Origin of the sequence: Pseudophaeobacter sp. 1A16562 (genome assembly GCF_041008785.1) — a bacterium.
In the GTDB taxonomy this organism is placed as follows: domain Bacteria; phylum Pseudomonadota; class Alphaproteobacteria; order Rhodobacterales; family Rhodobacteraceae; genus Phycobacter; species Phycobacter gallaeciensis_A.
The window spans coordinates 1-227,559 of the sequence record NZ_JAXGFT010000005.1; the positions used below are offsets into that span (position 1 = coordinate 1).

Below are 227,559 nucleotides of genomic sequence, written 5' to 3' on the forward strand. Positions count from 1 at the left end.
AGCCAGGATCAAACTCTCAAGTTGAAATGCGATTGCTCGCATATCCTTGACGTTCGAACCTCTGCACATCTTCATCAGGAGGCTAATCCTGATGAAAGTCTCTGTTTGTGTGCTTGGTTTCAAAAGAAACCGAAGCCGTACAAACAGTGAAGCTGACACCTTATCATCGCTCTACCGCTTCGCTACTTGAGAGCAGCATCATCGGCTTTGCTAAAGGCGCGATATACAGACGTTGATCCATCGAAATGAACCAAACCGCCCACATATCTCTTCAGTTATATATCAATGTCAAAGAGCAACACCCAGCGGCCAAAACAAACAGATGCGCCAATCTCTCAGCGCGCCCGCCTGCCTCATCCTCAAAGATGCCTCAGTCTCTCCTGAGTGTCTCAACCGTCTTTCCGATCCGTCAGCTGCGTCTCCGCCGCGCCCCGTAGCGCCTCAGCGCCGCCGGTGAAGGGGGTTCTAGTCCTAAGGGCCGGAGGGCGCAAGCAGAAATTTTCGATTCCGGGCGGTTTTTTCAAAAAACCTTCATGCGCCCATGTTTTAAGCGATTTGATGGGCCCGAGGCACGATCAGGTGGTGGCTTTTCTGCGGATTACGGGCAGGCGCAGGGCCAGAAGCGTAAGAATCACGGCCAGATAGGCCAGCGGTTCGATCTGAAACCCTTTGACCAACATCACATAGTGCAGCGCCCCAAGGGCAATGGCCGGATAGGTCAGGCGATGCAGAATGCGCCAGCGCGGACCGAGTCGGCGCACAGAGGCATTGTTCGATGTCACCGCGAGCGGCAGGAGCAGCACAAAGGCCGCCATGCCGATGGTGATATAGGGACGTTTCAGGATATCAGCGAGAATCTGGGATGGGATCTGCACATCCAGCAGCAGCCACACCAAAAGGTGGCACAGCACATATATAAAGGAGAGGACCCCCAGCGCCCGGCGGAACCGCATCAGGTTCAGCCCGGCGTAACGGCGCAAGGGGGTCACCGCCAGCACCGCCACCAGCAACTTCAGCGCCAGCTCGCCATATTCGTGCTCCAGCGCCTTGACCGGCTCGACACCAAGGCCGCCGGTGAGCCCCAGAAAGAACAGCACCGGCACCGGCAGGAGGCCCAGCAGATAGACACTCCAAACCGGAACACGGCGCAGCAGCTGGTTCAGGCCATCCATCAGAAGTGTTTGGCCAGATCCATCCCCTCGTAAAGAGAGGCGACCTCTTTTTCATAGCCATTGAACATCAGTGTCGGCTCCCGGCCTGCAAAAAGACCGCCGCCGATACGCCGTTCGGTGGCCTGGCTCCAGCGGGGGTGATCCACCTTTGGGTTCACGTTGCTGTAGAACCCGTATTCGCGGGCATTGGCCATGTTCCAGCTGGTGGGCGGTTCCTGATCCGTCACGGTAATGCGCACCACCGATTTGATCGACTTGAAACCGTACTTCCATGGCACCACCAGACGCAGGGGGGCGCCGTTCTGATTTGGCAGCGGTTTACCGAAGATGCCGGTTGCCATCAGGGTCAGCGGATGCATCGCCTCATCCAGGCGCAGCCCCTCGCGATAGGGCCAGTCCAGCACCCGGTAGGCTGTGCCCGGCATTTCCGAGGGGCGGTAGAGCGTTTCGAAGGCCACGTATTTCGCCCCTTCCTGCACGCCTGCCATATTCAGAAGATCCGCCAGTTCAAACCCGTTCCAGGGCACCACCATCGACCAGGCCTCGACACAGCGGAAGCGGTAGATGCGTTCCTCGATCGTCATCTCGCTGAGGATCTGCTGAAAGTCATAGGCGCCGGGCCGGTCAACCATGCCATCGATCCGGACGCTCCAGGGTTCGGTCGTCATCTGTCCGGCATAGGCTGCGGGATCGCCCTTGCCGGTGCCGAATTCGTAGAAGTTACAATAGCTGGTCACGTCGTCCCAGCTGTTGGGCTCCAGCGTCTCGGCCTTGGCGCCGCCCGCCAGCGTGCTCAGCCCAAGCCCGGCCATGCCCGCCATGATCTGGCGGCGGTTCCAGAAGGCCGCTTCGGGGGTGATATCAGCCTCGGTCAGGGTATTGGTCCAGCGACGTGCCATTGCGGGCTCCTTTTTCCATGTTCGTTACCAGAGCTAGCGCGGGAGAGGCCACGGACCAAAACATATCCTGTCACGACTCCGCGATAGCACTGTAACCTGGCATGATCTCGTTCATCGGACGGGAGGTGCCATCCCCCTGTACGATGCGCACGTGGCGCCGCCGCAGCTGACGCGGCTCGGCCACCCCCACGGAATGGGCGATGGTTTCGACCTCGTGGATCACCTCGCGGGCAAACCGGGCCACGCGCTTGTCCTTATCCTCGACCACCAGACCCTTTTGCAGGCGCGGATCATGGGTGGTGATACCGGTGGGGCAGGTGTTCTTGTTGCATTTGAGCGCCTGAATGCAGCCAAGGGAGAACATGAAGCCGCGCGCCGAGGTCACGAAATCGGCCCCTGCGGCCAACGCCCAGGCCACATCGCCCGGATTGACCAGCTTACCACTGGCGATCAGGCGGATGCGCTCCTTCATCCCGTATTCATCGCGCAGGTTACAGACCATCGGCAGCGCCTCGCGCACCGACATGCCGACCAGATCGATCAGCGGCATGGGGGCTGCGCCGGTGCCACCTTCGCCGCCATCGATGGTGATGAAGTCCGGCGCATCACCCGGGCGCGAGGCGATGTTCATGAACATTTCCCGCATCACCGCTTCGGAGCCGACCACCGTTTTGATCCCGACCGGTTTGCCCGTGACCTCGCGCACATGAGAAATCATGTCGAGAAGATCATCGAACGTTCCGATCTCGGGGTGGCGGTTGGGAGATATACTCGCCTTGCCTTCGGGGATGCCGCGGATCTCGGCAATCTCGGCGTTGACCTTGGCCGCAGGCAGGATGCCGCCCTTACCCGGTTTGGCCCCTTGCGACAGCTTCAGTTCGAACATCCGCACGTTCGGATGTTCGGCCACCTTGCACAGCTTTTCGTCACTCAGGTTGCCGTGTTCATCGCGCACGCCGTATTTCGCGGTGCCGATCTGGAAAACAATGTCGCAGCCGCCCTCAAGATGAAACGGGCTGAGCCCGCCTTCACCGGTGTTCATCCAGACGCCCGCCTCACGCGCGCCGCGGCTGAGCGCCCGGACAGCGGGGCGTGACAGGGCGCCGTAGCTCATCCCGGAAATGTTGTAAAAGGAGGGCGCCAGATAGGGCACCCGTGCCCCTGCCCCGATCACCATGGGTTCGGAACTGGCGTATTGATCATCCAGCGGCGGAAAGGGCGCGTTGACGAAAATCGCCGTGCCCGGCACCGAAGTATTGCGGGTTGAACCAAAGGCCACCGTGTTTCCCTTACCCTCACTGGCCCGGCTCACCCAGTCGCGCTGCGCCCGGTTGAACGGCAGTTCTTCGCGATCCATGGCAAAGAAATACTGACGGAAGAATTCGCCTAGCGTACTGAACAGATGCCTGAAGCGTCCGATGACAGGGTAGTTGCGCCGGATCGCATCCTCGGTCTGAAGCCTGTCCACAAGAAACAGGACCAGCAACAGCAGCCCGACCGCCCCCAGCGCAAAAACAAATGCAAGCGCCAGGAATTCTATGGCATTCGCCGCAATACCCATGCAAAAACTCCTATGTACCTATATATTCAGTGAGGCGCGCGGCCCAGACACCGCCTGCCCTGCCCCCAGACTGAGGGGGAACGCCGGGGCGGGCAAGCGAGCTTTGCTCACAAAAGGGAGATAAATCATGAATTTTTTCGCAGCCACCGTTGCCGCCACGGCCACCGCCCTGTCCCTCGGCGCCAGCGCCCAGGCCGAAGGCATGGTCAGCTACAAAACCACGCTGTCCTTTGACGACGTGACCTTTGGCCTGGAAAGCGCCATCACCGACCGCGGTCTGGTCGTCGACCACATCAGCCACGTGGGCGATATGCTGGAACGCACCCGCGCCGATGTCGGCTCTGACGTCGTTCTGTTCGAAAAGGCTGACGTCTATTCCTTCTGCTCGGCGCAGCTGTCGCGGCAGGTGATGGAAGCCGACCCGATGAACATCATGTTCTGCCCCTATGACATCTTCGTCGCCCAGATCCCCGGCGAGGAAGAGATCACCATCGGCTTCCGTGCCTTCCCCGAGGGCGAGATGCAGGTGATTCAGGAACTGCTGGACGGCATCGCCCGCGAGGCGATCGAGGAATAAGGCGCCGCCCCTGAACACACACATATATATGTGTGTGCGGTCAGCACAGAGATTGCCCGGGACCGGGATCACCGGTTCCGGGCGGGGCGCTGCTGTCGGCGGCCCTCGATAAGTCACTAAATTTCATGCTAAATTAATACCGCGAAAATATCTCTTCTTCATCCCGCCTGCCGGGAAATGCATTGCTGAAGAAGAGGTCCAATGTTTTTCAAATTCAAGTCTGCAGAACGCACACAAGAACAAGACGATTTGCTGGGTACATTGGCAGCCATAGAGAAGACACAAGCAGTCATCGAATTCACACCTGACGGAACGATCCTGCGCGCAAACGAGAATTTTCTCTCTTCCCTCGGCTATACCGAACAGGAAATCACCGGCAAGGCCCACAGAATGCTTGTCTCCGCAGACTATGCCAGTGGCCCTCAGTTCCGGGAGTTGTGGCAGGCGCTTGAACAGGGGCAGCATTTCACCGACCAGTTCCCCATGCGGTCCAAATCAGGCGCCGAAGTCTGGATCCAGGCGACCTTTGCGCCGGTTCTGGACGCGGCGGGACAGGTGCGCAAGATCATCAAGCTGGGCACCGACATCACCTACCGCCGCAAGGCGATCCAGGATATTTCGCACGGGCTGGTCGCACTGCGCGACGGCGCGCTGGATCACCGTATTCCAGTCTCTGACATTCCCGACCTTGGCGCCGTGGCCGGAAATTTCAACGCGGCGGTCACGCAGCTGGAAACGGTCATCTCGGCGGTCAAATCCGTGTCGGAAACTGTAGAGCACGCAGCGACTGGCATCAGCCAGTCTTCGGCAGAACTGTCACAGCGCACTGAAACCCAGGCGGCAACCCTGGAACAGACCGCAGCCGCCATTGAAGAGCTGACCACAACCGTCAAATCCGCTGCACAGGGCGCGCAGGATGTGGAGCGAATCGTGACAGAGGCGCAGACCACCGCCGCGGGCAGCAGCACCGTCGTGCAGGAAGCCATTGATGCGATGGATCAGATCCGCGCCTCCTCGGAAAAGATCTCAACCATTCTGACCGTCATCGACGACATTTCCTTCCAGACCAGCCTGCTGGCGCTCAACGCCGGCGTCGAAGCCGCCCGGGCGGGCGAAGCAGGCCGTGGCTTTGCCGTGGTTGCCTCCGAGGTGCGGGCGCTGGCGAAACGGTCGACCGATGCCGCCGGAGAGATCAAGCTGCTGATCACCGAAAGCTCGGGCCATGTGGTAACGGGCGTCGATCTGGTCGGCCGCGCCGGCGGGGAGCTGAAATCGATCATCCAAAGCGTCAGCACGATTTCCGGCCACGTCAGCGACATCGCACGGGGAACGCAGGAGCAATCCGCGACCCTGTCCGAAATCAACATGGGCATGGGACAGCTGGACGAAGTCACCCAAAGCAATGCCGCAATGGTCGAAGACGCCTCCGGCGCCAGCCAGATCATGGCCAACAACGCTAAAAACCTGTCACAACAAGTGGCTCAGTTCAGAACCGGCAACGGCGCCGGGACTGAGGGCCGCGCGAACGTGGTGCGCTTCAATGCCGCCCAGCGCGCACAGGCCCCGGTCGCAACACCTTCGGCGGCTACAGGCAACGCGACAGCGCGGTCAGCCACACCGGGGAATGTGGAGACCTGGGAAGACTTCTGAACATCCCGTGCCCCAATTATAGAAAAGGCCCGCCATCTCTGGCGGGCCTTCTGCGTTTCATCCGCAAGGATCGAGCGGGGGCTTAGTGCACCACGGCATCGTCCGGCTTGGGCCGGTCGGTGGTTCCGATCCGGTCGCCGATGATCAGACCATCCGCCCCGGCAGAAACCGGTACGGTGTCCCCGTCACGAATATCGCCAGCCAGCAGCAATTCGGCCAGCGGGTTCTGCAAGGCACGCTGGATCACGCGCTTCAGCGGGCGGGCACCGAACACCGGATCATAGCCTTCGTCGGCCAGCCAGGTCTGCGCACCCTCATCCAGTTGCAGGGTGATCTTGCGATCGGCCAGACGCTTCTCAAGCCGCTTGAGCTGGATCTTGACGATGCCGTCCATATCGGCGCGAGCCAGACGATCAAAGATGATCGTCTCGTCCAGACGGTTCAGGAATTCGGGGCGGAAATGCGCCCGCACCGCATCCATGACGTCGCGCTTGGCATCCGATGCATCAGCGCCTTCGGGCAACTGGCTCAGCGCCTGCGCGCCAAGGTTCGAAGTCAGGATGATCAGCGTCTGCTTGAAGTCCACGGTGCGGCCCTGACCATCGGTCAGCATACCGTCATCCAGAACCTGCAAGAGCACGTTGAACACATCCGGATGCGCCTTTTCGACCTCGTCAAACAGAACCACCTGATAAGGACGCCGCCGCACGGCCTCGGTCAACACGCCACCTTCCTCGTAGCCGACATAGCCCGGAGGAGCACCGATCAGGCGCGCCACCGCGTGTTTCTCCATGAACTCGGACATGTCGATGCGCACCATCGCATTGTCGTCATCAAACAGGAATTCAGCCACGGCCTTGGTCAGTTCGGTCTTACCGACACCGGTCGGCCCGAGGAACAGGAAGCTGCCCAGCGGACGGTTCTCATCGTTGAGCCCCGCACGTGCCCGGCGCACCGCATTGGCCACCGCCGTCACGGCAGAGTTCTGACCAATCACACGGGCGTGCAGGTCGTCTTCCATCCGCAGCAGTTTCTCACGCTCGCCTTCCAGCATCTTGGAGGTCGGGATCCCGGTCCAGCGCTCGACAACACCGGCGATCTGCTCGGGGCGGACGGCCTCTTCGACCATCAGACCCTGCTGTTCCTTCTCCTCGGCCTCGGCCAGCTGTTTTTCCAGCCCCGGGATGACGCCATAGGACAGCTCACCCGCGCGGGCGAGGTTGCCTTCGCGTTTGGCGATATCCAGTTCAGCGCGCGCCTTGTCGAGCTGCTCTTTCAGATCACGGGCGCCGGCCAGCTTGTCACGTTCGGCCTGCCACTGGGCGGTCATCTCTGCGGATTGCTCCTGCAGGTCCGACAGTTCCTTTTGCAGCGTCTCCAGACGATCGCGCGAGGCGGCATCGTCTTCCAGCTTCAGCGCCTCTTCCTCGATCTGCATCTGCAGGATCTGGCGGTCAAGCGCGTCCAGCTCTTCGGGCTTGCTGTCCACCTGCATGCGCAGACGACTGGCAGCTTCGTCCATCAGGTCGATGGCCTTGTCCGGCAGGAACCGGTCGGTGATATAGCGGTTCGACAGGGTTGCCGCCGCCACCAGCGCCGCATCAGCGATGCGCACACCGTGGTGCAGCTCGTACTTTTCCTTGATGCCGCGCAGGATCGAAATGGTGTCCTCCACCGTCGGCTCGGAGACCATCACGGGCTGGAACCGGCGTGCAAGGGCCGCGTCCTTTTCGACATACTTGCGGTATTCATCCAGAGTGGTTGCGCCGATGCAGTGCAGCTCACCCCGTGCAAGCGCAGGCTTGATCAGGTTGGCCGCATCCATGGCACCATCGGATTTGCCCGCCCCCACAAGAGTGTGCATCTCGTCGATGAACAGGATGATCTCACCGGCGGCTTCGGTCACTTCGGTCAGGACCGCCTTTAGGCGTTCTTCGAACTCACCGCGGTACTTCGCACCGGCGATCAGCGCCCCCATGTCCAGCGCCAGAAGCTGCTTGTCGCGCAGGCTTTCCGGCACATCGCCATTGACGATGCGCAGCGCCATGCCTTCGGCGATGGCAGTCTTACCGACGCCCGGCTCACCGATCAGAACCGGGTTGTTCTTGGTGCGGCGGCTCAGCACCTGCATGGCGCGGCGGATTTCCTCGTCCCGGCCGATGATCGGGTCGATCTTGCCCTCGCGGGCGGCTTCGGTCAGGTCGCGGGCGTATTTCTTCAGCGCGTCATAGCCTTCTTCGGCGGTGGCGCTATCGGCGGTACGGCCCTTGCGAATGTCGTTGATCGCCTCGTTCAGCTTCTGCGCGGTGACACTGCCTGCCTCCAGCGCGTCCTTGGCCTTGGATTTCACCATGCAAAGCGCCATCAGGACACGCTCGACCGGGACAAAGCTGTCGCCTGCCTTGTCGGCAATCTTGGCGGCTTCATCCAGCACCTTGGCGGTCTGCTGATCCAGATACATCTGGCTGCCGTCGCCGCTGACCTTGGGCAACTTGGCAACAGCCGCATCCGCAGATCCGGCAACCTGGGTGGCATCGCCGCCCGCGCGGGTGATCAGGTTGGCAGCAAGCCCCTGATCGTCATCCATCAAAGCTTTCAAAAGGTGCTCGGGCACCATGCGCTGGTGCTCTTCGCGCAGAGCAATTGTCTGCGCCGCCTGCACGAAACCGCGTGCACGCTCAGTGAACTTGGTCAAGTCCATCTCTCTCTCCTTTTACAAGCGCCCGATCAATATGGCAGCGCCCGCTTTGCGGCACGCCCCGGTCCGGGCCTCACACTCCAATTTGGGAGGTCTCGCCCCCTCTTCAAGAGCATATTGACCGCAAAGAGATGCAAAATCTCTGACCTCAATCAAATTCTCATGGGCAGGCGCTGCGCCAAATGCCTTGTTTTTTAGGCTTTCCCAACCGCCCCGTGCGGATTAGGAAAGCGCAATTCCGCATCCCCTGTCACGTTTTCACAAAACCGGAGACCCGCCATGTCTGCCACTGCCCCGATTGCCGACGACCGCCTGATCGTTGCCATGGACGTTCCCAACGCAATCGAAGGATTGAAACTGGCCGAGCGGCTTGGCGATGCGGTGTCCTTTTACAAGATCGGTCTTGGCATGCTGACCGGCGGCGGGCTGGCGCTGGCGAATGAGATGAAGCAGGAGCTGGGCAAGCGGATCTTCCTCGATATGAAACTGTTCGACATCGGCGCCACGGTGGAAAACGCCGTGCGCGGGCTGGCGCAGTTCGATCTGGATTTCCTGACAGTGCATGGCGACCCCTATGTGGTGCGCGCGGCCAAGGAAGGCGCAGCAGGCAAGGACATGAAGATCCTCGCCGTCACCATCCTGACCTCGCTGGATCGCGATGACCTTGATGGGGCGCTGATCAAACCCGGAGAGATCCGCGATCTGGTGCAGGAGCGTGCAGGAAATGCCTTTGCCGCCGGAGCCGACGGGGTGATCGCCAGCCCGCAGGAAGCCGCCCTGATCCGCGCCCTGCCCGAGGCGGCAGGCAAGCTGATCGTCACCCCCGGCGTGCGCCCGGCCGGTGCGGATCTGGGAGACCAGAAACGCGTTGCCACCCCGGCCAGCGCCATTGCCGATGGCGCCGATCACATCGTTGTCGGTCGCCCGATCTGGAAGGCAGCAGACCCGCGCAAGGCCGCCGAAGACATTCTGTCCGAGCTGCGCAGTCTGTAATTCAGCGAGCCGCATTGCGGCTGAACGCAGTCCCAATAACCGTATCAGGGGTGGCGGTCAGTGCGTCCGTCTTGGCCGCCGCGCCCATCCGGCAAACCTTACCACTGCGGTTTGCCCAATTTTCAGGCAGAATTTGCACGACATGGTCGGCAAAATATTTCCCGCCGAAATTTCCTGAAAACCGACCTAACCCTACGTCAACCTCATAATATTTAACTAGAATACCAAAACTGACCTCCCCAGAGCCGCCACACAGCTGTGCCCGGAAAAGCACAGGCTGTGGCAGAGCATCCATTTCGGGGAAGTGCAAAATTTGCGTCAGGGAGTCGGATCGGCGATTCTGGTCTCAACACTCCCCAGACGAACTCTTCTTCCTGAGGTTCGTCACCTGCCCCCGCCGTTTCGCGCGGGGGATTTTTCTTGAACAACCTCCACGGCGCGAGCCTATCTGCTAACCTCCGACCTCGCCGAGATAGCCCTGCAGCTGTTCGGCGAAATGCGGCACGGACAGGGGATGCGCACAATACTCCCGTGGATCCATCAGCGCCCACCGCTGCCCCTCAGATCCCAATCGGATGTCCGACACCAATCCCGCAGGCTGATGGGAGACAAAGAACCAGACATATCCGCGCGGTCGACTGTAGCGGCGCGACCAGACCAGATCAGACGGGGCCAGTTGCAGCCCGATCTCTTCCTCGGTTTCTCTCAGCGCGCAAACCTCGGGGCTTTCCTCTTGCTCCCGTCCGCCGCCGGGCAGATCCCAATGACCGGGATAGGGAATGTCGGGCTTGTCATCGCGCAGGATGACCACGATTTTCTGGCCCAGAAACAAGGCCAGTTTTGCACCTGAAAATGTCATGACATGAACATGGCCCCGCGATGGCCTAAAGACAATATTGCCGGGCCGGAGTAAACTCATCCTGCACCGTTTCAACGAAGCCCCCTACCCGCCTGCCATGCCCGCCTCATCCCCATCTTCGCAGTCTTCCGCCCTGTGCCGAGACTGCCTGCGCCAGATCGCACCGCCGCAGCGGCGCCCACTGCGTTGCCCGGCCTGCGGCAGTCCGCGCGTCAAGGTGCATGACGAACTGTTTTCGCTGACCATCGCCCATATGGATTGCGATGCCTTCTATGCCAGCGTTGAGAAACGCGATGACCCGGCGCTGGCCGACAAGCCGGTGATCATCGGCGGCGGGCGGCGCGGGGTGGTCTCCACCGCCTGCTATGTGGCGCGTATCCGCGGCGTCAAATCCGCGATGCCGATGTTTCAGGCACTGAAGCTTTGCCCCGATGCAGTGGTGATCAAGCCCCGGATGCAGGTCTATGCCGAGGTGAGCCGCGCCGTACGCGAAATGATGAACGAGTTGACGCCGGATGTGGAACCGCTGTCACTTGACGAAGCCTTCATGGATCTGTCCGGCACCGAAAAACTGCACGGGGCGCCGCCCGCCGTGATGCTGGCGCGGTTGGTCAAACGCATGAAGGACGAGCTGGGAATCACCGGCTCGATCGGCCTCAGCCACAACAAATTCCTGGCCAAGGTTGCCTCAGATCTGGACAAGCCGCGCGGATTTTCGGTGATCGGTAAATCCGAGACCGCAGATTTCCTGCACGACAAACCGGTGCGGCTGATCTGGGGCATTGGTCCTGCGGCGCAGGCTTCGCTGGACAAGGCGGGGATTCGCACTTTTGCTGATCTTCTGCGCTGGGACCGGCAAGATCTGCACGCCCGCTTCGGCTCGATGGGGGACCGGCTGTGGCATCTGGCCCGCGGCGAGGACCGGCGCCGCGTTTCTGCCAATGCGCCAGTGAAATCGATCTCCAAGGAAACAACGTTTTTTGAGGATACAGCCAATACCGAAGTTCTGGACGGCCATCTGTGGCGGCTGGCGACTCAGGTGTCGGACCGGGCCAAGGCCAAGGAAAAGGCCGGGCGCGTGGTGACGCTGAAACTGAAACGGGCTAATCATTCGGCCCTGACCCGCCGCATCGCCCTGCGCAGCCCCACCCAGATGGCCGATACGATCTATCGCACAGCACGCGCCCTGTTGGATCAGGTGGGCGATCAGGGGCCTTATCGCCTGCTTGGCTGCGGCATTGCCGATCTGGTGCTCGCCGATCAGGCCGATGTGACCGGCGACCTTCTGGACCCGCAGGCCAGCCAGCGTGCCGGAGCCGAACGGGCCAGCGATGCCATCCGCAAACGGTTTGGAGATGGCGCCATCCTGAAAGGGCGCGCCTTGCGTTAGGATCGCTCCTGCCCAGACCCGCAGCGGGCTCTTACTCGGCGGCAAGCGGAGGCTGTTCCTGCACCGAATCTGTCATTGCTGCGATGACACCACGCAAAGCGTCCTGAAGGATGGCGAAATTGCCATTGGGCCGGATCGTGGCCTCATCCATATAAAGAGAGCGGTCGATTTCCACCTGGATCGCGTGCTGATTGCGCGACGGGCGACCATAGGCCTGCGTAATATAGGCGCCGGCAAAGGGCGCGTTGCGGGCCACCCGCAAACCAACACTGGTAAAGGCGGCTTCGACACGATCAACGATCTCACCCGCCGCCGCAGCCCCAAACCGATCCCCCAGTACCACGTCCGGCATCTGCCCAGATCGGGTGGGCATGGTTTCCAGCGCCTCGTGCGGCATCGAGTGACAATCGATCAAAATCGCATGGCCAAACCCGATATGGGCCTGATCCAGCAATCCCTGCAGCGCCCGGTGATAGGGGCGCCAGTAGCTGTCGATGCGCCTGCGGGCCTCAGTCAGGGGCAGTTTACCCCGGTAGATCGCCTGCCCGCCGGCAACGACCCGGGGAATCACCCCCAGTCCCGAGGCCACGCGGGGATTCTGGCCGCGCCGCATCACCCCTTCGATCAGCGCCGGGTCCAACTCCTCCGGAGAGCGGTTCAAATCCAGATAGGCGCGCGGCTTTACCGCTCTTAGCAGCGGCGCACCATATTCAGGCGCTGCAGCAAAAAGCCGGTCGACAAAGGCATCTTCGGAACTGCGGATCCGGTGCGGATCGAGAATCGATTGTTCAAGGAACTGCGGCGGGTAATCGGCGCCACTATGAGGCGATGCAAAAACGATTGCAGACCGCAAATGTTGCGGCGACATGACAGAAAATGCTGCGTCGGACATCCCGGCTCCGGCCCCTTAGATCTAAAAACAGCATAGACTGGAAATTTCTGGGGTCAAAAGCTCTTGCACCCCTCCGCGACTCTTATTATAGACCCCTTCACCGGCGCGGCATCCCGCGCCCCGTTTGTTTCTGGGGCAGGATGTTGCAAGGGTTTCATGGGCGATTAGCTCAGCGGTAGAGCACTTCGTTGACATCGAAGGGGTCACAAGTTCGAACCTTGTATCGCCCACCATGAATTCATTGTTTTGGCCCACGGGTCGGAACACCCGCTAACCCAGGCGCTGGTTCGCGCCGCAGAACAGGAGAAGGACCATGAAGGTCAAGAACTCGCTCCGCTCGCTCAAGAACCGGCACCGTGACTGCCGCGTTGTGCGTCGCAAGGGCCGCGTCTACGTGATCAACAAGACCCAGCGCCGCTTCAAAGCGCGTCAGGGCTAAGATCCACCAGACCGGATCTGGGACTGCACGACAGTCACAGCGTATTTTGAAAACCGCATCTTCGGATGCGGTTTTTTTGCGTTTTAGCGGCGGCGCTTACCGAAACGAGCCGATACGACCTTGCCCACTGACCCGCAGCCAGCCCGTGAATTTTCTCCAAGTAAAATTGTCAGTTTTTGTTTTCATCCGCTTCGGAATCCTATAATCGACTAAATCAGTCGGAAAGACATACCGAAGCTTGATGGGAGTAACCATGTTGAAAGCGACCACGATACTGGCAGGCGCTCTGGCCGCCACCATTGCGACCTCGGCCGCCGCCGAGGGAGAGGTAAACCTCTATTCCTCGCGCCATTACGACACCGATGAACGCCTATATTCGGACTTCGAAGAGGCAACCGGCATCCGCATCAACCGGATCGAAGGCAAGGCGGATGAGCTGATTGCCCGCATGCAGGCCGAGGGCGAGAATTCCCCTGCCGATATCCTGCTGACCGTCGACACCTCGCGTCTGGCCCGCGCCAAGGATGCAGGCGTGCTGCAATCCATCGACAGCGACGTGCTGGAGGCGCGCGTGCCCGGTTACCTGCAGGACGCAGACAACCAGTGGTTCGGCTTTTCCCAGCGCGCCCGGATCATCTTCTACGACAAGGCTGACGTGGCCAACCCGCCGCAGACCTACCTTGATCTGGCCGATCCGGCGTACAAGGGGCTGGTCTGTATCCGCTCCTCGACCAACACCTACAACCAGACCCTGCTGGCCTCGATCATCACCCACCAGGGCAGCGATGTCGCCAAATCCTGGGCCGAAGGCGTGGTTGCCAACATGGCGCGTGATCCGCAAGGTGGTGACACCGACCAGCTGCGCGGCATCGTCTCGGGCGAGTGCGAAATTTCCGTGGCGAACAGCTATTACTTTGCCCGCTCGATCCGCAAAGACGTCAAAGGCCTCTCCGATTCGCGTGACATGATCGGCTGGATCTTCCCGGCGCAAAACGAACAGGGCGCGCATATGAACCTGTCCGGTGGCGGCATTGCGGCACATGCCCCGAACCGCGATAACGCGATCAAGTTCCTCGAGTATCTCGCCTCGGATCAGGCGCAGCAGTATTTCTCGGCAGGCAATGACGAATACCCGGCCGTGCCGGGCGTGGGCCTCGCCCCCAGCATCGCTGCCCTTGGCCATTTCAAACCCGACGACATCAACCTGTCCGACGTGGCCAAGAACATCCCCGAAGCACAGAAGATCTTTGATGCGGTAGGCTGGAAATAATCCACCTCAGGATGATTCGAATTTTAAAAAAGGCGCGAGACCCCCTCGCGCCTTTTTGTCCTTTTTGAGAATTGCAGATGGTCAGAATGTCTCAACTCAAGACCCGGATTTTCAGAATCGGCCATTGCCCGCTCCCAAAATGATCCTTTAGCGCCTTTACGCCTGCAATCCGGCAACTTTGTTGCTGAATTTCTGGACCTGCACCCTACTGCCGCCTATAGATTTGCGGAATTTTCAAGTGAGGGGTTAAAGGCACATGCAGGGTTTCCGGGATATCGCACGACAAGGAACCATGCTGTGAAAAGGGTGCCTGTCACGATTATCAGCGGTTACCTCGGCGCAGGTAAAACCAGCCTCATCAATCGCATCCTCGCCGAGTCGCACGGGCTGGACCTGGCCGTCATCGTCAACGATTTCGGCGCCATCAACATCGACGCCGATCTGATCCGCGATACGGAAAACGGCACCATCGCCCTGACCAATGGTTGCATCTGCTGCACCATGGGAACGGATCTGGCGCTGACGCTGCGGCAAATCCTGGATCGGCCGGAACAGCCCGGCCATCTGGTGATCGAGGCCAGCGGTATCTCCGATCCAGTCGCCATCGCAAATACCGTCATGGGCGAAAGCGGCTTTAGCTATGCCGGCATTGTCACCGTGGTGGATGGGCTCAATGCCGATACCCTTCTGCAGGATGAAGAGATTGCCCCCCAGGTGCTGCAGCAAATCCGCGCCGCTGACCTGGTTCTGGTCTCCAAATGCGAAGATATTGATGCGGATCTGGCTGACCAATTGAAGGCCGCGGGGGCGCGTACCCCGACGGTTCTGGATGGTGCGCCAGTTTCTGATCTCCTGTTTGACGTCGTGCCCCTGCCCAAAGGCCGCTCCGTGGCCGCGCATCCCGCCTATGCCACCTGGCAACATCAAAGCCGCGACGTTCTGGATCGCCGCGCGTTGGGCGACAAACTGGCCAGCCGCCCCGACGGTCTTTACCGCATGAAAGGCTACGTACTGACCACCGGCGGTGCCTATGAGCTGCATATCGTCGGCCGCCATGTCGAAGCCCGTCACTGCGATGCCGACGAAACCCTTCTGGTCGGGCTTGGGCCTGCCGGGCGGATTTCCCCTGAACAAATCGAGGCCTGGTGGACGGGCCAGCCTGACGCTCAGAGCCAGACAGGTGGGCACGCCTAACGGCGGCGTCCAACCTGTCGGCAGATCAGGATCACCGGCAGTAACCCCACCGCCATGATGACCAGCGACGGCACCGCAGCGCCCTCCAGCCGCTCGTCCGAGGCCAGCCGGTACGCCTGCACCGCCAGCGTATCGTAATTGAATGGCCGCATGATCAGCGTTGCGGGCAGTTCCTTCATCACATCCACGAAAACAATCAGCAGCGCGGTCAGCAGGCTTGGCGTCAGGATCGGCAGATGCACCCGGCGCAGCATGCCCAGCGGGCTTTGTCCCAGCGACCGGGCAGCCGCATCCATATTGGCGTGCACGGTGGACTGGCCGCTCTCATAGGCACCAAGAGCCGCCGCGAGGAACCGCACCATATAGGCGGCCACCAGGAGCCAGATGGATCCGGTGATCAGCAAGCCGGTGCGGATATCAAAGGTCGCCCGCATCCAGGCATCGAGAGCGTTGTCAAAGGCCGCGAACGGTACCATCAGCCCCACCGCGATCACCCCGCCCGGCACCGCATAGCCCAGCCGTGACATATAGGCCGCGAGTGCAGAACTGCGTCCCGGACGCAGTCGCTGATAAAAACCAAGGATCACCGCCGCCAGCACGGTGATCACCGCAGCAGTCGAGGCCAGAAGCAGAGAGTTCTGGATGAACCCGATATAACGGCGGCTGAACAGGTCCTGTTCGGATTGCAGCCCCATATTGCACAGGATCACCACCGGCAGCACAAAGCCCAGCACCACGGGAATCGCACACAGAACCCAGGCGGCGACGGCGCGCAAACCGGTGAGGTCAGCAGGCGGCATTTCAGCGTGATGCTTGCCCGCCTGATGATAGCGCGCCTTGCCGCGGGTGGAGCGTTCCACTACCGCCAGCATCAGCGCAAAGCTGAGAAGGCAGAGCGCCAGCTGCGCCGCCCCGGCGCGATCCGCGAGCGAGAACCAGCTGGTGTAGATCCCTGTGGCAAAGGTCTGCACCCCGAAATAGGACACGGTACCGAAATCGGCGATGGTCTCCATCACCGCCAACAGCACGCCCGAGGCAATCGCCGGCCGCGCCATCGGCAGGCTGACACGCCAGAAGGCCTCCCATGCACTTTTCCCCAGTGCCCGGGCCGCCAGGAAGGCGCCAGCGCTTTGCTGTAAGAATGCCGCCCGCGCCAGCAGATAGACATAGGGATAAAGGACGAAGATCAGCATCACCGCCGCCCCACCCGGAGAGCGGATCTCCGGGAACCAGTAATCGCGCGGGCCCCAGCCCGTCACCTGTCGCAGGGTGGTCTGCACGATGCCGGGGTGATCCAGAACAAAGGTATAGGCATAGGCCAGCACATAAGCCGGGAAGGCCAGCGGCAGGACAAGCGCGACCTCAAACAGGCGCACGCCAGGAAAACGGGTCATGGTGACAAGCCAGGCCGCCCCGACACCCAGCAACAGGGTTCCAAGTGAGACCAGAACCACTAGCACCACCGTCGTGATCAGGTAGCGTGGCAGCACCGTCCCGGCCAGATGCGCGATGGTATCCGTGCCGCCAACCATCCCCGCCAGCGCCACGGCCAGCATCGGCAGGACGCAAGCCAGCGCCACGACCCAGCCCAGCACGGCAAAGACGCGTGTCCCGGCCTTGCGCCCAAGGCGGCTTCCCTTTGGGGCGTAGTCTGGAGTGTGGCTGGCTTCAGTCATCGGTCGCTCATCGCTTTGGTGAATCCCACTGCGGGTCGGAACACCCCTCTATTTCGATCATTTTTGTCGGAAACTCCAGCAGGAAACTGGCAAGCGCCCTGCCCTGCGGCGAATACGCCCGGCCCCGGTTTCGGATAGAAAAAAGCCGGGCGTCCTTACGGGGCCCGGCTCTCCATGTCTGTGTAAGGCTGCGGATCAGTCGTAGCTGCGCTGATCCTCGATCACCAGGCCGTCCTTGGGCAGGGCACCGGGGGCAACCACTTCGATCTTGCCTTTCAGCTTCAGCACTTCGATCACCGATTTCCCAAACCCAACCTCATCGCCGCCGGTGGCTTCGATCTGAACAGTCATCGCGTCCATTTCGCCGTCACGGGTGGCAATGACGCGCGCCTTGACGATCTCGTCATGCTTGTCGACCAGCGCTGCCACCTGTTCAGGGCGCACGAACATGCCCTTGATCTTGGTGGTCTGATCCGCGCGGCCCATCCAGCCCTTGATCCGCATGTTGGTGCGGCCGCAAGGCGACATCCCGGGCAGAACCGCAGACAGATCGCCAGTGGCAAAACGGATCAGCGGATAATCGGGGTTGAGCGTCGTCACCACGACCTCGCCCACCTCGCCCGGCGCAACAGGGGTGCCCGTGCCGGGTGTCACAATCTCAACGATGACACGCTCGTCAACGATCATGCCTTCCATCGCGGCGCTCTCGTAGGCGATGTTGCCGAGATCAGCCGTTGCATAGCTTTGCAGACAGGTGATGCCCCGGTCGGCGTATTCCTGACGCAGCGAGGGGAACAGCGCGCCGCCCCCGACCGCCGCCTTGGTATAGCCCAGCTTCACGCCCATGGCATCGGCCTTGTCCAGGATCACCTTGAGGAAATCCGGCGTGCCCGCATAGGCGGTCGCCCCCACATCGCGGGCGGCTGTGACCTGCAATTCCGTCTGACCAGTGCCTGCGGGCAGAACCGCGGCGCCAACGGCGCGGGCGCCGCTTTCAAAGATCATGCCAGCCGGAGTCAGGTGGTAGCCGAAACAGTTTTGCACCACATCGCCAGCGCCAATGCCTGCCGCGTGCAGGAAGCGGCCCATGCGCCACCAGTCATGTTCGCTGCCGCCCGGTTCATAAATCGGACCCGGCGACTGGAAGATATGCGCGAACCCATGCGCCGGTTTCACCGTGAAGCCACCAAAGGGGGCATTCTCGGCCTGGGCGCGGCTCAGCTCGGATTTGCGTAGCACCGGAAGCGCGGCCAGATCCGCAGCCGAGGTGATCGCGGCAGGATCCACATCGGCCAGCGCCGACCCATATCCCGGCGCGGTTTTGGCGCGGGCGATCTGCTCCGGCAGCGCCTTGGCGATATCCGCGGCGCGTTCATCCGCCGAGCGGGTTTCAAGAATGTCAAAAAAACTCATGTCCTCATCACCCCGCATCAGCTCAGCCACCGTTTGCGGCGGCGGTAGGACCGCACATCGCGGAAGCTCTTGCGCCCTTCGTCCGACATGCCGAGATAGAATTCCTTCACGTCCGGGTTTTCGCGCAATTCGGCGGCAGGTCCATCCATCACCACGCGGCCGGATTCCAGGATGTAGCCATAATGCGCAAAGCGCAGCGCCACGTTGGTATTCTGTTCCGCGAGCAGGAAGGTCACGCCTTCGTTTTCGTTGATCGATTTCACGATGCCGAAAATCTGCTCCACCAGCTGCGGCGCCAGACCCATCGAAGGTTCGTCCAGCAGGATGGTTTCCGGGCGGCTCATCAGGGCGCGGCCCATGGCCACCATCTGCTGCTCACCCCCGGAGGTATAGCCAGCCTGGGATTTGCGGCGTTCCTTCAGGCGCGGGAAATAGCTGTAGACCATCTCCAGATCGCGCTGGATATCGCCCTTTCCATCGGCGCGTGTATAGGCGCCGGTCATCAGGTTTTCCTCAACGGTGAGGTGTTCGAAACAATGGCGGCCTTCCATTACCTGGATGACGCCTTTGCGAACCACTTCGGCGGGATCCTGATCGTGCATCACCTCGCCGCGGTATTTGATCGACCCTTTGGTCACTTCACCGCGTTCGGAATGCAGCAGGTTCGAAACCGCCTTCAGTGTCGTTGTCTTGCCGGCGCCATTGCCGCCCAGCAGCGCGGTGATACCGCCTTTTGGAACCTTCAGGCTGACGCCTTTCAGCACGAGGATCACGTGGTTGTAGATCACCTCGATATTGTTGACCTCAAGCAGGGTTTCGGCCTGCACATCGGTGGTGTTTGCTGCGTCGAGCATCAAAGTTTGTCCTCATGCGGTCACGGCCTGTTGCGGCCTGGTCCGGAGCGAGCCGTATTCATTCGCAGGCGCCCGGATCGGTGTCTCTTCGGAGGTGGTGTGGCGGCTGGCCGCCACACCGGTTTTGAGTCCGGTCCCGCCCCAAAAGGCGGGACCACGAGCACTATCAGTTGCAGCGCGGTTCGATGTTGTTTTCCGCCGCATAGGAAGCGGAGTCAGCTTCGATCAGCGGCTGGATTACAGCGGTGTCGGTCTTCTGGAAGTCCGAGATCAGGCTCCAGGTCTTGGTCTCTGCGTTCCACTGGGTCATGCCGACGAGGCCGGGGCCACCGTGGTTTTCACAGGAAACGTTGAAAGACGGACCGAAGTAGGGCATGCCAAGCGCCGACATACGGGCTTCGGGCATTTCCAGGGCTTCCATGCCATCGCGCATCATCGCCGGGGTGATGTCCTTGGTGCCGTGCATTTCCTGGGCGGTCTTGGCCGCTTCGACAGCCAGCATCGCCGCGTACATGCCACGGTTATAAAGCACGTTACCGATCTGATCGCCTGCACCGGCAGCCAGGCCCTTGTCGACAACATATTTCTGCATGTCATCAAACACCGGGAAGTCGCGGCCAACGTTGTGGAAGGTCACAGCCTTGTAGCCATTGGCCTTTGCACCGGCGGACAGGACGTCATGCTCGGCACCGGACCACCAAACGCCGATAAAGTTTTCCATCGGGTAGCGGACGTTTGCGGCTTCCTGAATGGCAACCTGGTTCATCACGCCCCAGCCCCACATCACGACATAGTCGGGACGGTCACGGCGAATCTGCAGCCACTGGGACTTCTGCTCCTGACCGGGGTGGTCAACAGGCAGCGTCGACAGTTCGAAACCATGCTTTTTGGACAGCTCTTCCAGGGTGCGGATCGGTTCCTTGCCGTAGGCGGAGTTGTGGTACAGCAGGGCGATCTTCTTGCCTTTGATGTCACCACCGTTTTCGTCCAGCAGGTAGGTGATGATACCCGAGGCGCCATCCCAGTAGTTTGCCGGGTAGTTGAACACGTTGCCAAAGACCTTGCCGTTGGCAGCCGAGGTCCGGCCATAGCCCATGGTGTGGAGCGGGATGCCGTCAGCAGCGGTTTTGGGGATCAGCTGGTAGGTGATACCGGTAGACAGCGGCTGATACACCAGCGCGCCTTCGCCCTTGGTGGATTCGTAGCATTCCACACCTTTTTCGGTGTTATAGCCGGTCTCGCATTCGATCACCTTCGCCTTGACGCCGCCGATGCCGCCGTCACGCTCGTTCACCAGGGTGAAATAGTCGGCATAGCCATCCGCGAAGGGGATGCCACCTGCGGCGTAGGGGCCGGTGCGGTAGCTCAGCGACGGGAATACGAGATCCGCCATGGCTGGCCCTGCGGCCATCAGCGCGCCCAGCGCCAGAGTGGTCAGTTTAAGTTTCATCGGGTTCATTCCTCCCATTGGTCTCATCCGATTTTTTGATGCGGGGCCCGTGAGTTGGCTCTTGCTGTTGTCCCCGCGATGGTCTGCCGTCCCCGCGTCAGTGCGGGAAGGGCCAGAGTCTCAGTTTTTCTTTGGCAACGCGCCACAGCTGCGCCAGCCCGTGCGGTTCTGCGATCAGGAAGAACACGATCAGCCCCCCCACGATCACCAGTTGGAAATGCGCCACGATATCAGTCGGCCAGCCCATCACGTCGACGCCCAGAACCTTCAGTACCACCGGCAGCAGCACCAGGAAGGCCGCGCCCGCGAAGGAGCCGAAGATCGAGCCCAGACCGCCGATGATCACCATGAACAGCACCAGGAAAGACTTGTTGATGCCAAAGGCCTCGCCGACCTCAACCGCGCCAAGGTAAACCGAGAAGAACAGCGCCCCGGAGATACCGATCAGGAAGCCGGAGACGGCAAAGGCTGTCAGTTTCGCCTTCAGCGGGTTCACCCCGATGATCTCGGCAGCAATGTCCATGTCGCGGATCGCCATCCAGGTCCGGCCCGTTGTGCCGCGCGTCAGGTTGCGGGCGACGATGGCGCAGAACGTCAGGAAGATCAGGCAGAAGAAATAGGTCGCCCAGGCCGGTGCGTTGGGACCGGTGATCACGATGCCAAAGACATCCCGCTCAGGCGCGTTGATCTGGCCCGAGGCGGAGTAGTTGTAGAACCACGGCACACGGTTAAACAGCCAGACCAGGAAGAACTGCGCCGCCAGCGTGGCCACCGCCAGGTAAAAGCCCTTGATGCGCAAGGACGGCAGGCCAAAGGCCACACAAACCAGCGCGGTCACACCACCCGCCAAAAGAACATGCACGAACATGCTGACTTCGGGGAAGGCGGTCATGAACTTGTAGACCGCATAGGCACCCACAGCCATGAAACCGCCGGTCCCGAGGCTGACCTGACCGCAATATCCAACTAGAATGTTAAGGCCGATGGCCGCAATCGAATAGATCAGGAACGGCAGCAGGATGGCATTCGCCCAGTAGTCGTTGATGACAAAGGGGATGACCAGAAAGGCCACGGCCAGCACCGCGTAGTAACGATAGCGATCGAACTTGATCGGAAACGTCTGGCTGTCATCCTGGTAAGAGACCTTAAAGTCCCCGGCTTCACGGTAGAACATGCTTCAGATGCTCCCTTTTTCCTGCGCGCGGTTGCGGGCCGCTGCGTCCAGTTGATTTGTCTTCTTCGCGTATCCGCTGGCCTCGGCCAGGCGGGCCAGTCGCAGATAGGCGAGGATCCCTGTGAAAAGACCGACAGCAGCCAGAAGAGCGGAGATCACGACCTGGGTGTCGGAAAAATCTCCGGAGGTCAGCGCCAGATAGCCAAAGGCCCAAAATCCAGACCAGGCGATCACATTGACGATGGCAATGAGCTTTCTCATGCGTCTTTCCTCCCTCTTATGTTGCGTTCAGTCTCTTGCGGCGCGGCCCCATCCCTCCCCGAATGGAACCGGCCTTGATGTCATTGGGCTGCGTCAGACCCTTTCGATGATCTTCTCCCCAAAGAGGCCTTGCGGACGGAACACCAGGAACAGCAGCGCCAGTACGTATGCGAACCAGTTTTCAGTCGCGCCGCCGACCATCGGGCCGATAGCGAATTCAAACAGTTTCTCACCCACACCGATGATCAGGCCGCCAACAATGGCGCCCGGGATCGAGGTGAAACCGCCCAGCATCAGAACCGGCAGCGCCTTCAGCGCGATCAGCGACAGCGAGAACTGCACGCCCGACTTGGTGCCCCACATGATACCTGCGACCAGCGCCACGAACCCGGCAACCGACCAGACCAGAACCCAGATGAAGTTCAGCGAGATACCCACAGACAGCGCCGCCTGGTGATCATCCGCCACGGCGCGCATGGCGCGGCCCTGCTTGGTGTATTGGGCAAAGATCACAAGACCGGTCACCAGCAGCGCCGCCACAACGGTCGCCACGATATCAAGGTTGTCGATGAAGAAGCCGTAGCCAAAGATGTTGTAGGTGGTCTCATCAATCCACAGGTTGATGCCCTGCGGGATGCCCACATCCAGCGTCTTGATCTCGGAGCCCCACATCAGGTCAGCCACGCCTTCCAGGAAGTAGGCCAGACCGATGGTGGCCATGAACAGGATGATCGGTTCCTGACCGACCAGATGCTTCATCACCAGAACCTGCACCAGCCAGGCCAGCAAAACCATGACCGCCACGGTCAGGATCACCGCCAGGAAGGACGGGATCGTCCACCCGAAATGGGTGATATGGCCGCCGAAGACCGCGTTGATCAGATGCGCAAAGGGCACCTGACCGTTCATGATCCCCACCAGGGTCATCGCCGCGAACAGCGCCATGACGCCCTGGGCGTAGTTGAAGATGCCGGATGCCTTGTAGATCAGGACAAATCCGAGCGCGACAAGCGCATAGAGCACGCCGGCCATCAGACCGTTGAGCGTGACTTCCATCGCAAAAATCAGTTGTTCAGGCATGTTTCGCCTCCCTCAAGCCGGTCTGATGGTCAGTCATGCGCAACGCCAAGATAGGCGTCGATCACATCCTGGTTGTTGCGGACTTCGTCCGGCGTGCCATCGCCGATCTTCTTGCCGTAATCCATCACGACCACCCGGTCGGACAGATCCATCACCACGCCCATGTCGTGTTCGATCAGAGCGATCGTGGTGCCGAATTCGTCATTCACATCAAGGATAAAGCGTGACATGTCCTCTTTTTCCTCGACGTTCATGCCAGCCATCGGTTCATCCAGCAACAGCAGGCTCGGCTCGGCCGCAAGGGCGCGGGCCAGTTCCACCCGTTTCTTCAGACCATAGGGCAGACGCGCCACCGGGGTCTTGCGGATGTGCTGGATTTCCAAAAAGTCGATGACCTTCTCCACCGCTTCGCGGTTCTCGGTCTCTTCCTTCTCGGCCTTGCCCTTCCACAGCGCCTGACTCAGCAGGCCGGTCTTCATGTAGTTGAGCCGTCCGGTCATCACGTTGTCCAGAACACTCATCCCTTCGAAAAGCGCGATGTTCTGGAATGTCCGGGCGATACCCTGACGCGCAACCTCATACGGGCGCATCTGCGGACGCGGCTTGCCCTGATAGAGAACCTGACCTTCCTGCGGGACGTAGAACCCCGAGATCACGTTCAGCATCGAGGACTTGCCCGCACCGTTGGGGCCGATGATCGCGCGGATCTCACCCTGACGGATGTCGAACGAGATGTCCTTGATCGCCACCACACCGCCGAACCGCAGGGTGATGTTCTTCATTTCCATCACCACGCCGCCAATCTTGCGGCCGTCTTCGGTGACGTATCCTTCTTCCATGTCTTTCACGTGCCCAGCCCCTTTTTCTGGCTGCCTGTCTTTGTCGCGCGGATCATTCTGCGGCCACCTGCTGCGGTGTCACCGGAACAACTTTGGCATCGACGATGCTCAGCGTGGCGCTGATGGCGCCCTTGCGGCCGTCCTCATAGGTAACTTCGGTGGTGGTCGAGACCTGATCCGAGCCGTCATAAAGCGCGGTGATGATGTCGGCGAACTTGTCCTCGACGATGCGGCGGCGCACCTTGCGGGTGCGGGTCATCTCACCGTCATCCGCGTCCAGCTCCTTGTGCAGCACGACAAAGCGATGCACCTGACAGCCCGACAGCATTTCGTCGGCGGCGACGGATTTGTTCACCTCTTCCACATGCTCCCGGATGCTCTCCAGAACCTTCGGGTGGCCAGCCAGTTCCTGATAAGAGGCATAGGCAATGTTATTGCGCTCGGCCCAGTTGCCTACGGCAGTCAGGTCGATGTTGATGAAAGCCACGCAACGATCCTTGCCATTGCCAAAGAGCACGGCCTCAAGGATGTCGGGATAGAACTTCAGTTTGTTCTCGACATATTTCGGGGCAAACATTGCACCGCTGGCCATTTTACCAACGTCCTTGGCGCGGTCGATGATGCGCAGATGGCCCGTATCGTTTTCGATAAAGCCCGCATCGCCGGTCGCGACCCAGCCTTCAGGATCCTTGGTCGAGGCTGTGGATTCCGCGTTCTTGTAATACTCCACGAAGACACCGGGCGAGCGATAGAAGATCTCGCCATTGTCATCGATGCGGATTTCCACATCCGGCGCTGGAACACCAACCGTATCGGCCCGCACTTCGCCATCGGGCTGCACGGTGATGAAAACGGTGGCCTCGGTCTGACCATAAAGCTGTTTGAGGTTGATCCCCAGCGAGCGATAGAAATCGAAGATTTCCGGGCCGATGGCTTCACCGGCGGTATATCCCACCCGAATGCGGCCATAGCCAAGGGTATCTTTCAGCGGACCGTAGACCAGAATGTCACCCAGCTTGTACTTCAGCCGGTCCATCAGCCCCACGGGCCTGCCGTCCAGGATGTCGCCCCCGACCTTCTTGGCGTGGGCCAGGAAGTGGTGGAACATCTTGCGCTTCAGCGGACCTGCATCTTCCATCCGGATCATGACGCTGGTCAGCTGACCTTCGAAGACGCGCGGCGGAGCAAAGAAATAAGTCGGACCGATTTCCCGCAGGTCGGTCATCATGGTGTCCTGGCTTTCCGGGCAGTTCACGCAGAAGCCGCACCAGTAGGCCTGACCGATCGAGAAAATGAAGTCCCCCACCCAGGCCATCGGCAGGTAGGAGAGGATGTTCTCGTTGCGGGTCAGCTTATCGAAATCAGCCGAGTTCTTGGCGCTTTCGATCACGTTGCGGTTGGACAGGACAACGCCTTTTGGCTTGCCCGTCGTCCCGGAAGTATAAAGCATCACGCAGGTGCTGTCGTAGGTCAGCTTGGCCTTGCGCGCCTTCAGATCCGGGATCCATTCGTCATAGGCGGCGCGGCCCTGCTCCTGCACGTGGCTGTACTGGTGCAAGGCATGGTGGTCGTATTTCCGCATGCCACGCGGATCCAGATAGATCACGTGCTCCAGCTGGTGCAGCTGCTCCTGAATCTCGATCACCTTGTCGACCTGTTCCTGGTCTTCGGCGATCACATAGCGGGCGCCGCAATGATCCAGCACATAGGCCAGTTCCTCGGCGGCAGAGTCGTTGTAGACCGGCACCGGAATGGCGCCGACGGACTGCGCCGCAACCATCGACCAGTAAAGGTAGGGGCGGTTGCGCCCAATGATGGCGATGAAATCGCCTTCCTTGATGCCTAGGTTGATCAGGCCAAGCGCCAGTGCTTCGATCTCCTTGGCGATTTCCGCCCAGGTCCAGCACTGCCAGATTCCGAATTCCTTTTCCCGGTAAGCCGGCTGATTAGCGAATTCCGTGGCGTTACGTTCAAGCAGCGCCGGCAGAGACAATAGTCCTGCGGCGCCCGACTGCGTCTGAGCCAATTTTATCTCCTCCCTTTCCGGCCTCCCCTGGCCGGATGATCGCTGTTCCGCGATTCTGATCCCGATTAGGACCTGTCTGATGGTAGTGCGTCAACTTTTTCCTGATGTTTTCCCAATTCTTACGAATTGTAACAGGATCACAGGAATGTGTTCCGGCCTGTTTCACATCCCCTCAACCACCGCAGATTTACCGCGACACCGAGACCCGCAAAATGCGCCACGCGCCCTCACGCCGCAGCAGACCACCTCTTTGCCGCGCCGCCGCACAGTGGTAGCCATAGCGCGGGAGAACATATGAAACAGTCAGACAAACAACGCGCCGCTATGACGACCGCCGGGCTCAACCTGATCGCTCAGGCGCTGTCGATCTACGATAGCGATCTGCGGCTGGCAGTTTGCAATCGCCGGTTCAAGGAGATGTTCGCCCTGCCGGACAGGCTGGTAACCCCCGGCGCGCGCTTTGACGAAACCATCCGGTATATCGCCGAAAGCGGCGAATACGGCCCGATCGAGGATATCGACGAATTTGTCGACTCCCGCGTCGAACAAGCGCTTGCCTTTGTTCCACATTATCTGGAACGCACCCGCGCCAACGGGCAGGTGATCTCGATCGAAGGGGCGCCACTTTCGCAGGGGGGCTGGGTGTCGGTCTATACCGATATCACCCGGACAAAACGGGTCGAACTGTTGCTGCGGGCCCGGTCCGAGGAGATGTCGGACCGTCTGATCGCCCATACCGAAGAACTGTCGGCAGCAAACCGCGAACTGGCCGCCACCAACAGCGCCTTGGAAGAGGCCAAACGCCAGCTCACCGAGATCGAGGCCCGCACCCGTCTGACGACGGAAATGATGCCGGCCCATATCGCCCACGTGGATGGCGAAGGCTATTATACCTTTACCAACCGGCGGCTCAGCTCGGTCTTTCCGGGCCGTCCCTCTGACATTCTGGGGATGCATATCTCGGATGCGCTGGGGCCATCTGCTTTTGCCCGGATCGAACCACATCTGATGGCCGCGTACAAAGGTGGCAGCCCGGTCTTTGAGTTTACCGAGGAACACGGCAGCCGCCGCATCCGCGTCGCCTTTACCCCGGACAACAGCGGCGGCGTTTTTATCCTGTCGATGGATGTGACCGAAGAAACCCAGGCCCGCGTCGCCCTGCAACAGGCCCGCCGCCGCGAAATGGCGGCGCAGATGACCTCCGGCCTTGCGCATGACTTTTCCAACCTTCTGACCATCATCCTCGGCATGCAGGGCAAACTGGCCAAGATGGATCTGCCCCCCGAAGCGGATGAGTTAATCCAGGGCACCCTTTCGGCGGCACGGCGGGGTGGGCGGCTTCTGAACCGCATCGGGGAAATGACAGGCCAGCGCACCCTGCGCCCGCAGGCCACCGACATGCATGTGCTGCTCAATGAGCTGAAGATCCTCGCCTCGCCCTCGCTGCCGCAGGGCATCGGCCTCAGCATTCTCGACAATACGCCCGACGTGATGCTGCTGCTGGATGCGGGCAAATTGCAGGACGCGCTGCTGAACCTTATTTTCAACGCCCGCGACGCCTGCGGCACCACCGGGCAGATCACCGTCAGCGTCCATGCGGTCGGAGAAACCTGGCTGGAAATCAGCGTCAGCGACACTGGTCCCGGCTTTTCCCCCGAGGCGCTGAAACAGGCGCTAAACCCGTTTTTCACCACCAAGGGCAGCGAAGGCTCGGGCCTGGGTCTGCCGACCGTTTATGACATGGCGAAATCTACAGGCGGCGACATGCGCATCGCCAATACGGTCTCGGGCGCCAGCGTCACCCTGCGCCTGCCCTACCGGCTGGCGCCGGATGCCTCGGGCGGGATCGCGCTGCTCGTCGAAGACAGCGAAAGCCTGCGCGCCACCTTTCGCGACATGCTGATCGACCTTGGCTATTCCGTGATTGAGGCCACCAGCGTAGACGAAGCCTCGGCCTTGACCGCTGACATTCCGGACATGGCGCTGGTGCTGTCCGACATCCGGCTGGAGGGTGAGGCCACCGGGATCGATCTGGTCGACCGGCTGGCCGGATCCTCCCTGCCCTGCATCCTGATGACGTCGCTGCCCCCGGGCGATGCCATGCATCGGGAGGCTTTGAAACGCGGGCCTGTTCTGCAAAAACCCTTTACCACGCAGCAGCTGTCGGCGCTGATCACACCGGAGACCCCTTCATGACCGCGCCTCTTGTCACCATTCTGGACGATGAACCCGAAATCCGTCGGATCCTGACCGAGACCCTGGAAGAGGCCGGTTTCCGCACCCAGAGTTTTTCCCGGGCGCGCGAATTCGAAGCCTCCTTGAAACGGGTGACGCCAGATGTCTGCCTCGTTGACCTGTCGCTGCCGGATACGGACGGGCTGACACTTGTGCACCGGCTGGCGCTGGAGCAGGGCGCGGCGGTAATCATCATCTCCGGTCGCGCGCAAGTTCAGGACCGGGTGACGGGGCTTGAACTGGGGGCGGACGACTATATTACCAAACCCTTTGATCCCACCGAGGTGGTTGCCCGCATCCGCGCCCGTCTGCGCGGCGGCCCCCGTGCCCAGGTGCAAAGCGGGAATTCGGCGCAGTTCTCTGGCTGGACGGCTCATTTCGACCGCTATGTTCTGGAGGATGAAACCGGCGGCGAAACGCCCTTTTCCCATGCCGAGGGCGAAGTGCTGCGGCTGTTTCTGGACAGTCCCAAAAGGCTGATCTCCCGCGCCCAGATGCAAGAGGCGCTTGGCGGGGCAGCCGGAGACAGTTTCGACCGGGCCATGGATGTGCGTGTGTCACGCCTGCGCACCAAATTGCGCGAAGATCCCAAGAACCCCCGGCTGATCAAGACCATCTACGGCGCGGGCTATATTTTCCTCGGCGATGTGAACTGGCTCTGAGGCTGGTCATCGGCTGTCGGCATCGGGCGACAGGATGCCCGGAACAAACCAGCGGTGCAAAAGTGATCCCGGCTTGTGCGGGTTCACCATCCTTCCTCTTGCCGACCCGAATCACCGCGATTAGAATCGCCTCATGGCTACCTGTCTTCTCTATCGTGAAACATCATCCCGGCCCTCCCGGTTTTACCGGATCGAACTGGCGATGAACCTGTTTTCCGAGGTCTCTGTCCTTCGGGAATGGGGCGTCGCAGGGCGCGATGGGCAAAGCGTGATCAACATCTATGGCAACCTGCGCGAGGCGTCGGTTGCCGCTGACAGCCACCGCAACCGCATGATCAAACGCGGCTATAACCGCGACGGACTGGCATCGCAGGCCACCGCCGACTGATCACGCTTCAGTCACTCCGGCGACCCGCAGGCCGCCGGTTTCTGCATTTAATTTCTGTTCACAGGGTCGCGGCGGCCTGGGCCAAAACTTCCAGCCCCAGCGTCAGATCGGCTTCGTCCGTGTCCTCGTCAAAGGCGTGGCTGATGCCGCCGATTGACGGCACAAAGAGCATGCCGGTTGGCATGACCCGCGCCACATTGGCCGCATCGTGCAGCGCCCCCGACGGCATGTCACGCCATTGCTGCGGCGCCAGATCTTCGGCCGCCGCGCGCAGGGCCGCCTGAATGCGGTCATCCATGGCAACGGGTTCGATGCCCATCACCGGTCCCATCTCCACCTCCACGTCGCGTTCCGCTGCGATCTCGTCACAGGTCTGACGGATGATCTGTTCCATCTCCAACAGCCGCGCGGCCTCCGCATCACGCCACTGCATGGAGAAGGTCACCCTGCCTGGCACCACCGAAGACGCATTGGGGTGCAGCGCCACATGGCCAAGGGTCCAGACGGTTGCAGGGGTGACGATCTCGGCAAAACGTTCGTTCAGGCGGGTGTTGAAGGCCGAAAGCGCCTGAAAGGCATCCTGCCGCAGATGCATCGGCGTCGTGCCGGCATGGTTCTGACGGCCGGTAAAGGTGATCCGCATATCCCGGATGCCAACGATATTAGTGACCACGCCGATCTTTTCGCCGGTGGTATCCAAGGTCGGCCCCTGTTCGATATGCATTTCCAGAAAGCCGGTGAACAGATCCGTCGGCACGGGCTTTTCCGTCCCTTCTTTCATCCGCTGCCGCGCGGCCCGCAGCGTCTGCCCCTCGTTATCAGTCTGCTGATCCGCATCCGCCATCGACAGCCGCCCGGTCCAGACGTCCGATCCGGTTAGAACACCGAAACGCCCCTCTTCATCCTGAAAGCTGACAACGGAAATCGGCGGCCCTCCGGCCTCTTTGCTGGCGCGGGCGATTTCCAAGCCGGCAATGACGCCCAGCGCCCCGTCGAGCCACCCGCCTTCGGGCTGGCTGTCGCTGTGCGAACCGATCAGCAAGGATTTCTCCCCGGCAATGCCAAAAAGATTGCCAAGCCGGTCAAACCGAACCTCAAGCCCCGCTTCCTGCATGCGGCTCGCCAGCCAGCGGCGCGCGGCGATGTCCACCGCGGTATAGGCCGGACGAACCACACCTTTCCCGACCCCGGAGGCCCCGAACGAGCGCAGCGTATGCAGATCCGCCAAGAATCTCTGGGGGTTGATCTTCATTCCTGGTTCTCCCTTGGTCACGGTCTTGTGTACGGCCCGTCAGTTCCAACGGGTGTTAACCTACATCTTCCATCATTTGCGTTATGTCCACATTTTGTTAACCTTTTTCCGGAACGTCGTTCCTGCATTTTTTTCACGCGTGCCAAATCGGCACCCGGTAAATTTCACGCCATCCCTGAAACCTTCCTTCCATGTCGCGGGCTGCTCACCTAAGAGTCAGGCCAAAGATCAGAGGAACGGAAGCGATGTCTCATATCACGCTGATCCGCCACGGGCAGGCAAACACCGAGGCCCGCGACGAGCACAGCTATGACCGGCTCAGCGATCTGGGCCATCAGCAGGCGGCCTGGCTGGGTGAGCATCTGCGCGCCAGCGGCGCCAGCCACCCCCGTATCTATTGCGGCACCCTGACCCGGCACATCGAAACCGCTGCGGGCATGGGATATACCGAAGAGGTGGTGCAGGATCCCCGTCTCAACGAGATGGAGTATTTCACCCTCGCCCAGGCGATGGAGAAACAGCACGGGCTGGCCATCCCGCAGGAACGCGAAGGCTTCATTGCCCACCTGCCGCAGGTGCTGGCCGCCTGGGCAGAAGGCGAAATCGATGATGCCCCCGAAAGCTGGAGCGATTTTGAAACCCGCACACAAGCGGCTCTGTCCGAAATCGCGGCGGGAGAAGGTCCGGCATTGGTGGTGACCTCGGGCGGGCTGATCTCCATGGCGATGCGTCAGGCGATGATGCTCGAAATCACCGGCATGGCCCGGATGGCGCTCGCGATCATGAATACCTCGATGCACCGTCTGTTCCCCATTGGCGGGCACTGGTCGCCGGTACTGTTCAACGCGGTACCCCATCTGGAAACACCCGACCGCCATTTTGCACAGACCCATCTTTGACCGCGGGTTTGACCACGATTTGACCATGGGGCAGACCGCCCGCGACAGAATTGAAGGACGAAACAGATGCAGCTTTATTATGCTCCCGGCACGATCTCGATTGCAGTGGCCATCGCGCTTGAGGAAGCCGGTATCACCTATGAGGCGGTCAAGGTGGATTTTGCCAGCGCCGAGCAGACAAGACCCGCCTATGGGCAGATCAATCCCAAGGGCCGCGTACCTGCGCTGGCGGTCGAGGGCGGCATCCTGACCGAAACCGGTGCGCTGCTGGACTACATCGCCGATCTTGCACCCGACGCAGGCCTGCGCCCCGAAGACCCGGTTCTGAAGGCCCGCATGCGCGAGGTGATGTACTACCTTGCCTCGACCATGCACGTGAACCATGCCCACAAGATGCGCGGCAGCCGTTGGGCCAGTCAGCAATCCTCGTTTGAGGACATGACAGCGAAAGTGCCAGAAACCATGGCCGCCTCTGCCGCCTACATCAGCGAAAACGGCCTTAAAGGGCCCTTTGTGCTGGGTGATGAGATCAGTATCGCCGATTGCTATCTGTTTGTGGTGTGCAGCTGGCTCGAAGGGGACGGGGTTTCGGTTGCGGATTATCCCAAGATCCGGGATTTCATGGCCACCATGGATCAGCGCCCCTCAGTGCGCGCAGTCCGCGCCAAGGGCATGCTTTGATATTTGAGTGAAGGACGACAAGAGAATGACTCATCTCTGGGTACGGGCAGAGCAGCGCCCGAATGAAGAACGGGTCGGGCTGACCCCCGAAGGCGCCAAGGCGCTGATCGATGCAGGCATCAAGGTCACGGTCGAGAAAAGCTCGGTCCGGGCGATCCCCTTGCAGGGCTATGTGGATGCGGGTTGCGATATCGCCGCCGAAAACAGCTGGCCCACGGCCCCGGCAGAGGCAATCATCTTTGGCCTGAAAGAACTGCCCGAGGACGGAACGCCTTTGCCGCACCGCCACATCATGTTCGGCCATGCCTTCAAGGGTCAGCACTCGGGCAAGGCGTTGCTGGAGCGGTTCCGCCAGGGTGGCGGCACGCTTTATGACCTGGAATATCTGGTGGACGAAAGCGGCCGACGGGTTGCGGCCTTTGGCTATTGGGCCGGCTATGCAGGCGCGGCGGTGACGTTGAAATGCTGGGCCGCCCAGCAGCGCGGCGAAATCTGTGGCCCGGTTGGTGTCTTCAAAGACAAGGATTCGCTGATTGCCGATCTGTCCTCCGAGCTGTTCGCGCTGAAAGCCCCCCGCCCCACCGCCATCGTGATTGGAGCCCTCGGGCGTGTTGGCACTGGCGCGGCGGATCTGCTAGAGACCATGGGCGTCATCGTTACCAAATGGGACATGGCGGAAACCGCCAATGGCGGCCCCTTCCCGGAAATCCTGGAGCACGATCTGTTCCTCAACTGCATCTTTGCGCGCCCCGGCACGCCTGTGTTTGTACCGCAATCTGCCCTGACCGAGCCGCGCAAGCTGACCGCCATCGGCGATGTCGCTTGCGATCCGGACAGCGATTACAACCCGGTGCCGGTCTATGACCGCGCCACCACCTGGGATGCCCCTGCCCTGCGCGTGGCCAAGGACCCGGTTCTGGACGTGATGGCCATCGACAACCTGCCCTCAATGCTGCCCGCCGAAAGCTCGGTCGATTACGCCGAGCAGCTTTTGCCCTCGCTTCTGACGCTGGGCGATCTCGGCAGCGGTGTCTGGGGCCGGGCCAAAGCAACCTTTGACGAAAACATGGGCAACTGATGGAACTGTACATCGGATATCTGGCCGGCACGATGGGCACGATCTGCTGGATCCCCCAGGCTTGGCGCGCCTGGAGCACGCGGGACACCTCGGGCTTGTCGCTGGCGGCCAACCTGATGTTTCTTCTCACCGTCTCGCTCTGGCTCATCTACGGGCTTATGGTGGGCGACATGCCTTTGATCCTGGCCAACTTCTGTGCCTTGCTGATCGTGATCAGCATCGTTCTGGCCAAACTGAAATACAAATAAGGGAGTACCACTCATGACCATCCACTGGTGCGGAACCGGCCTGTCGGCCATCCCCGGCCTGCGCCGCCTTCTGGAGGCGGGCCATGACGTTGCGGTGTGGAACCGCACCCCCGAAAAGGCGCGCGAAGCGGTGGGCGATCTGACCACCAACATTCACGCCTTTTCCATCGCCAACCTGGCCCAGATGCTGAGCCCGGAGGACGTTGTTGTCTCCATGCTGCCCGGCGACTGGCACGTGGAGCTGGCCGAACTGGCGATCTCCAAAGGCGCCCATTTCGTGTCCTCCTCCTACATTGCGCCGGAAATGCGCGCGCTGGATGACAAGGCGCGCGAAGCAGGCGTGGCCCTGGTGAACGAGGTCGGCCTTGATCCCGGCATCGACCACCTGATGGCCCACGCGCTTGTGCAGGATTACAAGGCATCGGACGCCTATGATGCCGAGAACCACATCAGCTTTATCTCTTACTGCGGTGGCATTCCGAAGACCCCGAACCCGTTCCGCTATAAATTCAGCTGGTCACCGCTCGGCGTGCTGAAGGCGCTGCGTTCACCCTCGCGGTCGGTGCGGGATTATTCCGAGCTGCGCGTGGACCGGCCATGGGATGCGATCAGCAGCTATGACGCGCCGCTGCCCACCCCGGAAAGCTTTGAGGTCTACCCGAACCGCGACTCGCTGCCCTTCATGGCGCAATACGAGTTCGAAGAGGCCTGGCCGGTGAAGGAATTCGTGCGCGGCACCCTGCGCCTCAACGGCTGGTCCGAGGCCTGGGCCGATGTCTTCAAGGAAGTAGAGACCCTGGAAGGCGAAGCAGGCGATGCCCGCCTGAAAGAGATGTCCGACCAGTTCTGGGACGAAAACGCCTATGACGAAGGCGAAGCGGACCGGGTCGTGCTCTGCGTCAGCCTGAAGGCGGAAAAGGACGGCAAGGTCGTTTGGCACAAGACCTATGTGATGGATGCCTGGGGCGACGAGCGCGGCACCGCCATGGCGCGCCTTGTGTCCTATCCGGTCAGCTTTGCCATCGAGGCCGTGATGAACCGCCAGATCCCGGCTGGCGTACACGCCGCCCCCAGCGATCCCAAGCTGATCGAAAAATGGATGGGCGAGATCGGCAAGCTGGCCCAGCATCTGGAAATCATCGACCACGCAGGCTGAACCAAACAGCTCTGCCAACACAAAAGACCCGCTCAGGCGGGTCTTTATTTGTTGTGAGGCGCCCTTCAGCGACCGATCACATCGTCTTCTATATCCCCGACATCCACACCGATGGCCTCAAGCCCGGCCTCGATATTGTCGGCCAGATGCGGCGTTCCGATAAGGTAATCGGCGGTCGGGGTGGTGGCTTCGCTGCGGGCCGTCGCAAGCGCCTCTGACAGCTCTTCCGCCTCGAAACTGCCGCGACCGATCCACATGATTGCGGTCAGCTCGGCCTGCTCATCGACGCTCATCCGGTCGATAAAGGCGCGCAGCTCCCCTTCGGCCCGGTCCAGTTCCCGGGCCATCATCGCCACCTGGGCGACCTTGCGGGCGGAAATCTCCAACATCGTTCGTCTCCTGCTGTTCGCGGTTCTCCCGGTATCAGACAGCAGTGTCCTCTCCGGGTCTTTGATCTGGGGCAAAGCCGCCTTGCCCCCATCCGAAGATGTCGAGCCCGCTGCTGCGCCCGCGCAGATGCACCGGTGTCAGGGCAATCCAGCCGTCGCGCGCGGGCTTTGCTCCAGCTGCGTCAAACAGGGCGGCAGAGGCGATGATCCGGGCCTCTGCCTGCCGTGTCAGCTGTTCCAGCCGCGCCGCGATATTCACTGTATCGCCAAAGACGCTGTATTCCAAACGCTCGGCATTGCCGACCACGCCGGAGAAGACCTCGCCCCAGTGCAGGCCGATCCCCGCCTCGACAGGCCCTTCCCCCGCCTCCAGACGCAAGGCCGTCCAGCGCTGCAGTTCGTCATCCAGCGCCCCGGCGCAATCGAGCGCTCGCTGCGCCCCGTCCTCACCTTCGAACAGGATCATCGCGGCATCGCCGATGTATTTGTCGATCAAGCCGTTGCTGCACGCCGCAGCCCGCTGCACCCGGCGGCGGAATTCGGTGATATAGGCGCTGACCTCCTGCGGATCGCGCCCCTCGGACCAGCTGGTGAACCTGCGGATGTCGATGAACAGGACCGCCATCTGCTGCCGCTGCCCCTGTCGCAACTCCTCCAGCCCGCCGCCCGCCAGGCGCCCGGCCAACTGGGCGGGCAGGTAGCGGGTCAGATTGGTGCGCGCCTGTGCCTCGGTGATCGAGCGGTGCAAAAGCCCACGCATCCGGTAGGCGGCCACGACAAGAACAATGCCGGCCAAGGCAATCATGGAAATGCGGATGATATTAGGGGGTAAGGACAACAGGAACAGTGCCCGCTCCGCTGCCTGCACCGGCACCTGTTCGGGCTGCCAGAAGACCATCAGGGACAGACCCGTGACGATCAGAAGCACCGTATAAGCTTGCAGATACGGGTTGAACCGCAGAACCGCAAAGGCCAGCACCCCCGGCACCAGCCAGATCGGTGGCAGCAGGAAGGTCACGCCCCCCGGCAGGGATGTATTCTCAAGCCCCACCCAGGCATTCACCAGAAGGAAGGCGCAGTCCAAGGTCACGCCGGTCCAGACCATCCAGCCGCGAAACATCCCCCGGCGCGCGCGCCATAGGGTGAACAGTCCCAGCAGCAGGTAGGAAAACATGGTTGCCAGCGCAAAGAGCCATTGCCGGCGCAGGTAGCTTTCCACCGTTTCAACATTGTCCCAGACGGTGAGAAAGAAGATCAGCAACAGCCCCAGCGACACCCCGATCCGCAGAACTGAGACGACGCGCTCGGCCTCCACCTCAGCCTGCCGCCACAACTCCCGGTCCGCTGCGCTGCCCCTCATCTCTCTGGATGCTCCAGCGGGACCACGGTCCCGGTTGGATCCGCCCCCTGGTCGATCTCTTCAAAGTCGAAGTTGTCGAGACGCTGCGCCCGGCGCCCGGCCTTATCGGCGCTGATCTTGATCTCGGCGACGTCCTTGGCCGCTTGCGCAAAATGCCGGTCCAGATTGACGACGCGCTCTCCCAGCCGTTCCACATCGCGGTGCAAGAGGCCCAGCTCACTGCGGATGGCCCCCGCCTGTTCGCGCATGCGAGCGTCCTTCAGGATCGCGCGCATGGTGTTCAGCGTCGCCATGCAGGTGGTGGGCGAGACGATCCAGACCTTCGCCGCAAACCCTTCGCGCACCACGCCGGTGAAATTGGCGTGCAGCTCGGCATAGACCGCTTCGGAAGGCAGGAACAGGATCGCACCATCGGCGGTTTCGCCCTCAATGATGTACTTCTCGGATATCGCCCGGATATGCGCCCGCAAGGCCGTTTTCATCTGCCGCGCCGCATAGGCCAGCTCATCCTGGGTTTCGGCACGGCGCAGCGCCTCGTAGGGTTCCAGCGGGAATTTGCTGTCGATCACGATCGGCCCCGGCGGGTTCGGCAGATGCACCAGGCAATCGGCCCGCTTGCCGTTGCTCAGCGTCGCCTGCAGCGTATAGGCATCCGCAGGCAGCGCCTTTGAGACGATATCGTTCAGCTGGATCTCCCCAAAGGCGCCCCGGGTCTGCTTGTTCGACAGGATATCCTGCAGGCTCAGCACATCGCCCGACAGTTTGGTGATATTGTCCTGCGCCTTGTCGATGGTCGCCAGCCGCTCCTGCAGCTGCGTCAGAGAGGTCACCGTGCGTTTGGCGCTGCCGTGCAGGCTTTCCTGCATGCGTTCCTGCATCTCGGCCATGGCGCGGGCCTGGCGCAGAGCATTGTCGGCCAGCCTATCGTTCATATGCTGCTGCACATCCGTCAGCCGTGCCTCAACCGTCTGCACCATCTGCACCTGCGCATTGGCCTGCATGTCCGACACATGCTGCAAACCGCCGCGCAGCTGCTGCACGGACTGTCCCAGATACTCCATCTGCTGCGCAATCGGCGCCACCGCCGAGGCCGCGCGGGCCGAGGCGCGCATGGAGAGGAACAGCAACAGGATCAGCAGCGCCGCAAAGCCGCCCGCTATCAGGACCAGCATCCCGACCTGATCCATGGCTGCTAAGGCCTCCTCCATACTGTCCATCACGTGCGTCCGAAAAGACGTTCGATATCCGCCAGTTTCAGCTCCACATAGGTGGGGCGGCCATGGTTGCACTGGCCGGAATGGGGCGTCGCCTCCATTTCCCGCAGCAGCGCATTCATCTCTTCGCCGCGCATCCGCCGCCCGGAACGGATCGAACCATGGCAGGCCACCCGGCTCAGAATCGCCTCCAGCCGCGCCTGCACCAGCTGACTTTCGCCCTGATCGTCCAACTCGTCCAGAATATCCTTCACCATGGCCTCGGCGTTGACCTCGCCAAGGATTGCCGGGGTTTCCCGCACCGCCACGGCATTGCCGCCAAAGGCCTCGATGCCAAGACCGAATTTACCCAGCTCATCCGCCACCGCCAGCAAGCGGGCGCAGTCATTGTCGGAGAGTTCGACGATTTCCGGGATCAGCAGCGCCTGCGCCGCGACACCGTTTTCACCCATCTGACGTTTCAGCTTTTCATAGACCAGCCGCTCGTGGGCGGCGTGCTGATCGACGATCACCATGCCATCGGCAGTCTGGGCGATGATGTAGTTTTCATGCACCTGACCGCGCGCTGCGCCCAATGGCAGAGCCTCGGCCTGCACCTCCTGCACGCCCGGTTCCCCGGGCTGCACGGGCTCTTCGATGGTCTGACCGCTGAAGGCGCTGCGCATCTCGGCAAAGCCTTGGCTCTGCGGCGGCGGAGAGGGCTGATAGGGCGGCACCGGCACGTAATCCGGTCGCTGCGCGCTATAGGCCGCCGTGCGGGCGCCCATCGACGGGCGGTCCATCTGGTAGACATGTGGCGCTGACTGCGGGGTGGCCTGTTCGGGGCGCATGGCGCCCAGCGTCGCCCCAGCCACGGTGGTGGAGGCGCGATGCCCGGCCTCGGCCAGTGCGTGCCGCAGGGCCGAGACGATCAGCCCTCGGGCAAGCCCGGGATCGCGGAAGCGGACCTCGGATTTGGCTGGATGCACGTTCACATCGACCAGGGTCGGATCGCAATCGATGAACAGCGCCGCCACCGGATGGCGGTCCCGGCTGAGGAAATCGAAATAGGCCGCACGCAGAGCGCCGGTCAGCATCTTGTCCTTCACCGGACGCGTGTTCACAAAGAGGAACTGCGCCACCGCCGCGCCGCGGGAATAGGTTGGCAGCGCCGCGTAGCCATAAAGCCGCAAACCTTCGCGGGTGGCGTCGATCTTCAGCGCGTTTTCGGCAAACTCACGCCCCAGAACCGAGCCAAGCCGCCCGTGCAACGCATCAAACAGATCACCGGACAGGGGGTCGGCGCGGAAGGTGACGCGTCCCTCGCCGCCACCGGACACATCCCGCAGGGTGAAGCCAACAGAGGGTTCGGCCATGGCGAGGCGCTTGATCACATCACTGATCGCCTGCGCCTCGGCCCGGTCGGTACGCATGAATTTGAGCCGCGCCGGGGTCGCATAGAACAGATCACGCAGCTCGACCACGGTACCCGCGCGCAGAGCTGCGGGCTTCACCGGCTCCATGCCGCCGCCCGCCACGCGGATCTGCGCCGCATCATTGCCTGCGGCGCGGCTGGTGATCGTGAGGCGTCCTACGGCGCCAAGGCTGGGCAGTGCCTCGCCCCGGAAGCCGAAGGTATGGATGTTGAGCAGGTCCGATCCGTCGATCTTCGAGGTGGCGTGGCGCGACAGGGCCAGCGGCAGATCCTCCGGCGTCATGCCGCAGCCATCATCGGTGACCCGGATCAGGGTCTTGCCGCCATCGGCAATCTCCACCGTGATCCGCGTGGCGCCTGCGTCGATGGCGTTCTCCACCAGTTCCTTCACGGCCGAAGCGGGGCGTTCAATCACCTCACCCGCCGCGATCCGGTTGATGGCGCTGTCGTCCAGCTGCCGGATGACGGGGCGGGAATTGTCGCGGATTTGGGGGTCTGGGCTGCTCATACCGCAAAATTTAGCATGGAGCCCTTCGATTCTGCCACCCGCAAAGCGCGCGAGGCAGCGGCGGATTACCCTCCGGCAGGCGCCCCCGCGCGGCGGCTGCAAGGGCCGAACCGGGCCGTCACTGCCAGGATGAGTCCTGACACAGCGGCAATCATACCCGCCGCGCTGACCGCATCCGTACCGCCCAGCCACAGCGGCCCATAGCCCGCCAGAACATAGCCAAGCACCGCCGACAGCACCGCAAAGACGACGCTCCAGCCGACCTGCGCCTCCAGCCGGTTGGTCATCATCCGCGCGGCCGCGGGCGGGCAGATGAACATGGCGATGACGATGATCGACCCCACCGCATCAAAGGCGGCGACCGCCGCCACCGCAGCGGTGACCACCAGCGCCAGTCCCAGCAGATTGGTGCGGATCCCCAGCGTGCGGGCGAAGCCTTCGTCGAAGGTCGAGATTTTTAGCGCCCGCCAGAACAGCGCGATGAAGGCCACCACGCCCAGCAGCGTCAGCCCCATGCGCGGCAACTCCGGTGGCAGATAGCGCAGCGCCTCGGCATCCCAGAGAGAGGACCAGCCGGTAGCATCCAGCCAGATCAGACTTTCGAGGTTACCATAAAGCGCATGTTCCACGTCCAGATGCACGGTGGAGGTATCGGTCTGTTCCAGCAGCAGCACACCGGTGGCAAACATGGTGGTAAAGATCACCCCCATGGCCGCGCCCGGCTCAATCCGGCCCAGACGGCGCACCGCCTCGATCAGGATGACAGCGGTGACGGCTGCGCCCGCCGCGCCCAGCAGCATCGGCCCGGCTGCAATCGCTCCGGTCAGTAGGAAGGCCACCACGATGCCCGGCAACACCACATGGCTGATGGCATCCCCGATCAGGGCCTGTCGGCGCAGCAGCAGGAAATTGCCCGGCAGCGCGCAGGCCACGGCGGCAAACGTACCGATCAGCAGCGGCGTCAGCGACAGGGGAACGAATTCAGAGCCCATCATCCTGCGGGAACCTCCTGCGGGCCGCCGATACGGCGGTCGATTTCGCTAATCTGATCGCGGGTCAGCACGGTCTCGATCTCGCGCAGCCCGTCATAGAGCGCGGCAGCGGCCTCATGCGCCAGATCGCTGCGCACCAGTTCCCAGCGTTTTTCGTCGCGCAAGGCCTTGGCCGCGCGGGCGCGCCCCTTGTCGGTGGCCACTCCGTCAGCGCGCACCAATCCAGCGCGGCGCAACAGGCGCAGGGTCAGCGGTTCGTAGATCGGTTGCCCCTGTGCCAGCGCCAGCAATCCCTGCCGCAGATGCACCCGGCGCTGGAACCGCTGGTGGCGCAGCACCGCTGCCAGCACGCCGCGCCCGGGCGCAAAGAGCAAGGACAGGGCAAAGAGCACAAAACTGACCAGCACGATGATCGGCCCGGTCGGCAGGTTGGGTGCCGAGGCGGAAATCGCCGCGCCGACATAGGCAGAGGCACCGCCCGCCAGCCCCGCGTAGACCACGACACGGTCCGACCGCTCGGTCCAGAAACGCGCGGTGACGGCGGGGATGATCAGCAGGGCGACGATCAGGATCAGGCCGACGATCTTTAACCCCACCACGGTCACAGCCATGACGAGCCCCATCATCAAAAGGTCGATGCGGTGCACCGGCAGGCCGCGCGCAGCGGCATATTCGGGGTCGAAGGCCACCATCATCATCGGTCGCCGCGTCAGGAGGATCACCAGCAGGGCCGCTGCACTGCCTGCGGCGATGATCATCGCATCGCTGAACAGCATGCCGGCGGTCGATCCCAGAAGGAAGCCTTCAAGCCCCGCCTGCCGTCCAACGCCCAGCGTCTGGATCACCGTCAACAGCACGATCCCCAACCCGAAGAATACAGACAGGACCGCGCCGATGGCAGCATCCTCGGCCAGACGGGTGTTGCGGGTCAGCCAGTTCATGCACCAAAGGCCCAGCGCCGCCGACACGGCAGACCCCAGCAGCAGCCCGGCCAGGTTGCGCCCGTCACCGCCCAGGAACACCATCACCAAAAAGGCAATGGCAACACCGGGCAGGGTTGCATGGCTGACCGCATCGCTGACCAGCGCCCGTTTGCGTAGAAACAGGAAGGTGCCGGTGATACCCGCTGCGCCGCCCAAAAGGGCCGCCCCAAGGGAGACCAACGTGGCGTTGTAGCCCAATTGCAGGAAAAGCGCGTCCATCAACATGGGATCAGACCTTTGCCGCCGCCAGCTGATCGATCTGCGCCGTCGCGAGGCGCCCGCCATAGGCGGCCTGCAGGGTTTCCGCGGTAAAGGCCTCAGCGACCGGGCCTTCGGCAACCTTTCGGGTGTTGATCAGAAAGACATTGTCGAAATATTCCGCGACGGTGGCCAGATCGTGGTGCACCACCACAACCGTCTTACCCGCAGCACGCAGGGATTTCAGGACGGTGATGATGGCCTTTTCTGTCGCCGCATCCACCCCGGCAAAGGGTTCGTCCAGCAGGTACAGGTCCGCATCCTGCGCCAGTGCGCGGGCCAGGAACACCCGCTGCTGCTGGCCGCCCGAAAGCTGGCCGATCTGGCGGTCGGCGAAATCGCCCATGCCGACCCGATCCAGACAATCGCGCGCCACGGTCCGGTGATGACCCCGGATCCGGCCCAGCAACCCCAGTTCACGATAGAGCCCCATCATCACAACGTCGATGACACGGGTCGGGAAGTCCCAGTCGATGCTGGCGCGCTGCGGCACATAGGCGATGCGGGCGCGCATTGCCTCCAATGGGCGGCCAAAGACCTGCACCCGGCCGGACACCGGCGGCACGATCCCAAGTGCGGATTTCAGAAGGGTCGATTTACCCGCCCCGTTGGGTCCGATGATGGCCGTCATCTTGCCCGGCTCGACCGTCATGTCGACACTGAAGACAGCGGGTTTCTCTCCGTAGGTAACGGTGAGGCCGCGAATGGCCAGCGGGCTGTTTTCCGGGGAAGTCGATACGATGTCTGCCTCGGTATCGCGCACCAGTTCAACTGTCTGTGTCATGATCAAAGCCCCGCCGACAGTTTGCCATCCATGCCGCGCTCTGGCACATCTGCGCCCAGCGCCCCGGCGATGGTGGTCACATTGTGGTCCAGCATGCCTAGATAGGTGCCCTCATAGCTGCCGTCGGCGCCCATCGCGTCCGAGAACAGCTCACCACCGATCTGTACCTCGTGGCCCTGCGCCGCCGCACCTTCGATCAGGGCGCGCATGGAACGGTCCGAGACCGAACTTTCGACAAAGACCGCCGAGATTCTGCGCTCAACCAGCAGATCGACCAGTTCACCAATCCGGTTCAGACCCGCTTCGGATTGGGTCGAGATGCCTTGAATGCCCAGCACCTCGAAGCCGAAATCGCGGCCAAAATAGCCAAAGGCATCATGTGCGGTGACCAGCACCCGGTTGTTTTCCGGCACAATTTCCAGCGTTTTGCTCGCGTAGGCGATCAACCGGTCCAGATCCGCCAGATGTGCCTGAGCATTGGCCGCAAAGGTTTGCGCCTCGGCCGGGCGGGCTTCGCTCAGCACCGCGGCGATATCCATCACCACCCGTTTCCACAGGTTCGGCGTCATCCAGACATGCGGATCAAACTTGTTCTCGTAATCGTCATGGGCCCGCAAGAGATCCTTTGGCAGACCTTCGGCCACCGCGACCACATTCCGCTTGCGGGACAGATCGTGCAGGAAGCTTTCCATCTGCGCCTCAAGGTAAAGACCGTGATACAGCACCAGATCCGCCCGGGTCATCGCGACGATATCCGACCGGGTCTGCCGGTAGGCGTGGGGATCGACCCCCGGCCCCATCAGGGCGCGCACCTCAACCGCATCACCGCCGACCTGGCGCGCGGCATCCGCGATCATGCCCGTGGTAGCTACGATCTTCAGCGGTGCCTCGGCCACGGCGCGACCCGCCGCAAAGGCCAGTACCAGCAACAGCGCAAGCCGCATCAGGCCATTGAGCGAAACTCTCATCCTCGTTCTCCTTCATGCCGGTTTTCAGGCCGGTGTTGAAGGCAATATGAGAACGATTCTCAAAACTGTCAATGTAAATGCGAATTATTCTCAACAAAGGGAGCCGGTTTTTCCAAACGGTCAATTTACTGCACGGAAAGCAGGCGGCTTGCTTGCCAAGATGCCGCACCCGTGCGACTTTCGCGCAGAACTTTGGTGAGGATCCCCGCAATGGAAAGCCACATCTCCGCGCAAAGCAATCAGGCCAATGCCGCGGGCGACGCGCAGCTGCCGCAGGTCGGTGAGCCGCGCAATCCCGGCATGGAGCTGGATCTGGACTGGGCGCTTGGCCTGCAGGCCAATACTTCGGCGATTGAGCGGCGTTGTGCGACGCTGCCCGGACGCCGTAGCGTCAAGAAAGAGTATCAGGCTGCGTGGCTGCTGAAGGCGATCACCTGCATCGACCTGACCACGCTTTCCGGCGATGATACCGCGGGGCGGGTGCGCCGCCTGTGCGCCAAGGCGCGCCAGCCAGTGCGCGCGGACATTTTACAGGCGCTTGGCACCCCGGATATCACCACCGGCGCCGTTTGCGTCTACCACGACATGATCACCCCGGCGGTTGCCGCGCTCAAGGGCACCAGCATTCCGGTCGCAGCGGTCTCCACCGGGTTTCCGGCGGGCCTCTCTCCCTTCCACCTGCGCGTTGCCGAGATCGAGGAAAGCGTCAAGGCAGGCGCTCATGAGATCGATATCGTGATCTCGCGCCGCCACGTTCTGAGTGGCAACTGGCAGGCGCTCTATGATGAGATGAAAGCCTTCCGCGCCGCTTGCGGAGATGCCCATGTGAAGGCGATCCTTGCCACCGGAGAGCTGGGCAGTCTGCGTAACGTCGCGCGCGCCTCGATGATCTGCATGATGGCGGGGGCCGATTTCATCAAGACCTCTACCGGCAAGGAAAGCGTCAATGCCACCCTGCCCGTCAGCCTTGTGATGATCCGCGCCATCCGCGACTATCACGAACGCACCGGCTACCGCGTTGGCTATAAACCCGCTGGCGGTATTTCCAAGGCCAAGGACGCGCTGGTCTACCTGTCGCTGATCAAGGAGGAGTTGGGCGACCGCTGGCTGCAGCCCGACCTGTTCCGCTTTGGCGCCTCTTCCCTGCTGGGCGATATCGAACGCCAGCTCGAACACCATGTCACCGGCGCCTATTCTGCGGGCTACCGCCACGCGATGGGCTGAGGAGTGCTGAAATGACCGTGAAAGAGATCTTTGACACCATGAGTTATGGACCCGCTCCCGAAAGTGCTGCCGAGGCGCTTGCCTGGCTTGTCGATCAGGGCGACCGGTTCGGCCATTTCATCAATGGCACCTTCACCGCGCCAGGCGATGGCTTCAACAGCCAGAACCCCGCCAACGGAGAGGTGCTTGCGACCCTGACCCAGGCAACGCAGGCCGACGTGGACACCGCCGTCGCCGCCGCGCGCAGCGCCCAACCCAAGTGGGAGAAACTGGGCGGGCCCGGCCGCGCCAGATACCTTTATGCCATCGCGCGCCTGCTCCAAAAACACAGTCGCCTGTTTGCCGTTCTGGAAACCATGGATAACGGCAAACCGATCCGCGAAAGCCGGGACATCGATATCCCGCTGGCGCAGCGGCACTTCTACTATCACGCGGGCATGGCCCAATTGATTGAAAGCGAGTTGCCGGACCGCGCCGCCCTTGGGGTCTGCGGTCAGATCATCCCGTGGAATTTCCCACTGTTGATGCTGGCGTGGAAAGTGGCGCCTGCCATTGCCATGGGCAACACGGTGGTGTTGAAACCGGCGGAATATACCTCTCTCACCGCGCTTCTGTTTGCCGACATCTGCCGTCAGGCGGGCCTGCCGAAGGGTGTTGTGAACATCGTCACCGGCGATGGCGCCGTGGGCGAGATGATCGTGGCCGCCGACGTGGACAAGATCGCCTTTACCGGCTCCACCGCCGTGGGCCGCCGCATCCGCGAAGCCACCGCAGGCAGCGGCAAGGCGCTGACACTCGAACTGGGTGGGAAGTCGCCCTACATCGTTTTCGATGATGCCGACATCGACTCAGCTGTCGAAGGGCTGGTGGATGCGATCTGGTTCAACCAGGGGCAGGTCTGCTGCGCCGGTTCGCGCCTGTTGGTGCAGGAAAGCATCGCGGAGAGGTTCCACGCCAAACTGCGCGCCCGCATGGACAAGCTGCGCCTTGGCGATCCGCTGGACAAATGTATCGACGTGGGCGCCGTGGTTGACCCGGTGCAGCTGAAGACGATCACCGATCTGGTCGCCGCGAATGACGCAGGCGCAACCTATCAGGCCCAGGTCGACATGCCCGAGGAAGGCTGTTTCTTCCGTCCAACCCTGATCGAAGGGCTGACCCCCGCCGACCGGCTGATGCAGGACGAAATCTTTGGCCCTGTGCTGGTCTCCTGCACCTTCCGCACCCCGGCCGAGGCGGTCGAGCTGGCCAACAACACCCGCTATGGCCTTGCCGCAAGTGTCTGGAGCGAGAACGTCAACCTCGCGCTTGATATCGCGCCGAAACTGGCCTGCGGCGTGGTCTGGGTGAATGGCACCAATATGTTCGATGCCGCCGCCGGATTTGGCGGTGTGCGCGAAAGCGGCTTTGGCCGCGAAGGGGGCTGGGAAGGGCTGTCGGCCTATACCAAGCCACACGCCAAATCCAAGGCGCTGGCGCAGGTCAAAGGCTTCACCGGACAGGGCAGCGGCACCGATCCCATCGACCGCACCGCCAAGATGTATATCGGCGGTAAGCAGGCCCGCCCCGACAGCGGTTATTCCCGCGCGGCGCATGACAAATCGGGCGCCATTCTCGGCTATGTCGGCCTTGGCAGCCGCAAGGATGTGCGCAACGCGGTCGAGGCCGCCGCCGGGGCCAAGGGCTGGTCCAAGACCACCGGCCATCTACGGGCGCAGATCCTCTATTATATCGGCGAGAATCTCTCGACCCGGGCCGAGGAATTCGCCCATCGCATCGACCACATGACCGGGCGGCGCAGCGGCGCCAAGGAGGTCGAAGCCTCGATCCAGCGCCTTTTCACCGCCGCCGCCTGGGCCGACAAATACGACGGTCAGGTGCATGGCGTACCGATCCGCGGCGTGGCGCTGGCGATGAAGGAACCCGTTGGCGTGATCGGCGCGCTCTGCGCGGATGAGGCGCCACTTCTGGGGCTGGTCTCGGTGATGGCGCCCGCCATCGCCATGGGCAACCGGGTGGTGCTGACCGCCTCCGAACCCTTCCCGCTGGCTGCAACTGATTTCTATCAGGTGCTGGACACCTCGGATGTGCCCGCAGGTGTGATCAATATCCTGACCGGTAGTCATGTCGATCTGGCAGGACCGCTGGCATCGCATATGAACGTCGATGCGGTCTGGAGCTTTTCCTCCACCGATCTGTCGGCAGAGATCGAAAAGGCGTCCGCCAGCAATCTCAAACGCACATGGGTCAACAATGGCACCGCGCTGGATTGGGACACGGACCACAGCCGCCGGTTCCTGGAGGCGGCGACAGAGATCAAGAACATCTGGGTGCCCTACGGCGAATAACGCCGGATAGCATGCCGAAACAAAACGGGCCGGAGATCTCTCTCCGGCCCGTTGTCATTTCAGGGAAAGTGCAAGGCTCAGCCGCCGGTTTTCAATCCATCCGGCCGCCCCACAACCACGAAATGCAGATTGTCCGGTTGCAGCACTTCCGAGGCGACGCGGTTGATCTCTTCCAGAGTGACCGCGTTTATCTTGTCATTGCGGGTGCGCACGTAGTCAATCGGCATGCCGTCCAGCTGCATCCCCACCAGGATCGAGGCAATGCGGCCGTTGCCATCAAAACGCAACGGATAGGCCCCGGTCAGATAGGTCTTGGCATCCTGCAATTCCTTCTCGGTAACGCCTTCCCTTGCCAGACGGCTCCATTCTTCGCGGATCACCGCAACCGCTTCGGCCATCTTGGAATTGGCCGAGGCGAGCGAGCCCATGTACACAGAGCCCAGATCACGCGGCAGGAGATAGGAATAAACCCCGTAGGTCAGGCCGCGCTTTTCGCGCACTTCGGTCATCAGGCGGCTTTCGAAGGAACCGCCGCCCAGGATCTGGTTCATGATATAGGCCGCAAAGAACCGCGGATCTTCCCGGTCGATCCCCACATGCCCGAACAGCGCAACGGATTGCGGCGTGTCATAGTCGATCACGGTGGTTCCGCCCTCGATCGTGACCTCCGCCGGACCCGGTTGCGGTGCGCCAGTCTCTGGCAGATCGCCCAGAAGCGTGTCGAGCAAGGCGCCCAGCGCGGCCTCGTCGATATCCCCCACGGCGCTGACAAACAGCCTGTCGCGGGCAAAGACCGCATCATGTGCATCGAACATGTCCTGCCGCGTAAGGATGGACACGGTATCGATGGTGCCCGAGCCGTCCGAACCATAGGGGTGATCGCCAAAGGCCATCTTGGAAAAGGCACGCCCGGCGATGTCATTGGGGTTCTCAGCGTCCGACCGCAGGCCGGACAGAACCTGCGCCCGCACCCGGTCCAGAGCGTCCTGATCGAACCGTGGCGCCACCAGGGTCTGGTGTAGCAAGTCGATGGCCTCGTCCCGGTTCTCAGTCAGGAAGCGGGCAGAGACCGACACCGCCTCCTTATCCGCGTCATAAGAGAAACTGGCCGCAAGGCTTTCAACTGCGCGGGCATAGTCCTGCGCCGGCATCTCGCCGGAGCCTTCTTCCAGAAGGCCCGTCATCAGGTTGATGGCGCCACGCTTGCCCGGGGCATCCAGCGAAGTGCCACCGCGAAACCGCAGCTCAAGCGCGGTGAAGGGAATCGTATGATCCTCGACTAGCCAAGCGGTGATGCCCCCGGGCGAGGTGACTTCCTTGATGCGGATCTCGGCGCTGACCGGCAGCACAGAGATCAGAAGGGCAAAACAGGCGACCAGCCCGGCACGTATCATGGCAAATCCCGTCATTGGGTGACCTCCTCATCTGCGCGCACCATCCAGCCAGTGACCGACGCCTCGGGCTGCAGCACTTCGCGGGCGACGGCGATGATTTCATCCGCAGTGACCGATTGCAGGATATGGGGCCACTCCTGCACGTCCTCCACCGTCAACCCGGAGGTCAGCGCCTGACCATAACGATTGGCGATCCCATCCACATTGTCGCGCGCATAGATTTCCGCCGCGCGCAGTTGCAGTTTGATCCGCTCCAGCTGATCGGGGTCGACACCCTCTTCAAGGAAGCGCGCAAAGGTTGCGTCAAGCGCATCCTCAGCCTCCTGCATCCCGACGCCCTCGGCCGGGACAACCAGGAAAGAAAAACTGGTCTTGTCCAGCGACACCCCCGAATAGAAGGCACCGGTATAGACCGCCAGCTGCTGATCGAATTGCAGCGCATTGGCCAGATAGGAGGTATTGCCGCCCCCCAGCAGTTCAGCCAGCAGATAAAGTGCCGCCGCCTTTTCCTGCGCGCCGCTGTTGCGTTCCGGCGCCAGATAAGAGCGCTGCACATAGGGCTGTGCCACGCGTGGATCGCGATAGACCATGCGCCGCTCTGCCGTCTGCGGTGGCTCCTGGCTGCGGAACCGTTCCGGCAGGTCGGGGTTCGCCGGGATCACACCGTAGTATTTTTCGGCCAGCTGTCGGACCTCTTCGGGTTCCACATCGCCCGAAACCACCAGAATGGCATTGTTGGGCGCATAATAGGTTCCGTAAAATGACAGCGCGTCCTCCCGGTCCAGCGTCTCCATTTCATGGCGCCAGCCGATCACCGGCTGACCATAACGGTGGTTCAGATACTGTGCCGCACTCAGCTGTTCGCGGAACAGAGACCGCGGATCGCTGTCGGTGCGCTGGTTGCGCTCTTCCAGGATCACCTCACGCTCGGTGACGATCTCCTCCTCGCTGAGGCGCAGATTGACCATACGGTCGCTTTCCATCTGCATCATCAGTTCAAGCCGGTCCGCTGCAATGCGCTGAAAATAGGCGGTGTAGTCATAGCTGGTGAAGGCATTATCCCGGCCGCCATTGGCTGCCACCGTCGCCGAGAGCTCTCCCGGCTCCATCTTGTCGGTGCCCTTGAACAGAAGGTGCTCCAGAAAATGCGCGACCCCGGACTGACCCGGCGGCTCATCCGCGGATCCGGCGCGGTACCAGACCATATGCTGAACCACTGGCGCGCGGTGATCCTCGATCACCACCACGTCCATGCCATTTTCAAGGGTAAAGGCCGTCACCATGTCCTCAGCCGGTTCTGCAGCGCGCAGCGGCACGGCAAGAACGGCTGTTACAGCGATGGCGGCCAGTGCGATCCGTCGGATCATGCGGCGTCCTCCAATAGATTTCTCCAAAGACATGCTGCCTCTGTCCGTCACATCCGGGGCCTGTCGGGCTGTGCAAAGACAGCCACCAGCGCACCCGGCATAGTCCTACCCATATTGGGGATGTCTTGACGAACCGCAACCTAAGCCAAGGTCGCAGGGAGGCAAGGCGCCCTGTCACGATAGCGAATTGTCAAAATTGTGAACGTGCTAACCCGCCCGGCGGACGGCCATCCGGTCAAGCTGCGCAGCAGAGGCGCGGCTCACTCTCCGCTTGGAGGCGGCGCAGAAGGGGTTGCCACACCGGCGCGGCGGAACTGTTCGGTTGTCTCGAACGGGTCCAGTGTCTGCTTGGCGTAGATCTGCTCATAACGGTCGACAGGGAACAGGCGGATCCGCCCGGTGATGCGCTTTTTCTTGAGGAACTTGGTGTCTTCCTCTGCCAATTCCTGACGCACCGTTGGCGACACACCATAGCGGCTGGAAGCACTGACCAGCGCCAGATCCGAGGAGGATACACCCTGTCCAGGAACCAGCGCAGAGGGCTTGCCGCCCAGCGCCGCGACCGCATCGGCTTGAGGCGTCGGATCAGCGATATTGCCTGCGCCCGGTGTTGGTTCCGGCAGACTGCTGTAATCTGCGGGCTCGTTCAACGGCTTGTTCGGTAGCACAAGGAATTCATCCGGCCCGGTCCCGGTCTTGCGAATATCACGCAGACCTTTTTGCGAGCAGCCCGCGACGGCCACCGCGCCTACCAGAACAATCATGCCGAAAGGGATCCGCATTCCCAGTTACTCCTGCCAGTTTCCCTGCGCTTTTAACGCATATTGCACCCGAGGTCACGCGGGCTTTTTTGCGCTCCGGTCGAACAGGATCAGCCCGATGGCACCGGCAAAGATGAACACATCGGCGATATTGAACACGAAGGGATTGTTGATGCCGCAGCAGGACATGTTGAGGAAATCCAGCACATAGCCATAGAGCAGCCGATCCGCGACATTGCCCAGCGCGCCGCCGATCACCAGCCCCGCCGCCAACGCCATCCAGCGCGCGCGGCGATGCGAGCGGCGAATCCAGATGGCCAGTACGGCACAGATCAGCAGCGAGAGGCCGATCAACACCCAGCGCGCCGTATCCTCGCCACCATCGAACAGGCCAAAGTTGATGCCGGTGTTCTCGCCATAGCGGAAATTCAACAGCGGCGGCAGCACGTCGATGCTCTGGCGCTGGGACAGGCCCATCCAGTGAATCACCAGATATTTGCTGGCCTGATCCAGAAGAAAGGCCCAGAACGCGCCCCAGAACATCATACGCACTGCCATTTTCCGCTTGGTTCCCGCTGATCAGTGACGGAAGTGGCGCATGCCGGTAAAGACCATGGCAAGCCCAGCCTCATTGGCCGCCTTGATCACCTCATCGTCCCGCATCGAACCGCCCGGCTGGATCACGCAGGTGGCGCCAGCAGCCGCAGCCTCCAGGAGACCGTCGGGGAAGGGGAAGAAGGCATCGGAGGCCACGGCAGAACCTTTGGCCAGGCTTGCGTCCAGACCCAGTTCATCCGCCATGCGCTGCGCCTTGGCGGCGGCCACATTGGCGCTGTCCAGGCGGCTCATCTGGCCGGCGCCGACACCCACGGTGGCACTGCCTTTGACATAAACGATGGCGTTGGATTTCACGTGTTTGGCCACTTTCCAGGCGAACAGCAGGTCCTGCATCTGTACATCCGTGGGGGCCTTTTCGGTGACGACTTTCAGATCGTCCATGCCGATGTATCCCACGTCCTTGTCCTGCACCAGAACACCGCCAGAGACCTGCTTGTAGGCGGTGATCGCCTTGCGCGGATCGGGCAGCGCGTCTGTCAGCAAGAGGCGCAGGTTCTTCTTGGCGGCAAAGATCTCTTTCGCCTCATCCGAGGCACCCGGCGCGATTACCACCTCGGTGAAGATCTCGGTGATCTTGGCGGCGGTTTCGGCGTCCAGCGGCTGGTTCAGCGCCACGATGCCACCAAAGGCAGAGGTGCGGTCGCAATCGAATGCCTTCTGGTAAGCCTCGGCCAGGGTAGCTCCACGCGCCACGCCGCAGGGGTTGGCGTGCTTGATGATGGCGACGGCAGCGGTTTCCGCCGGATCGAACTCGGCCACCAGCTCATAGGCCGCATCGGTGTCGTTGATGTTGTTGTAGGACAGCTCCTTGCCCTGCAGCTGCACGGCGGTGGCAACACCCGGACGGTTCGAGCCATCGGTGTAGAAGGCCGCTTTCTGGTGGCTGTTTTCGCCATAGCGCAGAGTCTGCTTCAACTCACCGGCAAAGGCGCGGCGGCGCGGTGCTTCCAGCTCCAGCGCGCCTGCCATCCAGTTGGAAACAGCCGCGTCATAGGCTGCGGTGCGAGCATAGGCGATCTGCGCCAGGCGTTGGCGGAAAACATAAGAGGTCTGACCGTCGTTCGCGTCCAGCTCGGCCAGCAGGGCGTCATAGTCTTCGACGTCGGTCACCACGTTGACGAACAGGTGGTTCTTGGAGGCCGCGCGGATCATCGCCGGGCCGCCGATGTCGATATTCTCGATCATCTCGTCATAGTCGGCGCCACGGGCCAGTGCCGCCTCGAACGGGTAGAGGTTCACCACCAGAAGGTCGATGGCGCAAATGCCGTGTTCGTTCATCGCCGCCACATGGGCGTCATTGTCGCGCAGCGCCAGCAGCCCGCCATGCACCATCGGGTGCAGGGTCTTCACGCGGCCGTCCATCATTTCCGGGAAACCGGTGACGTCAGAGACGTCCTTGACGTCCAGCCCCGCATCGCGCAGCGCCTTGGCGGTGCCGCCGGTGGACAGCAGCTCGACGCCACGCTCGGCCAGCGATTTGCCAAGGTCAATCAGACCGGACTTGTCGGATACGGAAAGCAGCGCACGGCGTACGGGGTGAAGATCGGTCATGGCAGGGCGGTCCTTTGCAGGCTCAATCAAAAATCTCGGGGTCGTCCCGGTTCAGGTCGCGCACGGCTTCGGCAGTTTCCTGTGCCTTGCTGAGCGTCCACCGGACGCGGGTTGCATAGTCGATGACCCGGCCAGATAGAACGATCTGTTTTGACGCACGCGGCTTCAAGCGGGTCTTTTCCAGGTAAACGCCCGGCTCCAGCTTCAATTCGCAGGTGCCGTCATGGCGGAAAACCCAGATTTCGCCGCTCTTGAGCGCCATGGATACCGCCGCGCCGCCCAAGTCAAGGGTTGCATCCACTTCCGGGTGCAGATGCAGGCGGATATCAAAGCCGATCCCGCGTTCTCCATGGCTGTCCAGCGCCTTTGAGCAGCGCCGCTCGGCCGCCTCATCCAGCGCTACCAGCATGTCCTCGCCCGCCAGCGCACGCCCGTCAAATCCCAGATCCAGCGTGCGCGCGTGGGTCAGACCGAATTCGCGCGCGTATCCGTCATGGCCGCCCTGAAACCGGCTGCCATCGCTGAGCTGCTCCAGCTGAATCTGCACGTCGGTGGGGCCGCCAACCAGTTCCTCCTGACCGGTGCCGCGACTGGGCGGTGCCAGCCGGGCGCTGGAATGGCCCTCCAGGCAAAGGGTCGAATGCGATGGTGTGGCCCGCCCGGCGCGGCGCCATTCCAGACCAAAGGTTTCCCCAGAGCCGCAGTTGACGATCAAAGGCCGCCGCCCCGAGGTCAGTTCAAAGGCAAGGGTGGAGGCATGACCGTTAGCCGAGGCCCGCCCCTGCGGTGGCAAGGCCGCGTCAATCACCACCGAGGTCCGGCGTGCCGACAAGCGGGCATAGCCCATCGCCAACCCTTCGACCGGGCGCGCCGATACGTGGCTGGCCGCCAGCGCGTGATCCAGCCAGCCTTCCAGCCCCCGGCCGCCACCGTGGAACCGTGCCAGCCCGCCATCGCTGTGGCGCAGGGTGCGCAGCGTCGGTGCAATCCGTTCAATGGCCGCGGTCTGCGCCGCTGGCACGCTGCGCCCGGCTTCGTGCAGGGCCGCGGCAGTCCAGGTCAGCAGGGTAAAGACCTCAAGCAGTTCTTCGGGATTGCGGGTCGGCAATCCGCCCTGCGCGTCGATCTGCCGGTCGCATTCTGCGCTCAGGGCACGGATGGCGGGATCAGCCAGCGCCTCCTGCCCCTGAAGGGCAAGCCCCGCATAGATCAGCCCCGCCAGCGCCTCGAATCGTGGCAAGCCAGGCGTGGCCCCCTGCCAGCGATGGGCCAGGAACCATGTCTGTTGCGATAGCGAGCGAAAGAAGGCCTCGGATTCCGCACGTTCCTTGCCGTTCAGCAGGAAAATCGCATGGTTGATCCATCGAATCACGCGCCGCCCTGTCAGATCCGGCGACCAGCCGGGCCCCGAGCCGCGCCCATGCGCCTTGATCCAGCCCCAGACCCAATTCTGCGCCTTGACGCGGGCCTTGATATCGCCGACCGCCGCCAGATCGTCGAGCCAGGCAAAACCGTGCCGCTCGGCGTCAAAGGCGGCGTCCGGCGCCGTCACTTCCCAAAGCCCGGTGGTTGTCGATTCGACCAGATACCCCGCCAGCAGCAGGTTCCCCGCCACCAGCTGCCGGCCGCGGGCAAAGCTGCCAATGGTGCGGGGTTCAGGCTGCGATACGAATCCCGTCGCCGCAGGCTGCTTGCGCGCCCGCCAGGCATATAACCGGTTCAGCAGGCGGGTGCTGCGCCCCGCCATTCTATCGTATCTGGACATGCTCTTCTGCCTCACGCCGTTGGCGTTTTGGGCGCAGCATAACCCGGGGAGGGGTTCAAGTCACCGACGAATGCGACACCCTCCGGCGGCACCGGCGGAATTGCCCCGCCGGGCAAAATCAAAGCACGTTCCGGTGGGAGAAAGGTCAGCCCGCCTTGCGCAAGAGCGCCATGTAAAACCCATCCAGGCTGCCCCGATCCGCCCAGTAATCCGGACGCAGGCGCAAGCCGCCTTCCTCGGTGATCCAGGCCGGATCTGTGCCCAGACCGTCAAAACACTCACGGTCGGCTGTCATGTCCGGAAACATCTCAAGCGCCTCTTCGACCTGGCATTCGCCCTCATCCGGCAACAGGGAGCAGGTGCAGAACACCATGCGCCCGCCGGGTTTGACCAGATCCCAGGCATGGGCCAGCATCTGCGCCTGCAATTCAATGAGCCCGCCGAATTCGCTGCCATCCTTGGCATGGGGCAGATCCGGGTGGCGCCGGATCGTTCCGGTGGCCGAACAGGGTGCATCCAGCAGCACCGCATCGAATTGCCCGGTCTGCTCCAGTGCATCACCCACAATCAGATCCGCACTCAGCCTGGTGCGGGCAAGGTTTTCGCGTAGGCGCTCCATCCGTCCGGCAGAGGCATCGACGGCGGTCACCTGCGCCCCGGCTGCCGCCATCTGCATGGTCTTGCCGCCCGGTGCGGCGCAAAGATCCAACACCTGTTCGCCGGGCTGCACATCCAGCATCTGCGCGGGCAGCGCTGCGGCTGCATCCTGCACCCACCAGTCACCGGCCTCATACCCCGGCAAGGCCGAAACCTGACCGGCATCGGACAGGCGCCGCGATCCGGTGGGCAGGAGTTCCCCGCCCAGCGCCGATAGGTCCGCACCGGGTTTGGCGGTGATATCCAGCGGCGCGCCTGCAAAATGCGCAGCCTCCATGCCCAGCACCGCCTCAGCGCCCCAGGCCTGCACCAGCGGCTTGCGCAGCCAGTTCGGCAGGCGGGGAATGCGCAGCTTGGCCCATTCCGCAGGCCCCTGATCGGCAACCTTGCGCAGCACCGCGTTGACCATGCCCTTCAGCTGACCATGGCGGCGGTGTTTCGACACGATGGTCACCATGGCATTGACCACCCCGTGGGCGGCCCCGCCCGAGCACAGCTCAACCGTGCCAAGGCGCAGTGCGTTCATCACCGTCAGCGGCGGTTTCTTTTTCAGGTGCTTCTGCAGGATACGGTCGGCACGCTCCAGGCTGCGCAGCACTTCCAACGCCAGCCGCTGGGTGCGGGCGCGGTCCTGCGGCTGCAGTTTTTCAAGGGCGCCCGCCGCAAAACATTCAGCCAGAAGCCGCCCCTCACCCAGCACCTGATCCAGCAGGTAGATCGTGGTTCTGCGGGCCTGCAGCGCATCGGGGGCTTTGTCGGACATCGGGTCTCGGCTTTCTATGGCGGCGTAAAGCCAGCAAGGGATCAGAAGGGCTTTGCGTCTCGGCGGCTTGTTCCCGCCGGACAGGGGCGTATATCATGGCCCAAGCATAAAGGAACCCGCGATGAGCGACGAGACCACGCCGGAAGGCCCCGCAGAAAAAGACCTGCCCCCCGCAGCCAAACGCGCCCTGGCCGAAGCCGAAGAGCGCCGCAAGGCCGAAGCTGCCAAGGCACCACCCCCGACCGAGCTTGGCGGACGCGACGGCCCCGACCCCGCCCGCTATGGCGACTGGGAAAAGAAAGGCATAGCCATCGATTTCTAATCGGCAGCGTTCCTTCACCGCCCCTTGTTCAGGTTGGGGGCGGCACCATGACAGCCAAAAGGTGACGGCTTAAAGTCCCAGCACGTCGATCATGTCGTATTCACCGGGGGATTTGTCCTGCCCCCACAGCGCCGCCTTCAGCGCGCCACGGGCGAACAGGGCGCGGTCGGTGGCCATGTGGCGCAACACGATGCGTTCTCCGGCACCGGCGAACAGCACGTCATGCTCCCCGACGATGTCACCACCGCGAATCGCGGTGAAGCCGATATCGCCGCGTTTACGCGCACCGGTAATACCGTCGCGGCCCCGGTCCGAGACATCCGCCAGATTGACCCCGCGCCCTTCGGCGGCGGCTTCGCCCAGCATCAGCGCAGTGCCGGAAGGCGCGTCGACCTTGTGGTGATGGTGCGCCTCGATCACCTCGATATCGAAATCCTCGTCCAGCGCAGCGGCGACCTTCTTGGTCAGCTGCACTAGAAGGTTCACGCCCAGGGACATATTGCCCGCACGTACGATCACCGCGTGACGCGCGGCGGGCGCCAGCTGGGCGATCTGTTCATCCGTCATGCCGGTGGTGCCGATCACATGCACGGCGCGGGCCTGCGCAGCAAGGGCGGCAAATTCCAGCGTGGCCTCAGGCGCGGTGAAATCGATCACCGCCTGCGCCTTGGAAAAAGCCTCAAGCGCATCATCGGTGACGGTGACACCCACAGGCACGCCGCCCATCGCCTCACCCACGTCGCGGCCGACCCAATCGTGACCGCCGCGTTCCACCGCACCGACAAGGGTCGCCTTGTCGCTGTCCAGAACCGTCTTGATCAGCATCTGCCCCATACGACCGGATGCTCCGGTAATCACGATCCCCGGTTTATGAGTCATTGGCCCGATCCTTTTCGCTGGCTGGCGCTTCGTTCTTTTGCTGGTTTTGTCCTACCGTCTTGCGCACGTCTTGGCAAAGGGCAGCTTTCGGCATAGATCGAAGATATGGCAAAGAACAAATTCCACGATGGCCCCGGCCCCTCTCAACGTCAGCTGCGCGTCGGCGAACTGATCCGCCGCACCCTGTCCGAGGTGCTGGCGCGCGGTGATGTGCATGACCCCGAACTCAACCGCATGTCGATCACGGTGGGCGAGGTGCGCATTTCACCCGACCTGAAGATCGCCACCGCCTATGTGCTGCCGCTCGGCGGCAAGGGGCAGGACGAGGTGCTGAAGCTGCTGGCCCGCAACAAGGGTGAGCTGCGCCGCATGGCGGGCAAGAAGCTCGGCCTCAAATACGCGCCGGATCTGCGGTTCCAGCTGGATCAGACCTTTGATCAGATGGATGACACCCGCCGGATGTTGAACCAGGACGCGGTGCGCCGCGATATCGACGATTGATCCTGCGGGCGGCAGTTGCGCTTGCCGCCTTTTGCCTGGGGTTGTCGGCCTCTGTCGCCGCAGCCGTCGAATGCCGTGACGCCTCTTATGATGGCAGCCGCTACACCATCTGCGAAGTCGACGCGGGCAAGGAAGAGTTGCGGCTGTTCCTGCGGAACGCAGAGGGGAAACCCTACGGCCATTTTGCCGCCATCGATGCCGACCTTGGCAAAGAGGGAAAGTCCCTCTCCTTTGCCACCAATGCCGGAATGTATCACGCCGACCGCTCTCCGGTCGGGCTTTATGTCGAGGATGGCCAGCAGGAAATGCGGCTTGTCCCCAATGCGGGCCCCGGCAATTTCGGCCTGCTGCCCAATGGTGTCTTCTGCATCAACGATAACCGCGCCGATGTGATCGAAACGCTGAAGTTCCGTGACAGCGGCGCCAGCTGCCGCGATGCCACCCAGTCGGGGCCGATGCTGGTGATCGACGGGGAGCTGCACCCGCGCTTCCTGCCGGATTCGACCTCCTACTACGTGCGCAACGGTGTCGGCACCTCGGCAGACGGGCAGCGCGCGGTCTTTGTCATTTCGCGCAACGCGGTGACATTCCACCAGTTCGGCAGCCTGTTCCGCGATTACCTGAATCTGCCCAATGCACTCTATTTTGATGGCAATATCTCGCGCCTGCACGCGCCTGAGCTGGGCCGGTCGGATGCCGGTTTCTCGATGGGGCCAGTGGTGGGCGTCGTCGAATAGCCGCCGTGCAGCCCGCCTGAGCATAGACGGGGCATAGAAATGGCGCCACAACAGACCCGGCACAATTGACAGGCTGTTCTGGCTGCGCTACCCCGCGCGCCTCTTTCAGCATCATCGAGGAACAGGCATGGCACGCAAACGCAAGGGGCGCGATATTTCCGGCTGGCTGGTGGTGGACAAGCCCGCGGGGCTGACCTCGACCGCTGTCGTGAACAAGGTGCGCTGGGCGCTTGAGGCCAAGAAGGCCGGCCATGCGGGCACGCTTGATCCCGAGGCGACGGGTGTTCTGGCGGTGGCCCTGGGTGAGGCAACGAAGACGGTTCCCTATATCACCGACGCGCTGAAGGCCTATACCTTCACCGTGCGGCTGGGGCAGGCGACCAACACCGACGATGCCGAAGGCGAGGTGATCGCCCAGAGCGATGCGCGCCCTTCCGACGACGAGATCAAGGCCGCGCTGGGTCAGTTCATCGGTGAGATCATGCAGGTGCCGCCGAAATTCTCCGCCGTGAAGATCGACGGGCAGCGTGCCTATAAACTTGCCCGCGATGGCGACGAGGATTTCGAGATCGCCGCCCGTCCCCTGTGGGTCGAGGAGCTGGTACTGATCGACCGTCCGGATGCCGATCACGTGGTGCTGGAAATGACCTGCGGCAAGGGGGGCTATGTCCGCTCCATCGCGCGCGATCTGGGTGCCGCGCTTGGCTGTCATGGCCATGTGAAGGAGTTGCGCCGGATCTGGTCCGGCCCCTTCGATGCTGCCGATGGGCTGTCGCTGGAAGAGATCGAACGGATGCAGCGCACGCCGGAACTCGACACCCATCTGCGCCCGCTGGAGGAAGGTCTGGCTGACCTCCCCGAGCTGAAATGCACGCCCGAAGGTGCCACACGCCTACGCAACGGCAACCCGGGCATGGTGCTGGCCTCCGACGTGGAGTACGGCGACGAGGCCTGGGCCTCGATTGACGGAAAGGCCGTCGCCGTCGGCATCTACAAGGCGGGTGAGCTGCACCCGAGCCGCGTCTTCAACCAGTAACGCCCGCGCTTGCCCCTCCGGGGGCAGCGTGGCATCCCTGCCCCATGATCACCCGCAGCCATACCAAGGGCGATGCGCCCTCCACCGCCGTCTATTCGGATTGCGAGACCTATCGCTATAGCCTGACCCGCGTCTGGGATCCAAAGGGGGCAAAGGTGATGTTCGTGATGCTGAACCCCTCGACCGCGACCGAGGTACAGAACGACCCGACCATCGAACGCTGCGAAAGACGGGCGCGCACGTTGGGGTTTGGCGGCTTCCGGGCCACCAATATCTTTGCCATCCGCGCCACCGACCCGCGGGTGATGCGCGCCGCCAAGGATCCCGAAGGGCCGGAGAATGAGGCCGCGATCCTATCCGGCGCAGAGTGGGCCGATCAGATCATCTGCGCCTGGGGCACCCATGGCGCCCACCGCGATCAAGGTCCCCGCATTGAGAATGCGTTAAGGGCGACCGGACAGCCTCTGTTTCACCTTGGCCTCAGCAAACACGGCCATCCGAAACACCCGCTTTACATCGCCTACAGCCAGCAGCCGCAACCCTGGGCATGATCCCAAAGGCGCCGACCCCGGTATTGTTTCGTTAACCGATGTTCCCGGTTTGTTTTGAGGCAAATCCTTAATTGTGCGAGAGTATACTCAGGGATAGAAATTTGTTGCGTAAGGAGTGGGGCCGATGCTCTGGTTGGCCGGCCTTTTTGGTCTTGTGGCTGTTGGCGGGGCCATGTTTGTGGATTTCAGCGGCGGTGACGACGATCTGAACGACACCGACGACTCGGATGAGGCAGCGGGCGAAGGCTCCGGTGAGGACACCGGAGCCGTCATCGTGCCGCCTTCCGAATTTCTGAACCCCGACGACCCGGACAGCACCGCTACAGATGACGGCTCTGCCAGTGGCAGCGGCGACACCGGGACGACCACCGATGGCGAAACCGGTGACGGCACCGACAGTGCCACGGATGGGCTCAACCTGTCCGGCACCGATGAACCCGAACTGCTGACCGGCAGCGATTGGGCCGATATTCTGTTCGGTGGCGATGGCGATGACCAGCTGGACGGCAACGAAGGCGACGACTCCCTGTCTGGCGACGGCGGCCATGACGTCCTGCACGGTGGCGACGGCGATGACACGCTTGCGGGTGGCTGGGGACGTGATCTGCTGCATGGTGAAGACGGCGACGATCACATTGCTGGCGAGGATGGCGATGACACGCTGTATGGTCACTTCGGCAATGACACCCTGACCGGCGGCGGGGCCGAGGATGTGGCCCACGGCGGACAGGGTCACGACGTGCTGAGCGGCGGCGAAGGCAGCGACGCGCTGCATGGCAACGATGGCAATGACACGCTGAGCGGCGGCACCCAGAACGACACGCTGTTCGGTGGCCGGGGCAACGATCTGGTCTGGGGCGCCGATGACGATGACACCAGCGATTTCCTGAACGGGGGCGATGGCGACGACACATTGGTTGCCGGAGCCGGGGATATCGTCACTGCGGGCAGCGGCGCCGATCTGATCATGGCCGGAGATATCGACGGAGCCCCGGATGGCGACCAGCCCCCTGTCGAACTGGTCGATTATGATCCCGAAGAGGACCAGCTCATGGTTTTCTGGTCCCCCGGCAGCGAACCGGAACCGGAGATCACCGTGGAACAGGATCCCGATGCCCCGGATGAGCAGGTAATCCGCGTGAACGGCACCGAGGCCTTGCGCGTGAGTGGTGCCGCGCCGCTATCGGCCTCGGACATTCAACTGGTCGATGTGAACGATCCGACCTTCGCCGACCTGCTGCCCAGCTGACCGATCCGATTGCGGCCTGAACCGGCACGGATAGACGGCTTGCAGGGTTGCGCCTTTGCTTCTCTCGTGATTGTTATGTCATAACATAACATTTGGAGCAAACCATGCAGGATTCTCGCCTTCCCGTCACAGTGCTGTCCGGATTTCTCGGTGCGGGCAAAACCACCTTGCTGAACCGGGTGCTGAACAACCGCGACGGGCGCCGCGTCGCCGTGATTGTCAACGACATGTCAGAGGTGAACATCGACGCCGATCTGGTGCGCGCCAATACGCCCGAGCTGAGCAAGACCGAAGAAACCCTGGTGGAACTGTCCAACGGCTGCATCTGCTGCACCCTGCGTGACGATCTTCTGACCGAGGTTCGCCGCCTCGCGGAAACGGGCCGGTTCGATTACCTGCTGATCGAATCCACCGGCATATCCGAACCGCTGCCGGTGGCGACGACCTTTGATTTCCGCGATGAGGCTGGCGTCAGCCTGTCCGACGTTGCGCGGCTGGATACCATGGTGACCGTGGTCGATGCGGTGAACCTGCCGGATGACTTCTCCAGCCACGATCAGCTTGGCGACCGGGGCGAGACGATGGGCGAAGCGGATACCCGCAGCCTTGTCCACCTGCTGACCGACCAGATGGAATTTGCCGATGTGGTGATCCTCAACAAGGTCACGGACGCAGGCCCAGCCCGCACCGATGCCGCGCGCAAGATTATCCGCAGCCTCAACGCCGATGCCCGCATTATCGAGGTGGATCACAGCCAGGTCGCGCCCGAAGATATCCTCGACACCGGCCTGTTCGATTTTGAAACCGCGCATGAGCACCCGATGTGGGCCAAGGAGCTTTACGGTTTTGCCGACCACACGCCCGAAAGCGATGAATACGATATCCAGTCCTTCGTCTTTCGCGCCCGCGCGCCCTTTGATCCGGTGGCAATCCACCGGGTTCTGAATGCGGATCTGCCCGGGGTGATCCGCGCCAAGGGCCATTTCTGGATTGCCACCCGCCCCGATTGGGTGGCGGAATTCTCCCTTGCCGGTGCCCTGTCCAGCGTTGCCCCGCTGGGCACATGGTGGGCCACGGTCCCCGAAGAGCGCAGGCCCACTCATGCCCAAGCGCAGGCCTATCTGCAGGCACATTGGCAGGAACCCTTCGGCGATCGCAGGCAGGAACTGGTGTTCATCGGCAGCGGGATCGACTGGCCGCGCCTGAAGGCGCAGCTGGAGACCTGCCTGATGACGGTTCCCGATGCGGACGCGCTGGAGAGGCTGAAGGATCTACCCGATCCTTTCCCGCGCTGGCGCCGGGCCTGAGCGTCAAGGGCGGAAAACCGGGAGGCGGCAACATCTCCTTTGCTTTTTGCCGCAAAACCGCCTATACGCCCGCATCTGCCGTGGAATCGCGGCAGACTTCTCCATGGGCCTGCGCTGGACGACATCCCGGCCTGCGCCATTCCTCTAACCTTTTCAAAGGAGACCCCGATGTCGATTACTGCTGAAGAAAAAGCACGCCTGATGAAAGAATTCGCAACCAAGGAAGGCGACACCGGTTCGCCCGAAGTCCAGGTTGCCATTCTGACCTCGCGCATCAACACCCTGACCGAGCACTTCAAGACCCACAAGAAAGACAACCACGGTCGTCGTGGTCTGCTGAAGATGGTTGCTCAGCGTCGTAAGCTGCTGGACTACACCAAAGGCAAGGATGAGGCCCGTTACCAGGACCTGATCAAGCGCCTGGGCATCCGCCGCTAAGCGCGACATTTGCATTTCGATGCATGCGCCCGTTCCGAAAGGAGCGGGCGTTTTTTATTGGCGGGAACCGGACGGGATGTGGTCGGCCCACCGCCAGCCCTCGTTTACCGGCTGCCGACCTATGATATAGGGTTTCACTGCGTGTGAAGCGCGCTTTCCCAGCTCAGACAATGAAAGAGCAGAAATATGGAACACCTGACCTCGGGAAGCTGCTCGGGAAGCTGTCTGTGCGGAGCTGTCCGGTTTCACATCCACGGCGCATTCGAAAGCTTCTTCCTGTGCCATTGCGCGCGCTGCCGCAAGGACAGCGGGTCCGCGCATGCGGCCAATCTGTTTTCCACCCAGGCAGAGATTGAATGGCTAACCGGGCGGGACAGGGTCAAGAGTTTCCAGTTGCCTGAAACACAGCACGTCAAAAGCTTTTGCACGGATTGCGGATCAGCGCTGCCGACGCTGCAGATGGATGGCGCCCTGCTGGTCGTGCCCGTAGGTGCGCTGGACAGTGAGATCCCTATCCGGCCCACGGCCCGCATCTGCTACGCCAGCCGCGCGGCCTGGACCGATGCGATTGAGACTGTGAAAACCATCGATGGGCTTCCCGGCTAACCGATCCCCTCCATTCACCTAGCGCAGTAGATCCAGCCGGGACAGGGTCAGCCGTGATTGTCGGCACAGCGCCTCATTCTTGCCGCCACGATAGAAACTGAGGGCAACGACCGCACAATAGAGCGCCCAGCCGCTGGCCCGTACCCACGTCCTGTCCTCCAGTTCCAGACGGTCGCGAAACGCGGTGCGGGCGGCAGGGTCCACCCAGGTCCAGGCCGCCGCATAATCGACGGCGGGATCGCCAACTGCCGACAGGCCCCAATCGATCACCCCCCGCAAGACACCATCCCGGGCAATCAGATTGTCCGCCTTCAGATCCCCGTGCAGCCAGACGGGTCGGTCCTGACCCCCGGCAGCGCAGGCGATTTCCCACAGGCAGCGTGCGCGCGGCGCGTCGATCTCATCTTTGAGGATGTCGATGGCCGGATGCACCACGTGGGCCAGGTCCTGCAGTGCGACGCCACGCCGGTTGTTGGACTCCCCCGCAACGGGTGCGCCCTCCGTGTCGGTCCGGTGCAGCGCCGTCAGAAAATCCGCAAGGCTTTGCGCCGCCGCAACCGGGTCCGCAATCTTTGCGGGGTTTGCGAGATCCCCTTCGATCCAGTCGAATATGCCAAAGGGCAGATCATCCCGCAGACAGCCGCGGTGCCGCAGCACCGGAACCGCAAGCGGCAGACCTTGTAGGCGCGGCAGCCAGTCCAACTCCTTGGCCAGATACTGAGTCGCCGACCACCGGCGCGGGACCCTCAGAACCATCTGCTCCCCGATACGGAGCATGCAATTGTCCGTCCCAGACGATTCGATGCGACTCCGCGGAAGGCCAGCCCATTGCGGCACCTCGGTCGCAAGGATATCGCCGACCATCGCGTCTCTGATTTCAATGTCGTCCGTGTCTTTGCTCATCAGGCGAAGCTAACCGCCCGATGGCCCCACCGGCAAGGAAGGGGCACGACCCGGCTCTGGGCGCATCGATAGCTTGCCGCTTCTATTTGATATGTTATCACATACCAAAGCAGCATTTCGAAGGACTCCCATGCCACACCCGCGACGCCGCAATCTGGGCGACACCGGCCTGCCCATCCGCAAACGTGCCGGAAATGCGATGACGGAGTACGACCGCTTGCCGCCCAGCCTGCGGGCCTGGATGCAAGAGGCCGCCCTGCCGTGGTCGCCGCGCTCTTGCCGCAGCATCTGGATGAAGGTGAAACAGGATGGCGGAACCGACCGGCAGGCCATTGCACGCCTTGCCGCTGTTGAGGCCGCAATGCTGAAACGCGCCGCAGAGGCGTGAACCTCCTTCCTGTAGGTCTCCACGAGCTGTTTTTCTTTCATTCCGGGCCAAAGTGATGTATGGGCCGGGCATCTGAGACGTTGCGCCATGGCCCCGGCGCTCGAAAGAAAGATGGAGGGGGCCGGCGGCAATGGGGCCGCCATGACAACGGGAGACCCGGGATACGCCTGGGAGTGCTCCCACTTAGGATGCTGACATGTTCAACGTTACGAAGAAATCAATGCAGTGGGGCGAGGAAACGCTCACACTGGAAACCGGCAAGGTTGCCCGCCAGGCAGATGGCTCTGTGATTGCCACCCTCGGCGAAACCTCGGTTATGGCAAACGTCACCTTTGCCCGCCAGCAAAAGCCCGGCCAGGACTTCTTTCCCCTGACCGTGCACTACCAGGAAAAATACTACGCCGCGGGTAAAGTGCCCGGCGGCTTCTTCAAGCGTGAGGCCCGCCCCACCGAGAAGGAAACCCTGACCGCCCGTCTGATCGACCGTCCGATCCGCCCGCTGTTCGTCCCCGGCTTCAAGAACGAAGTTCTGGTGATGTGCACCGTGCTGTCCCACGATCTGGTCAATGACCCCGACATCGTCGCAATGATCGCTGCCTCGGCTGCGCTGACCATTTCTGGCGCCCCCTTCATGGGCCCGATCGCCGGCTGCCGCGTTGGTTTCGAAGACGGCGAATACGTCCTGAACCCGACCGTGGACGACATGCAGGACCTGCGCCTGAACCCCGATCAGCGCCTGGACCTGGTTGTTGCCGGCACCAAGAACGCCGTGATGATGGTGGAATCCGAAGCTTACGAGCTGTCCGAAGCAGAAATGCTGGGCGCCGTGAACTTTGCCCACGAGCAGATCCAGCCGGTTCTGGACCTGATCATCTCGCTTGCCGAAGAAGCCGCCAAAGAGCCGTTTGACTTTGCCGCACCGGATTACTCCGAGCTGTATGAAGCAGTCAAAGCCGCTGGCGAAGAGCAGATGCGCGCCGCCTTTGCGATCTCGGACAAGCAGGAGCGCACCGCCGCTGTTGCCGCCGCACGCGAAGCCATCAAGGAAGCGCTGAGCGAAGAGCAGCTGGAAGATTCCAACCTCGGCTCTGCTCTGAAGAAACTGGAAGCCGGCATTCTGCGCGGTGACGTTGTCAAAACCGGCAAGCGTATCGACGGCCGCAAGACCGACGAGATCCGCGACATCGTTTCGGAAACCGGCCTGCTGCCGCGGACCCACGGTTCTGCCCTGTTCACCCGTGGTGAAACCCAGGGTCTGGTCGTGACCACGCTGGGCACCGGCGATGATGAACAGTTCATCGACGCCCTGCACGGCAACTTCAAATCCAACTTCCTGCTGCACTACAACTTCCCGCCCTATTCGGTTGGTGAAGTTGGCCGCGTGGGTGGCCCCGGCCGCCGCGAAATCGGTCACGGCAAGCTGGCATGGCGCGCGCTGCAGGCGGTTCTGCCCGCAGCAACCGACTTCCCCTACACCATCCGCGTGGTGTCCGAGATCACCGAATCGAACGGCTCCTCCTCGATGGCGTCGGTCTGCGGTGGTTCGCTGTCGATGATGGACGCAGGCGTTCCGCTGAAAGCACCGGTCGCCGGTGTGGCCATGGGCCTGATCCTCGAAGACGACGGCTCCTACGCAATCCTGTCCGACATCCTGGGTGACGAAGACCACCTCGGCGACATGGACTTCAAGGTTGCGGGTACCGAGAACGGCATCACCTCGCTGCAGATGGACATCAAGGTCGCAGGCATCACGCCTGAGATCATGGAAAAAGCCCTGGCCCAGGCCAAGGACGGCCGGATGCACATCCTTGGTGAGATGTCCAAGGCTCTGTCGGAAACCAACGCGTTCTCCGTCCACGCGCCGCGCATCGAGACCATGAACATCCCGACCGACAAGATCCGTGAAGTGATCGGTTCGGGCGGCAAGGTCATCCGCGAAATCGTGGAAACCTCTGGTGCCAAGGTCGACATCAACGACGACGGCGTGATCAAGATCGCTTCCTCCAACGGCGAGGCCATCCAGAAGGCCTATGACATGATCCACGCGATCGTGGCAGAGCCGGAAGAAGGCGCCATCTACAAAGGCAAGGTCGTGAAGATCGTCGATTTCGGCGCCTTCGTGAACTTCTTCGGCAAGCGCGACGGCCTGGTGCACGTCAGCCAGATCGAGAACCGCCGCCTGAACCATCCTTCGGACGTTCTGAAGGAAGGCCAGGAGGTCTGGGTCAAGCTGCTGGGCTTTGACGACCGCGGCAAGGTGCGCCTGTCGATGAAAGTCGTCGATCAGGAAACCGGCGAGCCCGCCGCGCCTGAAAAGAAAGAAGAAGCCGCAGACTGATCCGCAGCCTCGCTTCGAACAAGAAAGGCCCCGCTGGCAACGGCGGGGCCTTTTCTGTCAGCGCCGTTCAAGGAACTGCGGCCTTCCCCCTCATCGCGTTCCCCGATATGGATTTGGCCATGCACACCCTGATCATCCACATGTCCGGCAGCAGCAAACGCGGCGCAAATGTCGAACACCTGCTTTATACACTGCCGAATGCCGAGGTGGCCGAAGCGGTGAATGGCCGGACTGCGGTGAGTCACCATGTGCATCCGACGCGTCACGGCGATGTGCATGATCCGCGCTACCCCTTTCCCCTGTCACCAGGAGAGGTCGGCTGCTTCCTGTCACACCGTAGCTGCTGGCAGAGGATCGTGGATGCGGGCTGGGAGTATGCTTTGATCGTCGAGGATGATCTCTCGGTCGATCCGGAGGCATGGCAGACGGCGCTGTCGCTGGTCGAGGCGCACGCGGATGCGGACAGCTTCATCCGCCTGCCCGCCAAACGGCGCGAAAGCCCCGCTGCCATCATCGACCAAGCGGGCGAAAGCAAGCTGTTCCTGCCCCGGGTCATCGGCCTTCAGACCGTGGCGCAGGTGGTGGGGCGCAACGCGGCGGCGAACCTTCTTGCCGCCAGCACCACCATCGACCGGCCTGTCGATACCTTCCTGCAGATGCACTGGATCCACGGGCAACAGATCCAGACTATCCTGCCCAATGGCGTCAGCGAGCTGACCGAGGCACTAGGCGGATCGACCATCCAGAAAAAGAAACAGGGCAGCAAGCTTGCGCGTGAATTCAAGCGCACGCTTTACCGGGCTCAGGTCGCAGCACGCCCGCAAACTGCCTGAGGGTCCAGCAGACTGGACCCAAACCCGGGACTGTGCGATGAGACACAGCATGACACCCCTTGTTCAGACATTCCCCCTGCCGCGCTGCGCGCGAATTACCGTCCCGGCCTGACAGTCGGGCCGGGTGGTCGAACGCTGAACAACATATGCGCGCCACATAGAACCTGCGCGCGCCTTCAAGGGTTTCTGAAATGTCTCAAACACTTCCGACGCTGCACATTCTGTGCGGCAAGATCGCCTCTGGCAAATCCACTCTCGCCGATCACCTGACGCGCGAAGACAAGGCCGTACGCATTGCCGAGGACCAGTGGCTGAACACTCTCTTCCTCGGTGAGATAGAAACCGGGACCGATTACCTGCGTTGCACCGGGCGGCTACGCGAGACCGTGGCGCCTCATGTCATCGACCTGCTCAACGCAGGGGTTTCCGTGGTGCTGGATTTCGCCGCAAATACGATCCAGCAACGCGCCTGGATGCGCGGCATTCTCGACAGGACTAGTGCAAACCATCAACTGCATGTGCTGGATGTCCCGGAAGAAGTCTGCCTCACCCGGCTGCGTGCGCGAAATGCCAGTGGCGATCATCCATTCTCGGCAACCGAAGAACAGTTTCACCAGTTCTCGAAACACTTTGCCCTGCCCATGCCGCAGGAAGGGTTCAATATTGTGTTTCACACCACACCCGAAAAGGCACAACCGAAATGACAAAGGGGCCAAACGGCCCCTTTGCTGAACTTCAAAATGGTCTTCCGACTTATTCCGGCGCTTTGGTCTTGCGCAGGTAGGGGAAGATGGTTTCGAACTCACCAAACTTGGCCTTGGCGTCTTCGTTCGACACGGTCGGCGGGATGATCACGTCTTCGCCCGGCACCCAGTTGGCGGGGGTGGCAACACCGTTGCCGGTCGCCATCTGCAGACCGTCCAGCGCGCGCAGGATCTCGGCGAAGTTGCGGCCCACCGACATCGGGTAGGTCATCGACAGTTTCAGCTGCTTGTCCGGGCCGATGATGAAGACCGAGCGCACGGTGGCGCTGTCGGCCGGGGTGCGGCCGTCGGGCAGGTAGGCTTCGGCGGGCAGCATGTCAAAGGCCTTGGACACGGCAAGCCCTTCGTCCGCGATGATCGGGAAGCCTGCCGGAGTCTTGGCGTAGCTTTCGATGTCGCCCTTCCACTTCTTGTGGTCCTCGACACCGTCAACGGACACGCCGATCACCTTGGTGTTGCGCTTGGCCCATTCCTCGGACAGCTGCGCCACGGCACCGAATTCAGTGGTGCAGACCGGGGTGAAATCCTTGGGGTGGGAAAACAGGATCGCCCAGCTGTCCCCGATCCAGTCGTGGAAGGTGATGGTGCCCTGATCGGTCTCGGCGGTGAAATTCGGAACCACATCGTTGATGCGCAAACCCATGACGGTCTCCTCTCTGCGTTCACATTCAGTTTTCAATACGTACCTTGCTACGCAAGGTAATCAATCGCAGCGCAGGTTAAACCCCTGCGGCGTCAAGACCAGCACAAAAGTGCCAATCACCTGCGACAAAACGGAAAACCCTGGGTTTATCCGCGAAAACCCGCCTCACATAATTTGATCAAATTATGTGAATGTGGTCTTGCCCAAGGGTCAAGGCAGTGACACAGTGGCGCGCGAAAGCGTCGGTACAAACTGGCGAAACGTCTGATTTGGGAGATCTGGACATGATCGAGAAACGCGACTTTTACATCAATGGCCAATGGGTTGCTCCTGCGGCAGCCAAGGATCACAATGTCATCGATCCTTCCACCGAAGAACCCTGTGCAGTGATTTCCCTGGGATCCGAAGCCGATACCAATGCCGCCGTTGCCGCTGCCAAGGCCGCCCTGCCCGGCTGGATGGCGACCCCGGTAGAAGAGCGGATCGCGCTGGTGGAAAAGCTGATCGAGGTTTACCAGGCCCGCGGCGAAGATCTGGCCCAGGCCATGTCCACCGAGATGGGCGCCCCGATCGAGATGTCCCGCACCCAGCAGGTTGGCGCCGGCATCTTCCACCTGAAGAATTTTGTCCGCGCGGCCAAGGCGTTTGAATTTGAACGCCCCCTGAGCGACCGCTTCCAGAACGACCGCATCATCTACGAAGCCGTCGGTGTTGCCGCCCTGATCACGCCCTGGAACTGGCCGATGAACCAGATCACCCTCAAGGTGGGCGCCGCGGCCATCGCGGGCTGTACCATGGTTCTGAAACCTTCCGAGGAAAGCCCGCTGGATGCGATGATCTTTGCCGAGTTGATGGACGAGGCCGGTTTCCCCGCCGGTGTCTTCAACCTGGTGAACGGCGATGGCGCCGGCGTCGGCTCGCAGCTGTCCTCGCACCCGGATGTGGACATGGTGTCCTTCACCGGCTCGACCCGCGCAGGCACCGCGATCTCCAAGGCGGCCGCCGACACCCTGAAGAAGGTGCATCTGGAACTGGGCGGCAAAGGCGCCAACGTGATCTTTGACGATGCCGACGAAAAAGCGGTCAAGCGTGGCGTGCTGCACATGATGAACAACACCGGCCAAAGCTGCAACGCGCCCTCGCGGATGCTGGTTCAGAAAGGCATCTACGATCAGGCCGTGGCCACCGCTGCCGAAGTTGCCGCCAAGGTCACCGTCGGCCCGGCGTCCGAGGAAGGTCGCCACATCGGCCCCGTGGTCAATGAAACCCAGTGGAACAAGATCCAGGACCTGATCCAGCAGGGCATCGACGAAGGCGCGCGCCTTGTCGCCGGTGGCACCGGTCGCCCTGAAGGCTTCAACAAGGGCTTTTACGTCAAACCGACCGTCTTTGCCGATGTGAACAACCAGATGACCATCGCCCGCGAAGAGATTTTTGGCCCGGTCCTGTCGATCATCCCGTTTGAAACCGAGGAAGAAGCCGTCGAGATCGCCAACGACACGCCCTATGGTCTGACCAACTATGTGCAGACCCAGGACGGCGCCAAAGCCAACCGCATGGCCCGTGTGCTGCGCTCAGGTATGGTGGAAATGAACGGCCAGTCCCGCTCTCCCGGTGCGCCCTTTGGTGGCATGAAGCAGTCCGGCAACGGCCGTGAAGGCGGTATCTTCGGGATCGAGGATTTCCTGGAAATCAAGGCCGTCGGCGGCTGGTCCACCGACTGATTTTCAACCTCTATAAAATTAAAAAAGCCGCTCCTACCCGGGGCGGCTTTTCTTTTGCCTGTGCGGTGCACAGGGTCTTGCAGCTCCCCGTTACGCCCAAACTTGATCGGGATCGGGCAGCGGGATCGCAGACAGCAGCTCTTGCGTGTAGGGCGCAGTCGGCGCAGCGAACAGGTCCGCCGTGGCGGCGTTTTCAACGATCTCACCCTGATAGAGCACCAGAATGCGGCTGCACAGGCGGCGGATCACCGACAGATCGTGGCTGATGAAGGCCAGCGTCAGGCCCAGCTCGCGCACCAATTCTTCGAGCAGGTTCAGCACCTGCGCCTGACTGGAGACATCCAGCCCCGAGACGATCTCATCCGCGAGGATGAAATCGGGGCGCAGGGCGATGGCGCGGGCGATACCGACGCGCTGACGCTGCCCACCGGACAATTCATGCGGATAGCGGCTGGCAAAGCTGCGTGGCAGGCCCACCATATCCAGCGCCTCATTTACGCGGGCGTCGATCCCCTCCAACCCATGCAGGCGCAAGGGACCGGCGATGATCCCCCCCACCCGGCGGCGCGGGTTAAGCGAGGACAGGGGATCCTGAAAGATCATCTGGAACCGCCGCCGCAGGGGGCGCAGGGCCTCCTCTGACATATGGGTGATGTCTGTCCCCTCAAACGAAATCTGACCACTGTCCGGTTCAATCAACCGGATCAGCGCCCGCCCCAGCGTGGATTTGCCCGAGCCGGAGCCACCGACGATGCCCAAAACCTCACCCTTGGGGATCTGGAAGGTCAGCCCCTTGAGGATCTCGATCCGGGGCGCGGGACCCAGCAGTGGCTTGCGCGACATATCCGGAAAGCTGAGCCGCAGATCCTTCACATCATAGATCACATCACTCATGCCGAGCCCTCCATCTGTCGGTCAAAGGCCGCAACCTCTTCCTCCACCGCGCGGATCACCGCATCGGGGACCGGGGTCAGACTGCCGTCCGGATCGGTGTATTTCGGCGTCGCCGCCAATAAGGCCGCCGAATAGGGATGCCCCGGGTTGGCGAAGAAATCACGCACCTTGGTGTCCTCGACCACCTTGCCGGAGTAGAGCACGGTCATGGTCTGGCAGACCTTGGAGACCACGCCCAGATCATGGGTTACGAACAACAGCGCGGTGCCATGGCGTTGCTGCATGTCCGAGATCAGCCGCAGAATCTGCTTCTGCACGGTGACATCCAGCGCGGTCGTCGGCTCATCCGCGATGATCAGCTTCGGCTCTGCCGCAAAGGCGGAGGCGATGAGGATCCGCTGGCGCATACCGCCGGACAGCTCGTGCGGATAGGCGCGCATGACGCGGGCGGGATCGGGAATATGCACCTCTTCCAAAAGCTCCAGCGCCCGGGCCTCGGCGGCCTTGCGCGACCAGCCAAGGATATCCACCAGCCGGTTGGTGATCTGCGGCCCCACCCGGCGCGAAGGGTTCAGCGCGGTCAGCGGATCCTGTGGGATCAGGGCGACCTTGGCGCCAATCCTCTGGCGGCGCGCGCGCGGTGACAGCTGGCCCAGATCCTCGCCTTCCAAGATGATCTGCCCGCCGGTGATTCCCAGCGCCTGCGGCAGGGTGCCCAGCACCGATTTGCCGATCATGGATTTGCCTGCGCCGCTTTCGCCGACAAGGGCGCGGGATTCACCCGCCGCCACATCGAGCGACACACGCCGCAAGATCGGCACATTGCCCCTGAGGCGCACGGTCAGGTCTTGAATGGACAGAAAGCTCATCGCAGCACCGGATCGAAATGGTCCTTCAGACCCTCGCCAAGCTGCGAGAAGCTGAGAACGGTGAAAAACAGGGCGACCAGCGGGAAGACCAGAACCCACCAGGCCTGATGGACCGAGGTGCGCCCCTCGGCGATCATCCCGCCCCAGGTGGGCGCATCGGTGGAGATCGACAGGTTCACAAAACTGAGGATCGCCTCGACGATGATCGCGATGCCCATCTCCAGCGTCAGCAGCGCCACGATGGTCGGCAGCACGTTGGGCAGGATTTCCGTCAGCGCGGTGCCGAACCGGGTGCGCCCCACAACCTGTGCCGAGGCGACGTAATCCATCTTGCCCTGGCTCATCGCTTCGGCCCGGATCACCCGGGCAAAACGGGTCCAGTCAATCACCACGATGGCGATGATAATCGAAGTCATGCCAGTGCCCAGAACCGCGATCAGCAAGATCGCGAACAGAACCGGCGGGAAGGCCATCCAGATGTCCACAAGGCGTGAGATCAACAGATCCGCCCAGCCGCCATAATAGCCAGCGATCAGCCCCAGCGTGGCCCCAATCAGACAGGTCAGCACCCCGGCGATCAGCGCGACGCTCAGCGCCAGACGGGCGCCGTGCAGAATGCGGCTCAGGACATCGCGGCCCAGGGAATCGGTACCCAGCCAGTAATTTGGATCGGCGCCCGTCTCCCAGAAGGGCGGCATTCGGCCTGCGAACAGATCCTGCGCCAGTGGGTCGTGCGGGCTGATCCAGGGCGCCAGCAGGGCTGCTAGCACCAGGAGGCTGATCCAGCCCCCGGACAGCCACAGGCGCAGGCCCGGTTTGCGGGTATGTGCTCGGGTATCACGCATGGCGGAGCCTCGGGTTCAGGGCGGCATAGGTCATGTCGACGACCAGATTGACCACGGTGAAAATCAGGGCGAACAGGATCACGATGCCCTGGATCAGTGGCAGATCGCGGTTGATCACCGCATCAATGGCCATGTTACCCAGCCCCTCGTAAGAAAACAGCCGCTCCACGATGACCGTGCCGCCAATCAGGAAGGTGAACTGCACGCCAACCAGAGTCAGCGTCGGCAGGATCGCATTGGGCAACGCCTCGCGGGTGATGATGCTGGTCTCGGCGTAGCCCTTGGTGCGCGCCAAGGTCACGTAATCCAGATGCATGGTTTCCTTCAGCGACTGTTTCAGCAGCTGCGAGATGATCGCCGCCAGCGGGATCGCCAGCGCCAGCGCGGGCATGAACATATGGGCGACGATATCGGCCCAGACATCGAACCTCAGTCGGATGAAACTTTCCCAGAGATAGAAATTCGACTGGAACTCGAACCCCAGCGAGGGCGACACCCGGCCCGAAATATGAAACAGCGGCCAAAGCACGCCAAACAGCAGGATCAGCACCAGCCCCCACAGGAAGTCGGGCACCGACAGGGCCATGCCCCCGGCCACATCGATCGCACCTTCGACGCGCGTGCCCCGGTAAAGCGTCGCGGTCAACGCCATGGTGCCGCCAAGGATTACCGCGATTACCAGCGCCATTACTGATAGTTCCAACGTGGCGGGCAGACGGCCCAGCACCAGTTCGGACACCGGCTGGCGCAGGGAAATCGAGGTTCCGAAATCCCCCTGAAGCACGCCAGAGGCCCAGATCAGGAATTGTTCGGGGATCGATTTGTCGAAACCGTAAAGCGCCTGAAGCCGCTGGATATCCGCATCGGTGGCCCCCGGCGGCAGCATCATGGCAATCGGATTGCCCGGCACCACGCGGATAACCACAAAGACGATGATCGCCACACCAACCAGCGTCACCATAGTGGCCGCCAGCCGCGCGATCATTCTGCGCAGGATCTGCATTGTCTACCTTCGTTCTATGAGGTCGTGAAAAAGGGCCGCGGGGCACCGGCACAATCAGACCGATGCCCCGCAACCAAGGGAGAGAGGGATCAGGCCCGTGTCATCAGATGCGGCAACAGCGCGCCCGAGGCATGCGGCACCACCTTCACCTGATCGCTGTGCAGGATCGGCTGAACATATTGCAGCAGCGGGATCACCAGCGCATTCTCGGCGATGAAACGGTCCACGTCCTTCCAGCCCGCAATCCGCTTGTCCTCGTCCGATTCACCCCAGAGCGGCAGGATCTTCTGCATAAGCTCCTCACCGTCCCAGACCGAATGCGGCGAGGGGCCGAACATGGCAAAGCCGGTCGAAGTGGTGGGATCACCAATCGAGTTGCCCCAGTTGTAGAAGGCCGCAGGCGCCAATGTATCCGCCGCGCGCAACTCGTAGTGTTTGGCAATCTCGTAGACTTCGATCTCGGCCTCGATACCGACCCGGCGCCACAGGCCAACGATGGCCTGGATGATCTCGTAATCCTTGGGTTTGAACCCGCGGGTGGTCTGGATAGTGAATTTCACCGGATTGTCGGGACCATAGCCAGAGGCCGCCAGCAGCTCCTTGGACTTCTCCGGATCATAGGCGACCTTGATCGTCTCGTCATAGCCCACGTAATCGGGCGTCTGCAGCGTGTCGATCGCCACGCCATAGCCGGACAGCAGCCGGTCGATGATCAGCTGTTTGTCGATGGCATGGGCCATGGCCATGCGCACGTTGGGATCGGTCATCACTTCGATATCGTTGATGAAGATCATGCCGATATCCGACACCGGCGCGGCGGTGCCCATGATGCCCGACTTTTCCTTCAGACGGTCGAATTCCTCATAGGGCATTTCCAGCGTCACATGGGCGTTGCCCGATTCCACCTCTGCCACGCGGCTGGCGGCATCGGTCACGAACTTGATGGTGACGGATTTGAATTCGGGCGCGCCGCCCCAGTAATTCTCGTTCGCCTTAAGGCGCACGAATGCGTTGCGCTCGAACTTTTCAACCATATAGGGACCGGTGCCCACAGGCGCGGCCTCAAAGCCATCGGCGCCGACTGCCTCGTAGTATTTCTTGGGCAGGATATAACCGGTCAGGAAGCTCATCCATTTGAAGATCGTCGGCTCATAGGCCAGCACGTCCGCGGTGACGCGGTTCCCCTCGATGGAGAAATTGCCGATCTTGCCCCAGATGAACTGGATCGGGTTGCCGGTCTCGGGGTTGCCCGCGCGTTCCAGCGACCAGACCACGTCCTCGGGGGTCAGGGGATCGCCATTGTGCCAGGTGACGCCTTCGCGCACATCCATCCAGACCTTTGTCTTGTCATCGTTCCAGCCATAATCGGTGATGATCCCCGAGCCGAAGGACAGATCCGGGTTCTGCGGAATGAACAGATCAAACACCGATTGATAGATGCCCTGGATCGTGGGGTTAACCGCCGAGGGACCGACGGTCGGGTCCCAGCTGGGCAGGTTGACGTTATAGGCGATCACCAGCTCTTCGATCCCGGCGGCAAAGCTGGGCAGGCTGGCCCCGGCAAGCGCCACGCTGGCGGCGGTGCTCTGAAGTAAAGTGCGTCTTGTCAATTTCATTTTGCTTTTCCCTGTTGGTTGGAAGGCCGACATGTTGTTGTGATTAGGTGCCGGCCAGTTTTTGCCCGAGGAGGTATCCCGCCCCGGCTCCGGTTCCCGCTCCGGGCCAGACAGCCGCCCCGGTGTGATAAAGATCACGGATCGGGGTGGAGCCATCCGCAAACCCGCGCAGGGGCCGGAACATGAAATGCTGGTTGAGCTGGTGACTGCCACAGACCTGATCCCCGCCCACAAGGTTGGGGTTATCGGCCTCCAGCATGGTGGGCGTCACGATATGCTGGCCAAGGATCTTTGCCCTTGTGCCGGGCGCATAGGTTTCAAGGATATCAAGCGCGCGCTCTGCCATGGGCTGCGCTGCCTCAGTCCAGTCGGTGGCGGTGATCTGTCCGGCGGCATCGCCCTTGATCTGACCGGGCACCATGCGCACCTGCAGCCAAAGCACATGCTTGCCCTCGGGCGCGCGGCTGGGGTCGATGACGGTGGGCTGGCCGCATACGATCACCGGCTCATCCGGCAACAGCCCCGCCTTGGCCTGCGCATAGGTGCGCGCCATCTGGTCAAGCTCGGGCGCCATATGCACATAGGCAAAGCGTTTCAGATCGTCCCCCGCCGCCCAGTCCGGCAGATCCTCCATCGCCAGATGGATCATCATGGTCCCCGGCGCATGGGCGAATTTCTCCATCCCGCGATCATACCGTTTGTCGGCTGTGCCCCCGGTCAGGCGCAGCATCGCGGCAGGGGCGACATTGGCGATCACTGCCCGTTTTGCCTGCACCTGTGTCCCGTCCGACAGCTCGATTCCCGTGGCGCGCCCGCCCGCGTGCAAAATCCGCGACACCTCGGCGCCGCAGGTCACCGATCCGCCGCGCGCCTCGATCATGGCGATCATGGCCTTGATGATGCCATCGGCGCCGCCCTGCCCCAGCACCATGCCAAACGCCTGGTTCACCTGGCCTTCTAAGTAAGGAAACAGCGCACCGCCCGCGATGTCCGGGGCAAAATCCAGATGCATGCCCCAGGCCGCCAGAAGGGCACGCACCTTTGACGATTCGAATGTCTCTTCCAGCCAGCTGCGCGGCGAAGAGGCCAGAAACTGCCCCAGATCCATCAGCCCGGCAGCGCCCATCTTGCGCCAGGATTTCCAGCCTAAAAATGCAAATGCACGTTTATTGATCGGACTGCCCAGCAAAGCGAACAAAGTTTCAGCACGCTCTGGAAACGCGGCGCTCAACGCCTCCCAGGCTTTTGCATCTGTGGCATTTTCAGCAGCGATTCGCGCCACATTGGCCGCAGTATCATTGCCGATACCCAACCAGGTCTGATCCGGAAAAACCGAGGCAAAACAATCCGCCGCAGGAGCAAAACCAAGCCCGTGCCCGGCCAGTTCCTCGGCATATTTCTGATGAAAGGCGGACCCTGCAAAGAGCGACAGATTCATCGCGGCCCAGTCATGGCGAAAGCCCGGAAGCGTATATTCCCCGGTTTTTACTGCCCCGCCGGGCGTTTCGGCGCGCTCGTATACGGCCACACTCCAGCCCTTTGCCGCCAGATGCGCAGCACAGGCCAAAGAGTTGTGACCGCTTCCGATAATAACTGCGTCCGGCGCCGCTGACATGGGCAGATTCCTTTATCCTTTACATATTGATATTTGCAAATGCATGTAATTATGTCTAGCATGGATTTGTCATCGCAAAAAGCGGCACCTTCAGACCGCGCACAACACGGGAGGCGATAATGACCGCAACAACCGCATTGGACGGGCTTGGCGCCAAGCTTTTGACCGGGGAAATCGAAGTGGTGGACTGCACCGGGGTTCTGGGGCCGAACACTCCGATCCTGCAGCTGCCGGAAGATTTCGCGAAAAACACACCCAAGGTCGAAATCCACAAGATCAGCGAATACGACGAAGACGGCCCCTTCTTTGCCTGGAACTGGATGAAGCTGGGCGAACACACCGGCACCCACTTTGATGCGCCGCATCACTGGATCACCGGCAAGGATTTCGAAGAAGGCTACACCGATACGCTGGACGTGCAGCGCCTGATCGCGCCGGTGAACGTGCTGGACTTCTCCAAGGAATGCGGCGAGGATTCCGACTTCCTGCTGACCATCGACCACGTGAAGGCCTGGGAGGCCGAGCACGGCGAGATCAAGGCCGGTGAATGGGTCGTCCTGCGCAGCGACTGGGATCAATACGCCGACGACGAGGCCAAGTTCCTCAACGCTGACGAAACCGGCCCGCATACTCCCGGACCGACCGCCGAGGTGATCCAGTATCTGGTCGACAAGGGCATCGTCGGCTGGGGCAGCCAGTGCATCGGCACCGACGCGGGCATGGCCGGTGGCATGACCCCGCCGTTCCCGGCGCATAACCTGCTGCACGCCAACAACCGCTTTGGTCTGGCCTCGCTGGCCAATCTGGACAAGCTGCCCGCCAAGGGCGCCATCCTGATCGCCGCACCGCTGAAGATCCAGCGCGGCACCGGCAGCCCGATCCGCGCGCTGGCGTTGGTCCCCAAGGGATAAGAGCAGATGGCCGCCGCCCCTCACATCATCATCGGCACCGGGATCAATTCACTGGTCGCCGCCGCGCTGTTGTCCCGCAAGGGCAAACCGGTTCTGATGCTCGAACGCTCGGACCGCATCGGAGGCTGCCTGCGCACCGATGAGATCACGCTGCCCGGGTATTCCCATGATGTGATGGCGGCGACCTTCGTCCTGTTCCTCACCTCGCCCGCCTATGCAGAACTGGCGGGCGATCTGGCGGAACATGGGCTTGAATTCTGTCACACGGACCGTCCCACGGCGGTCCTGCGCCCCGATGGCCGCGCCACCGTGCTGACCATGGACCGCGCCGCCAATATCGCTGCCTTTGACGCGCTCAGCCCCGGCGACGGGGCGCAACATGGCCGCGACGTGGGCGGCATCGAAGCCGACGCCGACTTCCTTTTTGCCTTGCTGGGCGGGCCGCTCTGGTCTGCTGGAACCGCGAAACTGCTGGCAAAACAGGCCTGGAAACGCGGCCTTAACGGGCTCAAATCCTGGGTCGGCGCAGCGCTGCAACCGGCGCGCGGCTGGCTGGAGGCCTCGTACGGATCCGAAGACATGCAGGCGCTTTGGGCGCCTTGGGTCCTGCATTGCGGTCTCACCCCCGAAAGCACCTATTCCGGGCAGATGGGCCGCGTCATTGCCTTTGCGCTAGAGGCCGCCGGGGCGCCGGTGGTCAAAGGTGGCGCCGGGGCTGCCGCCGAAGCCTTTGAACGGCTGATCACCGCCAATGGCGGCGAGATCCGTACCGGCACCGATGTGACGCGTATCCTTACCGAAAACGGCCGCGCCACCGGTGTCGAAACCGCCGACGGGGAAGTCATCCGCGGCGCCTCGGTCATCGCTTCGGTCACGCCGTCGCAACTCTATGGCCGCCTGCTGCCGCAGGAAACGGCGCCGGAGGCCGCGAAGAACTACCGCCATGGGCGTGGCAATTTCCAGCTGCACTATGCGCTGGATGCCGTCCCTGAATGGCTGAGCGAGGGGTTGGAAGACGTCGCCCTGATCCACCTTTCGGACGGGGTCGACAGCGTTTCGAAATCCGCCAACGAGGCCGAACGCGGCATGCTGCCGGAAACGCCCACGATCTGCGTGGGCCAGCCCCACCGCATGGATCCCAGCCGATGCCCCGATGGCAAGGCAATCCTGTGGCTGCAGATCCCCGACGCCCCCCGCGTTATCAAAGGCGACGCCGCAAAAGAGATCGACAGCGGGCCGGAGTGGGATGAACCGACCCGCGAAGCCTTTGCCGACCGGATCGAGGCGATCCTGTCCCGTCACATCAAGGATTTCGACAAGATCAAACTGGCCCGCCGCGCTTACTCCCCTGCCGATCTTCAGGATCTGAACATGAATCTGGTGGGCGGCGATCCCTATGGCGGATCCTGCACGCTGGACCAGTTCTTTGTCTGGCGCCCCTTCCCGCAATCGGTCAATAACGCCACCGCAGTGAAGGACCTGCATCTGATTGGGGCCGCGACCCACCCCGGCCCCGGTCTGGGCGGAGGGTCCGGCTACAACCTTGCAAAAAGGATGGGCGCATGAGCACGGACGACACCACCACGGCCACGGCAGACCAACCGGAGGCGGACACACCGCTGCCCCGTCTGGGTGAAATCGGGCTGGAAAACTTCCCCCCCTACCTGATGAACCGCATCATGGGCCGCTACAACGCGTCCTTGCGCGAAGAGATGGCGGCGCTCGGCCTCAACACGGCCAAGATGCGCGCCCTCGCCGTACTGTCGGTGCTCGACGGGCTGCTGATCCGTGAACTCGCCGTCTATGCGGTGGTCGAACAATCCACGCTCAGCCGGTCGCTGGACAAGCTGGAACAGGACGAGCTGATCATCCGCCGTCCCGACCCCGACGACAGCCGCGCCACCCGGATCTTCATGGCCCCCAAGGGCCGAGAGACGCAGGAAAAGCTCTGGCCGCATATCGCCGAAGCCTATGCCCAGATGTTCACCGGCATCAGTGTCGAAGAGCAGCGTCAGTTCGTGACCACCCTGCAAACCATCCTGCGCAACGTGCGCGTACACCAGATTTAACCTGACCGTCTTCCACGACGGTCCCCCAGAACGATATCCAAGGAGGCGCCAATGGCCGAAAGGTCGTTCAAGGCAGAAGTAGAGCACCTGCGCAAAGGTGCCGGGACCAGCTTTACCGGCGAAGGCATTCTGGCCATCACAAAGGCCCTGCTGGAAAACGGAGTCGGCTATGTCGGCGGTTATCAGGGCGCGCCGATCTCGCACCTGATGGACGTGCTGGCCGATGCCGAGGACCTGCTCGGCGAACTCGGCGTGCGCTACGAGGCAAACGCCTCCGAAGCGGCGGCAGCGGCGATGCTGGCGGCCTCGGTCCATTATCCCATCCGCGGCGCGGTTACCTTCAAGGGATCGGTCGGGGTCAACGTGGCCTCGGATGCGCTGGCCAACCTCGCCTCCTCGGGCGTCACCGGCGGCGCCCTTGTGGTGGTGGGCGAAGACTACGGCGAAGGCTCCTCGATCATGCAGGAGCGGTCTTATGCCTTTGCGATGAAATCGCAGTTCTGGCTCTTGGACCCGCGCCCGAACCTGCCGTCGATCGTGAAATCCGTGGGCGATGGCTTTGGCCTGTCGGAGGCGTCGAACACGCCGGTGATGCTGATGGTGCGGATCCGATCCTGCCACGTGACTGGCACCTTTGAATGCCGCGACAACCAGAGGCCCGATCTGACCGTGCGCGATGCGCTGGCCAACCCGCAGCGGGATTTCTCCCGCGTTGTACTGCCGCCGATGTCTTATCAGCACGAACACGACAAGATCGACAACCGCTGGCCCGCTGCCGAGAAATACATCCTTGAAAACGGCCTCAACGAACGGTTCGGCCCGAAAGAGGGCAAGGTCGGGTTGATCTGTCTGGGCGGCATGTACAACAGCGTCATCCGCGCCCTGCAACGCCTTGGCCTTGCGGACCTGTCCGGCAATACCGACGTGCCGCTTTACGTGATGAACGTGACCTACCCGCTGGTGCAAAGCGACCTTCTCGATTTCTGCGAGGACAAAGACGCCGTCCTGATGATCGAGGAAGGCCAGCCCGAGTTCATCGAACAGCAGCTTGGCGCCATGCTTTACAAGGCAGGCAGCAGCACCAAGCTTGAAGGCAAGGGCACCTTCCCCAAGGCAGGCGAATATACCGGCCAGGTGATGAAGGACGGGATCGACGACTTCCTGCGCACCTATGCCGCGCATCTGTTGCCCGGGCAGATTTTGGCCCCGAACGAACCGGCGCCCGAAATTCCCGACCTCAGCCAGACCGTGCCGATCCGCCCGCCGGGGTTCTGCACCGGCTGCCCCGAGCGCCCCATCTTTGCCTCGATGAAACTGGTGGAGCAGGAGCTGGGCAAGCATCAGATCTCGGCCGATATCGGCTGTCACTTGTTTGCCGCCTTGCCGCCCTTCGAAATCGGCGGGCAGACCATGGGCTATGGCCTTGGTCCGGCCTCCAACGCGGCCTTTGATGGCGGCGGCGAGAAACGCGCGATCTCGATCCTGGGCGACGGGGGCTTCTGGCACAACGGCCTCAGCTCTTCGATCGGCAACATGGTGTTCAATAAATCGGACAGCGTCGCGATCATCGTCGACAACTACTATTCCGCAGCGACCGGCGGGCAGGACATCCCATCCAGCCGCGCCAAGAACCCCAGCAAGGCGACCAACAACCCGATCACCAAGGCGCTGGAGGGTGCTGGCGTCAAATGGATCCGGCAGATCGACCGCACCTATGATGTCACCCAGATGCGCGCCACCATCCGCGAGGCGCTGACCACCGATTACGACGGGCCAAAGGTGATCGTAGCCTCCTCGGAATGCATGCTGAACCGGCAGCGCCGGGAGAAACCCCAGCGCAATGCCGCGATCAAGGACGGTACCCGCGTCGAGGTGCCCCGCTTTGGCGTGGATGAGGATATCTGCACCGGCGATCACGCCTGTATCCGCCTGTCGGGCTGCCCCTCACTGTCGCTGAAGAAACTGGACGACCCGCTGCGCGACGATCCCGTCGCCCATATCGACCAGACCTGCGTCGGCTGCGGCAACTGCGGCGAGGTCGCTGATGCTGCGATCCTCTGCCCGTCCTTCTACGAGGCCCGCGTGGTGCATAACCCGACCGGTTTTGAACGCTGGACCGCAGGGTTGCGCAACCGGATGATTTCCTGGCTGCAGAACCGCCGCGCAGCGCGACGCCTGACCTTTTCCACCGACCTGAGCGAAGGAGCCGCGTGATGTCCATCGAACTGCCAATCGCATCGGGTGGAGACGCCACCCATCTGGACGGGGTGATCAAGGTCGCGATCCTCGCCGTCGGTGGACAGGGCGGCGGCGTCCTGACCAACTGGATCGAATCCCTGGCCCGCGCCGAAGGCTATTCCGCGCAGGCAACCAGCGTCGCGGGCGTGGCGCAACGTACCGGCGCCACCATCTATTACATCGAAATGGCGCCTGCATCGGTGGCAACACCTGTCTTCTCCCTCGCACCGGCGCAGGGCGACATCGACGTGATGATCGCCGCCGAAATGATGGAAGCTGGGCGCGCCATCATGCGCGGCTTTGTCACCCCGGATCGCACCACTCTGATCGCGTCGACCCACCGGGCGCTGGCAGTCTCTGAGAAAATGGTGCCGGGCGACGGCATGGCCGATGCCGCCGAAGTGCGCGCCGCCGCCGAAACCGCCGCGCGGCAGCTGGTAATGGCCGATATGGAGCAGGCCGCTGTCGGTGTCGGCTCGGTGATCTCCGCGTCGCTGTTCGGTGCACTGGCCGGATCCGGCGCTCTGCCCTTCAAACGCGCTGCCTTCGAGGATGCAATCCGGGCCGGGGGCAAGGGAGTCGAGGCCAGCCTGCGTGCCTTTGCCGCCGGTTATGATCTGGCCCAGGGCGGGAAAGAGACCCCGGCTGCAGCCGCCTCCACCCCCGCCGAAGCGCCGAAACCTGCGGGATCCGCCGGAAAGCTGCGGGCCTATGGCGCGCTGCTGGACCGGATCAATGCCCTGCCAGCTGCGGTGCAGGAACTGGCGCTGCCGGGCCTGCGCAAGGTTGTGGATTTTCAGGACATCGCCTATGGCGCCGAATATCTGGACCGGCTCGAAGGCATCCTGGGCCGCGACAGCGCTGACCGGGGGTATGTCCTGTCGCGCGAGGCCGCGAAATACATCGCCAATGCCATGGCCTATGACGATGTGATCCGGGTGGCGGATCTGAAAACCCGCGCCAGCCGGTTCGACCGGATCGAAGATCAGGTTGGCAGTGCTGACAAGCTGATGACCCTGACCGATTATCTACACCCGCGCGCCGAAGAGATCGCCGGTCTGCTGCCTGCGGGGCTTGGCGCCCGGATCGAGGCCAGCCCGGTCTGGATGAAACGTCTCGACCGGCTGTTCAACAAGGGCCGCCGCATCCGCACCGACCGCTTCCGTGGCTTTGCCCTGCTTTATGTGATGGGCGGCCTGCGCGGCTGGCGCCGCAAGAGCCGCCGCCACGCGCTGGAACAGGCGCATCTGGACGACTGGTTGAACCGCGCGATCAGCTATCTGCCCAGCAGCTATGACATGGCGGTGGAAGTGCTGCGCTGTCGGCGCCTGATCAAGGGCTATTCCGACACCCACACACGGGGCCTGTCGAAATTCGACCGGGTTCTGGACGGCGCGCGACTGGTCGAAACCCGCGACGACGGTCCCGAATGGGTCGCCCGCCTGCGCGAAGCGGCCCTGCAGGACGAAAAGGGCGAGGCTCTGGACGGCGCGCTGAAGACCATCCAAAGCTTTATCTGACCTCTTAAAGACAGAACCTCCCGCGCCCGAAGGATGCCGTGGCCGTGCCACGACAGCCTTTGCGGCCTTGGGGCCCGGGGGGGCGCGGCGCGGGGGGGCGCCGGGCGCCGGGGCGGCGGGCGGCAGCCCAAACACCCGCTCACCGCCGCCACCGCCCGCGCCCGCCGGAGGCGGGGGCGGGGCCCCGCCCGCCTGTGGGGCGTGGGGCCGGGCGCCGCGCAGGGCGCGGCGCCGGGCCCAACGGGAGGCAGCCTTTCACCAAAACGGCGAACGACGGGCGGGAGGACGCCGCATCGCCGACCCCGCATCGGATCATCCTACCCCTATCGACCTTCCAATGTGGCTGCGGCACCGATATGCAGGGAGCAACAGATCCCCTTGCAAGGATAGACAGCCGCGATGATCACCGCCCGCCTGCACGGCCGCCTTGGCAATCAGATGTTTCAATACGCCGCCGCCCGCGCGCTGGCCGAGCGCCTTGGCGTGGCTGTCGCTCTCGATAGCCGCGAAGCGGTGCGGCGCGGCGAAGGCGTGCTGACCCGGGTCTTTGATCTCGATCTGACCGACCCCGCACCACTGCCGCCGCTGAAAAAGGAAGCACCGCTGCGCTATGCCCTGTGGCGCGCCTTTGGCTCCGCTCCAACTTTCCGGCGCGAACGCGGCCTTGGCTACAACGCCGATTTTGCGACCTGGGGCGATGACAGCTATCTGCATGGCTACTGGCAAAGCGAGAAATACTTTGCCGCGATCGCCGACCGCATCCAGGCCGATTTCAGCTTCCCGGAGTTCACCAACACGCAGAACGCCGACATGGCCGCCCGTATCCAAGGTAGCAATGCCATCTCACTGCACGTGCGGCGCGGTGATTACGTGGCGCTTGCCGCCCATGTGCTTTGCGATCAGGCCTATTACGAAGCCGCCCTCGCCCGCGTTCTGGAGGGGCTGGAGGGTACGCCAACCGTCTTTGTCTTCTCCGACGATCCGGACTGGGCCAAGGAAAACCTGCCCCTGCCCTGCGAAAAGGTGGTGGTGGATTTCAACGGCCCGGACACCGATTTCGAGGACATGCGGCTGATGACCCTGTGCCAGCACAATATCATCGCCAACAGTTCATTTTCCTGGTGGGCGGCCTGGCTGAACCAGAACCCGGAGAAACGCGTCACCGGTCCGGCGCAGTGGTTCGGAGATCCGAAACTCCACAACCCCGATATCCTGCCGGATAGCTGGCACCGGATCGACGCCTGATCAGAAGGGCGCCTTGGCCCGGAACTTCATCGACTGCTCGCTGTCGGGGTGTTTGATCCGCAGCTCTTCGGAATGCAGCATCATGCGGGGGAAATCCCGCGCCGCGCCTTCGGCATACAGCGGATCGCCCAGAATGGCGTGCCCCAGCGACAGCATATGCACCCGCAACTGGTGCGACCGGCCCGTCTTGGGCGTCAGCCGCACACGAGTCTCCCCGTCGCCGTATTTCATCACCCGCCAGTCGGTCACCGCAGGTTTACCCGTCTCATGGCAGACCATCTGGCGCGGACGGTTCGGCCAGTCGACGATCAACGGCAGATCCACCGTGCCCGCCTTCGGCTCCAGCCGCCCGGTGACGCGGGCCACATAGACCTTGCGCGTGCTGCGTTTCTCGAACTGCATTGACAGGTGCCGCTGCGCATGGGGCGTCAGCGCAAAGACCATCACCCCCGAGGTATCGCGGTCCAGCCGATGCACAAGCAGCGCCTCGGGAAAGGCAAGCTGCACCCGCGCCAACAGGCAATCGGCGAGATGTTCACCCCGGCCCGGCACGCTCAGCAATCCCGCAGGTTTGTTCACCGCAAGGATCTGCGCATCATGATGCAGGATCTCCAGCGGGTCCTGCGGCGGGGTGTAATCGCTCGATACCGTCATGGCCGCCTGCCTACTGCCTTGCTGCCGCCGGAGCAAGTTCCCGCCACGTCCGTCTTGCCCGGCCCACCGCCGCAAGGGCAGGATCGCATCAACAAAGGGAGAGAGACCATGCATCCAACCATCACCCGCATGCAGGAGGTCGTCGCCAAGGGCGATGAGACGCTGATCGCAGAGCTTCTGTCCGAAGACGTGAAATTCCTGCCCCCCACCTATTGGAAAACCTGGACCGGCCGCGCGCCGGTGGCGGCGGTGCTGGGCCATGTGGGGCAAGTGTTCTCGGACTTCCGCTATCGCAGGATCATGGGAGAGGGCAACGACTGGGCGCTGGAGTTCCAGTGCAAGATCGGCGAATTCGACGCCGTGGGCGTAGATCTGATCACTCTGGGTGATGACGGGCTGATCGAGACCTTCGAGGTGGTCATGCGCCCCTATAAATCCGTCGGCGCCCTGCGCGATGCGATGAATGCACGGGTTCAGACCGATGCGCGCTTCCTGAAATTCCGTGAGGCACTCAGCTGAAATCCCCGATATTAGAGCCACATATTGGCAGATAACCCATGATCGCAGCCGACCAGATCCTGCGCCTGCCGCTGCTCCCGCTGTTGATTGCGCAGGGGCTGCGCGTCCGGCGCAAGGCGTTGCGGCTGCCAGAGCCAGAGGGGGACCGACAGGGAACTGCGGGATCCGGTGCGCCGCTGCGGCTGCTGATTGCGGGGGACAGTTCCGCCGCCGGTGTGGGCGCTGCGCATCAGGAGCAGGCGCTTACCGGGCAACTGGTGCAGCGGCTGGCGCCCCGGTGGCAGGTTCACTGGCGCCTTGAGGCCACCACCGGGCATCGCACGGCAGATACGTTGCAGCGCCTGAAGGCCCTGCCCGCGCAGCCCTTTGACGTAGTGGTTCTGGCGCTGGGGGTGAACGATGTGACCGGAGCCGTCCCGCAGGGGCGGTTTGAACGGCAGCAGCGCGATCTGGCGCGGCTTTTAACGGATCGCTTTGGCGTGCAAAGAACCCTCGTCTGCGGGGTGCCACAGATGGAGCATTTCCCCGCCCTGCCGCAGCCGCTTGCCTGGGCGCTGGGGTGTCAGGCACGGCGGTTGGATCGCAGGCTTGCAGACCTCTCCGGGCAGATCGACGGGTTTCACCATCTGCCGTTTGAATTGCCCAGTGACCCGGCGCTGGCCGCCGAGGATGGCTATCACCCGAACCCGCACGCCTATGCGCTTTGGGCGGACCGGCTGGCGAAAGAGATCGGAAACCCCTTGATCAGAACCTGATTCAGGTGACCTTCTGCACCTTCGGCTTGCGCCGCATCTGACGGATCAGGGGAATGGAATAGATCACCAGCGCCGCCCAGATCATCGGGAAGGCGATCATGCGGGCGTGGCCGAACTCCTCACCAAAGACAAAGACGGCGACCAGAAAGATCAGCGTCGGCGCGATATATTGCAGGATACCGATGGTCGATAGCCGCAGCAGCTTGGCACCATTGGCGTAGATGATCAGCGGCACCGCCGTCACCACGCCGCACCCCATCAGCAGCAGGCTTTGCCCCCAGCTGATGCCAAAGCTGCCCGTGCCTGTGGCGGTCAGATAGGACAGATAGGCCAGCGCGGGTACCGACAGGATCAGGACCTCCAGAAGGAACCCCTGATTGGGGCCGACCGGCAACCATTTCTTGAAGAAGGCATAAAACCCCCAGCTGAACGTCAGACCGACCGCAGCCCAGGGCAGGCTGCCGGTTTCCACGGTCAGAACCACAACCGCGGCCGCCGCCAAGGCGATCGCCAACATCTGAGTGCGACTCGGCCGCTCGCCCAACAAAAGGGCGCCCAATGCGACACTAAACAAGGGGTTTATGTAATATCCAAGTGCTGCATCCAGCGCGTGATCGGTGGCGATGGACCAGACATAGATGCCCCAGTTCACCGAAATCAGTACCGCCGTGATGCAGGCCATCAGCAGGGTGCGCGGGCTGCGCAGGGCCGCGCGCAGATCGCCGGTGCGGCGCAGAACGATCAGCAGCGCCCCCGCCAAAGGCACCGACCAGATCACCCGATGGGCCACCACCTCGGCCGCGGGGATGTGCGACACCGCCTTCATGTAGAGCGGCAGGAACCCCCACAGCAGATAGGCCGTAATGGCAAAGGCCAACCCCTGAGGGGTGTCGACGTTCTCGCGCGTATGGGTGGTCATGGCAGCTCTCCTACGCGGCCTTTATGGCAGCTTTGCAGGCGAAGGGAATGCCCAAAACGCACAGGAATTGATCACGAAACAGATCACGCCGCACCATCACCTGCATGGCTCGTCAGACCGGAATATGACAAATTAGCCCGTATTAGAGCCTGATTCAGACCTTCACCCGCTCCGATTTCGGGTCATACATCGGCTTTAAAGAAGCCTCTGCCTGCACCCGTGTCCCCATCACGTCGATCTCGTAAGAAGAGGCCAGAACCTCGGCAGCGCTTTCCCCTTCACTGGGCACATAGCCCATGCCGATGGCAGCACCCAACGTATGACCATAGGCACCCGAAGAGAGATAGCCGACGATCTCTCCATCGCGCAGCAGGGGTTCGTTGTGATAAAGCAGCGGTTCAGGGTCAGTCAGGCGGAATTGCAGCATCCGGGCCTTTGGGCCGCTCTCCTTGCGCGCGGCAACGGCCGCCTTGCCGATGAAATCTGACTTGTTCAGGTCCACTGCGAATCCCAGCCCCGCGTCGATCACGTGATCCTCACAGGTGATGTCATGGCCGAAGTGGCGAAAGCCCTTCTCGATCCGGCAACTGTCCATCATATGCATGCCGCAGAGCTTCAGATCCATGTCCCGCCCGGCATCCTGCAGCACCTCGAAAACGTGCCCTGCCATATCGGACGAAACATAGATCTCCCAGCCGAGTTCACCGACATAGGACACCCGATGCGCTCGGGCGAGCCCCATGCCGATCTCAATCTCCTGCGCGGTGCCAAAAGGGTTCACCGCGTTGCTGAAATCATTGGGAGAGACCTTCTGCAGCAACTCGCGCGAGCGTGGCCCCATGACCGCCAGGACGCCCTCCCCCGCGGTCACATCGGTAATGGTCACGCGGTAATCCCCGACCAGCCGCCGCATGCGGGTCTCATCCGCCAGCCGGGTCAGGGCAGGCGTCACAACAAGGTATACAGTTTCTGACAGGCGTGTGACTGTCACATCCGCCTCGATCCCGCCACGCGCGTTCAGGAACTGGGTATAGACGATCTTGCCCACCGGCACCGACATATTTGCCCCGCAGATTTGGTTCAGGAAGCTTTCCGCATCCGGTCCTTCCACACGGATTTTCCCGAAGGAGGACATATCGTACATGCCAACGTTTTCGCGCACCGCGCGGTGTTCGGCGGCGGAGTTCTGGAACCAGTTCTGCCGTTTCCAGCTATAGGCATAGTCGCGGTGCTGCCCCGCCTCGGCAAACCAGTTGGCGCGCTCCCAGCCCGCCAGTTCGCCAAAGACCGCGCCCGCCTCGGCAAGCTGGTAATGGAAGGGAGACCGCCGCACCCCGCGCGCGGTTGCCTTTTGCCGGTAGGGGAAGTGATCGGCATAAAGCAGGCCCAGCGTTTCCTTGGAGCGTTCGAACAGGTAGTGTTTGTTGCCCTGAAAGGGATGCATGCGGGTGATATCCACATCGCCCAGGTCAAAGGACTTTTCGCCATCCTGCATCCATTGCGCCAGCGCCATGCCCGCGCCACCCGCCGACTGGATCCCGATCGAATTGAACCCCGCAGCGACCCAGACGTTGTCCATCTCGGGCGCCAGTCCCAGGTGATAGGCATCGTCGGGCGTAAAGCTTTCGGGCCCGTTGAAGAAGGTATGAATCCCGGCATCGGCCAGCATCGGCATCCGGTTGCAGGCGGCCTCCAGGATGGGCTCGAAGTGATCGAAATCCTCGGGCAGCTGGTCGAATTCGAAACTGTCGGGAATGCCCTTCATCCCCCAGGGTTTCGCCTTGGGTTCAAAGGCGCCCAGCATGATCTTGCCCGCGTCTTCCTTGTAATAGGCGCATTCATCCGGCACCCGCAGCACCGGCATCTGGCTGAGCCCCTGGATCGGTTCCGAGACGATGTAGAAATGCTCGCAGGCATGCAGCGGTACGTTGACGCCCGCCATACGGCCCACCTCATGCCCCCACATGCCAGCGCAGTTCACCACCATGTCACAAGCGATATGCCCTGTATCAGAGCCTGAATCGGAGACCCAATCGACCCCCGTCACCCGGCGTCCTTCGCGGGCAATGCCGGTGACCTTGATCCTCTCCTTGACCAGCGCACCGCGCTGGCGGGCACCCTTGGCCAGGGCGAGCGCGATATTCCCCGGATCCGCCTGACCGTCGGTCGGCAGCCAGACACCGCCGGTGACGCCATCGAGGTTGATATGGTCGTAGCGCGCTTTCACTTCGGTCGGGGAGAGCTCCTCGACCAGCACGCCAAAGGCACGCGCCATGGCGGCATTTCGGTACAGCTCCTCCAGCCGTTCATCGGTCAGCGCGACCGAGACCGAACCCACCTGCCGCATACCGGTGGCAACGCCGGTTTCTTCCTCCAGCCCGAGGTACAGATCGGCGGAATAGCGCGCCAGCTTCGTCATGTTGGAGGATGCCCGCAACTGCCCGATCAGCCCGGCCGCATGCCATGTGGTGCCAGAGGTCAGCTGTTTGCGCTCCAGCAGGACCACATCCTGCCAGCCGAGTTTCGTCAGGTGATAGGCCACCGAACAGCCCACCACGCCGCCGCCGATGATGACCACGCGGGCCGACTTTGGAAGATCGCTCATCTCATGCTCTCCGAACCGATTTACGGATCAGAGTGGCACAGACTTGCGTCAGAAAATGCATCAAAAACGTCAAACGCGGGAATGTCTTATCCCCGACCCGTTTTTTCAAACCGGCGTTGGCGCCCCAGAATGCGCACTGTGGACGGTTTCAGACACCGGGCGGGTGCAGCGCTGTTTGCGCAGGGCAAAGGGGGTGATTCCAAAGACGGATTTGTAGAGCGAGGAAAACCCGTTGGGAAATCCGCAGGCCAAGCCAATCTCACGCACGCTGAGCGTGGTGTTCAGCAGCAGGTTGTTCGCCTTGCTGAGCCGCATTTCCCGGTAGAACCCGTTTGGCGTGGTGCCGAAAAACGTCCGGAACTTGCGCTCTAGCGAGCGGTTGGACAGGCCCAGTTCGGTGACGATACTGCGGATCGGCATCGGCTCTTCGATATTGGCCTGCATCAGGCGGATGCAATCGTCCAGATCCCGGTCGCCTGACGTGGTCGGCGCATGACCCGCAAAGGGTTGCAGCGAGGCAAAATCGCGGATGTGGTCGTGCAGCAGGATATTGGCCACCGTGACCTGCGCCGCCGCCGAGGTCAGCTGCCCAACAAGGGCCAGAACCACATCGGTGGTGGCGCCCATGCCGGCACAGGTCACCACCAGACCATCCTGACGGGCCAACGCATGGGCACCAAGATCCAGCCCAAGCTGTTCACGCAGCAGGTCCGAGTTCTCCCAATGGGTGGTATGCGCCCCTGCTCCTCCGGACTGGCTGCGGATATGGCGGGCGGCGGCCTCGGCCAGCAGATAGACCTGCGCGCCGCGGCTGGTGTAGCTTTGGATCACCCGGCCCAGCGACAGGCCCGGATGTGCCGGATCGGAATTGCCAAGGACAAAGGCAAAATCGGCCTCTGGCTTTGCGGCGAAACACTGGGTGTCAACGCTCAACCCCGAGCGGCAGCTGATCTGCCCGCCAGAGGCAGAGCGCACCGTCCAGTCGAACAGAGGGCGCGCCAGCACCCGATTGGTAATGCGCAGCGTGTCGGTGACTGCGGCCATTTCCGTCAGTACGAACCCATCGCAGACGAGAATGTCGAAATGCCAGCCTTGCGAGGCCTCTTTCAGATCCGAACCCTTCTGATCCACTCCGTGTACCCTCATTCAAACAGGACGTTAGGCCCGCAGGCGCGCGTTTTCCGGATCCCAGAGCGGTTCATCCTTCTGGACCACGGCCCGGTGCATTTGTCCGTAGATCTCCACCTCCAACTCGGTGCCGGGCGTGGCTAGATCACTGCGCACCATGCCCAGCGCGATCGAGGCTCCGACACGGTATCCCCAATCGCCCGAGGTGGTCTCGCCCACGATCTCGCCATCCTTCCAGATGCAGGACATGTAGGGCGCGTCCGCCTCACCCGCCTCGACAATCAGAGTGACAAACCGTTTGGCCGGGCCATCCTGCGCCTCTGCCGCCAGTACCGCCTTGCCGGGGAAATCATGCGGCTTGTTCAGTCGAATGAACCGGTCGAGGCCCCCTTCGATGACCGAATAATCGGTGGACAGGTCGCCCTTCCACGCGCGGTACCCCTTCTCGATCCGCAGGGAATTCAACGCGTACATGCCAAAGGGTTTCGCGCCTGCCTCCAGAACCGCCTCATAAAGCGCGGGAATATCATCTGGCGCGGCGTGGATTTCCCAGCCCAACTCCCCGGCAAAGGACACCCGCGCCAACCCGCAGTCGCGCCCGGAAACCCGCGCGCTCTGCACTGAAAGCCACGGCAGCGACAGATCCGCCTCGGTCCCGATGACGGTGAAGATCTCGCGCGCGGCGGGGCCAGTGACGATCAGGGTCGAGAAATCTTTCGTCCGGTCGCTGAGGGTGATCCATTCCGGCAGGTCATGGGCGAGCACATCGTAATCATGCCATTGCGCCGTGGCGGCGGTGATCAGCATATAGTGATCCTCGCCATGCCACATCACGCTCATCTCGGTCAGGATACGGCCGCGTGTATCGGTGAAATAGGCCAGCCCCATGCGCCCCGGTCCGGGCAGGCCGCCGGTGATCTTGCCGAGCAGCCAGTCGCGCGCGCCGGGACCCTTGACCTCGAACCGGGAAAATCCGGGCAGATCGAGCACACCACAATGATCGCGCACCGCCTCGCATTCCTCGCGGATGCGCGCCTCCCAGGGACCGGAACGGCCCCAGGTGCGTGTCGCCTCCTCGGAGGTGTCATCGTCGTCTTTCGCGAACCAGTTGGCACGCTCCCAGCCGTTATAGGCGCCCATCTGACCGCCCAGCGCCTTGACCCGCTCATGAACCGGCGACAGTTTCCGGTCGCGTCCGGCAGGCCATTCGTGGCGGGGGAAGTGCATGGCGTATTCGTGGCCGTAGACCTCCATGCCCTTGTCGACGCAGTACTGATGGTCGGTGTAATCGGTGTAGCGGCGCGGATCACAGGACCACATGTCCCATTCGGTCTGCCCATCGACAATCCATTCCGCCAGCACCTTGCCCGCGCCGCCGCCCTGCGCGATGCCAAAGGTAAAGACGCAGGCCTCAAAGGCGTTCTTCACGCCCGGCATGGGGCCAAGCAGCGGCAGCCCGTCGGGCGCATAGGGGATCGGCCCGTTGATTACGCGGGACACGCCCGAGGTCGCCAGCGCAGGCACCCGCTCCATGGCGTCGGTGACGATTTCCTCGATCCGGTCCAAATCGTCGTTCCACAGCTGAAAGGAGAAATCCTCGGGCATGGGGTCGGCCTCTGTCTCCCAATGGGCGCGGCAGTTCGGCTCGTAGGGTCCAAGGTTGAAACCATGTTTTTCCTGCCGCAGGTAGTAGGAAACATCCACATCGCGCAGGAGCGGCAGCTTCTTACCGGTCTCCTTGGTATGGGCCTCGATCTCGGGGATTTCCTCGGACAGAAGATACTGGTGGCTCATCACCATCATCGGCACGGTGCGCCCGCCGTAGGGTTTGAACCATTCCCCCACCCGCTGCGCGTAATAGCCGGCCGCATTCACCACGTAATCGCAAGCGATGTCGCCCTTGTCGGTGTGAACGATCCAGCCATCAGCGGTTTGCGTGACGCCTGTCGCCGGGCAGAAACGCAGGATCTTGGCGCCCAGATCACGCGCGCCCTTGGCCAGAGCCTGCGTCACCTGCGCCGGGTCGATGTCACCGTCATTGGGATCATACAGAGCGCCCGCCAGATCATGCGTTTCAAGAAAGGGATAGCGCGCCTTGGCCTCTTCCGGGGTCAGGATCTCCATGCCCATGCCTTGATAGCGGCCCATGGCGGCAGCACGCTCGAACTCCTGCATGCGTTCCTTGGTGTGCGCCAGACGGATTGATCCGGTCTGGTGATAGTTCATTGGATAATCGACCTCATCGCCCAGACGTGCGTACAGCTCGGTCGAGTAGCGCTGCATGTTCATGATCGACCAGGAGGTCGAAAAGGTCGGCACATTGCCTGCCGCGTGCCAGGTCGATCCCGCGGTCAGCTCATTCTTTTCCAGCAGCACGCAATCGCTCCAGCCGCGTTTGGCCAGATGATACAGGGACGAGCAGCCGACAACGCCGCCGCCAATGATGACCACGCGGGCCTTTGATGGAAAATCAGACATATCCGCTCCCTGTTGCTGCGGGTGTTATGGTTTCTGCGGCAGCCCGTCGGCGATCTCGTAGTAATCGCCCTTGCTGGCGCAAAAGATGTGCTTTTCGATCTTCAGCCCGCTGGGGTCCTCGACCGCGCCAAGGGCAAAGCTGATCGTGTCCTCGTCGTGGGCCTTCCAGAACAGAAAGGAGCCGCAGCGCGCGCAAAAGCCCCGTTCGGCGCCCGCGCTGGCCGCGTACCAGCTGACCGGACCGTGAAGGATCAACTCGGTTTCCGGCACATAGGCCGAGGCCCAGACACCGCCCGATTGCTTGCGGCACTGGCTGCAATGGCACATCGACGGTCCTTGCGGCGCGGCGGCGGTTTCAAAGCGGATATCACCGCACAGGCAGGCTCCCCGGATCATTGCACGCCCTCCAACTGCGGTGTGCTGCTGGCCCCCAGTAGCACGCCATAGACGATGAAGCAGACCGCCAGCAGGCGGCGGATCCAGACGTTGAACACCGCCTTCAGCGCCGCCTTGCCCATCAACACACCCAATAGGGTGAACCCCGTATAGCTGAGCGTCGTCAGCACCAGCGCCGTGGGCATGATCACCGACATCTGCTCCCAGATCGGCACACCGGGCTGCACGAACTGGGAAAAGGCGGCAAGGTATCCGGCAACGCTTTTGGGGTTGATCGTGGCGACCGCCAGCGCGTGCAGGTAAACATGGCGTGCAGGGCGTTCCACTGCGGGCGTAGGGCGCGTTGCGTTGATCCAACCACGCACGCCAAGAAAGATAAGGAAGCCCGCCCCGATCACCTTGGCCACGAAGAACCCGGTGGGCGAGGCCGCGATCAGCGCCGTCACCCCCAGTGCCGACAGGATCAGAAAGGCGCTGGCCTGCGTCAGGATCGCCAGCACCCCCAGCATTGCCTTGGGCAGGCCCAGCGTCATCCCGTTCGAAATGCAATTCACTGCATTGGGACCGGGCGTGGTGACAAAGACCACCCAGAACAGGGCAAACAGGGTCCAGGCTTCAAAACTCATAATGTGTCCTCTTCCTGCGCCGCCGTCACGTGCGCTACAAATGCCGTCACCAGATCAGGATCGTTTTCCGAGACGATCTCCCACCACATGGCCCTTGCCTCTTTTGGCACCTGATCCATGTGGATGCGCGCAACCGCGTTGAGCAGAGCGTCGGGGATCTTGTAGCCGGACTTCAGTTCAATCTTGCGCCGCGACTTGCTGCCCCACTCATAGGCGATCCGAAACTTCTCTTCGGCTCGGTCCATATCTCCCGCACGTAGGCTCGCCACCGCATATCCTATGAACAAGCGGGCATCACTCGGCTTTCTTGGCTGTCCAATTTTCCAGTGCACCGCCAACCCGTGTTCACTTAGCCAACACGCCTTGTCAGTGCGCTCCGGCGTTGTCAGCCCATTGACGCAAGAACTCGAAGCCAGTGTCGTAACCATTCCAAAGATCCAGAACACCAAAAATCCCGCAACCAGAATTGATATGAAGGCGCCTTTGCTCATCAATAAACGGGCGGGGCAATGACCCAGACCGCCACGGCGGGCGCGTCATATGGATTGGCCCATTGGTAGGGTTCGTGACGAATGCGGAAACTGTCGCCGGGACCGACGGTAAAGGCATGCCCGCCGATCACCAGATCCAGCTGCCCCGAAATCATGTAGCCAACCTCTTGCGTGGGGCGGTTGGCCGGGGTCTGCATGCGGGATTGCGGTGCAAAGGTAGAATGCACCATCTCAAAATCATCGGTCAGATCCGGCGACAGCAGCTCCTCGATCAGGCCTTCTTCGCCCGATCCCATCGGGCGGCGGGCACCTGCGCGCACCACGTAGCCCTGTTCGTCCGCAGGCACGTTGGAATGGGCGAACAGCATGGACATGGGCACGCCCAGACATTGCGCGATCTGGCGCAGATCGGAAATCGACGGTTCGGACAGGTCCCGCTCAACCTGGCTGAGCCAGCCCACCGACCGGTTCAGCCGCGCCGCGATATCGGACAGCGTTAGCCCGCGCGCCTTGCGCAGGGCGCGGATATCCGCGCCAAGGGTCGCTGTCTGCGGGGATAGATCACTCAATGTCGGTTCCGCTTCGTGAAAAAATAAACCTCTTTTTCACGCTGCCTCACATTGCGTGAAATTTCAAAGCATTTTTTCACGAAAGCCGCAGAAAGCCTGTCAGGCGGCAAAGACCTGTTTGAGGATGGTTCCCAGCTGATCCGCATCTTCCTGGGTGAAGGCATCGGGCTGGTCGCTGTCGATGTCGAAGACGCCGATTACCTCACCCGCCTTGTTCCAGACAGGCAGCACCAGTTCAGACCGGGTGGAGGAGGCACAGGCGATATGGCCGGGGAAGGCCTCGACATCCGGCACCAGTTGCACTTCGCCGCTGCGCGCCGCCGCGCCGCAGACGCCGCGCGAGAACGGGATCTGCAGACAGCCGTGTCCGCCCTGGTAGGGGCCGATTTTCAGCAGCTCGGGCGCCACCACGCGATAAAACCCGGTCCAGTCGAACCGGTCATCGCTGTGATGCACCTCGCAGGCGACGGTGGCCATCAGGGCGACCTCATCGGTTTCACCTTCGGTCAGGGCGGCGATGGTCTTTGCCAAAGTGGTGTAATCGAGGCTCATCTGGTCGGCTCCCGGGTCGGTCTGTTCTGGTGCTGCTGTATCCCGCGCGGGCGCAGCCGACGCAAGGCCCCCTTCACGCGGCGGTGTTCAACGCGCCCCGCAACCACTCTGCGGCATCGAATATGGCTTCATCCGCCTGCGGGATCACCTTGGTCAGGTTCAGGAAGCCGTGGATCTGCCCCGGATACTGCTTCACCGTGACGGGCACGCCTGCCTGCTCCAGCGCTGCCGCATAGGACAGGCCATCGTCCCACAGTGGATCATGCCCCGCCACCAGCACGAACCCCTGCGGCTGCCCGGCCAGATGGGTCGACATCAGCGGCGATATCTCGGGCGCCAGACGGTCCTGACCTTGGGGAATATACTGATCCATGTACCACTGCATCCGCGGCAGCGACAGCAGCGGGTGATCCTGCAAGGCCTGCACCGAGGCCGAGGTGAGCCGCGCATCCACAGCCGGATAGATCAAGAGCTGCGCCCGGGGCAGAGGTTTGCCCGCTTCCGACAGGCTGTGCATCAGGCTGGCCGTCAGATTCGCCCCCGCGCTGTCGCCCCCGACAGCAATGCCCGCCGGATCGATGCCAAGGTCCTCCGCCCGCTCCAGCAAGGCCAGATAGGAGGCCAGCACATCCTGCGCCGCCGCCGGAAAGGGATGCTCCGGTGCCAAACGGTAGCTGACTGAAACAACCCGCACTCCGGCCCGCACCGCCAGTTTCGCACACAGCGCATCATGGGTGTCGATACTGCCTTGTATCCAGCCGCCACCATGCAAATAGATCAGCGTCGGAAGGCTTTGCGCCTCATCGCAGTCGGCAGGGACATAGACACGCGCAGGCCGGGGACCATCGCCCCCCGGCAGGGTCATGTCGTTGCGCGTAACCGGCTCCCGGCATGGGGCATCGAATTTTTCCACGAAACCGGCCAGTTGCACCCGGCTATCCTCAACCGTCGGCTGGACTGCGGGATCGCGCACCAGACCAACCAGATCCGCAACCGCCTGCGCCTTGGGATCGGCCTGCCGCCCATCGACCACAGGCAAGGCCCCACCATAAAGCAGGCGCACCGCGCTCTCGGGCAGCAGCACCCGCAGCAAGGCCCAGATCAACTTCACTTTCTTCATTGGAAATCCCCCGCACTGAAATCACCTGCACCCCGCCAAAATTCACGGCGGAGACAGGGCTACTCTGCGGAGGAGAGGGCAACCGCGCAAGCCACGGCAGGCTGCAGGCACATAAAAGGGCAGAGAGGTCGCCCCCTCTGCCCTTCACTCACTGATCCGCGATCAGACCCGTTCGATAGCGATGGCGGTGCCTTCGCCGCCACCGATGCAGATCGCCGCAACACCGCGTTTCAGCCCGCGTTTCTCCAGCGCGTTCAGCAGCGTCACCATGATCCGCGCACCGGAGGCACCGATCGGGTGACCCAGCGCGCAGGCGCCGCCGTTCACATTCACCTTGTCGCGGGAAATGCCCATCTCGTGCATGAAGGCCATGGGCACGACCGCAAAAGCCTCGTTCACTTCCCACAGATCCACATCCTCGACCGACCAGCCGATCTGTTTCAGCAGTTTCTGGGCCGCCGGAACCGGTGCGGTGGTGAACCATCCTGGTGCCTGCGCGTGGCTGGCGTGGCCCATGATCCGCGCCCGCACCGTCAGCCCCTTGGCTTCTGCCGCCTCTTCCGAGGCCAGCACAAGCGCCGCCGCCCCGTCCGAAATCGACGAGGCATTCGCTGCGGTCACAGTGCCATCCTTGCGGAAGGCCGGTTTCAGGTTCGGAATCTTTTCCGGGCGGGCCGACTGGGGTTGCTCATCGGTGGTGATGACCTGCTCTCCGCTGCGGGTGTGCAGCGTGACCGAGGTGATCTCATCCGCAAAAGCACCGGTGCGTTCGGCGTCGAGCGCGTTCGACAACGAGGCCAGCGCGTATTGATCCTGCGCTTCGCGGGTGAACTGGAACTTCTCGGCGCAATCCTCGGCGAAGGTGCCCATCAGGCGCCCCTTGTCATAGGCATCCTCCAGACCGTCGAGGAACATGTGGTCAATGACCTGCCCGTGACCGATCCGCGCACCCCCGCGCATCTTGGGCAGCAGATAGGGCGCATTGCTCATGCTCTCCATACCGCCCGCGATCATCGTGTCGGTGTGGCCAAGAGCGATCTGATCAAAGGCAATCATCGCCGCCTTCATGCCCGATCCGCACATCTTGTTGAGCGTCGTGGCCGGGACCTCTTCGCCCAGACCGCCTGCAAAACCAGCTTGCCGCGCGGGCGCCTGCCCCTGCCCCGCGGGCAGAACGCAGCCCATCAGAACCTCATCGACGGTGTCGGTTCCGGCCCCGGCGAGCGCTGCCTTGATCGCGGCGCCACCCAGTTCGGCAGCAGTCACGCCATCGAAAACGCCCTGGAACCCACCCATGGGGGTGCGCGCCGCTCCGGCAATTACAACGTGTTTCATGAAATTTTCCTCCAATCGTCGAAATTATCAATACAGAATGCTAAGGTTTGAGGTCTAGAGTCAGTGTGAAGTACAGAGAGACCCTCGGGGAACAAACATGAGCTTATCCAGTACGGTAACGGACGGTGCGCAGATCGTCACAGTGAATGCGGAGCGGATCGACGCGGCAATCGCGATTCGGTTCAAGGAAGACATGCGCTCTGCCACCGAAAGCGGACCCGACCGCGTGATTCTGGACCTGTCCGAGGTCCAGTTCATCGATTCCAGCGGTCTTGGCGCCATTGTCGCAGCCATGAAACAGCTTGGCAGCGGTCGCCGCCTTGATCTGGCTGGCCCGACCCCGATGGTGGAAAAGGTTTTCCGCCTCACCCGGATGGACACGATTTTCGATCTATATGGCTCGCTGACCGAAGCGATGTCTGAACCCAAAGTCGGCACGTGATTCCGTATATGATCCTCCGCGCAAAGCGAGAAACGAATGGTTGAAACCTTTGCCTGCTCGTTCACGGCAACAGAGCTTGATGCCCGGTCCGGCATTACGCAGGTTGTGAAACGGCTGCGCGGACTGGGCATCCCCGAGTTGCGGGTCGATGAAGTCCAGATCGCGCTGGCCGAAGCCGTGAACAATGTGGTCGAGCACGCTTATGCGGGCAAGACCCCGGGAGACGTGCGGATCCGCTGTTCCCTGGAACCTGAGCGTCTGTGGATCAATATCACCGATGCCGGAGCCCCCTTCCCCGAAGGCGAACTGCCCGAAGGCAAGCCGGCAAATCTGGATGTGGCGCCGGAAGATCTCCCCGAAGGTGGCTTTGGCTGGTTTCTGATCCGGGAACTGACAAGCGACATCCACTATGAACGCAGCGCCGGCAACAACCAGCTGTCCTTGTGTTTCGAAATTCAGGTGACCCGGGCCTGATCCCCGTTACCTGCCCCCTGTTTTGATCTGGTACCGACCTGTCGCTGTACCAGCCGCAGAGCTTTTATTGCTCCAAACCCATGTTTTCTAAAGCGTCCTGCCAATAGCACGCCGAGTGCGCCGAAGGGGTGGCTCCGGACTTCGCCGCAATTGCGCCACATAATCACCCCTAAATCGCCTGAAAAATGTGCTTTCTGTTACATCAGAAGCTTTTGATAGCTGTCCCCGGCGCTACGTTCCACTGCCCCCATCGTGCATGTTGCGCCGGGGAACATCCTCTCCCCTTCCACTGCATGCATGGAAATCTCGGCCACGGTTTTGCACCGCTACCGGAAATGGCCGTCTTTTGTTACGCCGAACACGCGACAAGCATGGATGCCTTTCGCATTGCCTTCGGCGGCGAAGCCACTAGTGTTTCGCTGCTATTCAAGAGGGAGAGGCATATGCGCGATTTTCAACAACCCGGACGCTCTGCGGTCTTTGCACAGAACGGTATCTGCGCCACATCGCACCCCCTTGCGGCCGGCGCTGCCATCGACATTCTGAAACGCGGCGGCAACGCCATGGATGCGGCCATCGCCGGGGCGGTTCTGCTCGGCATTTGCGAGCCGCAGATGACCGGGATCGGCGGCGATTGCTTTGTGCTATATACGCGTCCTGGCAGCGATGAAATCCACGCGCTGAACGGGTCCGGCCGGGCACCTGCCGCCGCCAATGCCGCAGATCTGCGCGCCGAAGGGCTGAGCGCCGTGCCGCTGCGCAGCCCGCATGCGGTTACCGTGCCGGGCGCCATCGACGCCTTTTGCCACCTGTCGCAGACCGAAGGCAAACTGGGCCTTGATGCGATCCTGTCCCCCGCAATCCACTATGCCGAAACCGGCGTTCCGGTAGCGCCGCGTGTTGCCTTTGACTGGGCCAATGACGCGGACACCCTGCAAGGCGCGGCCCGCGACAGCTATCTGATCGGGGGCAAGGTCCCGACCGTTGGGCAGATCTTCCGCGCCCCGGGCCAGGCCGAAGTTCTGCGCCGGATCGCCAAGGACGGTCGCGATGCCTTTTACACCGGTGAAATCGCCGAAGACATGGTTGCCGCGCTCAACGCGCTTGGCGGCGTGCACACGGTTGATGATTTCGCCGCTACCGCCTGCATGTCGGTGACGCCGGTTTCCGGCGATTACAAAGGCACCGATCTGGTCGAGCATCCGCCGAACGGTCAGGGCGCGACCGCCATCCTGATGCTGAATATCCTGAAACATTTCGACATCGCGGGCATGGACCCCTTTGGCGCCGAACGCGCCCATATCGAGGCCGAAGCCGCCAAGCTGGCCTATGATGCCCGCAACCGCTTCATCGCCGATGCCGATCATACCACCCGGCTGGACCACATGCTGGCGCCCGAAACCGCGGCCAAACTGGCCGCACTGATCGATCCGAAACGCGCCATGGCCGCCGCCGCCCCGCTGAGCGAGGCCGTGCACAAGGATACGATCTATATCACCGTGGTCGATAAGGACCGCATGGCCGTGTCGCTGATCTACTCGATCTTCCATGGCTTTGGCTCGGGCATCGCCTCAGACAAATTCGGCATCCTGCTGCAGAACCGGGGCGCCGGTTTCACCCTGGAAGAAGGCCACGCCAACGAATTGGGCGGTGGCAAACGGCCGATGCATACGATCATCCCCGGCATGCTGCGCCAGAACGGGCGTGTGACGATGCCTTTCGGTGTGATGGGCGGTGCCTATCAGCCCAATGGCCACGCGCGTTTCGTCTCCAACCTTACTGATTTCGGCATGGAGCCGCAGGCCGCCATGGACGCACCGCGTAGCTTCTCGGACGCAGGTGTCATGAAGGTCGAGCGTGGCTATTCCGACAAGGTGCGTCAGGAGCTGACCGAGATGGGCCACAAGGTGGAGATCCCCGAAACGGCGATTGGCGGCTCGCAGGGCATCCGCATCCACGATGGCGATCTGCTGGAAGGCGCCAGCGACCCGCGCAAGGATGGCTGCGCGCTCGGCTACTGATCCGGCCTCACCGGTGCTTCGCTGCAGCAAAGGCGCAGCGGGGCACCGGACGCGATCCGGTGGCTAGTTCAGCTGGTATTGCAGGGAATAGGCCGCGCCGTCGAATTTGCCGAACATTTCCGAAAGATCCGGATGGCTGATCGGTTCGCCGGAATAATCGGCAACCAGATTCTGCTCGGACACATAGGCCACGTAATAGGTCTGATCGTTTTCGGCCAGCAGATGATAGAAGGGTTGATCCTTCACCGGCCTGCTTTCTTCGGGAATGGATTCGTACCATTCCTCGGTATTTGCAAAGGCTGGATCGACGTCAAACACCACCCCGCGGAAGGGATGCTTCCGGTGGCGGACGACCTGGCCCAGGTTATATTTTGCGCGCGTTCTCAACATGGTCTTGCTGCCCCCGTCTTTTGTTACTAACGCGGATGCGCGGCAGATGTCCAACTCTTGAGGCAAATTTTCGAGGAAACAGACTGTGAACCTTGCTCTGACAGTGCTTGAAATCGTGGCCCCCGTCTTCCTGCTTGCCGGGGTCGGGTTCGCTTGGGTGCGGCTTGGATTTGAGTATCGGATTCAATTTGTTACCCGTCTGGCCATGACGCTGGCGGTGCCCTGCCTGATCTTCACAGCGCTGATGAAAACCGAGCTGGACAAGGCCGCGATCGGTTGGTTCGTGCTGGCTGCCCTTGCCGGGCATGCGCTGCTGGCATTGGCAGGCGCAGCACTGGTGCGCGTGATGCAGCTGGAGCGGCGCAGCTATCTGGCGCCCTTCATTTTCGGCAATACTGGCAACCTTGGCATTCCGCTGTCGCTCTTTGCCTTTGGCGAGGCGGGCCTTGGCTATGCGGTGGCGATGCTCGCGGTTTCTGCGGTGCTGTCCTTCACCTTTGGCATCTATCTGGTCGCCGGTGAAGGTGGCGGCAGCAAGGCGCTGCGTGAACCGATGGTCTGGGCCACGCTGCTGGGCGCGCTCTTTCTGTGGCAGGGCTGGCAGACGCCGCAATTCCTCACCAATGCGCTGGATCTGATCGGGCAAATGGCAATTCCACTGATGCTGATCACCCTTGGCGTTGCGGTGGCGCGGCTGACACCGGGCAAGACCGGCCTTGCCGTGTTGCTGTCGCTGATCAAGGTCACGCTCAGTGCAGCCATCGGCTGGGGGCTGGGGCTGGCATTCGGGCTCGATTACACGGCATTCGGCGTTCTGGTGCTGCAGCTGGCAACGCCCGTGGCGGTGACTTCTTACCTGCTGGCCGAAAAATTCGAAGCCGATGCGCAGGCGGTTGCTGGCATGGTGGTGGTTTCCACGCTAATGTCCGTTGCAGCTCTGCCTCTCCTGCTGTCCCTGCTTCTGGAAATGTGATTTCATCCACAGGCGCAATTCGCTAGACTGCCGCCAAAATAAAAAAGGCAGAGGCAATGAGCAGAATCATCGTCGCCCTGATCCTCCTGTTGGCGGTTGCCTCCTGTGGGGGTGGGTACAAGTCCCCGCCGCGCAATCTTGATAATGCCTGCAGCATTATCAAACAGCGGCCTGAATACCTGAAAGCCTTCCGCGCGACCGAACGGCGCTGGGGTGTTCCGGTGCACGTGCAGATGGCCACAATCTATCACGAGAGCCGTTTTGACGGCGATGCCCGCACGCCGCACAACTATCTTCTGGGCGTCATCCCGATGGGCCGCCAGTCGAGCGCCTATGGCTACAGCCAAGCCCTGGACGGCACCTGGGACGATTACCGGCGCGACACAGGACGCCGTCGGGCCAAGCGCGACCGGATCAAGGATGCCGCGGATTTCATGGGCTGGTACATGAACAAGAGCCGCGAAAAGAACGGCATCGCGCTTTATGATGCGCGCAATCAGTATCTCGCCTATCACGAAGGGCACAGCGGCTATGCCCGCGGCAGCTATCGTGCGAAATCCTGGCTGATGCGGGTGGCGAGCAAGGTGGAATCTCGCTCCTTGATGTATCAGGCGCAGCTGGCCACCTGCCGTAAGTTCCGCTGATCCCCCCGGGCACGTGCCACAACGAATTGGTTCCCTTCCGGGCTGCCCCAGGGAAACGCTTAGGGGGTACTCCCGCCAGTCTCGAACCCTTCTGCGAAGGGCCCTCCCCCGTTGGGCCCGGCACCGCCTGACGGCGGTGCGACCCGCGCCACGGGCGCCAGTGTTCCACGGAATGTTCAGATATCACCGAGCGCGCCACGCCCTGGCGTGGCGCCCGGCCCAACACCGCCAAGGGGTTCGGGCAAAGCCCGGGCACCCGTGGGGGCGGGATCATTCAGCTGTATGATTGACGGCCTACCGACAGACAAGGTCAGGCTCAACAGTAGTCAGCGGGATCCGCTGCCTGCGCCCGTGGTGAAGAGGAAGGAGGATAGCTTGCCCCCGGTTTCCAGGGCGCCCAGAACCACCGTCGTGCGGCCCCCGGCGCTGTCATGCACAACCCATTTGCGCAATTCGACCGGGTCATCGGTGAACATCAGCTCCAGCCCGCCGTATTCGGGGTTCTCCGGGTCCTGCGCCTGCAGGATCGTTGTCGTTCCGTCGAACTGGTGGCCCACAACCATATCGGCTTGCCCCAGATCCACAGTTTTGGCCAGGATGATCGACAGCGGCGTACGCTTCAGCGGATAAGTCTCCGGCGGCTGGTTCGATTTCGGATCGTGGATCACCACCGACCCGGCCCCAGCCACCACCGTGGCGCCATTTTCGCCATCATATTCGAACCGCATCCGGCCCGGCCGATGGATATACAGCTTGCCAGTGGACAGCGTGCCATCATCGTTGATCTGGGTAAAACTGGCCTCGGCCGTGGTCAGGGCGTTCAGGTAAGCCGACAGTTCCGACAGGCTCAGCTTCTCTGCCGCCCAGGCAGCAGGGGCACACAGGATCAGCGCCGCGACAAGTGCAATCTGTTTCATGACCCTTAGATAAGCCCTGACTGTGGAAAAGGAAGAGCCACCCGCCGCTGCGGGAGACCCTGCGCACCCATCCGCCGATCTACTGTTCGGGGACCAGGATTTCCCGTTTGCCGACATGGTTCGCCGGAGACACCAGCCCTTCGTCCTCCATCTGCTCAACCAGACGCGCGGCCTTGTTATAGCCGATCGCCAGTTTGCGCTGGATGTAAGAGGTAGAGCACTTGCGGTCCTTGATCACGATCTGCACGGCGGAGTCATACAGCGCATCCTCGCCCGTGGTATTGCCGCCGGTGGACAGCCCCAGAACCGCGTCGATGTCGTCGGCCTTCTCGTCATCCGGGCCATCCAGAACCGTGCCCACATAGGCAGGCGGGCCGAATTGCTTCAGATGGGTGACGACTTCCTCGACCTCTTCATCCGACACGAAGGGACCGTGGCAGCGGGTGATCTTGGCCCCGCCCGCCATGTAAAGCATGTCCCCCATCCCCAGCAGCTGCTCGGCGCCCATTTCGCCAAGGATGGTGCGGCTGTCGATCTTACCTGTCACCTGGAAGGAAATCCGGGTGGGGAAGTTCGCCTTGATGGTACCGGTGATCACATCGACCGAGGGACGCTGAGTGGCCATGATCAGGTGAATACCCGAAGCCCTCGCCATCTGCGCCAGACGCTGAATACAGGCTTCGATTTCCTTGCCCGCCACCATCATCAGGTCGGCCATCTCGTCGACGATCACAACGATATAGGGCAGTGCCTCGGGTGCGAACTCTTCAGTCTCGAACACTGGCTCGCCCGTGTCATCGTCAAACCCGGTCTGCACCGTGCGGGAGAACATCTCGCCCTTGGCAAGCGCCTCTTTCACGCGACCATTGTAGCCTGCGATATTGCGCACGCCCATCTTGGACATCTTGCGATAGCGGTCTTCCATCTCGCCCACGACCCATTTCAGGGCGACGACCGCCTTTTTCGGATCGGTCACAACAGGCGACAGAAGATGCGGAATGCCATCATAGACAGAGAGTTCCAACATCTTGGGGTCGATCATGATCAGGCGGCATTCATCCGGTGTCAGCTTGTACAGCAGCGACAGGATCATGGTGTTGATCGCCACCGATTTACCGGACCCGGTGGTACCCGCGATCAATAGGTGCGGCATCTTCGAAAGGTCCGCCACCATGGCGTCGCCACCGATATCCTTGCCCAGCGCCAGCGGCAGGTTCTGGGTGCCATCGCCATAATCGCGGCTCGACAGGATTTCGCGGAAGCTGACCATTTCCCGTTTTTCATTGGGCAGTTCGATGCCGATCACCGAGCGGCCCGGCACGGTCGAAACACGCGCCGACAGGGCCGACATGGAGCGGGCGATATCATCCGCCAGACCGATCACCCGACTGGCCTTCAGGCCCGGCGCTGGTTCCAGTTCGTACATGGTGACGACGGGGCCGGGACGGACCGAGACGATCTCCCCCTTGACGCCATAGTCATCGAGCACCGATTCCAGCATCCGCGCGTTCTCTTCCAGCGCCTCATCGCTCAGATGATGACGCTCGACCGCCGCAGGATTGGCCAACAGCGACAGCGGCGGCAGGTCGAAATCACTAGAATCGTTCTCTTCAAAGGCCAGCCGCGGCTGGGCTTCCGCCTTGGCGCGGGTCGACGGCTCCGGCGCGCGGCGCTGGGGCTGCTCCACAACCACCTTGCGCGGCTCTGCCACCGGGATGGTCAGGCCCTCGGCGGGTTGCTCCGCCCGAGCCGTGATCGCGGGCTCAGCGGTTTCAGCAGGCGCGTAGGTCGGCAACTCCTCGGCTGGGACCCGATCGGGCTCCAGATCGGCGCCATATCCGGTGTCTGCTGCAGGCGCCCCAACGGTCGGCGCGGGCGGAACCTGCGACAGCCCGGGGGCGGCAGGCGCCTCGGCACTGAATTCTGCCGGAGCAGCAGGGGCATGCGCTGCGGTCAGTGGTGGTTCGGGCGGCAGCCCCGCATGGGGCGCGGGATCGGGATTGAAGACCAGCGGCTCAGGGCGGCGACCGCGCCCCTTGGTCAGGGGCAGGTTCGGATCGGGTTCCGGCGGCTGCCCAGCAGCGCGACGCACACGCACGGCATTTGCGATCTTCTGCGAAATCCGGTCATCACCCGGCAGATCCTCATCACTGATCTGCGGTGCGCTCTCGACCAACTCGGGCTGCGGCATCGGCGCATTAGCCAAATCGGGATCAGCGCGGCGGATCAGATTGGGCACCCGAGAGAACAATCCGGTTTTTGTCGGTGCGGCAGGCGCTGCGACCTCGATCGGCGGAGGCGCAGTCACATCGGTTTCGAACATCTGAGGCTCTTCCTCCTCCTGTACGAACCAGGCCGTATCATCCTCGGCGGCCCTTGCCTGTTCTGCGGCGGCAGCGCGTTTTTCACGATAGGACAGCGCCGCCTGGACACCGCTGGAGGCGCCACGACCCAGAAGGCTGGCAAGCGTGCCATAGGCCAGGATAAGACCGACCAGCAGGAACCGTCCGGCCCGCTGCAGTTCCGCACGCGAAAAGCCGCAGACAAACGTGCCAAGCGCCAGCATGCCAATGGCCATCAGCAGCGACATCAGCTTGACCGCGAAATGCGAACTGATCGGCACCAGCGTCAGAAGCGCCCCCATCACGGTATCGCCAAACAGACCTCCAAGGCCAAAACTATGAGTGGCGCGCCATTCTGCGCCCGGCACCAGCGTCGCTGCATAGACCGAGCCCACGGCGATCAGAACCGGTGCAAAGACAATCCGCCCGATGACCCGCTCGGCGCCCTGATGCAGCAGGAAGCGAACACCCCAGGCCAGCAGCGTCACCGCGAGGGCCACGCCGCCCCAACCGACAACCATGAACAGCGGCGCCGCCACAGAAGCCCCCGTCCGGCCCATCCAGTTCTGAACCGGCGCATCGGTGGAGACCATCCAGTTGGGATCATCCGGCGTATAAGAGCCGATCATCGCGGCGGCCATCAGGCCCAGCCCCAGAAGAGCGATCCCGATCAGTTCCTTACCGCGCTTTTCGATGGCTGCCTGCATGTTGCTGTCAAGCAACGGATCGCGGCTGCGGGTTTGAAATGCCATGCCTACCTCGGTTCCATTTTTCGGCGCCTGCCCCGCTTGTGCCGCGGGATCCTGGCATCCGGTGGTCTATTGATTTTGGCCGCGCGCCCCCAGCCGGGGCCGCGTGGCAGTCGTATCAGTACAGACAACTGCGCAGGGTGGTCAGCGCAGTCTGTGTTGCCTCCGCCGGGGCGACCAGCGCCACGCGGATATATCCTTCGCCCGGGTTCTGCCCCGGCGCGCCTTGCGCCAGATAGGCGCCTGGCAGCACCCGCACGCCCGTCTCTTTCCAGAGCTTCAGCGCTGCCGCCTCGCCGCCGTCCTTGACCGGCAGCCACAGGAAGAACCCCGCTTCGGGGGACATGTAGCCATCCAGACCGTCAAACACCTGATCGGCGATCTGGTATTTCTCCTGATAGAGCGCACGGTTTTCCTCTACGTGCGCCTCATCGGCCCAGACACGCGCTGCCGCAGCCTGCAACGGGCCGGGCATCGGTGCGCCGCTATAGGCGCGCAGCTGCTTGATGCGGGCAATGCATTCGGGGCCGCCCGCGATCAGACCGGCACGCAGCCCGGGCAGATTCGAACGTTTCGACAGGGAGTTGAACAGCACCACACGTTCGGGATCGGCGCCCAGCTCCTGCGCCACAGTCAGCGCACCCACGGGCGGGCTGTCGCGATAGATTTCGGAGTAGCATTCGTCGGCGAAAATGCGGAAATCATGCTTTTCCGCCAGCCGGATCAGATCGGCCCAGTAGTCGCGCGTGGCCACTGCGCCCTGCGGGTTGGCAGGCGAGCAGATATAGGCCACCGCTGTACGGTCCAGCACCTCGGTCGGCAGGCTGGCGTAATCGGGCAGATGATCGGTTTCGGCCGTGGCAGGCACAAACACCGGCTCGGCCCCGACGGAAATCGTCGCCACCATGTAAACCTGATAAAACGGATTCGGGATCAGCACCGCTGGACGGGCGCCGTTCTTGGTTTCCGGACACAGGGCCATCGCCGCATTGTAGAGCCCTTCGCGGGTGCCGTTGAGCGCCATCACCTGCCGGTCCGCATCCATCTTCACGCCATAGCGGCGCGCGATCCAGTCAGACATTGCGCCGCGCAGTTCCTCGGAGCCTTCGTTTGGCGGGTAGTTGTTAAACCCGGCCGCGTTCTCCGCGATCACATCCGTGACCCAGGCGGGAAAGGTGTGTTTCGGCTCACCAATGGTCATATGCACCACATCCCCGCCGGGCGTATGGTGGTCAAGCAGCGCTCGCAGACGCGGAAACGCATAGGGCGGCAGGTTCGAAAACCGCTCTGGGAAGTTCATCACAATTGCCTCAGTTTCGGGATCATTCGTGCCCCGTTTGCAGATAAGGTACAGAGCGTGGGCGCCTGCGTCCAGCGGCATAGGGCACCCACGGTCCAGTTGTGCTTTTGCAACAACGTGCAGCAGCTTTCAGATCAGCACAGCGCCGCCTCGACGCTGGCCCCGATCCGCAACAGTGCCTCTTCGCAATCCGGTTGCCCCAATAGCTGCAAGCCGCAGCTGGGTTTACTCGTGGGCAAGGACAGCGCGCAAAGCCCCATCAGGTTGCCGATCCGGGTATTGCGCAGGGTCAGAAGATTGGCCCGGACGTAATAGTCATGATCGCTTTGCAGTTGTGCCATGTTCGGCGGCAGAATCGGGCAGGAGGGCGTCAGAACCGCGTCAAAGCCCGCCACCGCCTGATCCCAGACCATCCGGCATTGTTCCAGCTTGGCCCAGGCCGCCACATAATCGGGACCACTGTGCTGACCGCCAGCACGGAACCGCTCCAGGATTTCGGCAAACATCAGATCCGGGCTCGCCTCGATCACATCCTTCCACAGACCATAAGCCTCTGTGGTATAAAGAATTCCGCTCAGATCCATGGCGTCCTGCAGCTCCGGCACCTCCAGCGGTACGATCTCAGCGCCGGCCGCCTTCAGCTTGCCCAGACACTCCACATGGGCAGCGGCAACCTCAGGCTCCAGATCATCGCGCGCCACGGTGCGCAGATCGGCAAAGCGGCGCCCCTGCAGCGACGGTGGGTTGCGCAGGTCCGGCCCCCCCGTGCCCTCCAGCAGCCCCAGCATCAGGCCCGCATCTTCGACCGAACGCGCCAGCGGACCGACAGTGTCGAACTTCAGGCACAGTGGCACCACGCCCTCTAGGCTGATCCGACCTGCCGTGGTCTTAAGCCCCACAAGGTTGTTCCAGGCCGAAGGGATGCGCACCGAACCGCCGGTGTCCGAGCCAATACCGCAGGCCGCCAGCCCAAAGGCCACCGAAGCCGCCGCGCCAGAGGACGATCCCCCCGGCGCCGCGCCCTCATCATTGACGCAGGGCGGGGTTTCCTTAACCGGGTTCAGCCCCAGCCCGGAGAAGGCCAGCTCGCTCATGTGGGTTTTGCCCAGGCAGACGGTGCCCATGGCGGTGGCATTGGCCAGAACCCGTGCGTCCTGATCCGGCACCCGGCCTTTGAGCAGGTCCGATCCCGCCTCGGTACCGGTTCCGGCACTGTCGAACAGGTCTTTCCAGCTGATCGGCACCCCATCCAGCGGCGAGCGCCGCAAATCCATCCGCGCCCGCTCGGCCGCGGCTTCCGCTTCGGCCAGGGCGCGCTCATGCGTAACCACGGTATAGATCCGGTCGCGCAGCGGATGCGCGTCAATGGCCTCCAGATAGCATTTGGTCAGCGCAACAGGATCGATCTCCCCTGCCCCAATGCCGCGCCCCAGATCCGCAGCCGTCATCTTCAGCCAGTCCTGCATCCGCAAAGTCTCCCGTCGCGTGTTCCATATGTTTTGCCGGGGACGGTAACGGCAGCAGCGCTGAGGGACAATCCCGCGCACCTGCAAGACCGGACAATGCGATGGACATTCCGAATGCAAGGCGCATATTGCAGGGCATGAAGAACAGCTCCGATATCCTGATTGTCGGCGGCGGGCTGAACGGCCCTGCCCTGGCCCTGGCGCTGGCCCAGACTGGCCACAGCGTCACCGTCATTGATGCGCTGCCCAAGGTCGCCCTGAAGGACGAAGGCTTCGACGGGCGCGGCTATGCGCTGGCGCTGGCCTCCAAACGTCTGCTCGACCGGATCGGCGTTTGGCAACACGTCGCGGACAAAGCGCAGCCGATGCTGGAGATCAAGGCCTCCGACGGACACGCCGGAGAGGGGCCCGCGCCGTTCTTCATCCATTTCGACCATACCGAGATCGAAGACGGGCCGATGGGCTATATGGTCGAGGACCGTTTTCTACGCCGCGCCTTTCAGCAAGCGATGGAGGACGCGCCCCGGATCACCACGGTGAATGGCCGCCGCGTGGTGGCGCAGGCACCGGATCAGAGCGGCGTCACCCTGACGCTGGATGATGGCGCCGAGCTGCGCGGTCGCATGCTGGTCGGCTCGGACGGACGCAAAAGCGGCACCGCCGCCCGCGCCGGGATCAAACGCACCGGCTGGGACTACGGCCAGACCGCGCTGGTCTGCGCCATCGACCATGAAAAACCCCACCACGGCATCGCGCATCAGTTCTTCATGCCAGCGGGGCCGCTGGCCATCCTGCCCCTGCCCGGCAACCGCTCCTCCATCGTCTGGAGTGAAAAGACAGAGACCGCTGAAGCCATTCAGGGCCTGAACGACGCCGATTACATCGCCGCACTGAAACCCCGGTTTGGCGATTTCCTGGGTGAGATTTCGCTGGCAGGTAAACGCTTTACCTATCCGCTGAACCTGACGCTCGCCAACAGTTTTATCGGGGACCGCATGGCGCTGATCGGCGATGCGGCCCACGGCATGCATCCAATTGCTGGTCAGGGTCTCAACGCCGGGCTGCGCGATGTCGGCGCCCTCGCCGAGGTGCTGACCGAGGCCACCCGGCGCGGCGAGGATATCGGATCATCGCTGGTGCTGGACCGCTATCAGCAGTGGCGCCGCTTTGACACCGCAACGCTGGCGCTGGCGACGGATACCTTCAACAAGCTGTTCTCGAACGACAACCCGCTGCTGCGGCTTGGTCGCGATATCGGCATGGGTCTGGCAGGCACCGTCCCGGGCCTGCGCCGCGGCTTCATGCGCGAAGCCGCCGGGCTGACCGGCGATCTGCCGCGACTGTTGCAGGGCAAACCCATCTGATCAGGACGCAACCGCGCCGCCCGTTAGTGCGGCGCCGGGCCCAAGTCCCAACCTCTTGCTTGGGCGCAGCCAAAGGACAGGCCGGACGCGGGAGTATCCCGGCTTCGCCTCACTCCAGCGGGCGGGCCTCGTCCACCAGCATCACCGGGATCCCATTGCGGATCGGGAAGGCCAGATTGGCAGGTTTGGAAATCAGCTCCTGCGCAGCGGCGTCGTATTCCAGAACTGCATTGGTCACCGGGCAGACCAGCGCCTCCAGCATGCGACGGTCAAAGGCGGGCGCGGCGGTGTGTTCTTCACTCATTGCAGGGGGTCCTCACTTGAACCGCTTCGCAAAGCGAATTCGATCAGGGTGACAAGGGTTTCGCGCCTTGTGGCAAGGCAGGGCGCCTCTAGCAAGGCCTGTTTGTCCTCGGGGTCGAAATCCAGCAGCATCGACAGGGAATTGATCAACAGCTCGTCATCGGCCTCCTGCAACGATTCCCAATCCGTCGACAGGCCGCGTGCCGCGAAAAAGCGTTCCAACAGCTCCAGCAGGTCCCCCCGTTCGAACCCGCAATCCGGTTCGCTCCGGCCCAGATCACCCTCAAAGCCGCTCCAATTCACCTCGCAGCGACGGTAGGGCGTGAAGCCATCGCATTCTTGCACCACCCGGAACCGGGATATCCCGGAGAGGGTGATCAGATAGCGCCCGTCATCGGTTTCGGAAAATTGCGATATGCGCCCGGCACAGCCGATGGCATGCAGCCCCTCGGCATCACCGCTGCGCAGCGGACAGGGCTGTACCATCCCGATCAGCCGCGTGCGCGTCTTCAGCGTGTCTTCCAGCATCTGAAGATAACGCGGTTCGAAGATATGAAGGGGCAGCTTTGACCGGGGCAGCAATAGCGCCCCGGGCAAGGGAAACACGGGAATCGTGTCAGGCAGATCTGCAGGCTTAAACATAGCCTTCAGTTTAGCGCGCAGGTGCCTTTAGGCAAATATCATCGAGCTCAGCTTGCGGCGCCCGTTCAGAACAACCGGATCGTTGGCAGGCAACGCCTCGAAGATGGTGAAGAGCTGCGCCTTGGCCGCGCCGTCGTTCCATTCGCGATCACGGCGGAACAGCTCCAGAAGTTCGGTCACCGCCGCCTCGGCATCACCAGCCGCATGCAGAGCCTGCGCCAGATCGAAACGCGCTGCATGGTCGGCCGGGTCGGCTTCGACCTTGGCGCGCAGATCGGCTACCGGACCGGCATTCTGCGCCTGACGGGCCAGCTCGATCTGGGCCCGAGCCGCTTCGATCTCGGGCGCGTCGGAAATCTCGGCAGGCGCGCCGTTCAGGATTGCCTCGGCCTGATCCAGATCTTCCATCGCGATATGCGCCCGCGCCAGACCACCATAGGCGGCGGCGTTCTTGTCATCCTCGCCCAGAACCGCGGCAAAGGTCTGCGCCGCATCGGCCGCTGCGCCTTCGGCGAGCATTTCCTCAGCCGCCTCCAGCGCCTCACCAAGGCCACCGCCTGCTTCCCCGCCTGCGGCCTCAATCACCTTTTTCAGGAAGGCGTCGATTTCGCTTGGCGGTAGCGCGCCCTGGAACATGTCGATCGGGCGGCCCTGCACAAAGGCCACCACTGTGGGGATCGATTGCAGCGGCAGCCCCTGCTGCGCCAGTGCCTGCGCCAGACGCTGGTTCTGGTCCACATCGATCTTGGCCATGGTGACCGCGCCATTGGCGCGCGTGACTGCCGCCTCCAGCGCCGGACCCAATGTCTTGCAAGGGCCACACCAGGGCGCCCAGAAATCGACGATCACCGGCGCCTGCATCGAGGCCTCGACCACGTCCTGCATAAAGGTCGCCTCTGTGACGTCCTTGATCAGATCACCTGCGGGCGTGGGCGCGCCCGCGCCTCCGAGAATATCCATCATGCTCTTGTTCTCCGTTTGGAACTTGCCCCCTATATGGAATCCCAAGGCCAAGAAACCAAGAGAGGAGTTGCCGCGTGCCGGTTCCGCGCATCGACATCTTTGCCCTGTCCGAGCGCCTGATGGCTATGGACGACGCGGCCTGGGCCCGTCACGCAAACCCGCTGAGCGTTTATAGCCGGGTGTCGATCCTCCCGCTTATGACCCTCGCGGTCTGGTCTCATCTCTGGCTCGGGTGGGGCGCTTTGGCGCCGGTTGCTCTGGTACTGATCTGGACATGGTGGAACCCGCGCGCCTTTGGCCCGCCAGCCACAACCGACAGCTGGGCAGCGCGGGGCACCTTCGGCGAACGGGTCTTTCTGAACCGTGCCAAGGTGCCGATCCCACCGCATCACGCGCAATGGGGCCAGAATCCTGACCCTGGTCTCCGGGGTGGGCGTTGTTCCGTGGGTTTACGGGGTGTGGCAGCTGGAACCAGGTCTGACACTGTTCGGTCTCAGCCTGATGGTCGGCGGAAAACTCTGGTTCTTTGACAGGATGGTCTGGCTATATCAGGACATGCAAGCGCAACGCCCGGAATATGCAAAATGGCTGCACTGATGGCACGCCCTCCCGCGCCCGCAGACGCCCCATGGGGCGCCTTCATGCGGCCTTGGGCCGGGCAGCGCGTTACCGCGCTGCTGTTTCTCCACGACGGTGACTTCTGAACACGGCACCGCGCCGTGCGTCAGCACGGCGCCCGGCCCAACTGCGGCAGGGCAATCAACGATTGCTCCAAGGCAGGCGGGAGCGCCCCACCCTCTGCCTAGAGGTCGAAGGTGGCAAAGACCGGTGCGTGATCGCTGGGTTTTTCCCAACCACGGGCGTCCCGCAGAACGCGGCTAGAGTGACCTGCGCTGGAAATGTCGCCCGTCGCCCAGACATGATCCAAACGCCGTCCCTTATCCGCTGCATCCCAGTCCTTTGCCCGGTAGGACCACCAACTGTAGAGGCGCCCATCGGGGATGTCCTGCCGGGTGATATCGACCCAGTCGCCTGCATCCTGCGTCTCGGCGAGGTGTTCGACCTCGACCGGGGTGTGGCTGACGATCTTCAGCAGTTTCTTGTGGTCCCAGACATCGTCTTCGCGCGGGGCGATGTTAAGGTCGCCGACCAGAATGGATTTCTGTGGCTTTTCGCGGTGAAACCAATCCCGCATGCCAGTGAGGTAGTCGAGCTTCTGACCGAATTTCTCGTTGATCTCGCGGTCGGGTTTGTCGCCGCCGGCCGGGACGTAAAAGTTGTGGATGGTGACGCCATTGTCCAGCTGACCTGCAATATGGCGGGCATGGCCCAGATCGGCAAAATCCATGCTGCCGACCTCGGTGATGGGCATCCGCGACAGGATGGCGACGCCGTTGTACCCCTTCTGCCCCCGCGCGATCATGTGGGTATAGCCAAGCGCGGCAAAGCCCTCCATCGGGATCTTGTCGACCGGGCTCTTGCACTCTTGCAGGCACAGGACATCGGGCGCCTCTTCCTGCAGCAGCTTCAGCACGATCGGCTCGCGCAGGCGGACAGAATTGATGTTCCAGGTGGCAAGGGTAAAGGGCATTGCGCGTCTCTTTCGTAACAGCGGGTCATGGCAGCGGCTCGGCGCCATTCTTGCCCTTCCGGCCCGCCGGATACCAGAGCCTATTTCCCTGGCTTCCCCCATCACTCCCGGAAGTCCGCAGACAAAAAAAGGCCGGGCGCAAGGCCCGGCCCAGTCCAACAGGGAGGTGCATATCATGACCCGGATATGCGCGGGATGGGATCAGGGTAAAGATGACTGACAGACAGATCTTTGATCTGCGTCAACAGCTTTTCCCCGCAGGTTTCAAGCCCCGAACTGTCACAATCCGGTCAGGTCGACAGGCGGTAGCCACCGGATTCCGTTACCAGAATACGGGCATTGGAGGGATCGGGTTCGATCTTCTGGCGCAGGCGATAGATATGGGTTTCCAGCGTATGGGTGGTCACGCCGGCATTATAGCCCCAGACCTCGTGCAGCAGCACATCGCGCGCCACCACACCGTCGTTCGACCGGTAGAGGAACTTCAGGATGTTGGTTTCCTTCTCGGTCAGGCGAATCTTGCGGTTGTCCTCTGTCTCCATCAGCTTCATCGCCGGTTTGAAGGTATAGGGACCCAACGCAAAGACGGCGTCTTCGGACTGTTCATGGGTGCGCAGCTGGGCGCGGATCCGAGCCAGCAGCACCGGGAATTTGAACGGCTTGGTCACATAGTCATTGGCGCCCGCGTCAAGGCCGAGAATGGTATCGGCGTCGCTGTCATGGCCGGTGAGCATCAGGATCGGTGCCTTGACGCCCTGTTTGCGCAGCAGGCGGCACAGCTCGCGACCATCTGTATCGGGCAGCCCCACGTCGAGGATCACCAGATCATAGAGCGCTTCCTTGGCCCGCTCCATGGCGGCCTGACCGTTCTCTGCTTCGAAGACATCAAAGTCCTCGGTCATGATCAGCTGCTCGCTCAGCGCCTCGCGCAGATCGTCGTCATCGTCTACCAGCAAAATCTTCTTCAGTTGCGCCATGGCGGTGTCCTCCAGTTCGTGTGCAGACAGATGCGGTCAGCATCCCCCAACGACAAGGTATGCTGCAGAAGTTTCACGCCCTCGTGTCCGTCAGACAGGAATTGTTTCACTTCCGTTGCATTTGGGCCTAGGTAAGGGCTGTTATAATGTCACGAACTTCCGGATGGTCGCATGAGCCTGATGCCCACCATGATTGAATTGCTGGCCCGCGCACGGGTCGATTTGCGCATGGGCCTGCCCGTGGTGCTGGAGGGTGGCGACAGCGCGGCGCTGGCGATTGCCGTCGAAAGCCTGACGCCCGAGCGGCTAACGGAGCTTCTGGCCCTTGGCCCGGTGTCGCTGGCGCTGACCGCCCGGCGCGCCGAAACCCTGAAGGCGCGCGCCTATGATGAGGATCTCGCGCGCATCCAAGTCCCCGCTCAGGCCTCCTTGCAGTGGATACAGGCGCTGGCCGATCCCGCCGATGATCTCAATACGCCGATGAAAGGCCCGCTCACCAGCCTGCGCGACGGATCCGCCGAACTGCACCGTCTGGCGATTGCCCTGGTGAAATCAGCGCGGCTGCTGCCTGCGGCGCTACTGGTGCCCGTCAACACGGCCCCCCAATTCGCATCCGAGCACGGGTTGACCCGAATCGCCCGGGCTGCTGCCGAACCGCTGCTCAGCCAAAGCTCACCCCTGCATCCGGTGGCCGCCGCCCGCCTGCCGATGGTCGCTGCCGAGGCGGGCCGGTTACACATCTTCCGCCCCGAAGATGGCGCCGAGGAACATTATGCGGTCGAAATCGGTCGCCCCGATCGTAGCAAACCCGTGCTGGCGCGGCTGCATTCGGCCTGTTTCACAGGCGATGTTCTGGGCTCGCTGAAATGCGACTGCGGACCGCAGCTGCGCGGGGCACTGGCGCAGATGGGAGAAGAAGGCGCAGGCGTGCTGCTTTACCTCAACCAGGAAGGCCGCGGCATTGGCCTGGCTAACAAGATGCGCGCCTACAGCCTGCAGGACCAGGGCTTTGACACCGTCGAGGCAAACCACCGGCTGGGGTTTGAGGATGACGAGCGCGATTTCCGCCTTGGCGCTGCGATTCTGAAAGAGATGGGATTCAGCTCCGTCCGGCTGATGACCAACAACCCCAACAAGATTGCCATGATGGAAAAGACCGGCATCGCGGTGGCTGAACGGGTGCCGCTGAAGGTTGGCGAAAACACCCATAACGCGGGCTACCTCGCGACCAAGGCGGCGAAATCCGGGCATCTCTTGTGATGCCCCCCGCGCTGTCGCCCCGGGATCTGGTTCTGACCCCGCGCGGTCTGCGCTTCATGGGGCGCCTCCTGCCCTGTGCCATCGGCAAGGGCGGGCTGACCCAGAGCAAGCGCGAAGGCGACGGCGCCACGCCCGTGGGCGTACATCGCATCGCCGGGATGCTCTACCGTCCGGACCGCATGCTGCCCCCCACGGATTGGGCGGTACCTATCGGGCCGGGGGATCTGTGGTCGGACGATGTGAGGGACCCCGATTACAACCTGATGGTCCGCGCGCCGCACGGTTTCAGCCACGAGCGCCTGCGCCGCGCCGATCCCCTATATGATCTGGTGCTGATCACTGACTGGAACTGGCCCAACGCGGTCAAGGGGCGCGGGTCGGCCATCTTTATCCACCAGTGGAGGAGGCCCGGTTATCCGACCGAAGGCTGCCTTGCCTTCAGCCGCAGTGATCTTCGCTGGATCGCGCAGCGGCTCCGTCCCGGCAGCCGGGTAATTATTCCGCCGGTTTGACCCGCTCGCCAAAAATCGCCGAGCCGACCCGCACATGGGTAGCGCCAAGCGCGATGGCAGTCTCGAAATCGCTGCTCATGCCCATCGACAGGCCGTCCAGCCCGTTACGCGCGGCGATCTTAGCCAGTAGCGCGAAATGCAGCGCCGGTTCCTCGTCCACCGGGGGAATGCACATCAACCCCTTGATGGGCAGATCCAGCGCCCGGCATTCGGAGATGAAGGCATCTGCATCGGCTGGAAGAATACCGGCCTTCTGCTCTTCCTCGCCGGTGTTGACCTGAATGAACAGATCCGGGCAATGGCCCAGCTCCTGCGCCAGCCGGGCGATGGCCTTGGCCAGTTTGGGACGGTCAACCGAATGGATGCTGTCAAAAAGCTCCATCGCCTGACGGGCCTTGTTGCTTTGCAAAGGGCCGATCAGATGCAGATCGATCCCGTCGAACCGTTCAGCGAAGCCCGGCCATTTCCCAGCCGCCTCCTGCACGCGGTTTTCGCCAAAACAACGGTGGCCTTCTTCCAGCACCGCTTCGACCCGCTCGTTGGGCTGCACCTTGGACACCGCGATCAGATGAACCGAGCCCGGCGCGCGGCCTGCGGCCTCTTCTGCCTTTGCGATGCGTGTCTTGATCTCTTCCAGGGACATGGTCGGCCTCCGAGCGATGAAAGTGCGGTTCGGTCTCGGCGCAGAGAAACACTGTTTGTCGGCAAATGTTAAGAGGCAAAAGAAAAGGGCGAGCCTGCAAGCAGGCCCGCCCCCAATTTCACGCTAAGCGTGGTTCAGCTTAGAAGCTGAAGTACACACCAGCTTGGAACTGGTTGTCGTCGTCGGCTTCGTCAACGTAACCGGCAACCACGGTGGCGCCGCCACCCAGGTCGTACTGGTAGTTGATGCCGAAGGAGGTGCCGTCAACGCCGCCGTCACCTTTAACGGTGGACACGGAGCCCGGTGCGTCTGCGGAGTTCACCCAGACCAGAACGTTCGACGCTGCGCCGATGTCCATGTTGCCTTCCAGGGTGAAGCTGTCGACCTGGTCGGTGGAACCGTAGGCCAGTTTCGCGCCGAATGCACCGAAGTTACCGCCAGCAGCAGCAAAGGTGATGTCGTTCAGCGGAACGGAGGAGGACTGCATCGCTGCGGTGACATAGTAGTCGCCGAAGGAGTAAGTCGCCATCACGCCGGTGCGGTCTTCGCCGCCTGCGGAACCGGCAACGGTGCCGCCGTTACGCTGGGAGTAGGACACGTGACCGGTGAAGCCGCCTGCGGAGTACAGAACTTCGATGCCGTTGGAGCCAGCGCCAGCGGAGGAGTATGCGTCCCAGTTGAACACGGTGCCGCCGTTGGTTTTGATGGCAATCTGGTGGAAGCCCATGCCGTCGATGCCGGTACCAGCCGAACGGGTGCCGGTTGCGTACAGACCGGGTGCGTTTTCAACCGCGCCGATGATGTTGCCAACGTTCACGGTCACGCCGTTGTACGACACGCCAAAACGTGCGCCGTTGAATGCGCCGGTGCCGGCAACGCCGTCACGGCTTTCAGCCTGTGCGCGGTAGCGAGCGTTGAATGCAACGCCAGCGTCGGTTTCGGCGGTCATGTCGAACTGCAGGCGCAGACGGCTGGTGATGTTGGTTTTGGAACGGCCAACAACGCGCTCGTTTGCGGAGTTGTAGTCCAGACCGAAACGGCCGTAACCGGACATGCTGACTTCAGCAGCAGCCATGCCCGCGGTTGCGATCAGCGCGGTGGTCGCGAAGAGAACCTTTTTCATAGTTTTTCCCTCGGTTTTCAATTCACATGCCCAAACCGGGGAATCCGGCGTGGGTATGACAAGGGGTTTCGCTCTTTCGGCCCCGGTTTGGCAAGAGCCGCCCATTGGCCGCCGATCATTGTGGCCTGTGCTGGTGCAGCTTTGCCACAGTAGTAAATGCCGCCCCGATTTCGCCGCTCCCGCGCGGCTAAGCCATAGGGACAATATACTTTAATCACCGGCAGACCGCAGCCAGACTGTGACCAAGCGCTGCAACGCCATCTCTCTGTCTTCCGTTGATACCATAACCTCTGCGGCCCAGCACAGCCGCCGCATAATCTCCTGCAAGGACCTCATCAGGCTGCCCAGGATCCGATTCGGTGCAGTGCACCCGGATGCTAAAGCCCTTGCTCAGCTTGCTGCCCATGCGATAGGACTGCCTCAAGTCAAAGGCTCCGGGAGCGGCTATGAAACTGCATAAGATATTTCAGGCGACCTTGATCGGCGCATTGTGCCTGAGCGTTGCCGCCTGCGGCGGGCGCGGCAAAGATCGTCCGGCCAACACCAGCGTTGCGCAGGAATTCAACAACGACGTAGACGCCGCAAAGAGCGATAAATCCTCGATCTGGGATGTCTTTGGCGGCAAGCCCGACCAGAAGGTTCAGGTCAACCGCTACCTGTGGAACGCCAGCATTGATGTGCTGAGCTTCCTGCCGGTGCAAAGCGTTGATCCCTTCACCGGCGTCATCATCACCGGTTATGGCACCCCGCCCGGCGGCGGACGTTCCTATCGCGCCACTGTCCATATCAAGGACCCGGCGCTGGACGCGCGTTCGCTCAATGTCTCGCTTCATTCCAAGGGGGGGCCGGTCAGCGCCTCGACAACCCGCGCCGTCGAAGATGCGATTCTGTCCCGTGCGCGCCAGCTGCGCATCGCAGACAAAAAGTTCTGACCCCTCTGCCCTCTGGAAAGCCGCAGAAAACATCAGTATCACCAGCGCCGGGCCCCATCGCCCGGCGTTTTCATTCTAAAGGACCGCATCCATGTCGCGTTACTCTGCCTCTGAGATCGAAGCAAAATGGCAGGAGGCCTGGGAAAAGGCCGGAATCTTCCAGGCCAAACGGACGGCAGACAAGCCGAAGTATTACGTGCTGGAGATGTTCCCCTATCCGTCGGGGAAGCTGCACATGGGGCATGTGCGCAACTACACCATGGGCGACGTGATCGCGCGCTACAAAATTGCAACCGGCCACAACGTACTGCACCCGATGGGGTTTGATGCCTTTGGCATGCCTGCAGAAAACGCCGCCATGGCCTCGGGCGGGCACCCCAAGGACTGGACCTACGCCAATATCGACACCATGGTCGAACAGATGCAGCCGCTGGGCCTGTCTCTGGACTGGTCGCGGATGTTCGCCACCTGTGACGAGGAATATTACGGCCAGCAGCAGGCGCTGTTCCTGGATTTCCTGGAAAAGGATCTCGTTTACCGCAAAAACGCCGTGGTAAACTGGGATCCGGTCGACATGACCGTTCTGGCCAATGAACAGGTTGAAAACGGCCGCGGCTGGCGCTCTGGTGCGCTGGTGGAACGGCGCGAACTGACGCAGTGGTTCTTCAAGATCTCCGACTATTCCGAGGAACTTCTGGACGCACTGGACGGTCTGGACAACTGGCCCGCCAAGGTGCGCCTGATGCAGGAAAACTGGATCGGCAAATCGCGCGGCCTGCAGTTTTCCTTTGAACGCGCCGACGGTGGTGAGCCGATCGAGGTTTATACCACCCGCCCCGACACGCTGATGGGTGCCTCCTTCGTGGGGATTTCCCCGGACCACCCAATTGCCAAACAGCTTGAGGCCGAAAGCCCCGAACTCGCTGAATTCCTGGCCGAATGCCGCAAGGGCGGCACCACCGCCGAGGCGATTGAGACCGCGCCGAAACTGGGCCGCGACACCGGCATCCGGGTAAAACATCCGCTGAACCCGGAATGGGAACTGCCGGTCTGGATCGCCAACTTCATCCTGATGGATTACGGCACCGGCGCGATCTTTGCTTGCCCAGCGCATGATCAGCGTGACCTCGATTTCTGCCGCAAATACGACCTGCCGGTCACCGACACCTTCCTGGCGCTGGACGATCCCAAGCCGGTCGAAAACGAGGCCTTTGTGCCGCCGAAGACAGAAAAGGTGAAATGGATCAACCACTTCGCAGGGCTGGACGTGGCCACCGGTGAAGAGGCGATCAACGCCACCATCGACAAGGCCGAATCCGAAGGCTGGGGCGAAGGCGTCACCAAATTCCGCCTGCGCGACTGGGGTCTCAGCCGCCAGCGCTATTGGGGTTGCCCGATTCCCGTGGTCCATTGCGACGCCTGCGGCGTGGTGCCGGAGAAGAAAGAAAACCTGCCCATCGCCCTGCCCTATGACGAAGACGGCAAGGCCATCGATTTCTCGGTGCCGGGCAACCCGCTGGACCGCCATCCGAGCTGGCGCGACTGTGCCTGCCCGAAATGCGGTAAGCCTGCCCAGCGGGAAACCGACACAATGGATACCTTCGTCGATTCCTCCTGGTATTTCGCCCGCTTCACCGCGCCGCGCGCCGAAACGCCCACGGTAATGGAAGAGGCAGATTACTGGATGAACGTCGACCAGTATATCGGCGGCATCGAACACGCGATTCTGCACCTGCTGTATTCGCGCTTCTTCGCCCGCGCGATGCACATCTGCGGCCACCTGCCGGAGAAGTCGAAAGAACCGTTCGACGCGCTCTTTACCCAAGGCATGGTGACCCATGCGATCTACCAGACCAAAGGCGACAATGGCCGCCCGGTCTATCACTACCCCGAAGAAGTCGAGCTGCGCGACGGCAAGGCCTTCCTCAAGGAGACCGGCGCCGAGGTTGAGGTGATTCCCTCGGCCAAGATGTCGAAATCCAAGAACAACGTGGTCGACCCGCTGCACATCATCTCGGCCTTTGGCGCCGATACCGCGCGCTGGTTCGTGCTGTCCGACAGCCCGCCGGAGCGCGACGTGGAATGGACCGCCGCCGGGGCCGAGGCCGCTTACAAGCACCTGAACCGGGTCTGGAACCTGTCGGTAAAGATCGCCGAGATGGACCCGAATGCATCCGGCAGCGGCGACGACGACCTTTTGCGCGAGATGCACAAGGCGATCCGCGACGTGACCCTGGGTGTTGAATCCTTCGGCTTCAACGCGGCGATTGCCAAGCTTTACGCCTTTACCAACACGCTGGCCAAATCCAAGGCGGGCGCGGCGGCGCAGAAACAGGCGATCATGGCGCTGGCGCAGTTGATGTCGCCGATGACGCCGCACCTGGCCGAGGCCGTCTGGGAAGCGCAGGGCGGCGAAGGTCTGGTCGCCACGGCAGCCTGGCCCACCGCCGACGAATCGATGCTGGTCGAAGACAGCGTCACCCTGCCAATCCAGATCAACGGCAAACGCCGCGGCGAAATCACCGTCGCCAAGGATCTGGACAAAGCTGAGGTTGAAAAACTCGCGCTGGCGCACGAAGCTGTGCAAAAGGCGCTGAATGGCGGCGCCCCGAAAAAGGTGATCGTCGTGCCGGGTCGTATCGTCAATGTCGTTGCCTGATCCAAGGCATATCCTCGCGCTGCCGCTGGTCCTGTTGCTGGGGCTGGCCGCCTGTGGTTTCACCCCGGTCTATGCGCCGGGGGGCACCGGAGCGGCGCTTTATGGCAAGATCGCCATTCAGTCCCCCGAGGAGATCAAGACCGACAACGAAGTGAACGCCTACCTGCTGGTCCGCAATCTGGAGGAACGGCTTGGCCGCGCCTCTGGCGGCGATTACCGGCTGGACCTGTCCCTGCGCACCCGCAGCGAAGGTCAGGCGATCACCGCGGGCAATGAAACCACCCGCTATTCCATCGTCGGCGTTGCCAGCTACAGCCTGTTCCGCCTGTCCGACGGCGTCATCGTGGCCAGCGGCAGCGAAGATGCCTTTACCGGCTATTCCGCCACCGGATCGACGGTGGAAACCCTGGCCGGGGAACGCGATGCCAATGCGCGGCTGATGCAGATTCTGGCTGACCAGATCACCGCCCGGGTGCTGACCACTGCGGATCTGGCCGCTGCGGCGCCGACTGCGGAATGAAGCTCTCCCCGCGCGACGCTGAGGGCTATTTCAAAAAGCCCGACCCGGACAAGACGGGCCTTTTGATATATGGCGCCGATGCCATGCGGGTGGCGCTGAAACGGCAACAGATGCTGGCGGCCCTGCTGGGCGCCGCCGCTGAGGAAGAAATGCGCCTGACCCGGATGCCCGGCTCCGAATTGCGCAAGGATCCAGCACAGCTTCTGGACGCGGTCAAGGCGGTCGGCTTTTTTCCCGGCCCACGCGCGGTCTTTGTCGAGGAGGCCAACGACAGCGCCGCCCCTGCGATTCTCGCGGCGCTGGAGGACTGGCAACCAGGCGATGCCCAGATCGTCGTCACCGCCGGGCAGCTGAAAGCCACATCGAAACTGCGCAAGGGTTTCGAATCGCATCGCAATGCCTATGCCACCGGCATCTATGACGATCCGCCCTCGCGGGCCGAGATCGAGCGGATCCTCTCCGAAGCGCAGATCCGAGATGTGCCTGGCGACAGCATGTCGGCGTTGACCGATATCGCCAATGACATCGGCCCCGGCGATTTCTCCCGCATGATCGAAAAACTGGCGCTCTACAAATACCAGGACAGCAGCCTCCTGAGCCTTGAGGATATCGACGCCGTCGCGCCGCAATCCACCGAAGCCGCACTTGACGATGTGCTGAACGTGGTGGCCGAGGGGCGCAGCGCCGAGATCGGCCCGCTGCTGCGGCGTCTTCAGGCGCAGGGCACCAATGCGGTGACGCTCTGCATCGGGGCGACCCGCCATTTCCGCACGCTTTACACCGTGGCCGCCGATCCCGGTGGCCCGGCGCAGGGCATCGGCCGCCTGCGCCCACCGCTTTATGGCAAGCGCCGCGACCGGGTGCTGCGGCAGGCGCAGGGCTGGGGCGCCGCCAAGCTGCAGACCGCGCTGACCATTCTGACCGATACCGACCTGCAGCTGCGCTCAGCCGGGCAGACCGCCCCGGCGCTGGCGCTGATGGAGCGGGCACTGATCCGGCTGGCGATGCTCAGCCGCGCCCGCCAGTAAGGGCCCAAAAGGCCGCAACGTTCTGCGGCCATCGACGGGTGCAGACAGGCTTCAGCCTTGACGCAAAGACAGCTGCGCGCATCTGATGCGCAGCAAAACCTGAGGGAGAGAAACCTATGTACACCGTGATCGGCAAACCGATGACCCGCGCCTTCCGCGTGATCTGGACGCTCGAAGAACTGGGCCAACCCTATGATCTGAACACCGCCGCCCCGCACAGCCCGGATATCGTCGCCGTGAACCCCTCGGGCAAGGTGCCAGCGCTGGTCGAAGATGGCGAGGTGATCACCGATTCCACCGCCATCATCACCTATCTGGCGGACAAACACGGCGCGCTCACCGCGCCCGCAGGGACCCTGGCCCGCGCCAAACAGGATGCGGTCACCCATCAGATCCTGGATGAAATCGACGCCGTGCTCTGGACCGCCGCCCGCCACAGCTTTGCCCTGCCCGAAGAGCAGCGCGTGCCCGCGATCAAGGACAGCCTGCGCTGGGAGTTCGAGCGCAACATCGCCCGGCTCGAAGCGCGCCTGACCGGCCCCTACCTGATGGGGGACGCGTTCACCATCGCCGATATCATCTGCGTGCATTGCCTGAACTGGGCCTATGGCGCCAAGTTCCCGGTCGAAAGCCGTGCCCTGCTCGACTATTCCAAGACCGTGCGCAGCCGCGACGCCTTTCAGCGCACCGCAGCGCTGGCCAAGTAATCGACCGCGCCACGTCCGGCCCAGCGCCCGGTGGCAAGACAGGCCGTCAGAAGGTAGCCCCCCGTGGGCGCCTCCCAATCCAACATCTCCCCGGCGCAAAAGGTGCCGGGGATTTCTTTTAGCATCAGCCCCGCATCCAGCGCCTCACGGCACACTCCGCCAGCCGTCGAGATCGCCTCATCCATCGGGCGCAGACCTTGGTGACGCACCGGCAGAGACTTGATCCGCGCCGCAAGCTCTGCGGAATCCTGCGGCAGCGGTCGGGCAAATTCCTGCATCAGCGCGATCTGCGCAGGCGTCAGTTTCAGTGCCTTGCGCAGATGATTGGCAAGGCTCGCCTTGCCACGCGGGCGCGTCAGTCTGCGCGTCACCTCCTCCACGGTCAGATCCGGCAGCAGGTCCAGCGTCAAATCCGCGCCCTCCCGCACCGCCGCGCAAATGGCGTAGATTCCGCCCCCTTCCAAACCGCGAGCAGAGATCACCGCCTCCCCGCGCGACGACAGCGCCCCTGCGCGCAGCGCAATCCCTTTCAGCGGAACCCCGAAATGCGCCGCCATGTGGTCCGACCAATCCACCACTAGCCCGGCATTGGCAGGCTTGAAGGGCGCCAACGCCACACCCCGCGCCGCCAGCAACTCCGCCCAGGCCCCGTCCGAGCCGAGCCGCGCCCAGCTTACACCGCCCAGCGCCAGAACCGTTGCCCCCGCGCGCAGCCGCACCATCCCTTCGGGCGTCTCAAAACTCAGGCAGTTCCCCTCCCAGCCAGTCCAGCGCCAGCGGGTGCGGCGGGCAACGCCCAACTCCTCCAGCCGCGCCAGCCAGGCGCGCAGCAACGGCGAGGCTTTCATTTCCCTGGGAAACACTCGCCCAGTGGAGCCGGTGAACAGATCGCGCCCCAGGCCCCGTGCCCAGTCCTGCACGGCGCCTGCATCAAATGCCCTCACCATGGGTGCAAGCCAGTCCCGCGCGGCACCATAGTGTTCGATCAGGTCGTCAAAGGTTTCATCCTTGGTCAGGTTCAGGCCGGATTTCCCCGCCATCAACAGCTTGCGCGCAAGCGACGGTTTGGCCTCGGCCACCAGCACGCGATAGCCTGCGCGCGCCAGTTCCTCAGCCGCCATCAACCCCGCAGGCCCACCGCCGATGACCACCGCATCCCACTGTTCCGATTGCCCCGCCATGAAACTCCGCCTTCCGCCCCTTGCCCGCATCCATCTGCGCCGCATCTAATGCAGTCCAGCCGCAAAGACGAGAGGTCAGGATGCCAGAGCCGAACCCGACACCCATATGTCCCCTCTGCAACCGCCCCATCCCCGCGGACGTTCCGCAAAGCCTGCACCACCTGATCCCGAAACTCAAAGGTGGCAAGGGCGGCCCCACCGTGCTGCTACACCATATCTGCCACCGCGAAATCCACGCAGCCCTGACCGAGGCCGAGCTGGCCCGCGACTATGCCACCATCGACGCGCTGCGCAGCCATCCGCGCCTCGCCCGCTTCATCGCCTGGGTCCGCAAACGCCCACCTGGCTTTTCCTCCCGCGTACCGGGTAAGCGACGCAAGCGTTGATGCGCCCCCGGCTCTGCTCTGGCACCGACAGCGGGTCAAGGCTGGCCGCAGGCCACCCTGCGCAGCAGGGGCAATGCGCCTTGAGGCGGTGACGGTGCCTCTACACTCGATATGGCCCTGTTGAGGCAGTTTCTGCCCTCAACAGGGCCTCTCAGCAGGAAAAACGCCGCGCGACAGCGCGGCGCTACGCCCAACGGGACGCGGGGCATGGCATGCTCCAAGGGCGGGCGGGAGCCGCCCCTGCCCCTCTTAGCGGCACATCTCCAGAATACCGCGTGCAGTCTCCGGCTTGGCCGCCAGCGCATCGCTCAGCAGGGCGCGGGCGCTCTCCATCAGAGCATCGGGCTCCACGATCCGGTCCACCAGCCCCCAGGCACAGGCCTCTTCCGCCTCGATCTTCTGACCGGCGGCCAGGATCATCTTGGTGCGCGCCGGGCCGATCAGCGCCACCATGCGCGCCGGGTCCGAAGGCTGCGGCAGGTAGCCAAGCTTCATCACCGGATAGAAGAACTTTGCCGAAGGCACCGCCAGGCGGATATCACAGGCCAGCACCATGCCGTTAGCGCCCCCGGCCAGCGTGCCGTTCAGCGCCGCGATGGTCAGGCAGGGCAGCGCCGCGATGGCGCCCGACAGCCGCTCCCACAGGGGCGAGGTGGCAAGCCCCGCGCGCGCCGCCTCCAGATCGGCGCCGGCGCTGAACACCTTGCCGGTGCCGGTCAGGATAAAGCCTCGCGCCTCGCCCGCGCGTTCAGCGATCTCGGCCAGTTCCGTCAGCATCTCACCCGTCAACGAGTTCGCCTTGTCCGGGCGGTTGATCGTCACCACCCAGAGGCCCTCATTCGAAATCTCTAGGTTGATCATATCAGGCCCACCCGGCGGCGGATCGCGTCTTCGCGCAGGGAAATCTCCTGGCCGAGGAAATCATCGGCATCGCTGCCGCACATCCACAACAGCGCCTTGGCGGGCCATTCTGCGGGAATGTGATCTTCCCAATCGAGCTCGCTGACCGGGTTGATGCCGCTGGCCTTGATCTCGCGCTGCATCTGGGTCGCGACGGTGCCCGGCGACAGGCCCATGGCGCGGATGCCGTTGCCGCCTTCCTCCAGGTGCAGGGCGCGGGTCAGCATCGCAGCCCCGGCTTTTGAGGTGCAATAGGCGCTCCAGGCCTCCAGCGGGTTATGCGCAGCGCCGGAACTCACCGTGATGATGGTGCCGCCCCCGGCGGGTTTCATCAGCGGCAGCGCCGCGCGGATGCCGTTGAACACACCCTTGATGTTGATATCGATCAGCTTGCCCCAGGCCGCCGGATCGGCCTCTTCCAGACGCGCGATCGGTTCGATCACCCCGGCGTTGTTGATCAGCACATCAAGGCTTCCGAAATGCTCGTGTGCTTTTTCCAGCGCCGCCGCAACCGCGCTTGGTTCCGCCACATCACAGGCAAAGGCGAGCGCATTTCCGCCGAGTTCCCCGACCAGTTCGCCCAGCGCATCGGTGCTGCGCGCCAGCAGCGCCAGGTTGGCCCCCGCGGCGGCGAAAACCCGTGCTGCATCGGCTCCGATGCCGCGGCTGGCCCCTGTGATGACGACCGTCTTGCCCTGCATATCCATATGATTTCTCTCCAATACCTGTATCGCGACAGTGGTTCCCCTCTGTGGTAAACTCCCTAGGGGGAACGGTCCAGCCCCAGGCCCCTTGACGCCGGTGGCGCCGCGACGGACCATGGTATCCAACGCTTGCTACGAAAGGTTTCACCCATGTCCATTTTTCTCGCGCGCAGCTGTGGCGCCGCTCTTCTTCTGACTGTTTCCGCCCAGGGGGCGCTGGCCGATCTCAGCGCCAAGGACGTCTGGTCCGACTGGAAATCCTACATGACCGGCACCGGTTACGAGGTGACCGCCACCGAAAGCATGTCGGGCGACACGCTGACGGTTTCCGATCTGTCGATGATGATGCCGATCCCCGACGAAGAAGACGTGACCGCCGGGCTCAGCATGCCCGAGATCAAATTCACCGAGAATAGCGACGGAACCGTCAGCATTCTGGTGCCAAAGGAATTTCCGCTGACCGTGCGCGCCAGCGAAGATGATGACAAGCTGACGGTAAATCTGATCATCACCCACGACGGCACGCCGGTGACGGTTTCGGGTGATTCCGAGAACATGACCTATGACTATGCCACCAGCGAGATGACGATGACGCTGGACGGGCTGGAAGCCACTGGCGAGGACATCCCCCAGGATGCGATCCGGGGCACCGTCTCCCTGTCCGACATGGTGACAAAAACCGCCATGTCGCTGGCCGGGGTGCGCAGCTACGATCAGACCTGGACCGCTTCAGCGCTGAGCTATGATCTTGGCTTCAAGGATCCGGACAGCGAGGATTTCGCCTCCTTTAACGGCGCGATGCAGCAGCTTCAGGCGCATGGCACCAGCACGGTTCCGGCCGATCTGGACAAGAGCGGTGATTTCTCTGCGCTGCTGGCCGCCGGTTTTGGTCTTGATACCGATTTCTCCTACACCAGCGGCACCTCTGCCTTTGCCTTTCAGGATGGCAGCGACAGCCTGACCTTTGACAGCACCTCGGGCGGCGGCAACTTTGGCGTTGCGATGGACGCAAGCAAACTGACCTATGACGTCACGCAAAAGGACATGGCCTTCAACGTCACCGGATCGGATATTCCCTTCCCGCTGGCGCTCAGCATGGCCGAGGCTGGTTTCAACATCACCATTCCCCTTGCCAAGTCCGAGGAAGAACAGGACTTCGCGCTTGGCGTGGCGCTGCGCGACTTCGCGGTTCCGGAAATGCTCTGGGGCATGGTCGATCCGGCCGGCGCCCTGCCGCATGATCCGGCCAGCGTCGTGCTGAGCCTCACCGGCAAGGGCAAGGTGTTGTTCGACGTCTTCGATGCCGAAGCCATGGAAAAGGTCGAGGATGGCGAGGTCGCACCGGGTGAGTTGAACGCGGTCACCATCCAGGAGTTGCTGGTCTCGGCAGCGGGTGCCAAGCTGACCGGTACCGGTGATTTCGCCTTCAACAACGATGATCTGACCAGCTTTGACGGCATGCCGGCCCCCTCGGGCGAAGCGAACCTGTCGCTGACCGGTGCCAACACCCTGATGGACAAGCTGATCGAAATGGGCCTGATGAGCGATGATGACGCCATGGGCGCCCGGATGATGATGGGCATGCTGGCTGTTCCCGGCGAAGGCGAAGACACGCTGAACTCGAAGATCGAGATTTCCGAAGACGGCAAGATCCTCGCCAACGGCCAGCGCATCAAATAAGCTGACCCACAGCAAAAACGCTTTACGGGACCGCCTTTGCGCGGTCCCTTTTTCTTGCGGCAATTGTCCCTGCGCCCTTGCAGCAGGGGGTTCCTCTGGCTAGCTCTATGGCGACCCGCAGCAACAGGATGGCCCGAGACGCCCATGACCCAGACCCCCGAGACGCTTTGCCATGCCCTGATCGATGCCGCCCGCAAGGCAGGCGCGGATGCTGCCGATGCCATGGCCGCTGCAGGCAGTTCCCTCAGCATCGAGGTGCGCGAGGGCCGGTTGGAGCATGCCGAACGCTCCGAAGGCACCGATCTGGGATTGCGCGTCTTCTTGGGACAGCGTCAGGCGCTGGTCTCCTCCTCCGACAGCCGCCCCGAAACCATTGCCGCCATGGCCGAACGCGCCGTGGCCATGGCCCGAGAGGCGCCCGAGGACCCCTATACCGGCCTTGCCGCACCGGATCAGTTGGCGCAGGACTGGGACCTTGCGGCGCTGGATCTGAACGACCCCGCCGCCGATCCGGCCCCGGCCGCCCTGCAAGAGGATGCGCTGGCCGCCGAAGCCGCCTGTCAGGCCATCGACGGGATCAGCCAGGTGCAATCCGCAGGCGCGGGCTATGGCCGCAGCTCGGTCTATCTGGCGACCTCGAACGGGTTTTCCGGCGGCTACACCCGCACCGGCCGGTCGATTTCCTGCACCGGCATCGCGGGCACCGGCACCGGGATGGAGCGTGATTACGACGGCGATTCCCGCACCTATCAAAGCGACCTGCGCAGCGCCGAAGAGATCGGTCGCAGCGCCGGGGAACGCACCGTGGCGCGGATGAACGCACGCAGGCCCAAGACCGGCACCTATCCGGTGTTGTTCGACGAACGGATTTCCGCATCGCTGATCGGTCATCTTCTGTCGGCGGTGAATGGCGCTGCCATCGCACGCGGCTCCTCCTGGCTGCAGGACAGTCTGGGACAGCAGGTGCTGCCCACGCATCTGTCGGTGATCGAGGATCCGCACCGCCCCCGCATTGCGGGATCGCGTCCCTTTGACGGCGAAGGTCTGGCCACCCGCCGCCGCGCCATCGTCGAGGACGGCACCCTGACCGGCTGGACGCTGGATCTGGCCTCGGCCCGCAAACTGGGGATGGAAAGCACCGCAAACGCCGCCCGTGGCATCGGCTCAGTGCCGTCGCCGTCGAACTGGAACGTGGCGCTGACCCAAGGCGATCAAAGCCGCGCCGATCTAATTGCGGGCATGGGGACCGGGTTGCTCATCACCTCGCTGATCGGCTCAACCATCAATCCCAACACCGGCGATTACTCACGCGGCGCCTCAGGGTTCTGGGTCGAGAACGGTGAAATCGCCTATCCGGTGAACGAATGCACCATCGCGGGCAATCTGCGCGACATGCTGATGCGGATCGTGCCTGCCAATGACGCGCGGAGCTACCTGTCCCGCGTCGTACCATCGCTGCTGGTCGAGGGGATGACGCTTGCCGGCAATTGACGACGCCCAGACAGAAGAACAGGCAAAGGGCCTTACGGACCTCGAACTGCTGATCCGCGCCGCCGAGGCTGCGGGCGACATCGCCAGCCGCTATAGCGGGCCAACGGCGCGGCGCTGGGACAAGCCCGGCGGTCAGGGGCCGGTGACCGAGGCAGATCTGGCGGTGAATGCGCTGCTGGAAGAGATGCTGCCTGAGGCGCGGCCTGACTATGGCTGGCTATCCGAAGAAACCGAGGACAGCGCCGACCGGTTAAGCCGCGACAGCGTCTTCATCATCGACCCCATAGACGGCACCCGCGCCTTTGCCGAAGGCTCGCGCACCTGGGCGCATTCTCTTGCCATTGCCACCGCGGGCCGGGTCACCGCTGCGGTGATCTACCTGCCGCAGCGCGGTCTGATGTACACCGCGGCGCAGGGACAGGGAGCTGCCCGGAATGGCACCCCGATCCGCGCCTCCTCGCTGACCGATCTGGCGCTGGCCGAGGTGCTGACCGCGCGGCCCAACCTCGCCGCCGAACATTGGCGCACCCGCAATGCCCCCGGTTTCACCCGCAGCTATCGCCCGTCACTGGCCTATCGCATGGCCAAGGTCGCAGACGGGCGCGCCGGTGCCATGCTGACCCTGCGCCGCAGTTGGGAATGGGACATCGCCGCCGGCGATCTGATCCTGCGCGAGGCTGGCGGGCAGGCGACCGACCGTCTGGGCCAGGACCTGAGGTTCAACAATCCTGTGCCATTGCTCAATGGGGTGGTGGCCGGACCTCCGGCCCTGCATAAGGAGCTGATCGCAGCGCTGGACCCCGACGGCCCCGGCATTGCAAGCTGACCCGGACGTTACGGTCCGACCACACCGGTTGCCCGCGACACGCAGATGAATTTTTGGACGCCCCATATGCCCAGCCGCAGCTCCCGCCCCGTATCAAGGACGGTTCCCAGCACTGACCTGCCTCCGCGTCCGGAGGGGGAAGTTCTGTGGGTTCATGCGACCAGCACCGAACGCTACATGGCCCTCTGCGATGTCGGAAACCGGCTTAAGACGGCGCGGCCGGATCTGTCGGTTCTCGCCACCTGGGAGCCGGACATGGCGCCACCGCCCGAGGCCGAAGGCTGTGATATCGCCGCTGGCCACCTGCCCCCTGACAGCCCGACGGATGTGCGCGCCTTTCTGAACCTCTGGCGCCCGGATTTCTGCATCTGGTCCGGCGGACGGCTGCGCCGCGTCCTGCTGCGGCACATGCGCGAACAACGCATCGACGCGCTGCTGGTTGATCTGACGGAGAAGGAACTGCCGAGCCGCACCAGCCGTTGGCTGCCCGATCAGCGCCGCCGCATGCTGGATGGCTTCGCTGCGATCCTGACTCCCGATGCCGAGGTCCAGAGCCAGTTGCAGCGCACCGGCATTTCGCCGGACAAGCTGCAGATGGCCGGACGTTTGCGGATCTCGACCTCGCCGCCCGGCTGCAACGACGAGGAACTGACAGAGTTGCAAGGGGTGCTTGGCAGCCGTCCCGTCTGGCTGGCGGCGCAAGTGCGCCCGGACGAATTGCCGATGGTGCTGGAGGCACACAGGATCGCTCTGCGGCTGTTGCACCGGCTGATCCTTGTGCTGTCACCGGACAGCTATGGTGGCCTCGATGAATGTCGCGCCGCCCTGAAGGACAGCGGGCTGCAATATGCCGATTGGGACGCCGGGAATGAACCGGACGATTACACGCAGGTTCTGCTGGCGGACAAGGACGACCTTGGCCTCTGGTATCGGCTGGCGCCTGTCTGCCTGATGGCGGGCAGCCTGCACCGGGGCCGCGAGGGTCATTCGCCGCTGGACGCCGCCGCGCTCGGCTCGGCCATTCTGCACGGTCCCGGCACCGTGCGGCATCAGGAGATTTATGCCCAGCTGGCGAATTGCGGCGCTGCCGAATGCGTCTACACACCCCAGGAGTTGGCCGAAATGGTACTGCACCTGTCGGCCCCCGATATGGCGGCGGAAATGGCATTGGCAGGTTGGGAAGCCGTCACAGAGGGCGCAGCGATGACTGATCAGCTGATCGACCGGGTGCAGGATCTGCTCGACCTGAGGGAGGAGCGTAATGCGGCCTCCTGAGTTCTGGAACAAGGCGCCCGGCGCCTTTGATCTGCGCGCCATCCTGCTGGCGCCGCTGGGCCGTCTATATGGCGCGGTGACCCGCTCGCGGCTGACCAAGGGCACGCCAGCGAAGGTCGACGTGCCGGTGATCTGCGTCGGCAACCTCAATGCCGGGGGCACCGGCAAGACGCCGACGGTGATCTGGCTAATCGAGACCCTGCGCGCCATGGGGCACGACCCGCATGTGGTCAGCCGTGGTTACGGCGGCACGCTGATTGGCCCCGAAGAGGTCATTCCCGCCCGCCACAAAGCCTCGCAAACCGGGGATGAGCCGCTGTTGCTGGCCGCCTTTGCCAATGTCTGGGTGGCCCGCGACCGCGCCGCCGGAGCACGCGCCGCTGCAGCTGCCGGGGCGACGGTGATTCTGCTGGACGACGGGTTTCAGAACCCAAGCCTGGCCAAGGATCTGTCGCTGGTGGTGGTGGATGCGGCGCGGGGGTTCGGCAATGGCCGCTGCCTGCCCGCCGGGCCGCTGCGCGAACCGGTGGCCGAAGGTCTGGCGCGCGCCGATGCCGTCTTGTCCATCGGCGCCCCTGCGGCGCAGGAGAAGTTCGCCCGCCTCTGGGGTGCGACGATGGAGGGGCTGCCACATGTCTCGGCCCATCTGGCGCCTTTGCAAACCGGCATGCCCTGGCAGGGCACCCGGGTTCTGGCCTTTGCCGGCATTGGCTATCCGCAGAAGTTCTTTGATACCCTGCGCACTCTTGGCGCCGATCTGGCCCGAGCCGAGGCGCTGGACGATCACCAGAGCCTGCCAACGGCGCTTCTGACCCGGCTCGAATCCGATGCAAAGGCGCTGAACGCGCAGCTGGTCACCACCGAAAAGGACGCCGTGCGCCTGCCCGCCAGCTTCCGCCACAAGGTGATCACCCTGCCGGTGCGCCTTGAGATTACGGCGGCAGACCCGCTGATTGATCTTCTGAAGCGGGCGGCACCGCCACCGCCCTAGCCACGAAAAGAATTGGCTATGTCAGAAGATCGTGTTGGTATTCTGTGCGGACAGAAGGGAGCATTCGCTGCGGTTGCGCCAATGACGGCATCGGCGCTCCACGGCTGTTGCGAAACAGACCAAGAAGATGACGGCTGTCAAAAGGTCATCACGATAACCATCAGAGCGGCGAGCCCAATGGTCCAAGCATCGAACAAAAGCATCGGCCAACGGTTTATCACGCCGATCGTTAGAGGGTTGAGCAGCCATGGCAGTGGGCCCCGAGTTCTTTTTTGGACACGTTGCCTAATCCGGACCCCAAACCACCCAGATACTAGGCCGAACAAAACAAATAGATAGGGGAGGAGAGCCGAAGCGACTAAGAGTACAAAGACAGCCATCATGTGAGGCAGATCAAGCTTCATCTCCTTCTCAATGTCCCCCTTTTCATAGAAGGGTGGGAAGCTGCTATTCACCTGCAGCGCCAAAATAAGATAGCAGAAACCGAATATACCGATCAGGAATGGGATACCGGGAATCGACATGCTGTAATGCTCGAAAGGAGATTTAAAGTTGTTTGAGAGGACCTTCGTGAACCTTGCAGCGCAAGTCAATATGGGCTCAAAGCGGATCAACGTGATCTTCTGATATGACCGATGAAAAACCCGGCCCCATTGGACCGGGTTTTCTGTTCGCGTGGATCCGGAAGGGGGATCAGCCTTCCAGTTCGGCCTCGATCAGCGCCTTGAAGGACTCATAGGACTGGTTCTCGATCTTCTTGCCGTTCAGCACGAAGGACGGCGTCGCGGTCACGTCATGCTCTTCGGCATTTTCCTGATACCAGGTCACCAGGGTCTGCGCCTTGGTGCCATCCTGCAGGCAGGCTTCCAGCTGATCGTTTTCAAGCCCGGCGAGGCGGCCGATCTTGCGCAGCGCGTCGACGATCTCGGTGGCGCCACCGGCACGGGCCCAGTCGGACTGCTCCTTGAAGATCAGATCGGTCATGCCAAAGAATTTCTCGGGACCGGCGCAGCGCGCGATCATCGAAGCCCAGAGACCATAGCGGTCAAAGTAGACCTCGCGGTAGATGAACTTCACCTTGCCGGTGTCGATATATTCCTCTTTCAGCTTCTTGTAGGGGCCCGTGTGGAAGTTGGCACAATGCGGGCAGGTGTAGGAAGCGTATTCGATCAGGGTCACCGGCGCGTCCTCGGCGCCCTGCACCATTTCGGTGATGGTCGAGGTATCGACCTCCGCGTCCTGGGCATAGGCGGCCCCGATCAGCGGGTTTTCGGGCAGCCGGTTTTGGCCACTCAGCCCAGAGATGGCATAGGCGCCGGCAGCGACAGCCACCACGGCAAAGACACCAGACATAAGACGGGTCATTCATACCCCTTTCGAATTGTTTTCTGTTTTGTCAGAACGTTGCGCCCCAGCCGTTCCAGCGCGGCGCGCAACTCTTCGTTTCCCACCCCTTCGGCCGCCGCGGCGGCCTCGGATACGGCCTGTGGATCAGGCTTCAGCGGGGTGTTTTCCTTGGGTGCGTATTTGAACGAGACCTGACCGTCGGAAAACCCGATCGGCGCGGTCTGGGTGATCAGCACCTTGGAAATCGCATTGTAGCCATAGACCGCGTTCACCTTTTCGCGCAGCCGTTCCTTCTGCATCTCAAGCATCGGCGCATTGGCCCCGGTGGTCAGCACCGTCAGCGTTGCTCCGAAAGAACTGCGCCCATAGCCGACCTTGACCGGCCGGGCCATTGCCGCCAGATCGGCCCCGACGATCTCTTCCCAATGGGTCAACAGGCGCGACACCGCAAAGCCCCGACTTTCGCCAGCCTTGCGGATCTGGTCGTTCAAAAGCTTGGAAGTCCGTGCGAACCCGCGTGTGCTGCTGCGCCTGAATGCCATAACTGTGGTTTTGCGTGACTGACCGCCCTATTGTAAAGGGTCCGTTTGCAGGGGCCAGAAAAAGGCAGGAACCGGGAGTAAACTATGCGTGATCTGAATGCGGATCCAGGGGGGCTCAGCCGCGATATCCTGAACTGGTACGACCGGCAGGCGCGGGACATGCCCTGGCGCACCGGCCCGGCAGACCGCGCCGCCGGGGTGCGGCCCGACCCCTATCGTGTCTGGCTGAGCGAGGTGATGCTGCAGCAGACCACCGTGGCCGCCGTGACCGACTATTTCCAGCGCTTCACCGCCCGCTGGCCCCGGGTCGAGGACCTTGCCGCGGCCGAGGATGCCGACGTAATGGCGGAATGGGCGGGCCTTGGCTACTACGCCCGCGCCCGCAACCTGCTGAAATGCGCCCGGGTGGTGGCGCAGGAGCTGGATGGCACCTTTCCCGACAGCTACGAGGCGCTGCTGAAACTGCCGGGGATCGGCCCCTATACGGCGGCGGCAATCGCCTCGATCGCATTCGACCGCCCCGAAACCGTTCTGGATGGCAATGTGGAGCGGGTGATGGCGCGGCTGCATGATATTCACGAGCCGCTGCCGGGATCAAAGCCGCTGCTGAAGGACCGCGCCGCCGAGCTGACCCCTGAGGTCCGTCCCGGCTGCTATGCGCAGGCGGTGATGGACCTGGGCGCCACCATCTGCACCCCGAAATCGCCCGCCTGCGGCATCTGCCCCTGGCGGGAGCCCTGCGCTGCGCGAATCGCAGGCACCGCGCCTGAATTGCCGAAGAAGACCCCAAAGAAAGCCAAGCCCACCCGCTACGGCATCGTCTATCTGGCCCGCAGCAGCGCCGGGGACTGGCTGCTGGAGCGGCGACCGGACAAGGGGCTTTTGGGCGGGATGCTGGGCTGGCCCGGCCCGGAATGGGGCGAGTCGCCCCAGCCTGCGCCGCCGTTTGACGCGGATTGGCAGGATCTCGGCGCCGAGGTGCGCCATACCTTCACCCATTTCCACCTGATCCTGCGGGTGATGGTGGCGGAGCTGCCTGAGGGGTTTGCACCCGCCGAGCAACAAGAGATCATCACCCGACACGCCTTCCGCCCCTCGGACCTGCCGACAGTGATGCGCAAGGCCTTTGACCTGTGGCGTGGCGGGCAGACCGGCGGCGACTGAGGCCATTCGACCTCTTGGGTTTGCGCCCTGCCCGGCTTAGGGTTTTCCCAACGCGCCATACTTTGGGAGTGCTGACGATGATCGCCGCCAAGATCGCACCGGAAACCCTGAGCCGCTGGCAATCGGCCCTGCCGTTCTGGCTGTCCTTCCTGCTGGTGCCGCTCTTGTGGTTTTCCGCCATCATGGGGGGCTGGTGGGTGCTTCTGACGCCGCTGGTGACATGGTATCTCTTTGCGGCGCTGGATGGGGTTTTCGGCCTCAACCTCGACAATGCCGACCCGATGACGCCCGAAGAGGATCTGCGCTGGTACAGCCTGCTGACCATCGCCTGGGTGCCGATCCAGTTCCTGACGCTGTTTGGCCTGATCTTCTACGTGGCAGGCAGTGAAACGCTGAACGGTCTGGAAAAATTCGGCATCTTCTTTGGCATGGGCGTGGTCAGCGGCACCGTGGGTATCAACTACAGTCACGAACTGATGCACCAGCGCAGCAGGGCGGAACGCTGGCTGGCCGATATCCTGCTGGCGATGGTACTCTACTCGCATTTCCGCTCCGAACACCTGCTGGTGCATCACCGCTATGTCGGCACGCCACGCGATCCTGTCACCGCGCGCTACAACGAAGGCTTCCATCGCTTTTATCCGCGGGTGCTGCGGCAATGCTGGCAATCCGCCTTCCGCGCCGAAAAGGAAAAACTGGCCAAGAAAGACCGCCCCTGGAGCGATCCGGCCAATCCGTTCTTCCGCTACTGGGCGCTACAGGCGGCCATGCTGGTGCTGGCGGTTCTGCTGGGCGGGTTTGGCGGATTGGTGCTGTTTTTGGTGCAGGCGGGCGTCGCCATCTGGCAGCTGGAGCTCGTCAACTACGTCGAACACTACGGGCTGACCCGCAAACATCTGGGGGACGGAAAATACGAACCGGTGCGCCCCTGCCATTCCTGGAACGCGGCGCATAAGGCGTCAAACTGGCTGCTGATCAATCTGCAACGCCATTCCGATCACCACTATAAACCCGACCGGCGCTTCCCGCTGCTCCAGAACTATACCGAAGCAGACGCGCCGCAGCTGCCCTATGGCTACCCGGTGATGACCGTGGCAGCGATGATGCCGCCCCTGTGGCGCCGGGTGATGAACCCGCGCGTGCGCCACTGGCGCCAGATGTATTATCCGGAAATCACCGACTGGACGGCCTACAACAAGGCGCGCAACCCGATGCCCCGCTGACGAGGCTGCTGTGGCCGGGGCCACATAGACCCCGGTGCACGCGGCTCAGGAGGCGCGGCTGTAGCGGGCGCCTTCGGGTTTATGAGCATCGAAATGGCTTGCGATCAGCCTGGTCAGGGCGCGCCCTTCGGGGCGGATCTCCAGCGCCTTGCCGTCGAGTGTCACCAGCTCTCCGAACCGGGCCTGAACGGCGATCAGATCGGGATCGATACTGCGCGACAGATCACCGAATTCCCGTTCCAGCGCCGCGCGGTCGAGACGGAAATCACACATGATCATCTCGATGGCGCGACCACGCAGGTGGTCCTCTTCGCTCATCTCATGGCCCCGCGCCCCGGCGAGCTGCCCCTTTTCGATCCGCTCCACATAGGCAGGGGTCGCAGCGGCGTTCTGCACGTATCCCCCGGCAAAACGCGAAATCGAAGAGGCACCCAACCCGATCAGCGTCGGACACCGGTCATCGGTATAGCCTTGGAAATTGCGCCGCAGGTGGCCGCTTTTGGCCGCCTTGGCCAAACCGTCCTCGGGCAGGGCAAAATGGTCGATACCAATCGTTTCATAACCAGCGGCGCGGAACTGATCCGCAGCTGCGCAGGCCAGATCATAGCGTTCGGCGTCTCCCGGCAGGGCGGATTCGTCGATCAGCTCCTGACGTTTGGCCATCCAGGGCACATGGGCATAGCCGAACAGCGCGATCCGGTCCGGTGCAAGGCTCAGCACCTTTTCAACCGTATCCTTCAGTCGCGCGGCGTCCTGATGTGGCAGGCCGTAGACCAGATCGGCATTGAGCGAGGTGATCCCCGCCTCCCGCAGATCCTCGACACAGGCGCGCGTCACCTCATAGGGCTGTTCCCGGCCGATGGCGGCCTGCACCTCGGGATTGAAATCCTGAATACCGATACTGGCCCGGTTCATGCCTTCTTCGGCCAGCGCCGCGATCTTGTCCCGGTCCACCAGCGTCGGGTCGATCTCGACCGAGAACTCCCAGTCCGGCGTCGGCGGGAAGACCGCCTTGACCGCCTGGGCCAGCCTGTGGATCAGCGCTGGCGGCAGGATGGTCGGCGTGCCACCGCCCCAGTGCAACCGCCCCATCTGCAGCCCCGCGGGCAGATGCGGCGCGAGCAGCTTCAGCTCGGCCTCCAGCGTTTCGACATAGCTTTCCACCGGCTCGGGCCGACGGGTGCCCTGGGTCCGGCAAGCGCAGAACCAGCACAGCCGCTCGCAGAACGGGATATGCAGATACACCGAAACCGGAACCGCCGGATCAAGCGCATCAAGATGCCCGACCTGTTCTGCCGCACCCACGGCGGAAGAAAAGACCGGAGCGGTCGGGTAGGAGGTGTAGCGGGGCACCCGGCTGTCGAACAGGCCAAGGGCGGCAAGGCGGTCAATCTGTGTCATACCGCCTTTTTGCCGCTCAGGCGCGCGCTGACTTTGCGCAGGATCAAATTGCACGGGAAAAATCACCCACCCGGTCGGCTATTGCAACGGTCCAGCCAGAAAGGCGCCATCAACCGCCTGAATTCGCGGGACATCGGCAGCAGTCATCCCCGCACAAAAATTTTGTGACATTGGGCGCATTTTGAGTTTGACGCCCCGCGCGACTCTGCTTATACGGCCCCTCACCAACCCGTGCCCAGATGGCGGAATTGGTAGACGCGCTAGCTTCAGGTGCTAGTGTCCGTATGGACGTGGAGGTTCGAGTCCTCTTCTGGGCACCATATCACTCTCCTGAAATTGTTGTAGAATCTTGGCCCCGAGCGCCTCTGATCTGTCGCTGTCCGTGATCGGTCCGTGCGGGGCTGCGGGACGGGTTTTCCTGTGCTAGGCATCCATCACGATACCGCAGCCCAGCCCGTGACCATCAGGAGCGCCCGAGATGACCGATACCCTGTTTACCCTGCCCGAAACCGCTACGATCCCGGTTCTGGGAGAGGACCGCACCTATCCCATCGGGCGTATCTTCTGCGTCGGGCGCAACTACACCGCACATGCTGCCGAGATGGGCAACGAGGTCGACCGCGAAGCGCCCTTTTACTTCACCAAATCCGCAGCCAATGCGATTCTGACCGGCGCTACCGTGCCCTACCCGCTTGGCACCTCTGATTTCCACCACGAGATGGAGCTGGCCGTGGCCATCGGCGCGCCGCTGTTCCGCGCCACACCGGAAGAGGCCCGCACAGCGGTTTATGGCTATGGCAGCGCGCTGGACATGACGCGCCGGGATCTGCAGGGGCAGGCGAAGGACAAACGGCGCCCCTGGGATCTGGGCAAGGATCTGGAGCAAGGCACGGTTTTCGCCCCCCTGACCCGCAGCGCTGACTGGGACGGCCCAGCGAGCAAGCGGATCTGGCTTAGCGTCGACGGTGAAATACGTCAGGATGCCAGCCTGGATGAGATGATCTGGTCGGTCGAGGACATTCTCTGTCACCTATCCCGCTACTATCACCTGCGGCCGGGCGATCTGATCCTCACCGGCACCCCGGCAGGAGTGGGAGCGGTAACAGCCGGACAGTCGATGACTGGCGGAATCGACGGGTTGAGTCAGGTCGAACTGACCCTCAGCGCCGCTGAATAAGATCAAAGGGCCATAGAGCCGCCCCGAAGGTTCGAAACCGTCAAGAATATGTGCGCTGGGTCCATTCCTGATCCCGGCGCCTTGGCCCTATCAATTACAGGGCTGTGCGCAAAGCGTACCACAGTCCTGCGCAGCGATAGGGAGGGTTGCGACCGCAGAGGCAAGGCAGCGATCCGCCGAAATGTCTTTTTTCATGGCTCCTGCGCCAATCAGTGATTGATCTTCACGAAATGAAATGCTGGAATGTATCCGGTATGGCTCAGATATGGAAATCTTGTAACATTTTCTAAACGAGTCTGAGCGCTGATTTGGGACCAGCCAATTCATGAGTGAAAAATGCATGATCTGCTGTTGATGGTTACAAATGCACCAAATAGCAGGAGGTCAGCGAAGTTTGTTTTGTGATCCGCAGGGGTGTGGAGGGGACCAAAACAGAAAGAAAATAGGCAATATATTGCAATAATGTTAGTTGCCTGCATTATGTTGCTTGGAAGTAGGGTCAAAGGGAGGAATCACATGACCACTCGCAGAAAGATTCTTGGCGCAGCAGGCGCGGCGGCCATTGCCGCAGTATGCGCCACATCCGCCTTCGCGCAGGAGGTAACGCTGAAGCTGCACCAATTCCTGCCGGCGCAGGCAAATGTGCCGAAACTGGTTCTGGATGTCTGGGCCGACAACGTTGAGGCCTCCTCGAATGGCCGTATCAAGATCGACCGCTATCCCTCCATGCAGCTGGGCGGCAAGCCGCCGGAACTGATGGACCAGGCCATCGACGGCGTTGCCGACATCGTCTGGACCGTGGTCGGCTACACGCCGGGCCGCTTCCCGTCGACCGAAGTCTTCGAACTGCCCTTCATGATGACCAACGCGCGTGCCACCTCGCACGCTTATTGGGAAATGTTCGAGCGCCACATGAAGGACACCGAGTTCAAGGACGTCCACATCCTGGGCACCTGGGTGCACGGCCCCGGCATGATCCACACCACGGATCCGGTTGAAACCCCCGCCGACCTGCAGGGCATGAAGATCCGTGGCGGTTCCCGCTCGGTCAACGCGCTGCTGACCGAACTGGGCGCAACCCCCGTCGGCATGCCGGTTCCCGCGATCCCCGAAGGCCTGTCCAAAGGCGTGATCGACGGCACCACCATCCCGTGGGAAGTCACCACCGCACTGAAAGTTCCGGAACTGGTCGAAAACCACACCGAGTTCACCGGCAAGGCGCTTTATACCCTGACCTTCGTTCTGGCGATGAACAAGGACAAGTATGAAAGCCTGCCCGATGATCTGAAAAAGGCCATCGACGACAACTCCGGTCTGGAGTTCTCCGTCTTCGCCGGCGGCACCCAAGCAGATTCCGACGGCCCGGCCCGCGAATTTGCGCTGGACAACGGCAACAACGTCATCACCCTCAGCCAGGAACAGACCGACGAGTGGCGCGCGCTGGCTCAGCCGATCTACAACAAATGGCTGGCCGACATGACTGAAAAAGGCATCGACGGTCAGGCCCTGCTGGAAGAAGCAACCTACCTGATCGAAAAATACACACCGCAATACGTGAAGTAAGCGGTAGCATAGTCAAAGGGCCGCAGCGCACCCGTGCCGCGGCCCTTTGCGTACTCAGAAAAGGGTAAACACCATGCAAAAGCTCATGATGGGGTTGGCCAGGAAGATGGCCATATTGGGCGGTATGGTCCTCGTTCTCCTGATCATCCTGACCTGCCTTTCGATCATCGGCCGCCTACTGAACGGCGTGCTGCACGGAAGCCTCATGCAAGGGCTCGCTCCTGCGCTGTCAGACTGGCTGATCAACTACATCGGACCAATCAACGGGGACTTCGAACTGGTAGAGGCCGGCGTGGCATTCGCCATCTTCGCGTTTATCCCACTGTGCCAGATCACATCGGGCCATGCCTCGGTCGACGTGGTGGCAAACGCCTTTCCCGTCAAGGTGAACCGGTTCCTGCGCATGGTGGTCGCGATCCTATTCGCGGGGGTTCTCGCCCTGATCACAGAACGGCTCGGCGCCGGCATGGTCGGCAAGTACTACAATGGCGAGACGTCGTTCCTGCTCGAGTTTCCTACCTGGTGGGCCTATGCCGCCAGCCTCTTCGCCTCCAGCATGGCTGCTGTGGTGGCGATCTATGTCGCGATCGTGCGTACAACCGAATTTATGACCGGCCGCATTGAGCTGTGGGACGGTGTGGAGGGTGAGCAGTGACAGCTCTTGAAATCGGAATATCCTCATTCCCCATCCTGATGATCCTGATCTTCCTTCGGGTTCCCATCGGGCTTTCGATGTTCCTGGTGGGCCTGGTCGGGTTGATCCTGGTCACCGACGGAACCCAGGTTGCCTTTGGTCGCCTGAAAAGCGAGACCTACTCGACCTTTTCCTCTTATTCTCTGACCATCGTGCCGATGTTCCTGCTGATGGGCCATTTCGCGACGCTGGGCGGCATGTCATCCGCCTTGTTCAAGGCGGCCGCGAGTTTCCTGGGCCACAGGAAAGGCGGCGTCGCCATGGCATCGATCGGGGCCTGCGCCGGCTTTGGTGCCATCTGCGGCTCCTCGCTGGCCACGGCGGCAACCATGGGCCGCGTCGCCCTACCCGAGCTGAAGGAATACGGCTATGCCGGTGGCTTCTCGACCGCAACACTGGCGGCGGGCGGCACCCTCGGCATCCTGATCCCGCCTTCGGTGGTGCTGGTGATCTACGCCATCCTGACCGAACAGAATATCGCCAAGCTGTTCCTTGCAGCCTTCATCCCTGGCCTGCTGGCGGCTCTTGGGTATGTCATCGCGATTTCGATCTACGTGCGCATGTACCCCAAAAGCGCGGGCACCCGCCCCTCGGTTCCCTGGGCGGAACGGATGGAAAACCTGGTCAAGGTCTGGCCGGTTCTGCTGGTCTTTGGCCTAGTGGTCGGCGGCATCTACGCCGGTTGGTTCACCCCGACCGAAGGTGCAGCCGTGGGTGCATTCGGCACCGGGTTCATCGCCTGGCTGAATGGCGGTCTGAACCGTGAAACCATGGTCGACAGCTTCATCGTTACCGCCCGCTCTACCGCGATGATCTTCTTCATCGTGCTGGGCGCCGGTTTCTACAACGGCTTCCTCGCCCTCACCAAGGTACCACAGGAACTGGCGGATTTCGTCGTCAGCCAGGGGCTGAGTCCATGGATGGTTCTGGCGCTGATCCTGGCCTTCTATCTGGTCTTTGGGTGCCTGATGGACAGCCTGTCGATGATTCTGCTGACCATTCCGATCTTCTTCCCGGTGATCTCGGTGATGGACTTCGGTCTGCTGTCCTTGCCCGCGATGCAGGCGGATGCAGCGATGGAGGTGCTGCGCAACGGGGTGCCGGATGGCATGGGGGCTGAAATGCTGGCCTCGATACAGGAAGCCATCGCCAACGGCATGGAACTGACCCGGGAGCAGATGAAGGAACTGGGCATCCGCGTCACCGAAGGCCGCGTCAACCGGATCGAATCGGAATACGTCGCCATCTGGTTCGGCATTCTGGTTCTGATCGTGGTCGAGGTTGGCCTGATTACCCCGCCGGTGGGCATGAACCTGTTCATTATCAACGCGATGGACCGGACCACCCGCATGGTCGACACCTACAAGGCTGTGATGTTCTTTGTGGCATCCGACATCATCCGGGTGATTATCCTGGTCGCCTTCCCGATCATCACGCTGCTGCCGCTGATGCTGCTGCACTGACCATCGGGTCCGACGACCCCTGCAATTTATCCCCCCGTTTAGACCTCTGGCGGGGGGATTTTTTGTCTGCGAGCCACCAGACCGGCCCGCCGTGCGCCTGCATCAGCGGAAATATGTGCAAAATAGTGCAGTTTATTGCAGCGATATGTTGCATTATTTTGCGACCAGTGCATTAATCCGTCCCAGATCAAGACTGCGCCGCCGGGGAGGGCCGCGCAGGCCGCCGGAGCGCCCCGCGCCTTCCGCGGCACATCAGGGAGGAGCGAGGATGACACCCAGCGGCAATGCGGCAGGATATTTTGTGGATCGCCACCGGAGCGACCGCCCGGACAAGGTGGCCTTCCGGGAGGCCGCCGGCGCGCAGCGGCAGCTTACCTATGGCGATCTGGCCGAAAGCTCGGACCGGATGGCAGGCGCCCTGCGCCGGGCGGGCATAGCCCGCGAATCCCGCGCCGCCATGCTGGTGCTGGATCAGATCGAATTCCCACAGATCTTCTGGGGCGCGCTCAAGGCCGGTGTCGTGCCGGTGCCGCTCAACACCCTGCTGTCCACCTCGGTTTACGAGGTCATCCTGAAAGACAGCCGCGCCACCATTCTGTTTGTCAGCGCCGCCTTGTGGCCAGTGGTGGAACCTGCCGTCGCCGCCTGCCCGGATCTGCAGCGCGTCGTGGTGATCGGCGGCGAGACACCGGAGGGCAGCGACAGTTTCGAGGATTTCCTCGCCGGGGCAGAGCCGATGGAGGCCGTGACCTGCTGCCCTGATGAAACCGCCTTCTGGCTCTATTCCTCTGGCTCCACCGGGCAGCCCAAGGGCGTGCGCCACGTGCATGGGGCGCTGGCTGCCACCGCCGAAACCTATGGCGCGCAGGTGCTTCAGGTGGCCGAGGACGATGTAATCTTCTCGGCGGCAAAACTGTTCTTCGCCTATGGGCTGGGCAATGGCATGACCTTCCCCCTGTCGGCGGGCGCCACCACCATCCTGTTCGATGGCCGTCCGACACCGGACTCGGTGCTGTCGATCCTCGATTCAGAAAAGCCAACCCTCTATTGCGGCGTGCCGACGCTTTATGCGGCCACGGTCGCGGCGCTGGAAACCGCCGAGAAACCTGACGCGCCCCTGCGCCGCTGCATTTCCGCAGGTGAGGCCCTGCCCGAAGAGGTCGGCCGCAAATGGGAAGACATATGGGGCGTCGAAATCCTCGATGGTGTCGGCTCGACCGAGATGCTGCATATCTTCCTGTCGAATGCGCCGGGCGATGTGGTCTATGGCACCTCAGGCGTGGCGGTGCCGGGGTACGAACTGCGGCTGGTGGACGAGAACGATGAGGAGGTGCCCGCAGGCGGCATCGGCGAACTTCTGGTGCGCGGTGCCTCGGCCGCCGAAGGATACTGGAACCAGCGAGGCAAGAGCCGCAGCACTTTCGAAGGCGAATGGACCCGCACCGGCGACAAATACGAACGTGGCGAGGACGGGCGTTTCATCTACTGTGGCCGTACCGATGATATGTTCAAGGTCTCCGGAATCTGGCTGTCTCCGTTTGAGCTGGAACAGGCGCTGGTCGCCCATCCCGCCGTGCTGGAAGCTGCCGTTGTGCCCGCCCGCGACGAAGAGGGCCTGGAAAAACCCAAGGCCCATATCGTGCTGAAGGACGGGACCGGGAACGACGCCCTGACCGCCGATCTCAAGGCGTTTGTGAAGGAAAAGGTCGGCAAGTGGAAATATCCGCGCTGGATCGTCTATGCCGACGACCTGCCCAAGACGGCAACCGGCAAGATCCAGCGCTTCAAATTGCGGGAGGATGCATGATGGCGTTTGAATGGGGCGGAACCGGCACGGTCACGGCAGGCGGTGCCAATCTGGAATATGCCTGCCATGGGCCTGCGCCGGATCAGGCGCCGACCCTAGTGCTGCTGCACGAAGGGCTGGGCTGCGTGGCGCTGTGGCGCGATTTCCCCGAAAAACTGGCTGCGGCCACCGGTTGGGGTGTCTTTGTCTATTCCCGTCAGGGCTATGGCCAGTCCGATCCGGTGACCCTGCCCCGGCCGCTCGATTTCATGACCCGCGAAGCCAAGGACGTGCTGCCCGCGCTGCTGGATACCATCGGTCTGGAGCATGGCGTGCTGATGGGCCACAGCGACGGCGCCACTATCGCGGCGATTTATGGCGGCAGCGTGTTGGATCACCGGGTGCGCGGGCTGATCCTGATGGCCCCGCATTTCTTCACCGAACCGGGCGGGCTTGCGGAAATCGCCAAGGCGAAAGAGGCCTATGACAGCGGCGATCTGAAGGAAAAGCTGGCGAAATACCATAAGGACCCCGATGGCGCCTTCCGCGGCTGGAACGATGTCTGGCTCGACGAAGGCTTCCGTGACTGGGACGTGGCCGATGTGATCGACTATCTGCGGGTGCCGGTTCTGGCCATTCAGGGCCGCGAGGACCAATACGGCACCCTCGCCCAGGTCGAGGTGATCGAGGAACGCACCTATTGCCCCTGCGATATGCTGGTGCTGGAGGATTGTCGCCACAGCCCACAACAGGACCAGCCACAAAAGGTCATCGACGCGGTCGCCGAATTCACCAGCCGTCTGGCCCGGATCGAGGCCGCCGAGGTCGAAACCGCCTGACATGGCCCGTTTTCCGGATCCACCGCACGCCCATATCCCGGGCCAGACGCCCCGGCATCCGGAAGGCACCTTCGATGCGATCTGCAAGACAGCAAGACCGGAACAGCCCCTTGGGGCTGTTTTCGCGTCAGACGCCTGGCGTGCCGGATGTCAGTATTTCCGGACCGGTTATTTCTGGGAAGCACATGAGGTCTGGGAAGCGGTCTGGATGGCCCTGCCTGATCCCTCGGCCGAGCGACGACTAGTGCAGGGGATGATCCAGCTCGCGAATGCAGCGCTGAAGCAGAAGATGCAGCGCCCGCGCGCGGTGCAGCGGCTCTGCGATATCGCCGACGCGCAGATGACCGACCTGCCAGGGGCGCTGTGGATCACCGCAGACCTGCAGGAGGATCAGATTCGGGCGCAGCTGCTGGACCTTCGCCGCCAGACCGAGAACACCACAAAAAGTGCACTATAATGCACTGTTAAAGCGGATATTCCGCAATCACACCGCAATATTCTGCATTATTATGCCGAAAGAAGGCATTATTGTGCATCTTTTCCTTTGCCAGCCTGCAAAGCTGCGGTAGGTTACTCACAACAGAACTCAGGAGCGCGACATGCCCCAGGCAATCGATTTTCAAACCGACCCTTCGAAGTATCGCCACTGGCGGGTGGAGTATGATGGCCCCATCGCAAACCTCTACATGGATGTGGACGAAGACGGCGGGCTGTTCGACGGCTACCAGCTGAAGCTCAATTCCTACGATCTGGGCGTCGACATCGAGCTGTCCGACATCGTGCAGCGGATGCGGTTCGAACACCCCGAGGTCAAGGTGGTGATCATGCGCTCGGGCAAGGACAAGGTGTTCTGCGCCGGCGCCAATATCCGTATGCTGGGCGGCGCCAGCCACGCCCACAAGGTGAACTTCTGTAAATTCACCAACGAGACCCGCAACACCTACGAGGCCGCCGAGGCGGATTCGGGTCAGAAGTACATTGCCGCCGTTCAGGGCGCCTGCGCCGGTGGTGGCTATGAACTGGCCCTCGCCTGCAACTATATCATGCTGACCAATGACAGCGCCTCCTCTGTCGCCCTGCCCGAAGTGCCGCTGCTGGCGGTTCTGCCCGGCACCGGCGGGCTGACCCGTGTCACCGACAAACGCAAGGTGCGCCGCGATCTGGCCGATATCTTCTGCTCGGTCGAAGAAGGCGTCAAAGGCCAGCGCGCCGTCGACTGGCGTCTGGTGGACGAGGTGGTGCCGAATTCGAAATTCGCCGACACCGTTGCCGAACGCGCCCAGGAATTTGCTGCTGCCAGCAGTAAGGCAGACGGGCTGACCGGCATCACCCTTGGCCCGATCACCCGCAGCTTTGGCGAGGATTCCATCACCTATACGCTGGTCGAGGTCGAAATCGACCGCAAAGGCGGCCGCGCCACCGTGACCCTAAAAGGCCCCGATGGCGATGCCCCGGCAGATACCGCTGCGCTCCAGGCCGAAGGCGATCAGACCTACCTGCTGCGTCTGGCGCGCGAGCTGGACGATGCCATTCTGCACCTGCGCCTCAATGAACGCGAAGTCGGCACCGTGGTGTTCCAGACGCAGGGCGACGCCGAAAAACTGTTGGCGCATGAGGCGCTCTTGCTGAACAACCGCGATCACTGGCTGGCCAATGAAATCCTGATGTACTGGAAGCGCCTGCTGAAACGCGTCGACATGACCTCGCGCTCGCTGGTGGCCGTGGTCGAACACGGCTCCTGCTTTGCCGGGCCGCTGGCGGAACTGCTGTGGGCCGTCGACCGCTCCTACATGATGCTGGAGGAATTCGAAGGCGACAATCGCCCGCTGGCCGCCATCACGCTCAGCGAAGGGAACTTTGGGACCTATCCGATGGGCAACGACCTGACGCGGCTTCAGACCCGGTTCCTCGGCACCCCCGAGTCGGTCGAGGCGCTGCGCGATCATATCGGTGAGCCGCTTGAGGCCGATCAGGCCGAAGAGCTGGGCCTTGTGACCTATGCCTTTGACGATATCGACTGGGAGGACGAGGTGCGCATCTTCCTTGAGGAACGCGCCAGCTTCAGCCCCGATGCGATGACCGGCATGGAGGCCAACCTGCGCTTTGCCGGGCCCGAAACGATGGAAACCCGTATCTTTGGCCGCCTGACCGCCTGGCAGAACTGGATCTTCCAGCGCCCCAACGCGGTGGGCAGCGATGGCGCCCTGCAGCGCTACGGCACCGGCCAGCGCGGCGAATACAACATGGAACGCGTGTAACCAGGAAATACAGCGGTAGCCCAAGGCGGCGCCGCGTGACGGAGGAACGATATGCTTGATCTCATCAATGTCAGCTACGACACCCAGATCCCCAACAACGTTGGCCTGTCCAGCGATAAGAAGGTGCTGAAGGCGCTGGAAAAATGGCACCCCGGTTACATCAACTGGTGGAACGACCTGATCCCGCAGAACTTTCAGGAATCGATGGTCTACCTGCGCACCGCGGTTTCAGTCGACCCCAAAGGCTGGGCCAAATTCGACTACGTGAAGATGCCGGAATACCGCTGGGGCGTGCTGCTGGCGCCGCAGGTCGAAGGCCGCACCATTCCGATGGGCGAACACTATGGCGAACCGGCCTGGCAGGAGGTTCCCGGCGAATACCGCAACATGCTGAAGCGCCTGATTGTCATTCAGGGCGATACCGAGCCGGGCTCGGTCGAGCAGCAGCGGTTCCTGGGCCTCACCGCGCCGTCGCTCTATGACATGCGCAACCTGTTCCAGGTCAACGTCGAGGAAGGCCGCCATCTCTGGGCGATGGTCTACCTGCTGCAGAAATACTTTGGCCGCGATGGCCGCGAAGAAGCGAACGAGCTGCTGATCCGCTCCTCCGGCTCCGAAGAGGCGCCGCGGATGCTGGGTGCCTTTAACGAGGAAACACCGGACTGGCTGTCCTTCTTCATGTTCACTTATTTCACCGACCGCGACGGCAAGATGCAGCTGGAATCGCTGGCACAATCGGGCTTTGATCCGCTGTCGCGCACCTGCCGCTTCATGCTGACCGAAGAGGCGCACCACATGTTCGTGGGCGAAACCGGTGTGGGCCGGACCATTCAGGCCACCTGCGAAGCGATGAACAAGGCCGGGATCACCGACCCCTATGACATCAACAAGATCCGCGACCTGGGTGTCATTGACCTGCCCACCATCCAGAAAAAGCTGAACCTGCACTACACGCTGTCGCTGGATCTCTTTGGTCAGGAAGTTTCCACCAACGCCGCCAATGCCTTCAACTCGGGCATCAAGGGGCGTTACATGGAAATGCGCCTGAAAGACGACCACAAGCTGACCAACGACACCTACGTTGTGCGCACCGTCAAGGATGGTCAGATCGTCGCCGAAGAAGTGCCGGCCCTGACCGCGATCAACATGCGTCTGCGCGACGACTACGTCAAAGACGCCGCAGGTGGCGTGGGCCGCTGGAACAAGATCATCGAAAAGCACGGCATCGAATTCGAGATGAAGCTGCCGCACGAAGGCTTCCACCGCCAGATCGGCGTGTTCTCCGCAGTGCGCTGCGACCCCGAAGGCAACATCATCTCGCAAGAGCAGTGGGACGCCAAGGTCAAGGACTGGCTGCCCAACAAGGAAGACGGTGCCTTTATCCAGTCGCTGATGAAACCGGTCTACGAGCCGGGCAAATACGCCAGCTGGATTTCGCCGCCAAAGGTCGGCATCGACAACAAGCCGGGCGATTTCGAATACGTGAAACTGCACATGGCATAAGCAGGGTTTAACCCTCTCTTTGTCGGCGCCTGTCACACTGACCGGCAGGCGCCGGAATTCAACAGCCAGACCGGAGGATCCCCAGATGGACATCACCCGCAGCCAAGCTGAAACGCCCAATGCCAACCGTGTGTCGGTTCAGATCAATGGCCTCAAAGGCCCCTGTGTGGGCTGTTCCGACTGTGTCGGCATGTGTCGCGAGCTGATCGATGCGCTGACCGTGCCCGATGCGATCCTCAAAAAAGCGCCGAGAAGCTGAATGACCAACGCCCCCACCGCGCCGCTGAAACAGCATCTGATCGATCCCGAGATCTGCATCCGCTGCTACACCTGCGAAATGACCTGCCCCGAAGAGGCGATCGAGCATGACGACATGAACGTCGTGGTCGACGCGGAGAAATGCAATTTCTGCATGGATTGCATCCCGGTCTGCCCGACCGGCTCAATCGACGAATGGCGGGTGGTGAACACCCCCTATTCGGTGGATGAGCAGTTCGAATGGATGGAACTGCCCGAGCAGGAAGAGATTTCCGGCGGCGGCGCTGCCGAAGGCGATATCGAGGCAATGGACGATGCCGTTGCTGCGCTGCTGGCCGATGCCCATGCCGGCGCGGGCGGCAAGGCGACCGCCCCCGCGAGCGCCAGCAAGCCGGTGATCAACATGTACACCCCCGGCAAACCGGCCCGGGTCAAGGTGCAGGGCAATTACCGGCTGACTGACAAGGACAGCGACAGCGATGTACGGCACATCATTCTTGATCCGGCGGGCCTGCCCTTTCCGGTTCTCGAAGGCCAAAGCATCGGTATCATCCCCCCCGGCACCGACGCCGAAGGCAAACCGCATCTGCCGCGGCTTTATTCCGTGTCCAGCCCGCGCGACGGCGAACGCCCCGGCTATCACAACATCTCGCTGACCGTGAAACGCGAGGAACAGGGCCTGTGCTCCAACTATGTCTGCGACCTTGCTGCGGGCGACGAGGTACAGGTGACAGGGCCCTTCGGCGCCACCTTCCTGCTGCCCTCGGATCCGGCTGCTGACATCATGATGATCTGCACCGGCACCGGTTCGGCCCCCTTCCGCGCCTTCACCATGCGCCGCCTGCGTGAGGCACCGCATGAGACCGGCAAGATGACTCTGATCTTTGGCGCCCGCCGCCCGGGTGAGCTGCCCTACTTCGGCCCGCTAAAAAAGATCCCCGATACGTTCATGACCAAACTCTTTGCCTTTTCCCGGCAGGAGGACGCGCCCAAGCAATACGTGCAGGACCGTCTGCGCGAGGAATCCGACCGGGTTGCCGCGCTGATGCAGAACCCGGCCGGCCATATCTATATCTGCGGGCTGAAAGCAATGGAGCAAGGCGTCGAAGAAGCCTTGCGTGATATTGCCCGCTCCCATGGTTTGAACTGGGCCGAACTGCGCGATAAGATGCGCACCGACGGACGTTACCACGTCGAAACCTATTGAGCCGCAGGACAAAACCCAGATGACAGACCAGATCGCCCCCGCCGGACAGGACGCCGGGACGGAGAACTTCGTGCACGAAATCCGCGTCGGTTGGGGCGACTGCGATCCGGCCAAGATCGCCTATACCGGCCGCCTGCCCGCCTTTGCGCTGGAGGCGATCGATGCTTGGTGGGAACATAACCTGGATGGCGATGGCTGGTTCCAGATGGAACTGGACCGCGGCACCGGCACGCCCTTCGTGAACATGAACATCGATTTCCGCTCGCCGGTGACCCCACGCCACCGGCTGATGTGCGAGGTCTGGCCCTGCAAGCTCGGCACCAAATCGATCACCTTCCGGGTGGATGCACGGCAGGACGGTGTTTTGTGTTTCGAAGGCACCTTTACCTGCGTCTTTATCGATCCGACCAATTTCACCGCCAAGGCGGCCCCCCCGGATTACCGCGCCGTGGTCGAACCCCGGTTGCGCCCGGCCTAGGTTCCCATTCCCCGCTCCCGCGCCCCACTGAGGTGGGGTCCCGCAAGATAATGCACTCCGCAGCCGCGCCCGTACCGGTTTTCATTTGAACCGGATGCGGCAGCGCCTTAAGTTTGTGCATTATGTTTCATATATCGGCGCCGCATGAGTGAGATCACCAATTTCCGGGGCGAAACCCGGCCCGCGCAGGACAAAAGCGAGATCGACCAGGTCGTTCCCGCCCTGATTTCACGCGTGGGGGAACGGGTCCGCAAGGCACGCGAGCGCAAGGGTATTCCGCGCCGGGTTCTATCGGACCGTTCGGGTGTGTCGCCGCGCTATCTGGCGCAGCTGGAGGCCGGAGAGGGCAATATCTCCATCGGCCTCTTGCAACGGGTGGCCGTGGCGCTGGATCACCGCATCGAATGGCTGATCGGCGAAGAGGATCCCTGGACCTCGGACGCGGTACGGGTGGCGGATCTTTATCGCGGCGCCACCAGCAGCATCCAGCAGGCGGTTCTGGACCTCTTGGCGCCGCAGACGCCGGAAACCCAGCGCGCCGGGCGCGTCTGTCTGGTGGGTCTGCGCGGCGCAGGCAAATCGACCCTTGGCAGCATGGCGGGCAAGGAGCTGGGCATTCCCTTTGTCGAGCTGAACAGCGAAATCGAAAGCCAGTCCGGCATGCCGGTGTCCGAACTGATGGCGCTTTACGGCCAGGAAGGCTACCGCCAACTGGAGGCGCAGGCGATCAACCGCATCATCGCAACCCATGACAGCCTGATCCTGGCCGTCGCGGGCGGCATCGTCGCCGAGCCGGAGACCTATACCAACGTTCTGGCGCATTTTCACACCATCTGGATCAAGGCCCGGCCCGATGAACATATGGCGCGGGTGCGGGCGCAGGGCGATGAACGCCCGATGGCGGGCAACCCCGAGGCGATGGAGCAGCTCCGCTCGATCCTGACCAGCCGCGAGGCCCTGTATGGCAGGTCGCTGGCACAACTGGACACCTCGGATCAGACCGTGGATCAGTCGCTGGCCAGCCTGATCACCATGGTGCGGGAGCGTGGCTTTACCGGCTGATCCGGATTGCATCCGCAGGCGTGTCTCACAGCGGGTCGTGCATCCAATCATCGGCGAAGGTAACGGTTTGCAACCCGGCGAAGCGCGCCACCCTATCGAGTTCCGCCTCCAGCCTGCCGATCCGCGGCACTGACCAGCTGACCCCGCGCTCGGGCCAGACGGCGGTGATATTCAGCTGCCCCGCGCCGCGATCCGCTTTCATGTCGATCCGCCCCACCAGACGCTTCCGCTCCATCAGCGGGAAGACGTAGTAACCGTATTTGCGCTTGGGTGCGGGGGTGAAGACCTCGATCCGATAGTGAAAGCCGAACAGGCGTTCGGCCCGCTTGCGATCGCGCAGGGCCGGGTCAAAGGGGCTCAGCACCCGCATCCGCCCCGGCGCCGGACCCAACGCCTCGGCCTGTTCCACGATGCCCGGGCGCGCCAGCACCCGGCGCCAGCCACCATCGGCCTGTTCGATCTCGACCTCCTCAAGGGCACCGGATTGCAGCTGCGCCGCTGCCCATTCCTTTGCCTCAGTGGCCGAAGCGGTATCCCAGAAGGCCGCGAGTTCGCCCGAGGTGGCAAAACCCAACCGATCCATCGCGCCATTGCACAACCAGTCGACCGTCGCCGCCACATCCACAGGCGCGGCGCCCGGGTGCAGGTGTTCGTCGATCACCCGCTCGGTCAGGTCATAGCGTTTCTGAAACCCCTCGCGCCCGACCACCGTCAGCGCGCCAGACCGCCAGAGGTATTCCAGCGCGGTCTTGGAGGGATGCCAGTCCCACCAGCCGCCCGATCCCTTCTTCTCGTCCTTGCCGATATCCGATGAGCTGATCGCCCCGTGATCGCGGATATGTTCCAGAACGGTGGCAAACTGCGCCTCGAACCCGTCCCGCCGCCAGTTGCGCCAGCGGCTGCGCAGCAGATCGGCATCGCGCTGAAACCTAAGATGCCAATGGGTGTAATAGGCCATCGGGATCACGGCGGCATCGTGGGTCCAGTGTTCGAACAGTCCCCGATCCGCCTCGTACAGGCGCTTCAGATGGGCGGGGCGATAACTGGGCCTGCGGGAATAGAGGATCACATCATGCGCGCGCGCGACCGTGTTGATACTGTCGAGCTGCACAAACCCGAGCCGCGAAATCAGATCCAGCAGGTCAGCGCCCTTTGATGGGCCGCTCGGCGCCTCCAGCAGCGCGTGCCGGTCCAGAAACAGCCGTCGCGCCGCCCGGTTGCCCAGCCGTGCCCGCGCCATCAGCGCCGTTTCAGCGTATCGCCATAGGCGATGGTCGGGGTCAGGGTCACGTGGCGTTCGATCTCGGCGTCGGGATCTTCCAGCTGCGCGGCAATGATCTCCGCCGCCTTGCGCCCAATTTCCTGACGGCAGGCATCCATGGTGGCCAGCTTGCGCGGCAGCCCCTGCAACAGTTCAACCCCGTTGAAACCCGCAAGACCAATCTGCCCCGGCACGTCGATGCCCTGCTCCAGCAGATACAGCAACCCGCCGGCCCCAATCATGTCATTGGAATAATAAAGAAAATCCAGATCCGGAGAGCGTTCCAGCATTTCCGCCGTCATCTCGCGCCCCTTGGCCAGCGCCGAGCCGCCAGAGTAGAAGGCGCGATCTTCGATCTCGACGCCTTCCTTGGCCAGCGCCTCGGTAAAGCCTTCGAAGCGTTTGCGGGCGCGGTGGTCCAGCGGCATCTTGGTGCCCATGAAGCCGATGTGACGGTAGCCGGCTTTGAGGATCGCCTTGGCCATCTCGCTGCCCGCGCGGCGGTGCGAAATCCCGACCATCGCATCCACCGGCTTGCCATCGGTGTCCATGATCTCGACCACCGGAATGCCCGAGGCATTGAGCATGGCGCGCGCCGCCTCGGTATGTTCAAGCCCGGCAATGATCACCCCCGAGGGCCGCCAGGACAGCATCTCGTAAAGGACCTTTTCCTCTTTTTCCGGCTGATAGTCTGTTACCCCGACGACTGGCTGCAACTCGGTGTTTTCCAGTACCTTGTTCACCCCGGTCAGCACCTCGGGAAAGACCATGTTCGACAACGAGGGGATGATCACCGCCACCAGATTGACCCGTTTCGACGCCAGCGCGCCGGCGATCTTGTTGGGCACATAACCCAGTTCCTTGGCCGCGGTCAGAACCTTGGTGCGGGTCTTTTCCGACACGTCGCCCCGGTTGCGCAGCACCCGGCTGACGGTCATTTCCGAAACACCTGTGGCTTCCGAGACATCACGAAGGGTGAGCGGGCGCTTGTTGTCGGTGGTCACGGGCGTGGACCTCTTTGATTGTTTCCTGAGCGATGTTAGCGCAGACGGCGATGACAACACAATGGCAACCACGCCGACCTGCCGGATCTGAAAAATACGAGCACGCAGCCACATAGCATTGTGATGGCAGATGTGATTTGTTATCGCCTGAAACGCGCGGCCCCGTGGCTCAACTGGATAGAGCAGCCCCCTCCTAAGGGGCAGGTTGCAGGTTCGAATCCTGCCGGGGTCGCCAGTGATCAACTATTGGAAGATCAGGTTTGGGGTCCGGGTCACAGAACTGGAAAGGCGCCGTATTCGGTTGCCCATGTTCTGCCGTTTCGCGTTGGCAACATGTCAGACCAGGCACCGCCACCGACCAGTGTCAGCGGCGGACAGGTCGTGCCCCGCGCACCCGGTTTTCAGGCGGCGTTGGCTTCGGTGCCGTCTACTGAATTGGCTAGGTAGGCTTCGAACTCCTGGTCCATCCGGCCCTCGGCTCCGCCCACCGCATGAAGCCCAAGCGTGCTGAACCCATCCATGCTGGTCTTCAGTCGACCCGAATCCTCGGCAAGCTTCGATGTGGTTTCATAAACCGCACCCGCCCGGGTGGCGTTATCCAGCGTGGTCTGGCCCAGATCGCTCATGCTGCTGTCGATTTCCTGCAGGCTGAGCGATTGACGAGAGATTACTCCGGAGATTTCCGACATCAGCTGCGAGACGTCGATCACGCCTTGACGAATGCCGGACAGGCTTTGCCCCGTGGCGCGAACCAGATCGCTGCCATCGTTGACGTGGATCGAGCTTTCGGCAATCAGGGCCTTGATCTCGTTCGCGGAATCCGACGCCCGCGCCGCAAGCGAGCGCACCTCGGAGGCGACCACGGCAAATCCGCGCCCGGCCTCTCCGGCGCGGGCCGCCTCGACCCCGGCGTTCAGCGCCAGAAGGTTGGTCTGAAAACTGATATCCTCGATCACATCTACGATTTTGGCGATTTTAGACGAGGACGTTTCGATACGTTCCATCGCTTCGATGGCCCTCTCCACCACAAGACCGCCTTCTTCGGCATCCTTGCGGTTCAAGTCCGAGTGTCGGCTGGCCTTCTCGACCATATGGGTGGCCTCGGTGGTGCCAGCGGAGACATGGCTGACGGCGGCGACGGCCTCTTCCAGGGTGGCCGCCTGCTGTTCGGCGCGCTCTGCCATTTCCCGTGTCAGCTCCGAGGTTGAGCTGATTTTGTCGGCAACCGAATTGGCGCGTGTTGTGGCATCGGAAATGATCCCAGACCAGCGGCCGAGCAGATTGTTGTAAGATTCTCGGATCCCGTCGAACCGCGCCGGAATCCCGTCTTCTTGTCGGATCGGCCTGGTCAGGTTGCCCTTCTCCAGCTCGAAAATACCGGTGGTCAGCACGTCCAGTGCCTTGCTGTGTTCGGCATGCTGCGCCTCGAAATACGAGGCGATCACCCGCTCGCAATCGGCCATCATCAACCGGTTCACCAGTTGTACCTGTTTTGACAGCACCGCCCGGCTGGTCATCCGCTTGCGGACGAGAATATCCATCATATCAGCCCCGGCCGAGGAATAACCGCCGAGATACTGAATGAAAGGCAGGCGCAACTCGTAGTGAACCCTACCGACCCGAGCAGCGGAATCAAAATACTCCTGGTCGAACCGCCCCGAGAACAGCCGCTGCCAATGCGCCTTCTGGGCCGCTTTAGCGTGGGCAACCACCTTGTCATCGGCAAAGAAACGGCGGGTTTCCTCGCGTTCCAGCACGCGATCATAAAACCTCTCCAGCACCCGGCCGAGGTGTGGCACGAGCAGTTTTTCGGTCTGGGCGATCAGATCCTTGCTATCGGTATCAAGAGAAAACCACTGGAAAAAACTCTGATGATCTGTGGATGACATGTGACGCCCGTACCCTTGTTAAACTTGTGATCTTTCTGCCTTGCAGCATTTGATGACTAGTTAAAGACGTGCGTGAAAGTTACAAGAATACCGGCCTAAACCTTTGTGGTGAAATGATTTTAATTCACCATAAATTCGATTATTGAAATCTAAAAAAGAGAGCAGCATACCGCATGCATCCCGCCTTACGCCAAGGGTCCGCATTAAACGGTTCGAAAATGCCCTGAAACGCTCTTCTCTGCTGGCGTAGCCTGAGCGTGTCAGCCACAGGTCGCGGTCACGCTCCAGACGCGCATGGACTGATCCAAACCGCGGATATCCTGTCCGTCGTGACAGGTGAACTCATTCAAAAGCTCCGGCGCCTGCCCCTCGGCCATGACCTGCCCGCGTAAATCATCACTCATCACGATCTGCGCCTGCAGTCTGCGGGTCATTTCTTCGAGCCGTGCCGCCACGTTGACCGCAGTCCCGATCACCGCATATTCCAGCCGGTTTGCACCGATATCCCCCAGCACGGTCTCGCCATAGTGAATGCCGATACCGGCGCAGATCTCCGGCTCTCCCCGGCGGCGGCGGTCGCGGTTCCAATCCGCCAGCGCCTCTTGCATCGCAATGGCACAGGCCAGCGTATCGGTGGCATCCTGCGGTCCAGCCATCGGGGTGCCAAAGGTCGCCATCAGCCCATCACCCAGATATTTATCGAGCGTCCCCCGATGACGGAAAACCTCGCGCTCCATCCGGGCATGAAAGGCCCGCAGCAACTCGATCACCCGGTGGGGATCCTGCCCCGCGCTCATCCGGGTAAAGCCGACGATGTCGATGAACAACACGCCCACATCCTGGCTGCGCACCTGCTTCAACGGATCGTCGTTCTGCGACAGCTGGTCCACCACATTGGGCGAGAAATAACGCGACAGGTTGGCCCGTTCGCGTTCAAGCCCCGCGTTGTCCATCAGCAACCGACTGAACCGGCGCGCGGAAATCCCCAGCGTCACCGCCACCAGAAGAAAGACAAAGATCTCCTGAATGCGCAGGGGAATGTTGAAACTGTTCGGATCCATGATCGCCGCCAATTCGGTGCCTGGACCAAAAGCGGCCTGCGTGGCGGCGGTCAGTTCTGGAAAGGGGTCCGCAAACCACCACGCTAGGCCCAGTCCAGCGGCCCACATCGCAGAGGTCCAGACCCCGATCGCGATCACCGTGCGCCAGGAAAACGCCAGTGTCCCGCCCGCCAGGATCACAAAGAAATAGAGGAAGTTGTCGATCCTGTACTGCATCGCCAGCGGCAGATCACTGGGGCTGAAGGGATTCGGCGCCACCATGCCCACCGTCATGATCAAGAGGTCCATGAAGATCAGCAACAGCTCGACCCGGGAACGGCCCACCTGCCCATAGCGCTGGATCAGCCAGCCGTTGAGGCACAGGAGCAGCAGAATGCCATGATAATAGAGCACGTCCCAGGTCGGGCTGACGGCAACCAGAAAAACCGAGATGACAGCCATCGCAATCCAGCGCGCCCGCACCGCGAGTTCCAGACCCTCGCGCTTGTGCGCCTCCAGCGCCGCCGCTGCGTATTGGCTGTCCCCCACGGGATCCGCCGCATTGACCGTCTCAGCGGCGCGCATCTGCTGCGCCGCACCCAGAGCCGTATCCGCCATCGTCCGTTCCTTCGTTCCCGATCCGACCATAGGCATCACCCCGGCGGGACGCACCCCCTATCCCGCAGGTAGAACCAAAAAAGCCCCGCCAGATCGGCGGGGCAAGGTGAGGTGCCCGCGCCCCTGACCAAAGGTCGGGGCACAGACACCAGCGGTGTTGTTTGGTTTTCTCGGTTAGATCAGGCCTGCATTTCCGCGCGGATCTGCTGACGCAGAACATCGATCGGAACGGTTTTGCCATCGCGGCGGAAGCACCAGTAGGTCCATCCATTGCAGGACGGTGCGCCTTCCAGCGCGGCGCCGACCTGATGGATCGAGCCTTTGACCTCGCCGCCGACCAGCGTACCATCGGCGCGCACCTTGGCCTTGTGGCGCTGGTTCATCGAGAACAGCTCTTCGCCGGGGCGCAGCATTCCGCGTTCGACCAGTTGGCCAAAGGGAACACGCGGTTCCGCGCGTTTGCTGGCCGAAACCTGCAGGGCTTCACGGTCGAACTTGCGCACTGCCTTGATGCGTTTTGCTGCCACCTCGCGGTAGGCCTCTTCCTGTTCAATCCCGATGAATTCACGGCCCAGCATCTTGGCCACGGCACCGGTGGTACCAGTGCCAAAAAAGGGATCAAGCACCACGTCACCCGGGTTGGTCGAGCCGACCAGGATGCGGTGCAGCAGCGATTCCGGCTTTTGCGTCGGATGCGCCTTGTCGCCATTCTCGTTCTTCAGACGCTCATGCCCGGTGCAGATCGGCAGCACCCAGTCGCTGCGCATCTGGATGCCTTCGTTGAGGGCCTTCAGCGCTTCGTAGTTGAAGGTGTATTTTGCGCCTTCCGACTTCGACGCCCAGATCATCGTCTCGTGGGCGTTGGTATAGCGCTTGCCACGGAAGTTCGGCATCGGGTTGGACTTGCGCCAGATCACATCATTCAGGATCCAGTAGCCTTCGTCCTGCAGCGCCGATCCGACCCGGAAGATGTTGTGGTACGAGCCAATCACCCAGATCGAGCCGTTCGGCTTCAGGATCCGGCGCGCCTCGCGCAGCCAGGCGCGGGTGAAATCGTCATAGACCTTGAAGCTGTCGAACTGATCCCAGTGATCATCGACCGCATCGACCTTGCTGTTGTCGGGGCGATGAAGCTGGCCCTTCAGCTGCAGGTTATAAGGGGGGTCCGCGAAGATCAGATCGACGGAATTTGCCGGGAGTCCGGCCATGACCTCGATGCAATTGCCACCAAGAATCGCGTTTAGAGGGAGCGCCGCGGCGCCCTTCGTCATGGTTTTGTTCATTTGCTCTGCCTCAATAACCACGGCGCATTTTTGCGCTCATTTTGGTTATCCACAGGATGAGTCATCCGGGATTCGAGGTCAATTTGTTTTTTAGAACAGCAGCCTACGGTTCACTCTTGATACAATATCTTGTGGACCGGCTTGAAGGATCTCCGATGATGTGGGGTGACGCCCAATTCCTCCAGCGCCATGCGGTGCTGTTTCGACGGGTAGCCTGCGTTTTTCTCCCATCCATATCCTGGAAACTGTTGCGCTAAATCCACCATGATCCGATCCCGGGCCTCTTTGGCCACGATCGAGGCCGCCGCGATCGACAGTGATTTGCCGTCTCCCTTGACCACCGCTTCAGCCGGAATCTGTAGCCCGTTGGGGATCATGTTCCCGTCGATCAGCAGGTAGTCCGGCTGCGGGTTCAGAGCTGCCACGGCGCGTTCCATCGCCAGATGCGAGGCGCGGAGAATATTAAGGGAATCAATCTCTTCAACGGTGGCATGGGCAATCGCAACCACCCCATTGTCAAAGATCGCCTGCTCCACCGCCTGGCGTTTTTTCGGGCTCAGTTTCTTGGAATCATTCAGCCCCTCGGGAATGCATTCAGGGGTCAGTATGACGGCTGCTGCCGTGACCGGTCCGGCCAATGGCCCCCGGCCCACCTCATCCACTCCGGCGATGATCAGGGACCCGCGGGCGCGGGCGGCGTCTTCAAGGCTGTAATCTGGCTGGTCCATGGATCCGAGAGACCCAAACCAGCGCAGTTTTGCAATCCCGTCACGCCCGGCCAAAGGAAAAAGAGGGGCAATGCCCCTCTGAAATCGCCTCTTACTGTTGCGGAAATATCACCGCCCTGCCCGTCACCGGCGCACCAACCGGTAACCTCGGTTCTGCAGGCAGGTCGGCTTGTAACCGCTGCGATGCTTATGCCCGTTCCAGAAGGTCACCCGGCAGACCTGCGGCAGCGCCGATTCGTACCGGTATTGGCGCTTCAGGCAGTTCTCCCCGACCAAGGTGTGGCTGCGGCTGTAGCGCGGGAAATAGCGCACGCATTGCGCCGGAAGGTCATAACGCGCCACCCGGGGCGGCAGCGGGCGCGATCCGTGATGCGGACGACCGTGGTGGGGGTGCGCGCCGTGCTGAGGATACCCATGGCCGTGCGGCGGCGTGGTCACCGGTGCAGTGTAACGGTCCTGGTGCCGCGCATCATTGATCGCCGCGCCCAGAATGCCAAGCAGAGCCACCCCTGCCAGCACCTTTGCCACGTCTTCGTCGGCACGGGCAGGCGCGGCGGAGATACCGGTGATAGCCAGCGACAGCGACAGAATCAACGCAATGAACTTGCGGTGGGATTTGCCCTGTGGGCAGCGGCGGGTGGAAGCGGAGTAGATCATATCAAAGCCTTTCATCAGGGGCGCAGGGCGGCATGTCGTTGAATGTTTCATCGTGGCCAGTAGCCGGTGATCCAACCCTGGCTTTGCTGCCGCCGGACAGGCAATAACGCCCCCCTGATATCGGATATCAGCCCCGCCAAGACGCTGCTGTTATTGAATATCTGCGCGATCGGGCGCAGGGTTGCGTCATGAAACACATGCTCCTGATCCCCCTCCTGGCTCTGGCCCTGACTGCGGGCGCGCCGCAGGCGCAGGCGGCCGATTGCTATGCCGATTACAAGGCCAAGCAGGACAACCCGCTGAAACTGCATTATGGCGTCATCCAGCTGTCCGGCCCCTGCAAGAAGGGCCCGGCCCGCAAGGAAATCACGGCCCGTCTGGCGCCTGCCGGATGGACCCTCTTGAACGTGCTGTCGGTCTTTGGACCCGAAGGCCTGCAACAAAGGAAGGCCAATGCGGGCTCCTATTACCTCCGTTTCTGAAATGCGCGCCGCGGGCGGGCGGGTGGTCGCGTTTGGTATCGTCGCCATCGTGGCGCTGCTGGCGATTGCCGGGACCTGGCTGCTGCTGACCCTGCCCGATGCCAACGCCTTTAACGCCCGTGTCGAACGGGTCTTTGTGGAAAACGATCTGACAACCCAGGCCGAGATCAAGCTGCTGGAGATTCTCGCCCAGTCCGGCACCGCCTTTGCCGATACGCTGGCCAGCTACCGTATGGTGATCTTTGTGCTGCTGGTCTTTGCCGCTGCGATGATGCTGGCGGCGCTGGTGGTGCTGACCATGCTGCTGCTTCTGAACCGGCGCATGGCGCAGATCGAACGCGCCGGCATTCAGGTCAACGAGCTGCTGATCAGCCGCGAGGAAAACACCGTCTATCTTAACAGCATGGGGTTCCGCCTGACCCCGGCAGCGATGGAGACCCTCGCGGCCCTGGCCGAGGCGCGGATGGATGATGATGTCCTGTCGGGCGCTGAAATCGAAGCGGTGATTTCCGGCCGTCACAGCAGCGATTGCGACGAGGCCGCCGGCGCCACCCGGATCAAACGCCTGCGCGATACCCTTGGCAACCAGATGATAAGTGAGCTTCTGGTCAAGAACATCGCCAAACGCGGTTATGTGCTCGCCATTAGCAAGGATGTCATCCGCATGGTATAATGCGCGACAGAGCACCGACATCGTGCGCAAGCTGCACATCACCTGTGCGGCATCTGCCGGTTTCGCATCTGGAAACCCGGCAGAGCCCGCCCCATATAGGACCAACTCCAAAGATCGGTTTTTAAAAAGGACAGCCCGGATGAATGTGCACGTTAAGCCCCCCGCCCGGGGATACGGCATTCTGGTCGAACCGCTCAGCGGTCCGGTGCGGGTGTTCCGCAACGGTGTCCTTCTCGCCGAAAGCAGCGCAGCAAAGGTGATGTATGAAACCCGCCTGCCGCCCACCGTCTATTTCCCGCGCGACAATGTGTTGGTGCCCCTCTCCGAACGGGTGGCGCTGCAAACCTTCTGCCCGTTCAAAGGCACCGCCTGCTATCACGATCTGAAGCTTGAGGACGAGCGCGTCGACAATGCGGTCTGGATCTACGAGAACACCCTGCCCGAAGCTGCCGGGATCACCGGCCATGTGGGTTTCGTGCAGGATGATGAAACACAGCTGGATCTGGGGGAGAACATGCTCACCCCGCCTGATTCCGGCAATATCTCCGGCCCGCTGATCGACTGGCTGCTGCGCGAAGCGGCAATGCTGAACACTCCCGAAAGCTTTACCGAGGCGCTGGCGGAAAAGCTGCGCGAACAGGGCGTGCAACTGGCCCGGCTGTCGGTGCTGGCCTGGTCCCTGCACCCGATGATCGCGGGCAAGAACTACGTCTGGAAACGCCGCTCCCCCGAGATCATCGTCACCGCACCCAGCTATGACCTCCTCAGCAAGCCGCAGTATCAGAACAGCCCCCTGCGCCATGTCTCGCAGGGGCTGGGTGGCGTGCGCCACCGGCTGCACCGGGATCTGCCTGATGACGCCTTCCCGATCCTGCAGGACCTGCGCAGCGAAGGCGCCACCGATTACGTCGCCATGCCGCTGCCGTTCTCCGACGGGCGTACCAACGTGATGACCGTGGCCAGCGATCACCCCGACGGGTTCACCACCGCCAATCTGGGCCTGATCTTTGAATGCAGCGCTGTCATCGCCCGCTATTACGAGGTCTTCATGCAGCGCGAGAACGCACAATCGCTGCTGGAAACCTATGTCGGAAAACGCTCCGGCGCGCGGGTGCTGGGCGGGGAAATCCGCCGCGGCGACGGGGATGAGATCGACGCCGCCATCATGTTCTGCGACCTGCGCAATTCCACCCGGCTCGAAGAGGATCTGGGCCGCGATGCCTATATCCAGCTGCTGAACGGCTTTTTCGAAACCGCCTCTACAATCGTGCATGACAACGGCGGCGAGGTGCTGAAATTCATCGGCGACGCGGTGCTGGCGGTCTTCCCCGCCGATCCACAGAAAAGTTACCGCGCCCGCAGCCAGGCACTGGCCTCGGCCCGCGCCATCGTCGATGCACTGCCAGAACTGGCGCGCGACACCGGGCTGGCGGCTCTGCAATGCGCCACCGGCCTCGCCTATGGTTCGGTCACCTATGGCAACGTCGGCTCGCAGGAAAGGCTCGATTTCACCGTCATCGGACGCGCCGCCAACGTCGCCGCCCGCTTGGGTGAATATGGCAAGACGCAAGGTCACCAGATCGTGGTCAGCGCCGATGTACTGAAAGATCCCTCCAATGCCATCCCCCTGGGCGAGGTCGAACTGCACAATGTCTCCCGCCCGGTGAACAGCTACGCGATTCCCACTTCCTGACCTGCCCTTCCGGCCCCCACTCTCTGGTGATGGGTAAAGGGCCGCACTGTGGCCGCGCGATAGCGCGGTTCACCCTTGAGGCAGCGCCAGAGGGTATGATCCTTGTGTAGGTCCGTTGAGGGCAGATCTGCCCCTCAATGGACCTCTCAGCAGATTCACTTGCGCTGTCCAAAGGACAGCGCCCGGCCCAAGGCCGCACAAAGGGGGCTGGCGCAGCCGGCCCCCTGCGGGCGCGGGAGTATTCGGCCTGCCCCAAAGACTTAGATCAGACCAGCAGCCACAACAGAACGGTCAGCGTCACAAAGGCGAGGCTCGTGGCGGTCAGCATAGCGAGGCTCGCCGCGCCCTCCAGACCCTGCCGCTGGGCCAGCACCGTGTAGATCCCGAACATCGGCATCGCCGCCGACAGGATCACCGCGCTGTGCAACTCTTCCGGCAGCGCCACCAGACCCGCCCATAGCAGCCCCGCCGCCGCGCCAGCCACCAGCGCCGGGTGCAAAAGCAGCTTGCTCGCCGCGATCTGCGCCGCAAGACTGCGGTTGCCGTGCATCGGCAACCCCACCAGCGATCCACCGATCACCACCAGCGACAGCGCCCCGGCCGAGGCCGCCAGCATATCGACAAAACGCAGGAACGGCCCCGGCAGCGCGAACCCAGAGGCCGAAACCAAAAGTCCCAACGCCAACGCAATCAGCATCGGCATCTTCGCCATGTTCCACAGGATACCGCGCAGTTTCGGCAACAAGGGCTGGCCCGGCGTGCTGCCCGCCAGTTCCATCAAGAGCAGGCACGTGGGGATCAGGATCAGGTTCTCGACCAGCAGGTTCAGCGCCAGGATCACCCCGGCCAGATCCGGAAAGGTCAACAGCATGATCGGATAGCCGACAAAGCCGTTGTTGGGACAGGTCGATCCCATCACGCCCAGCGCCCGGCGGCGCGGGTCCACGCCGCGCAGGGTGAACAGCACGAAGGAAACCGCGATGGTAGCAACCCCGCCCAAACCATAGGCCAGCACATATCCTGGCTGGAACACTTCGGCCGGGTTACGCGCTGCCACGGCGGAAAAGATCAGCGCCGGCAGGGCAATGTTCAGAACATAGGCCCCGAACCGGCGCATATCCTCTGGGGTGAACCAGCCTTTCCAGACGATCCCGTAGCCAAGGCCCAGCGCCGCATAGATCGGAAAGGTGATCGACAGGATCGCGCCCATGGCTCTGTGGCCCCTAGCCGATCTTCCCCTGGTTCTCGCCGATCTGGCCACGGTGCAGCAGCAGGTGATCCAGGATCACGCAGGCCATCATCGCCTCGGCCACCGGCACCGCGCGGATACCGACACAGGGGTCGTGGCGGCCCTTGGTGATCACCTCGGCCGGGCTGCCATCCTTGCGGATCGACTGGCGCGGCGTCAGGATCGACGAGGTCGGCTTTACCGCGAATCGCACGACAACATCTTGGCCGGTGGAAATCCCGCCCAGGATGCCGCCTGCGTGGTTGCTGGAATAGACCGGCTGACCATCGTTGCCCATGAAGATCTCATCGGCGTTTTCCGAGCCTTTCAGACGCGCGGCATTCATGCCTTCACCGATCTCCACCCCCTTGACCGCGTTGATCGACATCATCGCCGCCGCCAGATCGGTGTCCAGCTTGCCATAGACCGGCGCGCCGATCCCGGCGGGCACGCCGCGGGCCACCACCTCGATCACCGCGCCGACGGAATCATGCGCCTTGCGCAACGCCTGCAGGTAGTCTTCCCAATCCTTCACCGCGCCCGCATCGGGGATCCAGAAATCATTCTGATCGATGGCGTCCCAATCGAACCGTTCCCGGTCGATGCCCATCTCGCCCATGGCGACCATATAGCCCTTGATCTCCAGCCCCGGTGCCAGCGCCTTAATCGCCTCGCGGGCAACACCGCCCGCAGCCACCCGCGCCGCCGTTTCCCGCGCCGAGGACCGTCCGCCGCCGCGATAATCGCGGTTGCCGTATTTCTGGTAATAGGTGATGTCGGCATGACCGGGGCGGAAGGTCTGGGCGATATCGCCGTAATCCTTGGAGCGCTGGTCGGTGTTCTCGATCATCAGCTGGATCGGCGTGCCGGTGGATTTTCCTTCAAAGACACCCGACAGGATCTTCACCGCATCCGGTTCGTTGCGCTGGGTCATGTTCTTGTTCTGACCCGGGCGGCGCTTGTCCAGCCACTGCTGCAGCATCTCCGGCTCCAGCGGCACGTTCGGCGGGCAGCCATCGACGGTGGCGCCCAGCGCGGGACCGTGGCTTTCACCCCAGGTGGTGACGCGGAAAAGATGGCCAAAGCTGTTCATCGACATGGGGGCGGTCTCCTTTGCGATCCGTGCTTAGCGGCGGGGCGGGCGTGGCTCAAGTGCAATTGCGCCCGCGTTGCCTGTCCCGCGCACGCTGCGGCAAGGCGCTGGTCACCTGTTTCGCGCGCGAAACATCCGCGCCGCCGCCCTCTTTCCTTGTCTTTGCCGCCCCCGGGCCCTAGGTTGCCGCTCACCTCGGGGTGCGTCGCACAAGGGCGCTGAGATCACACCCGTTGAACCTGAACCGGCTAACACCGGCGGAGGGAAGGTTATGGATAAGACCCGTCAACGGCACCACCCTTGCCCATCGCCGCAAAGGAGGATGCCATGAAGTATTCTGTTTTTGCAGCGGGACTGCTCGGCGCATCGGCGGCATTCGCCGAGACGCCCGAATTGACCGTTTACACCTACGACAGCTTTGTCTCGGACTGGGGCCCCGGCCCTGCGGTCGAGAAGGCCTTTGAAGAGGTCTGCGGCTGCGATCTGAAACTGGTCGGCGCGGGCGATGGCGCCGCGCTGCTGGCGCGGATCAAGCTGGAAGGCAACCGTTCCGATGCCGATGTGGTGCTGGGGCTGGATACCAACCTCACCGCCGCCGCCAAGGAAAGCGGCCTGTTTGCGGATCATTCCGTCAGCGCCGAGTTCGATCTGCCCATCGCCTGGGAAGATGCGACCTTTGTTCCTTATGACTGGGGCTATTTCGCCTTTGTCCACAATGCGGATGCCGATGTGCCGGGCGATTTCAAATCGCTGGCCGCCAGCGACACCCGGATCGTGATCCAGGATCCGCGCTCATCCACCCCGGGTCTGGGCCTGTTGATGTGGGTGAAGGCCGCTTACGGGGATGAGGCGCCGACGATCTGGGAAGGTCTTGCCGACAATATCGTCACCGTGACCAAGGGCTGGTCCGAGGCCTATGGCATGTTCCTAGAGGGCGAGGCCGACATGGTGCTCTCCTATACCACCTCGCCCGCCTATCACCTGATCGCGGAAGAGGACGCCAGCAAGGCGGCCGCGTCGTTCGCCGAAGGGCACTACATGCAGGTCGAAGTCGCAGGTAAACTCGCCGCCAGCGACCAGCCCGAGCTGGCCGATCAGTTCCTTCAGTTTATGGTCACCGATGCCTTCCAGTCCGTCATCCCCACCACCAACTGGATGTATCCGGCGGTGACGCCTGACGGCGGTCTGCCCGAGGGATTTGAAACGCTGATCACCCCGACAAATTCGCTGCTGCTGCCCGCCGATCAGGCTGCGGCTGTGCGTGATGCGGCGCTGGACGAATGGCGCGGCGCGCTCAGCCGCTAAGCCCGGCTGCGGGATATGGCGCCGCCCTGCTGGTGGCGGCGCTGATCCTTGGCACGCTGGCAGCGGTCGCCTTACGCGCCGAACCCGGGCGCGGGCTGGTCACCGCCGATTGGGCGGCGGTGCGGTTCACGCTGGTGCAGGCGAGCCTTTCTGCCCTGTTCAGCGTCGCCATTGCGGTGCCTGTGGCCCGCGCGCTGGCACGGCGACGCTTTGCCGGGCGCAGCCTGCTGATCGCCCTTTTGGGCGCACCTTTCATCCTGCCGGTGATTGTTGCCATCCTTGGCCTGCTCGCGGTTTTTGGCCGCGCAGGCTGGGTCAGCGATGCGCTGGAACTGTTCGGACTTGAACCCCTCAGCATCTATGGTCTGCACGGTGTTGTGCTGGCCCATGTCTTTTTCAACCTGCCGCTGGCGACGCGGCTGATCCTGCAAGGCTGGCAGGAGATCCCCGCCGAACGTTTTCGTCTGGCCGCGCAACTGGACGCAGACGCGCGCGCCATGTGGCAGCTTTTGGAGGCACCGATGCTGGCCCGCATCATACCCGGCGCCTTGGCTGTTGTCTTTGCCATTTGCCTCTCCAGCTTTGCCGTGGCGCTGACGCTGGGCGGTGGCCCGCGCGCCACCACCATTGAACTGGCGATCTATCAGGCCTTCAGTTTCGATTTCGATCTGGGCCGCGCGGCGCTGTTGTCGGCGGTGCAGCTGCTACTGACCGCTCTGGCGGCCATGATCGCCCTGCGCGCCCCGGTGGGCGAAGGGTTCGGCAGCGGGCTTGACCGAATGCTGCGCCGCTGGGACGGGCGCGGCGCGGTGGCGCGCGGGCTTGATGGCTTCTGGATCCTCTTTGCCGCTTTGTTCCTGCTCCTGCCGCTGCTGGCGGTGGTGCTGTCGGGGCTGCCGGGCGTGTTGACCCTGCCCGCCTCGGTCTGGAAGGCCGCGGGGGCCTCAATCCTGGTGGCAGGCGCCAGCACCCTGATCCTGCTGGCGCTGGCCCTGCCGATGGCGCTGGCGGCGGCGCTGGGGCGCCCGCTGCCGATGGAGGTCGCCGGACTTCTGGGACTTGCCGCCTCTCCGCTGGTGATCGGCACCGGGCTGTTCATCCTGATCTATCCTGTGGCCAGCCCCTTTGCGCTGGCGCTGCCAGTGACGGCGCTGGTCAATGCGGTGATGGCGCTGCCCTTTGCCATGCGGATCCTGATCCCGGCGGCCCGCGATGTCATCACCCGGCACCGGCGGCTTGCGCTCTCTCTTGATATGACCGGGCGACCCTTTATCCTGTGGGTGGTCCTGCCGCGTATGCGGGCGCAGATCGGATTTGCCGCCGGGCTGGCGGCGGCGCTGTCGATGGGGGACCTTGGGGTTATTGCCCTTTTTGCCGATCCCGAGGTCGCCACCCTGCCCTTGCAAGTCTACCGGCTGATGGGCGCCTACCAGATGCAGGCGGCAGCGGGCGCGGCGCTGGTGCTGCTGTGCCTGTCGATGGGGGCCTTCTGGATCCTGGACCGGGGAGGACGCTGGCATGCTGAAGCTTGAACATATCCGCATCGACAATGGCGGCTTTATCCTGACTGCTGATTTCGCGATTCCCCCCGGCGCGCGGGTTGCGGTCATCGGCCCTTCCGGCGCGGGCAAGACCACCCTCATCGAGGCCGTCGCCGGGTTTCTCCCCCTCTCCGGCGGGCGGATCTTCTGGGGAGATAGCGATCTGAGCGATCAATTGCCCGGTAAGCGTCCGGTCGCCATGCTGTTTCAGGATGGCAATCTGTTTCCGCATCTGACCGCGGCGCAAAACGTCGGGCTGGGCCTGCAGCCGAACCTGCGACTGAGCGATTCCGAACACGCCCGCGTCGCGCAGGCGCTGGAGCGAGTCGGCCTTTCAGGCATGGAGACGCGCAAACCTGCCGCCCTGTCCGGCGGACAGCAAAGCCGTGTCGCGCTGGCGCGGGTGCTGGTGCAGGGGCGGGATATCCTGCTGTTGGACGAACCCTTCGCGGCACTGGGTCCTGCCTTGAAGGCCGAGATGCTGGATCTGGTGGCGGAACTGGCAACGGAGAGCGGCGCAACGCTGTTGATGGTGAGCCATGACCCCGGCGATGCCCGGCGCATTGCCGATCAGGTGGTGCTGGTGGCCGAGGGGCAGGCTCATCCGCCCCGGCCAACGGCGGATCTTTTGGACAACCCGCCGCCTGCCTTGAAGGCTTATCTGGGGTAGTTTTTTTCAGAAGGGCAATTCAGCGTCCGACCGAGGTGGGAGCGGAACGCGCCCGCCGTGGGGGCGGGCGGCCGCGTGCCTGCCGCTGAAGCGGCAGGCTGTTGGTCACAAATACGAAGGTCTACGCAGCCTGCGCCAATCCTTTTGCCTGCTCCCGCGTCTTGGTGATCATCAGCGCAGCCTGTGCAGCTTCGCGGCCCTTTTGCACGAAATGGTCGCGGTAGATCGCCATGTGGTGATCGGTTTCCTGGAAATGATGTGGGGTCAGCGAGACGGACAGCACCGGCACGCCGGTGTCCATTCCTGCACGCATCAGCCCGTCCACGACCGCCTGCGCCACGAAATCATGCCGGTAGATGCCGCCATCCACCACGAGCGCGGCGCAGGCCACCGCGGCGTATTGGCCGGTCTTGGCCAGCTCCTGCGCCATCAGCGGCATCTCGAATGCGCCGGGCACGTCAAAGACGTCGATCTGCTCGGCCGGGATCAATTCCTGAAATCCTTCGAGCGCGCGATCGACGATATCGGCGTGCCAATTGGCCTTGATGAATGCATATCGGGTGTGTGTCATGGTTATCTCCTATAGGTTCGACACGTCACCCAAGGCGATAACGAACGGCAGGAGCCCCGCCCCGAAAAAGGCAGTCCCTGTCGCACGTTCTCTTCCATCCGGACTATAACCGTCGGCTCTGGCTTCTCACCAGATCTGCTTGTCACTTTCCTGACTGCTCCACAGCTTGATCCGAAAACCGGTTCCCACTTTTCGGGCTGTGGACGCGCTTGTCCAAGCCACCGGAACCGATGTTCGTCTCATTGGCTGTGGGTACACGCCCCGAAAAGCCGCTCGCGGGCTGACGGGGACACGCCCCGCATACCGCCGGTGGGGAATTTCGCCCCGCCCTGAGAACAGGCAGAACTTGCCAACAGCGGGCCGGTGTTTCAAGTCTGTTCGCGACGTCAGGAGATCAATATGCACCCCAATCCCATTTATCATGATGCAAACCGCGCGCAGAATCTCGATTTTGCCCGAACGCGCGCCTTTGGCGTGCTGGCGGTTTCCACGGCAGAGGCGCCGCTGATCAGCCATGTTCCGTTCTTACTAAGCGAAGACGGCACCTCTGCCGATCTGCATCTGGTGCGGTCGAACCCGATCACCCGGGTGCTGAAAACCCCGCAGGCTGCGCGGCTGGCGGTCAGCGGGCCGGATGGCTATGTCTCGCCCGATTGGTACGGGCTGGCCGATCAGGTGCCGACCTGGAATTACGTGGCTGTGCATCTGACCGGCAGGCTGGAGCAGCGCCCGCAGGATGAACTGCTGGGCCTTCTGGACCGGCAATCCGCGTTTTACGAGGCGCGGTTGCTGCCGAAACCGCCCTGGCACAGCGACAAGATGGAGCCGGAGGCGCTGGAACGGTTGATGCGGATGATCGTGCCGGTCCGGCTCAGCATCGAAACGGTGGAGGGTACCTGGAAGCTAAGTCAGAACAAGCCTGAGCCCGCCCGCACGGCGGTCGCGGATCAGATCACCACCGGTTTTGGCGCCGAGCTGGATGACCTGGCTCGGATGATGCGCCCCTGATCCCCGGACTGCCCCGCGCGGGTCGGGGCAGCAATCACAGGGTCTCGACGGCGGCAGCGGCCAGAACCGCGCCGGTGGGGGCACCGGTAGGCGAGCCGCCTTCTGGTTCGTCCGAGATCGCCAGAGTCGCCCCGGCAAACTGCTGCACCAACTCCGCAGGCAGGGTCACGAAAATCTCATTCTCATCCGGCAGCACCCCAAGGGAGACCGGCGCCTCGGCCCCATCGGCAATCAGCCACAGTTCCAGCGCCCGGCCGGGACGCGGCGCGCCCTGATCACGCCGGATCAGCAGCAGGTTCTGCTCCGCATCGAGCCCGGCGGCCACGAAGAGGTCGCCATCGGCCGAGGCCAGATCAACATGATAGGCCGGTGAGAAATCCGGGCGCGTCAGGATCGGCACCAGCACCAGCGCCGCCACCAGAACCAGCGCCGCCGCCAGCGCGCCAAGCCCCATGCGCCAGGCCGAGAAGATGCGCCGCACGCCTTCTGGACCTTCCGGCGCGGCGTCGATCTGCGCCATCAGCGCCGCCTTCACCCGGGCGGGTGGCGCGGTCTCGGGCACCTCTTCGGCAAGGCTGGCAAAATGCGCCTCCCAGCGATGCACCTCTCCCCGCAGGGCAGGCTCCGCCGCCAGGCGCGCCTCAAAGCTGCGCCGTGCCTCGGCATCCAGAAGATGCAGCACGTATTCGGCGGCGAGGAACTCGTCGTCGAAGGGAGGCTCTGCCTGAGGGGTATCGGTGCCGCTCATCGGGTCAGACATTCTTTCAGTTTCTGGAGGCTGCGACGCAGCCAGGTACGCATCGTATTCAGCGGAACGCCATGGCGTTCTGCCAGGGTCTGGTAATTGTCTCCTTCCAGATAGGCGCCGCGCACGGCCTCTGCACGGTCCTGCGGCAATTCCTCCATGCAGGTGTTCATGCGGGCCTGCTCGGACCGGGCAATGGTAGTGGCTTCGGGGCCGGGGCTGCTGTCCGGCACCTGCTCCAGCAGATCGCCGCCGTCGCCCTGACCGGACATCCGCGCCTGACGGGCCCGCAGCCGGTCAATCGACAGGTTCCGGGCGATGGTGATCAGCCAGGTCATCGGACTGTGCCCGGTCACCGCATAGCTATCCGCCTTGGCCCAGATCCGCAAAAAGACCTCTTGCAGGGTATCTTCGGCCTCGCCGCGGTTTTTCAGCACCCGCAGGCAGACGCCGAACAGCTTGGCACTGGTCGCATCATAGAGCGCTGCGAAAGCACGCCGGTCGCGCAGGGCGATTCGTGCGATCATCGTCTCGATCTCTGCTGGTGTTGTCATATCTGCCCGGCCCTGATTTCCCATCTAGGTAGACAGGTCGCACAGAAAGTCAAAACACCCGGCGCAGAACGCCGGGTGCCCTGCCTCTGTTCTTAGTCTTAACAACCAAGAAGGAGGCATCTGGCCAGCGGTCAGCCAATGTCTGTTTTACTTGGCGGTGATGACGGTCATCACCAGGTTGCCGTCCATCTTGACCGGGCCGTCTTCCTTGGCGCCAAGCGTGTATTCGAACATGCCGGTCTTCATGCCGCCGTCCTCGCCGTGGACCATCAGCATCAGCATGTCGCCTGCCGCGACCTCTTCGGTCAGGATGGCGGCGACATCGGCGGTTTCACCTTTGCGCAGCGGCGCGTGACCCACAACCGGACCCGGCTTCATGTCGGCATTGGTGCGGTGCACCACCAGCCAGCCGTTTGCGGGCGCCACAACCTGGCTGGCGCTGACCATGCCGTTTGCAACCGACTGATCCTCGGCCATGACCATGGGCTTCATGTGGCCACCGGCGAACACCGGGGCGGACAGGGCGGCAGTGGTTACCAGAGCGGCAGACAGAATGACGGATTTCATTGTGAAACTCCTTCCAAGAGATGTGTTTCAAGCGTTCGAATTGGCGAACCAATGTCGGTTCACCCCGAATTCACGCAGCAGCCGCGAAAAAGTTTCAGCGCGCCCCAGATTTTTTTCACATTGTATTGTCCCGCTGGCGATCTAGGGTGGCGGCAAACCTTGGGAGGTCCATCATGAAACTCTTTCACTCGCCCGCCTCGCCCTTTGTGCGCAAAGTCATGGTGCTGCTGCATGAAACCGAGCAGCTGGAGGATGTGGACATTGTCGATGTGCACACCACAGCCATCGCCCCCAGCGACGATCTCAAGGCCAGCAACCCGCTGGCCAAGATCCCGGCGCTGACCCGGGCCAGCGGGCCAACCCTTTATGACAGCCGGGTGATCTGCGCCTATCTGGACCATCGCGCGGGCAGCAATCTTTATGCGCGTTCCTGGGACACCAAGGTGTTGGAGGCGACTGCGGATGGCATGATGGATGCAGCGGTCCTGATGACCTATGAACGGCGTCTGCGTCCCGAAGGCATGGTCTGGGAAGACTGGATCGAAGCTCAGCTAGGCAAAGTGCTGGGGGCCTGCTCGGCGCTCAACAGTCGCTGGATGGCGCATCTGAAAGGACCGCTGGACATGGGGCAGATCGCCGTCGCCTGCGCCCTCGCCTATCTCGATTTCCGCCACCCGACCTCGAACTGGCGCCACGGCAACGAGGCGCTGGCGGACTGGTTCGCGGAATTCGAATCGCGTCCCTCGATGCAGGCCACCCAGCCGCCTGCCGCCTGAACGGCAGCCTGCGACCGGGGATGGGCCTGTCAAAACAACAGTGGCTTTTGTGACAGTCTGTAAAAAGAAACTGCCCACGCGACACAACGGCGCGTATATCACGGCTGGACGAAAGGGCTTCTCCCCGCTAGATACGCGCGATAAGGCACTGCGGGTTTCTTGCAGTGTATGCGCATGTTTGCCCTAAACGGGCGCTGGAATTGGAGAAAACCTCGTGTCCCACGCAGAAGACAACGAAGGAACCCGGAGAGATTTCCTCTACTACGCCACTGCCGGCGCCGGGGCAGTCACCGCAGGTGCCGCAGTCTGGCCCCTGGTCAATCAGATGAACCCCTCTGCTGACGTCAAGGCGCTGTCCTCGATCATGGTGGACATCAGCGGCGTGGAAGTGGGAACACAGATTTCCGTAATGTTCCTTGGTAAGCCGGTGTTCATCCGCCGCCGGACCCAGGCTGAAATCGACGAAGCCCGGGCGGTTGAACTGTCCGCGCTGATCGATCCGGCCTCGGAAAACCCGAACAAGCCGGGCACCGACGCATCGGACGAGAACCGCACCATGGACGAAGCCGGCGAATGGCTGGTCATGATGGGTGTCTGCACCCACCTCGGCTGTGTGCCGCTGGGCGATGGCGCTGGTGACTTCAACGGCTGGTTCTGCCCCTGCCACGGTTCGCACTACGACACCGCAGGCCGGATCCGCAAAGGCCCCGCCCCGCAGAACCTGCACGTACCGGTCGCCGAGTTCCACGACGACACAACCATCAAGCTGGGATAAGGAGACGCCACATGTCCGGTATTCCGCACGACCATTACGAACCGAAGACTGGCGCAGAGAAGTGGCTGCACAGCCGCCTGCCCATCGTCGGTCTGATCTACGACACAATCATGATCCCCACCCCCAAGAACCTGAACTGGTGGTGGATCTGGGGCATCGTTCTGGCCTTCTGCCTGGCGCTGCAAATCGCCACCGGCATCGTGCTGGTGATGCATTACACTCCGCATGCTGATCTGGCCTTTGCCAGCGTTGAGCACATCATGCGTGACGTGAACGGCGGCTTTATGCTGCGCTACCTGCACGCAAACGGCGCCTCGCTGTTCTTCATCGCGGTCTACATCCACATCTTCCGTGGCCTGTTCTACGGCTCCTACAAGGCGCCCCGCGAAATCACCTGGATTATCGGCATGCTAATCTTCCTGATGATGATGGGCACCGGTTTCATGGGCTACGTTCTGCCTTGGGGTCAGATGTCCTTCTGGGGCGCGACCGTGATCACCGGCCTGTTCGGTGCGATTCCGTTCATCGGTGAGCCGATCCAGACCTGGCTGCTGGGCGGACCCGCTGTTGGCAACGCGACGCTGAACCGCTTCTTCTCGCTGCACTACCTGCTGCCGTTCGTGATTGCTGGCCTCGTGATTGTCCACATCTGGGCTTTCCACACCACCGGCAACAACAACCCGACCGGTGTTGATGTCCGTAAAGGATCCAAGGAAGAAGCCGAAAAAGACACCCTGCCGTTCTGGCCCTACTTCGTGATCAAGGATTTCCTGGGTCTGGCCATCGTTCTGGTGATCTTCTGGGCCGTCGTCGGTTTCATGCCGAACTACCTGGGTCACCCCGATAACTACATCGAAGCCAACCCGCTGGCGACGCCTGCACACATCGTTCCCGAATGGTACTTCCTGCCGTTCTACGCGATCCTGCGTGCCTTCACCTCCGAAGTCTGGGTGGTTCAGATCGCCTCCTTCATCACCGGCGGTATCGTCGATGCGAAGTTCTTCGGCGTGCTGGCCATGTTCGGTGCCATCGCGGTGATGGCTCTGGCGCCCTGGCTGGACACCAGCCGCGTGCGTTCGGGTCGCTACCGTCCGATGTTCAAGTGGTGGTTCTACCTGCTGATCATCGACTTCTTTGCCCTGATGTGGCTGGGTGCGATGCCCGCAGAAGAGCCCTATGCATCGTTCTCGCTGATCGCATCGGCTTACTGGTTCGGCTACTTCCTGGTGATCCTGCCGCTGCTGGGTGTCATCGAGAAGCCGACCGCAATGCCGGCCACCATCGAAGAGGATTTCGACGCCCACTATGGCAAGAAATCCGGCGAAGCCACTCCTGCCGAGTAATCTAGAAGGACAGCTACCCATGTTGAAGAAACTCGCAACCGGTGCCGCCTTCGCTCTGGCGCTCATTCCTGCCGCAGGTTTTGCGGCAGGCGGAAGCGGCCACGTGGAGGACTTCCAGTTCTCTTTCGAGGGCCCCTTTGGCACCTATGACCAGAACCAGCTGCAACGCGGTCTGCAGATCTACACCGAGGTCTGCTCGGCCTGTCACGGTCTGAAGTTCGTGCCGCTGCGCACCCTGTCCGACGAAGGCGGCCCCGGCCTGCCCGAGGATCAGGTCCGCGCCTATGCCGCTGAAAACTTCGAAGTGTTCGATGCCGAGCTGGACGATTTCCGCCCCGCAAAACCGGTTGACCACTTCCCGGCGAACACCTCGCTCGGCGCCCCCGACCTCAGCCTGATGGCCAAGGCGCGCGCCGGTTTCCACGGACCCTACGGATCGGGTCTGAACCAGCTGTTCAAAGGCATGGGCGGTGCCGAATACATCGCCTCGCTGCTGGACGGTTACACCGGTGAGACCAAGGAAGAAGCAGGCACCACCTTCTACGGCAACACCGCCTTCCCCGGCGGCTGGATCTCGATGGCGCCGCCGCTGTCGGATGAGCAGGTGGAATTCGCTGACGGTCACGCCAACGACGTGCACCACATGGCGCAGGACGTCGCGGCCTTCCTGATGTGGACAGCAGAGCCCAAAATGATGGCCCGTCAGACCGCCGGTTTCGTCGGCGTACTGATCCTGACCGTTCTGTCGGTGCTGCTGTACCTGACCAACAAACGCCTCTGGGCGCCCCACAAGGGCAAGAAGACCTCCTAAGCCGGGTCTTCCCCTGATGCAGAAACAGAAAACCCCCGCCAGTGGCGGGGGTTTTTCTTTGTGGTTGCGGCACCAGCCATGCCCTCTAGGGTCTGTCCATGACCAGATACACCGGAAAATGCCTTTGCGGCGCCGTCACCTATGTAGCAACAGGGCAACCGCGCGTTGGCGCGCAATGCCATTGCGAGGAATGCCGAAGGATCAGCGGGACAGGTCACACAGTCGGCGCCATGTTCCCGATAGAGGCGGTCACCATCAGCGGTGAAGTCAGCACCTTCAGGTACCAGTCCGGAAAGGCCTCAGAGGTTACCAAGGCCTTCTGCGGTACCTGTGGATGCCCGATCTACGGACAGAACACCCGCACCCCCGATCACCTGACCCTGTCGCTTGGCACGATGGACGATGCGGAGGGTCTGGAGATCGAAGTCGTCGTATTTGCACGCGACCGGCCGCATTGGGACCAACTCGGCCCTGACGTGCTCTCCTTTGCAGGCCAACCGGGCTGGAAGCCCGAACGCTGATCCCCGCGCAGAAGCGCAGGGAAGGCCGATTCAGGCAGTCAGCTGGCCCTTGGAGGCGCGTGTGATCACCGCAGTCACGATCTGCCCCTCGTCCTGCGCCGCGTCGAAGGTCACCTCAGTGAACTGCTCTGTGCGGCCCATATGGGGGTTTTCCATCAGGATCCGATGCGTGCGCCCTACCTGCGCAGCAAGGTGTTTCTGAACCTGCGCATCGCCTGCGGCGCGCAGACGGGCAGCGCGTTCCTTGATCACCTTGCCATCCACCTGCTTCGGGATTTTCGCCGCAGGCGTGCCTTCCCGTTTCGAGTAGGGAAAGACATGCAGCCAGGTCAGATCGCAATCCGTCACCAGCTTCAGCGAGTTTTCGAAATGCGCCTCACTCTCGGTCGGAAAACCGGCAATGATATCGGCACCAAAGGTCATATCGGGGCGCAGTTTACGCGCCTCCTCGGCAAATCGGATGGCATCGTCGCGCAGATGGCGCCGGGCCATACGTTTGAGAATCATGTCGTCGCCATGCTGCAGGCTCAGGTGCAGATGCGGCATCAGACGCGGCTCGGTGGCGATAGCCTGCATCAGATTCTCGTCCACCTCGATCGAATCGATGGATGAAATGCGCAAACGCGGCAGATCCGGCACCAGTTTCAGGATCCGCATCACCAGATCGCCCAGTTTCGGCTCAGCAGGCAGATCCGCCCCCCAAGAGGTCAGATCCACCCCGGTCAGCACCACCTCGTTATAACCCTTGTCCACCAGCCGCTTGATCTGGTCCACCACCACACCAGCAGGGACCGAGCGCGAATTTCCGCGGCCATAGGGGATGATGCAGAAGGTGCAGCGGTGATCGCAGCCGTTCTGAACCTGCACATAGGCGCGGGAGCGGGTGCCGAATCCATCGATCAGGTGGCCTGCGGTTTCGGTAACCGACATGATGTCATCGACCTGAACCTTCTCGGTCTCGCCAATGAAATCAGGCCCCTTTGCGATCTCAGCCCAGGTGTCCGGCTGCATCTTTTCGGTATTGCCGATGACGCGGGTAACCTCTTCCATCGCGGCAAAGGTCTCGGGCTCGGTCTGGGCAGCGCAGCCGGTGACGATGATCGGCGCCTCCGGGTTTTCCCGGCGCAGGCGACGGATTTCCTGGCGCGCCTTGCGCACCGCCTCGGCCGTCACCGCGCAGGTGTTCACCACCACGGCATCCTCCAGCCCCGCCGCGCGGGACAATTCCTTCATCGCCTCAGTTTCATAGGCGTTGAGGCGGCAGCCAAGCGTGGTGAACTTGGGCGCTGTCATTGCAGCGAATCCAGGAATTCGGCGGTGAAGGTGCCGCTGAAGACATGCATGGTCGGACCGGTCATCCAGACACCATCCTCGCGCCAGTCGATCCACAGGGTGCCCCCATCCAGGTCAATGCGCACCCGGCGCCCTGTGAGGCCCCTGCGGGCCGCTGCAACCGCTGTGGCGCAGGAGGAGGAGCCAGAGGCCAGAGTCACGCCCACACCGCGCTCCCACACCCGCATACGGATATGATCGGGGCCGACAATATGGGCCACCTGCACGTTGGTACGTTCAGGATAGAGCGGATGATGCTCATAACGCGGGCCGAACTCCGCCAGCGGGATGAGATCGGCGTCCTCGACAAAGAAGGTACAATGCGGATTGCCCATACCAGTGGCCGTCGGCCCGCCCTCGATCGGCAGCTCCAGCGTGTCCATCTCCTCGGCCAGCGGAATTTCCTGCCAGTCCAGCTGCGGCTGGCCCATATTGACCGAAGTCAGGCCCTCGCCCGCTTCGCGCGCATAAAGATCACCGCGGTCGGTGGTCAGATGCAGCGCATCCTTGCCGGTCTCAAGCATCAGATGGCGGGCAATGCACCGGGTGGCATTGCCACAGGCCGCCGAGGTCGAGCCATCCGCATTGTAGAAGGTCAGATGCGCATCGCCTGCACCGTTTGAGATCACAGCGAGTTGATCGAACCCCACACCGAACTGCCGGTGTGCGATTCCCTGCGCCAGCGCGGGCGTGATCGCGATGTCCTGCGCACGCGCGTCGACAACGACAAAGTCGTTGCCCAGCCCGTGCATCTTCATGAAGGGGAAACCGATGTTTTCTGTCATGCTCATGGCGGGCATATAGACCCCGCGCAAAGATGAATCCAGCCTTGTGCCAATAAACTTGAAAAAAGGGGTTGACCCCCCGCCGTACTCCCCCTAGATACGCCGCCTATCGGGACAGCATGGATGACCAAGCCAAGCGACACCGACGCGAATTAAGCGCTTGATCCTTCGGGAGTATTTCGCTTAGACAGCACAAAGATAGTGGGCCGTTAGCTCAGTTGGTAGAGCAACTGACTTTTAATCAGTGGGTCGCAGGTTCGAATCCTGCACGGCTCACCACTTTCTTCAATGAAATCAAACCACTGATCACTAGCAGAGTGAAACACTTACGCCGATACCCCGAATTTTTCGGAGTATTTTCGGATAAAAATAGGCTTCCTTGGGCTTTTCGGAGTAAGCGCGTTATGCCCGCGCCAAGGCGTTGGCGGCGCACCCCCCGGGGGTATCCCCTGCCCGCCGATGGGACTCCTGCACATATGCCTACCTCCCATCCCCTAAGACCATCCGGAGCAAATCTGCGCAAACACCCACAGGACGATTCCTTGGGGCGACTGGGCTAGGCTTAGCCCACCCCACACCCTTAGGAGACCTTTGTGATGGCCAAACCCGATTGGGAGAAGCGCGCTCGGTTTGCGGAAGCATACGCTGACTCTGGCAATGCAACACAGGCAGCCCTCAGCGCTGGCGTTCCGCAATCCTCAGCCCACAGCATGGGCTATAGATGGCTTCGCGATCCGCAAGTGACTGAGATGATCAGAAACGCCATGAATGACCGGCTGAAAGCCCTGGGGCCTCAGGCGGTCGGTGTGATTAAGGAACTGCTGTTGAGCGATAACGTCAGTCCTCAGCTGCGCCTACAGGCTGCCCGGGATGTGCTGGATCGTCTGGGCTGGGTTCCACCTAAGCGCCCCGACCCAATCAGAGAGCCTGCGGAGCGAGAGTTGACCGAATTGTCGCGCTACGAACTGGAAACACTCGCATCGGGAAATCCATACGTTCGGTTGGATGATGAGTCCCTCAAGATGATGGCGAGTCAATCGTGACGTCAAACACCCTCTACCAGGCAACCCCTGAGGGTTGTCTAGGTTTGGCTTTGGCAGATACGGACTGCACCCGAACGAACGAAACGGTCCCCTAAAGGGAACCGTTCCGTTCGTACCCGCTGCTTTGCAGTTGGAATGGGTCCGACTGAAGTCACGAAACGTGAGGTTCGTCTTTCACAGGGATAGACAGGCATGTGCCATCGTCGTCAATCTGCCCCATAGTCTTGAGAGCGACCAAGGCTTCATGCACAGCACGCTTCCCCTGTTTGGGAGTTCCTTTCCCCATCTGCGGTGCAGCATACTCCATGAAGGCATCCCGCTTGACATGTGCGGCATAGGCCGGGTCCGCACAGTGGAGCTCAGCGGCCTCAGACAGGAACTCTTCAAGTAACCTCAGGACCTTCACCTGGTTTTTGCCTTTGACCTTCCTCGCTCCTGCTGCTGCCTCTAGGAATTTCGCGTAGCAGGTCGTCTTTTCATCGCCATCAGCATCAATGCCAAGAACATAAGGCTCCAGCTGGAAGAACGCCTGAAGACCATTTTCTCCGTTGCGTTGTTTATCAGACTCTATGTAGCGAAGCCCGTCTTTCTTCCCACAGACGATTACAGTATCGACCGCCCCAGGAAGGGATGTACTCCCCCGAGAGCCACGGTCGACGTCTTTGCCACTGTGATGGACCAGCAAAACGCTTGCACCAGTTTGCCTGCGAATGCTGTCCACACGTTTGTAGACAACATTCATGTCCTTCGCAGTATTTTCATCTGCGTTACCCATAGATCGAGCCAATGTGTCGATGACAATCAGAGCAGGACTGACACCGACACCCAGGATATCGTGACAAAGCCGTACGATTGCCTGAACATCGATATCGTCACTGAAGAGATCGATAGCCTCCGTGACGAGGTGAAAGTCAGCGCTTGGACCACCCGGCAGCGCGACCATACGATTCATGAGCGCGCGCCCGCCTTCAGATGCAAGGTAAATGACAGGCCCTCCCATCACGCGGTTTCCGTTCCAATCGGTATGACTCGCAATGTGATGGGCGATGTTAAGAACAACAAATGTCTTTCCCACATTCGTGGGCCCGTAAAGCACACAGGTTTCATTGCGAAACAGCCAGTGTTTGATAAGGTAGTCGTTGTCCAGGTTCGACTCGACCTGATCGCCAGAAACAGTATTGGATTGAAGAACCGATACACGCTGCCTGACCCGTTCCTCTGCCTCGGACACCGCAAGAGAAGCCATGTGAGGCGCAGGCTCTGGCTTTGCGTCCCCACTATCCGCAGCCCCCAACAGACCACTGATGTCAGGCACTCCGTGGCTGCTCGAAGGATTGTGGCGGTGATGGATGGCGCCGAGATCCGCACCGTACTCACCCGCTTTGGCTGCGATATACGCAGTGCCTGCCGACTTGTGAGACGACAAGGTTTTCCAGATACGTTCAACTTCTCCGCGCTTATACTTCTCCCCATCGGCGGACCAGCGATCAGCCAATTCAAGCCCCGCGCTGGAACCCTGCGTAGCTGCATATACCGCGCCGAGGACAGGCAGCCATTCCGGGTAAGAAATGTCAGGAGGAATGTACCAGATCAGCTCCCGCAACTCCGCCAAAGACGTTCCGCCCTTCACCGTCTCCCCATCGTAGAGCGACGGCGAAGTCGGCCCTTCCACAGGCGGCAATCCCTTCGAAACGACGCCAGGCCAATGCGGCATAGGCGCAATCTCATGGCCAACGTCGACCCATTGGTACTGGCCAAGAGTCTCAGCCCGTTTCGAGATGGCCGTGGCAGGCGGGGCAAGAACATAACCGCGATATTTCAAGTCTACCCCAGGGCACAGCTGCCCTGCAGGGGCGGCACCCTCCTCTGCCCGGAAGTAGAGATGCCGCCCGCCGCTCGGCGTCGTAGCCGCTACGGTCTGCGGCTCTTCCAGCCCGTGCTTTGCCAGAAAGGCCTCGTAGGCCTCAGGGTCATCGATATCGACAACCATCAGCCCGGACATCTCGCAGGCGACAGCCGGTTGTGCGTCCGGCAAATCCTGCGCCCAGATGAAAACCTCGTCGAGGTCCTGTGTCGCATCCTTGTACCCATGCGGAGTGAAAGGCTGCTTGTTCTGCCGACAGGGGAACACGAAGAAACCCCTGTCGATCAGTTCCTTGCAAGCTTGATAGAACTCCAGAGCACTACCGCTCAGATGCTCTTCGCGGGGATCGGTCGACCGCTCCATCACTCAGCCCCCCTGCTTCATGCCAGGAGAGTTGGCCAGTTTCTGGGCCGCATAATCCAAGGCTTCCCGGACATTCAGCACCGCCTTTTTGTTCGGGTGCCTCGCAACCAAAGGCCACGTCCGGATCGTACGCGCCGTGACCGGAAAGTAGAGCCGGGTGACGAGATCAGCGACCGTCGCACGGTCGGCATATGTCGGCAAAATTCCTCCGCATTCGCAGAAGACGTGATTGGATTTGGCGCTCGTAGTCATGTTTAGACCTTTGCTGGTTTCAACTGGTCATCAACAAACCAGTCCGGCCAAGTATCGGTCGTCCTCATCCGGGAACTTTTTTCGGGAGAACACCATAAGTGACTGACAAATATAAATTCTTTTTCCATCTTTATTGGAAAAATGCGTAACTCAGCTATCAGGGCGGTGGACCGTTTCGGCGAATCACTAGCTCTACGCACGGAAGTTTGCTTGCCAGGGATAAGCTATCAAACCGATGCTGGCCGGTTGTTGTTCAAGGGGGGCGCATGGCGGGATAGACACTTGAACGACAAGCCCCCCAGAGAGCGATGTAATAGCGACCAAATACAGCCCGAAGCGATCCAATCATGGTTCGAGCAAATTGGGCCAGCAGATGCATTTCGGGCGTACACCTGACATTCGCTGTACTGACGGGAATAACAGCGAAGCGCAGATAGCGTCCTTTGCAAAGTCGGTATCGCCTGGCTCAATGATCGGCGCGAACGGCCCTTACCGGTCATTGACCGGGGGCAGGTACGCCGCGGCGCGGCTATCTTGAAGCGGCCCTTCATGCTTGCCGCAGCATTTCGCATCTGGCACGCTTAGCCATATTGGTTGAGAAGGAGAGCAGGATGACTGCTTCTTACTACTCGAGGATAACACCTACCTGCGACTTGGGGAAAAAGAGACCTAAGAAGAAAACGCTAACTAAGCAGGTCAAGATCTGCAAGAAATTCAACAGGCCTGTCAGGAAGCAAATCAACCCGGGATTTGCCACAATCTATTCACCTGAATTCCTTCGGGCCTTTCGGAGGATATGCGAGATATACTCTCAGTCGAACTTCGTGTTCCCCGAGAAACAGGTGTTGATATTGATGCTCGACAACAACATCAACCCGTGCCGTGCGGACAAATTCACAGAGGCAATCGTCAAAAGGTTGGCAGGCGATATCTTTCGGAGATAACCCCTCGGCTTTCCTCGATCACGGGCAAATCAAAACAAGCCTACGTATCAGAAGGCACCCTTTGACGGGAAGCGACCGGCCCGAAGCAGACCTTTGTAACAAGCGCAGCGGATGACCAGTCCAAGTCCCATTGCGGACGTTGAAGTGCGGAAAGGTCCATGAAGACAGATGTCGGAAACGGCATTTGACAAGGATCCGAGGCAGGACCAAGCGGCTTTACCATATTGCGTTATCCTGGGCGCACCGATGTGCTTGGCGCATACGTCTCCTTGCAGCGAAGGCCGTTTGCCCACCACGACTCCACAAGACGACGGCGGCCTACTTCGTGGAAAATCGAGCCATACCCGGCAGTGACCAGAAGATGGAGTTGGCGTCGTCAAGCCTGCCCCAGAAGAACTCCCCACCCAGGCTTTCCAGTCGAGATTGAGCCTGTTCCTTGAAGAGAGCTTCGCTCGCTTCGGCCGATTTATTGTCTGCAAAGGCCTGCGAGATCATGCTGATCGACCACTTGCCGCTGGCAGCCGGGGGGATGCCCGCGTTCAACTCCGCCAATCGGCGTTTGGTGTCGTTGGAAACGCCGATCTTCATGGCGACGGACTTGTCCCCGAACTCCTTCCTTCGATTGAGGAGCGCATGTCCGTCTCCTTCAAAGACGGCGAGGTAGGCGTAGGTCTCGCCATCCTCGTAGTTGGCTGTGCGCTCGCCGTGGCTGCTCTGGAAAGCCCGGGAGGGTTTGAACACCTGTCCAAACGGGATCACCCCCGTCTCCTGCGTTTCCACCGGGGGTTCGCCGAAGACGTTGACCTCCCGGACTCTGATCTTCAGGGCCTGCTCAATCTCGGCGTCATCCAGTTCAGCGCCATGCACAGCCAGCGCCTGTCCGGCCTCGGGGCGATAGGAGTTGAAGGCGATCCGCCCGATCATCATCTTCTCTTCCGTGCGCCATGCCCGCCGGACGGGGAGCGCATGGGTCCACCGGCCTGCCCATCCCCTCTCGCGCTTTTCCTGCAAGGCGAAGTCAGAGGACTTGTCTGTATCCCGGATGGCGCGTGACTCGATCTCGAGGAAGCCCAGAACGTAGGAGCGCTCGGCCTTCTTGGTCTCGGAGGTGCTGGCGCCGTAGATCATGATCAGGTCTCCGTCGCTCAGCTTGCGCAGGTAGGCGTCGCGGTCCGTTTCCTTGGACCAGCCGACATAGCCCGCGTCCTCGGGGTTGAAACCGTAGAAGGAACGGATTCGGATGCGTTTACCCTCTGGCAGGCCGTTGCTCATGACGTGGGTTTCCTTGGCAGGCGGTCTTGCTCGGCCACGTCGTTCGACAGTGCGGTCAGGCGGGAGAGCGAGATCGGGCGTTGGCCGTTCTTCTGCATCTTGCCTGCGGCGGCCCATGCGATTGGACCGGGGCCGTTGAAGACCACGCGGATCGGGCCGCCTGCGGGGCGATGCAGGACGATCAGGTGTTCGGGTTCGTGGCGGATGGCGACGCCGCGCCCCTGGGTCAGCTTGATCTCGACCTGGCGGCCATCGCGGGCGCGGGCGTCGTGACCCTGGGTGGAGGCCGGGTTCAGGTCTAGGTCGAACATATAGGCGGCGACGACCTCGCCAATGCTGCCGACGAGATGACCGTCGAGGGTGAACTTCCGACCGGGGAAGATCTGTTCGAGGCCGTCGGCGGCGGTGTAGAGATCGTCGAGCAAGGCGGTCACCTGCTTCCAGTCAACGTCCTCGCTCATTCGGCGGCCTCCAAACAATCGCAGAGTGTCACATACCCCTGATATTGTCTCATGAATACCATGCAAGAAGCGCCTCGAATGCTGCCTTGTCCTCTGCCTCCAGATAGATGCCCTTGGCATCGGCAAGCGCATTCAGTTCGCTCCGCCGAAGGTCAGCGCATTTCTTTGGTCCGAGAACAACTATGCCCGAAATGGGCGGCGGTTCTGGCGGTTCGATCCAAAGGCGCACACGATTGAGGTTCGCTGGATAGATGTCGAGACCGACGGCCTTGTCGGAGGCGGTATGAAAACCCATCACTTTGTTCTTGTTTTCCAGTCCAAGTCGACCGTCCCGGTTGTCCAGGATCTTGTTTACGGTTTCGCCGAAACGCATGACGAGGATGGGAAGGGCATCCAAAACGCGAAAACTCATTCCGTGGCCTCCATGGCAGGGGGGGCGGCAGGCTCCAGCGCCTCGTGGAGGAGCGCTTCGAGGAGGCGGGTGCGGGTGCTGTCGGTGGTGGTCAGGGCGGCCTCCAGCCGGTCGTAGAGGGCCATGAGGGCGTCGACCTTGGCCACGATGCGGTGTTGTTCGGCAAGGGGGGGGAGCGCGACGTGCATCGACAACCATGCTGGATAATAGATTGTTTGGTGAACGGCGCCCTTGCTGAACCGTGGGATCGCTGGTCTCTCAGCTATCATTACGAGTTGCAGCCATTCTGACGAGATTGCCTCCGTTGGCACCCAGTTTACGAAGTCTTGGCTGGTAGCCATTGAACGGCCCATGATGACGACATAGCCGACGGAAGCAGTTCTGCTGAAGCAGACGGTTCCGGCGGGCAGCAGCCGCGCAGCGGAGTTGGAAAGGCCCTCATCGTTCGTGTGCTGGATCGTCTCGAAAATGCGGCCATTATTATGGGCTCGCGCATCTACGAGGCCCATCCATGGAACGTCACCATCCCACCAGTCAGGTCGGTTACGGCTCGGGGTATGCCCACTTTCCAGCCGCGCCACCTGCACCAGTGGCACCCAGAGCCATCCATTGGGTATCGCAAGGTGAGGCTTGTTGATTGAAAGGCCACAATCTCCGGGGACCAATTCAGGGCTGCGCTTCTTATATCGTGCTGGTGGAGGCAATGTGCCGATCCGCTCCAGCATCTTCGACGCCGGTTCGTCTGCCGTTTCCTGTTCCACCAGTTTGCCGCGGACGGCGAGGTTGAGGATGGTCTGGCGGAGGGTCTTGATCTGGTCGGGGCGCGTGGTGAGGGCGGGGAGCGCCTCCAGGGCGAAGGCGGCGTGGGTGGGGAAGTTATCTTCGCTGGTCGCAGGGCCGGACGCAAAACCTGTGCCCACTTTTGCTGGCTCCGCTTGGGCCGTCGTCTCGGGGGCGGTCAGGCGGGCGAGGCTGGCGGCGGTGAGCTTGTCGCGCACCTCCTCCCGCGTCTTGCGGGCCTCCTCCAGCCGATCACAAAGCGCCATGAGCTCATCGACCTTGGCAACGATCCGGTGCTGTTCGGCGAGAGGGGGGAGCGGAACGACAAGCTGTTCCATTTTCTCCTTGGTCATGTGGATCATTGAAATCCCGTGACCCGCATCTTTGATTTCGCGCGTTTTTTGCTGCAAGAACAGGAAGATGTAGCGTTTGCTCAGGTCGTCCTCGCTGAATAGCGGCAGCTTCCAGATGTGATAATGGTAGATAACCCGCGGGCCGTCCCAAATGAAGGGGCCAAAGGAAGCGGACCACGCATAGATCAGGTCCCCTTTGTCGCAGTATTTGTCTTCTTCGAGTTCCAGATCGGAGTAATACCAGTGATCCGATGTGAAGAGGTTACCGACACGAAGAACTGGAGTGCCTTCTGAAAGAAGCTCGGGCTTCTTATAGGCACGACCATTCACGACGCGCACCAAGTCTGCAAATCGAGCATCAGCCCAACCGGCTGGAAGGTCGAAAGAAACCTCGGTCAAAGATGGATCGACCAGCCTCCTTTTCGCCTTTCTCTCTTTAATATCCAGTCGGGCCTTCGCCGCTGCGATCCGTTCACATTGAACAGAGGCAGGCTCATCCTCCGCATCCTGCTCCACCAGCTTCCCACGCACTGCCAAATCCAGCACGAACCGCCGCAGCCGCGCGATGGCTTCCGGCGCTTCGCTGATCTGCTCGTAAACCTCCAGCAATCGTTCCGCGTTCATGGCTTCGCGAACTCCCGGAATGTCGGGCCATTCTTGAGCCGGAATTCGACCTCGTAGGACTTGAAGGACACCGCGGGCACAACGTCGAGCGCGTAGTGCAACTGGGGGTCGCCCTCGGTGGCGACGACAAGGCCCTCTACCGCCTCGCCGTCTTCAACCAAATGTCGTTGCACCCAGCCCATGTATCTAAGCACTTGTCCGACCACGGCGTCTGACGATTTCTCTCGCTTGAGTTCGATGACCATCCAACGCGGTTCGCGCTTGTGGCGGGCCAGCAGGTCGATGCGCCCGATGGGGGTGCGAAATTCGTAGCCCGCCTCGGGCTCACCGTCACGGGCGTAGATGTCCCAATCACGGGCAAGGTCCAGCATGTCCCAGTTGTCGAACATGTAGTCATGCAGATGCCGTTCAAGCGCGAAACGGGCTGTCTTTTGGGGCGACGTCGGGACGGGAGTTTCTGGCGAAAGCGTTTCCTGATGATCTACTGCTTCGGAGTCGTCATCTGCGCCGAGATACCACCAGATCGTATCGAGGGTCCAAAGGTCCACATCAAGTTCCGTGGCGAGCGCGACAAGGACGTCGTTGACGGCTTCGTAACGTTCGCCAAAGCTGGCTCCTCGAGCAAAGCTGGGAAGGAGTTCAAGATCGCTGAGGCCATCATTGGAAGTGTTGTTCCAGACGCCGTATTTGGCTGGATAGGCGACATGCAAGATGGCGGTGATGATGCCTTTCCCCATACCCTTGATTTCGGTGACTGGTTGCATCCGGTCCGAGATCGGATGCGCTTCATTCACCAATTCCGTCAACGCTGCGCGGGTGGCATCCATATCTGCGCACACCCTATTCACCTGACGGTGCAGTCCAGACCAATGATGGTTGTTCTCGATCCGCAGGAAAGACCTGAGCACATCCTCTTCAAGGGTATCAATTTGGCCCGGTTGGAAGGCAGGGCTGTATCTCGCCAAAACCTCGTCCTTAGCTTCGAGGATTTCTTTGATCTCGACATCGTCAATCATCGCGGCTTTGGCAGCACGCAGTTGTCCTAAGGCGTAGTCAGAAAAGATGTGAGTGTTCATCGGGAAAGCGCCTCGGTCAGGATGGCCTTCAGCTCGGCCCGTAGGCTGTCGACGCTGGCTTCGGCCTTTTGCAGGTCAGCCAAGAGTTCCTCGGGCTCTCCATGGTCCACGTCTTCCTGGTGCGGGTTCTTAATGTCGAGGTTGAAGTTCCGTTCGCGGATCTCGTCGATCGACACCTTCCAGGCGCGGTCATTTTCCTCGCGCCCCTCACGCGCTGCGCCGCCCCACCATGCGGCGCAGTCGTCCAGATGCTCCAGCTTGATTGGCCGGGTCATGGAATAGGCCTTTTGCCCCTCGGGCACCCGGTGTTCCCAATACCAGACCTCCTTGGTCGGCGTGCCCTTTTCGAAGAACAGCAGGTTGGTGCCGATGGAGGCGTAGGGTTTGAAGACCGAGTTCGGCAGGCGCACGATGGTGTGCAAGTTGCATTCCTCGAGCAGGTGTTCCTTGAGCCGGGTTTTGATGCCTTCGCCAAAGAGCGAGCCATCGGGCAGGACCACGGCGGCGCGGCCGGTGTCCTTGAGCAGGCGGATGATGAGCGCGAGGAAGAGGTCGGCGGTTTCGCGCGTCTTGAACTGGGGAAAGTTGTTCTCGATTCCGTCCTCTTCCTTGCCGCCGAAGGGCGGGTTCGACAGGACGATGTCGACGCGCTCGTCCTTGGTCCAGCTGACCAGCGGGCGGGCCAGGGTGTTGTCATGGCGGACCCAGGACGGCTCTTCGACCCCATGCAGCAGCATGTTGGTGACGCAGAGCATGTGGGGGAGCGGTTTCTTCTCGACCGCGCGCAGGGAGGCCTGCATCAGCGTCTCGTCTTCGGGGCGCTTGATGTGGGTGTCGCGCATGTGTCGCATGGCGCAGGTCAGGAAACCGCCAGTGCCGCAGGCCGGGTCCATGAGGATTTCGCCGGGCTTCGGGTCCATCTGCTGCACCATGAAGGCGGTGACGGCGCGGGGCGTATAGTATTCGCCAGCGTTGCCCGCGTTCTGGAGATCGTTCAGCAGCTGTTCGTAGATGTCGCCGAAGTGCTGGCGTTCCGACAGGTTGTTGAAGTCGACCTCGTTGATCTTGTTGATCACCTGCCGCATGAGCTGGCCGGACTTCATGTAGTTGTAGGCATCCTCGAATACGTCGCGTACGACCTTGGCGCGGGGGCCTTTCTGCGGCGACAGAATCTTGAGCCGCGGGAAGAGGTCGTCGTTGACGAAGGACAACAGGATGTCGCCGGTGATGCCCTCGGGATCAGCCGCCCAAGAGCGCCATTGCAGGTCTTCGGGGATGGGCGAGGTGTAGTCGTCCAAGGTGATTTCCAGCGCCTCATCCTGGTCATCCATGATCTTGAGGAAGAACATCCAGACCAGCTGCGACATGCGCTGCGCGTCACCGTCGACGCCGGTGTCCTTGCGCATGATGTCCTGGATGGATTTGACGAGGTTGCGGACGGACATGATCAGGCACTTTCTTCGTAGAGCGCAGCCTGCATTTCATGCACGGCGCGGATGTAGTCCGGTTTCTTACCAAAAGCCCGGATCAGTTCAACCTCGGTGCCCATGCCAGAGAAGGGATTTATTTTCAGGATCTTGGGATCGTCGATGCTGATGACGCCGTCGTCGGAGTATTTTTCGAGCAGGGCTTCGAGGACCGCGCGGGCCTGTGGGCCATATTTCGTGAAGACATCGCGTTTCTTGACGTTCTCGGCCCGCTCCTTGCGGGTCAGCGGCTTGGCGTCGAAGGCGATGTGGCAGATCAGGTCGAAGGGGTCGAGGTCGAGCCCCAGTTCGTCAGCGATCACGTCGAGGGGTAGCCCTTCTTCGGCGAGTTCCTCGATCAGGGTGTTCTTGCGCTCTGTCTGCTTCCAGCGGCGCAGGAAATCGTCGAGGCTGGTGAAGCGCTGGCGCATGGCCTTGCGTGTGTAGTCGCGCAGGGACTCGGTTACGAGCTTGCCGTTCTCGTCGAGATACTCGACGCGCTCGGCCACGATGTCAGCCCCCACGCCGTCGATGTAGACCTTGGGTCGCGGGCCGGTGCTGGTGTCGCCCGTGAGGTTTTCGTTGCGCGGATCGATCAGGACAGTTTCGTTCTCACCGATATCTTCCGGAATCGAGGCGTCATCGTTGTTGGTTGGCGTCTCGTCCGGTGGGGTCACGGGATCGTCCGGCCCGGGCTGGTAAATCTGGACCGGTTCACCGTCGAAATCGGGATCGGCGAAATGGCTCGACGCCCCACGGAAATCCATCAGTGTGAAGAAGAGCTTTCGGGTGTCCTCGTGGACGCGCGTGCCGCGCCCGACGATCTGCTTGAACTCGGTCATCGACCCGACCTCGCGATCGAGCACGATCAGGCGGCAGGTCTGGGCATCGACACCCGTGGACAGCAGCTTGGATGTCGTGACGATCACGGGGTAGGAAGCCTCGGGGTCGATGAAGTTCCCGAGCTGGTCGATCCCCTCCTTGTCGTTTCCGGTGATGCGCATGACATAACGCGCGTTTTTCGCGACGAGGTCGGCATTCTCGTTGATCAAGGCCTGCCGCATACGAGCGGCGTGCTCCTGATCCACGCAGAAGACGATGGTCTTCGCCATGGGGTCCCCGCTTTCGCGCAGGAACTCGGTCACCTTCTTCGCGACGAGTTTGGTCCGGTCGTCCAACACAACGGTGCGGTCGAAGTCCTTGGCGTTGTAGATGCGATCCTCGACCTCTTCGCCGTCACGATCCAACTGCCCCTTCTCAGGGCGATACCCCTGCACGTCGCGGTCGATATGGACCTTGATGACCTTGTAGGGCGCGAGGAAGCCGTCACGGATGCCTTGCTTCAATGTGTAGCTGTAAACCGGTGCGCCGAAGTAATCGATGTTTGAAGCGTATTCCGTCTCCTTCGGCGTCGCGGTCAGGCCAATCTGCACCGCGGACGAGAAGTGATCCAGGATCTCTCGCCATGCCGAATCCGCCGATGCGCTGCCCCGGTGACATTCGTCGATGATGATCAGGTCGAAAAAGTCCTTGGAGAATTCTCGGTAGATCTTCTGGCTCTCGTTTGGCCCGGTGATCGCCTGGTACAGTCCAAGGTAAATCTCGTAGGACGAGTCGATCCGTCGTTTCTTGTCCAAGGCGAGGGGCACGCTTTCCTTGGTCCCGTCCGGGCGCTCGATCGTCTTCGACTGTGTGGACAGCTTTGCCATTTTGCCGCTGAAGGGCCGGAAATCGTTGATCATGGTCTGGTCGATCAGCACGTTCCGGTCGGCCAGGAAGAGCACCCGTTTTCCCGGGAATGCGTTGCGAAAGCGCCAGATGATTTGAAACGCGGTATAGGTCTTGCCTGTCCCGGTCGCCATGACGAGCAACACGCGATCCTTGCCCTTGGCAATCGCCTCCATCGTCTTGTTGATCGCGTTGACCTGGTAGTACCGCGGCTCCTTTCCGGACCCATCGTCGTGGTAGTCCTGTAGGGCGATCTTTTCTTCCACGTCGGTCAGGCCCTTCCAAACCTTGTAGCGGTGCCAAAGCTCCTCAGGGCTCGGAAACTCGTCCATTCCCAAGGTCCGCTCGACTTCGTATGACGTCCCCGTCCGGTCATGGAAAACGAAGCCGTCACCATTCGAAGAAAACACGAATGGGATATCCAGTGTTTCGGAATAGCCCAGGGCCTGCTGCATACCGCCGCCGACAGGCTGCTTGTTGTCCTTCGCTTCGATGATCGCGATGGGGATGTTGGGCTTGGCAGAGAGGATGTAGTCAGCGCGCTTTCCCTCGCCGCGACTGACCATCTTGCCGCGCACGATAATCCGCCCCTTGGTGAAGCTGACTTCTTCCCGGATCTGTGTGGTGATGTTCCACCCTGCGGCGACCAGAGCGGGAGTAATGTATTTCGTGCAGATATCGCGCTCGCTAAAAATCCGCTTATCCATGTCGCCCTACCGAATTGCTCAACCAAGAGTTCAATACCTGACGCTACTTTGTAGCCATGCACAATGACAAGTACGAGCGTTGACAGCAGGCCAGGCAATGGTCGGGCGCTGAAACCTTTCTTCGTTATGTCCGACTGGGTGGGGGAATGTAACGAGCCTCTTCGCTCTTCTACGAAAATGGCTTAGGAGGCTGAGATAAGGTTGTAGGAGTTCGCCTCTTGGCTCGCTCACCAGTTCAATGCACCGGATGCTCACCAGCTTGACGAGAGGGCCCGAAAAGCTTCGCGATTTCGCGTCGAATTGGCGGTGGCACGAGTTTGTTGGCAGCCTGTCAGGGATGGACGCGTCGGGCGACGTGAACCAATGCGCCCGTGCTCAATGTCCGCTTCGCCGCATCCCGCTCATTCCTGCAACACACAGCGAATGGCGGTTCTCCGCCCTTGGCGCCAGAATGGGAAGTTTTTCCACACATAGCAAACGTGCCCGCTTCGGTCTGACCGCCGTCATCCGGCTGCCAGGCTGGCAGCGCTCAAAGCTGCTCGTAGCACCAGCGAGAATGCTCTTGTCCACAGAAACGCGCTAGGAGCGCCTTCCTGTTTCGGGGGGTTACTACTAGCCCAGCGCTTTCCATGGCAACTGTTGCCAGCCTCTCAAGCAGCCGTTTGGGGCTTTACCCCCTGTCTTCCCCGTCTGGCAGCCGCTCAGTGCAGCTCAGAAGCCCGTAGAGGCACCACACTGGCCTCAGAGGTCCATTCGCCGTGGTCAAGGGCATTTGACAGCAAGGCAGCCCAAGCGTCCATCAATCGCACCTTCTGGGGCCACAGGGCAGCCTGATTGTATGCGGCGATGACACCTGCCTTTGTTGCCGACTGTCGATGATTGAGCAGGGCGTCCGCGACAGAAGGGTCACCGATACCCTGATCTGCAAGAACCGTCATGAAAGTCCGGCGCAGGTCGTGAAATCTGAAGTCCTCAACCCCGGACCCTTTTCGGACCTTCTTCTTGAATGAGGTCCATGAGGTGTACTCTTTGCCCACGGCGGACATCGGGAAGACACGCGGGTCTTCGGTATCCACAGAGACATCCAGAAGGTCGGCGGCAATCTTCGGCAAGGGCATGGCAAACGCATCACCGTTCTTGGTCTTCTTGCCCGGCAGCACGAGTTTGGACTTGGGCAGGTGCACCTCATCGGTGCGCAGCTCGCAAAGCTCATTGAAGCGAAGCGGCAGTACGATCAACGTGCGCAGGAAGCGCAGCTGCAACTCGGAAAGGCCGGTCGTATTCCAGAGCGATCTCACCTCTTCTGCGGTGTAAACGCGGGTTCGCGATGCAGGGGGTGACGGCCTAAGGCGCTTCGGGATCTTCTTGCAGGGGTTGGACGGGACGACCTCTCGCAGGACCAGCTCGTCAAAGAAGCGGCTCATTGCCCCAAGACGGTGTACGGCACAGGCCCGCCCTTTGTTCTTGTCCAGCATCCTGAGGACATCTTGAACTGTCACCTCCACAGGCGACATCCCTTCAGCCTGCATTTCCTTCAGGCCGTTCCGCAACGCGCCGCTTTCGGTTGTGATATGGCGTCGACTACCAGACACCGAAGACGCGATGTAGGCCTCAACAGCGTCCTGCATGGTGGTGGCCCTCGCATCCTCAATGGCGCGGGCGCGCTTTTCTGCCTTCTTGTCAGCAGCTGGATCGCCTCCACCGGAGACTTCGACCTTCAAGCGAGCAGCGGCGTTTCTGGCTTCAGCCGGGCTGTGAGAGGCTGTTGTGCCAATCTTGATCTTCTTGGTGGGGAACTGGCGACCATCCTCGCGAAAGCCGGTGGGTTTGTACTCCAGGTAGTAGGATGCGCTGCGAGGCCCTACTCGGAGCACAAGGCCCGAAACCTCTGTGTCGCGATAGGTGACAGCCTCCGTCCGGTTGGACAGAGCCCTGCTGATCATTGCGGTCGTGAACTTCGAGTGGAGTGTCTTGGGCATGGCAAACTTTTCGGATTATTTTCGGATAGATTCGCGTCGAGTCTTGTCAGAACAGTGACAGCTCGTGACTAACTCCGTCAACAATTAATCTATTCTTTCAGTGCTTTATGTCGACATCCGACGAGACGTGGCGAGTTGTGCCAGGAGCCTATCCACTGACTTTTAATCAGTGGGTCGCAGGTTCGAATCCTGCACGGCTCACCACTTTCTTCAAGACACTCAAATCACTGATCACACACCGATAGATACATCGGTGCGAATGCTCCGGTTTTCCCGGACGCAAACCATCCCCGAACGATAACCACGCCTGCGCACGCTTGCCCGCAACTGCCCAATCCAGACGCAGAAGTTCGGCGTGATTCTCCCTTCACAACCGCCCCCCCTCCAACCTTCGCCCAAAGCACAAGCCATGCGGACCTCAAAGCTTTCCTTAATCCTCTTGTGGCAGGACTCGGGCACAAAAAGTGACTAGAAGGGTCAATCTGAATGACGAAGGCTTCAATTTCCTCCTGCCCGGTTTGCGAGAATGCACTTGGGAATCTGACGCTTGAGCGCCGCCCGCAGGTCCCCTCGCTTCAGAATGTCGCCCTGGAAACTCCGAATGCCGCGCGAACATTTCCGACCGGGGCGCTGCATATCCTGCGCTGCGCCGCCTGTGGTTTCGTCTGGAACGATGAGTTTGACCCGTCCCATATTTCCTATGATGCAGGATACAACAACGACGTCACCGCATCACCCTATTACCTGGCCCACCTTGATGCCATGGCCGACCGAATTCTCGCCTCGGTGCCCGAAGATCAGCCCATTCACTATGTTGAAATCGGCTGTGGCGAGGGCGATTTCATGGCCCTGCTTCACGCGCGTGGAAAAGGCCGTGTTGCCTCGCTGACCGGATTTGACCCTTCGTTCACCGGCGATGACAACCTGCCTGACGGCGCCGTGGTCCACCGGGTCATGTTCACCCCCGATCAGATCGATAAAATTCCCGCAGAGGCCAATGTCATCTGCTCACGCCACACGATCGAGCATATCAACGATGTTCAGGCCTTTGCCGAGGCGCTGGCAGCGTCAATGACGCCGGAGCGGAGCCTTTTCCTGGAAACGCCGGACGCCGATTGGATTCTACGCAACCTGGCCTTTCAGGACTTCTTCTACGAGCATTGCTCAATCTACACGCCAAGATCCGTTGCAACGCTTCTGGCCCGCCATGGCCTGGCCTGTGAGGTCGCGCCCGTCTATGACGATCAGTACATGTGGATCTCGGCCCGGATGATGCCGTCACAGGAGGCATCCGACCCCATCCTGCCGACAATCGACGATGCCGCAGCCAAACGGTATGTATCCGAGACCAATCAAATCAGGTCTCAGTGGCAAGGCTATCTTGAGACCCGGCGCAAGGTGGGGCCCATCGCGCTTTGGGGTGCGGCTTCCAAGGGCGTGACCTTTTCCCTGCTTTTCAACAGCGCAGAGGACGCGCCGATTGACTTCGCCATTGATCTCAACACTGCAAAGCAAGGCTGTTTCATGCCGATAACCGCCACTCCGATCCTCCCGCCCGAAGCGGCGCGCGATCAGGGGGTGCGGACCATCATTATCATGAACCCCAATTACGAGGCCGAGATTCGCCAGCACATCAGCGACCTGGGCTGTGGCGACGTGGAAATCACAGTTCTCAATCACTAGCGACAGATCCCAAAGGCGTATTCCCAGCACCGGGCGCGGCGTGAGCGCGATCACGCCGCGGGCCTGCCGTTGCGTCCGGCGTTTTCAGCTCTCCCTTTTTTCAACGAGGCGTCCGTGCGTTGCCCGCTGAAAAACAACCCTTTCCGCCACCCGCCAAGGCTGAGCGCGCCCGCTGCGCGTGAACCTTCGGCACCCCCCTCCTTCCCGCCTGCCTAAATTTTCGTCAGATTTTCCCGGTGGTCCGCCTGGATGATATCGAGGGCGTTGACAGCTGCCCAATTTGAACCAATAGTGAATTGGTACAAATGATCCAGACCAATCCAAAGGCCGGGGAGGCCGCATATGCCAACAGGGCAGATTCAGACAGATGCAGGACCGGCGGATATTCTGCGCCTCGAAGACTTTACACTGCGGTTTCGTGGCCAGGAGAAGGCCACCGTCAACGGTATGAGCCTGAAAGTCTCCCCCGGTGAAATCCTGTGTATCGTCGGCGAATCGGGTTGCGGCAAAAGCGTAACCGCAATGTCGATCATGGGGCTATTGCCCAAAGGATCCTCAGAAGTTCTGTCCGGAAATCTCGATTTCCTTGGGAAATCCTACGATCTGCGTAAGGAAAACCTGCCCGCCGATCAACGGGGCAATCAGATCGCGATGATCTTTCAGGAACCGATGACCTCGCTCAACCCGTCCTTCACGGTTGGCGACCAGATCGCAGAAACCGTGCTGCAGCATCAGGGTGGCACCCGGGTCGAGGCAATGGAACGCGCCCATCAGATGCTAGAGAAGGTCGGCATTCCCGCGCCGCGTCAACGGCTTGGCGAATATCCGTACCAATTGTCCGGTGGTATGCGCCAGCGGGTGATGATCGCCATGGCGCTGGCCAATGACCCGCAGCTGCTGATCGCCGATGAACCCACCACCGCGCTGGATGTGACAATCCAGGCGCAGATCCTTGATCTGATCTGCGATCTGCGCCGCGACACCGGCATGGGCACCATCATGATCACCCATGATCTGGGGGTCGTTGGCGAAGTGGCCGATAGCGTTGCCGTCATGTACGGCGGGGAAGTGGTCGAACAGGGCTCCACCAAGGAAATTTTCGCCAATCCCCAGCATCCCTATACCATCGGCCTGATGAGCGCGATGCCGCGCCTTGATCGCCCCGGCGAACGTCTGGCCACGGTACCCGGTTCGGTTCCGGCGATCCGCAACATGCCCGAAGGCTGCCGGTTCCGCTCGCGCTGCGCCTTTGCCGCTGCCGCCTGCAGCACGCGGCCCGATCTCAGAACGCTTGCAGACGATCACAGCGTCGCCTGCCATTTCGCTCCTCTGGAAACCCATGTGGCGGTGCAGGCATGAGCAGCAAGGACATGATTCTCCGCACCGACGCGCTGACCAAACATTTCGGCGGCGGCGGCTTTCTGAAGAAATCCCCGGTGGTACAGGCGGTTGACGGGATCTCGCTTGAGGTGAAGCGCGGCGAGACCTTTGCCATCGTCGGCGAATCCGGTTGCGGCAAATCCACCCTCGCGCGGTTGCTGATGCGGCTGCTGGAGCCCACGTCGGGGGAGGTCGTCTTTGACGGCAAAGATATCAGCCATGCCGCCGGACCGGATCTGACCCGGCTGCGCCGCGATATGCAGTTCATCTTTCAGGATCCGTTTTCCTCGCTCAACCCGCGCATGACCGTGGGCAAGCTGATTGCCGAACCGTTGGAGGTCCACGCCCCCGAGCTGAGCGCCGCCGAACGCCGCGCCAAGGTGGCCGACATCATGCAGAAGGTCGGCCTGCCCGCAGAACACGCGGGCCGCTATCCGCATGAATTCTCCGGCGGGCAGCGACAGCGGATCGGTATTGCCCGCGCCCTGATCACCGGGCCTAAACTGGTCATCGGGGATGAGCCGGTCTCGGCGCTGGATGTCTCGGTACAGGCGCAGGTGATCAACCTGCTGGGTGATCTCAGCCGCGAACTAGGGGTAACGCTGGTCGTCATTGCCCATGATCTGGGCGTGATCCGCCACATGAGCGACCGTGTCGCCGTCATGTATCTGGGCCGTATCGTGGAAATGGGCACCGCCGAAGAGGTCTTCAGTGCCCCGCGCCATCCCTACACCCAGGCTTTGCTGGCCTCGATCCCGGCGCCCCGCGCCGAGGGCGAGGACCGCATCACGACCCTGACTGGCGAAATGCCCAGCCCCGCTGCACCGCCGCCCGGCTGCCGGTTTCACACCCGCTGCCCCTTTGCGCGGCCGGATTGCAAAACCACGGTGCCGGATCTTTCGACTGTTGAGGGCGCATCACATCAGGTGGCCTGCCACCACTGGCAGGAGATCGACGCTCCGGCCGGTGCGCCGCAGCAGGCCCCCCATTCCGCCGCTGCCGAAGAACGGTTTGCCCTGTACCGCGCCGCCATCGAAGGCGCCAAGGTCACCCCGCTGACGCCGGAATAATCCCATCAGAACACCCCCAGAACCAACCGTAACCAAAAGCAAGACCCGACAGAGAGGACCAAGACGATGAAACACTTGAAACCCACCCTGATGGCTGCCCTTCTCGGCGCCACCGCATTGGGGATGATGACCACCGGCGCCAGCGCCAAGGATCTGCGAATCGGCCTGCAATCGGACGCCGACGTGCTCGACCCGGATCAGTCGCGCACCTTCGTGGGCCGCATCGTCTATGCCTCGCTCTGCGACAAGCTGGTCGACATCACCCCGGATCTGGAAATCATCCCGCAGCTGGCCACCGCATGGCAGGTGTCCGAGGATGGCATGACCGTCACCATGCAGCTGCGCGAAGGCGTGGTATTCCACGATGGCACCCCCTTCAACGCCGAGGCCGTGGCCGCGAATATCGAACGCTCCAAAACCCTCGATGAATCGCGCCGCAAGTCCGAGCTGTCCTCCATCACCTCGACCGAAGTGACCGGCGAGTATGAGATCAAGCTGAACCTCAAAGGCCCCGACGCGACGCTTCTGGCGCAGCTGGCCGACCGTGCCGGCATGATGATGTCGCCCACCGCCGCCGCGGCAGCGGGCGTGGATTTCGGCCTCAACCCGGTCTGCTCCGGTCCGTTCAGCTTTGAAGAGCGTGTCGCCCAGGACAAGATCGTCCTGAAGCGGTTCCCGGACTACTGGAACGCCGACAAGATCGCCTTTGACAGCGTGACCTTCCTGCCGATCCCGGACACCACCGTGCGTCTGGCCAACCTGCAGTCGGGTGATATCGACATGCTGGAGCGTCTGGCCGCCACCGACCTGGCACAGGCCAATGCAGATGCGAATATCGCTGTCGCCGACGCGGTTTCGCTGGGCTATCAGGGCATCACCTTCAACCTGAACAACGGTGAAAAGGGCGACAACCCCTGGGGCAACGACGCGCGTCTGCGTCAGGCGTTCAGCTATGCCATCGACCGCAACGCGATCAACCAGGTGGTCTTTGAAGGCGCCTTTGCCGCTGGCAACCAGCCCTATCCGCCGACCTCGCCCTGGTATGACGCCGATTACCCGGTTCCGGGCCGCGATGTGGCCAAGGCCAAGGAACTGCTGGCCGAAGCCGGGTATCCTGATGGTCTGGAGCTGGAAGTTCAGGTCCCCAACACCACCGTTCCGCTGCAGCTGATGCAGGTGGTTCAGGCCATGGCCGCCGAAGCAGGCATCGACGTGAAGATCGTCTCGAAAGAGTTCGCCACCCTGCTGGCCGATCAATCCGCCGGGGACTACACCGCCAGCCAGATCGGCTGGTCCGGCCGGGTCGATCCCGATGGCAACATCCACCAGTTCATGACCACGAACGGTGGCCTCAACGACAGCAAATACTCCAACCCTGCGGTGGATGAGGCGCTGAACGCGGCGCGCGTTGCTTCCAGCACCGAGGCCCGCAAGGCGTCCTATGATGCCGCACGCGACGTGCTGGTCGAGGAATCGCCGATTGTCTACCTCTACCACCAGACCTGGATCTGGGCGCATAACACCAATCTGGAAGGCTTCACCGCTTATCCGGACGGGATGATCCGCCTCGAAGGCGTCACCTGGAACGAGTGATACCCACCCTGCGCCGCCCCGCCCCGCGCGCGGGCGGCGCAGATCTTCTGGCCCTGCGGGGTCGCAGCCAATCCGTCAGGTCTGCCCGATGTTCCTGTTCCTCATGCGCCGCATCCTGATCGCGGTGCCCACGATCATACTGATCTCGATCTTTGTCTTCGCCCTGCAAAAGCTGCTGCCGGGGGATCCGCTTCTGGTGCTGGCCGGAGAAGAGCGCGACCCCGAGGTGCTGGAGCTGCTGCGCGAGAAATACCGCCTGAACGATCCCATCATCGTGCAGTATTTCACATGGATCACCAATGCCCTGCAGGGAGACCTCGGGATTTCGCTGCGCACCAACCAGCCGGTCACCGAGCTGATGATGCAGAAACTGCCGGTGACGCTGCAACTGGCGGCGATGTCGATGATCTTTGCCCTGACTATCGGCGTACCTGCGGGCATCCTGTCGGCCTACCGCAAGGGTACGCTGACCGATTACCTGGCCAATGTGGTTGCCCTTTCGGGTCTGTCGATCCCCAACTTCTGGCTTGGCATCATGCTGATCCTGCTGGTGTCGGTGAAATGGCAGCTGCTGCCCGCATCCGGCTATGTGCCCCTCTCCGAGGATTTCGCCCAGTCGATCCGCACCATGTTGATGCCTGCCTTCGTGCTGGGCACCGCCCTTGCCGCCACGATGATGCGGCACACCCGCTCGGCCATGCTGGGCGTGCTCAGCGCCGATTACGTCCGCACCGCCCGCGCCAAGGGGCTGACCGAACGCCGCGTGGTCCTGAAACACGCCTTCCGCAACGCGCTGACCCCGATTGTCACCCTGACCGCGCTGCTGTTCGGCGAACTGGTGGCTGGCGCCGTCCTGACCGAGCAGATCTTCACCATTCCCGGCTTTGGCAAGATGGTCGTCGATGCGGTGTTCAACCGCGACTATGCGGTGGTGCAGGGTATCGTTCTGGTGACCGCGGTTGGCTTTATCTTTATGAACCTTCTGGCCGATGCGCTGTATTTTATCCTCAATCCACGGCTGAGAGGGCAATAAGATGACCGAAGCAACAGCCCCCTTCACCCCCGAGCAGGATGCAATCAGCGACGGCAAGAACCGCGTCTGGAAGAAATTCCGCTCTCACCGCAGCGCCTTGTTCGGCGGCATTCTGGTGGCCTTCTTCGTGGCGATCGCCCTCCTGGCCCCCGTGCTGCCGATCCCTGATCCCGCCGCCACCGACTGGGGCGCCGTGCGCAAGGCGCCCTCGGCCGCCCATTGGATGGGCACGGATGAGATTGGCCGCGATGTGCTGTCCCGCCTGATCTGGGGGGCGCAGGCCTCGCTTCTGGCCGGTGTGGTCTCGGTCGGGATTGCGCTCGCCCTTGGCGTGCCACTCGGCATTCTGGCCGGCTATTTCGGCGGCTGGACCGATGCGGTGATCTCGCGCTGCACCGAAGCCCTGCTGGCGGCTCCCTTCCTGATCCTGGCGATTGCGCTGGCGGCCTTTCTTGGTCCGTCGTTGACCAATGCGATGATCGCCATCGGGATCTCGGCCACGCCGATCTTCATCCGCCTGACCCGCGGGCAGGTGCTGACCGTGCGCTCCGAAGACTACGTGGACAGCGCCCTGGCCATCGGCCTGCCGACGCCCAAGATCCTGCGCCGCTATATCCTGCCCAACGTGCTGCCGCCGATCCTGGTGCAGGCAACGCTGACCATTGCCACGGCGATCATCGCCGAGGCCTCGCTGTCCTTCCTCGGCCTTGGCCAGCAGGCGCCCGCGCCAAGCTGGGGGTCGATGCTGAACACGGCGAAGAATTTCCTCAATCAAGCCCCCTGGATGGCCATGTGGCCGGGCATCTCGATTTTTCTCGTGGTGCTGGGCTTCAACCTTCTTGGCGATGGTCTGCGCGATGCGCTGGACCCCCGCGAGCACTAGACCAAACGGAGACATAGATGTCCGATTTTACAACACGGCCCGAAATCCGGGGCACCTTCGGGGTCGCAACCTCGACCCATTGGATTGCCTCGACCGTCGGCATGAGCATTCTGGAAAAGGGCGGCAACGCATTTGACGCCGCCGTCGCAACCGCGCTGGTCCTGCAGGTGGTCGAACCACATCTGAACGGTCCGGCCGGCGATATGCCCGCGATCTTCCACAAGGCGGAAACCGGCGAAACCAAGGTGGTCTGTGCACAGGGCGTGGCGCCCAAGGCGGCGACCATCGAAGCCTACACCGAACAGGGGCTGACCCTGATCCCCGGCTCGGGTCTGCTCGCAACCGTTGTTCCCGGCGCCTTTGACGGCTGGATGATGATGCTGCGCGACCACGGCACCATGTCGCTGCGCGAGGTGCTGGAACCGGTGATCGGCTATGCTCGCAATGGCCATCCGGTGCTGCCGCGTGTGGCCAATACCATTGCCGGTCTGCAGGAATTCTTTGAAACCGAATGGCCGACCTCGGCTGCTGTCTGGGCCCCGGGTGGCGAAGCGCCGAAACCCAACGCCCTGTTCAAGAATCCAGATCTGGCGCGCACCTATGAACGTCTGGCCGAAGCAGGCGAAGCCGCAGGTGAGGACCGAGCCGCCCAGATCGACGCCGCCCGCGCCGAATGGCGCGAAGGGTTCGTGGCCGAGGCGATCTTTGACTATCTGAAAGACGCCCATGTGATGGATGTCTCGGACGAGAAACACAGCGCGGTGCTGGCGCCCGAGGACCTGAAGGACTGGCGTGCCACCTATGAGGACACCCTGTCTTACGAATACGAAGGCTGGACCGTGCACAAGACCCACGCCTGGAGCCAGGGACCAGTGCTGCTGCAGGGCCTTGCCATCCTCAAAGGCTTTGACCTTGGCGCGATGGATCCCTTCGGCGCCGAGTTCGTGCACACCGTGACCGAAGCGATGAAGCTCGCCTATGCCGACCGCGAGGCCTATTACGGCGACCCTGCCCAGTCCGAGATCCCGATGGAGTACCTCCTCAGCGAGGAATACAACGCCGAGCGCCGCAAGCTGATCACCGACAAGGCCTCGACCGAGCAGCGCCCGGGGCGGGTGCCGGGCTTCGAACATCTCGCCGACGCCTATATCGAGCGCGCGGCGCGGGACTTCAACGTCGGCCAGGTGGCGGCGCAGGAGCCGACCATGTCGCACCTCACCGAAAAGCGCGGCGATACCGTGCATCTCGACGTGATCGACCGCTGGGGCAACATGGTCGCCGCAACCCCTTCAGGCGGCTGGCTGCAAAGCTCCCCGGTCATTCCGGGCCTCGGCTTCCCGCTCAACTCCCGCGCCCAGATGTTCTGGCTGGAGGACGGTCTGCCGACCTCGCTGGCGCCGGGCCGCCGCCCCCGCACCACCCTGACCCCCAGCTATGCGGAAAAAGACGGTGTGCAGATGGTCTTTGGCACCCCCGGCGGTGACCAGCAGGACCAGTGGCAGCTCATCTGGTTCCTGCGTTTCGTGCATTTCGGCATGGAACTGCAGCAATGCATGGATGCGCCGCTGTTCCATTCCATGCACTTCCAGGGATCCTTCTTCCCACGCGAAGTGCGCACCGCCGAAATGATGGTCGAGCCGAACTTTGGCGAGGCGGTGATCGCCGATCTGCGCGCCCGGGGTCACAACGTCGTGGTGGCGGATCCCTGGACCGTCGGTCGGCTGACCGCTGCCCTGCGCGAACCGGACGGCATACTGCGCGCGGCGGCGACCCCGCGCCTGATGCAGGCCTATGCGGTCGGCCGATGACCTGGTCGCTGATTGCCAAGAACCCCGAGGATGGCGCGATCGCTGTGATCGTCGCCTCCCGGTTCTTCGCCTGCGGCGCGGTGGTGCCCTTTGTCGGGCCGACTGTCGCCGTGGCGTCGCAGGCCTTCTGCAATCCGGTTTGGGGCACCGAGGGGCGCAGGCGCATGGCCGCCGGTGAAAGCGCCCAGGCGGTGCTCGCCGATTTCGCCCTTCGCGATCAGGGGCAGGCGATCCGCCAGGCCCATATGATGGATGCCGAAGGTCGCTTTGTGGCCCATACCGGCGCCGATTGCGTCGACTGGGCCGGGCACCTCTTGGCCGAGGATCATTCGGTGGCGGGCAATATGCTGACCGGCTCCGAGGTGATCGAGGCAACCTCGGCGGCCTACAAGGACAACGCGGATCTGCCCTTTGCCGAGCGTCTGATCGTGGCCATGCAAGCCGGGGAGGCCGCAGGTGGCGACAAACGGGGCCGTCAGGCCGCCGGACTGGTGATCCATCGCGGACAGGAGCATGCCTGGCTCGACATCCGGGCCGATGACCACGCGGACCCCCTGGGTGAGCTGGCCCGCCTCTGGGAGGTCGCGCAGGAACGCTATGTGCATTTCTCCAAGGGCATGCCCACGGCCGAGCGGTTCTCTGGCCTGCCCACCCGCGAAGGCATCGACGCCGATATCGCCGCGGCAGAGGCCCGCCGCATCGCAGAAGGACGCCCCAGCAAATCGCAGGCCGTCGATTATTGATCAAACAGCGCCCGGTATGCCCCGGGCGCTGTTGTTTTTACCCTTTGCGCCATTTTTTGCTTCAATATGCAGACCCTGTCTGAGAAAAAGTCTGTCATGTCATCACACTCCCGCAGCTCGTCTATCGAGCCGATCAAACAAAAGGTTCTGGCCCTGATCAAATCGGGGAGCCTCGCCGCGGACGGAAAACTGCCCACCGAACGGGTTCTGTCGGAACAGTTCGACGTCAGCCGCAGGGCGGTGCGTCTGGCCCTCGACAGTCTGGAAGAACAGGGGCTGGTCTGGCGCAAACAGGGCAAGGGCACCTTTGCCGGACAGCCCGCCGATCCGACCGGAGACCTCGCGGCCAAGATCGCCGGGGAGACCAACGCGCTACAAGTGATGGAAGCGCGCCTGTGTATCGAGCCGGAGCTTGCCGCGCTGTGTGCCAAACGGATGCAGCCGGATGAGCTGATGCGCCTGCGCCGTCTGGCCCAGCGGCAGTTTGAATCCAACGGTCCGGAGGCGATCGAACTTTGGGATGGCGCCTTTCACCGGCTGATCGCCCAATGCGCCCGCAACCGGCCCTTGCTGACCTCCTTTGCCCTGCTTGACCGGATCCGCGAGAACCCGGAATGGATCCGCATCCGCGCCCGCGCCCGAAGCGGCCCGTCGCTGGAGGTGTCGCATTGCGAGCACGTGACCATCATCGAAGCGATTGCCACAGGCGACAGCGATGTGGCCCGCACCGCCATGCGCGAACATCTGACCACCCGCTTTGACGCGCTGCGGAGCGAAATGGACCCCGGCGACGACAGCTGGGAGACCGAACTGTTCGACATAGACACCGGCAAGTAACAGCGGCGTACAGATCACAACGGAACCGGCAGGAGACGCATCATGACATCCACCCTTCCCGCATCGGTGCAGAGCTGCCACTGGGGCTTTTTCGACGCGGCCCATCCGCCTGCCCTGTCCATCGACAGCGGCGAAGAGGTCATCATCGACACCGTCTCGGGTGGCCCCGACATGTTGCCCGGAGATGGTTTTCACGTGCCGCCGGAATTGCTGGAAATTCACGCCGCCGGTCTGCCGGGCATGCCGGGCCATATCCTGACCGGCCCGGTCGAGGTGCGTGGCGCCCAGCCGGGCGATGTACTGCAAGTCGATATCCTCGATATCTCGCTACGGCAGGACTGGGGCTACAACATGATCCGGCCGCTGGCCGGGACCCTGCCGCTGGAATTTCCCAAACGCCAGCGCACCATCCTGCCGCTGGACGCCGAGCGGCAACTCGCCCACCTGCCCTGGGGCACCGATCTGCCGCTGGCGCCGTTCTTTGGGGTCATGGGGGTGGCGCCGCCGCCGGAATGGGGGCGGATCTCCACCATCGAGCCGCGTCGCCATGGCGGCAATATCGACAACAAGGAACTGATCGCGGGCACCACCCTGTACCTGCCGGTTCTGGCACCGGGCGCGCTGTTTTCCTGTGGCGATGGTCATGCCGCGCAGGGCGATGGCGAGGTCTGCGTCACCGCCATCGAAACAGCGTTGCGCGGGCATTTCCGCCTGACCCTGCGCAGGGACCTGTCGCTGGACTACCCACAAGCAGAAACGCCATCGCATCACATCACCATGGGCATGCATCCCGATCTGGATGTCTGCGCCGAAATGGCCCTGCGGGACATGATTGCCGTGACCGAGGCGCGATTGGGGATCAGCCGGGAAGACGCCTATATGCTCTGCAGTCTCGCTGCGGATCTGCGCATCACCCAGACGGTGAACCGCGAAAAAGGCGTGCATATGATGATGCCGAAAAGCCAGCTGCAACGCCCGTAACGGCGCCTGTATCCAGTCCGCCGCGCCGACAGAGGACTGTCAGGCTGGATCACCCTGATCCACCGCCTCGAAGCCTGAAATGATATCCAGCAGCTCGCGGGTGATTTCCTCCTGCCGTTTCTGGCGATAGGCATCCATCAGCTCTTCGCGGTGGTCGCTGATATTGCCCTCCGCCCGGCGCATGGCAGCCAGACGCGCGGCGTGTTCGCTGGCCAGGGATTCGGCAAGCGCGCGATAGATCTGCACAAAGATCCGCTGCCCGATCAGCCAGGAGAACAGCTTGGTCGGCGCCATGCGGTAGGTCGGCAGGCTGCGCGATGGCCAGGGTTTGCGGGCCAGCCCATCGAGATCCCCGCGCGGCACCGGCAGCAGCGGCCACTCGGTCGGCACCGCCAATGAAGCCCCGGCGCGGCGGTTGAACAAAAGCGAAACTGTCCCGACGCCCGCTTCGGTCCAACGGTCGATTTCCACCGCAACCGCATGCACCGTGGCCGTCAGACCGGCGGCCGATCCGGGCAGCGCAAACAGCGCATCGGGCATATGCCCTTCTGCCTCCATATGCGCTGCCACCCGCTGGCCCAGCACGCAGAGGCGGCAATCGTTCTCCTCCAAGAGCCGCGCGACCGCGCGACCGCCAATCCGGTCGTTGAACCGCCCGCACAGCCCCCGGTCAGAGCCGATGACGATCAGCGCCGATCCTGGCGCCACCTCTGCGGGTGACCCCACTTGCGGCTGCAGAGACTGATCACGCAGCACAGCCTGCAACCCCAGATCCACCGTGCGTTCATACTGCAGCATGGCCGCAGCGGCGCGCTCGTACTGGCGGATACTGACCGAAGAGAGGCTTTTCATGGTGCGTACGATGGAATGGATCTCGGCGGTGGTGTGCATCCGCGCCGAAAGCGCCTCAAGCGTCTGCATCACCCACTCCTTCGCGCCGCGGCGCATGCGGATCGTCGGGATAGAACCCGGTCAGCGCCGCCTGCATCGCCGTGATCAGGGCCGCCCGCTGCGCCGGGTCCAGCGGCGCGCCGCCCTCGATGGCATCGCAGATCTCGGGACAGGTCCGGCGGGCGGCCCGAGCCGCATGCAGTCCCGCATCGCTGACCCTGTCAGCAGGAATGGCATCGAACAACCCTTCGGTCGCGGCCAGCAGCGCCGCGATCTGGTCCGCCACCTCAAGCAGTTGATGTTCACGCTGCTTGAGGATTTCCCGTACCCGCAGCCCCCGGTCCAGCCGCTGCCGTGTCTCGGCATCGATCTGGGTGCCAAAGCGGGCAAAGGTCTCCAGCTCTTCGAATTGCGCGTAATAGAGCCTTAAATCTCCCGCCACGGCGCGAAAGGCAGGCAATTGCGCCTTGCCGCCAACGCGGCTGACCGAGGTGCCGATGTCGATGGCCGGTAGCCTGCCCTTTTCGAACAGCGAGGGCGACAGGTAGATCTGCCCGTCCGTGATGGAAATCAGGTTGGTGGGAATAAAGGCGGAAATATTCTGCGCCTGAGTTTCGATCACCGGCAGAGCAGTCAGCGAACCGCCACCGTGTTCTTCGCGCAGCGGAGTGGCGCGTTCCAGCAGCCGCGAATGAATATAGAAAATGTCACCGGGATAGGCCTCGCGGCCGGGCGGGCGACGCAATAGCAGCGACAGCTCACGATAGGCGCGGGCATGGCGGGTCAGATCGTCATAGACGATCAGCACATCGCGCCCTTCGTCCATGAAATGCTCCGCCATGGCAGTGGCTGCATAGGGCGCGATGAACTGCAACCCCGGCGCGTCTTCTCCACCGGCCACCACGACTATGGTGCGCTCCAGTGCGCCGCCCTTGCGCAGGCTATCGATCACCCGCGCCACCGCCGAAGCCCGCTGCCCGATGGCGCAATAGATCGAGATCACCCCGGTGTCGCGCTGGTTCAGGATGGTATCGACGGCGATGGCCGTCTTGCCGGATTGCCGATCACCGACGATCAACTCGCGCTGACCACGCCCGATGGGCACGGCGGCATCGATCGCCTTGATCCCGGTCTGCAGAGGTACGCTGACCGGGGCGCGGTGCATGATGGGCGGGGCCGCACGTTCGATGGGGGCGCGGTCGCGGCACTGCAGCGGTCCAGCACCATCAATGGGCTGCCCCATCGCATCGACAACCCGCCCCAGCAGCGCGGCACCAACCGGTGTGTCAACGACGCGGCGTGTGCGGTGCACCTTGTCACCGGGGCGGATGCCAACGCTGTCACCCAGTACAATTACCCCGATGCGGTCGGTAGCCAGGCTGGATGCGATACCAGTCTGCCCACCGGCAAAAACCACCAGCTCATCCGCCCTGAGGTCGGGAAACCCGGCGATCCGCGCAATGCCATTGCCAACAGACAGAACCCGGGCAACATCGGTGATTTCGGCCACCGGGGCGGTTTCGGCAAGGATCCGGTCCATCCGGTCGACCAGCCCTGCGGCAATCCGGCCCGCCATGCCCTGCCCGTCTGTGCGCTTGTCATTGCGCCCGCCGTTCTGCCCGTCATGCGGCATCGGCAGCCTCGCTTGCCACGGCATCCAGGCTTTCTTCGATCAGCAGGCCCAGCCGGTCCAGATAACGCCCCGCCGACCAGTCCAGCACCTGATGGCCCAGCGTCAGACGGATGCCAAAGGTGACATCCCCGGCGGTGGCATAATCCACCTTGATACCCTCTGCGATTTCGTCGTGGATGGCGCGGGTCAGGTGACGCCGCGCCGCGCTTGGCAGCTCCATGCTGCATTCCACCAGCGCCGCCCCCGGCATGCCTTCCGCTGCCCGTTCCAGCCGCCTGCGCTCCTCAAGGTCGAGCGAGGTCAATTGCCGGGCGAACTCTGCCGCCATCTGCTCCGCCAGATCGGCTCCGGCGAAATCCGCCAGAACACGGCGCAGCGCCTGCCCCACGTGGGCGGCTGTGCGCTTTTGCATCTCCAGCACGATTTCAGTGCGGTCCTCCTGCAAATGGTCCAGCCAGGCCGCACGTTTCTGCTCCATGTCTTCGCGCAGATCGGCCTCCAGCTCTTGGCGCAACGCCTCGGCTGCGGCGCGGGCATTTGCCATCTCGGCCTCCCTATGGCTGTCCAGCGCCTGCCGCTCGGCCCGCAGCGCTTCGGCTTCGGTGACAGCCTCTTCACGCACGCGGCGCGCATCGCCAAGCCGCTCGGCGATCCGTTGTTCCCGCTCGGCCATTGCCTTGGTCACAGGCCCGTAAAGAAAGCGTTTCAGCAACCAGATCAGAACGAGGAAGTTCACCAGTTGCGCCGCGACGGTCAGCCAGTCGATCTGCACCGGATCATCCTCCGCCCGGGAGCGCCGCAGTCAGAGCGGCGATGTCCACGAATGGGTTGGCAAACAGCAGAATCATCGCCACCACGAAACAGTAGATCGCGGTGGATTCGATCATCGCAAGACTGACGAACAGGGTGCGGGTGATCGTCGGGGCGGCGTCCGGCTGCTGTGCAAGGGACTGCAGCGCCTGCGCCGCGGCCCGGCCTTCGGCCAGCGCGGGGGCGATGGCACCGATGGTGATGGTCAGCCCCGCCGTGACAATCGAGGCGATGGCGATCCAGACGGAAGCGTCCATGATCAGGGTTCCTTTCGTGTTTGGCTGTGACCGGTTTGGTTGGCAGGGGAGGCGTCGGCATCAGACGACGGCGATCGGCTGCTGCGGGCGCCCGAGGCGATGTAGACCATCGCCAGAACGGCAAAGATGTAAGCCTGGATCAGGCCGGTCAGCAGGCCCAGAACCTGCATGACCACCGGGAAGAAGAACGGCGCCACGCTGATCAGGATGCCGACGATGATCGTGCCGCTCATGACATTGCCGTATAGGCGCACGGCCAGAGCAACGGTCCGCGATGCCTCTGACACCAGATTGAAGGGCAGCATGATGGGGCTGGGCCGCACATAGGTCTTCAGGTAACCGCCGATCCCCTGCCGAGCGATGGAAAAGGCGGGCACTGCCACCAGCACCGCGATGGCCAGCGCCGCAGTGGTGGAGAGGGAGCCGGTAGGCGGCACATAGCCGGGCACCACCGACAGCAGGTTGGCGGCGGCGATGAACAGGAACAGGGTTCCGATAAAGGGCAGATAGCGCGCGCCGTCACCGCCGCTAATCTCGGAAATCTGGTCGCGGATGGCGGTAACGATGACCTCCAGCATGACCTGCCAGCGGGAGACCTTTTCGCCCGTCGACAGGCGCGAGGTGACCAGCCAGGACCCGGCGGCCAGCAGCGCCATCACCAACCAAGTGAACGCCACGGTGGCGGTCAGCTGCAACCCGTTCCATTCGGCCAATACCCATTGATCGGGACTGATCTGCATCACGGTGTCTCCGCCTGTGTCATTCATCACCCCCTTCGCGCTGCACCCAGTACCAGGCGTTGAGACAACCCAGCGCCGCACCAGCCAAAAGCAGGATCAGCGTCCAGGACCGGTGCGACTGGACGCGTCCATCGATCCAGACGCCCAGCGCGACGCCCAGAACCACCGGCACCGCAACTGACCAGCCGACAAGACCGAACATCCCCAGCCCATAAAGCGCGCTGCGCTGCGGGTGTTTTTGTGCCGCCTGTTTCCGACGGGCCTTGCGGACGATCTCTTCCGCCTCCTCTGCGTCGGGCCGTTCGCCGTTCATAGCGCCTGCTCCAACTCCAGGAACCGGCGCACGATCTGTGCCTCCAGCCGAGCCAATGCTGCGCGGGCCGCCCGTTCGCTTTGCTCGGCGGCGCGGAAATCGGCCCGCGCCCGCTGTTGCACCGTCTGCAGATCATCGCCCAGCACCGCGCCGGAGGTGGAGACCAGCACCTCATCCCCGACCTTCACCAGTGTTCCAGAATGGATCCCGGCATAGCGCACCTGCCCGCCCGTCTCCTCGTAAGTCAGGATGCCCGGGGCCAGCTGAGAGACATAATCGATATGGTGCGGCAACATCCCGAATGCGCCATCCGGCCCTTCGGCCACGATACGCACGACCTCCAGATCAAGGCACAGCCGGTCGGGCAGCAGGATCTTAAGCCGCATGTCCCGCCCCCTCTTTCTGCGCCAGATCCGCCACCGTTCCGATCATGTAAAAGGCGCTTTCGGGATGGTCGCGGAACTCATCATTCAGGATGCGCTCACAGGAAGACAGCGTCTCACTCAGCGGCACGAAACGCCCCGGTATGCCGGTCATCTTTTCGGTGGAGTAAAACGGCTGTGTCAGAAACCGTTCGATCTGCCGGGCGCGGCGCACGGTGGCGCGGTCCGTTTCCGAAAGCTCCTCCAGCCCCAGCATGGCGATGATATCCTTGAGATCCTCGTACTCGGCCAGCGTGTTGCGCACCGCGCTGGCGATCATGTAGTGGCGGGTGCTGACAACCCCCGGCGTCAGCATCCGGGAAAAGGATTTCAGCGGGTCGATGGCGGGATACAGCCCTTCGGAGGCCTTCTTGCGCGACAGGGTGATCGAGGCTGACAGGTGCGAAAACGTATGCGTCGCCGCCGGGTCGGTGAAATCATCGGCCGGCACGTAGACCGCCTGAATCGAGGTCATGCTGCCCCGGCTGGTGGAGCAGATCCGCTCTTCCAGATCAGCCAGCTCGGTGCCCAGCGTCGGCTGATAACCCACCCGCGACGGGATCCGCCCCAGAAGGCCCGAAACCTCGGAGCCGGCCTGCACGAAACGGTAAATATTGTCGATCAGCACCAGAACATCGCGGTTCAGATCGTCGCGGAAATACTCGGCAATGGTCAGGGCCGCATGGCCGACGCGGAACCGCACGCCGGGGGTTTCGTTCATCTGGCCAAAGACCATGACGGTGCGGTCCAGCACCCCGGCCTCCTCCATGTCGCGATGCAATTCCTCGGCTTCGCGGCAGCGTTCCCCGATGCCACAGAACAGGCTGATGCCCTCGTATTCGGCGACCATATTGTGGATCATCTCGGTGATCAGAACGGTCTTGCCAACGCCTGCACCGCCGAACAGCCCCGCCTTGCCGCCGCGTTCCAGCGGGCTGAGCAGGTCAATCGCCTTGATCCCCGTCTCAAACAACTCACCCTCGGCCCGGCGCCGGGACAGCGGCACCGGCGTGCCATGGATCGATCGGCGCGGCATGTCACCGGGCAGCGGGCGTCCGTCAATGGGATCGCCGAACAGGTTGACCATGCGTCCAAGCAGGGCAGGCCCCACCGGCACCGAGAGCGGCAGACCGGTGTTGCGCACCGGCATGCCAAGGCGCAGCTCCGTGTTGGGGTTCAGGATCAGCCCGCGCGCGGTCTCCCGCCCCGGCAGGCTGGCGACCTCGATGGTGATCGCGGGATCGGACAGGGTGACCAGACGAGTGCCGATTGCAGGCAGCTCTGCTGCGAACCGGACATCGGCGATGCTGCCCTCAATGGCAGTGATATGGCCAATGGATGCGCTGTCGGACACGTCGGATCCTTTTGTTGCACCTGTGCTGCAAGCCTATCAGAAACAGGCGTTTGGTGCTGATATTATGACCCATCGGCGCATTCACCTTGATTGGAGTCAATTCAATGACACGGGAATCAGACTATTCTGCCTATGATTTCCGCACCCGGGCGGAGCGGATCCGCTGCACCCGGTGTTTGTCTTATGACGCACAACCAAAGGTGTCCCATGGCCAAAACTCAATCTGAATCGAAAACCTCCGGCGGCTTTGATCAGGCGGCGCAGGCTCTGTTTTCCGCCAATCCTCTGCTGGGCCCGCAGGCGCATCAATTCTGGGAAGTCCAGGAAAAGATCCTGCAAGAGGCCGAACAATTTTCAAAACACTGGTTCGACCGCCGCCACACGGCGGCCCGCACCGCATTGCAGGCCACGGCAGAGCTGTTCGGCACTGCTCCGGTCGATCCGGGTGCGGCGGCCAAGGTGCTGCACGACTGGCAGATGCAATCCGCCGAGCGGGTGGCCGAAGACGTCCAGGAATGGGTCGATTTCTGCACCCGCAGTGCAGAGTATGTCACCGCCGGTGAAGTCAGCGCCAACAAGGAAACGCTGGATTCGGTCTCCGCTGCGGTGGAGGATGCAGAGCACGGCCACGCAATTCCGGTGTGACCCGGCCGCCACCTGACATTTCCGGATGGGCAGTTTCCAGGTTGTCCCGCACCGCGTGACGGAGAGTGATATGGCACCGGTGACGGGCACAGCACCAGACGCCTTGCCTTTCGCCCTGCCTGCAGCGGATGTAGCTGCGGCGCTGGCCTGCAATCCGACCCGCGGCCTGAACGCCGCCGAAGTTGCCGCCCGCCGCGCCCGCCACGGCAGAAACCAGCTGCGGGCACAAAAGCCGCAAAGCGCGCTGCTGCTTCTGGTGCATCAGTTCCGCAGCATCATCATCTGGCTGCTGGCCATGGCAGCCGGGCTGTCCTTTGCTTTCGGTGACATTCCAGAAGGTCTGGCGATCCTGGTGGTGATCCTGTTCAACGGCGCCATCGGGTTTTTCACCGAATTGCGCGCGGTCCGCTCGATGGAGGCATTGCTGCGCATTGCCGAAGTCAGGACGCTGGTGCGCCGCGACGGCAGAGTGCGCCGGATCGATGCCCGCGCACTGGTTCCGGGAGATATCGTGATCCTCGATGCCGGAGACATCGTCACCGCCGATCTCCGTCTGCTTCAGGCCTCGAACCTGCAAAGCGATGAATCGATCCTGACTGGGGAATCCCTGCCCGTTTCCAAGAGTATCGACCCGGTCGCCCCGGAGGCCGGGATCCCGGACCGTCACAACATGGTGTTCAAGGGGACCGCGATCACCCGCGGCGCCGGAGAGGCCATCGTCGTGGCCACCGGGATGACAACCGAAATCGGCCAGATCAGTGCCCTGACAGAAACCGCCGAGGCCGAGATATCGCCACTGGAGCGGCGGCTGGACAGGCTCGGCCACCGGCTGGTCTGGCTGACGCTGGCTCTGGCCGCGTTGATGATCGCAGCGGGCGTTCTGCGCGGTCACGCGCTGATCGACATGATCCGCACCGGCACGGCGCTGGCGGTGGCGGCGGTGCCCGAAGGCCTGCCGATCGTCGCCACCCTCTGTCTGGCGCGCGGCATGTGGCGCATGGCGGCGCACAATGCGTTGATCACCCGGTTGTCCTCGGTAGAAACTCTGGGGGCAACGACGCTGATCCTCACTGATAAGACCGGCACACTGACAGAGAACAAAATGGCGGCGGTGCGCTACCTGTTCGAAGGCGCCGAGGTCCGGCCCGCGAAAAATGCCGCCGCACCGGCTGACGACCGCTTCGATCTGGCGCTGCGGATCGGGGTGCTGTGCAACAATGCCGAAACCGGCAATCCGGCCACCGGAGACAGCGCCAGCGGTGAGCCAATGGAGGTCGCACTGCTGCACGCCGCCCAAGCAGCCGCGATGACCCGCGCGAAGCTTGAGCGGGATTTCCCCCAGGTGGCCGAACACGCCTTTGACCCCGAGCATAAGATGATGGCCAGCGTCAACCGCGCCGCGGACGGGGACCGGGGCGGGTTCATCTACGCCATCAAAGGCGCGCCCGAAGCGGTGATCGAAGCCTGCGACACTCACTTGCTGCCGGATGGTCCGGCGCCGCTGGATGGCCCAGCGCGGCAGGAATGGGCAGCCCGGCAAAGCGCCGCCGCGCGCGAGGGGTTGCGGCTGCTGGCGCTGGCAATCAAACACTCCGAAATACCCGACGAAAATCCCTATCAGGGCCTGACGCTGGTGGGGTTGGTGTGTTTCCTTGACCCGCTGCGCGCTGATGTGCCCGATGCGATCCGCGCCAGCCTAGCGGCCGGGGTGCGGGTCGCGATGATCACCGGCGATCATGCAGACACCGCGGCAACAATTGCGCGGGACGCCGGCTTAACTCTGGGCGACCTCACGGTGATCGAAGGCGATGACCTGCGGGATTTCGACCCTGATACAGCGGATTTCGCCTTGCGTGACAGGGTGCTGGCGGCAGATGTCTTTGCCCGTGTGGCGCCGGAAACGAAACTGACACTTGTGCGCCTGTTCCAGCAGGCCGGGCATGTGGTTGCCATGACCGGAGATGGCGTCAACGATGCCCCGGCGCTGAAGAAATCGGACATCGGCATCGCCATGGGTAAACGCGGTACACAGGTCGCGCGCGAGGCGGCCGATGTGGTGCTGAAAGACGATGCCTTCGGCACCCTGATTGAGGCCATGTGGCAGGGGCGGGTGATCTTTGACAATATCCGCAAATTCGTCGTCTACCTGATGTCCTGCAACGTCAGCGAGGTGCTGGTTGTCGGCATCGCCGTCGGCGCCGGTTTGCCCGCACCGCTTCTGCCCTTGCAGATCCTGTTCCTGAACCTCGTGACCGATGTATTCCCGGCCTTTGCACTGGGGCTGGGCAAAGGAGACAGAGCGATCATGTCCCGGCCGCCCCGCGATCCCTCGGAGCCCATTGCCGGACGGCCGGAATGGGCGTTGATCGGTGTTCTCAGCCTGCTGATCACAGGCGCGACACTGTCGGGGTTTGCCCTGGCGCTCTACTGGCTGCGACTGGAGACCGGGCAGGCGATCACGGTGGCCTTCGTTACACTGGCCCTTGCGCAGCTGTGGAATGTCTTCAATGTGCGGGGGAACAGCGGGCGGCAACTGGTCAACGACGTGACGGGGAACCCATACATTTGGGCAGCGCTGGCCCTGTGTGCTGGTCTGTTGGCACTGGCGTTGTGGCTGCCGTCGCTGTCGGCGCTGCTGGATCTTCCCGACCCCGGCCTGCCGGGATTGGGTCTGGCTGCAGCGCTCAGCCTGGTGCCGTTGATTGCCGGGCAAATCCTGCTTTTGTTCAACCTCACACCGGAACATGACCGCGAGCAAGGAACGCAGCCGTCAGGCCGGGCCAGCCTTCGGGGGCGCGACGTTGAACGCGGTTGATCTGCTTCTGGCCGGATCCGTGGTTTTCACAGCGGCCTTTCTGCGTGGTTATTCGGGGTTCGGTTTTTCGACTGTCCTGATGGCAGGGCTGATCTTCTGGCTGCCTGCCAGCCAGATCGCGCCGATGTCCATCGCGCTTGAGATCATCGCATCGCTGGGACAATCACGCAGCGTGCTGAGGGATGTGGAGCGCCGCGCCCTTGTCTATCTGCTGCTGGCCGGGTTGATCGGCAATCCGATCGGGGTGGCACTGCTGGACCATGTACCGGATCAGGCGATGCGGATCGGCGTGCACGTCTTGATCATCGGCGCGGTTCTGACGCTGCTGCTGCGGCCCATCCGGCCCACAGTTCCAACCGCCATGGTTCTGTCCCTCGCCGGCTTCATTGCCGGTGTGGTCAATGGCGCCACTGCAATGAGCGGGCTGGTGCTGGGCCTGTTCTTCACCACAACCGCGATCAGTTCACGGGCCATGCGGGCGACAATGATCGCCTATTTCTTCTTCACTGATCTCTGGGCTGGCGCGCTTCTGACGGTATCCGGTCATTACAGCGGGCAGATCCTTTGGCATATCGCAGCCGCCCTGCCCCTGCTGTTCATCGGCCTATGGCTGGGCTCAATCTGTTTTGCCCGCTATGGGAACCACGACAGGCGTTTTCGCCGCATCGTGCTGTGGCTGCTTCTGGCGCTGTGCCTTGTGGGTCTCGGCCGGGCCGTACTCTAGTCAGGCCACCCGGGCCGCCAGATACTCCACCAGATGGTCGAAACTGTCCATCTGCGCATAATCCGCCTCTGGCATCTCCAGAGAGAACCGTTTGCCCAGCGCGGTGACGAGGTTCAGGAAATCGATTGAATCGATGTCGAACTCATCCCGAAGATCGGCGCTGCTGTCGATGTCGTCCAGCGGGATATCCGGCGCGATCCGGGTCAGCTCTTCGCCAAGGGCCTGTTCTATCTCGGTGCGGGTCATAGGGTTTCGGGCTCCTGTAGAAATCGGTCGATGGCGCGCAGGAACAGCGCGCCGCGATGGCCGTCGCTGACGCGGTGGTCTGCGGCCAGTGTCAGGGTTGCGATCTGGCGCGGCACCACCTTGCCATCCACCACCCAGGGGCGCAGCGCGGGCGTACCGATGCCGACGATGGCCACCTGTGGTGGGTAGATGACCCCAAACAGCCCGTCGATGCCGCGGTCCCCCAGACTGGTGAGGGTAATGGTGGCATCCGACAATTCGCGCGCCTTGAAGCGGCCCGCGCGCACCCGTCCGATCAGATCGCGCATCTGCGCCATCAGCCCGTCGCGCTCCTGCGCGGCCACATCAAACAACGCAGGCGCCACCAGCCCGCCGCCACGCAGCGCGATGGCAAGACCGATATGGACCTCCTTGGCCGGGGTGAATGTGCCACCTTCGAAATGGCCGTTGAACTCGGGGTATTTCTTCAGCGCCCGCGCCATGGCGCGCAGGTAGAACACTGGCGGCAGAACACGGTCCTCAGGGGCGCGGGTTTCGTTTACCTCAGCGATGAAGGCGTCTAGCACGGTCAGATCCATCTGATGGGTGAGGTAGAAATGCGGAATTTCCCGTTTGGAGCGCGACATGGCGGCGGCAATCGCCTGCCGCATGGCGCTGAGGCCAGTATCCTGCGGCGCAGTCTTGCCGCCTGCCTTGATATGGGTGGCGACATCTGCGTGGCGGACCGGATGGCCGGATGGCACCGAGATTGCACTGAGGTCCACCCCCTTTTCAGCCGCCAAGCGTCGTGCCGCTGGAGAAGCGACAATGCGTGTACCGGTAGGAACAGATGATGCCGGTTGCGGAGGCTCTGCGACCGCCCGGGGTTTGGGCTTTTCAGCCTCTGGCACAGGCGCAGGTTCAGCAGTCCGCCCATCTGCTGTCTCCCCGGTATCGATCCGTGCCAGCGGCGTTCCTACGGGCACGCTCTCCCCGATGCCGACCAGCCATTCCGTGACCGTTCCGGTGTCGTAGCACTCTATCTCGATGGCGCCTTTTTGGGTTTCCACCACGGCGATGATATCGCCGTGCGTGACGGGTTGGCCCACGGCAACCACCTGTTCCATCAGGGTGCCCGCCTCCATATCCGCCCCAAGCGAGGGCATGAGGAAATCGCTCATGGGGTCGCCCCCATCACCCGGCGGGCGGTTGCGGTGATCTCGGCCACCTGCGGGATCGCCGCCTGTTCCAGATGCGCCGCATAGGGGATCGGCACCTCGGCGCTACACACCCGGGCCAAGGGGGCGTCCAGATCCCAAAAGGCCTCTTCCGCCAGGATCATGCCAACCTCAGCCGCCAGGCTGCCGCTCTTCCAACCCTCATCCACCATTACCGCGCGGCGGGTCTTGCGCACCGAGGACAGGATCGTCTCCCGGTCCAGGGGCCGCAGCGAGCGCAGGTCGATCACCTCCGCGTCGATGCCTTCCTGCGCCAGCGCCTCGGCCGCCTCCAGCGTCTTGAACAGGGATCCGCCATAAGTGATCAGCGAGATATCCGTGCCCGCCCGCCGGACCACGGCGCGGTCGATATCCACGGGACCAGCGTTTTCAGCCAGCTCCCCCTCACGGTTATAGAGCATGACGTTTTCAAAGATCAGCACCGGGTCAGGATCGTTGAGTGCGGTCCAGAGCATGCCACGCGCGTCCTCCAGCGTCGCAGGTGCCAGCACCCGCAGGCCGGGGATATGGGCGTACCAGCCTTCCAAAGAGTGCGAATGCTGCGCCGCCAGCTGCCGCCCCGCGCCGGTGGCCATGCGGATCACCACCGGCACCCCGAACTGGTTGTTCGACATATGGCGGAAGGTGGCGGCGGTGTTGAGGATCTGGTCCAGCGCAAGCAGCGAGAAGTTGACCGTCATTACCTCGACGATGGGCCGCATCCCGGCAATGGCAGCGCCAATCCCGGCGCCAGTGAAACCGGATTCCGACAGCGGTGTATCGCGGATGCGGTCCTCACCGAACTGATCGAGCAGCCCCTTGGAGACCGCATAGCAGCCACCGTAACGGCCAACGTCCTCTCCCATCAGGAAGACACGGGGATCGCGGGTCATGGCATCGATGATGCTCGCGCGCACTGCGGCGCGGTAGGTGGTGGTGACAGGTTTTCCGGGCGGCGCGACTTCGGGCGGCGCGGGCCGATCAGGCGACATTACATATTTGGCGAGGTCCGCCGCCGACTCCTCTGTGCCACTCTCGGCAAAGGCGACGGCCTCGGCAATCTCGGCGTTAACCTCTGCGGTGATGTCATCCACTTCGCCCGCGCGCAGCAGATGATTTTCCTCGGCCCAGGTCTGGAACCGGACGATTGGCCCCTTGGCGCGCCAGTCGGCGACCTCCTCCTTGGGGCGGTAAAGCTGGGCATCGAACATGGAATGCGCGCGGAAACGGTAAGTGCGGCATTCCAGAAATTGCGGCTTGCCGGTGTCAGCGATGGCCTTCAGAGCCTTCCGCGCAGCGCCTTCAACGGCGACGATATCCATGCCGTCGACCACGTGGCTGTCGATGCCATAGCTGGCCGCCTTGGCGTGAATGTCGGTCTGCGATTCCGAGCGGTCCAGCGCCGTGCCCATGGCATAGCCGTTGTTTTCACAAACGAACAAAACCGGCAGTTTCCAGAGCGCGGCAAGGTTCAGGCTTTCGTGGAACTCGCCTTCGGCCACCGCGCCTTCGCCAAAGAAACAGGCGGTCACGGCTTCGGCTCCTTGCATCCGGTCGGCCAGCGCAAGGCCAGCGCCCAGAGGCAAGCCACCGCCGACGATGGCATTGCCGCCGTAGAAATTGTGATCGCGGCTGAACATATGCATCGAACCGCCCCGCCCCCCGGCGCAGCCTTCGGCCTTGCCGTACATTTCCGCCAGGACGCGGCCCATGGGCACCCCGCGCATCAGCGCATGACCGTGTTCGCGGTAGGTGGCGACCACCCGGTCCTGCGGGCTGAGCAGCGGGATGATGCCCGCCGCAACCGCTTCCTCCCCATCATAGAGATGCAGGAACCCACGTATCTTTTCGCGGGAGTAGAGTTCGGCGCATTTGTCCTCGAAATGGCGGATGCGAATCATCGCCTTCAGCAGCTCGCGGACATGGGCGTGGTCTAGGCGGGGTTTCACATGGTCGATGCTCATGTCTCGTCACTTTCCAGGGTTGAGATATCGCCCTCGGGCAGGCCCAGCTCGCGCGCTTTCAGAAGGCGGCGCATGATCTTGCCGCTGCGGGTCTTGGGTAGGTTCTTGCGAAAGGCGATCTCTTTCGGGGCGACCGCAGGCCCCAGCCGTTTGCGGGCGTGCCCCAGCAGATCAAGCCGCAGATCCTCATCCGGCTCATACCCCGGTTTCAGCGCCACATAGGCCTTCACCAGCTCACCCGCAGTTTCATCGGGAATGCCGATAACGCCGACCTCGGCGACGGCCTCGTGCTCCATCAGGGCGCTTTCGACCTCAAATGGGCCAATGAGGTGACCCGCGCTTTTGACCAGGTCGTCAGCGCGGCCCACGAACCAGAAATACCCGTCCGCATCGCGCATCGCGAGGTCACCGGTCAGGTACCAGCCATCGCGGAAGCATTTGTCATAGCGCGCCTGTTCGTGCAGGTAGCCGCGCATCATCGATGGCCAGCCGGGACGCAGGGCCAGTTCTCCCATCGCCTGCGGCTTGTTCAGGGCGCGCAGAGAGTCTCCTTCCGGGTCCATTTCGACGATTCCCGCCTCGATCCCCGGCAGCGGCCTTCCCATTGAGCCGGGTTTCACATCCATCGCGGCATAATTGGCGATCATGATCCCGCCGGTTTCGGTTTGCCACCAATTGTCGTGGAACGGCTGACCAAAGGCCGCGTTTCCCCAGATCACCGCCTCGGGGTTCAGCGGCTCGCCGACGCTGGCCATGAACCGCAAGGCGGGGAAATCACGCCCCTGAAGCGCCTCGGTGCCAGCCTTCATCAGCATGCGGATGGCTGTTGGCGCTGTGTACCAGACGTTGACGCCCTCGCCTTCCAGAATGTCATACCAGCGGGCGACGTCAAACTCGGCCTCGTCAACGATCATCGAAACGCGGTTGGTCAGGGGCGCGACGATCCCGTAGGACGTGCCGGTCACCCAACCCGGATCGGCGGTGCACCAATAGGTATCGCCCGCCCGCAGATCCAGCGCGATGCGCCCGGTCCAGTTGTGGGCGACCACCGCCTGATGCACATGCACGACGCCCTTCGGCTTGCCCGTGGTGCCCGAAGTGAAATGCAAAAGGGCAGTGTCCTCGGGGTCCATGGCTTCGGTGGTGAACTCCTCCGAGGCATCCGCCATCAGGTCGGTCAGCGGCAAGGTATCCTCTGCGGCCTGATCAATGACAAAGACCTTCCGCAGATCCGGCAGATCCGGGCGCAGGGCTTTCACCTTGCGCTTATAAAGCCGCGCGGTGGTGATCAGCGCATTGGCGCCCCCGATCTCCATCCGCGAGCGGATCGGCTCGGGACCGAAGGCCGAAAACAGCGGACAGAAGGTGCAGCCTGCCTTCAGCGTGCCAAGGGCGGCGATGTAAAGCTCCGGCACCCGGCCCAGCAGGGCATAGACCCGGTCCCCCTTTTGCAGTCCCTGACTGCGCAGCATATTGGCGAAGCGGTTGGTTTCCGTCTGTAGCGCGGCGTAGGTAAAATCCTGCTGCGATCCTGATTTCGAAATCCAGCGCAGGGCCAATTGCGCCCCATGTCCCGCGGCCACGTGGCGGTCGATGGCCTCATGCGCGATGTTCATCTTGCCGCCGGGCAGCCCGTCGATCAGCGCCTGCGCGTCGTTCCAGGAAAACCCGGCGCAGAGGGTATCGTAATCGGTCATATTGGCACCGGCCCTGACGCTGTCCGGTTTTGTGATCGGCGCTGTCGCCATGATGATCCTCCCCTCCGCTTGCCGCGCCACGCCGGGGCGCGTCTTTGACAATCATAGGTGGCGGGATGGCCCGCGCAGATGACCAGGATCAAAGCGCGGTGCTTTTCCCTCCTTCTGGAAACGACCGGCGATAGGGGCCCGGCGGGGCAAGCCCCGCCAAACCGATGCATTATGCCGTGTCGCGACCGCCGCGGAACGCCCAGTAGATCGCCGGGATGACCAGCAACGTTAGCGCGGTAGAGGTCGCCAGCCCGAACAGCAGTGAAATCCCCAGCCCCTGGAAAATCGGATCGACCAGAATAAAGGCCGCGCCCGACATCGCCGTGATCGCCGTCAGGAAGATCGGCAGGAAGCGCACGCCCCCCGCCGCCAGCAGCGCATCATGCAATGATCGCCCGTTGTCCTGTTCGCGGCGGATGAAATCCACCAAAAGGATCGAGTTCCGCACGATGATCCCGGCAAGGCTGATGAAACCGATCATCGATGTCGCCGTGAAGGGCGCATCCATCGCCCAGTGGCCCAGGGTGATCCCGATCAGAGTCAGCGGGATCGGCGTCATGATCACCAGCGGTAGCTTGAAGCTGCGGAACTGGCCGACGATCAGGAAATAGATCCCGATGAGCGCCGCACCAAAGGCCGCACCCATATCGCGGAAGGTGACATAGGTGACCTCCCACTCGCCATCCCACAAAAGGAT

210 protein-coding genes, 5 tRNA genes, 1 pseudogene and 2 riboswitches (1 of these 218 only partly in view) are annotated in these 227,559 nt (G+C 62.3%); of the genes and pseudogenes, 106 read left to right on the forward strand and 110 right to left on the reverse strand.

Going from position 1 to position 227,559, the window contains the following annotated elements:
- Positions 1–575: 575 nt before the first annotated feature.
- The 3 genes from msrQ to SM764_RS08305 all read right to left on the reverse strand — a co-directional run bounded on the left by msrQ (position 576) and on the right by SM764_RS08305 (position 3,632).
- Entirely contained in the window at positions 576–1,172 is a 597-nt protein-coding gene (msrQ, locus tag SM764_RS08295) for a protein-methionine-sulfoxide reductase heme-binding subunit MsrQ (RefSeq protein WP_369001506.1), read from the reverse strand.
- Positions 1,172–2,071 carry a protein-methionine-sulfoxide reductase catalytic subunit MsrP gene (msrP, locus tag SM764_RS08300; protein WP_065271770.1) on the reverse strand — a complete coding sequence of 300 codons (900 nt, stop codon included), beginning with the start codon at positions 2,069–2,071 and terminating at the stop codon, positions 1,172–1,174. Before msrP ends, msrQ begins: the two co-directional genes overlap by 1 nt.
- A 70-nt stretch (positions 2,072–2,141) precedes the next feature.
- Positions 2,142–3,632, reverse strand: a complete 1,491-nt coding sequence (locus tag SM764_RS08305) for an FMN-binding glutamate synthase family protein (protein WP_368999887.1) — start codon at positions 3,630–3,632, stop codon at positions 2,142–2,144.
- 127 nt (positions 3,633–3,759) lie between these two features.
- Here SM764_RS08305 and SM764_RS08310 point away from each other — a divergent pair, with 127 nt between their 5' ends.
- Positions 3,760–4,209, forward strand: coding sequence for a DUF302 domain-containing protein (locus SM764_RS08310; protein WP_065271772.1), 450 nt, complete (start codon positions 3,760–3,762; stop codon positions 4,207–4,209).
- 201 nt (positions 4,210–4,410) lie between these two features.
- Positions 4,411–5,859, forward strand: coding sequence for a methyl-accepting chemotaxis protein (locus SM764_RS08315; RefSeq protein ID WP_369001507.1), 1,449 nt, complete (start codon positions 4,411–4,413; stop codon positions 5,857–5,859).
- Positions 5,860–5,941: 82 nt separating this feature from the next.
- Here SM764_RS08315 and clpB read toward each other — a convergent pair whose 3' ends face one another.
- On the reverse strand, positions 5,942–8,560 hold the full coding sequence (clpB, locus tag SM764_RS08320; RefSeq protein ID WP_369001508.1) for an ATP-dependent chaperone ClpB: 2,619 nt from the start codon (positions 8,558–8,560) through the stop codon (positions 5,942–5,944).
- A 276-nt stretch (positions 8,561–8,836) separates the two neighbouring features.
- On the opposite strand from clpB, the gene pyrF reads away from it, so the two are divergent.
- Positions 8,837–9,550, forward strand: a complete 714-nt coding sequence (pyrF, locus tag SM764_RS08325) for an orotidine-5'-phosphate decarboxylase (protein WP_274838155.1) — start codon at positions 8,837–8,839, stop codon at positions 9,548–9,550.
- 1 nt (position 9,551) lies between these two features.
- On the opposite strand, the gene SM764_RS08330 is transcribed toward pyrF, so the two are convergent.
- Both SM764_RS08330 and SM764_RS08335 read right to left on the reverse strand, forming a co-directional pair.
- Positions 9,552–9,845, reverse strand: a complete 294-nt coding sequence (locus SM764_RS08330; protein ID WP_274833031.1) for a hypothetical protein — start codon at positions 9,843–9,845, stop codon at positions 9,552–9,554.
- A gap of 156 nt (positions 9,846–10,001) precedes the next feature.
- Positions 10,002–10,409 carry an NUDIX hydrolase gene (locus SM764_RS08335; RefSeq protein ID WP_369001509.1) on the reverse strand — a complete coding sequence of 136 codons (408 nt, stop codon included), beginning with the start codon at positions 10,407–10,409 and terminating at the stop codon, positions 10,002–10,004.
- A gap of 97 nt (positions 10,410–10,506) precedes the next feature.
- On the opposite strand from SM764_RS08335, the gene SM764_RS08340 reads away from it, so the two are divergent.
- Positions 10,507–11,799 (forward strand): DNA polymerase IV, encoded by a 1,293-nt coding sequence (locus tag SM764_RS08340; RefSeq protein ID WP_369001661.1) that lies wholly within the window; start codon positions 10,507–10,509, stop codon positions 11,797–11,799.
- 31 nt (positions 11,800–11,830) lie between these two features.
- On the opposite strand, the gene SM764_RS08345 is transcribed toward SM764_RS08340, so the two are convergent.
- Entirely contained in the window at positions 11,831–12,691 is an 861-nt protein-coding gene (locus tag SM764_RS08345; RefSeq protein ID WP_369001510.1) for an N-formylglutamate amidohydrolase, read from the reverse strand.
- Between the two features lie 158 nt (positions 12,692–12,849).
- Here SM764_RS08345 and SM764_RS08350 point away from each other — a divergent pair.
- From SM764_RS08350 to SM764_RS08365, 4 genes are all read left to right on the forward strand, one after another.
- Positions 12,850–12,924: transfer RNA gene (locus SM764_RS08350), tRNA-Val, on the forward strand.
- 80 nt (positions 12,925–13,004) lie between these two features.
- Entirely contained in the window at positions 13,005–13,130 is a 126-nt protein-coding gene (ykgO, locus tag SM764_RS08355; RefSeq protein WP_008562923.1) for a type B 50S ribosomal protein L36, read from the forward strand.
- 253 nt (positions 13,131–13,383) lie between these two features.
- Complete coding sequence (locus tag SM764_RS08360; RefSeq protein ID WP_369001511.1) at positions 13,384–14,400, forward strand: Fe(3+) ABC transporter substrate-binding protein; 1,017 nt, start codon at positions 13,384–13,386, stop codon at positions 14,398–14,400.
- A 297-nt stretch (positions 14,401–14,697) separates the two neighbouring features.
- A complete protein-coding gene (locus SM764_RS08365) occupies positions 14,698–15,594 on the forward strand; it encodes a CobW family GTP-binding protein (RefSeq protein ID WP_274833035.1) in 897 nt (298 codons plus the stop codon).
- On the opposite strand, the gene SM764_RS08370 is transcribed toward SM764_RS08365, so the two are convergent.
- The 9 genes from SM764_RS08370 to SM764_RS08410 all read right to left on the reverse strand — a co-directional run bounded on the left by SM764_RS08370 (position 15,591) and on the right by SM764_RS08410 (position 26,367).
- Positions 15,591–17,270 (reverse strand): ABC transporter permease, encoded by a 1,680-nt coding sequence (locus SM764_RS08370; protein WP_065271780.1) that lies wholly within the window; start codon positions 17,268–17,270, stop codon positions 15,591–15,593. The two genes, SM764_RS08365 and SM764_RS08370, sit on opposite strands and share 4 nt — an antisense overlap.
- 195 nt (positions 17,271–17,465) lie before the next feature.
- Complete coding sequence (locus tag SM764_RS08375) at positions 17,466–18,683, reverse strand: phenylacetate--CoA ligase family protein (protein WP_274835304.1); 1,218 nt, start codon at positions 18,681–18,683, stop codon at positions 17,466–17,468.
- A 17-nt stretch (positions 18,684–18,700) separates the two neighbouring features.
- Complete coding sequence (locus SM764_RS08380) at positions 18,701–19,537, reverse strand: ABC transporter ATP-binding protein (RefSeq protein WP_065271781.1); 837 nt, start codon at positions 19,535–19,537, stop codon at positions 18,701–18,703.
- 166 nt (positions 19,538–19,703) lie between these two features.
- Entirely contained in the window at positions 19,704–20,987 is a 1,284-nt protein-coding gene (locus SM764_RS08385; protein WP_065273619.1) for an ABC transporter substrate-binding protein, read from the reverse strand.
- A gap of 97 nt (positions 20,988–21,084) precedes the next feature.
- Positions 21,085–22,161, reverse strand: coding sequence for a branched-chain amino acid ABC transporter permease (locus SM764_RS08390; protein WP_065271782.1), 1,077 nt, complete (start codon positions 22,159–22,161; stop codon positions 21,085–21,087).
- A gap of 3 nt (positions 22,162–22,164) precedes the next feature.
- Positions 22,165–22,422, reverse strand: a complete 258-nt coding sequence (locus SM764_RS08395; RefSeq protein WP_065271783.1) for a hypothetical protein — start codon at positions 22,420–22,422, stop codon at positions 22,165–22,167.
- Between the two features lie 93 nt (positions 22,423–22,515).
- Complete coding sequence (locus SM764_RS08400) at positions 22,516–23,502, reverse strand: branched-chain amino acid ABC transporter permease (protein ID WP_065271784.1); 987 nt, start codon at positions 23,500–23,502, stop codon at positions 22,516–22,518.
- A 29-nt stretch (positions 23,503–23,531) separates the two neighbouring features.
- The gene (locus SM764_RS08405) at positions 23,532–24,341 is read right to left on the reverse strand and encodes an ABC transporter ATP-binding protein (RefSeq protein WP_116560346.1); all 810 of its coding nucleotides are present in this window, start codon (positions 24,339–24,341) and stop codon (positions 23,532–23,534) included.
- Positions 24,342–24,393: 52 nt separating this feature from the next.
- Positions 24,394–26,367 carry an AMP-binding protein gene (locus SM764_RS08410; protein ID WP_274838150.1) on the reverse strand — a complete coding sequence of 658 codons (1,974 nt, stop codon included), beginning with the start codon at positions 26,365–26,367 and terminating at the stop codon, positions 24,394–24,396.
- A gap of 294 nt (positions 26,368–26,661) precedes the next feature.
- On the opposite strand from SM764_RS08410, the gene SM764_RS08415 reads away from it, so the two are divergent.
- The 3 genes from SM764_RS08415 (at position 26,662) to SM764_RS08425 (ending at position 29,652) form a co-directional block, all read left to right on the forward strand.
- Positions 26,662–28,563: a hybrid sensor histidine kinase/response regulator gene (locus SM764_RS08415; protein WP_274833040.1), complete on the forward strand. Its 1,902-nt coding sequence runs from the start codon at positions 26,662–26,664 to the stop codon at positions 28,561–28,563.
- The gene (locus tag SM764_RS08420; protein WP_065271788.1) at positions 28,560–29,264 is read left to right on the forward strand and encodes a response regulator transcription factor; all 705 of its coding nucleotides are present in this window, start codon (positions 28,560–28,562) and stop codon (positions 29,262–29,264) included. The genes SM764_RS08415 and SM764_RS08420 overlap by 4 nt, the downstream gene beginning before the upstream one ends.
- 133 nt (positions 29,265–29,397) lie before the next feature.
- Positions 29,398–29,652 carry a WGR domain-containing protein gene (locus SM764_RS08425; RefSeq protein ID WP_065271789.1) on the forward strand — a complete coding sequence of 85 codons (255 nt, stop codon included), beginning with the start codon at positions 29,398–29,400 and terminating at the stop codon, positions 29,650–29,652.
- A gap of 58 nt (positions 29,653–29,710) precedes the next feature.
- Here SM764_RS08425 and SM764_RS08430 read toward each other — a convergent pair whose 3' ends face one another.
- A complete protein-coding gene (locus SM764_RS08430) occupies positions 29,711–30,904 on the reverse strand; it encodes a hydantoinase/carbamoylase family amidase (RefSeq protein WP_369001512.1) in 1,194 nt (397 codons plus the stop codon).
- 245 nt (positions 30,905–31,149) lie between these two features.
- On the opposite strand from SM764_RS08430, the gene SM764_RS08435 reads away from it, so the two are divergent.
- The 5 genes from SM764_RS08435 (at position 31,150) to SM764_RS08455 (ending at position 34,966) form a co-directional block, all read left to right on the forward strand.
- Positions 31,150–31,803, forward strand: a complete 654-nt coding sequence (locus tag SM764_RS08435; protein ID WP_065271790.1) for a histidine phosphatase family protein — start codon at positions 31,150–31,152, stop codon at positions 31,801–31,803.
- 66 nt (positions 31,804–31,869) lie between these two features.
- Positions 31,870–32,484 carry a glutathione S-transferase family protein gene (locus SM764_RS08440; RefSeq protein ID WP_368947563.1) on the forward strand — a complete coding sequence of 205 codons (615 nt, stop codon included), beginning with the start codon at positions 31,870–31,872 and terminating at the stop codon, positions 32,482–32,484.
- 25 nt (positions 32,485–32,509) lie between these two features.
- Positions 32,510–33,562, forward strand: a complete 1,053-nt coding sequence (locus SM764_RS08445; protein WP_065271792.1) for a saccharopine dehydrogenase — start codon at positions 32,510–32,512, stop codon at positions 33,560–33,562.
- Entirely contained in the window at positions 33,562–33,810 is a 249-nt protein-coding gene (locus SM764_RS08450) for a SemiSWEET family sugar transporter (RefSeq protein WP_065271793.1), read from the forward strand. Before SM764_RS08445 ends, SM764_RS08450 begins: the two co-directional genes overlap by 1 nt.
- Before the next feature lie 13 nt (positions 33,811–33,823).
- The gene (locus tag SM764_RS08455; protein ID WP_368947564.1) at positions 33,824–34,966 is read left to right on the forward strand and encodes a saccharopine dehydrogenase family protein; all 1,143 of its coding nucleotides are present in this window, start codon (positions 33,824–33,826) and stop codon (positions 34,964–34,966) included.
- A 65-nt stretch (positions 34,967–35,031) separates the two neighbouring features.
- Here SM764_RS08455 and SM764_RS08460 read toward each other — a convergent pair whose 3' ends face one another.
- The 8 genes from SM764_RS08460 to SM764_RS08495 all read right to left on the reverse strand — a co-directional run bounded on the left by SM764_RS08460 (position 35,032) and on the right by SM764_RS08495 (position 43,836).
- The gene (locus SM764_RS08460) at positions 35,032–35,355 is read right to left on the reverse strand and encodes a DUF3775 domain-containing protein (RefSeq protein WP_065271795.1); all 324 of its coding nucleotides are present in this window, start codon (positions 35,353–35,355) and stop codon (positions 35,032–35,034) included.
- Positions 35,356–35,389: 34 nt separating this feature from the next.
- The gene (locus tag SM764_RS08465; protein ID WP_368947565.1) at positions 35,390–36,715 is read right to left on the reverse strand and encodes an adenylate/guanylate cyclase domain-containing protein; all 1,326 of its coding nucleotides are present in this window, start codon (positions 36,713–36,715) and stop codon (positions 35,390–35,392) included.
- Positions 36,712–37,932 (reverse strand): DNA recombination protein RmuC, encoded by a 1,221-nt coding sequence (locus SM764_RS08470; protein ID WP_368947566.1) that lies wholly within the window; start codon positions 37,930–37,932, stop codon positions 36,712–36,714. The genes SM764_RS08465 and SM764_RS08470 overlap by 4 nt, the downstream gene beginning before the upstream one ends.
- The gene (gene mutL / locus SM764_RS08475; RefSeq protein WP_369001513.1) at positions 37,932–39,851 is read right to left on the reverse strand and encodes a DNA mismatch repair endonuclease MutL; all 1,920 of its coding nucleotides are present in this window, start codon (positions 39,849–39,851) and stop codon (positions 37,932–37,934) included. Before mutL ends, SM764_RS08470 begins: the two co-directional genes overlap by 1 nt.
- Before the next feature lie 65 nt (positions 39,852–39,916).
- Positions 39,917–40,846: a metal ABC transporter permease gene (locus tag SM764_RS08480; protein WP_369001514.1), complete on the reverse strand. Its 930-nt coding sequence runs from the start codon at positions 40,844–40,846 to the stop codon at positions 39,917–39,919.
- Positions 40,843–42,051, reverse strand: a complete 1,209-nt coding sequence (locus SM764_RS08485) for a metal ABC transporter permease (RefSeq protein WP_347508271.1) — start codon at positions 42,049–42,051, stop codon at positions 40,843–40,845. The genes SM764_RS08480 and SM764_RS08485 overlap by 4 nt, the downstream gene beginning before the upstream one ends.
- 4 nt (positions 42,052–42,055) lie before the next feature.
- The gene (locus SM764_RS08490; RefSeq protein ID WP_274867981.1) at positions 42,056–42,868 is read right to left on the reverse strand and encodes a metal ABC transporter ATP-binding protein; all 813 of its coding nucleotides are present in this window, start codon (positions 42,866–42,868) and stop codon (positions 42,056–42,058) included.
- 2 nt (positions 42,869–42,870) lie between these two features.
- Positions 42,871–43,836 (reverse strand): metal ABC transporter solute-binding protein, Zn/Mn family, encoded by a 966-nt coding sequence (locus SM764_RS08495; protein ID WP_490363074.1) that lies wholly within the window; start codon positions 43,834–43,836, stop codon positions 42,871–42,873.
- Positions 43,837–44,046: 210 nt separating this feature from the next.
- On the opposite strand from SM764_RS08495, the gene deoC reads away from it, so the two are divergent.
- Positions 44,047–45,060 carry a deoxyribose-phosphate aldolase gene (deoC, locus tag SM764_RS08500; protein ID WP_369001515.1) on the forward strand — a complete coding sequence of 338 codons (1,014 nt, stop codon included), beginning with the start codon at positions 44,047–44,049 and terminating at the stop codon, positions 45,058–45,060.
- An 11-nt stretch (positions 45,061–45,071) separates the two neighbouring features.
- A complete protein-coding gene (locus SM764_RS08505) occupies positions 45,072–47,408 on the forward strand; it encodes an aldehyde dehydrogenase family protein (protein WP_369001516.1) in 2,337 nt (778 codons plus the stop codon).
- A 77-nt stretch (positions 47,409–47,485) separates the two neighbouring features.
- Here SM764_RS08505 and SM764_RS08510 read toward each other — a convergent pair whose 3' ends face one another.
- The 7 genes from SM764_RS08510 to SM764_RS08540 all read right to left on the reverse strand — a co-directional run bounded on the left by SM764_RS08510 (position 47,486) and on the right by SM764_RS08540 (position 56,284).
- Positions 47,486–48,802: a M16 family metallopeptidase gene (locus tag SM764_RS08510; protein ID WP_369001663.1), complete on the reverse strand. Its 1,317-nt coding sequence runs from the start codon at positions 48,800–48,802 to the stop codon at positions 47,486–47,488.
- A gap of 11 nt (positions 48,803–48,813) precedes the next feature.
- The gene (locus tag SM764_RS08515) at positions 48,814–50,169 is read right to left on the reverse strand and encodes a M16 family metallopeptidase (RefSeq protein WP_369001518.1); all 1,356 of its coding nucleotides are present in this window, start codon (positions 50,167–50,169) and stop codon (positions 48,814–48,816) included.
- A 260-nt stretch (positions 50,170–50,429) separates the two neighbouring features.
- Positions 50,430–50,951 (reverse strand): DUF3035 domain-containing protein, encoded by a 522-nt coding sequence (locus tag SM764_RS08520; RefSeq protein ID WP_369001519.1) that lies wholly within the window; start codon positions 50,949–50,951, stop codon positions 50,430–50,432.
- Positions 50,952–51,005: 54 nt separating this feature from the next.
- Positions 51,006–51,488, reverse strand: coding sequence for a signal peptidase II (lspA, locus tag SM764_RS08525; RefSeq protein ID WP_065271806.1), 483 nt, complete (start codon positions 51,486–51,488; stop codon positions 51,006–51,008).
- 21 nt (positions 51,489–51,509) lie between these two features.
- Positions 51,510–53,099 carry a bifunctional phosphoribosylaminoimidazolecarboxamide formyltransferase/IMP cyclohydrolase gene (purH, locus tag SM764_RS08530; RefSeq protein WP_369001520.1) on the reverse strand — a complete coding sequence of 530 codons (1,590 nt, stop codon included), beginning with the start codon at positions 53,097–53,099 and terminating at the stop codon, positions 51,510–51,512.
- A 22-nt stretch (positions 53,100–53,121) separates the two neighbouring features.
- A complete protein-coding gene (locus SM764_RS08535) occupies positions 53,122–54,864 on the reverse strand; it encodes a heparinase II/III family protein (protein ID WP_274829843.1) in 1,743 nt (580 codons plus the stop codon).
- 145 nt (positions 54,865–55,009) lie between these two features.
- Positions 55,010–56,284 (reverse strand): RsmB/NOP family class I SAM-dependent RNA methyltransferase, encoded by a 1,275-nt coding sequence (locus tag SM764_RS08540; protein ID WP_369001521.1) that lies wholly within the window; start codon positions 56,282–56,284, stop codon positions 55,010–55,012.
- Between the two features lie 121 nt (positions 56,285–56,405).
- On the opposite strand from SM764_RS08540, the gene SM764_RS08545 reads away from it, so the two are divergent.
- On the forward strand, positions 56,406–56,606 hold the full coding sequence (locus SM764_RS08545) for a DUF1674 domain-containing protein (protein ID WP_065271810.1): 201 nt from the start codon (positions 56,406–56,408) through the stop codon (positions 56,604–56,606).
- Positions 56,607–56,675: 69 nt separating this feature from the next.
- Here SM764_RS08545 and dapB read toward each other — a convergent pair whose 3' ends face one another.
- Positions 56,676–57,485 carry a 4-hydroxy-tetrahydrodipicolinate reductase gene (gene dapB, locus SM764_RS08550; protein WP_274833053.1) on the reverse strand — a complete coding sequence of 270 codons (810 nt, stop codon included), beginning with the start codon at positions 57,483–57,485 and terminating at the stop codon, positions 56,676–56,678.
- 105 nt (positions 57,486–57,590) lie between these two features.
- Here dapB and rbfA point away from each other — a divergent pair, with 105 nt between their 5' ends.
- The 8 genes from rbfA (at position 57,591) to SM764_RS08590 (ending at position 63,910) form a co-directional block, all read left to right on the forward strand.
- Positions 57,591–57,986: a 30S ribosome-binding factor RbfA gene (gene rbfA, locus SM764_RS08555; protein ID WP_065271812.1), complete on the forward strand. Its 396-nt coding sequence runs from the start codon at positions 57,591–57,593 to the stop codon at positions 57,984–57,986.
- Positions 57,983–58,723, forward strand: a complete 741-nt coding sequence (locus SM764_RS08560) for a phosphodiester glycosidase family protein (protein WP_490363075.1) — start codon at positions 57,983–57,985, stop codon at positions 58,721–58,723. Before rbfA ends, SM764_RS08560 begins: the two co-directional genes overlap by 4 nt.
- A gap of 127 nt (positions 58,724–58,850) precedes the next feature.
- Positions 58,851–59,759 carry a tRNA pseudouridine(55) synthase TruB gene (truB, locus tag SM764_RS08565; RefSeq protein ID WP_368947574.1) on the forward strand — a complete coding sequence of 303 codons (909 nt, stop codon included), beginning with the start codon at positions 58,851–58,853 and terminating at the stop codon, positions 59,757–59,759.
- A 44-nt stretch (positions 59,760–59,803) separates the two neighbouring features.
- The gene (locus SM764_RS08570; protein ID WP_368947575.1) at positions 59,804–60,310 is read left to right on the forward strand and encodes a DUF1643 domain-containing protein; all 507 of its coding nucleotides are present in this window, start codon (positions 59,804–59,806) and stop codon (positions 60,308–60,310) included.
- Between the two features lie 124 nt (positions 60,311–60,434).
- The gene (locus tag SM764_RS08575; RefSeq protein ID WP_368947576.1) at positions 60,435–61,559 is read left to right on the forward strand and encodes a calcium-binding protein; all 1,125 of its coding nucleotides are present in this window, start codon (positions 60,435–60,437) and stop codon (positions 61,557–61,559) included.
- 104 nt (positions 61,560–61,663) lie between these two features.
- Complete coding sequence (locus SM764_RS08580) at positions 61,664–62,866, forward strand: GTP-binding protein (RefSeq protein WP_369001522.1); 1,203 nt, start codon at positions 61,664–61,666, stop codon at positions 62,864–62,866.
- A 168-nt stretch (positions 62,867–63,034) separates the two neighbouring features.
- Positions 63,035–63,304: a 30S ribosomal protein S15 gene (gene rpsO, locus SM764_RS08585; RefSeq protein ID WP_019295116.1), complete on the forward strand. Its 270-nt coding sequence runs from the start codon at positions 63,035–63,037 to the stop codon at positions 63,302–63,304.
- A 186-nt stretch (positions 63,305–63,490) separates the two neighbouring features.
- Positions 63,491–63,910 (forward strand): GFA family protein, encoded by a 420-nt coding sequence (locus tag SM764_RS08590; RefSeq protein WP_369001523.1) that lies wholly within the window; start codon positions 63,491–63,493, stop codon positions 63,908–63,910.
- Positions 63,911–63,928: 18 nt separating this feature from the next.
- Here the strand turns inward: SM764_RS08590 and SM764_RS08595 are convergent, their stop codons facing one another.
- Positions 63,929–64,813: an aminoglycoside phosphotransferase family protein gene (locus SM764_RS08595; RefSeq protein ID WP_369001524.1), complete on the reverse strand. Its 885-nt coding sequence runs from the start codon at positions 64,811–64,813 to the stop codon at positions 63,929–63,931.
- A 130-nt stretch (positions 64,814–64,943) separates the two neighbouring features.
- On the opposite strand from SM764_RS08595, the gene SM764_RS08600 reads away from it, so the two are divergent.
- The 4 genes from SM764_RS08600 (at position 64,944) to SM764_RS08615 (ending at position 69,076) form a co-directional block, all read left to right on the forward strand.
- Positions 64,944–65,201, forward strand: a complete 258-nt coding sequence (locus SM764_RS08600) for a DUF6525 family protein (RefSeq protein ID WP_369001525.1) — start codon at positions 64,944–64,946, stop codon at positions 65,199–65,201.
- A gap of 196 nt (positions 65,202–65,397) precedes the next feature.
- Positions 65,398–67,539, forward strand: coding sequence for a polyribonucleotide nucleotidyltransferase (gene pnp, locus SM764_RS08605; RefSeq protein WP_369001526.1), 2,142 nt, complete (start codon positions 65,398–65,400; stop codon positions 67,537–67,539).
- Between the two features lie 119 nt (positions 67,540–67,658).
- Positions 67,659–68,372: a glycosyltransferase family 25 protein gene (locus tag SM764_RS08610; RefSeq protein WP_369001527.1), complete on the forward strand. Its 714-nt coding sequence runs from the start codon at positions 67,659–67,661 to the stop codon at positions 68,370–68,372.
- A 191-nt stretch (positions 68,373–68,563) separates the two neighbouring features.
- Positions 68,564–69,076: a P-loop nucleotide/nucleoside kinase family protein gene (locus SM764_RS08615; RefSeq protein ID WP_369001528.1), complete on the forward strand. Its 513-nt coding sequence runs from the start codon at positions 68,564–68,566 to the stop codon at positions 69,074–69,076.
- Between the two features lie 49 nt (positions 69,077–69,125).
- Here SM764_RS08615 and SM764_RS08620 read toward each other — a convergent pair whose 3' ends face one another.
- On the reverse strand, positions 69,126–69,779 hold the full coding sequence (locus SM764_RS08620) for a peroxiredoxin (protein WP_369001529.1): 654 nt from the start codon (positions 69,777–69,779) through the stop codon (positions 69,126–69,128).
- 284 nt (positions 69,780–70,063) lie between these two features.
- Here SM764_RS08620 and SM764_RS08625 point away from each other — a divergent pair, with 284 nt between their 5' ends.
- Positions 70,064–71,503 (forward strand): aldehyde dehydrogenase family protein, encoded by a 1,440-nt coding sequence (locus SM764_RS08625; protein ID WP_369001530.1) that lies wholly within the window; start codon positions 70,064–70,066, stop codon positions 71,501–71,503.
- A gap of 90 nt (positions 71,504–71,593) precedes the next feature.
- Here SM764_RS08625 and SM764_RS08630 read toward each other — a convergent pair whose 3' ends face one another.
- The 6 genes from SM764_RS08630 to SM764_RS08655 all read right to left on the reverse strand — a co-directional run bounded on the left by SM764_RS08630 (position 71,594) and on the right by SM764_RS08655 (position 78,345).
- Entirely contained in the window at positions 71,594–72,397 is an 804-nt protein-coding gene (locus tag SM764_RS08630; protein ID WP_274833060.1) for an ATP-binding cassette domain-containing protein, read from the reverse strand.
- Complete coding sequence (locus tag SM764_RS08635) at positions 72,394–73,266, reverse strand: ABC transporter ATP-binding protein (protein ID WP_274835273.1); 873 nt, start codon at positions 73,264–73,266, stop codon at positions 72,394–72,396. Before SM764_RS08635 ends, SM764_RS08630 begins: the two co-directional genes overlap by 4 nt.
- A complete protein-coding gene (locus SM764_RS08640; protein WP_368947585.1) occupies positions 73,263–74,111 on the reverse strand; it encodes an ABC transporter permease in 849 nt (282 codons plus the stop codon). Before SM764_RS08640 ends, SM764_RS08635 begins: the two co-directional genes overlap by 4 nt.
- On the reverse strand, positions 74,104–75,114 hold the full coding sequence (locus tag SM764_RS08645; RefSeq protein WP_274829859.1) for an ABC transporter permease: 1,011 nt from the start codon (positions 75,112–75,114) through the stop codon (positions 74,104–74,106). Before SM764_RS08645 ends, SM764_RS08640 begins: the two co-directional genes overlap by 8 nt.
- A gap of 89 nt (positions 75,115–75,203) precedes the next feature.
- Positions 75,204–76,730 carry an ABC transporter substrate-binding protein gene (locus tag SM764_RS08650; RefSeq protein WP_369001531.1) on the reverse strand — a complete coding sequence of 509 codons (1,527 nt, stop codon included), beginning with the start codon at positions 76,728–76,730 and terminating at the stop codon, positions 75,204–75,206.
- Positions 76,731–76,773: 43 nt separating this feature from the next.
- Positions 76,774–78,345, reverse strand: coding sequence for a phytoene desaturase family protein (locus SM764_RS08655; protein ID WP_369001533.1), 1,572 nt, complete (start codon positions 78,343–78,345; stop codon positions 76,774–76,776).
- A 119-nt stretch (positions 78,346–78,464) separates the two neighbouring features.
- On the opposite strand from SM764_RS08655, the gene SM764_RS08660 reads away from it, so the two are divergent.
- The 6 genes from SM764_RS08660 to SM764_RS08685 all read left to right on the forward strand — a co-directional run bounded on the left by SM764_RS08660 (position 78,465) and on the right by SM764_RS08685 (position 86,328).
- A complete protein-coding gene (locus SM764_RS08660) occupies positions 78,465–79,256 on the forward strand; it encodes a cyclase family protein (RefSeq protein WP_065271831.1) in 792 nt (263 codons plus the stop codon).
- Between the two features lie 6 nt (positions 79,257–79,262).
- Positions 79,263–80,822, forward strand: a complete 1,560-nt coding sequence (locus SM764_RS08665; protein ID WP_369001534.1) for a phytoene desaturase family protein — start codon at positions 79,263–79,265, stop codon at positions 80,820–80,822.
- A complete protein-coding gene (locus SM764_RS08670) occupies positions 80,819–81,325 on the forward strand; it encodes a MarR family winged helix-turn-helix transcriptional regulator (RefSeq protein ID WP_369001535.1) in 507 nt (168 codons plus the stop codon). The genes SM764_RS08665 and SM764_RS08670 overlap by 4 nt, the downstream gene beginning before the upstream one ends.
- Before the next feature lie 51 nt (positions 81,326–81,376).
- The gene (locus tag SM764_RS08675) at positions 81,377–83,539 is read left to right on the forward strand and encodes a thiamine pyrophosphate-dependent enzyme (RefSeq protein WP_369001536.1); all 2,163 of its coding nucleotides are present in this window, start codon (positions 81,377–81,379) and stop codon (positions 83,537–83,539) included.
- Positions 83,539–85,083 carry an indolepyruvate oxidoreductase subunit beta family protein gene (locus tag SM764_RS08680; protein WP_369001537.1) on the forward strand — a complete coding sequence of 515 codons (1,545 nt, stop codon included), beginning with the start codon at positions 83,539–83,541 and terminating at the stop codon, positions 85,081–85,083. The genes SM764_RS08675 and SM764_RS08680 overlap by 1 nt, the downstream gene beginning before the upstream one ends.
- Positions 85,084–85,482: 399 nt before the next feature.
- A complete protein-coding gene (locus SM764_RS08685) occupies positions 85,483–86,328 on the forward strand; it encodes an alpha-1,2-fucosyltransferase (RefSeq protein ID WP_368947590.1) in 846 nt (281 codons plus the stop codon).
- On the opposite strand, the gene SM764_RS08690 is transcribed toward SM764_RS08685, so the two are convergent.
- A complete protein-coding gene (locus SM764_RS08690; RefSeq protein ID WP_368947591.1) occupies positions 86,329–86,982 on the reverse strand; it encodes an RluA family pseudouridine synthase in 654 nt (217 codons plus the stop codon).
- 108 nt (positions 86,983–87,090) lie between these two features.
- On the opposite strand from SM764_RS08690, the gene SM764_RS08695 reads away from it, so the two are divergent.
- Entirely contained in the window at positions 87,091–87,501 is a 411-nt protein-coding gene (locus SM764_RS08695; protein WP_368947592.1) for a nuclear transport factor 2 family protein, read from the forward strand.
- A gap of 38 nt (positions 87,502–87,539) precedes the next feature.
- Positions 87,540–88,256, forward strand: a complete 717-nt coding sequence (locus SM764_RS08700; protein WP_369001538.1) for an SGNH/GDSL hydrolase family protein — start codon at positions 87,540–87,542, stop codon at positions 88,254–88,256.
- 1 nt (position 88,257) lies between these two features.
- Here SM764_RS08700 and rarD read toward each other — a convergent pair whose 3' ends face one another.
- The 11 genes from rarD to SM764_RS08755 form a co-directional block, all read right to left on the reverse strand.
- The gene (rarD, locus tag SM764_RS08705) at positions 88,258–89,175 is read right to left on the reverse strand and encodes an EamA family transporter RarD (RefSeq protein ID WP_274835260.1); all 918 of its coding nucleotides are present in this window, start codon (positions 89,173–89,175) and stop codon (positions 88,258–88,260) included.
- A gap of 154 nt (positions 89,176–89,329) precedes the next feature.
- The gene (locus tag SM764_RS08710) at positions 89,330–91,780 is read right to left on the reverse strand and encodes a GcvT family protein (RefSeq protein ID WP_369001539.1); all 2,451 of its coding nucleotides are present in this window, start codon (positions 91,778–91,780) and stop codon (positions 89,330–89,332) included.
- Between the two features lie 105 nt (positions 91,781–91,885).
- Positions 91,886–92,824, reverse strand: coding sequence for a GlxA family transcriptional regulator (locus SM764_RS08715; protein WP_369001664.1), 939 nt, complete (start codon positions 92,822–92,824; stop codon positions 91,886–91,888).
- Positions 92,825–92,938: 114 nt separating this feature from the next.
- Entirely contained in the window at positions 92,939–95,386 is a 2,448-nt protein-coding gene (locus SM764_RS08720) for a GcvT family protein (protein WP_369001540.1), read from the reverse strand.
- Positions 95,387–95,410: 24 nt separating this feature from the next.
- On the reverse strand, positions 95,411–95,782 hold the full coding sequence (locus tag SM764_RS08725) for a GFA family protein (RefSeq protein WP_369001541.1): 372 nt from the start codon (positions 95,780–95,782) through the stop codon (positions 95,411–95,413).
- On the reverse strand, positions 95,779–96,408 hold the full coding sequence (locus SM764_RS08730) for a LysE family translocator (protein WP_065271844.1): 630 nt from the start codon (positions 96,406–96,408) through the stop codon (positions 95,779–95,781). Before SM764_RS08730 ends, SM764_RS08725 begins: the two co-directional genes overlap by 4 nt.
- The gene (locus SM764_RS08735) at positions 96,405–96,836 is read right to left on the reverse strand and encodes a hypothetical protein (RefSeq protein WP_369001542.1); all 432 of its coding nucleotides are present in this window, start codon (positions 96,834–96,836) and stop codon (positions 96,405–96,407) included. Before SM764_RS08735 ends, SM764_RS08730 begins: the two co-directional genes overlap by 4 nt.
- A 62-nt stretch (positions 96,837–96,898) precedes the next feature.
- Positions 96,899–97,468: a helix-turn-helix domain-containing protein gene (locus tag SM764_RS08740; protein WP_065271846.1), complete on the reverse strand. Its 570-nt coding sequence runs from the start codon at positions 97,466–97,468 to the stop codon at positions 96,899–96,901.
- A 99-nt stretch (positions 97,469–97,567) separates the two neighbouring features.
- Positions 97,568–98,020: a GAF domain-containing protein gene (locus SM764_RS08745; RefSeq protein ID WP_065271847.1), complete on the reverse strand. Its 453-nt coding sequence runs from the start codon at positions 98,018–98,020 to the stop codon at positions 97,568–97,570.
- 73 nt (positions 98,021–98,093) lie between these two features.
- Positions 98,094–99,140, reverse strand: coding sequence for an alpha/beta hydrolase (locus SM764_RS08750; RefSeq protein WP_369001543.1), 1,047 nt, complete (start codon positions 99,138–99,140; stop codon positions 98,094–98,096).
- 162 nt (positions 99,141–99,302) lie between these two features.
- Positions 99,303–100,475 (reverse strand): thiolase family protein, encoded by a 1,173-nt coding sequence (locus SM764_RS08755; protein ID WP_274833079.1) that lies wholly within the window; start codon positions 100,473–100,475, stop codon positions 99,303–99,305.
- A gap of 97 nt (positions 100,476–100,572) precedes the next feature.
- On the opposite strand from SM764_RS08755, the gene SM764_RS08760 reads away from it, so the two are divergent.
- The 3 genes from SM764_RS08760 (at position 100,573) to SM764_RS08770 (ending at position 103,412) form a co-directional block, all read left to right on the forward strand.
- Complete coding sequence (locus SM764_RS08760; RefSeq protein ID WP_065271849.1) at positions 100,573–100,917, forward strand: STAS domain-containing protein; 345 nt, start codon at positions 100,573–100,575, stop codon at positions 100,915–100,917.
- Positions 100,918–100,953: 36 nt separating this feature from the next.
- A complete protein-coding gene (locus tag SM764_RS08765; protein ID WP_065271850.1) occupies positions 100,954–101,391 on the forward strand; it encodes an ATP-binding protein in 438 nt (145 codons plus the stop codon).
- Positions 101,392–101,834: 443 nt separating this feature from the next.
- Positions 101,835–103,412 (forward strand): gamma-glutamyltransferase family protein, encoded by a 1,578-nt coding sequence (locus tag SM764_RS08770; RefSeq protein WP_065273627.1) that lies wholly within the window; start codon positions 101,835–101,837, stop codon positions 103,410–103,412.
- 63 nt (positions 103,413–103,475) lie between these two features.
- Here SM764_RS08770 and hspQ read toward each other — a convergent pair whose 3' ends face one another.
- Entirely contained in the window at positions 103,476–103,802 is a 327-nt protein-coding gene (hspQ, locus tag SM764_RS08775) for a heat shock protein HspQ (RefSeq protein WP_065271851.1), read from the reverse strand.
- Between the two features lie 85 nt (positions 103,803–103,887).
- Here hspQ and SM764_RS08780 point away from each other — a divergent pair, with 85 nt between their 5' ends.
- The gene (locus SM764_RS08780) at positions 103,888–104,775 is read left to right on the forward strand and encodes an AEC family transporter (protein ID WP_368947600.1); all 888 of its coding nucleotides are present in this window, start codon (positions 103,888–103,890) and stop codon (positions 104,773–104,775) included.
- A gap of 56 nt (positions 104,776–104,831) precedes the next feature.
- Positions 104,832–105,419 (forward strand): transglycosylase SLT domain-containing protein, encoded by a 588-nt coding sequence (locus tag SM764_RS08785; RefSeq protein ID WP_065271853.1) that lies wholly within the window; start codon positions 104,832–104,834, stop codon positions 105,417–105,419.
- Between the two features lie 326 nt (positions 105,420–105,745).
- Here SM764_RS08785 and SM764_RS08790 read toward each other — a convergent pair whose 3' ends face one another.
- The 4 genes from SM764_RS08790 to SM764_RS08805 form a co-directional block, all read right to left on the reverse strand.
- A complete protein-coding gene (locus SM764_RS08790; RefSeq protein ID WP_274833083.1) occupies positions 105,746–106,336 on the reverse strand; it encodes a LolA family protein in 591 nt (196 codons plus the stop codon).
- Between the two features lie 79 nt (positions 106,337–106,415).
- Positions 106,416–109,430 (reverse strand): DNA translocase FtsK 4TM domain-containing protein, encoded by a 3,015-nt coding sequence (locus SM764_RS08795; RefSeq protein ID WP_369001545.1) that lies wholly within the window; start codon positions 109,428–109,430, stop codon positions 106,416–106,418.
- Positions 109,431–109,545: 115 nt separating this feature from the next.
- Positions 109,546–110,727 (reverse strand): aminotransferase class I/II-fold pyridoxal phosphate-dependent enzyme, encoded by a 1,182-nt coding sequence (locus SM764_RS08800; RefSeq protein ID WP_369001547.1) that lies wholly within the window; start codon positions 110,725–110,727, stop codon positions 109,546–109,548.
- Positions 110,728–110,861: 134 nt separating this feature from the next.
- Positions 110,862–112,193, reverse strand: a complete 1,332-nt coding sequence (locus SM764_RS08805; protein WP_274833086.1) for an amidase — start codon at positions 112,191–112,193, stop codon at positions 110,862–110,864.
- A 137-nt stretch (positions 112,194–112,330) separates the two neighbouring features.
- Between SM764_RS08805 and SM764_RS08810 the strand changes: the two genes are divergently transcribed.
- Entirely contained in the window at positions 112,331–113,557 is a 1,227-nt protein-coding gene (locus SM764_RS08810) for a UbiH/UbiF/VisC/COQ6 family ubiquinone biosynthesis hydroxylase (RefSeq protein ID WP_369001665.1), read from the forward strand.
- Positions 113,558–113,666: 109 nt separating this feature from the next.
- Here the strand turns inward: SM764_RS08810 and SM764_RS08815 are convergent, their stop codons facing one another.
- The 3 genes from SM764_RS08815 to SM764_RS08825 are packed head-to-tail and all read right to left on the reverse strand — an operon-like array spanning position 113,667 to position 115,465.
- Positions 113,667–113,861: a Trm112 family protein gene (locus tag SM764_RS08815; protein ID WP_065271858.1), complete on the reverse strand. Its 195-nt coding sequence runs from the start codon at positions 113,859–113,861 to the stop codon at positions 113,667–113,669.
- Positions 113,858–114,502 (reverse strand): LON peptidase substrate-binding domain-containing protein, encoded by a 645-nt coding sequence (locus SM764_RS08820; RefSeq protein WP_065271859.1) that lies wholly within the window; start codon positions 114,500–114,502, stop codon positions 113,858–113,860. Before SM764_RS08820 ends, SM764_RS08815 begins: the two co-directional genes overlap by 4 nt.
- Before the next feature lie 27 nt (positions 114,503–114,529).
- A complete protein-coding gene (locus tag SM764_RS08825) occupies positions 114,530–115,465 on the reverse strand; it encodes a tetratricopeptide repeat protein (RefSeq protein WP_274835249.1) in 936 nt (311 codons plus the stop codon).
- A 125-nt stretch (positions 115,466–115,590) separates the two neighbouring features.
- Between SM764_RS08825 and SM764_RS08830 the strand changes: the two are divergent.
- Positions 115,591–116,062 (forward strand): annotated as a pseudogene (locus SM764_RS08830) (DUF6653 family protein).
- A 205-nt stretch (positions 116,063–116,267) separates the two neighbouring features.
- Here the strand turns inward: SM764_RS08830 and SM764_RS08835 are convergent.
- Both SM764_RS08835 and SM764_RS08840 read right to left on the reverse strand, forming a co-directional pair.
- Positions 116,268–117,056 (reverse strand): exodeoxyribonuclease III, encoded by a 789-nt coding sequence (locus tag SM764_RS08835; protein WP_369001548.1) that lies wholly within the window; start codon positions 117,054–117,056, stop codon positions 116,268–116,270.
- Positions 117,057–117,346: 290 nt separating this feature from the next.
- The gene (locus SM764_RS08840; protein ID WP_065271862.1) at positions 117,347–118,033 is read right to left on the reverse strand and encodes a response regulator transcription factor; all 687 of its coding nucleotides are present in this window, start codon (positions 118,031–118,033) and stop codon (positions 117,347–117,349) included.
- 171 nt (positions 118,034–118,204) lie between these two features.
- Between SM764_RS08840 and ribA the strand changes: the two genes are divergently transcribed.
- Entirely contained in the window at positions 118,205–119,293 is a 1,089-nt protein-coding gene (gene ribA / locus SM764_RS08845) for a GTP cyclohydrolase II (protein ID WP_369001549.1), read from the forward strand.
- Positions 119,294–119,304: 11 nt separating this feature from the next.
- On the forward strand, positions 119,305–119,805 hold the full coding sequence (locus SM764_RS08850; RefSeq protein WP_369001666.1) for a L,D-transpeptidase family protein: 501 nt from the start codon (positions 119,305–119,307) through the stop codon (positions 119,803–119,805).
- On the opposite strand, the gene SM764_RS08855 is transcribed toward SM764_RS08850, so the two are convergent.
- Together SM764_RS08855 and SM764_RS08860 are read right to left on the reverse strand one after the other, a co-directional pair.
- The gene (locus SM764_RS08855) at positions 119,789–120,448 is read right to left on the reverse strand and encodes a YggS family pyridoxal phosphate-dependent enzyme (protein ID WP_369001550.1); all 660 of its coding nucleotides are present in this window, start codon (positions 120,446–120,448) and stop codon (positions 119,789–119,791) included. The genes SM764_RS08850 and SM764_RS08855 overlap by 17 nt on opposite strands.
- Positions 120,449–120,587: 139 nt before the next feature.
- Entirely contained in the window at positions 120,588–121,571 is a 984-nt protein-coding gene (locus SM764_RS08860) for a porin (RefSeq protein ID WP_065271865.1), read from the reverse strand.
- A gap of 446 nt (positions 121,572–122,017) precedes the next feature.
- Between SM764_RS08860 and SM764_RS08865 the strand changes: the two genes are divergently transcribed.
- The 5 genes from SM764_RS08865 to SM764_RS08885 all read left to right on the forward strand — a co-directional run bounded on the left by SM764_RS08865 (position 122,018) and on the right by SM764_RS08885 (position 127,417).
- Positions 122,018–122,503: a DUF3576 domain-containing protein gene (locus SM764_RS08865; RefSeq protein ID WP_274833094.1), complete on the forward strand. Its 486-nt coding sequence runs from the start codon at positions 122,018–122,020 to the stop codon at positions 122,501–122,503.
- A 91-nt stretch (positions 122,504–122,594) separates the two neighbouring features.
- The gene (gene leuS / locus SM764_RS08870) at positions 122,595–125,162 is read left to right on the forward strand and encodes a leucine--tRNA ligase (protein ID WP_369001552.1); all 2,568 of its coding nucleotides are present in this window, start codon (positions 122,595–122,597) and stop codon (positions 125,160–125,162) included.
- Positions 125,149–125,682: an LPS assembly lipoprotein LptE gene (gene lptE, locus SM764_RS08875; protein WP_274835243.1), complete on the forward strand. Its 534-nt coding sequence runs from the start codon at positions 125,149–125,151 to the stop codon at positions 125,680–125,682. The genes leuS and lptE overlap by 14 nt, the downstream gene beginning before the upstream one ends.
- Positions 125,679–126,710 (forward strand): DNA polymerase III subunit delta, encoded by a 1,032-nt coding sequence (gene holA / locus SM764_RS08880; protein WP_369001553.1) that lies wholly within the window; start codon positions 125,679–125,681, stop codon positions 126,708–126,710. The genes lptE and holA overlap by 4 nt, the downstream gene beginning before the upstream one ends.
- 116 nt (positions 126,711–126,826) lie before the next feature.
- A complete protein-coding gene (locus SM764_RS08885; RefSeq protein WP_369001555.1) occupies positions 126,827–127,417 on the forward strand; it encodes a glutathione S-transferase family protein in 591 nt (196 codons plus the stop codon).
- On the opposite strand, the gene SM764_RS08890 is transcribed toward SM764_RS08885, so the two are convergent.
- The gene (locus tag SM764_RS08890; RefSeq protein WP_369001556.1) at positions 127,390–128,598 is read right to left on the reverse strand and encodes a TIGR03862 family flavoprotein; all 1,209 of its coding nucleotides are present in this window, start codon (positions 128,596–128,598) and stop codon (positions 127,390–127,392) included. The genes SM764_RS08885 and SM764_RS08890 overlap by 28 nt on opposite strands.
- A gap of 80 nt (positions 128,599–128,678) precedes the next feature.
- Here SM764_RS08890 and SM764_RS08895 point away from each other — a divergent pair, with 80 nt between their 5' ends.
- Positions 128,679–128,984: an HNH endonuclease family protein gene (locus SM764_RS08895; protein ID WP_274835240.1), complete on the forward strand. Its 306-nt coding sequence runs from the start codon at positions 128,679–128,681 to the stop codon at positions 128,982–128,984.
- 249 nt (positions 128,985–129,233) lie between these two features.
- Here SM764_RS08895 and SM764_RS08900 read toward each other — a convergent pair whose 3' ends face one another.
- Positions 129,234–129,845 (reverse strand): enoyl-CoA hydratase/isomerase family protein, encoded by a 612-nt coding sequence (locus tag SM764_RS08900; RefSeq protein WP_347508212.1) that lies wholly within the window; start codon positions 129,843–129,845, stop codon positions 129,234–129,236.
- Positions 129,842–130,591, reverse strand: coding sequence for an SDR family oxidoreductase (locus SM764_RS08905; RefSeq protein ID WP_065271874.1), 750 nt, complete (start codon positions 130,589–130,591; stop codon positions 129,842–129,844). The genes SM764_RS08900 and SM764_RS08905 overlap by 4 nt, the downstream gene beginning before the upstream one ends.
- Positions 130,592–130,738: 147 nt before the next feature.
- On the opposite strand from SM764_RS08905, the gene SM764_RS08910 reads away from it, so the two are divergent.
- From SM764_RS08910 to lpxK, 5 genes are all read left to right on the forward strand, one after another.
- Positions 130,739–132,268, forward strand: coding sequence for a DUF2125 domain-containing protein (locus SM764_RS08910; protein WP_369001557.1), 1,530 nt, complete (start codon positions 130,739–130,741; stop codon positions 132,266–132,268).
- 144 nt (positions 132,269–132,412) lie between these two features.
- Complete coding sequence (locus SM764_RS08915; RefSeq protein WP_369001558.1) at positions 132,413–133,759, forward strand: TldD/PmbA family protein; 1,347 nt, start codon at positions 132,413–132,415, stop codon at positions 133,757–133,759.
- Positions 133,746–134,585 carry an inositol monophosphatase family protein gene (locus SM764_RS08920; RefSeq protein ID WP_369001559.1) on the forward strand — a complete coding sequence of 280 codons (840 nt, stop codon included), beginning with the start codon at positions 133,746–133,748 and terminating at the stop codon, positions 134,583–134,585. The genes SM764_RS08915 and SM764_RS08920 overlap by 14 nt, the downstream gene beginning before the upstream one ends.
- A gap of 66 nt (positions 134,586–134,651) precedes the next feature.
- Positions 134,652–135,860, forward strand: coding sequence for a 3-deoxy-D-manno-octulosonic acid transferase (locus SM764_RS08925; RefSeq protein WP_369001560.1), 1,209 nt, complete (start codon positions 134,652–134,654; stop codon positions 135,858–135,860).
- Positions 135,847–136,851: a tetraacyldisaccharide 4'-kinase gene (lpxK, locus tag SM764_RS08930; RefSeq protein ID WP_369001562.1), complete on the forward strand. Its 1,005-nt coding sequence runs from the start codon at positions 135,847–135,849 to the stop codon at positions 136,849–136,851. Before SM764_RS08925 ends, lpxK begins: the two co-directional genes overlap by 14 nt.
- Positions 136,852–136,988: 137 nt before the next feature.
- Here the strand turns inward: lpxK and SM764_RS08935 are convergent, their stop codons facing one another.
- From SM764_RS08935 to SM764_RS08945, 3 genes are all read right to left on the reverse strand, one after another.
- Complete coding sequence (locus tag SM764_RS08935) at positions 136,989–137,465, reverse strand: hypothetical protein (protein ID WP_368947617.1); 477 nt, start codon at positions 137,463–137,465, stop codon at positions 136,989–136,991.
- A 79-nt stretch (positions 137,466–137,544) separates the two neighbouring features.
- Positions 137,545–138,216 (reverse strand): DsbA family protein, encoded by a 672-nt coding sequence (locus SM764_RS08940; protein WP_369001563.1) that lies wholly within the window; start codon positions 138,214–138,216, stop codon positions 137,545–137,547.
- Positions 138,213–138,740 (reverse strand): DUF721 domain-containing protein, encoded by a 528-nt coding sequence (locus SM764_RS08945; protein ID WP_369001564.1) that lies wholly within the window; start codon positions 138,738–138,740, stop codon positions 138,213–138,215. Before SM764_RS08945 ends, SM764_RS08940 begins: the two co-directional genes overlap by 4 nt.
- Positions 138,741–138,824: 84 nt before the next feature.
- On the opposite strand from SM764_RS08945, the gene mutY reads away from it, so the two are divergent.
- Both mutY and SM764_RS08955 read left to right on the forward strand, forming a co-directional pair.
- Positions 138,825–139,904 carry an A/G-specific adenine glycosylase gene (gene mutY / locus SM764_RS08950; protein WP_369001565.1) on the forward strand — a complete coding sequence of 360 codons (1,080 nt, stop codon included), beginning with the start codon at positions 138,825–138,827 and terminating at the stop codon, positions 139,902–139,904.
- Positions 139,905–139,981: 77 nt separating this feature from the next.
- Positions 139,982–141,127 (forward strand): alkane 1-monooxygenase, encoded by a 1,146-nt coding sequence (locus SM764_RS08955; protein WP_369001566.1) that lies wholly within the window; start codon positions 139,982–139,984, stop codon positions 141,125–141,127.
- A gap of 45 nt (positions 141,128–141,172) precedes the next feature.
- Here the strand turns inward: SM764_RS08955 and hemN are convergent, their stop codons facing one another.
- On the reverse strand, positions 141,173–142,528 hold the full coding sequence (gene hemN, locus SM764_RS08960; protein ID WP_369001567.1) for an oxygen-independent coproporphyrinogen III oxidase: 1,356 nt from the start codon (positions 142,526–142,528) through the stop codon (positions 141,173–141,175).
- A gap of 233 nt (positions 142,529–142,761) precedes the next feature.
- Between hemN and SM764_RS08965 the strand changes: the two genes are divergently transcribed.
- The 14 genes from SM764_RS08965 to SM764_RS09030 all read left to right on the forward strand — a co-directional run bounded on the left by SM764_RS08965 (position 142,762) and on the right by SM764_RS09030 (position 156,816).
- A tRNA-Leu gene (locus tag SM764_RS08965) sits at positions 142,762–142,848 on the forward strand.
- A 158-nt stretch (positions 142,849–143,006) separates the two neighbouring features.
- The gene (locus SM764_RS08970) at positions 143,007–143,705 is read left to right on the forward strand and encodes a fumarylacetoacetate hydrolase family protein (protein WP_369001568.1); all 699 of its coding nucleotides are present in this window, start codon (positions 143,007–143,009) and stop codon (positions 143,703–143,705) included.
- Positions 143,706–144,221: 516 nt separating this feature from the next.
- Positions 144,222–145,268, forward strand: a complete 1,047-nt coding sequence (locus SM764_RS08975) for a TRAP transporter substrate-binding protein (protein ID WP_065271885.1) — start codon at positions 144,222–144,224, stop codon at positions 145,266–145,268.
- A 73-nt stretch (positions 145,269–145,341) separates the two neighbouring features.
- Positions 145,342–145,923: a TRAP transporter small permease gene (locus SM764_RS08980; RefSeq protein WP_065271886.1), complete on the forward strand. Its 582-nt coding sequence runs from the start codon at positions 145,342–145,344 to the stop codon at positions 145,921–145,923.
- Positions 145,920–147,425 (forward strand): TRAP transporter large permease, encoded by a 1,506-nt coding sequence (locus SM764_RS08985; protein WP_368998325.1) that lies wholly within the window; start codon positions 145,920–145,922, stop codon positions 147,423–147,425. Before SM764_RS08980 ends, SM764_RS08985 begins: the two co-directional genes overlap by 4 nt.
- Before the next feature lie 268 nt (positions 147,426–147,693).
- Positions 147,694–149,232: a benzoate-CoA ligase family protein gene (locus tag SM764_RS08990; RefSeq protein ID WP_369001569.1), complete on the forward strand. Its 1,539-nt coding sequence runs from the start codon at positions 147,694–147,696 to the stop codon at positions 149,230–149,232.
- On the forward strand, positions 149,229–150,050 hold the full coding sequence (locus SM764_RS08995) for an alpha/beta fold hydrolase (protein WP_369001570.1): 822 nt from the start codon (positions 149,229–149,231) through the stop codon (positions 150,048–150,050). Before SM764_RS08990 ends, SM764_RS08995 begins: the two co-directional genes overlap by 4 nt.
- 1 nt (position 150,051) lies before the next feature.
- Complete coding sequence (locus SM764_RS09000; protein WP_369001571.1) at positions 150,052–150,507, forward strand: DUF309 domain-containing protein; 456 nt, start codon at positions 150,052–150,054, stop codon at positions 150,505–150,507.
- A 142-nt stretch (positions 150,508–150,649) separates the two neighbouring features.
- Positions 150,650–152,308: a 2,3-epoxybenzoyl-CoA dihydrolase gene (boxC, locus tag SM764_RS09005; protein ID WP_274833113.1), complete on the forward strand. Its 1,659-nt coding sequence runs from the start codon at positions 150,650–150,652 to the stop codon at positions 152,306–152,308.
- A gap of 51 nt (positions 152,309–152,359) precedes the next feature.
- Positions 152,360–153,811 (forward strand): benzoyl-CoA 2,3-epoxidase subunit BoxB, encoded by a 1,452-nt coding sequence (gene boxB, locus SM764_RS09010; protein WP_065271891.1) that lies wholly within the window; start codon positions 152,360–152,362, stop codon positions 153,809–153,811.
- 85 nt (positions 153,812–153,896) lie between these two features.
- Complete coding sequence (locus SM764_RS09015; RefSeq protein WP_165832684.1) at positions 153,897–154,070, forward strand: hypothetical protein; 174 nt, start codon at positions 153,897–153,899, stop codon at positions 154,068–154,070.
- Entirely contained in the window at positions 154,071–155,276 is a 1,206-nt protein-coding gene (gene boxA / locus SM764_RS09020; protein WP_369001572.1) for a benzoyl-CoA 2,3-epoxidase subunit BoxA, read from the forward strand. It begins immediately after the preceding gene.
- 19 nt (positions 155,277–155,295) lie between these two features.
- Positions 155,296–155,754 carry an acyl-CoA thioesterase gene (locus SM764_RS09025; RefSeq protein ID WP_065271893.1) on the forward strand — a complete coding sequence of 153 codons (459 nt, stop codon included), beginning with the start codon at positions 155,296–155,298 and terminating at the stop codon, positions 155,752–155,754.
- 144 nt (positions 155,755–155,898) lie between these two features.
- Positions 155,899–156,816 (forward strand): helix-turn-helix transcriptional regulator, encoded by a 918-nt coding sequence (locus SM764_RS09030; protein WP_274829912.1) that lies wholly within the window; start codon positions 155,899–155,901, stop codon positions 156,814–156,816.
- A gap of 25 nt (positions 156,817–156,841) precedes the next feature.
- On the opposite strand, the gene SM764_RS09035 is transcribed toward SM764_RS09030, so the two are convergent.
- Positions 156,842–158,056 (reverse strand): winged helix-turn-helix domain-containing protein, encoded by a 1,215-nt coding sequence (locus SM764_RS09035; RefSeq protein WP_369001573.1) that lies wholly within the window; start codon positions 158,054–158,056, stop codon positions 156,842–156,844.
- A complete protein-coding gene (locus tag SM764_RS09040) occupies positions 158,056–159,081 on the reverse strand; it encodes a LacI family DNA-binding transcriptional regulator (RefSeq protein ID WP_065271896.1) in 1,026 nt (341 codons plus the stop codon). The genes SM764_RS09035 and SM764_RS09040 overlap by 1 nt, the downstream gene beginning before the upstream one ends.
- Positions 159,082–159,239: 158 nt before the next feature.
- Here SM764_RS09040 and SM764_RS09045 point away from each other — a divergent pair.
- A tRNA-Arg gene (locus SM764_RS09045) sits at positions 159,240–159,316 on the forward strand.
- Positions 159,317–159,482: 166 nt separating this feature from the next.
- Here SM764_RS09045 and SM764_RS09050 read toward each other — a convergent pair.
- The 5 genes from SM764_RS09050 to SM764_RS09070 form a co-directional block, all read right to left on the reverse strand.
- Positions 159,483–160,970: a globin-coupled sensor protein gene (locus tag SM764_RS09050; RefSeq protein WP_065271897.1), complete on the reverse strand. Its 1,488-nt coding sequence runs from the start codon at positions 160,968–160,970 to the stop codon at positions 159,483–159,485.
- Positions 160,971–161,230: 260 nt separating this feature from the next.
- The gene (locus SM764_RS09055) at positions 161,231–162,628 is read right to left on the reverse strand and encodes an adenylate/guanylate cyclase domain-containing protein (protein ID WP_490363076.1); all 1,398 of its coding nucleotides are present in this window, start codon (positions 162,626–162,628) and stop codon (positions 161,231–161,233) included.
- A gap of 179 nt (positions 162,629–162,807) precedes the next feature.
- Complete coding sequence (locus SM764_RS09060; RefSeq protein ID WP_065271899.1) at positions 162,808–163,911, reverse strand: site-specific DNA-methyltransferase; 1,104 nt, start codon at positions 163,909–163,911, stop codon at positions 162,808–162,810.
- 110 nt (positions 163,912–164,021) lie between these two features.
- Positions 164,022–164,639, reverse strand: a complete 618-nt coding sequence (gene rnhB, locus SM764_RS09065) for a ribonuclease HII (protein WP_368947628.1) — start codon at positions 164,637–164,639, stop codon at positions 164,022–164,024.
- Between the two features lie 123 nt (positions 164,640–164,762).
- Positions 164,763–165,311 carry a hypothetical protein gene (locus tag SM764_RS09070; protein WP_369001574.1) on the reverse strand — a complete coding sequence of 183 codons (549 nt, stop codon included), beginning with the start codon at positions 165,309–165,311 and terminating at the stop codon, positions 164,763–164,765.
- A 173-nt stretch (positions 165,312–165,484) separates the two neighbouring features.
- On the opposite strand from SM764_RS09070, the gene SM764_RS09075 reads away from it, so the two are divergent.
- From SM764_RS09075 to SM764_RS09085, 3 genes are all read left to right on the forward strand, one after another.
- Positions 165,485–165,778, forward strand: a complete 294-nt coding sequence (locus tag SM764_RS09075) for a hypothetical protein (RefSeq protein ID WP_274833117.1) — start codon at positions 165,485–165,487, stop codon at positions 165,776–165,778.
- Positions 165,750–166,451, forward strand: a complete 702-nt coding sequence (locus SM764_RS09080) for a winged helix-turn-helix domain-containing protein (RefSeq protein WP_065271902.1) — start codon at positions 165,750–165,752, stop codon at positions 166,449–166,451. Before SM764_RS09075 ends, SM764_RS09080 begins: the two co-directional genes overlap by 29 nt.
- Positions 166,452–166,590: 139 nt before the next feature.
- Positions 166,591–168,144, forward strand: coding sequence for a DUF427 domain-containing protein (locus SM764_RS09085; RefSeq protein ID WP_369001575.1), 1,554 nt, complete (start codon positions 166,591–166,593; stop codon positions 168,142–168,144).
- A 265-nt stretch (positions 168,145–168,409) separates the two neighbouring features.
- Here SM764_RS09085 and SM764_RS09090 read toward each other — a convergent pair whose 3' ends face one another.
- Positions 168,410–169,354 (reverse strand): AEC family transporter, encoded by a 945-nt coding sequence (locus SM764_RS09090; RefSeq protein ID WP_369001576.1) that lies wholly within the window; start codon positions 169,352–169,354, stop codon positions 168,410–168,412.
- A 13-nt stretch (positions 169,355–169,367) separates the two neighbouring features.
- The gene (gene aroC, locus SM764_RS09095) at positions 169,368–170,471 is read right to left on the reverse strand and encodes a chorismate synthase (protein ID WP_274829928.1); all 1,104 of its coding nucleotides are present in this window, start codon (positions 170,469–170,471) and stop codon (positions 169,368–169,370) included.
- Between the two features lie 180 nt (positions 170,472–170,651).
- Positions 170,652–170,748, forward strand: a riboswitch (TPP riboswitch).
- A gap of 44 nt (positions 170,749–170,792) precedes the next feature.
- Between aroC and thiB the strand changes: the two genes are divergently transcribed.
- The 3 genes from thiB to SM764_RS09110 are packed head-to-tail and all read left to right on the forward strand — an operon-like array spanning position 170,793 to position 173,981.
- Positions 170,793–171,770, forward strand: a complete 978-nt coding sequence (gene thiB, locus SM764_RS09100; protein WP_369001577.1) for a thiamine ABC transporter substrate binding subunit — start codon at positions 170,793–170,795, stop codon at positions 171,768–171,770.
- Positions 171,746–173,302, forward strand: coding sequence for an ABC transporter permease family protein (locus SM764_RS09105; protein ID WP_369001578.1), 1,557 nt, complete (start codon positions 171,746–171,748; stop codon positions 173,300–173,302). Before thiB ends, SM764_RS09105 begins: the two co-directional genes overlap by 25 nt.
- A complete protein-coding gene (locus tag SM764_RS09110; RefSeq protein ID WP_274833123.1) occupies positions 173,289–173,981 on the forward strand; it encodes a thiamine ABC transporter ATP-binding protein in 693 nt (230 codons plus the stop codon). Before SM764_RS09105 ends, SM764_RS09110 begins: the two co-directional genes overlap by 14 nt.
- Positions 173,982–174,102: 121 nt before the next feature.
- Here SM764_RS09110 and SM764_RS09115 read toward each other — a convergent pair whose 3' ends face one another.
- Complete coding sequence (locus tag SM764_RS09115) at positions 174,103–174,552, reverse strand: 6,7-dimethyl-8-ribityllumazine synthase (RefSeq protein ID WP_065271908.1); 450 nt, start codon at positions 174,550–174,552, stop codon at positions 174,103–174,105.
- Positions 174,553–174,634: 82 nt separating this feature from the next.
- Positions 174,635–174,893, reverse strand: a riboswitch (FMN riboswitch).
- Between the two features lie 58 nt (positions 174,894–174,951).
- On the opposite strand from SM764_RS09115, the gene SM764_RS09120 reads away from it, so the two are divergent.
- On the forward strand, positions 174,952–175,560 hold the full coding sequence (locus tag SM764_RS09120; protein ID WP_369001579.1) for an FMN-binding negative transcriptional regulator: 609 nt from the start codon (positions 174,952–174,954) through the stop codon (positions 175,558–175,560).
- 34 nt (positions 175,561–175,594) lie between these two features.
- Here the strand turns inward: SM764_RS09120 and SM764_RS09125 are convergent, their stop codons facing one another.
- The 3 genes from SM764_RS09125 to SM764_RS09135 all read right to left on the reverse strand — a co-directional run bounded on the left by SM764_RS09125 (position 175,595) and on the right by SM764_RS09135 (position 177,426).
- On the reverse strand, positions 175,595–176,320 hold the full coding sequence (locus SM764_RS09125; protein WP_368947637.1) for an anti-sigma factor: 726 nt from the start codon (positions 176,318–176,320) through the stop codon (positions 175,595–175,597).
- Complete coding sequence (locus SM764_RS09130) at positions 176,305–176,859, reverse strand: sigma-70 family RNA polymerase sigma factor (RefSeq protein ID WP_369001580.1); 555 nt, start codon at positions 176,857–176,859, stop codon at positions 176,305–176,307. The genes SM764_RS09125 and SM764_RS09130 overlap by 16 nt, the downstream gene beginning before the upstream one ends.
- Before the next feature lie 147 nt (positions 176,860–177,006).
- On the reverse strand, positions 177,007–177,426 hold the full coding sequence (locus tag SM764_RS09135) for a DUF7282 domain-containing protein (protein WP_369001581.1): 420 nt from the start codon (positions 177,424–177,426) through the stop codon (positions 177,007–177,009).
- A 173-nt stretch (positions 177,427–177,599) separates the two neighbouring features.
- Here SM764_RS09135 and SM764_RS09140 point away from each other — a divergent pair, with 173 nt between their 5' ends.
- From SM764_RS09140 to SM764_RS09160, 5 genes are all read left to right on the forward strand, one after another.
- Entirely contained in the window at positions 177,600–178,202 is a 603-nt protein-coding gene (locus tag SM764_RS09140) for a glutathione S-transferase (protein WP_065271912.1), read from the forward strand.
- A 214-nt stretch (positions 178,203–178,416) separates the two neighbouring features.
- The gene (gene petA / locus SM764_RS09145; RefSeq protein ID WP_065271913.1) at positions 178,417–178,977 is read left to right on the forward strand and encodes a ubiquinol-cytochrome c reductase iron-sulfur subunit; all 561 of its coding nucleotides are present in this window, start codon (positions 178,417–178,419) and stop codon (positions 178,975–178,977) included.
- Positions 178,978–178,988: 11 nt separating this feature from the next.
- Entirely contained in the window at positions 178,989–180,320 is a 1,332-nt protein-coding gene (gene petB / locus SM764_RS09150; RefSeq protein ID WP_065271914.1) for a cytochrome b, read from the forward strand.
- A 19-nt stretch (positions 180,321–180,339) separates the two neighbouring features.
- Positions 180,340–181,131, forward strand: a complete 792-nt coding sequence (locus tag SM764_RS09155; RefSeq protein ID WP_065271915.1) for a cytochrome c1 — start codon at positions 180,340–180,342, stop codon at positions 181,129–181,131.
- A 98-nt stretch (positions 181,132–181,229) separates the two neighbouring features.
- Entirely contained in the window at positions 181,230–181,652 is a 423-nt protein-coding gene (locus SM764_RS09160; protein WP_369001582.1) for a GFA family protein, read from the forward strand.
- A 30-nt stretch (positions 181,653–181,682) separates the two neighbouring features.
- Here SM764_RS09160 and mtaB read toward each other — a convergent pair whose 3' ends face one another.
- Positions 181,683–182,945 (reverse strand): tRNA (N(6)-L-threonylcarbamoyladenosine(37)-C(2))-methylthiotransferase MtaB, encoded by a 1,263-nt coding sequence (gene mtaB, locus SM764_RS09165; RefSeq protein WP_369001583.1) that lies wholly within the window; start codon positions 182,943–182,945, stop codon positions 181,683–181,685.
- On the reverse strand, positions 182,942–183,784 hold the full coding sequence (gene dapF, locus SM764_RS09170; protein WP_369001584.1) for a diaminopimelate epimerase: 843 nt from the start codon (positions 183,782–183,784) through the stop codon (positions 182,942–182,944). The genes mtaB and dapF overlap by 4 nt, the downstream gene beginning before the upstream one ends.
- 188 nt (positions 183,785–183,972) lie before the next feature.
- Here dapF and SM764_RS09175 point away from each other — a divergent pair.
- Both SM764_RS09175 and SM764_RS09180 read left to right on the forward strand, forming a co-directional pair.
- Positions 183,973–184,048, forward strand: a tRNA-Lys gene (locus SM764_RS09175).
- A gap of 317 nt (positions 184,049–184,365) precedes the next feature.
- Positions 184,366–184,812, forward strand: a complete 447-nt coding sequence (locus SM764_RS09180; protein ID WP_369001585.1) for a terminase small subunit — start codon at positions 184,366–184,368, stop codon at positions 184,810–184,812.
- A 151-nt stretch (positions 184,813–184,963) separates the two neighbouring features.
- Here SM764_RS09180 and SM764_RS09185 read toward each other — a convergent pair whose 3' ends face one another.
- Complete coding sequence (locus tag SM764_RS09185; RefSeq protein WP_369001586.1) at positions 184,964–187,039, reverse strand: AAA family ATPase; 2,076 nt, start codon at positions 187,037–187,039, stop codon at positions 184,964–184,966.
- A 3-nt stretch (positions 187,040–187,042) separates the two neighbouring features.
- Positions 187,043–187,291 carry a hypothetical protein gene (locus tag SM764_RS09190; RefSeq protein ID WP_369001587.1) on the reverse strand — a complete coding sequence of 83 codons (249 nt, stop codon included), beginning with the start codon at positions 187,289–187,291 and terminating at the stop codon, positions 187,043–187,045.
- Positions 187,292–187,902: 611 nt separating this feature from the next.
- On the opposite strand from SM764_RS09190, the gene SM764_RS09195 reads away from it, so the two are divergent.
- Positions 187,903–188,235: a hypothetical protein gene (locus tag SM764_RS09195; RefSeq protein WP_369001588.1), complete on the forward strand. Its 333-nt coding sequence runs from the start codon at positions 187,903–187,905 to the stop codon at positions 188,233–188,235.
- A gap of 318 nt (positions 188,236–188,553) precedes the next feature.
- Here the strand turns inward: SM764_RS09195 and SM764_RS09200 are convergent, their stop codons facing one another.
- From SM764_RS09200 to SM764_RS09235, 8 genes are all read right to left on the reverse strand, one after another.
- On the reverse strand, positions 188,554–189,507 hold the full coding sequence (locus SM764_RS09200) for a GIY-YIG nuclease family protein (protein WP_369001589.1): 954 nt from the start codon (positions 189,505–189,507) through the stop codon (positions 188,554–188,556).
- The gene (locus SM764_RS09205; protein WP_369001590.1) at positions 189,504–189,968 is read right to left on the reverse strand and encodes a DUF6998 domain-containing protein; all 465 of its coding nucleotides are present in this window, start codon (positions 189,966–189,968) and stop codon (positions 189,504–189,506) included. The genes SM764_RS09200 and SM764_RS09205 overlap by 4 nt, the downstream gene beginning before the upstream one ends.
- Before the next feature lie 49 nt (positions 189,969–190,017).
- Positions 190,018–190,380 (reverse strand): hypothetical protein, encoded by a 363-nt coding sequence (locus SM764_RS09210; RefSeq protein WP_369001591.1) that lies wholly within the window; start codon positions 190,378–190,380, stop codon positions 190,018–190,020.
- Positions 190,377–192,137 carry a restriction endonuclease subunit S gene (locus SM764_RS09215; protein ID WP_369001593.1) on the reverse strand — a complete coding sequence of 587 codons (1,761 nt, stop codon included), beginning with the start codon at positions 192,135–192,137 and terminating at the stop codon, positions 190,377–190,379. Before SM764_RS09215 ends, SM764_RS09210 begins: the two co-directional genes overlap by 4 nt.
- Positions 192,134–193,213 carry an endonuclease NucS domain-containing protein gene (locus SM764_RS09220; RefSeq protein WP_369001595.1) on the reverse strand — a complete coding sequence of 360 codons (1,080 nt, stop codon included), beginning with the start codon at positions 193,211–193,213 and terminating at the stop codon, positions 192,134–192,136. The genes SM764_RS09215 and SM764_RS09220 overlap by 4 nt, the downstream gene beginning before the upstream one ends.
- Entirely contained in the window at positions 193,210–194,658 is a 1,449-nt protein-coding gene (locus SM764_RS09225; RefSeq protein WP_369001597.1) for an N-6 DNA methylase, read from the reverse strand. Before SM764_RS09225 ends, SM764_RS09220 begins: the two co-directional genes overlap by 4 nt.
- 2 nt (positions 194,659–194,660) lie before the next feature.
- Entirely contained in the window at positions 194,661–197,114 is a 2,454-nt protein-coding gene (gene hsdR, locus SM764_RS09230; protein ID WP_369001598.1) for an EcoAI/FtnUII family type I restriction enzme subunit R, read from the reverse strand.
- Positions 197,115–197,815: 701 nt separating this feature from the next.
- The gene (locus SM764_RS09235; protein ID WP_369001600.1) at positions 197,816–199,093 is read right to left on the reverse strand and encodes a tyrosine-type recombinase/integrase; all 1,278 of its coding nucleotides are present in this window, start codon (positions 199,091–199,093) and stop codon (positions 197,816–197,818) included.
- Between the two features lie 122 nt (positions 199,094–199,215).
- On the opposite strand from SM764_RS09235, the gene SM764_RS09240 reads away from it, so the two are divergent.
- The 11 genes from SM764_RS09240 (at position 199,216) to SM764_RS09290 (ending at position 211,104) form a co-directional block, all read left to right on the forward strand.
- Positions 199,216–199,297 (forward strand) — tRNA-Ser (locus SM764_RS09240).
- A gap of 282 nt (positions 199,298–199,579) precedes the next feature.
- Positions 199,580–200,776, forward strand: coding sequence for a class I SAM-dependent methyltransferase (locus SM764_RS09245; RefSeq protein ID WP_369001602.1), 1,197 nt, complete (start codon positions 199,580–199,582; stop codon positions 200,774–200,776).
- A gap of 342 nt (positions 200,777–201,118) precedes the next feature.
- Complete coding sequence (locus tag SM764_RS09250; protein WP_369001603.1) at positions 201,119–202,135, forward strand: ABC transporter ATP-binding protein; 1,017 nt, start codon at positions 201,119–201,121, stop codon at positions 202,133–202,135.
- Positions 202,132–203,226, forward strand: coding sequence for an ABC transporter ATP-binding protein (locus tag SM764_RS09255; RefSeq protein WP_274835207.1), 1,095 nt, complete (start codon positions 202,132–202,134; stop codon positions 203,224–203,226). The genes SM764_RS09250 and SM764_RS09255 overlap by 4 nt, the downstream gene beginning before the upstream one ends.
- A 66-nt stretch (positions 203,227–203,292) precedes the next feature.
- A complete protein-coding gene (locus tag SM764_RS09260; protein WP_274833136.1) occupies positions 203,293–204,819 on the forward strand; it encodes an ABC transporter substrate-binding protein in 1,527 nt (508 codons plus the stop codon).
- A gap of 88 nt (positions 204,820–204,907) precedes the next feature.
- On the forward strand, positions 204,908–205,852 hold the full coding sequence (locus tag SM764_RS09265) for an ABC transporter permease (protein WP_065271933.1): 945 nt from the start codon (positions 204,908–204,910) through the stop codon (positions 205,850–205,852).
- A gap of 1 nt (position 205,853) precedes the next feature.
- Positions 205,854–206,735 carry an ABC transporter permease gene (locus SM764_RS09270; RefSeq protein ID WP_065271934.1) on the forward strand — a complete coding sequence of 294 codons (882 nt, stop codon included), beginning with the start codon at positions 205,854–205,856 and terminating at the stop codon, positions 206,733–206,735.
- A gap of 17 nt (positions 206,736–206,752) precedes the next feature.
- Positions 206,753–208,543 (forward strand): gamma-glutamyltransferase family protein, encoded by a 1,791-nt coding sequence (locus SM764_RS09275; protein WP_369001604.1) that lies wholly within the window; start codon positions 206,753–206,755, stop codon positions 208,541–208,543.
- The gene (locus SM764_RS09280; RefSeq protein ID WP_368947646.1) at positions 208,540–209,286 is read left to right on the forward strand and encodes a DUF1028 domain-containing protein; all 747 of its coding nucleotides are present in this window, start codon (positions 208,540–208,542) and stop codon (positions 209,284–209,286) included. The genes SM764_RS09275 and SM764_RS09280 overlap by 4 nt, the downstream gene beginning before the upstream one ends.
- A gap of 96 nt (positions 209,287–209,382) precedes the next feature.
- Complete coding sequence (locus tag SM764_RS09285) at positions 209,383–210,123, forward strand: FadR/GntR family transcriptional regulator (RefSeq protein ID WP_065273639.1); 741 nt, start codon at positions 209,383–209,385, stop codon at positions 210,121–210,123.
- Between the two features lie 42 nt (positions 210,124–210,165).
- Positions 210,166–211,104 (forward strand): acetamidase/formamidase family protein, encoded by a 939-nt coding sequence (locus SM764_RS09290; protein WP_274835203.1) that lies wholly within the window; start codon positions 210,166–210,168, stop codon positions 211,102–211,104.
- A 39-nt stretch (positions 211,105–211,143) separates the two neighbouring features.
- Here the strand turns inward: SM764_RS09290 and SM764_RS09295 are convergent, their stop codons facing one another.
- The 8 genes from SM764_RS09295 to atpD are packed head-to-tail and all read right to left on the reverse strand — an operon-like array spanning position 211,144 to position 217,524.
- The gene (locus tag SM764_RS09295) at positions 211,144–212,025 is read right to left on the reverse strand and encodes a F0F1 ATP synthase subunit gamma (RefSeq protein ID WP_369001605.1); all 882 of its coding nucleotides are present in this window, start codon (positions 212,023–212,025) and stop codon (positions 211,144–211,146) included.
- Complete coding sequence (locus SM764_RS09300; RefSeq protein WP_369001606.1) at positions 212,012–213,652, reverse strand: F0F1 ATP synthase subunit alpha; 1,641 nt, start codon at positions 213,650–213,652, stop codon at positions 212,012–212,014. The genes SM764_RS09295 and SM764_RS09300 overlap by 14 nt, the downstream gene beginning before the upstream one ends.
- A complete protein-coding gene (locus SM764_RS09305; RefSeq protein ID WP_369001607.1) occupies positions 213,618–214,400 on the reverse strand; it encodes a F0F1 ATP synthase subunit B family protein in 783 nt (260 codons plus the stop codon). Before SM764_RS09305 ends, SM764_RS09300 begins: the two co-directional genes overlap by 35 nt.
- A 4-nt stretch (positions 214,401–214,404) precedes the next feature.
- Entirely contained in the window at positions 214,405–214,695 is a 291-nt protein-coding gene (locus tag SM764_RS09310; RefSeq protein WP_065271941.1) for a F0F1 ATP synthase subunit C, read from the reverse strand.
- Positions 214,696–214,697: 2 nt separating this feature from the next.
- Positions 214,698–215,462 carry a F0F1 ATP synthase subunit A gene (locus SM764_RS09315; RefSeq protein WP_369001608.1) on the reverse strand — a complete coding sequence of 255 codons (765 nt, stop codon included), beginning with the start codon at positions 215,460–215,462 and terminating at the stop codon, positions 214,698–214,700.
- Positions 215,455–215,748, reverse strand: coding sequence for an AtpZ/AtpI family protein (locus SM764_RS09320; protein WP_347510547.1), 294 nt, complete (start codon positions 215,746–215,748; stop codon positions 215,455–215,457). The genes SM764_RS09315 and SM764_RS09320 overlap by 8 nt, the downstream gene beginning before the upstream one ends.
- A complete protein-coding gene (locus SM764_RS09325) occupies positions 215,745–216,134 on the reverse strand; it encodes a F0F1 ATP synthase subunit epsilon (protein ID WP_369001609.1) in 390 nt (129 codons plus the stop codon). Before SM764_RS09325 ends, SM764_RS09320 begins: the two co-directional genes overlap by 4 nt.
- Positions 216,124–217,524, reverse strand: coding sequence for a F0F1 ATP synthase subunit beta (gene atpD, locus SM764_RS09330; RefSeq protein ID WP_369001610.1), 1,401 nt, complete (start codon positions 217,522–217,524; stop codon positions 216,124–216,126). Before atpD ends, SM764_RS09325 begins: the two co-directional genes overlap by 11 nt.
- Positions 217,525–217,731: 207 nt before the next feature.
- On the opposite strand from atpD, the gene SM764_RS09335 reads away from it, so the two are divergent.
- The 3 genes from SM764_RS09335 to SM764_RS09345 all read left to right on the forward strand — a co-directional run bounded on the left by SM764_RS09335 (position 217,732) and on the right by SM764_RS09345 (position 221,708).
- Positions 217,732–218,169 carry a hypothetical protein gene (locus SM764_RS09335; RefSeq protein ID WP_065271946.1) on the forward strand — a complete coding sequence of 146 codons (438 nt, stop codon included), beginning with the start codon at positions 217,732–217,734 and terminating at the stop codon, positions 218,167–218,169.
- Positions 218,170–218,239: 70 nt separating this feature from the next.
- Positions 218,240–220,984 carry a cation-translocating P-type ATPase gene (locus SM764_RS09340; RefSeq protein ID WP_369001611.1) on the forward strand — a complete coding sequence of 915 codons (2,745 nt, stop codon included), beginning with the start codon at positions 218,240–218,242 and terminating at the stop codon, positions 220,982–220,984.
- Positions 220,914–221,708, forward strand: a complete 795-nt coding sequence (locus tag SM764_RS09345; RefSeq protein ID WP_369001612.1) for a sulfite exporter TauE/SafE family protein — start codon at positions 220,914–220,916, stop codon at positions 221,706–221,708. The genes SM764_RS09340 and SM764_RS09345 overlap by 71 nt, the downstream gene beginning before the upstream one ends.
- Here SM764_RS09345 and SM764_RS09350 read toward each other — a convergent pair whose 3' ends face one another.
- The 5 genes from SM764_RS09350 to SM764_RS09370 form a co-directional block, all read right to left on the reverse strand.
- On the reverse strand, positions 221,709–221,954 hold the full coding sequence (locus SM764_RS09350) for an acyl carrier protein (protein WP_369001614.1): 246 nt from the start codon (positions 221,952–221,954) through the stop codon (positions 221,709–221,711). It lies immediately after the preceding gene.
- Complete coding sequence (locus tag SM764_RS09355) at positions 221,951–223,114, reverse strand: dihydrolipoamide acetyltransferase family protein (RefSeq protein WP_369001615.1); 1,164 nt, start codon at positions 223,112–223,114, stop codon at positions 221,951–221,953. Before SM764_RS09355 ends, SM764_RS09350 begins: the two co-directional genes overlap by 4 nt.
- Entirely contained in the window at positions 223,111–225,114 is a 2,004-nt protein-coding gene (gene pdhA / locus SM764_RS09360) for a pyruvate dehydrogenase (acetyl-transferring) E1 component subunit alpha (protein ID WP_369001616.1), read from the reverse strand. Before pdhA ends, SM764_RS09355 begins: the two co-directional genes overlap by 4 nt.
- A complete protein-coding gene (gene acsA / locus SM764_RS09365; protein WP_369001617.1) occupies positions 225,111–226,862 on the reverse strand; it encodes an acetate--CoA ligase in 1,752 nt (583 codons plus the stop codon). Before acsA ends, pdhA begins: the two co-directional genes overlap by 4 nt.
- A 169-nt stretch (positions 226,863–227,031) precedes the next feature.
- Positions 227,032–227,559 carry the end of an efflux RND transporter permease subunit gene (locus SM764_RS09370; RefSeq protein WP_369001619.1) on the reverse strand. It continues 2,745 nt past the right edge of the window, so the window shows 528 of its 3,273 coding nt (coding positions 2,746–3,273); its start codon lies beyond the right edge, outside the window; the stop codon is at positions 227,032–227,034.

Excerpts from the sequence above, each read along its gene's own strand:
- SM764_RS08895 (WP_274835240.1), top strand. The coding sequence starts at position 128,679 with ATGCCAGAGCCGAACCCGACACCCATATGTCCCCTCTGCAACCGCCCC.
- SM764_RS08795 (WP_369001545.1), bottom strand. The coding sequence starts at position 109,430 with ATGGCATTTCAAACCCGCAGCCGCGATCCGTTGCTTGACAGCAACATG.
- SM764_RS08825 (WP_274835249.1), bottom strand. The coding sequence starts at position 115,465 with ATGATGGATATTCTCGGAGGCGCGGGCGCGCCCACGCCCGCAGGTGAT.
- SM764_RS08590 (WP_369001523.1), top strand. The coding sequence starts at position 63,491 with ATGGAACACCTGACCTCGGGAAGCTGCTCGGGAAGCTGTCTGTGCGGA.
- boxC (WP_274833113.1), top strand. The coding sequence starts at position 150,650 with ATGCCCCAGGCAATCGATTTTCAAACCGACCCTTCGAAGTATCGCCAC.
- msrQ (WP_369001506.1), bottom strand. The coding sequence starts at position 1,172 with ATGGATGGCCTGAACCAGCTGCTGCGCCGTGTTCCGGTTTGGAGTGTC.
- SM764_RS08940 (WP_369001563.1), bottom strand. The coding sequence starts at position 138,216 with ATGACCCGTCTTATGTCTGGTGTCTTTGCCGTGGTGGCTGTCGCTGCC.
- SM764_RS08440 (WP_368947563.1), top strand. The coding sequence starts at position 31,870 with ATGCAGCTTTATTATGCTCCCGGCACGATCTCGATTGCAGTGGCCATC.
- SM764_RS08980 (WP_065271886.1), top strand. The coding sequence starts at position 145,342 with ATGCAAAAGCTCATGATGGGGTTGGCCAGGAAGATGGCCATATTGGGC.
- SM764_RS09000 (WP_369001571.1), top strand. The coding sequence starts at position 150,052 with ATGGCCCGTTTTCCGGATCCACCGCACGCCCATATCCCGGGCCAGACG.
- SM764_RS09105 (WP_369001578.1), top strand. The coding sequence starts at position 171,746 with ATGGCGCGGCGCGCTCAGCCGCTAAGCCCGGCTGCGGGATATGGCGCC.
- SM764_RS08890 (WP_369001556.1), bottom strand. The coding sequence starts at position 128,598 with ATGGCGGGGCAATCGGAACAGTGGGATGCGGTGGTCATCGGCGGTGGG.
- SM764_RS08380 (WP_065271781.1), bottom strand. The coding sequence starts at position 19,537 with ATGCTCGACGCAGCAAACACCACCGATGTGCAGGCCGAAACCCTGCTT.
- SM764_RS08725 (WP_369001541.1), bottom strand. The coding sequence starts at position 95,782 with ATGATCCGGGGAGCCTGCCTGTGCGGTGATATCCGCTTTGAAACCGCC.
- SM764_RS08600 (WP_369001525.1), top strand. The coding sequence starts at position 64,944 with ATGCCACACCCGCGACGCCGCAATCTGGGCGACACCGGCCTGCCCATC.
- SM764_RS08460 (WP_065271795.1), bottom strand. The coding sequence starts at position 35,355 with ATGTTGGAGATTTCCGCCCGCAAGGTCGCCCAGGTGGCGATGATGGCC.
- SM764_RS08900 (WP_347508212.1), bottom strand. The coding sequence starts at position 129,845 with ATGATCAACCTAGAGATTTCGAATGAGGGCCTCTGGGTGGTGACGATC.
- SM764_RS09155 (WP_065271915.1), top strand. The coding sequence starts at position 180,340 with ATGTTGAAGAAACTCGCAACCGGTGCCGCCTTCGCTCTGGCGCTCATT.
- SM764_RS08415 (WP_274833040.1), top strand. The coding sequence starts at position 26,662 with ATGAAACAGTCAGACAAACAACGCGCCGCTATGACGACCGCCGGGCTC.
- mtaB (WP_369001583.1), bottom strand. The coding sequence starts at position 182,945 with ATGACAGCGCCCAAGTTCACCACGCTTGGCTGCCGCCTCAACGCCTAT.
- SM764_RS09160 (WP_369001582.1), top strand. The coding sequence starts at position 181,230 with ATGACCAGATACACCGGAAAATGCCTTTGCGGCGCCGTCACCTATGTA.
- SM764_RS08695 (WP_368947592.1), top strand. The coding sequence starts at position 87,091 with ATGCATCCAACCATCACCCGCATGCAGGAGGTCGTCGCCAAGGGCGAT.
- SM764_RS08975 (WP_065271885.1), top strand. The coding sequence starts at position 144,222 with ATGACCACTCGCAGAAAGATTCTTGGCGCAGCAGGCGCGGCGGCCATT.
- SM764_RS09015 (WP_165832684.1), top strand. The coding sequence starts at position 153,897 with ATGGACATCACCCGCAGCCAAGCTGAAACGCCCAATGCCAACCGTGTG.
- SM764_RS09320 (WP_347510547.1), bottom strand. The coding sequence starts at position 215,748 with ATGAACGGCGAACGGCCCGACGCAGAGGAGGCGGAAGAGATCGTCCGC.
- SM764_RS08660 (WP_065271831.1), top strand. The coding sequence starts at position 78,465 with ATGACCGCAACAACCGCATTGGACGGGCTTGGCGCCAAGCTTTTGACC.
- boxA (WP_369001572.1), top strand. The coding sequence starts at position 154,071 with ATGACCAACGCCCCCACCGCGCCGCTGAAACAGCATCTGATCGATCCC.
- SM764_RS08610 (WP_369001527.1), top strand. The coding sequence starts at position 67,659 with ATGCACACCCTGATCATCCACATGTCCGGCAGCAGCAAACGCGGCGCA.
- SM764_RS08575 (WP_368947576.1), top strand. The coding sequence starts at position 60,435 with ATGCTCTGGTTGGCCGGCCTTTTTGGTCTTGTGGCTGTTGGCGGGGCC.
- truB (WP_368947574.1), top strand. The coding sequence starts at position 58,851 with ATGGCACGCAAACGCAAGGGGCGCGATATTTCCGGCTGGCTGGTGGTG.
- SM764_RS08865 (WP_274833094.1), top strand. The coding sequence starts at position 122,018 with ATGAAACTGCATAAGATATTTCAGGCGACCTTGATCGGCGCATTGTGC.
- SM764_RS08495 (WP_490363074.1), bottom strand. The coding sequence starts at position 43,836 with ATGAGAGTTTCGCTCAATGGCCTGATGCGGCTTGCGCTGTTGCTGGTA.
- SM764_RS08800 (WP_369001547.1), bottom strand. The coding sequence starts at position 110,727 with ATGAACTTCCCAGAGCGGTTTTCGAACCTGCCGCCCTATGCGTTTCCG.
- SM764_RS08750 (WP_369001543.1), bottom strand. The coding sequence starts at position 99,140 with ATGAAGAAAGTGAAGTTGATCTGGGCCTTGCTGCGGGTGCTGCTGCCC.
- SM764_RS09120 (WP_369001579.1), top strand. The coding sequence starts at position 174,952 with ATGCACCCCAATCCCATTTATCATGATGCAAACCGCGCGCAGAATCTC.
- SM764_RS08505 (WP_369001516.1), top strand. The coding sequence starts at position 45,072 with ATGACCGTGAAAGAGATCTTTGACACCATGAGTTATGGACCCGCTCCC.
- SM764_RS08625 (WP_369001530.1), top strand. The coding sequence starts at position 70,064 with ATGATCGAGAAACGCGACTTTTACATCAATGGCCAATGGGTTGCTCCT.
- SM764_RS08670 (WP_369001535.1), top strand. The coding sequence starts at position 80,819 with ATGAGCACGGACGACACCACCACGGCCACGGCAGACCAACCGGAGGCG.
- SM764_RS08340 (WP_369001661.1), top strand. The coding sequence starts at position 10,507 with ATGCCCGCCTCATCCCCATCTTCGCAGTCTTCCGCCCTGTGCCGAGAC.
- SM764_RS09140 (WP_065271912.1), top strand. The coding sequence starts at position 177,600 with ATGAAACTCTTTCACTCGCCCGCCTCGCCCTTTGTGCGCAAAGTCATG.
- SM764_RS09125 (WP_368947637.1), bottom strand. The coding sequence starts at position 176,320 with ATGTCTGACCCGATGAGCGGCACCGATACCCCTCAGGCAGAGCCTCCC.
- SM764_RS09335 (WP_065271946.1), top strand. The coding sequence starts at position 217,732 with ATGGCCAAAACTCAATCTGAATCGAAAACCTCCGGCGGCTTTGATCAG.
- SM764_RS08690 (WP_368947591.1), bottom strand. The coding sequence starts at position 86,982 with ATGACGGTATCGAGCGATTACACCCCGCCGCAGGACCCGCTGGAGATC.
- SM764_RS08645 (WP_274829859.1), bottom strand. The coding sequence starts at position 75,114 with ATGCAGATCCTGCGCAGAATGATCGCGCGGCTGGCGGCCACTATGGTG.
- SM764_RS08730 (WP_065271844.1), bottom strand. The coding sequence starts at position 96,408 with ATGAGTTTTGAAGCCTGGACCCTGTTTGCCCTGTTCTGGGTGGTCTTT.
- SM764_RS08915 (WP_369001558.1), top strand. The coding sequence starts at position 132,413 with ATGACCCAGACCCCCGAGACGCTTTGCCATGCCCTGATCGATGCCGCC.
- SM764_RS09220 (WP_369001595.1), bottom strand. The coding sequence starts at position 193,213 with ATGAACACTCACATCTTTTCTGACTACGCCTTAGGACAACTGCGTGCT.
- SM764_RS09030 (WP_274829912.1), top strand. The coding sequence starts at position 155,899 with ATGAGTGAGATCACCAATTTCCGGGGCGAAACCCGGCCCGCGCAGGAC.
- SM764_RS09285 (WP_065273639.1), top strand. The coding sequence starts at position 209,383 with ATGTCATCACACTCCCGCAGCTCGTCTATCGAGCCGATCAAACAAAAG.
- SM764_RS09110 (WP_274833123.1), top strand. The coding sequence starts at position 173,289 with ATGCTGAAGCTTGAACATATCCGCATCGACAATGGCGGCTTTATCCTG.
- SM764_RS09350 (WP_369001614.1), bottom strand. The coding sequence starts at position 221,954 with ATGACCCGCACCGAGATAGAACAGGCCCTTGGCGAAGAGCTGACCCGG.
- SM764_RS09060 (WP_065271899.1), bottom strand. The coding sequence starts at position 163,911 with ATGAACAAAACCATGACGAAGGGCGCCGCGGCGCTCCCTCTAAACGCG.
- SM764_RS08990 (WP_369001569.1), top strand. The coding sequence starts at position 147,694 with ATGACACCCAGCGGCAATGCGGCAGGATATTTTGTGGATCGCCACCGG.
- msrP (WP_065271770.1), bottom strand. The coding sequence starts at position 2,071 with ATGGCACGTCGCTGGACCAATACCCTGACCGAGGCTGATATCACCCCC.
- SM764_RS08420 (WP_065271788.1), top strand. The coding sequence starts at position 28,560 with ATGACCGCGCCTCTTGTCACCATTCTGGACGATGAACCCGAAATCCGT.
- SM764_RS09310 (WP_065271941.1), bottom strand. The coding sequence starts at position 214,695 with ATGGACGCTTCCGTCTGGATCGCCATCGCCTCGATTGTCACGGCGGGG.
- hsdR (WP_369001598.1), bottom strand. The coding sequence starts at position 197,114 with ATGGATAAGCGGATTTTTAGCGAGCGCGATATCTGCACGAAATACATT.
- SM764_RS09070 (WP_369001574.1), bottom strand. The coding sequence starts at position 165,311 with ATGAAAGGCTTTGATATGATCTACTCCGCTTCCACCCGCCGCTGCCCA.
- lspA (WP_065271806.1), bottom strand. The coding sequence starts at position 51,488 with ATGGCAGTGCGTATGATGTTCTGGGGCGCGTTCTGGGCCTTTCTTCTG.
- SM764_RS08615 (WP_369001528.1), top strand. The coding sequence starts at position 68,564 with ATGTCTCAAACACTTCCGACGCTGCACATTCTGTGCGGCAAGATCGCC.
- clpB (WP_369001508.1), bottom strand. The coding sequence starts at position 8,560 with ATGGACTTGACCAAGTTCACTGAGCGTGCACGCGGTTTCGTGCAGGCG.
- SM764_RS09185 (WP_369001586.1), bottom strand. The coding sequence starts at position 187,039 with ATGGAGCGGTCGACCGATCCCCGCGAAGAGCATCTGAGCGGTAGTGCT.
- SM764_RS09115 (WP_065271908.1), bottom strand. The coding sequence starts at position 174,552 with ATGACACACACCCGATATGCATTCATCAAGGCCAATTGGCACGCCGAT.
- SM764_RS08390 (WP_065271782.1), bottom strand. The coding sequence starts at position 22,161 with ATGTTCTACCGTGAAGCCGGGGACTTTAAGGTCTCTTACCAGGATGAC.
- SM764_RS08570 (WP_368947575.1), top strand. The coding sequence starts at position 59,804 with ATGATCACCCGCAGCCATACCAAGGGCGATGCGCCCTCCACCGCCGTC.
- SM764_RS08595 (WP_369001524.1), bottom strand. The coding sequence starts at position 64,813 with ATGAGCAAAGACACGGACGACATTGAAATCAGAGACGCGATGGTCGGC.
- dapB (WP_274833053.1), bottom strand. The coding sequence starts at position 57,485 with ATGACTCATAAACCGGGGATCGTGATTACCGGAGCATCCGGTCGTATG.
- SM764_RS08770 (WP_065273627.1), top strand. The coding sequence starts at position 101,835 with ATGCGCGATTTTCAACAACCCGGACGCTCTGCGGTCTTTGCACAGAAC.
- thiB (WP_369001577.1), top strand. The coding sequence starts at position 170,793 with ATGAAGTATTCTGTTTTTGCAGCGGGACTGCTCGGCGCATCGGCGGCA.
- deoC (WP_369001515.1), top strand. The coding sequence starts at position 44,047 with ATGGAAAGCCACATCTCCGCGCAAAGCAATCAGGCCAATGCCGCGGGC.
- SM764_RS08480 (WP_369001514.1), bottom strand. The coding sequence starts at position 40,846 with ATGATGGGCTCTGAATTCGTTCCCCTGTCGCTGACGCCGCTGCTGATC.
- SM764_RS08790 (WP_274833083.1), bottom strand. The coding sequence starts at position 106,336 with ATGAAACAGATTGCACTTGTCGCGGCGCTGATCCTGTGTGCCCCTGCT.
- SM764_RS08520 (WP_369001519.1), bottom strand. The coding sequence starts at position 50,951 with ATGCGGATCCCTTTCGGCATGATTGTTCTGGTAGGCGCGGTGGCCGTC.
- SM764_RS08385 (WP_065273619.1), bottom strand. The coding sequence starts at position 20,987 with ATGAAACTTAAACTGACCACTCTGGCGCTGGGCGCGCTGATGGCCGCA.
- SM764_RS08855 (WP_369001550.1), bottom strand. The coding sequence starts at position 120,448 with ATGTCCCTGGAAGAGATCAAGACACGCATCGCAAAGGCAGAAGAGGCC.
- SM764_RS08315 (WP_369001507.1), top strand. The coding sequence starts at position 4,411 with ATGTTTTTCAAATTCAAGTCTGCAGAACGCACACAAGAACAAGACGAT.
- SM764_RS09270 (WP_065271934.1), top strand. The coding sequence starts at position 205,854 with ATGACCGAAGCAACAGCCCCCTTCACCCCCGAGCAGGATGCAATCAGC.
- SM764_RS08305 (WP_368999887.1), bottom strand. The coding sequence starts at position 3,632 with ATGGGTATTGCGGCGAATGCCATAGAATTCCTGGCGCTTGCATTTGTT.
- SM764_RS08910 (WP_369001557.1), top strand. The coding sequence starts at position 130,739 with ATGTCCATTTTTCTCGCGCGCAGCTGTGGCGCCGCTCTTCTTCTGACT.
- boxB (WP_065271891.1), top strand. The coding sequence starts at position 152,360 with ATGCTTGATCTCATCAATGTCAGCTACGACACCCAGATCCCCAACAAC.
- SM764_RS09180 (WP_369001585.1), top strand. The coding sequence starts at position 184,366 with ATGGCCAAACCCGATTGGGAGAAGCGCGCTCGGTTTGCGGAAGCATAC.
- hemN (WP_369001567.1), bottom strand. The coding sequence starts at position 142,528 with ATGACACAGATTGACCGCCTTGCCGCCCTTGGCCTGTTCGACAGCCGG.
- SM764_RS09195 (WP_369001588.1), top strand. The coding sequence starts at position 187,903 with ATGACTGCTTCTTACTACTCGAGGATAACACCTACCTGCGACTTGGGG.
- rarD (WP_274835260.1), bottom strand. The coding sequence starts at position 89,175 with ATGACCACCCATACGCGCGAGAACGTCGACACCCCTCAGGGGTTGGCC.
- SM764_RS08375 (WP_274835304.1), bottom strand. The coding sequence starts at position 18,683 with ATGAGTTTTTTTGACATTCTTGAAACCCGCTCGGCGGATGAACGCGCC.
- SM764_RS08755 (WP_274833079.1), bottom strand. The coding sequence starts at position 100,475 with ATGAAACACGTTGTAATTGCCGGAGCGGCGCGCACCCCCATGGGTGGG.
- SM764_RS09090 (WP_369001576.1), bottom strand. The coding sequence starts at position 169,354 with ATGGGCGCGATCCTGTCGATCACCTTTCCGATCTATGCGGCGCTGGGC.
- SM764_RS09345 (WP_369001612.1), top strand. The coding sequence starts at position 220,914 with ATGACCGCGAGCAAGGAACGCAGCCGTCAGGCCGGGCCAGCCTTCGGG.
- SM764_RS08760 (WP_065271849.1), top strand. The coding sequence starts at position 100,573 with ATGAGCTTATCCAGTACGGTAACGGACGGTGCGCAGATCGTCACAGTG.
- SM764_RS09300 (WP_369001606.1), bottom strand. The coding sequence starts at position 213,652 with ATGCCGTGGCAAGCGAGGCTGCCGATGCCGCATGACGGGCAGAACGGC.
- SM764_RS08710 (WP_369001539.1), bottom strand. The coding sequence starts at position 91,780 with ATGAGCGATCTTCCAAAGTCGGCCCGCGTGGTCATCATCGGCGGCGGC.
- SM764_RS09205 (WP_369001590.1), bottom strand. The coding sequence starts at position 189,968 with ATGAGCGAGGACGTTGACTGGAAGCAGGTGACCGCCTTGCTCGACGAT.
- acsA (WP_369001617.1), bottom strand. The coding sequence starts at position 226,862 with ATGGCGACAGCGCCGATCACAAAACCGGACAGCGTCAGGGCCGGTGCC.
- SM764_RS08450 (WP_065271793.1), top strand. The coding sequence starts at position 33,562 with ATGGAACTGTACATCGGATATCTGGCCGGCACGATGGGCACGATCTGC.
- SM764_RS08310 (WP_065271772.1), top strand. The coding sequence starts at position 3,760 with ATGAATTTTTTCGCAGCCACCGTTGCCGCCACGGCCACCGCCCTGTCC.
- SM764_RS08805 (WP_274833086.1), bottom strand. The coding sequence starts at position 112,193 with ATGCAGGACTGGCTGAAGATGACGGCTGCGGATCTGGGGCGCGGCATT.
- SM764_RS08715 (WP_369001664.1), bottom strand. The coding sequence starts at position 92,824 with ATGGCCGCAGTCACCGACACGCTGCGCATTACCAATCGGGTGCTGGCG.
- SM764_RS08765 (WP_065271850.1), top strand. The coding sequence starts at position 100,954 with ATGGTTGAAACCTTTGCCTGCTCGTTCACGGCAACAGAGCTTGATGCC.
- SM764_RS08650 (WP_369001531.1), bottom strand. The coding sequence starts at position 76,730 with ATGAAATTGACAAGACGCACTTTACTTCAGAGCACCGCCGCCAGCGTG.
- pnp (WP_369001526.1), top strand. The coding sequence starts at position 65,398 with ATGTTCAACGTTACGAAGAAATCAATGCAGTGGGGCGAGGAAACGCTC.
- SM764_RS08425 (WP_065271789.1), top strand. The coding sequence starts at position 29,398 with ATGGCTACCTGTCTTCTCTATCGTGAAACATCATCCCGGCCCTCCCGG.
- mutL (WP_369001513.1), bottom strand. The coding sequence starts at position 39,851 with ATGAGCAGCCCAGACCCCCAAATCCGCGACAATTCCCGCCCCGTCATC.
- SM764_RS08485 (WP_347508271.1), bottom strand. The coding sequence starts at position 42,051 with ATGTTGATGGACGCGCTTTTCCTGCAATTGGGCTACAACGCCACGTTG.
- SM764_RS09225 (WP_369001597.1), bottom strand. The coding sequence starts at position 194,658 with ATGTCCGTCCGCAACCTCGTCAAATCCATCCAGGACATCATGCGCAAG.
- SM764_RS08835 (WP_369001548.1), bottom strand. The coding sequence starts at position 117,056 with ATGCCCTTTACCCTTGCCACCTGGAACATCAATTCTGTCCGCCTGCGC.
- SM764_RS09085 (WP_369001575.1), top strand. The coding sequence starts at position 166,591 with ATGAATGTGCACGTTAAGCCCCCCGCCCGGGGATACGGCATTCTGGTC.
- SM764_RS08545 (WP_065271810.1), top strand. The coding sequence starts at position 56,406 with ATGAGCGACGAGACCACGCCGGAAGGCCCCGCAGAAAAAGACCTGCCC.
- SM764_RS08360 (WP_369001511.1), top strand. The coding sequence starts at position 13,384 with ATGTTGAAAGCGACCACGATACTGGCAGGCGCTCTGGCCGCCACCATT.
- ribA (WP_369001549.1), top strand. The coding sequence starts at position 118,205 with ATGAGCCTGATGCCCACCATGATTGAATTGCTGGCCCGCGCACGGGTC.
- SM764_RS08735 (WP_369001542.1), bottom strand. The coding sequence starts at position 96,836 with ATGGTTACGACACTGGCTTCGAGTTCTTGCGTCAATGGGCTGACAACG.
- SM764_RS09050 (WP_065271897.1), bottom strand. The coding sequence starts at position 160,970 with ATGTCATCCACAGATCATCAGAGTTTTTTCCAGTGGTTTTCTCTTGAT.
- SM764_RS08860 (WP_065271865.1), bottom strand. The coding sequence starts at position 121,571 with ATGAAAAAGGTTCTCTTCGCGACCACCGCGCTGATCGCAACCGCGGGC.
- SM764_RS09235 (WP_369001600.1), bottom strand. The coding sequence starts at position 199,093 with ATGCCCAAGACACTCCACTCGAAGTTCACGACCGCAATGATCAGCAGG.
- SM764_RS08905 (WP_065271874.1), bottom strand. The coding sequence starts at position 130,591 with ATGGATATGCAGGGCAAGACGGTCGTCATCACAGGGGCCAGCCGCGGC.
- SM764_RS08490 (WP_274867981.1), bottom strand. The coding sequence starts at position 42,868 with ATGACACAGACAGTTGAACTGGTGCGCGATACCGAGGCAGACATCGTA.
- lpxK (WP_369001562.1), top strand. The coding sequence starts at position 135,847 with ATGCGGCCTCCTGAGTTCTGGAACAAGGCGCCCGGCGCCTTTGATCTG.
- SM764_RS08400 (WP_065271784.1), bottom strand. The coding sequence starts at position 23,502 with ATGCCTGAACAACTGATTTTTGCGATGGAAGTCACGCTCAACGGTCTG.
- SM764_RS08665 (WP_369001534.1), top strand. The coding sequence starts at position 79,263 with ATGGCCGCCGCCCCTCACATCATCATCGGCACCGGGATCAATTCACTG.
- SM764_RS08470 (WP_368947566.1), bottom strand. The coding sequence starts at position 37,932 with ATGGACAGTATGGAGGAGGCCTTAGCAGCCATGGATCAGGTCGGGATG.
- SM764_RS09200 (WP_369001589.1), bottom strand. The coding sequence starts at position 189,507 with ATGAGCAACGGCCTGCCAGAGGGTAAACGCATCCGAATCCGTTCCTTC.
- SM764_RS08720 (WP_369001540.1), bottom strand. The coding sequence starts at position 95,386 with ATGTCTGATTTTCCATCAAAGGCCCGCGTGGTCATCATTGGCGGCGGC.
- SM764_RS08630 (WP_274833060.1), bottom strand. The coding sequence starts at position 72,397 with ATGAGTGATGTGATCTATGATGTGAAGGATCTGCGGCTCAGCTTTCCG.
- SM764_RS08535 (WP_274829843.1), bottom strand. The coding sequence starts at position 54,864 with ATGTCCAGATACGATAGAATGGCGGGGCGCAGCACCCGCCTGCTGAAC.
- SM764_RS08430 (WP_369001512.1), bottom strand. The coding sequence starts at position 30,904 with ATGAAGATCAACCCCCAGAGATTCTTGGCGGATCTGCATACGCTGCGC.
- holA (WP_369001553.1), top strand. The coding sequence starts at position 125,679 with ATGAAGCTCTCCCCGCGCGACGCTGAGGGCTATTTCAAAAAGCCCGAC.
- SM764_RS08925 (WP_369001560.1), top strand. The coding sequence starts at position 134,652 with ATGCCCAGCCGCAGCTCCCGCCCCGTATCAAGGACGGTTCCCAGCACT.
- SM764_RS09295 (WP_369001605.1), bottom strand. The coding sequence starts at position 212,025 with ATGCAGACGCTTGAGGCGCTTTCGGCGCGGATGCACACCACCGCCGAG.
- SM764_RS09325 (WP_369001609.1), bottom strand. The coding sequence starts at position 216,134 with ATGCGGCTTAAGATCCTGCTGCCCGACCGGCTGTGCCTTGATCTGGAG.
- SM764_RS08335 (WP_369001509.1), bottom strand. The coding sequence starts at position 10,409 with ATGACATTTTCAGGTGCAAAACTGGCCTTGTTTCTGGGCCAGAAAATC.
- SM764_RS08445 (WP_065271792.1), top strand. The coding sequence starts at position 32,510 with ATGACTCATCTCTGGGTACGGGCAGAGCAGCGCCCGAATGAAGAACGG.
- SM764_RS09290 (WP_274835203.1), top strand. The coding sequence starts at position 210,166 with ATGACATCCACCCTTCCCGCATCGGTGCAGAGCTGCCACTGGGGCTTT.
- dapF (WP_369001584.1), bottom strand. The coding sequence starts at position 183,784 with ATGCCCGCCATGAGCATGACAGAAAACATCGGTTTCCCCTTCATGAAG.
- pdhA (WP_369001616.1), bottom strand. The coding sequence starts at position 225,114 with ATGAGCATCGACCATGTGAAACCCCGCCTAGACCACGCCCATGTCCGC.
- SM764_RS08970 (WP_369001568.1), top strand. The coding sequence starts at position 143,007 with ATGACCGATACCCTGTTTACCCTGCCCGAAACCGCTACGATCCCGGTT.
- lptE (WP_274835243.1), top strand. The coding sequence starts at position 125,149 with ATGTCGTTGCCTGATCCAAGGCATATCCTCGCGCTGCCGCTGGTCCTG.
- SM764_RS08345 (WP_369001510.1), bottom strand. The coding sequence starts at position 12,691 with ATGTCCGACGCAGCATTTTCTGTCATGTCGCCGCAACATTTGCGGTCT.
- SM764_RS08395 (WP_065271783.1), bottom strand. The coding sequence starts at position 22,422 with ATGAGAAAGCTCATTGCCATCGTCAATGTGATCGCCTGGTCTGGATTT.
- SM764_RS08510 (WP_369001663.1), bottom strand. The coding sequence starts at position 48,802 with ATGATACGTGCCGGGCTGGTCGCCTGTTTTGCCCTTCTGATCTCTGTG.
- SM764_RS09315 (WP_369001608.1), bottom strand. The coding sequence starts at position 215,462 with ATGAATGACACAGGCGGAGACACCGTGATGCAGATCAGTCCCGATCAA.
- SM764_RS09275 (WP_369001604.1), top strand. The coding sequence starts at position 206,753 with ATGTCCGATTTTACAACACGGCCCGAAATCCGGGGCACCTTCGGGGTC.
- SM764_RS09355 (WP_369001615.1), bottom strand. The coding sequence starts at position 223,114 with ATGAGCGATTTCCTCATGCCCTCGCTTGGGGCGGATATGGAGGCGGGC.
- SM764_RS09245 (WP_369001602.1), top strand. The coding sequence starts at position 199,580 with ATGACGAAGGCTTCAATTTCCTCCTGCCCGGTTTGCGAGAATGCACTT.
- SM764_RS08580 (WP_369001522.1), top strand. The coding sequence starts at position 61,664 with ATGCAGGATTCTCGCCTTCCCGTCACAGTGCTGTCCGGATTTCTCGGT.
- pyrF (WP_274838155.1), top strand. The coding sequence starts at position 8,837 with ATGTCTGCCACTGCCCCGATTGCCGACGACCGCCTGATCGTTGCCATG.
- SM764_RS09035 (WP_369001573.1), bottom strand. The coding sequence starts at position 158,056 with ATGGCGCGGGCACGGCTGGGCAACCGGGCGGCGCGACGGCTGTTTCTG.
- SM764_RS09080 (WP_065271902.1), top strand. The coding sequence starts at position 165,750 with ATGCGGGCTCCTATTACCTCCGTTTCTGAAATGCGCGCCGCGGGCGGG.
- SM764_RS08685 (WP_368947590.1), top strand. The coding sequence starts at position 85,483 with ATGATCACCGCCCGCCTGCACGGCCGCCTTGGCAATCAGATGTTTCAA.
- purH (WP_369001520.1), bottom strand. The coding sequence starts at position 53,099 with ATGACCGATCTTCACCCCGTACGCCGTGCGCTGCTTTCCGTATCCGAC.
- SM764_RS08635 (WP_274835273.1), bottom strand. The coding sequence starts at position 73,266 with ATGAGCTTTCTGTCCATTCAAGACCTGACCGTGCGCCTCAGGGGCAAT.
- SM764_RS09255 (WP_274835207.1), top strand. The coding sequence starts at position 202,132 with ATGAGCAGCAAGGACATGATTCTCCGCACCGACGCGCTGACCAAACAT.
- SM764_RS08465 (WP_368947565.1), bottom strand. The coding sequence starts at position 36,715 with ATGAGGGGCAGCGCAGCGGACCGGGAGTTGTGGCGGCAGGCTGAGGTG.
- SM764_RS09135 (WP_369001581.1), bottom strand. The coding sequence starts at position 177,426 with ATGAAATCCGTCATTCTGTCTGCCGCTCTGGTAACCACTGCCGCCCTG.
- SM764_RS09025 (WP_065271893.1), top strand. The coding sequence starts at position 155,296 with ATGACAGACCAGATCGCCCCCGCCGGACAGGACGCCGGGACGGAGAAC.
- SM764_RS08815 (WP_065271858.1), bottom strand. The coding sequence starts at position 113,861 with ATGAGTGAAGAACACACCGCCGCGCCCGCCTTTGACCGTCGCATGCTG.
- rbfA (WP_065271812.1), top strand. The coding sequence starts at position 57,591 with ATGGCAAAGAACAAATTCCACGATGGCCCCGGCCCCTCTCAACGTCAG.
- SM764_RS09130 (WP_369001580.1), bottom strand. The coding sequence starts at position 176,859 with ATGACAACACCAGCAGAGATCGAGACGATGATCGCACGAATCGCCCTG.
- rpsO (WP_019295116.1), top strand. The coding sequence starts at position 63,035 with ATGTCGATTACTGCTGAAGAAAAAGCACGCCTGATGAAAGAATTCGCA.
- SM764_RS08640 (WP_368947585.1), bottom strand. The coding sequence starts at position 74,111 with ATGCGTGATACCCGAGCACATACCCGCAAACCGGGCCTGCGCCTGTGG.
- SM764_RS09340 (WP_369001611.1), top strand. The coding sequence starts at position 218,240 with ATGGCACCGGTGACGGGCACAGCACCAGACGCCTTGCCTTTCGCCCTG.
- SM764_RS08945 (WP_369001564.1), bottom strand. The coding sequence starts at position 138,740 with ATGGCATTCAGGCGCAGCAGCACACGCGGGTTCGCACGGACTTCCAAG.
- SM764_RS08655 (WP_369001533.1), bottom strand. The coding sequence starts at position 78,345 with ATGTCAGCGGCGCCGGACGCAGTTATTATCGGAAGCGGTCACAACTCT.
- SM764_RS09190 (WP_369001587.1), bottom strand. The coding sequence starts at position 187,291 with ATGACTACGAGCGCCAAATCCAATCACGTCTTCTGCGAATGCGGAGGA.
- SM764_RS08540 (WP_369001521.1), bottom strand. The coding sequence starts at position 56,284 with ATGTCCGACAAAGCCCCCGATGCGCTGCAGGCCCGCAGAACCACGATC.
- SM764_RS08955 (WP_369001566.1), top strand. The coding sequence starts at position 139,982 with ATGATCGCCGCCAAGATCGCACCGGAAACCCTGAGCCGCTGGCAATCG.
- SM764_RS08370 (WP_065271780.1), bottom strand. The coding sequence starts at position 17,270 with ATGACTGAAGCCAGCCACACTCCAGACTACGCCCCAAAGGGAAGCCGC.
- SM764_RS09210 (WP_369001591.1), bottom strand. The coding sequence starts at position 190,380 with ATGAGTTTTCGCGTTTTGGATGCCCTTCCCATCCTCGTCATGCGTTTC.
- SM764_RS09250 (WP_369001603.1), top strand. The coding sequence starts at position 201,119 with ATGCCAACAGGGCAGATTCAGACAGATGCAGGACCGGCGGATATTCTG.
- SM764_RS08810 (WP_369001665.1), top strand. The coding sequence starts at position 112,331 with ATGAAGAACAGCTCCGATATCCTGATTGTCGGCGGCGGGCTGAACGGC.
- aroC (WP_274829928.1), bottom strand. The coding sequence starts at position 170,471 with ATGTCGATGAACAGCTTTGGCCATCTTTTCCGCGTCACCACCTGGGGT.
- SM764_RS08675 (WP_369001536.1), top strand. The coding sequence starts at position 81,377 with ATGGCCGAAAGGTCGTTCAAGGCAGAAGTAGAGCACCTGCGCAAAGGT.
- SM764_RS08820 (WP_065271859.1), bottom strand. The coding sequence starts at position 114,502 with ATGTTTAAGCCTGCAGATCTGCCTGACACGATTCCCGTGTTTCCCTTG.
- SM764_RS08680 (WP_369001537.1), top strand. The coding sequence starts at position 83,539 with ATGTCCATCGAACTGCCAATCGCATCGGGTGGAGACGCCACCCATCTG.
- SM764_RS08455 (WP_368947564.1), top strand. The coding sequence starts at position 33,824 with ATGACCATCCACTGGTGCGGAACCGGCCTGTCGGCCATCCCCGGCCTG.
- petB (WP_065271914.1), top strand. The coding sequence starts at position 178,989 with ATGTCCGGTATTCCGCACGACCATTACGAACCGAAGACTGGCGCAGAG.
- SM764_RS09280 (WP_368947646.1), top strand. The coding sequence starts at position 208,540 with ATGACCTGGTCGCTGATTGCCAAGAACCCCGAGGATGGCGCGATCGCT.
- SM764_RS09075 (WP_274833117.1), top strand. The coding sequence starts at position 165,485 with ATGAAACACATGCTCCTGATCCCCCTCCTGGCTCTGGCCCTGACTGCG.
- rnhB (WP_368947628.1), bottom strand. The coding sequence starts at position 164,639 with ATGGACCAGCCAGATTACAGCCTTGAAGACGCCGCCCGCGCCCGCGGG.
- SM764_RS08885 (WP_369001555.1), top strand. The coding sequence starts at position 126,827 with ATGTACACCGTGATCGGCAAACCGATGACCCGCGCCTTCCGCGTGATC.
- leuS (WP_369001552.1), top strand. The coding sequence starts at position 122,595 with ATGTCGCGTTACTCTGCCTCTGAGATCGAAGCAAAATGGCAGGAGGCC.
- SM764_RS08700 (WP_369001538.1), top strand. The coding sequence starts at position 87,540 with ATGATCGCAGCCGACCAGATCCTGCGCCTGCCGCTGCTCCCGCTGTTG.
- SM764_RS08620 (WP_369001529.1), bottom strand. The coding sequence starts at position 69,779 with ATGGGTTTGCGCATCAACGATGTGGTTCCGAATTTCACCGCCGAGACC.
- SM764_RS08330 (WP_274833031.1), bottom strand. The coding sequence starts at position 9,845 with ATGGATGCTCTGCCACAGCCTGTGCTTTTCCGGGCACAGCTGTGTGGC.
- SM764_RS08785 (WP_065271853.1), top strand. The coding sequence starts at position 104,832 with ATGAGCAGAATCATCGTCGCCCTGATCCTCCTGTTGGCGGTTGCCTCC.
- hspQ (WP_065271851.1), bottom strand. The coding sequence starts at position 103,802 with ATGTTGAGAACGCGCGCAAAATATAACCTGGGCCAGGTCGTCCGCCAC.
- ykgO (WP_008562923.1), top strand. The coding sequence starts at position 13,005 with ATGAAGGTCAAGAACTCGCTCCGCTCGCTCAAGAACCGGCACCGTGAC.
- mutY (WP_369001565.1), top strand. The coding sequence starts at position 138,825 with ATGCGTGATCTGAATGCGGATCCAGGGGGGCTCAGCCGCGATATCCTG.
- SM764_RS08515 (WP_369001518.1), bottom strand. The coding sequence starts at position 50,169 with ATGATCCGACGGATCGCACTGGCCGCCATCGCTGTAACAGCCGTTCTT.
- SM764_RS09265 (WP_065271933.1), top strand. The coding sequence starts at position 204,908 with ATGTTCCTGTTCCTCATGCGCCGCATCCTGATCGCGGTGCCCACGATC.
- SM764_RS09260 (WP_274833136.1), top strand. The coding sequence starts at position 203,293 with ATGAAACACTTGAAACCCACCCTGATGGCTGCCCTTCTCGGCGCCACC.
- SM764_RS08405 (WP_116560346.1), bottom strand. The coding sequence starts at position 24,341 with ATGGAAGAAGGATACGTCACCGAAGACGGCCGCAAGATTGGCGGCGTG.
- SM764_RS08745 (WP_065271847.1), bottom strand. The coding sequence starts at position 98,020 with ATGAGCCTCGATTACACCACTTTGGCAAAGACCATCGCCGCCCTGACC.
- SM764_RS09215 (WP_369001593.1), bottom strand. The coding sequence starts at position 192,137 with ATGAACGCGGAACGATTGCTGGAGGTTTACGAGCAGATCAGCGAAGCG.
- SM764_RS08995 (WP_369001570.1), top strand. The coding sequence starts at position 149,229 with ATGATGGCGTTTGAATGGGGCGGAACCGGCACGGTCACGGCAGGCGGT.
- SM764_RS08435 (WP_065271790.1), top strand. The coding sequence starts at position 31,150 with ATGTCTCATATCACGCTGATCCGCCACGGGCAGGCAAACACCGAGGCC.
- SM764_RS09055 (WP_490363076.1), bottom strand. The coding sequence starts at position 162,628 with ATGGCGGATACGGCTCTGGGTGCGGCGCAGCAGATGCGCGCCGCTGAG.
- SM764_RS08840 (WP_065271862.1), bottom strand. The coding sequence starts at position 118,033 with ATGGCGCAACTGAAGAAGATTTTGCTGGTAGACGATGACGACGATCTG.